Below are 225,567 nucleotides of genomic sequence, written 5' to 3' on the forward strand. Positions count from 1 at the left end.
GTTCAACGTGCTCGGCCTGTCGGCCACCCTCGGTGTGCTGGTGCTGGTCTTCCAGGAGGGGTGGCTGGCACCGGTCCTCGGCTTCACCCCGTCACCGCTCAACATCTGCATGCTGGTGCTGATGGTCACCATCATCCTCGGACTGTCGATGGACTACGAGCTGTTCGTGGTGAGCCGCATCAAGGAGGCCCACGACCAGGGCGCCGACCACCACTCGGCGGTGATCACCGGAATGTCCCGCACCGGCCGGCTCGTCTCCACCGCCGCGGCACTGATCGCGGTCAGTCTCTTCGCGTTCGCCCTCAGCGGAGTGAGCTTCGTCCAGATGTTCGGCATCGGAGCAGGACTGGCCGTCCTGCTGGACGCCACCCTCATCCGCGGCGTCCTGATGCCGGTCGGCATGCGGCTGCTCGGACGCCACGCGTGGTGGGCTCCCGCACCGATGCGTCACCTGCACCGACGCGTGGGCCTCCGCGAAACACCGGACACGTCCACCCGTGTGGCTCCCACACGTCACCCTCTACCTGAAGCCGCCCGGTAGTGCGCGCACACTCCAACACCGCTGGTGGGTCAACCGGGATCTCATGCGCCTGGGACACTGGACCCTCAACCACCCGCTAGACCAGGAGTGCACAGTGCAGCAGGGAACCGTCCGCTGGTACGACCTCGAGCGCGGCTTCGGCTTCCTCGCCCCCGATGACGGCGGCCCCGACATCTTCGTGCACGTCTCGCAGGTGCAGGGCGAGGGTGCGGCACGGGCGCTGCGCGAGGGCCAGACCGTGGAGTTCGAGACCGGTGAGGGACCTCGCGGTCCGCAGGCGCTGCACGTCGCCGTCACCGGGGACGCCTCGCCCGACGCGACCCTGGGCGTGCTCGCCACCGTCTCCTGGTACGAGCCGGCCAAGGGCTACGGGTTCGCCGCGCCGGACGGCGGGGGCGCGGAGGTGTTCGTGCACTCCTCCGCCATTGTCACCGGGGGCGTCCTCGCGGCCGGGCAGCGGGTGGCCTTCGTCGTCACGGCGGGGGAGAAGGGTCCGCAGGCCCAGCACGTGGTGCCGCTGAGCTTCGACGCCGGCGTCCACCGCGCCCCTCTGGTCGCCCCCGGCGACGGCGCCGACGGCTCCGTGCTGTGGTTCGACGAGGAGAAGTCGTTCGGCTTCGTGGCCGCCGACGACGGGGCGGGCGACGTCTTCCTGCACGAGCGCGCCTTGGTCGACGACCGGTACCTGCCGGTGGAGGGCGACCGGGTCTCGTTCACCACGGTCACCGTGGACCAGGGTCGTCAGGCGCGCGAGGTGCGGTTCGTGGCCGCAGGCGAGCCGGTGGACACCGCCGCGACCCCCAGCCAGGCCCGTCCGGCCGCCCGGCCCGCAGCCCGCGCCGGCGACGGCACGGTGGCCCGCTACGACGGCGACCGCGGCTTCGGCTTCATCACCCCCGACGCGGGCGGCCCCGACCTGTTCGTGCACGTCTCGGTGGTCTCCGGCGAGCCCCTGGTGGCCGGCGAGCGGGTGCGCTTCCGCATCCGGCAGAGCGACCGGGGCCCGCAGGCGGACGCCGTCGAACGCGCCTGACCGCCCGAATCGACACCGCACGCGGCACGCGCCTATACGCGTTGGCGTTCCTTGAACACGGCACCAGACGCCTGCACATCACCGGCATCACCACCCATCCGATACTCAACTGGAGCGTGCACCAAGCCGGAACCTCGCCATCGACATCGGAAAGCGCAGGGACTCACTGCGCTTCCTGCTGCGCGGCCGCGACAGCAAGCGGATTGTTCCGGCCAAGCGTGAGGACAGGGGTCCATTGGGAGTCGGTTCTGCCTCGCCGCTGAACCTGTCCAGTGACGCGCCAGGTCGTTCTGCCGCGCCCACCTTGATTGATGAAATCCTTGACGCCCCTGGATCGCTACGGTTTCGGCTGGTCTCTGGGATGCTCCGCATGAACTCACTACCGAAGATTTCGGGAAGACACTTTGCGCTGAACTGTTGGATCGCACGCTGATGTGAATCGGACCACCTACGACACGTGCTTTAGGCAGGCGCCACTACATCGAGCACCGAATATACCGCTCACCCGTCGCCCGAGTACTTTTGCGAGCTCGCCCTTTCGGCAGGCACAAACTCGCAGACACTTTGCTGTCGATGGTGATCGCGTTCGGCGTCACTGTCGACACGGTGCTCAGCCGGGCCCCAGGGCCAACGACGACGGCGGGCCCGTACGGCTGCTCCTCCGGCGGCGACCGCGGATGCGCCTCCGCAGACCCACGCTGCGTTGGGCGCGTGGGTCGCGAGCACCACGAAGCCCGCCGCCACGACAATGGCCATCAGCATGGCTCCGCCCAGCGCCCAGCGCAGTAATACCACGGCGTTGCGGGTGCGCCCGTCGTCGGAGACGACGTAGCCGATCAGGCCGTGCGGTGAGGTGTCCCTGGACGCCGCCATCAGCTGATCTCCACTACGTAGTACTCCCATGCCCGATCCGGCTCCAGCAGTTCGCGCCATGACACGACGTCGGGCCTGCGGCGCAGCAGTGCGCGGCGTTCTCGCTCGGTCATGCCACCCCAGACGCCGGACTCGATGCGGTTGTCCAGCGCCTCGACTAGGCAGTCCGTCCGCGCTGGACACGTCAGGCAGAGCAGCTTCGCCTTGCGTTGCTCCGCGCCGTGGGCGTTGTGGACGTTGCGGAGGTACGGCTGCTTCGGCAGCTCGTCACGGCAGGCGGCCTGCTCACGCCAGTCACCGCCCGACGTGTCCACCGGTCCGAAAACCGACGGCTGGACCGCTTCTCGCAGGACACCGTCCTCCAGCCGCGCGCGCGCCGCGCCCAGGTCGTAGTCGGCGTACCGCGCGTCCAGGCCGGCCGCGACACGTCGGGTCATGTCGTCGAAGTTCATCGCACCCCACCCTCTTCGAATCGTCGCCGAGCGTCGGAGATGTGTGAACGGACCGTCGACGCGTTGATCCCCAGGTATCGCCCGATCTCTGCGGCGTCCTGGTCGAGCAAGACATACAGCGCCAGGCATTCGGCTTGCCTGGGCGGCAGGCAGGCCAGGAACCGTTCAAGGTCCAGCCATGTCTCCAACTCGGCCACTTCGTCCGGCGCGTGCTCCTCGTCGACGAGGACAGAGGCGTGCTCGCGGCGTCGACCTTGACGCCGCCAGAAGTCGACGAGCGCGTCGCGCAACATCTTGAACGCGAATGCTTCCGGCGACTCGGCGCGTCGCAACGCCTCCCGGCGCCGGTACAACGCCATGAAGGTGTCACTGGTGATGTCCTCGGCGTCGTGCGGCGGGACGCCACGCAGCTCCAGGTACTTCAGGAAGTTCACCCGGTGCCGGTCGTGGAACAGCACGAAGTCGCCGTCCAGCACGCCGGGGGCGAGACACTCCCGAACGTCCCGGGGGCACGCGCACATCGTGCGCGGACACGTGCTCGCACTGGTCACAACCACCTCGCTCGACCCAGTTCACCTCGACACCAGGTATGCCGTACGGGACCGGTTGAACGTCCACCCGTAGCCCGGACATCACCCGATCGGACGAACTGGCGTCTCGGCTAGCTGAGCATCACCAGGCCGGAGCCGACCAGCGACCTCATCGACTCGTGCACAGGGTCTTCGACACGCGTAGCAACTCGGCGATGTCCATCTCCACCAGCCGCTGCCCTGGACGCAGTCTGCCGCTGAGGATCGCGCTTGATGGCTGCCAGCGTCCGGTCGGTCCGGTTTGCCAGCGGGGCCACGTCCGCGCCGGCGAGTCACAGCCGGCACACCCTTGTCAGGGTCGAGTGGGTGCGGTCCACTTCGCGAACTCCTTGGCGTAAGTTGACTTAATGACGCGCCGCGATGCCCGTGCAAGCCTGAACCAGGCGCCCAGATGTCCGTGCGCTGTCGCTTCAATTCGCCGTCTCGTTCTGTTTCTGGAAACCGACAATCCATCGTGGAGTATCGAGGCCTTCGCGGCGAACCAGCGTTTCCGGATACTTCGATCGCTGTCTCTACTTTGTGGAAAATCCTCAAGGTGCCGACATTGATCCGTCCCCAGCGTCAGATACCCGTTACCTGGGCAGACTCTTGCATTCGCGGTTGAAGTAATCCTGGTAGAAGACGATGGTTGGGGCGCCGTCACAAGAGGGAAAATAACCTATTCTTGCTTTCGGTTAATAGAAGGGGGTGTCATCGGTTCAAGTCGTCGAGCAGCAGTGTCAAGACTGCCTCTTCGTGCACCGCGACGCCGTGCACGCGCATCGCCTCGGCCAGCCCGTGGCTCCACGGTGAGTCCGGTACCGCGCCACCGAGCGGAAGCCAGGCCGAAGCAACTGCCTTGAGGTAGTCGTCGGCTGAGTAGCGCCAGGGCCGCACACCCCGGTCGAACAGGCGCTTGGCCATGCGGACACCTGCGACATCGAAATCGCCGTGGTACCTCACGATGACACCATCGGCGATGAGCCGGTCGAGGGCGTGCAGTGCCACGGTGGCGGGGTTCCCCGAGGTGCACAACAACGGCGTCGACGTGCCCGCCCGTGCTGCCGCTTGGAGGACCTGGGGGTTCTCGCAGACGAACACCTCCTGCCCGGCGACCGCCCACGGGCGGTCTGCGGTGGTACGCCACTCCTGCGCCGTCACGTGGGTGACCAGGCCGAGGTCCGCGCGGGTGCGCATCATGGCCGACCACGAGTCGTCGCCCGGTGGCCGCACCGCCCACGTCAACAGGGTGCCCGACACCGCGTCGGGACTTACTCCCACCGCACTCCACAGCTCCCGGCGAGCGGCGGCGGTCTTGGGGGAGGGCGTGCCGATCGCGGCGGCGAGTGCGCGCAGGACCACGGCGGCGGTGACCTGCCCGGCGTCCAGTGCGTGGGCGTCCCCGCACGCGGCGCCGGCCAGTTCGGCGAGTTCGAAGGCCGATTCGACGGGAACCGCGTCCGCTACGGCGCCCGGCGTGCGGTCCGCCAGCGGCACGCTCCTGGCCAGCGTCTGCAACACCGCCATCGCGTGCCGGATCACCGTCTCGGCTTCGTCGCCCACCCTGATGAGCAGTCCGGTGCGTCGCAGTCCGTCCCGCCACGTGGGTACCCACGGCGCGGCGTCCAGGCCAGATTCGGCCACGGCGCGTTCCCAGAACGCCCACAGGTCGACCTTCGACACCTCACGCGCCCTGCTCGCTGCTTTCCGGTCCACGAGCGGGCCGCCGGTCAGTTCCGCGACCACGGTGATCAGTCCGTGGCCGATCACCGAAGACCTGAGCACAGCATCCAACTCGGCCAACCGGATCCTGCTCCGCCCTTGCGACACGGTGCGGCCGAGCAGCCCGGACAGGGTTTCGGCCGCCTGGTAGTCCAGGTCCACGACGATGACGCCGGTCGGCGAGAGTCCGTTGCCCTCCAGGCGTTTGCGCACCGAACTCCACAACGGCCCCAGACCGGCCAGGTAGTCGCGGGCCTGCGCGGGTACACGGTCGGCCACGGCTCAGCCCGTCGATCGCAGGTAGTGCCGGTTGTGGCCGTCCCAGTGCACGTGGGTGGCGGCTGCCGCGGTTCCCTCGGCCCGGCGGATCTCGTAGACGTCGACGCTGGGCACCTGCGGGTAGGCGCCCCACAGCGCGTGGCCGGTCATGCAGAAGTCGACATCCATGCGCACCAGCAGGCCCATCAACTCGGCGATGGTCCGGTCGTCGACCTTGGCGAACGCGTCGTCGAGCAGGATCAGGCGCAACGCGCTACCGGTGTCGGGCAGGCCGGACAGGTATGCGTCCGCGGCGGCGAAGAGCGCGACGTAGGAGACGAAGCGGGTCTCGCCCTGGGAGAGCTTCGCCCGTCGGCTGATCTTGCGGACCTGCCGGGGCTCCGGGCCGGTGATCGACACCTCCACACGGTGCCACTGCCGGTAGTCCAGCGCCGCGCGCAGGTGCTCCCCGTACCCCGCGTTGGCATCGGCCTCGAACCGCTCGTCAACGCGGTCCTTGAGGAGTCGGATGAGCTCGTCCGTGTGCTCGGACGGACGCACGGCCACGCTGGCAGCGACGAGCTCGCGGATGCGGCCGATGGGACTGTCCTCGGGCTCGACCAGCTCCCACCGCAGCCGCACGCCGATCCCATGGCTCGTCCGGATGTTCGTGAGGCTGGTGTTCATCGCGCGCACCAGGTCTTCTGCCTGGATCAGCCTGCGCCGGAGTTCCTCACCCACCCCACCGATGACGAAGTCGGTGAACACGCGGTGCTCGCGGTCGGTCAGCGCCGCTGCGGCGCCAGCGGCTTGCTCGCGCAGCCGCGCCGCTGCGACGGCCACTGGCTGTCGCCCCACCGCGTCGGTGAGGTCCACCAACCACATGCCTTCGTCGGCGGTCGGGGTGAGGTCGAACGTGTTGGCGAGATTGCCGCCGACCGCCCGCAGCGACCGCATCAGGCCGTTCTCGTCGACCGCCGGTCCCTTGCGGTCCAGCACCTGCTGCACAGCGGTGACGAGCCGCTCCACACCCGTGCCATCCGGCGCACCTGATGACGTGCACAGCGCGAGCAGATCCGCAGCCGCGGTCCCCGCAGCGGCATCCGCGATGCCAGGGAGGGCCACCTGAACCGTGAGCCGTTGCAGCGCTTCACGGGTGCGCACGACGGCTTCGTCGGCTCGGGCTTTCGTGGCCGTCACGAGTTCCTTCGCCTTGTCGGCCTCCTTGTCCAAGCGGCGTTCCTCACTGGACAGAGTGCCGACCGACGCACGTACCCGCTTGTGCTCGGCTTCGGCGGCCTCCAACTGTGCGGTCACCTTGTCGGCTTCGGCCCCCAACGAGTCGCGGAGGGCGACGAACTTCTCGTGTTCGCCGTGCCACTCCGACCACGATTCCTGGCCGGCTGACTCGGCCTCCCGACGTAGCGCCGAGGCGTTGCCGACGGCTCCCACCGCACCCTGGTGCTCATGGCGGCGTCGCCGGACCGAGTCGAGCCGATCGGCGAGACGGTCGCACGTGTGCCTGGCGCGGCTCGCGCCCACCTTGACCTCGTCGAGCTGCGCCCGGTCGGCCGGGAGCCCCAATCGGGCGCAGCTCTCCTCGTGACCACGGCGATCAGCCGCCCATTGCTCTTGCTTGAGTCGGGCGGTCTGGTGCGCCGTAGCTGCCGCGACCTGCGACCTGCCGGCCTCCGCCGCCGCGGAACGCGCGATGCTCCGAGCCCGCAGCAGGTCGTTCGTTCGTGGCGCGGTGCGCACGTGCCGGTCCAGGTCCTGGGTGACCTGGCTCAACCGCTTCCGCTCGTCGTCGCGTCCGCCCGCTCGACGGGACAGTTCCTCGAGGTCCGCGGCGATCGCTTCGAGTCGCTCGTCCCGGGCCCGTGCCCGTGCGACGGCGCCGATGAAGCGCGGGTGGTCGACCCGGTGCTTGCCGCGCAGCGGGCCTGCGGCCCAACTCCCGTCCACGTCGACCCACACGTGGTGCCCAGGCCCCAACCCGATCCTGGAAAGGACCGACTTGACGGTCCGCTCGGGCAGCAGCCCGGCCGGGTCGGGCCGGAGCACGCCCTCGAGGGAACGGGCAGCGACTGCGGCTTCAGAGGTCAGCAGGACTTGACCGTTGTCGGCTCGCACCGAACTGTCACCGCCGACCGAGGCGGACAACATCCCCGCTGACATCAGCGCGGCCTCGACACCGGCTCGGTCGTGGTCTGCCAGCTCGGCGGAGAACTCGACCAGCCGCCACAGGGGCACCCCGCCGACGGGCGTGCCGCGCACCCATGGTGCGACGGGCGGTTCCGGGTCACGCTGCGCGCGCAGCTCCGACTGCTCCAACCGCAGCTCGCGAGCAACGTTGTCGTCAGCTCGTTGCTCCTGCTTCAGCTCGGCGAGCCGGTCGGCTACAGCGGCACGTGCGGGCACGGCGGCGTCGGTCGCAACGTGGTCCAGGGGAGCGAGATCGTCGTCCGAGCGCTCGCCCACCAGCGCGTCGGCGTCGATCAGGAGCGGCCCCACCGCGGTCTCCCGCCAGGAAACGTCACCGAGGAGCTTCCGGCTCTGCTCGCCTGAGGTCCACGTCCTCCACTCGCTGGCCAACGTCCTCGCGGTTCCGTCGCGGTCGTCCGCCGCGTCCTGAGCACGCTCGGCGTCATCGGTCGCGCGGCTGTCGAGTTCCTCCGCGTGCTGCACCGCCTGTGTGACTTCGCGCCCGCGGGCGTCGAGGGCGGTGGCGTCTTGTTCGCGCCGGGCAGCCTCACCGGCCCGCCGGTCCGCGGATCGGCCGGTTTCGCGAACCACCAGCACGACCTCGTCCAGTTCATCCGGAGTGACCACGAGCCGGCAGGGCGTCGGCCGTTCGACCTCGGTCACCGCGCCGTCCAGCGAGACCCGGACCGCCTCGCTGCCACCCGATGAAGGTTCGACGGACGCCTGGACTGCTACCGGTAGTGCCGTGGTCGGCAGCCGTGCCGTGGCCAGTGCTGCGCGGACTCGGGACAGCTCCGCGTCGGCCAGTTCGACCTCAGCGTGAACGCCTTCGGCCGCTGTGTCCGCCGAGCGCACCGCCCCCGCTTCGTCCTCGCGGCGATCGTGTGCCGCCTTCAAGGCCGTGGTGGCGGCACTGGCCAGAGCCGCGACGCTCCTGCCGAGAATCCGGATGTCGAGACCGGCTCGGTACGCGGGCAGTTCCTTGATGCCTTCGATGACGGATTGCAGCGTCTCCTCGCGCTCACTGGCGGTGGCGAGTTCGCCGCACGTGGTCGTGTGTCGGGCGACGAGTTCGGCGTGCCTGTGGACGGTGGTGTCGTGTTCCTTCGCGAGTCGAGTCGCTTCGGACGCTGCCTCGCGTGTTTTCTCCGCCGTGGCGAACAACGCGCCCGACGTGTATCTCCGGTAGATGTCGAGGAAGGCGTCGATCTGCTCGACCGCCGACAGCAATCGTCGTTGCTCCTCCCTGGAGTCGGCCAGGGCGTCCAGGCGTTCACCCGCTTCGCGCAACGTCACCTCCGACAGCGGGGGCAGGGCGTCGGACAGGATCTTGGGCAGGTTGCCCTCGTCGATGCGGTTGCCCATGTCCGGGGCGCGCAAGGTGTGCAGCAACTGGAGGAGACCCGCGTACCGCTCCTTGCCACTCGTTCCCGTCAGGCTGAAGACCTGGGACGCGATCCGCTCGCGATGGGTGTCGGGCTTGTCGGTGATCCGGTCCGCGCCGATGCCCTGTATCAGGTGCTCGCGGGACAACGGCTGGCGCCGCTCGTCCATCAGGTGCAGGTCGACGCCGACCCGCAGCGGCGTGGTGAAGTACCACGCCTTGGCCTCGCTGGTGCTGGTGGAGAAGCGCACGAGCGCTCCGACGGTCAGGTGCTCCTCCGCTCCGTCGATGTCGCGGCACAGTTCCAGCCAGAGGTAGCCGAGGCGGTTGGTCTGCCCTTGCGCGCCGTGGCGCATCAGGTCCTCCAGACGGACCTTGCCCGATCCCGTGGCGTCCATCTTGCGTCGATCGGCGTCCAGCAGGAACGGCAGCAGCATCTCCAGTGCGCGGCTCTTCCCCGAACCGTTCGTCCCGCGCAGGATCATGCGTCCGCCGGTGAACCGGAAGACCGTGTCGTAGTAGTGCCAGACGTTGACGATGCCCGCTCGGGCCAGCCGCCAGCGATTCGGGTGGTGCTTGGGCTGCGCGGGGGCCAAGGTCTCCGCGTCGGGCGACTCCGTCACGTGATCTCCATCGATTCGGGCGGCTCAACCGAACAACGTCGGCTGGTCGCCGATCCTGCGCATCGCGCGCGTACGCGCCGGGGCGCGGTGGGGCTCCGGTCGGTATCGAGCGGAGGCGGGGTGCAGGACCAGCCCGTCCTCGTCGCCGACCACGATGCTCACCGATTCCAGCAGCTGCACCACTTCCTGCATAAGCGATGACGGTTTCTCAACGTAGCCCTTCGCGAAGGCGCTGCCGTACTGCTCGATGATGAGGTCGATGTTCGCTTCGACAGCACTCCACGGGACGCGGACACCAGGCACAGCTCGACCCGCGACGGTCGCCGTGTCTCCCGCCGCCGGTCTGAGCTCGTCGTTGAGGGCGTTCACCAGGAGGAGTGCCGCATGCGCGACGGTCCCGGAGCCCGGGAACGCGACGTCGCTGACCACCTCGTCGGGGTCGTGGACGAGGAGGCCCTCAGATCGCGCTTCGAGGACGAGGCCGAACGACTCGTCGAGCACGCGGGCCACCTCCCGCCGCTCGCGGGACAGCACGTCCCGCTCGGCTTCGGTGAGGTCCTCGCGGCGTACCAGCGGGTTCTCCACCAGCTTGCGTCGGAGGCTGCGCCGCGGCTGTTCCGGCTCCAGCGGGTCAAACTGCGCGCCGCCGAGCAGAGCGACCGGTGAGTCGAACCCGGACAGCGCCCTGGACAGGAGATGGGGGAGCAGGGGGCGGTGGACGTCGAGCAGAGCTTCTTCTTGTCGAGCATCCCACCTCGCCACGGAGCCGTCGGTCTCCGTGAGCACGCCCCAGTCGACCAGCAAGTCCACCGCCCGAACTAGATCACGCGACGCACCGAAGTCGTCGTCCAGCGCTATCCCTGCCGTCACCGCGTCCGCGCGGACCTGCTCGACCAACGCGCTCATGAGCACTTGGTCGCTGGTGTGCGGCGCCAGCACGCTCGCACACACCAGCGCGAGGTAGGAGTACGTGCGGGCGGTGAACCGCTTGTCGTTGCGCGTGAGTGCGGGCCGGGGAACGGTGTCGACGCTCAGCGGTGCCTTGAGCAGCCGTGCGAAGGTCGATTCGACCACGAGTTGGTATCCGAGCACCGTGCTGAACATGCGCTTGAGCTGCGGTGAGTGCTTGCGCACGAGAGCCAGCTGCTCGGGGTGGCGCGCGGCGGTGAGCACCGGCTGCATCAACAGCGCCCTCGCGGCGAGCCTGCGTTCGTGCGCCGTGTGCTCCTCGGTGCCGGTTGTTCCCGTGCTCACGCAGTTCTCCCGGCTCGACCTGTGCCGCCAGTGGCGTACCTCCGCGCGACCAAGCGGAGCTCGTGCACCACCAGATCTCCGTCCTCGGAGCGGACCAGGGTCCGGGCGCCCGGTGCGGGTTCGGCGACGACCTCCAGGTCCAGGTCGGTGTCGGCCTCGAAGGCGACATCGGTGTGGTCCTGGTTCTTGGCGAGCAGCGCTCCCAGCAACGCGAGCAGCAGTTCCCTGGCTGCAGGGCTGATCCTGGTGCCGTCCAGCGCACCAGCGGCGACCAGTTCGTCGGCGGCGACCCGCCGAGTCCTCGCCTCGACCTCCGCCTCGCGCAGGAGCTGCTCCTGGTCCAGTCCGGGATCCGGCACGGACGAGGTCCGTCCGCGCGCCGCGCGGTCGCCACGATCACGCAGACTGATCGGCACGTCGATGGGCGTGGAGTCCCACCACGAGGTGTTCACCCCGTCCCGGATGCCCTGCTCTTCAGGCCCGAAGAACAGGTGTCGGGCTGGGTAGGAACCGAACGTCGCCGCGTAGAGCCAATGAGCGGTGTCGTCATCTGCCTCGGCGAACCAGGACGCCAACGTGAGCAGGTCCGCTCGCCTGCTGACGCCCGTGCCCGCCGCCGCGAGCATCCGCCTGGCGTTGGTCAGCAGCTGGCGCAGCGCCTGGTCCGCCGCCGCGCGCAGCGTCTCCGGCCCCGATCGCCCGTCCGTCTCGTGGTACCAGGCGTGCAGGCGTTCCCAGTCCTCGTGGTGTCGACCGGGCAACCGGTCGGCCGGCGTGCCGTCGGGCGTGATCAGCGTCGGCAGGCTGTCCAGCACCTGCACGACCCGGCCGAACAGCGGGCGGAGCCGGTCGCAGCGCGTGGCGATGACCGGGGCGTGGCGCGACACGTCGGCCGTGATCAGGTCGACGTAGTCGAGCAGCAGCTCCTTGAAGTGCCGGTACTCCTCACCGGCCAGGTCGTAGCGGGAGAGCACCGCGTTGAGGTAGGCGTAGAAGTCGCGAACGCTTTCGTTGAACAACCGCTGGTTGTTGAATACGGTGGTCACGTCGCCGGCCAGTGCCTCGGCATCCGGTTCAGGCTCGCTGATGCGCGCGATGATGCGGTCGAGGACGAGGACGGTGGCGCCGAGCAGTTCGCGTGCCACCTCCTGCGCACCGTCGCCGGCGGCGAGGACCGCCTCGGCGTCCCGGTGCACTCTGCCGCCCAGTTTTGAGGCCTGGAAGCGGCTGCGCGACCTGAGGAAGTCCCGGACCGTGGGCACGCGGGCATCGCGCACGCCGCGAACGAGGTTGCCCCAACCTTCGAGCTTCTCGCAACGGTCGGTCACCTCATCCACGGACAGCACCACGCCGCGCTCGGCAAGCTGCTGTGCCACCTCCGCCGCAGACAGATCGGCCAGCAGGGGACCGGTGAAGATGTTCATGATCGATCGGTACTCGAAAGCCAAAGAGGTGGTCAGGTAGACGAACAACTTCTCCCGACCTGCGGGTTCTTCTGCACCTTCATCGTCAACTCGCAGCACGCGCGCCCTCCTCGAAAAGAACATCGCTTCGCGCGCAGGTCTCGTAACACAACCCTGTGGCGGATCCGCTCGTTCGGAGAACGCAAACTTTTCACCCGTTAGTGAACTGATGCCACGTGTCGCCGGTGACATCCGCTGAGCTCGACCCATTCATCTGCTGCCGCTGCTGCCGTCAGCAGCAGAGCCTCGCACGAGTCAGGTTTTTCATCCGTCGTGATAGCAAGTACCCCGCACTGATCAACGACATCCTGCAGCGGTGCCGAGATCGCGACGAACTTGACCGGCGTTCGGGTGTGCCGCATGAACGCGGTCATGGAACGCTGGGTCAAGACACTGCGCGGCGAACTCCTCGACCGCACACTGATCCGGACGAGGGCCCACCCCCGGCACGCGCTGCAAGCGTACGAGCAGCACTGCACGCACCGGTCCCTCGCCGCCGCAGCACCCTTGCGAGCCCGACTTCAACCCTTGGAGCTGATCGGATCGAACACTTCGCGGTATGGCGACGAGACCGCCTCGGTGGAGTCATCCACAAGTATCGCCATACGGCTTGACCTGAATGGACGTAGTTTCGGCACGCGCAGGGTTCGAGCGGTGACGAGAGAGCGGCGTGCGAACTGCTCGGTGCCCGCGATGCTTGAAGGCGGCGTCCCGGCACGGTTTCTCGTCACGCGAGGTTGACGTACTTGTGCGCCAGCTCGGCGCCCTCCTGGCTGAGGAGGCTGCTGCGCGCGCCGGACAGCATCGTGCTCACCGGGATCGTCTCGTCGTGCGGCCTGACGGTCTGCGAGGTGTGCGCGAACCACAGCCGGCCCGGCTCGCTGAGCTGCTCCGCGCCGAGGATGTGCGCCGACTGGTAACACGCCGCGCCCAGCACCCCGAGGATCGTCGAGACGTTGGCGGACAGCTGCAGGCACCGGCGCGCGGCGTTGAGGCCCATGCTGACCACGTCCTGGTTCTGGCCGTTCGACGGGATGGTCTTCACCGACGACGGGGCCGCGAGGTCGAGGTTCTCCGAGGCGACGCTGGTGGCGAGGAACTGGGCGCCCATCAGGCCGAACGACAGTCCGCTGTCGGTCAGTGCGAGGAAGTCCGGCAGCGTGCCACTGGTCGCCGGGTCGACGAGGCGGTTGATCTGGCGCTCGGCCAGCACGCCGATCTCCGTCAGCGCGATGGCGAGGTAGTCACACGCCATCGCCACGTACTGGCCGTGGAAGTTGCCGCCGTGGAACGAGGTGTCCGCGCTCGCGAACACGAGCGGGTTGTCGTTGCACGAGTTGAGCTCGCGTTCGACGATGCCGCGGCAGAACGCGATGGTCTCCACGACCGGGCCGAGGATCTGCGGCACGCAGCGCAGCGAGTAGGCGTTCTGGATGTAGATCCCGGTGTCGGTGACCGCGTCGTTGTCACCGGTCTGCTGCTCGATGGCCGTCATCAGCTCCGCGTGCCTGTGGGTGAGCCTGCTGCCGGCCAGCAGCGACCGCAGCCGCTCGGCGACCTGGATCTGACCGGGATGGCCTTTCAGCTCGTGCCCGAGCGCGTCGTAGGCCGCCGCGGAGCCGCGCAGGCACTGGATCACGACGCTGGCGAGGAGCACGGCGCTCTCCAGCAGCTCCTGGGCTTCCAGGAGCGCGATCGACGCGACCCCGGTCATGGCCGAGGTCCCGTTGTTGAGCGCGAGACCTTCTTTGTATCCCAGCACCACGGGCTTGAGACCCTTGGCCTGCAACGCGTCCATGCTGGGCACGCGTTCTCCGCCGAAGAAGACCTCTCCCTCGCCGATCAGCGGGAGTCCCATGTGGCTCAAGGGGGAGAGGTCGCCACTGGCGCCGAGGGAGCCCTGTTTGGGGATCACCGGGGTGATGCCGTGGTTGAGCAGATCCGCCATCAGCGACAGGGTTTCCGTCGAAACGCCCGAATAGCCCCGTGCGAGGCAGTTGAGCCGGGCGAGCAGGATCGCGCGGGCCTCGGGCTCGTCGAACACCTCGCTGCCGCCGGCAGCGCACCCGCGGAGCAGGTTGACCTGCAGCTCACTCATGTAGCGGGCGGGCACCGTCACGTGCGCCATCTCGCCGAAACCGGTGTTCACGCCGTACATCGGGCGCTGGTCCATGCCCCACTCGGTGATTCGCTCGTGCGCCTCACGTGCCCTCTGAAGTGCCTGCTCGTCGAGTTCGACCGTCTCCCGGTTGATCGCCACCCGTGCCACGTCGTGGATGGTGAGACTGTGCCCGGTGATGGTAATCATTGTCAGCCTTTCGTGCATGCCACGCCGAATTGGGGTACTACGACGAAACGGTTGTGCGGGCTTCGCGGTCGAGAGCCGCGGGGTGGTGGACACCGGCGCCGATCCGCGAGGCCTCGGCTCGGATGAACCCGCCCCACCGCGGCCACAGCCGCGACAGGCGGGACGTGATCACGACCCGGTCGAAGCTGTTGGCGGGCCGGGCACGCTCGCACCGCTGCCGAAGACCGCCACGCGTGCCCCGGCCGGAAGGTCCGCGGTGCCGCGCCCGTGTTCCGCGCCTTGGCCGGCCGGTACCCCTGGTCCTCCTGGTAGCAGTAGCGGATCGCCAGGCGGTCGTGGGGATCACCACGGACAGCTGTGGGCGGTTGGGCATGCGGCCACGTTGTCGGACGTCGCTCTCACGCCACTACTGGCGCGGTCTCCGCGTACTGACCCGGGAGGGGCCCGGCAGGAGCGCCGTGAGAGCGGAGCAGGACCGGCGCCTTCCATGGTCGGACGTGTGAGTCGGATGTCCGCGAGGGCCGGCTCTCGACTTGTGGTCACGAGGAGGGTCGAGTCTTGTCATGAGCGTCTCTGTCCGGGTCATCGACGGCATCTACGGAAGGCCGGCCGCCGGACTCGCGGTCAGCCTCAGCCGACAGTCCGATGGTGGGTCAGTGCGGCGGTGGACTGGTCGAGCGGACGAAAGCGGGCAGGTCCTGAGCTTGCGGGAGCTTTCACTGCCGCGGGGAGCGTATCGGCTGGAATTCGACCTCGGCGAATACTTCAACACGCTCGGGTACGCGCCCCGCAACTCGGCGATCGGGGTGAGCTTCACGACCAACCGTGACCGTGTTCACCGGATCACGCTGCTGGTGACTCCCGCTAACTGCTTCATATTCAGCGAGGATGGGCAATGAAAGTCAAGTCAGGAGTGCCATCGCAGTTCCCGCCCCTGCCCGCGGACACCACCACGGCCGGCGCCGCCACGCTGCCTTCGCCGGGACTGCGCCTCGAAAGCGGAATGCCCTTCGACAACTGGCTGGGGATCGGCCAGAGGCTGGCCGAGGTCGCGAGCAACTCGGCGTGGTGCCTGGGTGACTGGCTGATCTACGGCGAAACCCGCTTCACCGGGCGTTACCGCAGTGCCGTCGAGCAGACCGCGCTCGACTACAAGACGTTGCGCAACTACGCGTGGGTCGCCAGGAAGTTCGCGCACACGAGGCGGAGGGCCGGGTTGAGCTTCGAGCACCACGCCGCGGTCGCCGGTCTCCCCGGGCCGGAGCAGGACTACTGGCTTCGGAAGGCGGAGTTGTTCGGCTGGTCGAGGAACGACCTGCGGCGCGAGGTGCGCGCCAGCCTCTCCACGCGCGGCGAGGACCTCGCTGACCGAGGTGTCGCGGCCGGGGTGACCACGGACGCCGGGCGTGAAGACGTCGGCGTGGCACCGAAACTGCAGCTGGATGTCACCGACGATCAGCTTGCCATGATCACGGAGGCGGCCAGCAGGTCCCAGCTGTCCGTTGGCACGTGGGCACAACAGATGCTTGAGCAGGCAGCTCGCGCGACCTTGGCGTTCGCTTCGCGAGAACCGGCTCCGGCGACGCGAGCCGCCGGAGCCGGCTGACTCACTCCTCGATCCGGGCGAACCGCGCAATGGCGTCGCGGTACGCCGCTGTCGCGTCGGCGCGCGTATGTGAAGAGGCTTCGGAGTAGAGCAGAACGCGGATGTGCTCACCCACCTCTTCGCTCCGGTTGAAGCTGGCCTCGAACGGGAAGTCCGTGTGGGACCAGTCGTCGAACGCCTCCAGCGTGTCCAGGTCGAGCCGTTGCGCGACACCGGCGATGCTGTGGAAGCTGTTGAAACCGAACAAGGAATCGGGAACCACCGCCCGGCCGATGGTGCGGGCCAGCTGGGCCAGCGGAGTCCGGCCGCGCATGGTGACCTGCATCAGCTGCCGGTGCGCCAGGGCGACGGCCTCCCTGCCCGGTGCCGGGACGTCGACTCGCAGCGGGGCGACGTTGAGGAACATCCCCCGCGCGTCCACGCCGTTCGGTACCGCGAGCCGGGTGTTGACGGGGACGCCGGTGAGAATCCTCCGCTCGCCGGCCAGTCGTGCCAGCGCCTCCAGGTGGATGGCGAGGAGCACGGCCTTCACCCCGGAAGAGCTCGCCGCGAGCCGGCTCAGCATCCGGTTCTCCCTGCCCACGATCTCCACCGAGTCCTGCCACGTGTGGCGGTCGCGAGTGGACTCGGCACTCGGCCGTGGTTCCAGTCCGCAGAGGTACTGGCTCCACCACTGCGAGTCGGCGACCGTGAGTGACTGGAAGAGCTGCTGCGCGCTGTGCTCGCGGAGTCTGAAGCGGGGCGAGTCGTTCGCGCCGGACGACGCCGGCCGCTCGGGTGGCCGCCCGGTGAGCTCCGCGACGTAGCGGTCCAGGAACTCCACCAGGTTCAGGTGGGTGCTCCACCCGTCGGCGATCGCGTGCGGCTCGGTCAGGGTCAGGGTGATCGCCGTATCGCTCAGGAGGTGGACCGTGATCGTGACGAGGGGCGGATCCGTCAGGTCGATGGTCCGCGCGTTCTCGGCATCGGCGAACTCGGCCAACCGGTGTTGCTGCTCACCGTGGGGGAGCCCGCGAAGGTCGTGCACCGTCACCAGTGGCCGGTCGACGTGGTCCAGCACGACCTGCATCGGGCGTGAGTAGCGGTCCAGGTCCAGCAGCGACCGGAACATCTCGTGCTCCCGCACCAGGCCGCGCCCGGCCTCCTCGAAGGCCGCGGGGTCCACGCGAGGCACGGTCAGATGTGAGGTCGCGACGTTGTGGTAGGCCGGGACACCGACTGCGCCGCGGTCTCGGAGTGCTGCGGCCATGAGCATCCGGGTGGCCATCGCGGCCTGTTGTTCGCTCATCGGGAAGGCGTCCTCAGCGCCGGCCGGCAGCCGTCGGCGATCCGCCGGAGAGACCAGGCCCAGCGCGGGTATCCGCGCCCATCGGTGGTCCGGAACCTCGAACGCCTCGCTGGCCTCGGCTGCCGCGCAGAGCGTCGCGCGGACGGACTCGGAGATGGTGTCGCGGCCCCGGCTGTTCACGATCGCTCCTTCGCCGGACGTGCTCGTGCCGCGAGGGACTCGAGTTCGTCGTCCTCCAGCACGTCGCGGATGGTGAGTTCGACACCCCGGGTGCACGCGATGGCCACGAAGCGCACGCACAGGATCGAGTCGCCGCCGATGGTGAAGAAGTGCGCCGAGCGGTCAGGCGGCGCGTCAAGGCCGAGGAGCTCGACCCAGATGCTCGAGATCAGCTCCTGGGTTTCATCGATGGTTCGCACGGGTGCCTCCTGAGGTCCGAGATGTGCCTTGGCCACGGGGATCCACGGATCCGCCCGCCCTCCTACCGCGACACCAGGAGGTCGCCCATGACCATCGCGTCGATGTCGATCCGGGAGAACGTCGCGACCGCGTCCTCGGGTGAGCAGACGATCGGCTCCCCCCGCGAGTTGAACGACGTGTTGAGCAGGACCGGGATACCGGTGACCGCACGGAAGGCGTCGATCAACCGCCAGTAGAGCTCGTTGTCCTCGTGTCGCACCACCTGGACCCGGGCGGTGCCGTCGACGTGCGTCACCGCCCCGAGGCTTGAACGCCACTCCTCACGGACATCGACGGTCTCGATCATCCACAGGTACTCCTCGGGATCGTCGATCTCGAAGCACTGCTTCGCGTACTCGACCAGGACCGCCGGGGCGAGCGGCCGGAACTCCTCCCGTTGCTTGACCATCGAGTTGATCCGGTCCCTCATCTCGACGGTTCGCGGATCGGCGAGGATGCTGCGGTTGCCCAGCGCGCGCGGGCCGTACTCCATCCGGCCCTGGAAGAGCGCGACGACCTTTCCGTCGTTCAGGAGCGCGGCGGCCTCACCGACGAGGTCGTCGACTTCGAGCCGTCGCCAGCGCAGGCCGGCGCGTTCCACCGCGGTCTGGATGCGCTCCGAGGTGAAAGCCGGACCGAGGTAGGGCAGCCCGATGCGCGGGCGAACTCGTCTACGGGGCGCCTCGGTGCCCTCCTCGACCACCGCCAGCGCCGCACCCAGCGCCGTTCCGTCGTCGCCGGCCGCCGGTTGGACGAACTGCCGCCGGTACCTCCCGCTCTTGCGAATGGCCTGGTTGACGACGCAGTTCAGGGCCACGCCGCCGGCCAGGCACAGGTTCTCGCTCGACTGCTCGTCCTGGTGCGCCGCGAGGAAACCGACGACGGTCTCCTCCGTCACGGCCTGCAGCGCGGCGGCGATGTCGAGGTGGTGCTGATCGAGGCTCGCTCCCGGTTCCCGTGGCGGGCCGAGGACCGAGGCGAGGTGGTCCCGTGACTTCTGGTAGGTGAAGCGCTCCTGCGGTGTTTCGTTCAGGTATGTCAGTGGCGTGCTGTAGCGGCCGTCGTCGTGGCGGAGCACGAGGGTGTCGAACGCCGAACGGAGTCGCCGCCGGTCCCCGTAGGGCGCCAGTCCCATGACCTTGTACTCGTCGAAGTTCATCCAGAAGCCCAGGTGCATGGTGACCAGCCCGTAGACGAGTCCGATGGAGTGCAGCCCGCCCACCTGGCCGCGCAGCCGCAGTCCCCGCGGTCCGCCGGTGTACAGCGAGGTGCTCTCGAACTCGCCCACCCCGTCGGCGACGAGGACATCGGCGGAGTCGAAGCCGGAACAGTGCAACGCGCTGGCGGCGTGGGCCTGGTGGTGCAAGACGGGGATGACCTTCAGGTCGTCGCTCCAGAGGTCCCTGGGAAATGCCGCGAACAGGTCGCGCTGGATGACCTCCGGCGCGTACACGTTCTGGTATTCCTCGATCGCGCCTTCGGATTCGAAGTACGTCTGGTACCGGCCGAAGTCGAAGTTGTGCGCGACCGCGCTCACGTCACGCGGAGAGATGCCCGCCGCGTCGAGCACGTACTCGATCGCGGCCCGTGGGAACTCCCCGGTTCCCTTGCGCCGCACGAAACGCTCCTCGGCCGCGGCGGCCACGATGCCGTCCTCGGTGACGAGAGCCGCTGCCGAGTCCGCCCCCTGGGCGAGCCGGTACACGCGCTCGCCCAGCCCCGGAAACGACTGCCGCATGTACGGCTGGCTCTGGCCCAGCCCACTGACTCCCAGGACATATGGCACGATTGCAGCTCCTCTTCGTCGACATCGCGGGTTGACATCGGTTTCTTCGCTCTCGATGAGCCTTGAGCAGAGGTTTCGCCGGCGTCAGGTCATCGCCACCGCGATCTGTCGTTGCCCCTCGTACGGTTCGCGTCCGTGAGCCGTCAGCATGTTGTCGATCATCAGCAGGTCGCCTTGCCGGTAGTCGAACCGCGTCGCCGCCTCGCGGTACTTCTCGCGGACGTGCGCGCACACCTCCGCGGGGATCTCCTCCCCGTCGCCGTAGACGGTGTTGTTGGGGAGGCCGTCCCTGCCGAAGAGCTGTTCGAGGACTCCGACGACCCGCTCGGGAAGGGTCGTCCAGTGGAAGAAGGCTATGTGGTTGAACCACAGTTCGTCGCCGCTTGCCGGATGGCGGTGAAGGGCCACCCGATCGGCGACGGTGCGGAGGGTCCCGTCGTTGTTCCAGTGCGTCCGGATGCCGTTCTCTCCGCAGTAGCGATCCACGGCTTCGCGGCTCGTGGTGCCGAACACCTCGCTCCACGGCAGGCCGATCTGCGGATGGTAGTTGCGGATGTGCCGCCAGCCACGCCGGCGGAACTCCTCGACGACGCCCGCGTCGAGCGAGGCGGTGACCTGGCGGACGTCGGCCAGCGGCGTCGCCCCGCCCGAGGCGGGAGGCTGCTGACAGAAGAAGAAGAGCCTGCTCGGCCAGGTCGCCTGGTAGGAGTTCTCGTTGTGGAAGAAGATCTCCTCCTCACGGGTGTACTCGGTCGACGTGTAGATCCCGGACTCGAGCTGCTTCCGCGGTGTGGAGCGTTCCGTGTAGGGCAGCGGTTCGCCGCCGAGCGCCTGAACCGCCTTCGCGAAGTCGGCCGTGGTATTGAGGGGAAATCCTCGGAACAGGACACGGCCGGCTGACCTCAGCCGCTCGTCGACGTACCGGGACTGCTCCTCGCTCAGCCCGGTGGTCAGGTCGCTGTCCAGATCGGACGGTGTGATCGGGGTGGCCGGCATCTTTCCCGTTATTCCCATGACACGCTCGACTTCCCACGTTCTGTGGTGTTGACCTGGGTGCTGATCCGGATGGAGCTCGGCAGTGCGTAGGACGGGAACGTCTCGCGCAGGTGTGCGAGGAGGTCTTCCTGGGTCGTCCCGCCGTCCCGGGTCACCACGGCCGAGCGGAGGCCGTGCACCTCGTCCGCCTGGACGGCGGCGCTCACCACCCCCGGGAAGGCGTTGAGGCGCGACTCGAGAGCGGCCAGGTTGATCCGGAAGCCCGCGACCTTCGCCTCCCGTCCGAGCCTGCCGAGGTAGGTGTAGGTCCCGTCGTGGTCGCGCCGCACGCGATCTCCGCTGCGGTAGCTGCGCTTGCCGGGCGGACCGGGGAACGGTCGCAACCGCCCGCGAGCCGTGACGTCGCCCGCTTCCGCTTCCGAGGCGGTGAGGTAACCCGTCGCGACCTGCACCCCGGTGATCACCAGCTCGCCCTCCTCGAACCCGTCCCCGGTCGGGGAAGGCGGTCCCTCGATGCTCAGCTCGACGCCAGGGGGAGCGGTCCCGATGGGAATCTCGTGACTGGTGCAGTCGGCGGGCACGGTGTAGCGGCAGCAGCCCACGGTCGCCTCGGAAGGGCCGTACTCGTTGACCACCAGCGTGTCGGGGAGGCTCTCGCGCCAGCGGGCGACACCGGGCCCGTACAGGGCCTCACCTCCGACCACCAGGACCGGTATCGAGCACCGGGCCCCACGCGCCTCCAGCAGCTCGCACAGCACGGTGACCTGGCTCGGCGTCATCTTCACGAAACTGGCGCCCTGCAGGATGCCGGGGTCGTTGGCGACGTGCAGCGGCCAGCGCAACGGATCGAGGACCTCCACCCGTCTGCCGTTCAGCAGCGGTCCGAGGAGGCTGGTGATCGTCAGGTCGAAGCCCAGCGAGGTGAACAGCGGCGCCCCCCACCCTCGGGTGCAGTCGTACTCGCGCATCGACCAGCCCAGGTAGGCCGTCACGGCGGACTCGGGTACGACGACTCCCTTCGGCTCGCCGCTGGTGCCCGAGGTGAAGATCATGTACGAGGTGTCCCTCGGGACCGTGGGGATGAGGCGGTGCGGGCCTGGGTCGCCGGCCAGGTCCCGCGGGCTGAGCCGGACGACGCCGTCGGTCGTCCCGCCGGCGGCCCCGAGGATGAAGTCGGCACCGCACAGACGGGCGATCCTGGCGGCGGTGCGGGGCGGCATGCGGAGATCGATCGGAGCGAAGGCGGCTCCGGTCATCAGGATCGCCACGACCTGGACGAGAGCGGTCGTGCTCGGCGCCGCCTGGATGGGCACGACGGCCCCCGGCTCGGCCCCGCGCCGGCGCAGGTGGATGGCGACCTCGCGTGCCTGCGACAGCAGTTGTGCGTGGGTGGTGACCACGCCCTGTTCCACGACCGCGGCGGCGGTGGAACCGGCCAGGCCTCCGACGAGGTTGTGCGCGAACGTGGTCATGGCCGCGCCAGTTCCATGCAGTCGACGGGATCGCCGGCGGCGACCAGCAGGCGACGCACACCCGAGTAGGGGTTGCGCGCGTGGCTGCGGCGCAGGTTGTCGACGACGATCGTGCGGTCCGGTTGCCAGGGCACGACTTCCTCCAGGTCGGAGCAGATTCCCATGACCTCGTCGACGACGGCGTCGGGAATCGGCCCGCCGTCCCCACGCCGGCACCCCTTGGGGAACTCGTGAGGCTCGTACAGCAGGCGGAGCGAATCGTAGAGGTCCTCGTCCAGCGCGCGAGGATGCCAATGCAGGAGCTGTGCTGTCAGCGAGGGCCGGCCGGTGGCCGGGTCGAGGATGACAGCCGGTCGCCGCTGCTCGGTGGTGAGGACGCCGCCGCGCTCGTCCCACCTCCAGGTGGTGTCCTCCCGTTCGCAGGCGCGCTCGACGGCGGCGGGGTCAGTGGTGCGGTAGACCTGACGCCAGTCGAGCCCGAGGTCCATGCCCAGCCTGCGGACGTAGGTGACCCCGGTGGCGAGCACGTTCCTGGTCGCGCGGCTGAGTCGCGTGTAGACGGCTGTCATGTCCGCGGTCGGTGTCTGTCCACCGTCCCCGATCTCCTGGCATCCGAAGACGATCCGCCGGGGCCACCGGCGTGCGAACGTGTTCTCGTTGTGCCACAGCAGCTTTCTGGTCCGGGAGAACGGGGTCGGACTGTTGACCGTGCCCGTGGGGTCGTCATCGACGCCGGTGTGCTCCGGGTTGTCCCTGGTGAGCGGTCCGCACGCCGCGGCGGCGAGTCGCTGGAAGGTCGCCACGTCCTGGCACAGCCCGTCGCCGTCGATGACGACAGCGCCGTCACGGCGGAGGTGCTCCGTGAGCGCCGCGGAGTTGTCGTGCCACCACACTTCCGGTGGACCGTCGAGCCTGAGGTGCCGCATCGTCGGCCATCCTTTCGCCGTGTGCCGCCGCCGAGATGAGGTGCTGACGTGCCAGCCGCGCCAACCGCTCGACATCGGTGCTGTCGGCGGTGCCGCGTCGTGCGGTGACCGTCAGGTCGAGGCCGGTGTCGGTGACGGTCACGCCCACCGACAGCTGGTTGCGTGCCACCGGCAGGCGGATGGCGACGGGCCGCAGGTTGTGCAGGCGGTTCTGGTACCGGATGTGGCGGAAGTAGAACTTGACGGGGTGACCGTCGTGGCCGGTGGTCTCGCTGTCCGGACGGATTCCCCGCCGCGCGGCGGCGTCCAGCCGGTGCAGCACGGCCGTGTGGACGGTGGCGGCCGCGGCCGCACCGGACGTACCGCGGTCGACGGTGGCGATGTCCAGTTGGGACAGGTGGAATCCCATCGTGTCGGGGGACGTGCCGGCCAGCGGGCGGAGGTCCACGTCGATGTACGCCCTGATCGTCGCCGGCTCCGACCACACCGCCGCCGCGGCCGCCAGGTGCCCGACCGTCCAGGCGAACGGGGTGACCCCGGCTCGCCGCGCCGCGGCCGCGAGCCGCTCCCACACGCGGTCCTCGTTCGGGATGGTCAGGTGCAGTTGTGGGTCGGTCACGAGCGGGGCGTGGTCCTGCGTGGCGACGTGGTGCACCGAGGGGCTGACGCCGCCTTCCCCCGGCCCGGTGAGCCTGCGGTCGACCTCGGTCCAGAAGACCTCCTCCGAACGCGTGTCCCACACGATGTGGTGAGCCAGCACGAACAGCCGCGCGGCGTTTCCCCTGTCATCGGCCTGCGCGGCCAGGTGGACCAGCGGCCCGGTTGCGAGGGGGGTCGGCAGCCCGGTCAAGTGGGCGATGACGTCCGTGCGCGACCATTCCGCCGGGAACGTGAGGAACTCCGCGGGTGGCGTTGCCGCGGGCGACTCGAGCACCTTGTGCAGCAGACCGTGCTCGTCGACCGCGAACCGTGCCAGTGCCTCGGGGTGACCGGCCAGGACGGCGGTCATGGCGTCCGCCGCGTGGCGAAGGCCCACCCGCGTCCCCGTGCGCGGCTCCGCGGCTGCGAGGCACAGGTAGCGCCCCGGCAGTGCCGCCGCCTGTTCCTGGTACCACAGGCCGAACTCGGCTGCGGTGGCGGGCAGAACCGTTGCCATCTCAGCGTCTCCTCGCTTCGATGACGCAGCGCGTGATGGTGGCCAGCCGCGGTTCCTCGAAGACCTCGAGCAGCGGCAGCGTGACCTCGCACGTGGCTTCGACTGATCGCACCAGCCGGATGAAGGTGAACGAGTCGGCACCGCTTTCGAAGAGGTTGTCGTGTGGTGCCAGCGTCTTCGCGGAGGCCGGCGCGACGTCGCGCCAGCAGGCCTCGACCTCTTCCAGCACCTTCGGGTAGTCGATCGCCCTCATCGATCCGCCTCGTCCCGAGCACCGGCGGCGGGGGAGAGGAAGAGCCCGGCTTTCAGGTGCTCGATCTCCCGGCGTTCACCGGGCCGAATCACGACGTCGGCCATCGCCGAGCCTCCTCGTTGAGAACTGCTGTGGTCATGGCGGTGAGAGCGGCGTCGGCCTCGGCACGCACAGCACGTGCCAGCCCACCGTCGGAGCGGCCCGTGATGACGCAGGTGATGTCCTCGGCCAGAGCGCCGGTCCGGAAGTAGCACGCGAGGGCGTGGCGCGGGGGCGAGCCGACGGGCGGCGTGGCCGAGCTCGTCACGCCGTCGATCTCGACGGCCGGCGCGGGTACCTGGTCCTCCAGAACGACGACGACGTCGCCGACGGGTGCCCACGCCTGTCCCGGCCGTACGCTGCCGAACCCCGGCACCAGCGCCGCGAAGTCAACGGCTGCCAGCAGGTCGCGGTTGACCGCGTCGACGACGCGGGTGACGCCCTGGCAGGAGGCGTCGACCAGCAGGGGCACGTCGACCGCGTAGTTGCCGATCGAGCGCACCTGGTCCGGCGTCCGCGTCGAGACCGGCGTCTCGACGACGACCTGGTCCCGGTCCAGCACCCGGCCGACCGCGGTGGCGATCACCGTGATGAGAACGGCCGCCCGGCTCACCGACAGCTCGTCCGCGAGTTCCCTGACCGGCTGCGTCGGCAGTCGCCACTGGACGCTCGACGTTCCCGCGGCGGCATCGTTCGGGCGAAGCCGCTCGTCGTACGGCTGCGCCGCCACCTCACGCCTGACGGTGGACCAGTGCCCAGCCGCGGCCTGGAGGAGACGGGCATCCGGTCTCGCGGGGGGCAGCACGCACTGCGAGGACAGCGATGTCCGGTGTTCCGGTGTGCCGAGGCGGTGCTGCAACTCCGCCACCAGCAGACCCATGCTCACTCCGTCGCACACCAGGTGGTGGGCGACCAGGTGGACGCCCACCGGTGCGGGCTCCGTGCGCGAGCGGACCAGCACGGCCCTGACCAGCTGATCCGCCCCGACGTCGAACGGCTGGTAGACGATGCCGTCCACCTCCGGCTGGGGAAAGGTGTCAGCGGATGCGGAGATCTGGAGCACGTCGACCCGCGCGACGCCTGCCGCGCGCACGACCCGTCGTGGGCGGTCGCGGCCGGGGACGTACTGGACCCTCAGCTGGGCCACGTCCTCCAGCAAGGCCGACAGCGCGTGCCGGAGGCGCTGCTCGGTGACGGCCGCACGTGTGGTGAACCCCCCGACGACGTTCAGCGCACCGTCGCCGGGAAAGAGCTGACTCCACACCCAGATCGGCCGTTCAGTGGAGGTCAGCTCGTCATCGGGGGCCAGGAGGGGAGCGGTCAGCGCGGAGCGCGGAGCCTGACGACGGGTGCGGTCCACCACACCGGCGATCCCGGCGACCGTGGGGTGGGCCAGGTAGTCGCGGATCGTCAGCCTGACTCCCAGCTCGCGCTCCAGGTGGGCGCTCAGCTCGAGTGCCAGGAGGGAGTGCCCGCCGCTGGCGAAGAAGTCGGTCGAGGGTGTCGCGGGCACGCGGGGCAGTACCCGCTCGAACGCCTCGGCGACCGCCTTCACCGTCGTCTCGTCCGCCGTCACCTCCACCTGTCCGTCGCCGGGGCCGGTCACCTCCAGAGACCGGTAGTCGACCTTCCCCGAGTGCAGGCGCGGCAGCTGCGGGCAGATCATCACCCGGTCGGGAACGAGGCGGACCTCCATCGTCTCGGCGATCTGCGTCAGGACCGCGTCACGGTCGAGGCTGCCGTCGGAGGGCACGACCCAGACGTGGATCAGCACCTGGCCGTCCGCCTCGTCGGCTCGAGCGGCCGCCTGCCCCACGGCGGGGAGCGCGTGGAGCACCGCCTCCACCTGGTCGAGGTTGATCCGCACACCGCGTCGTTTCACGGTCCGGTCACGCCGTCCCGACAACCGCAGACGACCGCGGTCGTCCAGATGGCCGAGATCCCCCGTCCGGAAGAGCGGGACGCCGCGAGGTGCCGGAAAGGCGACGAGCGAGCCGGCCTCCTCCGACCCGTATCCGCGACACAGGTACGGAGACTCCACCACGATCTCGCCGGGGTGTCGGGCCGAGGAGCCGGTGTGGTCGTCCAACGGCTCGATGGACAGCGTCCGTCCCGCGATCGCGGCACCGACCGGGATGTCGCCCGAGTCGGCGTCCTCCGCCGTGACCTGGTGCCAGGTCAGCAGAATGCACTCCGAAGGGCCGTACTCGTTGTGCAGCCTGACCGTGGTCCCGCTGAGCTCCGCGGCGTCGAAGACCTGCCGTGCCACTCGCGGGTCGAACCGCTCGCCGGCGCACATCACCTCCGTCAGGGACGGCGGCCACGACGCCTCGGGCCGCACCGCGGCGGACGCCACCCGCCTCAGGATCGACGGCGTGGTCTCGAAGTGGGTGATGCGTTCCTCGCTCAGCCACCGCAGCACCGCGTCCCCGTCACCGCGGATGGACATCGGCGCGACAACGCCCACCGCACCACTGGCCAGGGCCGGGATCAGCTCGCAGTAGTGGGCGTCATAGGTGGGGGCCGCCCACACCGCCAGGCGGTGGCCGGGCGCGAGGCCGTACCTGGCGATGAACTCCACGCAGTACTGCTCGATCGCCGCCCGGCTCATCTCGATCAGCTTCGGTTCCGCCGTCGTGCCGGAAGTCCGGACGCAGTACGCGGCCGCCCGAGGTGTCCGCATCGCCATGCGGTCGCTGTGTTCGAGCACGGCGTGGTCGTCCCATTGCCGGGCGAGCTCACTCAGGTCCCGCCCGGTGACGGTGACCGGTTCGTTCGTCGGGTTCGCGGGTGTGGTGCGGGCGGATGAGCCGGTCAGGAGGACCACGTCGGCGCCGAACTGGTCGATGAGCTGCCGCCGCACGGCGTCGCTTTCCTGGTCATCGACGACCATGAAGGTCCGCCCCGTCCAGAAGCACGCCGCGATCAACGCGCTGACCTCGATCGACGCCGCGCCGACGATGACGACCCGTTCCGCGTGCCGTTGACCGAAGAACTCATCGCACGTGCAGGCGAGGGCACCGAGATCGGCGTAGGACAGGACGGTTCCGGTGCTGTCCACCAAAGCCGTCTCGGCCGCTCCACGACGGACGCGGTCTGCCAAGACCGTCGCCAGGGCTGCCCGTCCGTCCGCACCAGAGGTGATCATGATCGCTTCTCCCCGGTCACGCGGCGGCGTCCGTCATCGTCAGCACGAACTCGTTCATGCTGGCCGCGGACAGGAGGTCGTCCAGGGAAACGTCGTATCCGGCCTCCCGCAGTCCTCCCAGCAAGGAAAGAATCCCCAGCGAGTCGAGACCGAGACCGAACACGTCCACGGCCATGTCCGTCAGCTCGCGACCAGTCACCACGCGGAACTCCTGTTCAAGAACTTTGCGTGCCTGCATCGTCAGCCTCCTTTGTCGCATGCCCGGGGTCAGCGTGCTCTGCGGTCCAGTGCGTCCGTCACCGTGCTGATCTGTCGCTCGATGATTTCGGGATAGTCGGCCATCAGCCGTCTTAGTGCCGAATGGTCTTTCTTGTGCTTCGCGCCGAACATCGCCACGGGCAGAGCGGAATAGAAACGGAGGACCGTGCTGTACCGCTCGGCGACGTGGCGTTGCCACAAGTCATCGCCGAGCAACGCGCGCAACCGCTCGGACATCAGTCTGCTGTGCTCGAACAGCGCCCGCGGGGCGTGCAGGTCGAGCCCCGGGTCATCGGGCGGCGTGCCCAGGAGCTCGTCCCGGTACGCCTCCAACGCCGCCACGCCGTACAGGCGGTCGTCCGGCATGATCAGCCCCTGTGCGGCCCGGCCAGGGTTCCCGGAAGCGAGGAAGAGCTCGAGTTCGGCGACCACGAACTGCGGATCGAACCGGTAGGACGCCAGCGGGTCGAACTTGAAGAGGATGAACGCTCGCGACCACGGGTGGTCCGCGTTCGCACAGGACTCGTAGGCGGCGTCGAGCTCTGTCCAGGAAATCTGGGTCGTGTCGAACCGAATCGCCTCGTCATAACCCAGTAGGTGCGCGATCTCCGCGTCACTGTCTGATCCGTGGACGAGAACGTCATGATGACGAGCACTTCGCCCATGCGCCGGTCGCCGCGGAACGAAGAACTCGTCGACGAACGCGTACACGTACCAACCGTCGAGGAGCTGTGCGTGCACGAACTGCGCGAAGCTGCGGCCGATCCACCGCTGCATCCACTCACGGTCGGCTCTGATCGTGCGCAGGTGCGGATTGGCTGCGAAATCGCAGGAGTAGAAGCACAGCGATGGGGACTCCATCGGGTGTTCGTCATAGGCCAGGTGTATGAAGTTCGAGAGAACCCAGTCGCGGTTCTCGGGGACATGCGCCTCGACGATGGAGACCGGGTACGCATACGGCTGGTACGCCCGGATGCTGGGGTTCGTCGTCACCGGCAAAATCGCGCGTTGACGCCGCACACCCTCGACGTGGTCGGCCGCTGCGCCGCTCACCGGTATTGCCCAACCGCCCACGCGCGCTCGGCCGGTCCCTCGACTCGGCTGACGGCGACCGAGTCGGACATGTACTCGAGCGGGGTGACGACGTCGTCGCGGACCGCCTCGTCCCACGCGGTCGTCGGGCCGATTCCCCACTTGAACCAAGGGGTCAGGTCGTCGACCACGATCGTGGCGCCCGGTTTGGCCAGCCGGCGGGCGTTCGCGATGTCCGCCTTCGCGCACGGGTAGTCGTGGCCCCCGTCGATGAAGACGAGGTCGAAACCATCCGAGGACGGGGGCATCTGGAAGGCCGGGACCGTCTGCGTGGAATCGCCGTAGACGAGCTGGTGGCGATCCGGGTAACGGGAGTCGATGAACTCCTTCGCCGACTTGACGGTGGCCTCGGTGTTGATTTCGAAGGAGGTGACCTTCGCCTGGGGGGAGCTTTCGAGGAAGGCGATGCTCGAATAGCCGATGTTGAAACCCACCTCGGCTATGGAGGTGGCCTTCCGGGCTCTCGCCAGGTACATGAGGTACAGGACCTGGGCCAAGCAGCTGATTCCGTCGTCCAGTGCGTTTCCCGGCCCCTGTGCGCACTGGAAGACTTCCTCCATGAGCGCGTTGATGCGTGCTCGGTCGCTGGCTCCCGAATCGGGAAAAAGGGCGGACTTGAGTCCTGCTGAAGGCATCGACATGTCCATGTGGCAATGTTGTCTTTCTCGATCTTTTGCTGTCAACACTTCGGCTTCGACGTGCCGGGCGTGCGCTTACCGGAATTGTCCGACTGCCCACGCACGTGCGATCGGCCCGCGAATCCGGCTGACGGCGACCGCGTTGGACACGTGCTCGAGCGGGGTGACGACGTCGTCTTGGACCGCCTCGTCCCACGCGGTCGTCGGGCCGATTCCCCACTTGAACCAGGGGGTCATGCTGTTGACCACGATCGTGGCGCCCGGCTTGGCCAGCCGGCGGGCGTTCGCGATGTCCGCCTTCACCGACGGGTACTCGTGGGCGCCGTCGATGAAGACGAGGTCGAAACCATCTGATGTCGGGGGAGCTTGGAAGGCCGGTACCGTCTGCGTGGAGTCTCCGTAGACCAGCTGGTGGCGACCTGGGTAACGGGAGTCGATGAACTCCTTCGCCGACTTGGCCGGTGTCTCGTCGTGAATTTCGAAGGACGTGACCTGTGCGGCGGGTGAGCTCTCCAGGAAGGCGATGCTCGAAAAGCCGATGCTGAAACCTATCTCGGCTATGCGGGTGGCCTTCCGGGCTCTCGCCAGGTACATCAGGTACAGGACCTGGGACAGGTTGCTGACCCGGTCGTCCAAGGTGTTCGGGGGGTCTTCTGCGCGTCGGAATACGTCTTCCATGAGCGACCGGATGCGGGATTGATCGCTGACTCCGGAATCGGAGAACAAGGCGGACTTGAGTCCTGCCGCAGGAATCGACATATCCATGGCGCAATGCTGTCCGCCGAAATCCGCCACTGTCAACGCCGTGGTGCGAGGTGCGGAACGTCGCGGTGAGTGTGTTGTCCTGCTGGCAGGACCACGAACCGCGGTACCCGGGTGAAGGGTTGCCGATCGAGCCCGCGGCCGCCTGCCGGCACGTGCGCCGGCAGGCAGAGGCCGGGAGTCGTGGTCACATCACGGAGGTGGCCTGTGCCGACTGGTCGGTGCCGGTCGGCTGCCGGCGTTCGGCGAGCAGTGCCGCGATGGCGATCAGGCCTATCAGCGCGATGGAGGCCCCCACGCCGATGACCCACCGCGGGCCGAACCACTCCGCCAGCACGCCGCTCGCGAGCATGGCGACGAGCGACACCCCGGCGTAGATGGCCCCGGTCGTGCCCACGATCCGGCCGCGCAGCGAGAGCGGCGTGCTGAGCAGCAGCCAGGTCTGCCCGCCCACCCACGAGATGGTGAAGGGAAGGCCGGAGACGACGAAGACGATCAACGCCAGCGGGAGCGACGGCCAGATCATCAGCACCACGATCGCGGCGTTGGAGACGGCGGCGCCGAGCAGGACGGGAAGGCGGTACCCCAGCCGGCGGACCACCGTGCCGATCATCGGGCCCGCGATCAGGGCCGAGACCGCGAACAAGCTGTTGACCAGGCCCATCTGCCCGGAGGTGGCACCGATCACGCCCAGCATGAGCACCGGGAACAGGGAGGACAGCGGCGCCTCCCTGATCGCGTCGAGGACTTGCAGGAGCACCAGGCCCCGGACGCGACGGCTGCGCCGGACGATCGCCAGGTACCCGTCGCCGTCGCCTTCCGTGCTTCCCGTGCCTTCCTCCGGCGCGTCGCCGGCGGTCGGCGTCTTCCGCCCTGATCCCCGCAGGAGCAGGCTGAGCAGTGTGGACAGCAGCATCAGCGCCGTCACCCCGATGACCGTCCAGCGGAAGCCGGCCCATCCCATCGTGAACCCGCCGAGCGCGGGCCCCACCAGCCTGGTGGCGTTGGAGGCGAACGAGTTCAGGCCGTTGGCCTCGACCAGGTCCTCGGCGGTGACGTAGTCGGCGATGAGGACCTGCTCGGCCGGGATGTAGAGCTGCTGGATGGCAGCCTGGGCGAACACCGCGCAGAGGAGGCCGATCGGCGAGTCGGCGACCGCGAAGACGGTCAGCAGTACCAGCACCCGCAGGAAGAGTGCGATCCGCATGATCCGCAGGGGTGTGCCCCAGCGATCTGTGACCGTCCCGGCCAGGTGCCCGAAGGCCACCCCGGCCACGGTCGGGGTGGCCGCGAGCAAGGCCGTCCAGATCGGCGAGCCGGTGAGTTGGTAGAGGTGGACGCTCAAGGCGATGCCCACGCCCGCTCCCACCAACGACGAGACCAGGTTGACGACCAGCAACATCCCGAACTGGGGATTCCTCATCAGGAACCCGAGCGGTTCGGCCCCCTTGTTGACGGGCACTGGGCCGCTCCTCTCGGAAGGGTGGCCACATCAGCCATACGCGAAGACGTAATCGTGCCCCGGGCATGACGTCAAGGTATGTCTCTCCTTTGTTGACCACGGCAGACGCCTGCGCTAGAACTGGTTGAACCAGATGGCAAAATCATCAATTCTTGCACTTCGTGAACGCGCCTGGGAAGTGATATGTCAGCCGTCAAACTCACCCTGCGATCGTCGGTGCCCGTGCATTTCTCCGCCGAGACCACCCGGCAGGGGCCGCTGACCACAGGCCAGATCAACATTCTGAAGTGGATCAAAGATTTCGAGTCGCGAGAGGGCCAGCCGTACCCTGTCGTGACGTGTGCGGTCAGCTTGAGTGAGACGGCGAGCGTGGAAGACGTCACCGACGGTCTTGCGCTCCTGATCGCCCGCCATGAGGTGCTGCGGACGTCCTTCGTCACCGGACCGCCGCCATGTCAGCGCGTCTCCTCCGCCGGCACGGTGATGGTCGACATCTGTTCGCTGGACGACGACCGAGCCGACCAGTCTGACGTCGAGGCCGAGCTCGCCGAGCACTTGGCGAGCACAACTCCGCACCGGCCCGCGGGGGAGCGGCTGGCCGGCCACCAGCTGCGAGTCGCCCTGGCCACCAGCGCTGACGTGGTGCGGGCGGTCCTCGTCGAGTTCTCGCACATGGCGGTGGACAGGGCCGGCGCGCAGATCCTCCAGCGTGAGCTGGCTGAACTCATCAGCGATCCCGCGGCCCGGGTCGTGGGACCGCCTCGCCATCATCCGCTGGACCAGGCGGAACTCGAACGCTCCGAGCGTGAACGCGCGAAACGTCGCAGAACGCTGGAGTACTGGAGCGGCAAGCTCGCCGTGATGCCCTCACCTCTCTACCTGACGCCTTCCGCGCGGCCCGAACTCGCGCAGGCGAACGCTGACGACACGGTGGGCGTCTCCATGTCGTCACCGGCCGCCGCACTGGCCGCGCGGAGCGTGAGCGCACGCACGCGAACCAGCCGGTCCAGTGTCGTGCTTGCCGCGGTGTGCGCCGTGCTTTCCGTGCGCACCGGCTATCGCGAGATAGTGTTCCCGGTGATGCCCTCGAACCGTTTTGAGCGCCACCTCTACGACTACGTCGGCACGCTCGCCCAAACAGGAATCGCCGCCATCGACGTCGGCTTCGCGAGCTTCGACCAAGTGGTGAGAAACGCGTGGGGTGGCATGCTGAAGGGGTGCATGCACGGCGTTTACGATGCCTATGAGCTCGCAGAGATCGGCGACGGGATAGCGCACGAACGCGGTGTTTTCTTCTGCTTCGACGCCATCTACAACTGCAGTGTCGTCGAAAGCGGTGTGGCTGTGGAGGAACGTCCACCGTCACCGGAGCACCTGACCGCCTTGCTGAGCCGGACCCGGCTGCGTCACCACCCCATGCCATTCCGCCTGGCGACACCCGTCCGGTTCGACGTCTCCAAGTTGGACGACGAGGTGGAGCTGTGTGGCTGGAGTTCCGACCTCGGCCGGGTGCCGGTGGAACACCTGACGTCGTTGCTGCAGGCCGTCGAGCGTCTCCTGGTGGCGGCATCCGGTGGCGACCTCGATCACGAGGGCATCGTCGACGCCCTTCGGCTGGAGCCGGTCCGCCGGGACTCGACCTGGGTCAAGACCGATGTCCAGTGGGTCGACCTGGCTGAGGTCCAGCGACTCCTCGATGACGCGTTCGCACCGGCCGGGGCGCGTATTTTCGCGCAGGTGGCCGATGAACCGCTGGTGGCGTACGTCGAGGCCGCTGACTCCGTCCGGACGCCGGAGCAAGCTCACGCGCGGTGCATGGCCGTGCTACCGGCACACCCGTCAGCGACGACGCCGCGCCGTTACGTCGTCTGCGCGGCGGTTCCGGCCGGCGTCGACAACCCCATCGGCTGGCCGGCGATCAGCGCGGGGTCCGGGAGGAGCGGGCTGCCGGACGCTCAAAGCCAGTCCCACGAGGCGCCGCTGCGCAGTCGATAGCCGCCCTGAAGGTCCGGCGCGATGCCGGAGCCGTACCGCCGGGTGATGTCAAAGGCCTCGCCACGGGCTGCCTCCGCGGCCCGTGGATGTCCCAGACCCGTCTCCACGTGGGCCTTGAACTCGAGGAACCTGGCACGGAGCACCGGAGCCGGACCGGTCTCACCGAAGGTCGTCAGCGCCTCGCCGATCAGGGAGGCGGCGCGGTCCCAGTCGCCGACGACAACGCAGAACTCGACGAATGACAGCAGCACCCGTGCACTGTCGAGACCGCCGGCCGTGCCACGCGACAGCGTGAGCGCGGCAGACAGGGCGGCCTGCGCGGACTCGTGGTGCCCACGGCGAGTCATGAGTGAGCCGAGAGCGGCCGACGCGTGCGCCTCGCCCACCGTGTCACCGCATTCCCGCGCCCGTGCCAGCACCCTGACGAACGACTCCTCGGCGTCCCGCCAGTTCCCCGTGCGGAGGTGGAAGGTGCCGAGCCGGTGCTCGACCCGTGCGGCTGTGCGCGGCGCCTGCGTGGCGCTCTTGGCAACCGCCTGGTCGAGGAGCAGCCTGGCGTCGTCCCAGAGTCCCCTGTCCATGTGGATCTGCGCCATGTCGCCCAGCACGTCGACCTCGCCCACCTGGTCACCGGCAGACCGGTGGTCGGCCAGAGCCCGCCGGTAGCCCAGCAGTGCCCGGTCGAACCGACCGGCCATTCGGTCAGCGAACGCGAGCGCACCGAGAGCCCGTGCTCGGCCGGGCACATCGCCGAGTCCCTCGTAGAGGCGGAGGGAGGACTCCAAAGTGGACGTCGCGTCTTTCACGCCGCCGTTGAGGGTCATCATCCCCAGCGAGTACAGCAACGCGGCCTCACCGCGCTCGTTGCCCGTCCGTCTGACGGCGTCGAGCGCTGTCTCGTGCGTGTACAGCCAGTCCTCGACCCGGTGATCGGACTCGAACAGCGCGACCAGGGCGACAGCCAGCCCCCAGCACACCTCGTCCAGCCCGAGATGAGCTGCTTGCGACACGGCGAGAACCAGTGCCGCGCTCTCCAGCCGGAGCCAGCCGAGCGGGTCCACCAGGAGTTGATCGCGCACACCGGCCGGCAGCGTCCACGACCGCGCGGCACAGCGTGGCCCGTCACTGCCGTGGACGCGGCGGTGAGCGTCGACGGCCAGAGAGAGCCAGCAGTGCGACAGCCGGGACAGCGCGGCACGGCGCTCGCTCGGCACCTCGTCCACGGCCAGCCGCTCCAGGGAGAAGATGCGCACCAGGGCGTGCAGCCGGAACCGGTATCGGCCCGTGTCGTCCGCCTTCACCTCGACGAGGCGAGCCGCGGCGAGCTCGTCGAGGAGGTCGGCCGCGGAATCACCGTCGGCATCGAGCAACGGAGCGCACACCCAGGACGCGAAGTCCACCGGGCCGAGGAGCCCGAGCCTGGTGAACAGCTGCCGCGCACCCCGGCTGAGGCCGCTGCAGGAGGAAGCGATCGTCGCCCGGACGCTCATGTCGCCGAGGGTCAGCTCGTCAAGTCGCCGGGTTTCGTCCTTCAGGCGGGAGACCATCTGCCTGATGCTCCAGTGCGGCCACTTCACGAGCTTGGCGGCCACGATCCGGACGGCAAGTGGCAGGCACTCGCACAGCCTGACCAGTTCGAGTGCCATGTCGGACTCGGCGGCCACGCGCTCGGGGCGGACCATCTTGCCGAGCAGTTCGACGCAGGCCGCCTCATCCAGGTTCTCGACGTGAACGTGCACGGCGCCGGGCAGGCTGGTGAGGGGGTAGCGACTCGTGACGATCACACAGCAGTTGGCGTTTCCCGGCATCAGCGTCGTGACGATGGCCGCGCTGTCGGCGTCGTCGAGCAGGAGCAGGACCTTGCGGTCGCCGAGCCAACTGCGGTAGACGGCCTTCCGGTGTTCGAGGTCCTCAGGAAGTGCCGCGGGGTGGAAGCCGAGTGAGCCGAGCAGCTTGGCCAGCACGTCCAGCGGGTCGCTGCGATGGCCGTCGCCGCCGGGGAGCTGAACGAAGATCGCGCCTTCGTCGTACAGGTGGTGGACGGCGTGCGCCACGTGAAGGGCCAGGGTCGTCTTGCCGACGCCTCCGTTGCCGTTGAGGCACACGACAGGCATGTATCGCCTGCCTTCCGCGGAACCCGATCCGGAAAGCCTCGCGACGATGGCGTCGACCACTTCCTCCCGGCCGGTGAAGTCGGCGACAGTCGGCGGGAGCTGCCGGGGGACGATGGCGGGAAAGTTGCCGGTGGTTCTCGGTCCAGAAGCAGTCCGGGGTGTGACCGACAGCGGATCGACCCGTCTCAGGAAGGACTTGTGCAGCCTGTGCAGCCGGTCGGATGGCTCCAGTCCGAGTTCTTCCCTGAGGGTGTCCCTGATTTCTTGGAACGACTCAAGGGCGTCCGCTTGCCGGTCAGACCGGTGCAGGGCGACCATGTGGAGCGCTCTCAGTGACTCGCGCAGCGGGTGAGCCCGGACGAGCTCACTCAACTCGGCCACGAGCTCGTGATGCCTGTCGAGTTCGAACTCCAGCTCGATGCACTCCTCGGTGGTCCTGATCTGTTCTTCTTCAAGCCGGATCGCCATTGTTCTGACCACCGCGCTCTCGACGTCCGCGGCCACCGCCGGGCCGCGCCAGAGCGCGAGCGCGGCACGCAGCTCAGCTGCCGCGTCCCTGATCTTCCCGGCGGCAGCCAGCTCTCGGCCGGAACTGACCATCCGGCGGAACGCGGTGGAGTCGAGCGAACCGGCGGGAAGATGGATCGTGTAGCCCATCAGGCTGGTGGCGATCGCATGGTCGTCACCGAATTTTCGCAGCTCACGCCGCAAAGCGGAGATGCAGGTGTGGATCTGTCCCTTGGCGGTGACGGGTGGATCCTCTCCCCATATCCCCTCGGTGATCCGGTCGAGCGATACGAGGTTTCCTTCCTGCATGAGGAGCATCGCCAACACGGTTCGCTGGCGGCCGTTCGGAAACTGCAAAGAAATTTGGCCGAGGGAGACGTCGAGCGAACCGAGGATCCTGAAATGCATGACACGAAGCCATTTCGACGTGATGGACGCGAGGTGGAGGGTCCGCGTCGTGGCGGACGATCCCGTGGTCGCTCGACAGGCGCGAGGCCCCGTTGGTCGTGGTCCGTCAGCGGGCGGTGGAGCACGGGGACCATCGCCGACGCGGTACCCAGACGGCGTCCACCGGACGTTCGACGGACACCACGCGGTCGGGTTCGAGTGACGACCCGGAGAGGATCATCCTCTGTCGAGGCGCGAACGACGGTCGGTCGACCGCGCTGATGACCTCCGGTGGGCCAGGAATGCGGAACCGCATAGGCTGCTCCTTCTCACCGCAAATTCCGGCCAACACCCGGGTTACGCCGTTCGGCGTGCCGCGTTCACTCTGAATGGTTCACGGGATACCCGGACGCGGTTCGCAGGCCGAACGAAAACGGGAGTGGCCGATAGCGATGCAGTAGGTCGGCGGCATGATCGCGTTCCTCTCATCGGCGCAACATCAGTGAATTATCATCATCCGTCGGTACGCTCACTTTCGTGAATGTCGGACAGCTACGGGCACTCGAACAGTGCGGCGCAGGTGAATGCGCGCTGTCCGCGGGAAAGGGCGGACGGCGGCGGACACACCGGAGGCCCCGAGTTGGCCACTGACTTCGCCCCGCAGCTCCTGCGGCGATTGTGTGATGATCTTCGGCGTCTGCGGACGCAGGCAGGCGGACCGAGTCTGCGGGTCCTGGAGGTGCAGCTCGGCCGGGGCAGGAGCCAGCTCGCGACGGTGCTGAACGGCCAGGTTCGGCGACTTCCAGACTGGGAACTGGTCAAGGGCTTGGTCACCAACTGCCACCGGTACGCCGACGAGAACGGCCGACTGGACCGGCTGTCGGTGGCAACCGGCATCGAAGAGCACTGGCGCCCCCGGTACACCCTGCTGGAGTACGCCTTCGGCGAGAAGTCCGCCGCACCAGTGAATCCCCACGGCGGCGGTGCCGACCACCCTGGCGGGATGCCGGTTCCCCGACAGCTTCCGTTGGCGGTGCGCCACTTCACGGGTCGCGCCCGCGAGCTGACGACGCTGGACGCCCTGGCCGAGACGACTGCCCGCGCGGGCACGGTGGTGATCGTCGCCATCAGTGGCACGGCGGGGGTCGGCAAGACCACGTTGGCCGTGTGCTGGGCGCACCGGGTGGCCGGCCGGTTCCGTGACGGGCAGTTGTACGTGGACCTGCGTGGCTTCGACCCCGGCGGCCGGGCGGTGGACCCGGCCGAGGCGGTCCGCCGTTTCCTCGACGCCCTGGAGGTGCCGCCGAGCCGCATTCCCGCCGATCTGGACGCCCAGACAGCGCTGTACCGCAGTCTGCTCGCCGACAAGCGCATGTTGATCGTGCTGGACAACGCCCGCGACGCCGTCCAGGTACGTCCGCTGCTGCCGGCCGCCCCCGGCTGTCTGGTCCTGATCACCAGTCGCAACCGGCTCTCCAGCCTGGTTGCCGCCGAGGGAGCGCACCCGCTCACGCTCGACCTGTTCACCACCTCGGAGGCCCAGGACGCGCTGACTGATCGGCTCGGCCTCGACCGGGTCACCGCCGAGCCCGCAGCGGTCGACGAGATCGTCGGCCGCTGCGCGCGGCTACCACTGGCACTGGCCGTGGTCGCCGCCCGCGCGGCGATGGACCCGGAGCTGCCGCTGGCGGCCGTGGTCTGGGAACTGGCCGGCGCACCGGGCCGGTCGGACGTCTTCGAGGACGGCGACCCACAGGCCGACGTCCGGGCAGCGTTCTCCTGGTCCTACCAGGCACTGACCCCACCGGCGGCCCGGCTGTTCCGGCTCCTCAGCCTCCACCCCGGCCCGGACGTCACCGTCGCGGCCGCAGCCAGCCTCGCCGCCGTCTCCCTCCCGGAAGCGCGGGCGTCGCTGCTCGAACTGACCTCGGCGAGCCTCATCGCCAAGCGTCATCCCGATCGGCACACCTGGCACGACCTGATGCGTGACTACGCCGCACACCTGGCCCGGTCCACCGAACCCGAACCGGACCGCCGGGCCGCCGTCGGCCGGATCTTCGACCACTACCTGCACACGGCGTGCAACGCCAACCAGGTGCTGGACCCCGCCACGGACCACACCGAACCGGCCCCACCGGCCGGGGGAACCGTGCCGGAGCAGTTCACCGACTACCAGCGCGCACTCGACTGGTTCACCAGCGAACGCGCCGTCCTGCTCAACATCATCGAACACGCCACCACCGGCCGGGAGGCACAGGTCGGACAACTCGCCCAGGCGATCGCGGTCTTCCTGGACCGCCGGGGGCACTGGCACGACGGGTTGGTGATCTGGCGGACCGCGATCGCGGCCGCGGCTCGATTGGCCGATCGGGTCATGGAGGCGCGCGCCCACTGCCAGCTCGGCCGCGCGTACACGCGGTTGTACCGGTTCGACGACGCCGACAACCAGCTCCACCGTGGCCTGGACCTCGCCGTCCAAGCCGGTGACCGCACCGAACAGGCGCACATCCACAACACCTTGTCCATCATGTGGGAGCGGTGGGGCGACCCGAAGCAGGCTCTCCGACACGACCACCAAGCCCTTGACCTGTACCGCGAAACCGGCCACCGGCTCGGACAGGCCAGGTGCTACAACGCGATCGGCTGGCACCTCACGCTGCTCCGCGACCACGACCTGGCCCTGGCCTACTGCGAAAGAGCCCTCGTCCTCCTGCGAGAGCACAACGACCGGGCCGGTCAGGGCCTGGCACTGGACAGCCTCGGCCACATCCACCACCACCTCGGCCAGCACGCCCCGGCCGTCGTCTGCTACGAGCAGGCGCTGGAGGTGCACCGGGAGCTGGGCGACCAGTTCGGCGAAGCGGAAGCACTCGAGCACCTCGGCGACGTCCAGCACTACATGGGCGACAGCACCAAGGCCTTCCGGTCGTGGCACAAGGCCCTCGAACTGCTCACCGGCCTCGATCACCCCAGCGCCGACAACGTCAGGACCAAAGTCGCCGCCCATGGCGTCGGATCCACGTCGCGACATTCGACGGCGTGCCCTCCGGCCGCATCCGGTGAGGGGTGAGGCGTGGTCACGTACGCCCGCGGCGACTGACGCACTCACGGGTGTCGGCGTGCGGTAGTCGGACCCACGGCGGTGCGAAGGCGCGGGAAGGCCGTTGTGCAGACGGCCTTCCCGCCCGGTCTCCTGTCTGATCCGGGGACGTCCAGTCCCGCGAGGGTGAGATCAGAGGCCGCCGGTGTCCTCGTCGGACGTCCGGCCGGTCGTCGGGGGGTCGAACCGCAGTTCACCGTCGATGAGGTCGAAGAGCTCCTCGTCGGTGGCGACGTCGAGTTCGAGGCCGGGCGACGTGGCCTCCCGCCCGCCGAGACGGACGAGCAGTTCCTGCAGGTGCTTGATGACGTCCGGCACGAGGTCTGGATCAGCGGTCATCGCCGGCTCGAGCCGGTCCAGCACCGCCAGGACGTCCTCGTCCTCGTCGCGCAGCTCGTCGTGCAGGTGGCGGGCGAGCGCCTCGGCGTCCGGATGTTCGAACACGAGCGTCCTGGACAGGGTCAGGCCGGTCGCGGTCGCGAGCCTGGTGCGCAGCTCGACGGACATGAGGGAGTCGAAACCGAGGTCCCGCAACGCCTGGTCGGACGGGATCGACTCCGGGTCGCTCTGGCCCCGGACGGCCGCGGCCTCGCTCTTCACCAGGTCCAGCAGGCGACTGCGGCGCTTGTCCGCGGGCAGGGCCGCCAACTCGTCGCGCAAGGTCACGTCACCCGAGCCGTCCACTTCGGACACGACCACGAACTCGTCGAAGAGGTGGCGCTCGCGGGCCGAGGAGAACAGCGACGCGAACTTGTCGCGGTCGAGGTCCGCCACGGTGAGCGCCGACTCACCGGCGGAGAGGGCCTCGTGCAGGGCCCGCAGAGCCAGTTCCGGTGCCAGCGCGCGCATTCCGGAACGGCTGAGCTTGGTCGCGAGCGTGTCGTCCGCGCCCATGCCGTCGCCGGCCCACATGCCCCACGCGACGGACGTCACGCGGTGGCCGTCGGCGCGCAGGCGATCCGCCAGCGCGTCGAGGCAGGCGTTGGCCGCGGCGTACGCACCCTGGCCGTTGCCGCCCCACACTCCGGCTGCGGAGGAGAACAAGACCGCTTCCTCGACCTGACCGGTGACGAGCAGGTCCTCCACCACCTGGGCGCCGGTGACCTTGGCCGCGAGCACAGTGGTGAGGTCCTGGCCGGACGTCTCGGTCAACGGCCGGGTCACGTTGACCCCGGCCGCGTGCACCACGGTGTGCACCGGCTGGCCCTGAGCCGCGAGTGAGGAGACCAGCTCCCCGACGGCGGTGCTGTCCGTGACGTCGCACGCCGCGGACGTCAGGCGGACGCCCTGCGCGGCGAGGTCCGCGTGCAGTTCTTCCTGCGCCGCACCTCGCCTGCTGGCCAGCACGACGTGCTCGGCACCTTCGGCCGCCAGCCAGCGGGTCAGGTGCGCACCCAGCGCGCCGGTGCCGCCGGTGATGAGGACGGTGCCCTCGGGGCGCCAGCGGCGGGCGGGGTTCCGGCGTGCCGCAGGCGCGGGAACGACCCGTCGCACCAGCACGTCCTCGTCGCGCACCGCGAACTGGTCCTCGCCGGCCGGATCGGCCAGCACGCCGAGCAGGCGGTCGACCGCACGGGCACCGGGGGTGGAGGGCAGGTCGACGAGACCGCCCCACGACCCGGGTTGTTCCAGTGCCGCCACCTGGCCGAGGCCCCACACCTGCGCCTGCACGGGGTTGCGCACCGGGTCGCCGGCGGAGGTGCCCACCGCCTGCTCGGTGAGCAGCCAGACGGGAATGCCCAGGTCGCCGGTCGCGGTGAGGAGCGCCAGCGTCGAGCTGAGCCCGGTGGAGACGCCCGACTCCTGGTGTTCGGCCAGGCCGAGCAGGGAGACGATCCCGTTGACGCGACCGACCGCGGACAGTCGTGCGGCGAGGTCGTGGTGGTCGTCGGCCAGCAGTTGGTGCACCCGCGCGCCGGAGTCGATCAGACCGGAGGTCAGTGCGCGCACCCAGGCCTGGCCGTGCTCGGGGTGGGCCACGACCAGCCAGGTGCCGGCGGGCCGGGCGGCGGAGACGGCCGGGACGGGGTTCCAGGCCACCCGGTAGCGCCAGTCGTTCGTTGCGGGTGCGGCGGCGTTCTGCCGCACCGCCTCCGCCCAGTAGCGCTCGCGCTGGAACGGATACGTCGGCAGGTCGATCATCGGTGTCCGCGCGACGCCACCCACGCGTGCCCAGTCCACCGCGAGGCCGCGGACGTGAGCGGAGGCGACCGCCGTGACGGCGGTGAGGGCTTCCGGGCGGTCGCGGCGCAGCAACGGCGCGAACAGGCAGTCGTCCGCCGAAGCCAGACCCGCGGAACCGAGCGCGGTGAGCACCGCGTCAGGACCCAGTTCCAGGAACGTGCGAACGCCTTCGGCGGCGAGGGTCGTGACGGCGTCGTGGAAGCGCACCGCGTTCGCGGCGTGCCGCACCCAGTACTCCGCCGAGCGCAGGTCGTCTCCGGTGATCAGCTGACCGGTCACCGTCGACACCACCGCGACGCGTGCGGGGGAGTAGGTCAGCTCCTCCGCCACGCGCCGGAACTCGTCGAGCATCGGCTGCATCAGCGGGGAGTGGAACGCGTGGCTCACGGCCAGGCGCTTGGGCGAACCGAAGTGCCGCGCCACGGCCAGAACCGCGTCCTCGGCGCCGGACAGCACCAGCGACTCAGGGCCGTTGATCGCCGCGATCGCCACGTCGCCGTCGAGCAGTGGAGCGACGTCGGCCTCCGCGGCACGGACCGCGACCATGACGCCACCGGCGGGCAGTGCCTGCATGAGGCGGCCGCGTGCGGTCACCAGCCGGCAGGCGTCCGGCAGGGACAGCACTCCGGCGACGTGCGCCGCGGCGATCTCGCCGATCGAGTGGCCGGCGAGGAAGTCGGGGGTCACTCCCCAGTCGGCCAGCAGGCGGTGCAACGCCACCTCGACGGCGAACAGCGCGGGCTGCGCGAACTCCGTGTGGCTCAGCCGGTCCGGGTCCTCCGCGATGATCCGCGGCAGCTCCGGGTCGAGGTGGGAGAAGCACTCCGTCAGGGCCTCGGCGAACACCGGGTACGCCTGCGCCAGCGCGACCCCCATGCCGATCCGCTGGCTTCCCTGCCCGGAGAACAGGAACGCGGTGCCGCCGGTCGTCGTGTGACCGCGCACGACGCCTTCCGCCGACCGGCCGGCGCCGAGTGCCGAGAGGGCCGACAGCACCTCGGTGCGGTCCTCGCCCAGAACGACGGCGCGTTCCCGCAGCGCCGTCCTGCTGTGGTCCAGTGCCGCGCCGATGAGTGCGGGGGAGACGTCGGCACGACTGCTCGCGAACTCGTGCAGCTGCGTCGCCTGGGCCCGCAGGGCGGCGGCGGTCGCGCCGGACAACGGCCAGGCGGTCACCGCCGGGACGTCCACTTCGGACAACGCGGGTGTGGCGCCTGCTTCCTCGATGATGACGTGGGCATTGGTGCCGCTGATGCCGAACGCCGAGACAGCCGCACGACGCGGTGATCCACCGGCGGGCCATGCCGTCGTCTCGCCGAGGAGCCGCAGCGACCCGGCCGACCAGTCGACGTGCGTGGTCGGTTCGGCTGCGTGCAGCGTGCGCGGGAGCGTCTCGTTGCGCAGGGCCAGCACCATCTTGATCATGCCGGCGACGCCGGCCGCCGCCTGGGCGTGGCCGATGTTGGACTTCAACGAGCCCAGCCACACCGGGTTCTCGGAGGACCGGGCGCTGCCGTAGGTCTCCAGCAGCGCCTGCGCCTCGATGGGATCACCCAGCACCGTGCCGGTGCCGTGGGCCTCGACAACGTCGACGTCGTGGGCGGTGAGCCCGGCGGAGAACAACGCCTCCTGCACGACCTCGACCTGCGCGCGGCCGTTGGGCGCGGTGAGTCCGTTGCTGGCGCCGTCGGAGTTGATGGCGCTGCCACGCAGCACCGCGAGCACCGGGTGCCCGTTGCGCCGGGCGTCGGACAGCCGCTCCAGCAGCACCAGGCCGGCGCCCTCACCCCAGGCGGTGCCGTCGGCGTTCGCGGAGAAGGGCTTGCAGCGGCCGTCCGGCGCGAGCCCGCCCTGCTTCTCGAACTCCACGAACATGCCGGGGGTGGCCATGACCGTCGCGCCACCGGCGAGGGCGAGCGTGCACTCGCCTGCCTGGATCGACCGCGCGGCCGTGTGCACCGCCACCAGCGACGAGGAGCACGCGGTGTCCAGCGTGATGGCGGGCCCGCGCAGCCCGAACGCGTAGGAGATGCGGCCAGAGGCCACGCTCGCGGCCCCGCCCGTCAGCAGGTGACCGGCGAGTTCCTCAGACGGCGCGTGCATGCGGGGCCCGTAGTCCTGCGCCATCATTCCGGCGAAGACACCGGTCCGGCTGCCGCGCAACGACGACGCGTCGAGGCCCGCGCGTTCGAAGACCTCCCAGGCCAGTTCCAGCAGCAGGCGCTGCTGGGGGTCCATCGCGGCCGCTTCACGCGGTGAGATGCCGAACAGGTCGGCGTCGAAGTCGCCGGCGCCGTGCAGGAAGCCGCCGCGTGCGGTGGCGATCCGCACCGGGTGGTCCAGGTCCCAGCCGCGGTTGCCGGGGAGCTCGCTCGTCAGGTCGGCTCCCTCGACGAGCAGCTGCCACAGCTGTTCCGGGGAGTCGGCGCCAGGCAGCCTGCACGCCATCGCGACGATCGCGATCGGGTCGTCGTCCTGGGCGTTGCCGGCGTCGGGAGCCGTGATGGCGGCGGGAGCGGTGTCACCGCCGAGCCGGACGCGCAGCGCCTCGGCCAGCCGGGACGGGCTGGGGTGGTCGTAGACCGCCCCGGAGGGCAGCTTCGCGCCGGTGGCGTCGTTGAGCCGGCCGCGCAGCTCGACGGCCATGCGCGAGTCCAGACCCATCCCCTTGAAGGTGAGGTCCGGGTCGACGGCGGCGGCGTCGGCGTGTCCGAGCACGATCGCGGTGTGCGCCAGGACGAGCCGGAGCAGTTGCCGCCCGTTCGCCGAGGGCGTCTGCGCAACGCTCTCCTCCTGCTCGACGACGACCGCCGCGGGAACTGCCGGTGCCGGACGGGCACCGGTGGCCGGAAGCCAGAACGGCCGCCGCTGGAACGGGTACGTGGGCAGCCGCAGTCGCGCGCAGGTCCTGGGGGAGAGGGCCTGGTGCCAGTCGACGGCGACTCCGCTGGTGTGCAACGAAGCCGCGGAGCTCAGCACGCGCGCCCAGTCACCGTCGTCGCGCCGCAGGGTCTCGACGACGACCGGGTCGGCGCCGGCCGCTTCGGCGGTTTCCGCGACCGCGCCGGTGAGGACCGGGTGCGGGCTGATCTCCACGAAGACGGAGTGACCTCCGTCGAGCAGGGTCGCGACGGTGGGGGCCAGGAGAACGGCCTGACGCAGGTTGTCGTACCAGTAGCCGGGGTCGAGCGGCCGCGAGACCGGTTCGCCGGTGACGGTGGAGTAGAACGCGATGTCCGGTTCCCTGGCGGTGATGTCGCCCAGGTCGGTCAGCAGTTGCTCGCGCACGGCTTCGACGGCGGCGCAGTGGGAGGCGTAGTCGACGGCGATGCGACGCGCCCGGCCACCCTCGTTCTGGCACAGGGCCACGAACGACTCGACGTCCTCGATGGGGCCGCACACGACGGTGGAGGTCGGGCTGTTGATCGCGGCGACCTCGAGCCGTTCCGTCAGCCGGGAGCGGACCTCCGCCTCGGACAGCGCCACCACGGCCATCGTGCCGGTACCGGCGAGCACCTGGAGGGCGCGGGACCGCAGGGCCACGACCTTGGCCGCGTCCTCGAGGGTGAGCGCACCCGCCACGCAGGCAGCCGCGATCTCACCCTGGGAGTGGCCGACGACCGCGTCGGGACGCACGCCGAGGGACTGCCACAGGGCGGCCAGCGACACCATGACCGCGAAGAGAGCGGGCTGGACCACGTCGACGCGGTCGAGCCCTTCACCGTCCTTCAGCACGTCGTGCAGCGACCAGTCGGTGAAGGGGGCCAGCGCCCGCGCGCACTCGTCGATCCGGTCGCGGAAGACGGGGGAGGACTCCAGGAGCGCGGCCGCCATGCCGATCCACTGAGAGCCCTGGCCGGGGAAGACGAAGACGGTCTTGCCGGGTGTGCGGGCCTGGCCCTGGACGGTGCGCCCGTCGGGCAGTCCGTCCGCGACCGCGTGCAGCGACCGCAGCAGGTCCTCGCGGGTGGCGGCGACCGTGACGGCGCGGTGCCGGAAGGGCGTCCGGGTGGTGACGGTCGCGTGGGCGAGGTCGGCGAGGTCGACGTCCGGCGCGGCGTCGAGGTGGGCGGCGAGCTGGGCGGCCTGGGCGTGCAGAGCCTGCTCGGTGCGGCCCGACAGCAGAACCGGCACGGCGCCGACCTGCTCGGCGGCGGGCTGCTCGGCGCTGACCGGCACGGCGCTGACCTGCTCGGCGCTGACCTGCTCGGCGGAGGGCTGCGGCGAAACGGCCGCAGGCGCTGAGGCGAGCACGACGTGGCAGTTCGTCCCGCCCATGCCGAACGAGCTGACGCCGGCCAGGCGGGTGTCGCTCTCCGGCCAGGGTTCGGTGGAGGTGACCACCCGCAGGCCCAGTTCGGTGAGCGGGATGTCCGGGTTGGGCCGGTCGTGGTTCAGGCTGCGCGGGATCACGCCGTGTTCCACGCTCAGGGCGGTCTTGATGAGACCGAGGATCCCGCCGGCGCCTTCGAGGTGACCGATGTTGGTCTTGACCGAACCGACGGGCAGGGGCTCGGCTCCCGCGCGGACCGCGCCCAGCGCCGCCGCCTCCAGCGGGTCACCGACCGGAGTGCCGGAACCGTGCAGCTCGACGTACTGGAGGTCGCCGGGCGCCACGCCGGCGTCGGCGCAGGCGGCTCGCACGACCTCGGCTTGAGCCTCGGCACTCGGCACGGTGAGGCCGTCGGTGGACCCGTCGTTGTTGACCGCGCCACCCAGGAGCACGCAGTGCACCGGGTCGCCGTCCGCGAGCGCACGCTCCAGCGGCTTGAGCACGACCACCCCGGCACCCTCCCCGCGGACGAAGCCGTTGGCCCGCTCGTCGAAGGTGAAGCACCGGCCGTCGTCGGACAGCCCGCCGAAGCGCGACGCGGTGACGGCACCGGCGCGCAGCAGGTTCAGGTTCACACCGGCGACGATCGCCAGCTCGGACTCGCCGGAGCGCACGCTGGTCGCGGCCAGGTGCGTCGCGACCAGGGAGGACGACTGGGCGGTGTCGACGGTCATGCTCGGACCGCGCAGGCCCAGGGCGTAGGAGACGCGGTTGGCGATGACGGCCCGCTGGGTCCCGGTCATGGTGGTGCCGGAGATGGTGTCCTCGTCCGCGTGGCTCAGGATCGCGTAGTCGTCGCGCAGCGCGCCGACGAACACACCGACGTTCCTGCCGCTCAGCGTCGCGGGCACGATGCCCGCGTCCTCCAGCGCCGTCCAGGACAGTTCGAGGACGAGGCGCTGCTGGGGGTCCATCGCGGCGGCCTCGCGCGGAGAGATCCCGAAGAACTCGGCGTCGAAACCCGCGACGTCGTCCACGAAACCGCCGAACCGCGCGTCCTGCGGTGCGGTCGTGGCGTCCCAGCGGTCGGACGGCACGGCGGAGATGGCGCTCTCACCGGAATGGAGCAGTCGCCAGAAATCCTGGAGATCACGAGCGCCGGGTGCTCGGCACGCCATTCCCACAACGGCGATGGCGTCGCGCGGGTGGAGCTGACCGGCGTTCATCAATTGACCCCCGTGGATCGATCGGCAGCGGTGTGAATCGATGAAAGACCACCGCGGGCCGCCAATGCGAATGACTGTTCCGGTTTTCGGAACTCCTCGTCGACGGGTCGCTGAGCAGGGATTCCACTGTGTCGGGCGTCTCATCGCGGGCGTACCGGAAAACGGAACGCGCCCTCGGGTGGAGTCCGCTCGGCCTCTAACTTCGGTGAGGCACACCCTGCAGTCGCTGCGAAACGCGCCGCCGCTCGAGTCGAGTGAACGCGCCCCGGCTCGCAGATTCGCAGTGACGTCGGGACCGCGGACCTCGTCCTCTCGGACCCGTTCGGGTTTCACGAAGCGCAGTTCGAGCAGAAGAAGGGTGATATCCGATTACCGACGAGAACAAGCTCCGCGACTACCTCAAGCGGGCGACCACGAACCTCCAGCAGGCGCGCGAGCAGCTCAAGGCCGCCGAGAACCGCAACCACGAGCCGATCGCGATCATCGGCATGGCCTGCCGCTACCCCGGTGACGTCACCACGCCGGAGGCGTTGTGGGAGCTCGTGCGCGAGGGCCGTGACGCGATCAGCGAGTTCCCCGCCGACCGCGGGTGGGACGTCGGCTACGACCCCGACGGCGAGACGCCCGGCACGACCAGCACCCGCCGCGGCGGCTTCCTGGCCGACGCGGCCGGCTTCGACGCCGACTTCTTCGGCATCAGCCCCCGCGAGGCCCTCGGGATGGACCCCCAGCAGAGGCTGCTGGTCGAGGTCGCCTGGGAGGCGCTCGAACGCGCGGGGCTCGTCCCCCAGAAGCTGCGGGGCAGCGAGACCGGTGTGTTCGTGGGCGCGGTCCACAACGACTACGAGTCCCTGCTCCGCGGTGTGCAGGAGACCGAGGGGTACCTGCTCACCGGCAACGCCGGCAGTGTCGCGTCCGGTCGCATCTCCTACACGCTCGGCCTGCGCGGCCCGGCCATGACCATCGACACCGCCTGCTCCTCGTCCCTCGTCGCCATCCACGAGGCCACGAACTCCCTGCGCTCGGGTGAGTGCGGACTCGCGCTGGCGGGCGGTGCCACGGTGATCTCCACGCCGGGCACCTTCGTCGAGTTCAGCAGGCAGCGCGGCCTCGCCGCCGACGGCCGCTGCAAGTCCTTCGCCGCGGGGGCCGATGGCACCGGGTGGAGCGAGGGCGCCGGCGTCGTCGTGCTGGAACGGCTCAGCGACGCCATCGCCAACGGCCACTTCGTGCACGCGGTCATCCGCGGTTCCGCGATCAACTCCGACGGCGCCAGCAACGGTCTCACCGCGCCCAGCGGTCCCGCCCAGGAGGCGGTCATCCGCCAAGCGTGCGCGAACGCCAGGCTGACCACGGCGGACGTGGACGTCGTGGAGGCGCACGGCACCGGCACGACGCTCGGTGACCCCATCGAGGCACGCGCACTGGCGGCCACCTACGGCAAGCGCCGCGAGCAGCCGTTGTGGCTGGGTTCGCTCAAGTCCAACATCGGCCACTCCCAGGCAGCCGCGGGCGTCGGTGGTGTCATCAAGATGGTGCAGGCGCTGCGCAACAGCGAGCTTCCCCGCACGCTGCACGTCGACCGGCCGACGCCGGACGTCGACTGGTCCGGGATGTCGCTGCTCACCGGCAACGTGGCGTGGCCGAAGCTCGAACGGCCGCGTCGTGCCGCTGTCTCGTCGTTCGGCATCAGCGGCACCAACGCCCACCTGATCCTCGAAGAGGCACCCGAGCAGACCCGGCCCACCGCGGAGACGACGCTTCCCGCCGTGCCGTTCGTCCTGTCGGCCAAGACCGACGACGCAGCGCAGGCGCAGGCCGACCAGCTCCGCGCGTTCCTGACCGGCCATCCTGAAGCCGGGCTCGCCGACGTCGCCGCCGCGCTGGCCACCACGCGCACGCACTTCGCCCGCCGAGCCGGCTTCGCGGCCGCCACCGCGGAGGAGGCCGTGGACAACCTGACCCGCCTCGTGCCGTCCGGCCGTGACGGGAAACTGGCGTTCCTGTTCTCCGGACAAGGTTCCCAGCGCCTGGGCATGGGCGCCGGCCTCTACGACACCTTCCCCGTCTTCGCCAAGGCGCTCGACGAGGTCTGCGCGCTGCTCGACGTCGACGTCAAGGCCGTGATGTTCGGCGACGACGCTGACCTGCTGAACCAGACGGGCTTCACCCAGCCCGCGCTGTTCGCGTTCGAGACGGCTCTGCACCGGCTGTTCGAGGACCTCGGCGTGGTCCCCGACCACGTCATGGGCCACTCGATCGGCGAGATCACGGCCGCCCACGTGTCGGGCGTGCTGTCGCTGACCGACGCCTGCAGGCTCGTCTCCGCTCGTGCGCGGCTCATGCAGTCCCTGCCCGCCGGCGGTGCGATGCTCGCCGTGCAGGCCGCCGAGGACGAGATCGACCTGACGGATCTGGAGGACCAGGTCTCGATCGCCGCGGTCAACGGTGAGCGCGCGATCGTGCTCGCCGGCGCCGAGGACGCGGTCGCTCGCCTGGAGGAGAGGTACCGCGCCGACGGCCGCCGGACGACCCGGTTGAAGGTCAGCCACGCCTTCCACTCGCCGCTGATGGACCCCGTGCTCGACGAGTTCGCGGACGCCGTGCGCACCATCGAGCACTCCGCTCCGGTCATTCCGTTCGTCTCCAACGTCACCGGCCGTCCCGTCACCGCCGAAGAACTGGCGGACCCGCGCTACTGGGTCCGGCACGCCCGCGGTGCCGTGCGGTTCGACGACGGTGTTCGCTGGCTCGCCGCCAACGGCGTCACCACCTTCGTGGAGGTCGGGCCGACCGCGGTGCTGATGCCGCTCGCCGCCCGAGCCACGGGTGGCACGGTCATCGCCACCGGCATGCGGGCGCGCACCGAGGACGTCGGCGTGATCGAGGCGCTGGCCCGGGTCCACGGGCACGGGCACGACGTGGCCTGGGACCGGTTCTTCCCGGCGCGTTCGACCGTGCCGCAGGGCTTGCCGGTCTACCCCTTCCGGCACCAGCGCTTCTGGCCTGCCGCGCAGGCGCCCCTCGGTGCCGCCGCCACCTTCGGTCAGGACGCGTCCGACCACCCGCTGGTGCGCAGCATCGTCGAGCTGCCGGACGGCACGACCGTGTTCACCGGTGTGCTGGCCGTCGACATCCCCAGCTGGCTGCCGGACCACTGCGTGCACGGCAAGCCGATCCTGCCCGGCACCACGTTCGTCGACATGACCCTGTGGGCCGGCCGTCAGCTCGGCTGCAACCGCATCGACGAGATCAACCACCACGTGTTCGTCTCGGGCGAGCCGGGCCGCGTCCGCCAGCTGCGATTGGTGGTCGAGGCCGCCGACGAGGCCGGTCTGCGCGCCTTCACCGTGCACTCCCGGTTCACCGATGAGGCGCACGGCGAGTGGATCCACCACGCCACCGGCGCGCTCGCGGCCGACGCCGCGACCCCGAGGCCGTTCGAGGTCCAGTGGCCGCCGGCTGACGCCGAGGTCATCCCGATCGAGGGTTTCTACGAGCGGCTCGCCGACGCCGGACTCGGCTACGGGCCCTACTTCACCGGCATCCGGGCCGGCTGGCAGGGCGACGGCGTCCGGTACGCCGAGGTCTCCCTGCACGAAGGCGCGGACCTGAGCACCTACGGGATCCACCCGGCGTTGCTCGACGCCACGCTGCAGCTCGCCGCCGTCGGCTCGGAGCCCGGCAGCGAGTACCAGGTGCGCGTGCCCTTCGCCTGGTCGGGCGTCACGCTGCACACCACCGGGGTCGACTCGGTGCGCGTGCGACTGACCCAGCAAGGCATCGACACCATGGCCATCGACATCACCGATCCGAACGGCACCCCGGTCGCGACGGTCGACTCGATCACCCTGCGCCCGGTGTCGTCCGAGCAACTGCGGGCGTCCACCTCCACCCGAGGCGGCCTGCTGCACCGGCTCGACTGGCAGCCCGTGACGACGGGCACCGCGGGCGACGTCCCGCCGGTGGTGCGGATCAGCACAACGGGCACCGACCCGGTGGCTGAGACGCACGACGTCCTGCACCGCGCGCTGCGCACCGTGCAGGACACCGACGGCCCGATCGTGCTGCACACGACCGACGCCGTCTTCACCGGGCAGGTGGACGTCGCCGCGGCTTCGGTGTGGGGCCTGGTCAGGTCCGCCCAGTCGGAGCACCCCGGCCGCTTCGTGCTGGTCGACGGTGCCGACGACGAGGCGTTCCGGCAGGTGCTTCCCGCCGCGGTCGCCACCGGCGAGCCGCAGCTGGCCGTGCGCGGCGGACGCGTCCACGTGCCCCGGCTGGCGAACGCCCAGACCGGCACCGGCAGGACCGTCCTCGATCCCGAGGGCACCGTCCTCATCACCGGCGGCTCCGGCGGTCTCGGACGTCTGCTGGCCCGCCACCTGGTGGTGCGGCACGACGCCAGGCACCTCCTCCTGCTCAGCAGGCGCGGTGAGGCCGCGGACGGTGCGGCCGAGCTGAAAGCCCAGCTGGCCGAGCTCGGTGCCACCGCGACCTTCGCGGCCTGTGACGCCGCCGACCGGGACGCGCTGGCCGCGGTACTGGCCGCGATCCCGGCGGAGCACCCGCTCACCGCGGTCGTGCACGCGGCGGGCGTCGTCGACGACGGCGTCCTCAGCGACCTGACGCCCGAGCGCGTCGACGCCGTGCTGCGTCCCAAGGTCGACGCGGCCTGGTACCTGCACGAGCTCACCCAGGATCTCGGTCTCCGTTCGTTCGTGCTGTTCTCCTCGGCATCCGGCCTGCTCGGCCTGCCGGGACAGGCGGCCTACGCGGCGGCGAACACGTTCCTCGACGCACTGGCCGACCTGCGGCACGGTGCGGGGCTGCCCGCGACGTCGCTGGCCTGGGGCCCGTGGGCCGGAACCGAGCAGGACGGTGGCATGGCGGCCCGGCTGAGCGACGTCGACCGGAAGCGGCTCCTGCGCCTCGGCGTCGTGCCGATCAGCGGTGAGGAGGGCCTGGGCCTGTTCGACGACGCCGTCGCCTCGGACGCCGCGGTCCTGGTGCCGGCCCGGTTCTCGGTGCCGCAGGACGGCTCGGCGGCCCCGGTGCTGCGCGGCTTCGTCCGCACCAAGCCCTCGAAGGCGGCCAAGCCGGTGACGGCCGACCGCACTGACCTGGCAGCGACTCTGGCCTCGGCACCGGCCGAGGACCGCGTCGACATCGTCCTGGCGGTGGTCCGCGAGCACGTCGGCGCGGTGCTCGGCCACACGACGCCGAGCTCGGTCGAACCGCACCGGGGCTTCATGGAGATCGGGTTCGACTCGCTCACCGCGCTGGAACTGCGCAACCGCCTCAACTCGGCGACGAAGCTCAAGCTGCCGGCCACGGCCCTGTTCGACCACTCGTCCCCGAAGGCGCTGGCCGAGCACCTGGTCGGCACGCTCTGCGCCGACCTCGACGAGCCGGTGGCGGAAGGGGGCGGCGCAGCCCGTTCCTTGGCCGCCGAGATCGAGTCGTCCAGCGACGACGAACTGCTGGCATTCCTCGACCGCGAGTTCGGAGTCTCCTGATGAGCAACGACGACAAGCTGCGGTCCGCGGTCAAGAAGCTGGCCGTCGACCTGTTCGAGACCAGGGAGGAGCTCCGTGCGGTGAAGAACCGCGCGGAGGAGCCGATCGCCATCGTGGGCATGGCGTGTCGTTACCCCGGCGGTGTGCGGTCGCCGGAGGACCTCTGGCAGGCCCTCGTGGACGAGCGCGACGCCACGAGCGAGTTCCCCGAGGACCGCGGCTGGGACCTGGAGGCGCTCTACGACCCGGACCCCTCGAAGTCCGGTCACAGCTACACGCGACGCGGTGGTTTCCTCGACGACGTCGCCGGCTTCGACGCCCCGTTCTTCGGCATCGCGCCGAAGGAGGCCCTGGCGATGGACCCCCAGCAGCGGCTGCTGCTGGAAACCTCGTGGGAGGCCCTGGAGAACGGCGGTCTGGACCCGCGGGCGCTGCGCGGCAGCGAGGTCGGCGTCTTCGTCGGCGAGATGTACCACGACTACGGTCCGCCGTCGCACCTCGCGCCCCCGGCCGTCGAGGGGCAGCTCACCATCGGGATCGCGGGCAGCGTCGCCTCCGGGCGCATCTCCTACCTGCTCGGCCTCGAGGGCCCGACGTTCACCGTCGACACCGCGTGCTCGTCCTCACTGGTGACGCTGCACCTGGCGTCCCGGGCGCTGCGGTCGGGCGAGTGCTTCATGGCATTGGCCGGCGGCGTCACCGTGATGGCGACTCCGGGGTCGTTCACCGAGTTCAGCCGTCAGCGCGCGTTGTCGCCGGACGGCCGCTGCAAGCCGTTCTCGGCCGACGCCGACGGTGTGGCCTGGGGCGAAGGCGCGGGCATGCTCCTGCTCGAACGCCTCTCGGACGCGCGGGCCAACGGGCACCCGGTGCTCGCCGTGGTCCGCGGCTCCGCGATGAACTCCGACGGCGCGAGCAGCGGACTGACCGCACCGAGCGGCCCCGCCCAGCAGCGGGTCATCCGGTCCGCCCTGGCCTCCGCCGGGCTGACCAGCGACCAGATCGACGCGGTGGAGGCGCACGGCACCGGCACGCCGCTGGGTGACCCCATCGAGGTCCAGGCGCTCGACGCGGTCTACGGGTCCGGCCGGGACCGGCCCCTGTGGCTCGGCTCGCTGAAGTCCAACCTCGGCCACACCCAGGCCGCCGCAGGTGTCGCCGGTGTGATCAAGACCGTGCAGGCCATGCGCCACGGCATGTTGCCGCGCACCCTGCACATCAGCAAGCCCACCCCCTTGATCGATTGGGCCACGAGCCCGGTGCAGTTGGTGACCGAGGCGACTCCGTGGCCGCGGGGCGAAGAGCCCCGCCGCGCCGGTGTGTCCGCGTTCGCCATCAGCGGCGCCAACGCGCACGTGGTGCTGGAGGAGGCACCGGCCGCGGACGCACCGCCGCCGGTCGAGCGCGTCTCGACGCCGTGGATCCTGTCCGCGGAAACCGCTCAGGCACTGCGACTTCAGGCCGCACGCCTGCGCGAACACCTCCTGAGCCACCCCGACCTCCATCCGGGCGACGTGGCTGTGTCGCTCACGAGGCGAACGCGGTTCAAGCACCGTGCGCTCGTACGGGGAGGGCACCTCGCCGGCCTCGCCGCCGTCGCCGCGGGGGAGGAGACGGCCGGCGTCCTGACCGGCGTCGCCGGATCCACTCCGCTGCAGTTCGTCTTCTCCGGCGTCGTGCCCTCCGCGATCGGACACGACCTCTTCGACGCGCATCCGGTGTTCGCGGACGTTTTCGACGAGACGTGCCAGACCTTGGGCCGACCGCGGGACGTTGTCCTGCGGGAGAACGGACTCGTCGCGCTGTTCGCGTTGCAGGTGGCGCAGTTCCGGCTGGTGCGGTCGTGGGGTGTGAAACCGGACCTGCTGCACGGTGATGGCGTCGGTGAGGTCGTCGCCGCCCACCTGGCGGGTCTGCTCTCACTGCCGGAAGCCGCGCGGCACGCCGTCGCCCTGAACAAGGGTGAGACCGTCTCGTACCGACGTCCTCGGTTCCCGCTGGCGCGCGATGTCACGAGCGGTGCGGGGTGGAGGTCCACCACCGAAGACCTGGCCGTCACGCGACTGGAGATCGGAGCGGCCTGCTCGAACCGCGAAGAGCTGCTCTCGGCTCTGGGCGTGCTCGCCGTCACGGGCACCGAGGTCGACCTGGCGGCCGCGTTCGCCGGTTCGGGGACCGCGGTTCCGCTGCCCACCTACGCCTTCGAGCGTCGTCGCTACTGGATCGACAGCACCGCGGCCACCAACGCCGCGCCGCCGCAGGCTTCCGTCGTCGAGCTGGCGACCGGTGGCAGCGTGCACACCAGCCAGCTGTCGCCCGGTCACCAGGGCTGGCTCGCCGACCACCGGGTGGGTGACGACGTCGTCGTTCCCGGCACCGCGTTGCTGGACATGGTCCTGCGGACGGGGGCCGAGCGGATCGACGAGATCGTCTTCACCGCTCCCGTGGCCGCACCGGCCGAGGTGCAGCTGCAGCTGTCCACAGTGGACGAGAATGGCGACGGCACCGTCGTGGTGTCCGCGCGGGCTTCCGAGAAGGCGCCGTGGACCGAGCACGCCCGCGCCAGGGTGACGGCACCGGCGGAAGCTCCCGCCGCGCTCACCGAATGGCCGCCGGCCGACGCACAGCCGGTCGAGATCGCGGGGCTGCACGACCGGCTGGCCGATCGCGGCCTGACGTACGGTCCTGCCTTCCGCGGCCTCGAAGCGTTGTGGCGCAGGAACGACGAGCTGTTCCTGGACGTGCGCCTGCCCGTCGCGGCGGGGGAGCACGTGCTGCACCCGGCACTGCTCGACGCGGCGTTGCACCCGCTCGCTGCCGGCTACCTGCTGGCGGACACCACGGGCACGCGGTTGCCCTTCGCGTGGAGGGGTGCGCAGGTGCACACGCCCGGCGCCACCGCGCTGCGCGTGCGCATGACGGCGACCGGTGCCGACGGGGTGTCGATCTCCGCTTGGGACACCAGGGGTGTTCCCGTCTTCACCGCCGACGAACTGGTCGCGCGACCGGTCACCCTCGCGGTGAGCGACGTGCTGCACCAGGTCCAGTGGGTGCCGGCCACGCCGGTTGAGGCGGGCTCGTTCGTGAAGCTGGACGACATCGTGCCGGCCGCGGTGGAAGGCGCCGCCCTGCCGGAGCGAGTGCGTTCGGCACTGGAAGAGGTCACCGCCTTCACCCGGCGCCGGCTCGCCGAGCAGAACGACGTGCTGGTGCTGGTCAGCGGTGAGGTCGAGAGCGACCCGGTGCGCAGCGCCGTCTGGGGCCTGCTGCGGTCCGTGCAGACCGAGCACCCCGGCCGGATCCAGCTGGTCGACACCGACGGTGACGTCGTGCTCGCCGACGACCGCCAGGTCCTGGTTCGCAACGGCAAGCCGTACGTCCCGCGGCTCCGCAAGGCGACGGCCAGTCCGGTGCCGGCCTGGCGGGGCGGCACCCTGCTGGTCACCGGCGCCGGTGGCGTCGTCGGTTCGGCACTGGCCCGGCACGCCGCCGTCGCCCACGGGATCGACCGGTTCGTCCTGGTCAGCCGTCGCGGTGCGGAATCGCCCGAAATGCAGGCGATCGCGGCGGAACTGCGCGACCTCGGCGCCTCCGTGGTCGTGGAGGCCTGCGACGCGGGCGATCACGACCAGGTCGCGACACTGATCAAGGGCATCCCTGATCTGCGCGGTGTCGTGCACGCGGCCGGAACCACGTCCGACGCGGTCTTCGAACGCCTCACCAGCGGGGACTTCGACCGCGTGCTGGCCTCGAAGGTCGACGCGGTGTCGGCCCTCGACGAACTGACCCGTGAGCTCGACCTCGACTGGTTCGTCGTCTGCTCGTCCGCGGCAGGCTGGTGGGGCACCGCCGGGCAGGCGAACTACGCCGCGGCCAACGCGTCCGTGGACGCCATCGTGCGCCGCAGGCGCGCGACCGGTCTCGCGGGGATCTCCCTCGCGTGGGGGCTGTGGGCGGAACAGGGCGCGCTCGGTGCTCACCTCGACGACGTGGACCTGCGACGTCTCGCCCGCAGCGGTGTGCTGCCGCTGTCGACCGAGGACGCGCTGTCGGCCTTCGACAACGCGCTGGGGTCCGCTGAGGCCGTGCTCCTGCCGGTGCGGCTGGCGCCCGCTGCCGGGCCCGTCCCGGCCCGTGGCCGCGTCATCACGAACGAGCCCAGGCTGAGCGGTCTCGGACACAGCGACCTCGTCGCCGCGATCACGGACATGGTCGCCGAGGCTCTCGGTCACCGCGTCGAGGACGTGTCACCGGACGCCGCGCTGCTCCAGATGGGTCTGAGCTCGCTCACCGCACTGGAACTGCGCAACGCGCTGGAACGGGCCTCCGGCACCTCGATCCCGCTGACGACGCTCTTCGAGCACCCCACGCCGCAGAGCCTGGCCAAGTACCTGCGCACCCGGTTCGAGGCGGCTTCGGCCGGTTCCACCTCCACGCCGGCTCCGGCGTCGATGACGGGCACCACCGTCCTGCTGACCGGTGCGACCGGTGGCCTGGGTCGGTTGTTCGCCGAGTCGATGGCGTCCGCCGGTGCGAACCTGGTGCTGACCGGCCGGGACGGTGCGGCACTGGCCGAAGTGGCGGAATCCGCGCGCTCCCTCGGTGCCGAGGTCGTCTTCGACACCGCGGACATCATGGACGAAGCCGGTGTGGCCGGCGTCGTCAAGCAGGCCGTCGACACCTTCGGTTCGGTGGACGTGCTGGTCAACAACGCGGGCATCGCCGGCCCGATCGGACCCCTGTGGGAGACCGACGAGGACGAATGGTGGCGGGGCATGGAGGTCAACCTCCGCGGCACGCTGAAGGTCTGCCGTGCCGTGCTGCCCGGCATGGTCGAACGGGGTTCAGGCCGCATCGTGAACATCGTCAGCTCCGCGGGCAGGCACCGCTGGCCGAGCGCTTCGTCCTACTCGGTGTCGAAGGCCGCCATGATCAAGGTGGCGGACAACCTGGCCCCTGAGCTGCTCGGCACCGGCGTGTCGGTGTTCAGCTACCACCCGGGCCTGGTCGACCTGGGCATCACGAAGCAGGCCCTGGACCTCGAACCCACCGGTGACAAGTGGGGCGACCGGATGCAGGAGTGGCTGAGCGAGCAGCGCGAGCAGGGGCGGTTCGCCGCACCGGAGCGTGCCGCGGAAGTGCTGATGGAGCTGGCGTCCGGAAAGGCGGACCCGCTGTCGGGCCGCTACCTGACGCCCGAGGACGACGTCGAGTCGATGCTGGAGCGCATGGCTTGACGTGCGCCGCTCAGCTCACCTGCCGGCCGTTGGCCGTGCTGGTGGGCCGGGCGGTGGCCAACACGGCCGCCATGGTGGCGACCCTGCGCAGCGCGATGGCGGTGCGCGGCACGTCCAGCCGTTCAGGACTGGCGACGCTGATCGCGAGGAACGGCAGCTCACCGCCGATGCGCACCGGTATCGCCACGGTGCAACCGCCGCGTCCGGCGTCCTCGGTCACGACCGCCATGTCGCGCGTGCGCACGGTGCGCAGGTCGAGCATCAGCTGTTCCGGCCTGACACCGGCCGCGGCGGCGACCTCGTCGACGCGCTCGCGGAGATCCGGCCTGAACGCCAGCAGGGCGCGTCCGGTGGCGGTGTTCGCGGCTTGGCGCAGCGACGGCTGGCGTTGCACGTACCCGGCCAGTTCGTGGCGGTAGAGCAGTTCGACGTAGCGGACCTGCGTGCCGTTGAGGACGTCCAGGGCGACCATGCCGCGAGTGCGGTTCTGCAGGTCGACCAGGAGCGGGTTGAAGATCCGGCGCAGTCGTTCGGCCTTGGCCCGGTCGCTGTGCCGGGTCATGTCGTGGAGGTGGTCGCCGAGCACGAAACCACCCTCGGAAGGAGCCACGAGGTTGAGGTCGGTCAGCACGCCGAGCACGCGGTGGACCGACGACTTGGGCCGGCCACACCGCCTGGCCAGGTCGGAGAGCGACATCGCGCCCTCGGCTCCAGCCAACTCCTCGATCAACGCGAGCGCCTTGCGCAGAGGACCACCCGGCGCGTTGCGGGCTTCTGAAAGCGACTCCACCGGCACGACTCCTGGGGATGTGGCTGGATCGAGCGGGATCAGTTGGCCTGCTTCAGGTCGTCCAGCACAGCCGCGCTCGGTCGGGCGCAGCGCAGCAGGTCCGAACGCATGGCGCGAACGGCGTACTTGAGGAGGGCGGTGGTGAAGTCGACGTTGATCGTTTCCGCCGGACCCCAGACGCTGATCGCCATGCGGGGCAGGTGGTCTCCGGCCACGAGGGAGGCGGCGACACCGATCACCCCGCTGTACAACTCGCCGTTCGCCACCACGACGGCGTCCGGGTCGCGGGACCGCAGGGCACGGCCGATCGCGGTGCAGTGCGCGGGAAGCATCGTGGGCACTCGTTGCACGAGGCACAGGTGCCGCAGGTCGTACTGCACGTCGACCTGGCGGACGTGCGATCCCGCCAAGATCCCGGTGCTGACGACACCGCCCGTCCTCTCCCGCAGGTCGATGATGTGCGGTGCCAGCGTGGACTTCAGCACCCGATCGACCCGCGCCCGCGCGCTGTCGTCGATCAGGTCGAACAGACAGTCACCGATCTCGTACCCGCTCGACGTGCGCCGGACGAGGCTCGAACCCGTGAGGGCGTCCATCATCCGGTGCAGGGAGGACTTCGGCAGGCCGGACGCGCGCGCCAGTTCTGCGAGTGTCATCGCTCCCGAAGAGGACAACAGCTCGACGAGCTCGAAGGCCTTCTTGACCGGGCGGCCTCGCACGGCCTCCTCGCTGGACAAAGACGTGTCCTCCTGCGGCAAGTGGCTTGTCGGCGCACGGAGCGCCGCTGGCAAAGCCCACTGTCAATCAGGACGAAGTGCCGGGTACTGCGGAGAACCGCAGTACCCGGCGCGACCGGGCGAAGTCACATCCGCAGCACGAAGCCTCCGCGCGCGGACGACAGCTGGGTTCGGCGGCGCACCCGAGCTTGCGGCAGGTGGAACTTGTTCGTGCGCCGGGAAACTTTGAGCTCGTGCGCCATCTCGTGGTTCGAACGCCCTTCGAGCACCTAGATTCGCCGCGCGGTACTCGGGCGGTATCGGGAGCGCGTTGGGTGCCGAGCCGGGCGGCGTCACCTCCACCGGCTCAGCCCGTGGGAAGCTCCGGCGTGAGGCAGGGACTGCGGAGTCCCGCAAAGCCGGAAATGATCGCGGTGAGAACTTGGCTCAACCCTGCCGGTGACCTTGCTCTCACTGTGCGACGGGGGTGCGCGAACGAGTGAACCTGGCGGTACGACTGCGATGTGGATGAAGGATCGGCTGCAAGGGTGGTAGGCCGACGAGGACTTCCTCGGCTGGTTCCCGCATGACGGGCGCCCTGGTCTGTCCGATCGGGCATCAGCGGGCAGCCGGAGATAGCCCTTTCCGGCGGGCTTGAAGACGCCGTGCAGAACAGGTGCTCAAGCGGACTTGAGCACCTGGCACGTAGGTGTAGCAGATTTGCGACATTTTGGTGTCCGAGGGGGACTTGAGTTCCCATCGGAATGTGCCGGAGTCAGTAGGGCCAGCCGGGAACGTTCAAGCTAATGCTGTACAGGCCGAAGTTTCCGGTGTTGCCGCCGGTGGACGCGGTACCCGACGTGATGTAGAGGGTTTTCCGGTCGGGGCCGCCGAAGGCGACGTTGGTCGCGTTGCGGCCGGCGGAGATCGTGCCGAGGAGCTTGCCGGCCGGGGAGTAGACGTAGACCTTCCCGCTGCCGTAGGTGGCCTGGTACAGGTTTCCCGCGCAGTCGACGGTGCCGCCGTCGGTGCCGTCGAGCGAGGCGAAATCGCTGCGCTGCCCGGTGCTCCCGTCCGCGTTGACGGGGTAGCGGTAGATCTTGCCCGTCGCGTTGCCGCCGACGTAGAGGGTCTTGCCGTCAGGGGAGAGCTCGATGCCGTTCGGCTGGCGGATCGTGTCGTCGATCAGGGTGACGACACCGTTGGTGACGCGGAAGACGCCGGTCCTGCCCGACATCTGGTCCGGGCGGTTCGCGCGCTGGAAGTTCGGGTCGGTGAAGTAGGCCGTTCCGTTCGCGGCCACGGTGACATCGTTGGGAGAGTTGAACAGTCGTCCCTGGTAGGTCGCCGCGATCGTCGTCCGCCGCCCGGTGGCCAGGTCGTACGAGGACAGGCTGCGCTGGTCGTGGGTCGCCGCGAGGACGGACGTGCCGTCACGGCTGATCGCCAGACCGTTGCTGCCCGCGTTCTTGACGAAAGTGGTGAACGTGCCCGTCGAGGGGGTGTACCGCAGGATGTCCGAAGGCTGGACGTTCTGCGGGCCGGTGCCGTCGTACATGTTGGACAGCAACAGGGTTTGCGTCGCCGCGTCCCAGGTCGGGCCCTCCAGGAAGTTGAACCCGTCCTTGATCTTGGTCGCGGTCAGGTTCGGTGAGGGCAGCGGAGTGCCGAACGGCCCATCGGGGCACGGTCCTTCGGGTGCCGCGACCGAGGTGCCGGTGACGCTCGCGGAGACCATGCCCAGGATGATCGTGGCCACCGCGATCTTTCGCTGCCGTGCTCGGATGTTCATGCCGGTGACATCCTCGCTTCCGCTTGGAGGACTGTGCCTTGAACTGTGAAGGATGATTTCGGTGTGGTCAAGACGCGACGAAAAGGTTTCTTCCGGCTAAGAGGTGGATCGTCGGAGTGTTTGGGATCGCTAAAGTTCGAGTGACTTTTTAGCTTGTGGGGTGGCTGCGCGCGGGCGCCATCAGGTCCTCGCTTCACGTGCGCTGCGGTTCGACACTCGAATCGAGTGGTGGTTCGACGAATTCGACGAGCGGGGCCATGTGAGAAAGCGATGGACGTGGGGGACGTGTCGAGTGCGAATTGTTCGTGCTCCCGAGAAAGACGCTCGTGCAGGTCAGTAAGCGTTGGTGGGCAGCGGTCGTCATCGGGCTTCTGCGCATGTCCTTCTCGGGAGAAGGATGTCGCGAGGGATACCGTCACCCCCACCGGCACGGCGCGCCGTTCAGGACGAAGGACGCCGGCCGGTCGTTCGCACCGCTCCAGTCCGCCAGGAAGCCGAACGAGCGGGACTCGCCGGGCGGGATCGCCGAGTTCCACGGCGCACCGTGCACCGTCACCACTGCACCGTCCTGGGTGAACGAACCGTTCCAGAGCTGGGTCACACGCTGGCCGTTGGCGTACGACCAGGCGAGGGTCCACGAGTCGAGCGGTGCGGTGGCGGAGTTGGTGACCCGCACCGAGCCGAGGAATCCGCCCTGCCACTGCGCCGTTGTCTCGTAGGTGATTTCGCAGGTGGCAGTGGGGAGAACGGTCCCGATCCGGCTGGGATCGGCCACGGCCCAGAAGGCGTCCTTGGCTCGCAGTCGGGTGTCGAACAGCAGCGGGTGGTCCTTGCGGGTCACCGGGAACGTGTCGAGCCACGTGCTGTCGTCGGCCAGGCCCCAGAACGTCACCGAGCTGATCGCGTGCGCGTACCTGGTGAACACAGCGAACAGGTCGCGGTAGCGCTGTGCCTGTGCCAGCAAGGAAGCGGCGGGCGGGCTCGGGTACGACTGGTTGCTGTCGGTGTAGATCGAGACGTCCATCTCGGTGATCTGCTGGTCCACGCCCAGGGGCAGGAACTTGGTGATCATCGCTTCCGTCTCGGCGGCCGAGGGCCAGTCGACGTTGACGTGCATCTGGTGTCCGACAGAGTCGACGGGAACGCCTTCCGCGCGCAGCTGGGACACGAGGTCGTACAACCGGTCCCGTTTCGCGGGCACATTGGTGTTGTAGTCGTTGATGACCAGCTTGGCGTTCGGTGCGACCTCGTGCGCCACGCGGAACGCCGTGCGGATGTAGTCCAGTCCCGCGATCTCGAACCACTTGTTGCGGCGCAGGCCGTCCGGTTGCGCCTCGTCGACGACCTCGTTCACCACGTCCCACGCCGTGATGTCGTCGCGGTACCGGCCCACCACGGCGCGGATGTGCGTCTCGATGCGGTGCAGCAGCAGCGCTTTGTTCTCCGCGGTGGGTGTCATCTCGGCGCCGGAGGAGTCCTTGAAGACCCAGTCAGGAGTCTGCTGGTGCCAGACGAGGGTGTGACCGCGGATCGCCTTCCCCCGCGCCTTGGCCCAGTCGACGAGCGTGTCCGCGTCCGTGAACCGGAACGCGCCCTCGGCGGGTTCGGTCGCGTCCCACTTCAGCTGGCTGCCCGGCGTGATCGAGCTGAAGTGCCGGTCGAGCAGCCTGCCGTGCTCCCCGTACAGCAGGGCGGGCTCGGCGGCAACCCCGAAGTGCCGGAACGGCACCACGTCCCGCAACGCGGGGATGTCGGTCTGGATCGGGGGAAGCGGTGTGTACGACAGGACGAAGTCGTCGAGGTGGAACGACGCCGCAGGACTGGAGCTCTCCACGTAGGTGGTGAGGAAGTCGGCATCGGACGCCAGCGTGTAGCCACCGGTGAGGTTGACCCAGCCGTCGGCGGTGACGAGCGTGTCGCCGACGACCCCTTCGTAGGACGTGACGCCGTCAGCATGGCGTTCGACGGACATCCGAAGCCGCGCGGGCTCCTCACCGCCCGCGAGCCGCACCCACACCGACAGGCTGTACCGCACGCCCTTCTCGACGTCGTCGAGCAGGGCGAGTACTGGCCCTTCCCAGGATTGAGTCCGGCCCGAGACGAGGAGGCTCCGGGCACCTCCGTGTGCGACGGCCGAGCTCACCGCGGTGGTCTCTCCCCCGCGCGAGGTCCAGCCCTGCGATGTGTCGTCCTCGAACGTGCTGGACACCACCGTCACCGGCGTGTCGGCGGCGAGCGCGGCGGGACCGTGCGTCAGCAGCCCTGCCACGATCGAGGTGACCAGCAGACCGGCCAGAACTCTCCTCATCGAGAATCCTCCAGGTTCTGGGAGCGCTCCCAGAACCATAAGGCGACCTGCTCCTGGCACCCAGGCACCATTCGGCCCAAACGCGGCACTCCGCTGCCAGAGGGTCAGCGCGCGTCCAGCTCGCTCGCGAACACCCGCGGGTCAACAACCGGAGGAGGTCATCGCGGAGTCAGTGGACTCCCGCCACACCGTCGGTCCGTCGACGCGCCGGCGCTGGAGCCGAGCAGCACCAGGCACTTCTCTCTCAGCAGCCCGGCCTGCGTCTGCACGCCGGTCAGCCTGACCCTGGTGGCCTTGATCGCGGTCAGAGGTAGTCCCAGCAGGGAGATCCGGACATCTTCGCCGCGCGGGAGACCCGATCTCCGCAGCTGTGCCGCCCATAAGGTCATCGCCTCTCTGAGGCGCGAGGTTGTACCGACTGCGAGCATGCATGGGTGATTGGTTCGCTGTTGTACCAGGCGTTGTGCAAATTGCTTTCTGTTCCGGCTGTGTTAGTTCGCAGTAAAGCGACCAAGGGCGCGGAGCTTCTTGTTCTGTGGCACGAGAAACGTTGTGCTTCGTCGGCAGTTGGCCCGACCGGTTCATTACGAGCTCGCGGACCGTTTCTGGTTAGCCACGCTGATGAGATTGATACGTCGCTCCAGCTGGCAGGAGGTCTTCCCGGTTACCCCTAACACGCGAGACCATCTGCGTCAGGCGCTACGTGAGTACGAGCGGCACTACAACGAGCACCGAACCCACCGATCACTTGCCGCCGTAGCGCCCTTGCGAGCGCGGTCGCAGGCTCTTGAACCCGACCAGATCGGACGCCCTGCGGGGTACTTCAACGGGACTGTCTCGGCGGAGCCTCCGCGTGTATCGGCATGCCGCTTGACCTGCGCAAACATAGTTTCGGCACGCGCAGGGCCGCGGCGAGAGCCGAACTCGACGGCTTGCCCGCACCGAACCTGGCGACTGCCGCAGAGCTACAGGCCGCGGTGGACTCCCTCGCAAAGGTGACCGTGATCATCAACGAAGGGCAGCCGGAGAAGCTGGCGAGACTCTACGAGGAACTTGGGAGCGGGCTGAGGTACGACAAAGCAAAAGAGGCCGTCTATGCGACGACCTCTTCGCGTGTGCTTAGCGTACGTGTCCGAGGGGGACTTGAGTCCCCGCAAGTAGCGAGCTTGCGCAATTCGTGTGTTCATACGCTATTGGATAGCTCGAATTTGGTATAGAGGGCCAGTCGGCACTGATCAATCTTTCGTCGCTGAGTCGTATCGACTTGGAGCAAGAACTTCGCGGCGACCTGTTGCACCACGCGCTGGTGTGGAATCAGGCCCATATGCGGCAGGCGCTGCGTGAGTACGACCGCCACCGCAACGAGCACCGCACCCACCGATCGCTGGTGCGGCATCTTTGCGGGTCCGGCCTCAGCCTGTCAAAGCCAATCAGATCGAACGCTTCACCGTAGACGGACATGATCTTGGCTGAGTCTTCTTCCAAGTATCGTCATGTCTTGACCTGCATGGACGTAGTTTTCGGCACGCACAGCCGGTGGCGCGGGTGTGCGCGCTGACGTACTTCTGCATGGTCACCGACGTCCACCCCACTCCAGCCGGGCACGAGGCCATCGCCGAGATCGTCCTGGCCGCCGCGAGCTACTGTTTCGGCTGGTTCGCCGCGTACTCCGCTCGGTTCCACAGCGCGAAGTAGAGGACGTCGGTCCACCAGCTGAGGCCGATCGGGTTCTCGGTCCTGTCGTCACGCGTGTTGTCGAAGTCGTCGGTCAGCACGAGCCCGTGGAACGCGTCCAGCGGCGGCGCCGACCGCTCGGCCGCCGCTGCGGCGAGCACGGCCCCGGCCGCCGCCGCGTCGTCGGGCAGCGCGTCGATGGCCGCGCCCGCCGCCCGGCACAGGTCGAGGTGGCCCTCGATGAGCGCCCGCAGCTCGTCCTCGCCGCTCTCGATCATGGTGTCGAGCTCGATGGTCTCGAGCAGGACGTACCGGTCGCGGTGCGCGTCGAGGAACCGCTCCGCCTCGGCGAGCCCGGCGTGCAGGCCTTCGGCGTCGCTCACGGCGCGCACGGCGGCGGCGAACTTCGTCAGCCGCGCGAACCCGGCGTCGAACTCACCGCTGATCGCGTACAGCGTGGTCCTGCTCTCCGGGGGCTCGCCGTCGAACCCGTCGGCGATCAGGGACGCGCACAGCCGGGGATCGCCGGACAGGAGCACCAGGAATGAGAACGGGATGGCGTAGGGCCATTCCGACAACCCGGAGACCGTCTCCGGCCGATCCTCATAGGACTCCGGCCGGTTGCTGGTGCTGTACAGGTACGAACGGTTCGCCATGACCGGATCCTATGACGGGCCTGCGGCGGGGCTAGGCCTGGCCGAGGCAGATGGTCCGTTTCGGTTGCGGGTAGACGCGGGCGTTCTCCGCTTCCCCCGCCCCGCAGGAGTTGGCCCTTGAGACTGATGAGGCCGCGTATTCAACTGTCGCGAGTTCTCAGCGGTTGTCGCGGTGAGTGATCGCCGGGTGCTCCGTCCGGTCGTGAGTGTTCAAACAGGACTCAACCGCTTACGTGATCCGTTCGAAGATGGCGGCCATGCCCTGGCTACCACCGATGCACATGGTCTCGAGGCCGTAGCGTGTCTGGCGGCGGTGCAGTTCGCGCGCGAGGGTGCCGAGCATGCGTACGCCGGTGGCGCCGACCGGGTGGTCCGCTTCCGCAAGGCCAGTCCGGACCGCGTGATCCGGCCGCGTAATCCGGCGCACCCGAACATCGTGGAGATCGAGGACTTCACGGCTGCTCAGCTCCTGCGGAAATCAAAGGGCAGCCTGCGGATCGCGCGGAAGGCAGAGCGGTCCGAACGGGCGGTGAAGCACCGCTATCTGTTTCGCGGCCGGATTCGGTGTGACATCTGCGGGCGGAAGATGGAGCGCAGCCCACGTAAGAAAGCCATGTACTACCGGTGCCCGGCACGCACCCTCGCTCCGAGATCTCCGGTGCTCGCGTCGCATCCCGGAGCGGTCTATTTGCGGGAGGACCTTCTTCAGGACGCCATCAACGGCTGGCTCGGGCACCTGTTCGACCGGAAGAACCGGGACCGGACCGTCGCCGCGTTGATGGACTCACAAGAACCGGTGATCGAGGTCAGTCGCGATGCCGCGAAGAGGAGGCTCGCTGACGCGGAAGCCAAGCTGACGAGGTTCCAGAACGCCATCATGGCCGGCGTCGATCCAGCTGCGTTGGTCGAGGCGATCAACGACGCGCAGGCGAGAGGCTGGCGGCACGGGCTGCCTTGGACAACGTCCCGGCACCGGTGGAGCGGGACGTCGCCGAGATCTATGCGGCGATCGACTCGATCGGAGACGTCAGCGCGGCGCTGAGGGGCCACGCCCCGACGAGGCTGGAGGAGCTGTACGAGGCGATAGACCTGCAGGTCCGTTACAAGCAAAACCCCCACGAAGCTGATGTCTCCATCAACCCCGTGGGGGTGAATAGTGCTGGTGTCCGAGGACGATCTTGCTCGCTAACTACACGTCTCATCTAGGCTGCCGTGCCGCAGCCAGGAGTCCTAGCCGTCCGGTGAGGCGGTCGCTAGGGACGGGCCGTAGGGACGGCCAGACCGATCTCTACCTGCACGTATAGCTTAAAGTCTCGGGTGGGACGGGACGGCCTTACCCGTCCCACCTGGGCTTTAGATGTCGACATCGGCCTCACCGGATGTCGAACCTGGATGGGACGGGAGGCTCACCGGGCATCGAAGAGATCACAGAGAACCCGTGCTACGCGAGATGGCGGAGTACTACAACCATGTTGACAATTTCCCCGTTCCGCGGGCGCTACGGCACCATGAAAGCGCGACTACGTGATCGTTAAGATTGGGTCAGCGAACGGCGAAAAAGATCACCGCTGCGGGCCAGCAGCGCTTTTCAGTGACATGCCTTTAAGCAACTTATGAAGCGAGTCCTTTGCTTGGAAGGTAGATGTCTGCAGGCCTCATCAACTTGTAGTACTCAATGGGGTTGACGTGAATTCGCTCCAGTTGGCCGCTGGCGCGCCGAATCCAGTGAGCTCCCTGAAAGTCTGTGAAGGCGATTTCCATCCCTGGTCTTAGTTGCATTCCGCCGGTAACCAAATCAATCGGGACATGCCACTCGCCGTCTGGTAGTAGGCTGAGCTCCCTCCGGTGAGTGTGGAAGAAATGCTCAGGCAGCTCTTCGCCCTTATTCCAGGCAGCGCCCTGCACCGCAACCGAGGTAACAATAACCGAATGAACAGGCTGGCCAGATCTGTTGACTAGGTTTGCCCCGTGCTCACCAGGCCATGTCGAGATCAACACGGCCTGCGCGCGTTCCTCTAGCCGCTGCCGATATAGCGACTCTTCGCGCATGTAACCTACTTGCTCACTCATGGATTCGAGTTGTTTCGCGAAAGCCTGCTGCTGTTGGTCGATTTGATCGCGCAGCAGGTCAATCTGGGTCTTGAGTGCGCCTTCTTGCACCTTGAAGTTCTTCACCTGCCTTCGCCAAGCTAGCCATGCGATAGTTGCAGCTATCGTGGCGGCGAAGAATGCAAGGTATGTCGGAACATCACCTGCCTCGATGGGACTGAAAGTCACCCAGTTTGCCTTGGTTTCAGATATTGAAGAATGTGCAATCAATGAGGCATCTCCTGCGGCCAGTGCCTGCGGGTCGACATCAAACCTTACTTAGAGGACACTCGAAGGTGAGGTTTGGCTTGTCAGTCGATTCTGTCAACAGCTTCTTCTACATCACGATCTCTGGATGATGGCCTGAAATTTGTCACCTCTACCTCGACTCCCTCCCAATCTCGTACGAGATACACCTCGTATCCGCCTTCTGATCGCTCTACGGTCTCAGACATGTGGTGGATTGCGAATCCTCGATGAGGCCGTGCATGTAAGGTCGCGTTCCTCCAGTCTCGTCCAACCTTTCGCCGCTTGAGTAATCCCTGGGTGTCTCGATGCCATTCTCGACCTTGGCTATCTACGAAAGTTGTCTGAACTAATGCGTCATTCGGCAGAGCTGTTACGTCGCATCCGTCTACCCCAAAAAGTCGCGCATAACGGGCAGAACTTGCTGGAATAATATCAACGTGAGCGGCGAATCTCTTTTGGCGTGCAGGAACGTAGACAGAACTGACTACCGAATAGTAAGGATGAGCCGATGTGTTGGCCACCTTGATTACAAACTGAAAATCCAGAACCGAATTGCGTTGATCTTCGTCGCCTGTCTGATCTAGTCTGTATGTGGAGACCTTGCAACGCACGATATGCGCAGAGGCGTGTAAACCTGCCGCATCTCGCCGCGATTGGTCTTCACGATTCTTTTTTAACGCTGTGGCGGCGACAATTGCTCCGGCGCTTCCGGCTAGAGCGGAAACGCTGCTGGCGATTGCGGGAAGATGCGTTACGAAGTTCACGGTGGAATTGTAGTGGAAGCTCTAGTAAGGATAGAAGCATGTACACCGATGGTGTCAGCGGGTGCCACGCACGCCTGTGCCAGGTCCTTAAGTCCTGTTGAGGCAACCGACGGGAGCAGCCTCGCCGACACTCCCTACTAGATGCGCACGATAGTGGTATGCGGATCTGGCTCGCGTAAGGGCCGTTTGGAGTGCTACTACACATGAACCGCCATCCCTGACGTCCCTCCACAAGGGGTCACGAGAGTCGCTAGTATCCGCGCTCCGGCGCCGGCGGAGGCCGACTGGGGACACGAGAGGACATGTCAACATGGGACAGCTGGGTGGACGTCTTGATGCCGTGACAACGATACGGATCGTTGGTGTGCTGTGACTGCGTCTGCGTGGGCGACCATTGCGGCTTTCACTGCCGCCGCGTTCTCCGTCATAAATGCGGTCATTACGGCACGTGCCAACAGAGATATTCAGCGAACGCAATGGCGGCGTACGGTTGAGCTCGAAGCCGTAGCTGAAATGTTGAAGAACATCGATCCTTTTCTTGATCAATGTTCTCGGCTCGCCCATATTGCGGACGAGGGGACGAAAACCGCGACTAGTGATCAAACCAGCCGGGGCATGGATCAGATATACGCGACACTCATTGATATCAAGAGCGAACTTGAACGTCGCATGTCTGAGATTGAACTTATTGCTAGCGATGGCGTCGTTCAAGCAGCACAACATCTTATGAATAGTTTTGAAGGTATTCAGCACCACGTGCGGCCAGCTGGGCCATATGAAAATAAGACAGACAACTATCACAATGAGCGTAAAACTGTTCTTGCCGCGCGGCAGCTACTCGTTGATGTCATAAGGATTGAGTTGGGGGCTGATCGTAAGGGAGAACGAAGGCTCAAGCGGTCTTTTGTGAAGATTGTCGAGTTCGGGAACAAGTGCATCTATCGGATCAGACATTCACGCCGGCATCATCGTCCATAACGGGTTGAGAGAACGACCCACGACAATTGCGAGTTGGTAACGATCTTGCAGATCTCAGTAACGTTGGCATGGTTTGGCGGGACACACGAAGTAGCACTGGGCAGCATCACTTGCTAGATAATGTGAGGCCAATTCGATGACAGAGCGACCGCCAAATCCGGACTGCAACCTGCTCTGGGCGCGGTCTGGGCTCGTCTGTGCTTATCCTGACTGTGATCAAAAATTGGTCGTATGGGACAAGTACAAATGGGTGACTATTGGGGAAATTGCTCACATTTATGGTAGTGCGGGCGCGCCCGGTTCGGCTCGTCATGATCCGAGTCTTCCCGCAGAATACACCGATTCATATAAGAACTGTCTAATCCTGTGCAGGCGTCATCATAGGATGATTGATGATGCATGGAAAAATTATCCACCTAGTCTTCTCTTTAAGTGGAAGGAGAAGCACGAGAGCAGATACCTGGGATTTTCGGCAGCCGTCGATCTGTCTGTCTCATACTCTCACCTTCCACCTAGGGCACATCGGTACGTCAGCCGCGCGGATGTGCAACAAGAAATATTGCAGCGTCTTCAGGATAGATCGAAGGTTGTGATATCTGGAGTGTCGGGCTGCGGGAAGACCCAGGAGGCGCTGTCATTCTTTCAAGATTCGATGACGTATACCTTCCGATGGTGGATTAGGGCGCATGATGAGGTCACGACGCTTACCGATTTGGCGGCAATTGGAGCTTACGTTGGTCTCGCTCAAGACGATGGCGAAACGATCGAGGGGTACGTGCGCCGAGTTCTCATTCGCCTGGAAGGAGTGTCCGGTTGGCTGATCGTTTTCGATAATGCGCCGGATTCAGTGACGGAAAAGTTCTCTCCTGCTTCTGGTGGCCACCTAGTTTTTACTACTCAAGCTGCTGATTGGTCGTCGACTAAGGTCCTTCTTCGACTTCCAAAACTGACAATAGAGCAAGCGGCGGAGATTCTATCTAATGTGCAAGAAGGCATGCCGACTAACATTGTCGGGGAGATTTATGATGCAACATTGGGTCATCCGTTAGCTATAGATCAAGCTGCAAGCTATATCGCTCGCACTGGTATGCCTGTCGATAAGTATGTGTCATTGTTGCGATCGAGAAGGTCGGAGCTGCTCGAACGGAACTCATCTGGCGTCGATTCGTTCAGCTCTCTGCTGCGAGCCACCACGGCAAGGCTTGATAGCCGCGCTTTCAACCTGCTGAAGACGTTGGCCTTTGTCTCGTCGACTCCGATCCCATTGATCTCGCCGCCCGATGACGCGCCATTCAAATCATATGTGCCGTTTGATGCCCTCGCTATCGAGGACTGCATCGCCTCATTGCGTTCTTTCTCGCTGCTTGAGCGCGATGGGGATTTCGTTTCAGTGCATGAACTTGTTCAGGATGTCGTTCGCTCATCGCTTGAAGGGGACGACCGTGCTCAGAGTCTGATGTCTGCGACCTTGCTACTGACAGAACAGCTTCCAGAGCGAACGACAGATGTGGCTGAGTGGCAGCTAGTTGAGCTTCTTATTCCTCACTGCGTAATGGTCGCAAAGCACCTGTCGAATGAAAAAGGGTTCCATCCCGCAGGCGCTGCTCATTTCTACATCAAGATGGCGCCCTATTTGTCCCAAAAGGGACAGCGCGTTGAGGCGGAAGCAATGTTGAGGAGCGCCCTCAGCTCGCTTGTAGGCTATAGCGATACTGCAGCTGAATCAGCTAGGGCCAGCGTTATGCATAACTTGGCGCGCGCTATTTCGAATCTCGATGGAGGAGACGAAGCTGCTTCTCTGTATGAGGGGAGCTTGGCAATAAAGCTAAAGGTGTTTGGCCCCAATCACATCATGACCGCCATTGGATATGGCGGTCTAGGATCATTGCGGGAACTGCAAAGGAGGTATGGAGAAGCTGAGGAACTGTATGAAAAATCGAGGGTAATTTACGAAAGGGAGGGCGATCACCGCCGACTTATTGAATCGATCGCTGACCTATCTCGCGTTCGATATAAGGCAGGAGATCTCTCCAGTGCGTTGGCGTTTGCTGAGGGTGCTGTTAGTAAGGCCACTGGTGATCGAGACTGGAATGAGGCAGTTGAGGCCTATTTGATACTCGCGACGATACACCGAAATTCCGGGAATCCGGTTCAGGCTGCAAAGGTTCTACGCGTTGGGCAGAAAATCGGTCAGGAGAGTGAGCTTGTATCCCCAAACCTTGCACGAACGTTATTTATGCGTGGAGAGGTCTTGGCGGATCTTGGTGTGACTGATACTGCGGCAGCGCTCCTAAGCGAGGGTCTAGACATGATGGAGCGACTTGTGTCCGAACCGACAGCTGAGCTTGCTGCCTGGAAGATTAACTATGGCTTGTTCCTTCTTGGTGAGGGCACGCCGGTTGTTGTAGTGCGGGATCTTTTTGCGGAGGCGAGAGAACATGCGTCTGACATATCAGTGAAGGAGGTTCAGCTTGAGAAGTCCGCGAGGGAGTTGCAGGCGTACTGTGAAGCTTTGATGGGAAACGAGAAGGAATCTTTCAGGCTGTTGGACGACGGTGACCCAACTCCTGCTCACGAGCGCTTCCTTACTCAATTTGGTTTCGATTTTCGACGTGAAGGAAATCGGTTGATTATGTTTCGACGTGTTCGTCCGCCGGCGTAGTATGCGGATGTACGCTGCTATATCGGTTCTATCGAGCGGAGGTCGTCAGCTATTTTCGGTGTCTCAGTGAAACGATGTTATTTTTGCTGACCTCCGCTTATCTCGCTAGAGGTTCGTCACCGCCTCGACGATGAGCTCCAGGGATTGGTCCTCGTTAAGCGCCGTTCCTCGCAAGGCAGAGTACCGTTCAGCTAGTTGCTGAATCTTGGATTCAGTCTCCACGTACTCGGAGTGCAGAAAACTTTCCGTGTACACCACGTCATTATGTTGGCGGTGTGGAAACGTCAGCCAGGTGAAAGGGCAGCCCGTTGCGGCATAGGCTTCAGTTGAATATGGCAGTACGCGAATGCTCATCTTTGGCAGTTGGCTCAACTCTATGAGATGAAGTAGTTGCGCCTTCAGTACGCGCCTGCCGCCCACTAGCTGCCACAGCACGGCTTCTGAAAACACTGCCTCGACCGCAAGCGGATCGTCACCGCTTGAGCGGGTTACCCATGTCTCTCTGACATGTGAGAGCTGCATGGCTCTATCCGGGCCATCCCATCGTGTCGCTGCTGCGGTGTATTCGGCGAGTTGCAAAATGGTCGGCACGCTGTCCATAGCGAACGTTCGCAGCCGTGTTGCATCACCAATCAAGTGCGGAAAATCCTCAGCTGGATTAAAGATGGCTGCTTGCGACTGCCGGGACGCTCTCAGGTGTGCGGCGTGCTGAGCCTGCGACACCACGAACTGCCACTGAGGCGTCGGCACCCTGTACACGTAGCCCAGCGCCATGATGTCGATGGCCGCGGATGGCTGTATCGCGTTTTCCATCATGGATAGTTTGGCGCTGCTGAAACCAACGAGCTTGCCCGCTTCGAAGAGACTGAGATTGCGGTCGTCTCGCCACCTGACTAGCTTGCGGCCTACAGCGCGTTCGAGAGCAGTAGCTCGGAAGTCCCTAGGCATGAGGAGATCGACGCCTCACGATCACTCTGCTCGCTTTCGTCTCGATAGTGCAGCGCTTGTCGCTTACGGCGGGGGAAAGGGTTCATCCTCGTCTTCGCGGGTCACGTCCTCGGCTCCGTCGGACTCCTGGAGGCGCACGCATCGGCGGGAGATCCACTTCAGCGACTGCTCCTCGTCGAGGCTGATCTCGTCGAGTGTCTGAAGGACCGCCTTGTACCCCTCGACCGCGTGTTCCTCTTCGACGAAGAGGCTGGAGTTCTCGGTGGTGATCCAGATCAGAGGCTGGTACTTCGAGAACGTGAGCTGTGTAAACGGTCCAGCCATGCCGGCATGCGCACCGGCCGCCGCTGGCACGATCAAAATTCTGATCTTCCTCCAGGCCGCCATGCGCAAGAGGTGCTGTAGCTGGGCGATGTGCCCTTCGCGCCCACCGACCTGGAGTTCAAAGGCGAATTCGTGGACGTAGAACGTGCAATCGAGATCGTTGCGCAGCAGCTCCTGCATGTCGTGCATCGCGCGCAGCCGCTCGTCCAGTTCGGTCGCCGGCACGGTGGCTGACGCGGCCAGCACTCCACGCGCGTAGTCGGCTGTCCGGAGGAGGTCCGGGATCGCATGAGGATGCCAGCTGACGAGGGTCTTCGCCGCGGCAAGGTTGATGAGGGCTGTGTGTGGTCGGACGGGCGCGTACTTGCCGTGTGCCTGCCACCAGCCGTGCAACTCGGTAGCAGGGAAGAGGCTGAGCAGGTCCTCGCGCTCGGGCTCGGAGACGCGGCAGATGCCGAGCACCACCGCGAGCTCCAAGGTGGTAATCCCTCCCTTGCCGTTCAGCACGTTCGAGACCTTGGCCTCATCCCAGCCCAGCAGGTCGGCGAGCTGTCGGGAGGTCATGCCCGCTTGCGCGATGGCCGCGCGCAACCTCTCGCCGAACTCGCGTCCGCGCGCGGTGGAGTACCTCTTGGGCATATCCCGATTCCTTGCTCTGCTGTGAAGGACTGATGAGAAGCTCGCTGGCTACGTGGTCTCCGGCCGGCGGGGCTGTTCGTGCTCGCCTTGGTTGGTGGGCGCCTTATCCAGTGACTTCTCGCTGAGCTGGTTGTCTCGTCGCAGTGACAGCAACTGGGAGCGCTGTTCGTTGGTAAGCGACAACCACGCCTCGCCATACGCCTCTGCTGGGAGGTCGCTCATCCGCTAACCCCGTCTAATGGCGGTGTCTCAGGTATCGGTGGCGCGCGGCTGCTCGCCGCCACCAGTCGAGGTGATCGCCGATGACCCACATCCACGTCACCCCTGCCACAAGCCCGAGCGCGACAGTGAGCGCGGTCATGGCGGCTCCCTTCTCAGCGGCACGTGCTTGCGGGGTCCGGTGACGTGTTTGAGGCGGACGCGGAGTCCTCACGTCACCGGACGGTCTGACGTCTGCGGAGCAGGCGTGTCAGACTGAAATCAAGATTTCATCAGCGCTCGATCAGCGGTACGGCCTGTGGGTGACCTCGGACGACCTGCTGCGACCTGGGGAGCTAGGAGGAGTGATGCGGGCGTTTCGCACGGTGCTTGAACAGCGCATATGGGAGCGTCGGCTGACGCTGGAGGAGTTTGTCCAGGAAGCCGAGCTGTACGCGCGCGAGCATCGGGAGCCCGGCACGCTCGGACTCCGGCACCTCCAGAGGCTGGTCGCTGGTCGTCGGTCCGCTGACGAGTCTCTTGGTCGAGTGAAGGCGAGTACCGCCCGGTTGCTGGAGAGCATGCTCGGCACGCCGGTCGAGGAGCTGCTGTCTCCGCCGACGGAGCGCAGTCCTGCAGGACGTGTGATTGATGTGCCGGTTCGCCCTGGCCTGATGGGTGCGTTCGAGTGGCTGGATGATGCGGCCGGTTGGGCTGAGGGTTCGGCCGCGGCGAAGGTGGGTGCCGGGCTGAAGCTCGCCGACATCGGAGTGCTCCAAGACCAGCGTGCGCGGCGGAGCCGGATCGGCCGGCGACAGGTCGCGGACGCGGTGAGGCGGTACTACCGAACCGGCGACACATTCGGCGTCCGCGGTCCTGCCCTGGATGTTCGAACCAGCGTGTTCACGCGGCCGGAATGGAGTGACCTTGGGCTACTGCTCGACGCGGATAACGAGCGGCTGGTCTTGGCGCAGAGAACTGAAGCGGCCCGTGTGTTGGACGAAGGTGGCGCGGAGGCTGCTGTTCAGCGGCTCGTGACGTCTGCGGCTCTTGGTGTGCGGTTCGCGAACCTGCCGCTGTACCGGTTGGCGCGGATCGACGTCAGTGCACGGGGTATCGGCGGGACGGTGGACGTGGGGAGCTTTGTCGAGTACGCGCTGACGATGGACCTGCTCGAAGCGGAGCTGACGGATTCGGTGACGAGTGGCTCCAGCGCAGTGAATCCGTTGCGGGATAAGTACTTGCCGAACATGCATACCGTGCTCGACGTCGCCGGACGAGTCTGTGCCGGTGGAGTTCTGACGCTTGTGGCAATTGCACGGCCAGCGGACCCATTCCGCGGTGCCGCGGACTACGCCTTGATCGTGCAGACACGGTCGGACCAGGTGGTGAACGCCGCTAGGAAGCTGGCGGTCATCCCGAAAGGCTTCCACCAGCCGCTCACCGATCCTCGCGCTGATGTGCGGATCGGTGCCACGCTCCGGCGAGAGCTGGAGGAGGAGCTGTTCGGGCGCAGCGACGTGGACGCGACCAGAGGTGTCACGCGTGCGGTATCGCCGATGCATCCGGGTCGCTGGTCAGTGCCGATGCGTTGGCTGGAGGACGAGCCGGAGCGGCTGCGTATGGAGTGCACCGGGTTCGGTCTGAACCTCGTGAGCGGCAACTACGAGTTCGCGACGCTCGTGGTGATCGAAGACGAGGAGTTTTGGCCGCGGTTCGGCGGGCAGCTTGAGGCGAACTGGGAGACATCCGGGCTGACGTTGTACTCAAGCCTGGACAGCGAACTCATCACGGACCTGATCCAGCAGGAGGCTTGGAGCAACGAGGGGTTGTTCGCGTTGCTCCAAGGGCTCCGGCGGTTGCGCGAGATCGGCGGCTCTCGGGTGAGCCTGCCGAACTTCGAGCTGTCAGGTCTGTGACGGCCAGCGGACGGTCATAACGACGGAGTCCGCGAGTGCTTCCCACGAGTGGTCGACGCCTGGACCCCACATGATGTAGTCACCCTGGCGACTCATGGTCTTGCTGCCATCGGTGGTGTCCACGCGGAAGTTGCCCTCTACCAACAGAACCAGCGTCGTGCGCTGGTCGTCTGCAGTCCACTCCGGACGCTTGTCACCGGCGGGGTGGACCCCCCACTTCACTTCAACGTCCTTCTGGGAGCGGACGCCGATCGATGGGTCGATGAAGTGTCCGACTAGCCAGCCGCGGGTCTCCGTCGTGTCGTCCGCGGCGTTTCCGGCTTGCCAGTTGACGGTCACCTGATCTCCCATTCGATCTCTGGCAGGTCTACGCGGTTGCCGCCGATCTCGCGGAGGCGGCGTAGACCCTGCAGAAGGGCGAACAGCCCTTCGTTGCTCCAAGCTACATCGTTCACGAGCTCGTCCAGCAGCTCCCTGTCGTGGCTGGAGTACTGGCGCAGACGGGAGGCTTCCCAGTTCGCTTGGACGTCGCCGCCGAAGCGGTTCCAGAACTCCTCGTCCTCGATCACGATCAGGCTCGCGAACTCGAAGTTGCCGCTCACGAGGTTGAGACCGAAGCCAGTGCACTCCATGCGGAGACGACCGGGTTCGGCCAAGAGCCAGCGCATCGGCTCGGACAGCCGGCTCGGGTGCATCGGGTCTGCGTGGCGCTGTTCGCTGAGCGTGTTGTCGAGGTCTTCGCGGCCGAACAGCTCTTCTTCCATCTCTCGGCGGAGGGTTGCGCCTACCTGTGTGTCGGCGCGGAAGTCGGTGAGCGGCTGGTGGAAGCCCTTCGGGATCACGGCCAGGCGGCGGGCGGCGTTGATGACGTGGCCTGAGCGTTCCTGGATCAGCAGCAGGTAGTCGGGCTCGCTGCGGAACGCGTCTGCTGGGCGCGCGATGGCGGTGAGGGCGAGGACTCCGCCTGCGCAGAGCCGGTCTCCGACGTTCAGCACTGCGGAGAGGTTTGGCAGGTAGGCGTTGCGCATGGGGAGTGAGCTGGCGTCGATCGGCTTGTCGGTGGTGAGCGCGTCGATCAGCTCGCCTTCGAGCAAGTCCATCGTCACCACGTAGCCAACGAAGTCGCTCACGCCCACGGTGCCCGCGAGCCGGTGCTTCCGCATGTCCACGTCGAGCAGGCGGAACAGCGGCATGTTCACCATGCGATTGCCGAGAGCCAGAGCTTCGGCAAGCCGTTGTGCGGCGCGGTCTGCGCTCGCCTCGTCAATGGTGATGTTGTCGGCCGGGGTCACGCCGGCGAGCTTCAGTTTGTCGTGCTTGGGGAACAGCGGGCAGTCGAGATCAAGCCAGTCCGGGTGAGTCAACACCGTGGTCGAGGCGGTCGTGGTCGCGCCGAACGCCGCGGTGTAGCGGCCGTGGCCGGTGGTTGTGGTGCCGTAGTAGTCCGCGAGTGCGCGCACGGTGTCGCGCTGGTTCACGCTGCTGCGCCGGACACCACGGTCGTGCAGGTCACGGATGTCTAGAGCCACGAGACGCGCGGCTACCTCGCGGCGAGCCGTGCCGGGATCCCAGCCGGTGTGGGCGTCGAGCCAGTTCAGGGCCGCGACGATCGTGGGGTCCGCGGTGAGCCGTCGTTCGGCGTCTTCAGCCGCGCCTCTGGGGAGGTCGAGCGGACCGCCGCTGATCAACCTGGCGAAACGGGCTTTGACGTCGTCGGGAGCCTGCTCCAGCGCGGTGTCGAGGATGCCCTTCATGTCCCCACGGGGCTTCGTGTCCGGCTTCTGGTGCCAGGAGGCGACAGTGCGAACGCCGATGCCCAGGCGCTCGGCGAACGCTTCGTGAGTCAGTCGCATTGCGCTCTGCAGGGCGCTCGCCGTTTCGCCGGTCCAGTCAACGCTCATGGTTGCGCTACCCCCGAAGCGCAGAAGTTGCATTGAACATGCATCGCTCATGCATGGGTTTGCACGGCGTTGCGCGCTGGAATTGATACATGGAAATCAAAGCGCTCAACCAGCAGAAACGCACCGCGCTACCGGTTCTCGCGGACTTGCTTCGCTACCGACGCGATGTCCGACTTCAGGTCGTCGAGGCGCTCGGTGATGTCGATCAGGCGCTGCTCGACACTGTCCAAACGCGACCACAGCGAGTCGCCGGGGTCGGTGATCGGCTCGTCCCGCTCTGGCGGGCGACGGCCGTGCAGCACCGCGTCGAGGTGCTGCGGATGCCAACCCATCGCGGTGGACAAGGACTCCAGCGTCCGCGGTCCCCGCCGGCGCTCCACCGTGTGGTGCTGGATCTCGCGGACGATCGCCTGTGAGACGTTCGAACGCTCCGCGAGCTCGCGCTGACGCCAACCCAGCTCGTTCACGCGCTGATTGATGGCTTTGGCGACTGCCGCCCAATCCTCCGACACGTATTCCTCCGCGCTCCGCCTCAGCGCTGAGATTAGCCGCTTTTCGTTCTTCGGTGACGTGACACGGCGCATTCCGCGCTGCGTGCGATCAATCGCGCCTTCAGGTGCGCTGAAATCAACCATTTAGAGCTGAAATCGTCAGTTCGTTCTTTGAAAGGCCTATTCCTATGCGTACTTCTGTGTCTTCTGCTCACACCATCCGCGAGACCGCTTGGGTGCTCGGCGTCAGCCAGTCCGTCGTCTTCCGGGCGATCCGGCTCGGGCTCTTGAGCGCGGAGCGTCAGTACGGACGGCTCGTCGTCTCCAACAGCTCGCTGCGGCGACTGCTCTCGGAGCCGGAGGTGCCTCGTGGCTGATCTGCGGCTGGTCGGCATCGCCTGGTCGCTGGACCACCTGCGATGGGTGCCGACCGATGAGTTGACTGACGTCGTGCAGAGCGACGGGCTGTGCATGTGGGCGTTCACGGGCGAACCGCCATGGGCGGACGAGAAGCTGACCGATCGCGAGCTGGCCGAGCGGCAGTGCTCGGGGTGTCCCGTGCGGGACGAGTGCTTGGAGTTGGAGTTGCGCGCGGCCGGCGCTGAGACGGTCGGAGTGTGGGGAGCGCTGCCGGAGGACGAGCGGCGCGAGGTACATCGGCACTGGCTCCAGCGCGGTGAACGGGCGGAGAGGGGGGCGCGTTCATGAACGCCATCAGCGTGACGCCCACTCAAGTGCTGGCTGCGGTCGGTGTCCTCTTGGTTCTGGTGTTGGTCTGGCGGGCTGGCTCTCGTCGGGCGAAGGCTGCGGCGAACGCGGCGCGGACGAGCGTTCGGCTGATGTCGCTCGGTGGGCGCGTGGTCGTGAACGCCGTGCTCATCGTGATCGTTCAGTGGGTGGTCGTGACGCACGGCGGGAACGGCTGGCTGTTGTTCGCGGTGCTCGGAGTGCCAGCGTTGCTCGCGTCCCACACGTTGACGAAGGCGCTGACGGTGACCACCTACGAGCCTCGTGGCCGTGGTGGTGATCGAAAGTGAGCGAGCCGATCAAGCGGGTTGCCGTGCAGGTGGACCGGTTGTGCTGGACCGGGATTCTGCTCGGGCTCGCGTTCACCATGACCAACGTTCAGCAGTTCGCGGCGGCTGGTGCGGCCGTGTGGTCGCTGGCCTGGTTCGCGGCGTGGCTATTGGACCCGATGGTGTCGCTGGTGCTGCTGGCGATTCTCCGTGCCGAGCAGGTGACTGCTCGGCACGGGGTGCGGCTCGGTGGATGGGTGCGGGCGGCCAAGTGGTTCACGCTCGGGGCCACGTACGTCATGAACACCTGGAGTGCGTTCGTGGCCGGGTCTGCGGCGCTCGTGGTGTTGCACTCGGTGCCGCCGCTCGTCGTGTTCGTCGCCGCGGAGGCCGTGACGGAGCTGCGGGACAAGCTCGGGACCGCTGCGGGCGCCACGGTGGAGGCCGTGGCACCCGCTCCGCGGACGTCATTCGCGGAGTACCTGGCAGTGGCCCGCAAGGCTCGGAAGTCGAGCGCCAAGGTCTCGCCGGCCTGGGTCCGAGAAGTCACGGGATGCTCGCGCGGGCTGTCCTCGAAGCTGGCCGCGGAGCTGAACGGGGACCAGCCATGAATGGCGAGCTGGTGCCTGCCGAGCAGGTGCTCGAAGGGGAGCTGGTTGACGAGCGTGCGGCGCTCGTTCGGCGGATCGAGGCGAGCTGGCGCTACTCGCGGGTGGTGCCTCCGGCGCTGAAGTCTCGGGAGACGTTGAAGTTCGCCGCGAAGGATGCGCTCGCGTGGGTGCTTCGTGCTCCGCTCCGGTGTGCGAGTGCCGTTGGGCGTGGCCTCGTCGTTGCCGCGCGCGGCTGGCGGAACTGGGTTCGGGTGCGGGACTACCGCGACGCTGCCGAGCAGTCGGAGAAGCTGGCGGACAAGTTCGTTGAGATCCGCGCGCTGACGCTATTCCGGTGGAAGGTCACCGGCGCGGTGCTGCTCGTCGGCAGCGCGGTGATCACGGTGGCATGGGCGCTCTACGGCGACCTCGTGTTGTGGAGCGTCGGAGGTGTCGGCGCGGCCGTGCTGGCCATCGTCGGGCGGGCGAAGGACGGCTCACCTGGGCGGAAGGCCGTGCTCGCCGGACCGCGCACGCTGACGTGGACGATGGACTCTCAGGTGCTGGTCGACGCCTTCCGAGACGCCAAGCTCATCGGGAAGGACGAATCGCTGCGGCTCGTCGAGCGAGCATCTCGGCAGGGCGCTGGTTGGGCGATCACCGTGGACCTTCCCGCAACGCGCAAGGCCGCCGACGTCGTGAAGCATCGGGAGGACCTGGCTTCGGCGCTCGCGGTGGACGAGATCCAACTCAGCGTCGAGCGCGTGCGCGGCAACGGAGGTCACGCCGGACGTGTGGCGATGTGGGTGGCCGACGAGGACCCATACGCCTCACCGCCGATCCGCACTCCGTTGCTCACGGTCGAACGATGGGACGCGTGGCGACCGGTGCCCTTCGGCACCGACGCTCGCGGACGGAGGATCGATCTGCCGCTGGTGTGGACGTCGGTGCTCATCGGTGCGATTCCCCGGCAGGGGAAGACGATGGCGGAACGGCTGGCTGCGGCTGGGCTCATCCTCGATCCGCACGCGCGGCTGTATGTCGCCGACTTCAAGAACGGGAAGGACTGGCAGGCCGCGGAGCAGGTCGCACACCGGTTCATGGCCGGTGACGACAGCGAGCATGTGTTGGCGTTCTTGGACTGGCTCGTCGAGCTGGTTGCGGACGTTCAACGACGCTATCGGCGGATGCAGGACCTGGACGACGTCACGTGTCCCGAGTCGAAGGTGACTCCGGCGATGTCCCGTGATCCTTCGCTGGACATGCCAATCACGGCGCTGATCGTCGACGAGGTCCACATTGCACTGGAAGATCGCACTCCTGTTGTGGTGCGAGGGAAAAAGCTCACCGCAGGGGAGCAGATCGGCGAGCTACTGACGTGGCTCGCGAAGAAGGCGCCTGCGGCCGGCCTGGTGCTGGTGCTCGCTACGCAGCGGCCGGACAGCAACACGATCCCGTCCAAGCTGCGGGCGGTGCTCGGATCGCGGTTCGCGCTGCGGGTCATGGATTGGCGGGACAGCAACATCGTGCTCGGGGAACAGATGAACACCCGCGGCTACGACAGCAGCCGGTTGCTCCCGTCGCACAAGGGCGTCGGGATTCTGCGACCGGACGGCGAGACGCAGGCCGGAGCTGACGTGCTGGCGCTGACCGTGCGGACGTTCTACATGCCCAACGAGGACTGGCGGGCGATCTGCGAACGCGGCCGCGCGCTTCGGGAGACCGAAGGGACGTTGACTGGGCAGGCCGCTGGTCAGGACACGCCTCTGCGCCACCACGCGGAGGTCGTGCAGGAGACCGACGCGCCGAACCGGGACGAGATCGAGTTGCCGGAGCCGTTGGCGTCGGTAGTGGACTACCTCGGTGACGGGCTGGACGAGCGAGAGTTCGTGCCCACGGCTGAACTGGTGGAGGCGCTGAACGTCGAGCCGACGACGTTCGGCAAGGACATGGGCGATCTCGGGTGCCGGCCGACGCGGCACTACGTGCAGGAGGACGAAGGCACGCGACGGGTCCGGGGCTACCTGACTGCAGACTTGCGGGCGGCAATTGATGAAATCAGCTCACCAGGACGGCTGATGCTATGACCAGCGGCAACGTCGAACAGGCACGAGTCGTGGTGCACGTGCCGACCGAGCCACCTGTCCTTACCAGGTCAGCAGGTCGCATACTGCTGGAGTTGCTTCGTGACGCAACTGAAGTTGAGGCTCTTGAGGAGCTTCGGGAGAGGGGGTCGAGTGACTACTGAAATCAGCCCGAACCCGTGGGCGAGATTGGATGAGCTGCTCGGCGTTGAGGTCGTTGACGCCAGCCATGACGGCATCGGACCAGTGGCGTTCTACGGTCGCTGTTCCACCGAGGACAACCAGGACCCGGAGACGTCACACGCCTGGCAGTTCGGCAACGCGCGGAAGTTCGTCGAGCCGTTGGGTGGCGTGCTCGTCGAGGAGTACTTCGACATCGGACAGTCCCGTTCTGTGCCGTGGGAGCGGCGCCCACGGGCAGCACATCTGCTGGAGGCGCTCAAGGACCCGCATCGCCCCTGGAACGCCCTGGTGGTGGGAGAGGGGACAAGGTGCTGGTTCGGTAACCAGTTCTCGCTGATTGCTCCGCGGTTCGAGGCGTACGGCGTCGAACTCTGGGTGCCGGAACTGGGCGGCAAATACGACCCGCGCAACCCATCGCACAAGATGCTGATGAGCGTGCTCGGTGGCATGAGCGAGTCCGAGCGCCAGCACGTCCAGGCTCGGGTCCGCGCGGCGATGGACGCCCAGGTCGTGAACGAGGGACGTCACCAGGGCGGTCGGGCACCGTACGGGTACAGGGTGGTCGACGGTGGTCCGCACCCGAACCCGCGAAAGGCGGCTGAGGGCTATCGACTGCGCGTTCTTGCCATCGATGAGGCGACGGCCCCGGTGGTGCGGCGGATCTTCGCTGACTACCTGACCGGCGAGTTCGGAGATCGAGCGGTCGCGGCTCGGCTCAACCGGGACGGTGTGCCGTGTCCGTCAGCGCATCGGCCCGACCAGAATCGTCACCGGCCAGGCGACGGCTGGCAGGGCAGCACCGTGCGCGCGATTCTGGAGAACCCTCGCTATACCGGTTACGCGGTATTCGGCCGTTGGCGGAAGTTCGAGACGTTGCTGGACTTCGACGATGTCGCGGCTGGCCACGTCGTGAAGTTCCGGCGGTCTACGCCCGATCGAGTTGTCAGGTCGAGGCTGCCCGCTCATCCCGAACTGGTCTCGGTCGGGGACTTCACCCAAGCGCAATTGCTGCGCCGGTCACGGGCAGCGGGAGGAATGAGGAGGCGAGCGGAACTGGAACGCACTCGCGTGAGGGGCACGCGGCCGTACATCCTCCGCGGGCTCGTGAGGTGCGGAATCTGTTCCCGGAAGATGCAAGCAGCGACGATCCGGAAACACCACACCTACTACCGGTGCCACGCTCGCACGTTGGCACCTGGATCTCAGGTGCTGGCTGAGCATCCGCGCACGGTGAACCTCGCCGAGGACATCCTTCTCGAACCGCTCAACAAGTGGCTGTGTCAGATCTTTGACCGGAAGACCATTGACCGGACGATCGCGACGATGGTCGCGTCGCAGGACGATTCCAGAGCGAAGTCGAGCAGGGAGGTCGTGAAGAAACGGCTCACCGACGCGGAGGCGAAGCTCCGGCGTTTCCAAGCGGCGATCGCCGCCGGTGTCGATCCGGCCGCACTGGTGGACGCGATTAACGAGACCGAGGAACAACGGGCCGCGGCCAGAGCCGAACTCGACGGTCTGCCCGCGCCGAACCTGGCGTCTGCCGCAGAGCTACAGGCCGCGGTGGACTCCCTCGCAGATGTGACCGTGATCATCAACGAAGGGCAGCCGGAGAAGCTGGCGAGACTCTACGAGGAACTCGGGATCGAGCTGAGGTACGACAAAGCAAAAGAGGCCGTCTATGCGACGACCTCTCCGCGTGTGCTTAGCGTACGTGTCCGAGGGGGGACTTGAACCCCCACCCCCTTTCGGGGACTAGCACCTCAAGCTAGCGCGTCTGCCATTCCGCCACCCGGACCTGTTCAGTTGTCACCGCAGCTCGCGCCGTGGTGCGTGCATAGATTACATGATCGTCGGCAACGACCAAAATCGAGCGCCCCGAGCAAGGTTTCCGCTGGTAGGAGCATGGTTGGGTGCACAGAGCCGGCGGAAGCCAGGCAGATCAAACTCAAGCGGGGCTAGGGTCACCGGGTGCTGACGACGGCGTTGGTGGAGTGGTTGCTGAAGGACGCGGACCCGGCCCTGCGTTGGCAGGTCGAACGAGACCTCCTGCACGCGCCCGAAGAGGTGTGGAAGGCGACGAGAGCACGAGTTGCCACGGAAGGCTTCGGGAAGCGGTTGCTGGAGCTCCAAGGTGAGGACGGGCAGTGGGCGGGTGGGGCCTTCTTCCCGCCTGACTACGACATGCGCGGCGACGAGCCGCAGCCGTGGACCGCGACCACCTGGACGTTGGTCACGTTGCGCGAGTGGGGGCTCGACCCCGAAGCGCTGCACGGCACTGCGGAGTTGTTGGCCGCCAACAGCCGGTGGGAGTACGACGGGTTGCCGTACTGGGGTGGCGAGGTCGACTGCTGCATCAACGCGATGACGGTGTCGAACGGGCTGTGGCTCGGGGTGGACGTCCACCACAACGTCGCGTGGTTCGTGGAGCACCAGCTTGAGGACGGCGGGTGGAACTGCGAGTGGGTTGAGGGGGCGAAGAGGTCGTCGTTCCACTCCACGCTCAACTCGCTCAAGGGGTTGCTGGACTACGAGGTGGCCACGGGGGGCACCGACGAGTCGAGGAGTGCGCGCAGGAGAGGGGAGGAGTACCTGCTCGAAAGGCACCTGTTCCGGCGGTTGTCGACGGGGGAGCCGGTGGCGGAGTGGGTGGACACGTTCCGGTACCCGTTGCGGTGGCAGTACAGCGTGCTCAACGCGGCCGACTACTTCCGGCGTGCAGCGCGGCCTGATGAGCGCATGGCGCAGGCCGTCGAGCGCATCAGGGAGCAGAGGCGGCCCGACGGGACGTGGGTGCAGGCTGGGCGGCATCCCGGGCGGATGTGGTTCGAGGTCGACGTCGAACGAGGGCAGCCGTCGAAGTGGCTGACGCTGTACGGGGCCAGGGTGCTGGAGTGGTGGGGCTAGATCCAGCCGCGGGCGCGGGCCATGCGGGCGGCCTCGTGGCGGTTCGAGGCGGCGGTTTTGCCGACTGCTGAGGACAGGTAGTTGCGGACGGTGCCGGGGGAGAGGGAGGCGCGGCGGGCGATTTCGTCGATCGGGGCGCCTTCCAGGGCCAGTTCGAGGACGTCGGCCTCGCGTGGGGTCAGGGGGCTGTCGCCGGCGCTGATGGCTTCTGCGGCCAAGGCCGGGTCGACGTAGCGGCCGCCGGAGTGGACGGTGCGGACGACGGTGGCCAGGACGTCGGCGGAGACGGTTTTCGGGAGGAAGCCGCGGACGCCGGCGGCCAGGGCGCGTTTCAGGTGGCCGGGGCGGCCGTGGGAGGTGACGATCATCGTGGAGCACGTGGGGAGCTCGGTGGCCAGGGTTTGGGCCACGGTGACGCCGTCGAGGTCGGGCATCTGCAGGTCGATCACGGCCACGTCGGGGCGGACTGCTCGGGCGGTGGCCACGGCTTCGGCGCCGGTGGCGGCTTGGGCGACCACCTCGAGGTCGTCCTCCAGGGCCAGGAGGGCGGCGAGGGCGCCGCGGATCAGGTGTTCGTCGTCGGCCAGGAGGATGCGGATCACGGGAGCTCCACGGTCAGCACGAAGCGGTTGGGGGGCTCCGGGGTGGCGGTCACCGAGCCGCCGAGGGTGGCCACGCGCTCGCGCAGGCCGGTGAGGCCGCTGCCGAAGCGGATGGTGGTGGCGGTGGCGCCGTCGTTGGACATGGTGAGGGTGGTGCCGCGCAACGCGATGGTGCACGTGCGGGCTTCGCTGTGGCGCAGGACGTTGGTCACGCCCTCGCGGACGGCCCAGCCCAGGGCTCCCGCGGCCTCGTCGGGGAGGGAGGGCTCGCCGATGACGCGGCAGTCGATGCCCGCGGAGGTGAGCAGGGAGCGGGCGCCGGCGAGCTCCACCGTGAGGTCCGCTGTGCGGTAGCCGGAGACGACGGCGCGGAGCTCGTCGAGGGACTCCTGGGCGATGCGGCGGACCTCCAGCATCTCGGCGACGGCCTCGTCACGGCCGCGTTGGGCGAGTTTCGCGGCCAGTTCGGCTTTCAGGGCGACGACGGAGAGGTTGCGGCCGACCACGTCGTGCAGGTCGCGGGCGAAGCGCAGGCGTTCCTCGGCCACGGCGAGGCTGGCGCGGACCTCACGGGAGCGGTCCAGCTCCCACATCGTGCCGATCATCCACACCGAGGTGCGGTAGACGGCGGTGAAGAAGACCAAGGCGATCGTCATCGGGACCGCGGCGCCCAGCGGCACGGTCAGCACCAGGAACACGCCGGTCGCGGCCACCACGGCCGCCGTCACGCGGGGGCGCAGGGTGCACGACACCGCGGTCACGAACAGCACCGGCACGAACAGCGTCACGGCGTCGACCGGGCCGTCGCGCCCGCCGGGTGGTGCGCCGGGCAGGACGGCCATGCCGCCTGCCACCACCACGGCGGTCACGACGGCGGCGACGGTCAGGGCAAGGCGCGGGAACGGCGCCTTGCCCAGGTAGTGCTCGATGCCCTGGTGGACGAGCCACGTGCAGCACGCGGCGTGCACGACGATCGCGACGATGGTGGCGACGGCGGCGGTGCGGCTCACGGAGTCGTCGTTCGCGAGGCTCGTCATCGGCAGGATCGGCAGCGCGACGAGGGTCAGGTAGAACGACGAGCGGGTGAAGTAGTCGAACCGCGACGCGCTGCTGCGCGAGCGCCACCAGGACAGCAAGGTCACCTCCGCGGCTCCCAGCGGAACCATCGCCGGACAGCGTAGACACCGGCCGCGACCCACGCCGCCAGCACGACCACCGGCTGCAGCACCGGGCCGTCGTGCCAGCCGGCCCGCAGCAGGTCCAGGACCGGGGTGAGCGGCAGGAACCGCAGCACCGTCTGGACCTCGTCGGGGAACACCGACAGCGGGACCATCAGGCCGCTGCCGATGATGCACGCCATCAGAACCGGCAACGACGTCACCTGCGCCATCTCGACGGTGCGGGTGAACGCCGCGGACGCCGCCGCCAGCAACGCGAACAGCAGCGTCCCGCCGACGACGCCCAGCAGCGGGAACCACGGCTTCGTCGGCACCGCCACGCCGGTGATCACGCCGATGATCACCGCGAACAGCACCATCTGCCCGATGGCGACCACCATCGACGGCAGCGCGGCACCGAACAGCACCTCGGGGTCGGTCAGCTCGCCGACGCGCAGGCGCTTGAGCACGAGCTCCTCGCGGCGCGCGACGAACACGGTGACGAGGTTGTAGTAGACCGCCATGAGCAGCACGAACCCGGTCAGGCCGACGACCAGCGGCACGCCGTCGGCGTCGATCGACAGCAGCAGCGGCACGACCAGCAGCGGCACGATGAGCGAGTTGAACAGGGCGGTGCGGTTGCGCCAGAACAGCTTCAGCTCCGCCTGCCCGATGGCCACGGCCCTCATGCCGCCTCCTCCGCGATCGCCAGGAACGCCTCTTCGAGGGACGCCGAGCGGGCGTCCAGACCGGACAGCACGACGTCCTGCGCGTGTGCCCACGTCAGCAGTTCGTGCAACGTCTCCTGCAGGGTGTTGGTGCGCACGGTCGCGCGGCCGGACTCGTCGAGGTCGGCCACGACGGGCAGCGCGATGCCGGCGGGCGGCGTGAACGTGATGCGCGCCGGGTGGGCGTCGACGACCTCGGACACCGTGCCGCGCGCGACGATGCGGCCGCGGTGCATGATGGCCAGCCGATCGGCCAGTTCCTGCGCTTCTTCCAGGTAGTGCGTCGTCAGCAGCACGGTGGTGCCCTCGTGCAGGAGGGTGCGGATCAGCTGCCACGTGTTGCGCCGGCTCTCCGGGTCGAGGCCGGTGGTCGGCTCGTCGAGGAACAGCACCTCTGGCTGGCCGAGCAACGCGAGCGCCAGGTCCAGGCGCCGCCGTTCACCGCCGGAGAGCTGCTTCACCCGCACCGCCGAGCGGTGGCCCAGGTCGACGAGGTCGAGCGCCTCGGCGACCGGGCGGGGCCGGGTCAGCGTGCCCGCCCACATCGTGGTCGCCTCGGACACGGTCAGGTCGGGCGGGAAGCCGCCCTCCTGCAACATCACGCCCACCCGCGGGCGCACGGCCTTGCGCTCCAGGAACGGGTCGTGGCCCAGGACCCGGACGGTCCCCTCCGCCGGCCGGGTCAGGCCCTCCACCACCTCGACGGTCGAGGTCTTGCCCGCGCCGTTCGTGCCGAGCAACGCGAACATCTCGCCGCGCTCCACCTCGAACGAGACGCCGCGCACGGCCTCGAATCCCCCTGAGTAGCGCCGGGTCAGGTCTTTCACCTCGATCGCTGTCATGTGTTCAACGATCGCGTGAAATTCCTGGTCCCGGCAGTGTCAGGACGCATCGGAACGTGATGACAGATGTCATGTCCCCGGCAGGCCCGCGCACGCTTTAATGTCACACTTGTGCTAAAAAGATCCGGCACGGGCACTGTGCGAAGTGGGGCGAGGGGGACGCGGTGGGTACGGGGTTGTTGCTCGCGTTGGCGGGGCTGGCGTTGCTGGACTCGACGAGCATCGGGACGTTGTTCGTCCCGATCTGGTTGATGCTCGCGCCGGGGCGGTTGCGGGTCGGGCGGTTCGCCGTCTACCTGGGCACGATCACGGTGTTCTACTTCGTGGTCGGCATCGGGCTGGTGCTGGGGGCGGCGCAGGTGCTGGAGCACCTCGACGGGCGGGTCGCGCTGTGGGTCCAGCTCGTGATCGGCGTCGGGTTGTTCGTCGTGAGCTTCCGCTTCGACAGCAAGAAGAAGACCGACACGACGAAGTGGACGAGGCGGGTCGGCGGGTCCACGGCCGCGCTCGTCGGGGTCGCGCTGCTGGCCGGGGTGGTGGAGCTCGCGACGATGCTGCCCTACCTCGGCGCGATCGGGATGATGAGCGCCGCGGACATCACGCCGGCGCAGACCGGGTTGCTGCTCGCCGGGTACTGCGTGGTCATGGTCGTGCCCGCGCTGGTGCTGCTGGCCGCGCGGATCGCGTTGCGGGAACGGGTCGAGCCGGTGCTGCAGCGGATCAGCAGGTGGTTCGCGGAGAAGGGCGCCGGCGCCACCGGGTGGATCCTCGGGATCGCCGGGTTCCTGGTGGCGCGGGACGCGGTCGCGCGGCTGTTCTTCCTGTAAACGCGTTGACGGGGCCGGGAGACTGCGGTCGTGGTTTCGGTGTTGTGGATCTGCGGACCTCCCGGTGTCGGCAAGACCGTGGTCGGGTGGGAGGTGCACCGCCGCAACGGCGGGGCGTACGTCGACGTCGACCAGCTCGGCATCTGCTACCCGGATCCGGACGACGACCCCGGCCGGTACCGCATGAAGGCCCGCAACCTGGCCGCGGTGGTGGCCGGCGCGCGGGCGAGCGGGGTGCGCAGCCTCGTCGTGTCCGGTGTGGCCGATCCGAACGGCGCCGCGCCGATTCCCGGCGCGACGCTGACGGTGTGCCGGCTGCGGGCCGACCGCGAGGTGCTGCGGGAGCGGTACCTCGGGCGCGGGATGCGGCCGGAGCAGCTCGACCACGTGCTGCGCGAGGCCGACGAGCTCGACGCCCGCGCGATCGGCGACGTGTGCGTGGACACGACCGGGCTGTCGGTCGCCGAGGTGGCGGACCGGGTCGAGCGGGCGGCTGGCGACTGGGCCGGGCCGGAGCGGGTCCTGTGGTTCTGCGGCACGACCGGTGTCGGCAAGTCGGTCGTCGGCTTCGCGGTGTACCTGCGGCTGCTGGGCACGGGGGTGCGCGCCGGGTTCGTCGACGCGGGCCAGCTCGGGTTCGGGATGGAGCAGGCCCGCGCGGACAACCTCGCGGCGGTGTGGCGGACCTACCGGGAGGCCGGGGCACGGGTGCTGGTCGTGGTCGGCCCGTACGCCGACGTGTTCCCCGGCGCCACGGTGTACCGGCTGGAGGCCTCGCGCGCGGACCTCGTGGAGCGGATCCGGCGGCGGGGCAGGGGAGAGGGCTGGCCGGAGCCGGGTGACCCGCTGGCGGGGCGGTCGGAGGAGGAGCTCGACCGGGTGGTCGAGGAGGCCGTGGCGCAGGCCGGGCGGCTGCGGGGGATCGGCACGGCGGTCGACACGTCCGGGCGCACGGCCGAGGAGGTGGCCGCGTCGCTCGTGCCCTGAAGTGGTGGGATGGCCGCTATGGAGCTCCAGCAGCTGGTGGACCGCATCGCGGGCGAGGTCATGCCCGGCGGTGCGGCCGCGGACTACATCCCGGCGCTCGCACGGGTCGACGCGCGGCGGTTCGGCATGGCGGTCGCCACGCTCGACGGCGAGGTGTGCGGGGCGGGGGAGTACCGGGCGCCGTTCTCGATCCAGAGCATCTCGAAGGCGTTCACGCTGGCGCTCGCCGTGGGCGACGAGCTGTGGGAGCGGGTGGGGCGGGAGCCGTCGGGGTCGCCGTTCAACTCGCTGGTGCAGCTGGAGACCGAGAACGGCATCCCGCGCAACCCGTTCATCAACGCCGGGGCGCTCGTGGTCACCGACCACCTCGGGCCGGGCGCGTCGGACCGGCTGCTCGACTTCCTGCGCGCGGAGAGCGGCAACCACGCGATCGACGTGGACGAGGAGGTCGCCAGGTCCGAACTGGACCACGGCGACCGCAACCGGGCGCTGGCGCACTTCATGGCCTCCTACGGCAACATGCGCAACCCGGTCGACGTCGTGTTGCACGAGTACGTGCGGCAGTGTTCGATCGCGATGAGCTGCGCGGACCTGGCCAGGAGCGCGCTGTTCCTGGCACGGCACGGGGTGCGCAACGACGGCGAGCGGCTGCTCGGGGTCAGCGGCGCGAAGCGGGTCAACGCGGTGATGCTGACGTGCGGCACCTACGACGCGGCCGGGCAGTTCGCCTACCGGGTCGGGTTGCCGGGCAAGAGCGGCGTCGGCGGCGGCATCGTGGCCGTGGTGCCGGGCAGGTGCGCGATCTGCGTGTGGGGTCCCGGGCTGGACGCCCGCGGCAACTCGGTGGCCGGGGTCGACGCGCTCGACAGGTTCACCACTCTCACAGGGTGGTCCGTGTTCTGACGGGTGGTAGGAAGACGGGGTGAGCACATTGGGCAACGCGCTGGCACGGGCCGAGGACGAGGCCGTCACGCTCGTCAGCGAGCTGATCAGGATCGACACCACCAACACCGGTGACCCCGCGACGGTGGTGGGGGAGCGCAAGGCCGCGGAGTGGGTGGCCGAGAAGCTCGGGGAGGTCGGCTACGAGACGACCTACGTCGAGTCGGGTGCGAAGGGGCGCGGCAACGTGGTCGCGCGGCTGGCGGGCGCCGACCCGAACCGGGGCGCGCTGCTCGTGCACGGGCACCTCGACGTCGTGCCCGCCGACGCGTCGGAGTGGTCGGTGCACCCGTTCTCCGGTGCGGTGCAGGACGGGTACGTGTGGGGCCGCGGCGCCGTCGACATGAAGGACATGGTCGGCATGACGCTCGCGCTGGCCAGGCACTTCAAGCGGGAGAACGTGGTGCCGCCACGCGACATCGTGTTCGCGTTCCTCGCCGACGAGGAGGCCGGCGGCCTCTACGGGGCGAAGTGGCTGGTCGACAACCGGCCGGAGCTGTTCGAGGGCGTCACCGAGGCGGTCAGCGAGGTCGGTGGGTTCTCGATCACGCTCAAGGACGACGTCCGCGCCTACCTCGTGGAGACCGCCGAGAAGGGCATCCGCTGGCTGAAGCTGCGGGTCAAGGGCACCGCCGGGCACGGCAGCATGATCCACCGCGACAACGCCGTGGCCAAGCTCGCCGCCGCCGTCACCAAGCTCGACCAGCACCAGTGGCCGCTGATCATCCGGCCGTCGGTGCGCGAGTTCCTCGACGGCGTCACCGAGATCACCGGCCTGGACTTCCCCGAGGACGACGTCGAGGGCTCGATCGGCAAGCTCGGCGCGCTGTCGCGGATGATCGGCGCGACGCTGCGCGACACCGCGAACCCGACGATGCTCACGGCCGGCTACAAGGCCAACGTCATCCCGTCCACCGCCGAGGCGACCGTCGACTGCCGCATCCTGCCCGGTCGCGAGGAGGCGTTCGACCGCGAGCTGGCCGAGCTGCTCGGTCCGGACGTGGAACGCGAGTGGATCGGCCTGCCGCCGGTGGAGACGACGTTCGACGGCGCGCTCGTGGACGCCATGACCGCCTCGATCACCGCCGAGGACCCCGGTGCGCGCGTGCTGCCGTACATGCTCTCCGGCGGCACCGACGCGAAGTCGTTCCAGCAGCTGGGGATCCGCAACTTCGGCTTCGCACCGTTGAAGCTGCCGGCCGACCTGGACTTCTCCGGGCTGTTCCACGGCGTGGACGAGCGCGTGCCGGTGGAGGCGCTGAAGTTCGGTGTGCGGGTGCTGGACCGGTTCCTGCGCAACAGCTGACGGGACCGTCCGGCGGCTCAAGCAGTCGTCTCCCGCGTCGCATCCCTGTCGCTCCCTCTCGTCCCGGGCCGTTGTGCGGCGGCCGGGTCGTCGAGGGCGCGCAGGGCGTTGTACGAGTCCTGCACGAGCGTGGCTCGCACGGTCGGGCCCGTGTTGGCGAGGACCACGAGCGCAGTGCGGCGCTGCGGGCTGAACCCGGCGAACGCGGTGCAGCCGCGCGTGCCCCCGGAGTGGAACAGCAGGTCGTGGTCGGGGAGGCGGCGCAGGTTCCACACCAGGCACAGGTGGTCGGTGGCGGAGACGGCGACGCGGGGCGCGACGACGTCGGCGAGCGCGGGCGCGAGGGAGGCCGGTCGGCCGTCGAGGAGGGCGGTCAGCAGGACGAGCAGGTCGCGGGCGGAGGACCGGAGCGCGCCGGCGGCGGGCATCCCGGGCATCTCCCACGGCGGGCGCGGCCGGCCGCGCAGGTGACCGGTGGCCTGCGGCGCGGTGTCGAAACCGGTGTCGGTCAGGCCGAGGGGACGCAGGACGCGGTCGGCGAGCAGGTCCTCGAACGGCCGGCCGGTCGCGCGGGCCAGTGCCAGGCCGAGCACGGCGACGCCGAAGTTCGAGTACCGCGCTCGGTCGTCGGGGCGGACGCGGGTGCGGCGCAGCGCCGCCGTCAGACGCTCGGGCCCGAACGCCCGGTAGGGGTTGGTGCGCCAGGCGGGCAGGGCCGCGCGCAGCAGGCCCGGTGGCAGCCGGGGCAGGCCGGAGGTGTGCGTGGCCAGGCGCTCCAGCGTGACACCGGAGCCCAGGCCGGTGTCCAGGAAGCGGTCCACCGGGTCGTCGTGCCGCACCTCGCCGCGCGCCACCAGCTCGGCCAGCAGCAGCGCGGTGAACGTCTTGGTCAGCGAGCCGATCTCGAACCGGGTGGCGGCGGTGACCGGGTGCGGGTCGTCCAGCGCGGTGACGCCCGCGACCAGCACGGTCTCCTCGTCGCCCACCCGAGCGGCGACGGCGACACCGGGCGCGGCGGACAGCAGTGCGGTGATCCGGTCCTCGTTCACCCTGCGAGCAGCCGGGACAGCGCGAGCGTGCCCGCCGCGGTCGCGACCACGGCGGTGTGCTGGTGGTCGAGGAACCGGGTGCGCGGGTCGTCGGACACGGGTTCTCCGTCACGGGGCACCAGGCCGTCCTCGTGCTGGGCGGCGGCGAACGGCGCCCACTCGGCGGCCTCGATGCGCGGCTCCGGCAGGCACGCGCCCACGAGGAGCAGTTCGCCCACCAGGTCCCACTGCCGCGCCTCGGTCCACACGTCGATCCACACCGGCAGCCACGCGTCGAGGTAGCGGGCCGTGCCGGCCGGCAGACCCTCCGGACGCGCGCCCCAGTCGGTGAGGTGGAAGACGGTGTGCGTGGCGCAGTACCCGGTGTACCAGTCGATCACCCACGGCTCGGGCTCGCGGCCGAGCCAGGTCGCGGCCGTGAGGGCGTCCCAGTCGTCGTCGCGCGGGATGCCCACGACGCGGTGCGCGTTGGCCACGGCGAGCCGCCGGTTGGGCACCACCTCGTTCACCGCGTCGGCGGCCGAGCTGTGCGCGGCGACCCGTTCGAGGGCGGCGTGCCGGTACCCGGAGCGGGCGAACGACGCGTAGGTCTCCACCGGGTCGGTGAGCAGGGCGTGCCGGAGCTGGCGCTCGTAGAGCAGGTCGCCGCGGCGCATCTGCTCCCAGGAGAAGTCGAGCAGCTCTCGCGCGTGCCGCAGCTGCGCGGCACCGGCAACGCCCTCGCGCAGCACGAACGCGGACGCCAGGGCCACCTCGCACAGGGGCTTGTAGACGCTGTTGGGGTCGTCGAGGTCGGCGGTCGCCGTGTCGGTGAAGGCACCCAGCTCGTGGTGCGCGTGCAGCCAGGCCATCGCCCGGCTCGCCACGTCGTGCACCACCGCGGTCGGTGCCGAGGGCACCGGAGGCGTCGGGGCCGGGAGCGCCGGTCGCGAGGACACCGGCTCGGCGGCGAGGACGCGTTCAGCGATGGCCAGGTCCAGCAGCAGCCGGGCGTCGGCGCCCGCGTGCAGCCTCAGGTGCTCCACCAGCAGGGCCGCGTCCAGCGGGACCCGGTCGGCGAGCAGGGCCACCCAGCGAACCAGGCGTGCTGCGGTGGCGTAGTCCCGGCGCAGCACGGCCCGGGTGGTACCCCTGGCCAGTGCGAGCGGCGCACCCGCCACCGCCTCGAACACCGGGCCGTCCAAGCCCGGCAGGGCCAGCGGCGAGAGCTGGGCGACGGCCACCGACCAGCGCGCCCACTGCTCGGCCGGGCCGAGCAGGGCGTCGACCGGTGACATGCCGAGGTGGGCCGAGGTCTCCCGGTTCCCCCACACCTCGACGGTCCCGGGCGGCGCGCACCGCCCGTCGGTGAGCCGCACCAGCAGCTCGGCGGTGGCCTGGTCCCGGTGGGCCAGCACGCACTGCTGGTGCGTCACCGGCTGCTGGACGGGCGGGAACGCCTCGAAAGCGTCGGACACGACAGCGGCGTCCCGGCCCTCCAGGGGGCGGCCCGCCAGCAGGTGCGGCGCGAAGGCGTCGGCGCCCACCAGGCGGACCGCCCACAGGCCGGCCACGCCGTCGGCGCAGGAGTCGAGGAAGTCGGCGAGCCTCGTCGGCACACCTTCCCCGAGTGCGCCGACGAGGTGTCCGGCCAGTGCGGCGACCGCGTCCGCACGAGACGTGCGGTCGATCGCGCCACCTGTGGTCACCGCTTCTCCGGCTCCGTCGGGTTGCCGGGGGAGACGATCAGCAGCAGACCGGCCAGGAGCGCGCCGCCGGCGGTGGGCACGTGCAGCGGCGGGTCGGCCACCGCGGCCTCGGGCTCCGCCACCGCCGTCATCAGTTCGGCCATGTCCTCCGGCGCAACAACCGGACGGGCCAGTGTTCGCATCATCACAACCTCCTCCTTCGCTTCGTTCTTCCGGAGTACCACCTCGAACGCGGGGACACGCGCTGTATCACCCGTTCCAGTGAAGGAATCCACAACGGACAGGTGGTGCTGTGTCGCAGATGGACCGTGTCTTTTCGGTGTGTCGTGTCGTTGGGCATGCAGACGGCACGGCGAAAGGAACGGCATGGTGCGGCTGGAGGACGGGACCGAGCTCAACGTGCTGCGGGCGGGCGATCCCGACGCGCGGACCACGATCGTGCTGGCGCACGGGTACGCGCTCGACCACCGCAGCTGGCACAAGGTCGTCGACCGGCTCAGCGGCGACTTCCAGGTGATCGCCTACGACCACCGCGGCCACGGCGAGTCCTCGAAGGCCGACAAGGAGACCGCGACGATCGAGCAGCTCGGCGACGACCTGGGTGAGCTGATCGAACGCGCGGTGCCCAGCGGTGACGTGGTGATCGCCGGGCACTCGATGGGCGGCATGGCGGCGCTGGCGATGGCCGAACGCAGGCCGCGGCTGTTCCGGCAGCGGGTGCTGGGCATCGTGTTCGTGTCGACGGCGGCGAGCGGGCTGTCGGAGACCTCGCTCGCGTGGCCCAAGTCGCTCGGCAAGCTGGTGCGGGAGCTGGAACGCGCGTTCGGGCCGATCGTGCGGGCGGTCAGGGAGAAGATCGAGCCCACCAAGACCGCGGGCCTGCGGTGGTGGCTCTTCGGTGACGAGCCGTCCGACGACGACGTCGAGCTGACCGCGGACATGGTGTGGGGGGAGTGGCCGGAGACGGTGGCGTTGTTCCGCCCGGCCGTGGACCGCTACGACCGCGAGGCGGGACTGACCGTGGCGCAGGAGAAGGCCGTCGTCGCGGTGGTGGGCGACGAGGACCGGCTGGTGTCCGAGTCGGACGTGGCCAGGTTCGGCGGCACGTCGGTGGTGCTGCCCGACGCGGGGCACATGCTCCCGTTGGAACGTCCCGCAGAGATCGCGAACCTGATCCGCGAGGTGGCCAAGGCCTGATGGTCGGTGGGGGGCGCGGTGATGTGCCCCCCACCGACCATCTCGCGGCCGCAACCGGTCGTGGAGCAGGTGAGGAACGCGCGGCCTGCCAGGTGGCGCGTTCTCGACACGCTTTCCGAGATCGTCTACGACGCGGGGGTGCGGCGCCGTCCCGGTGGCCGGCCGAAGAGCCGCACGTGCTCGCCGACGAGCCATTCCTTGAGCGGTGCCCACTCGGGGTGGTGGTTCAGCACCAGCAGGCGGTGCATCCACCAGTTCGGGTCGTCGGCGCGGGGGAACGCGGCCAGCCACGCCGCTCTGTCCTGCGCGGACAGTCCCCACAGGTGTGCCAGCTGGCCCTGGGCGTCGGTGTCGAGCTGGGCGGTGACCTGGCCGTTCTCGGTGTGCCACTCGGCTCTCAGCTCGCGCAGGACGGCGAGAGCGCTCTCATCGTTCTCCGGGGCCGTGACGACCACGGTGTGCAGGCCCTGGGCCGCGGCTTCGGCGAGCAGGGCACGGGTGGACGGTTCGTCGTGCGGCAGTGCGCTGTGCGCGACCCCGACTTGTTGCGGCACGAGCTCCATGACCCAGAATCTGATCACATATTCTACGACTCCGGTCAATTTTATTGCTTCAGTGTTGACTGAAATGAACCGTCACGCGGTGCTCAGCTTCAACAAACGGACAGGGGATCTCAAACGCCGGGACGTGGGCACCTCAGCGTTGTGGGCCGCAGGCGGAGGGGGCGTTTGAGCGGCACTTCGTGTCGTGTGACGCGTTACGTGATGAGTCCGGGCAGGTCGCCCGGGACGCGCTTGCGGCGCAGCCACACCTTGCGGGAGCCGTCGCCGTAGAGCAGCGTGCGGGACAGCTCCCAGCCCGCGAACTCGGCGTGGATGGCCAGCTGCGTGGTCGCGGTGCGGCGGGAGATGCCGGGCGGCAGGCGCAGCGGCCGGTATTCCCAGTCCCCGTCGATCACCCCTTCGGTCATGGCGAGATCACCTGTATCCCTCCGTTGTCGCCGGACGTGACGGTGACGCGTCCGGTCTCCTGGTCGACGCTGACCGTGTTGGGTTGGCGCACGGTGGCGAAGCGGTGCTTCTCGGACGGCTCGCCGGCGGCGACGTCCAGGCCGACGACCTCGTTGCGGTCGGTGAGCGTGATCCACGCGATGTCGCGCTTGGCGTCGTAGGCGATGCCGTAGGGGGTGCCGGGCACGGGGTAGCGCTGGCGCATGATCAGCGGGTCGATCGAGAACGCGATGAACTCGCCGCCGCGGGTGTCGACGACGAGCAGGCGGCCGAAGCGGTCGGGGACGGCGTTGGTGGCACCGTCGCCGGCGCGCAGGCCAGGGCCGCGGGTAGGGGAGCCCTTGTCGTCGGTGGTCATCTCGAAGACGGCGCTGCGGAGCCGGTCGAGCTCGACCTTGCGGCCGTTGACCTCGAACTTCAGGGTGGTGTCGCCCTCGGTGAACGAGCCGCCGGGCGTGATGTCGCCGGGCAGGGCGGTGTTCTGGGCGGGGGAGAGGGCCGGTTTGGCGACCTCGAGCGTCTCGGCGACCTGCAGCGGGTCCTGCGACTTCTCGCTCTGTCCGCACGCCGTCAGCGTCGCGGTGGCCAAGATCAGAGCTGCGAGCCGGTGCAAGGTCGTTCCTCCGTGGATCTGCGTGGTCTTCCAGCATGCCCGCAGTGCTCGCGAAGGTCACGCGAGGGGTGGGGTGAATCTCGTTCAGGGCCTTCTGGTCTGTTATCTCAATAACTTCAGTGTTGACTAAATTTAACACCTTCACGACAGCAACTACCAGCAGAAACTCACGAACGCAGAACAGCCAGGGACTCAGGGCATCGGGCGCTCGGGGTAGGCGAGCTCGATGGCGCTGACGTCGTCGAGTGCGGCGCGGATCGCGGGCGGAAGGGTGAGCTGTTCGACGTCGAGGGACGCGAGGAGCTGGTTGGTGTCGCGGGCGCCGACGACGGGGGCGACGACGCCGGGCCGGTCGCGGACCCAGGCCAGTGCGACGCACAGGGCGGAGGTGCCGAGTCCTTCGGCGGCGGTGCTGACGGCCTGGACGATGCGGGCGGCGCGGTCGGTGCGGTGTTGTTCGACGTAGCCGGCGAAGTGGGCGGAGGCGCCGCGGGAGTCGGGTGGGGTGCCGTTGCGGTACTTGCCGGTGAGGACGCCGCGGCCGAGTGGTGCCCAGGGCAGGAGGCCGAGGCCGTGGTGGGCGGCGGCGGGGGCGACTTCGCGTTCGATGCCGCGTTCGAGCAGGGAGTATTCGTGCTGGGTGGAGATGAGGGGGAAGGTGGTGGGGGTGGTGGCTGCGGTGGCGAGTTGCCAGCCGCTGTAGTTGGAGGTGCCGGCGTAGCGGACTTTTCCTGCGGTGATGGCGGTGTCGAGTGCGGAGAGTGTTTCTTCGACGGGGACGGTGGGGTCCCAGGCGTGGAGTTGCCAGAGGTCGACGTGGTCGACGCCGATGCGGCGCAGGGAGCCGTCGAGTGCGGTGAGGAGGGCGCCGCGGCTGGCGCCGCCGCCGAAGGGGCCGTCGGTGCGGCGTGCGACGGCTTTGGTGGCGATGACGAGGTGGTCGCGGGGGACGACTTCGTCGATGAGGGTGCCGAGGATGCGTTCGGATTCGCCTTCGGTGTAGACGTCGGCGGTGTCGATGAGGGTGCCGCCGGCGTCGGCGAAGGCCATGAGCTGGGTGGCGGCCTCGTCTGCGTCGGTGTCGCGGCCCCACGTCATCGTGCCCAGTGCGAGGCGGGAGACGCGGAGGCCGCTGCGGCCGAGGTGTCGCTGTTCCACGTGCGGGATGCTAAGGGGTGATGATCGTGTCAGCCTGGCAATCGGTGTTACTGACCGGTAGGGTCTCGCTGCGTGAAGCTGGGACTGAACCTCGGGTACTGGGGCGCCGGTAATGACGCGGCGAACCTCGAGCTGGCGAAAGAGGCCGACCGGCTCGGTTTTTCGGTGGTGTGGGCGGCGGAGGCGTATGGCTCCGATGCGCCGACGGTGCTGGCGTGGGTGGCGGCGCAGACGGACCGCATCGACGTGGGCAGTGCGATCTTCCAGATTCCGGCGCGGACGCCTGCGATGGCGGCGATGACGGCGGCGACGCTGGACACGTTGTCGGGTGGCCGGTTCCGGATGGGGCTGGGGGTGTCGGGTCCGCAGGTGTCGGAGGGGTGGCACGGTGTGCGGTTCGACAAGCCGTTGGCGCGGACGCGTGAGTACGTGGAGATCGTGAAGCGTGCGTTGTCGCGGGAGAAGCTGCGGTTCGAGGGTGAGCATTACACGTTGCCGTTGCCGGATGGTCCTGGCAAGGCGTTGCAGTTGACGGTGCACCCGGTTCGGGAGCAGATCCCGGTGTACCTGGCGGCGGTGGGTCCGAAGAACCTGGAGTTGACGGGGGAGATCGCGGACGGGTGGTTGGCGATCTTCTTCTCGCCGGAGTTCTCTGCGGAGTCGCTGGCGTCGGTGCGGGCGGGCCGGGAGAGGGCCGGCAGGTCGATGGAGGGGTTCGACGTCGTTCCGACGGTGCCGTTGGTGGTGGGTGAGGACTGGAAGGCGTGTGCGGATCCGGTGCGGGCGTACACGGCGTTGTACGTGGGCGGCATGGGGTCGCGGAAGCAGAACTTCTACAACAACCTGATGGTGCGGATGGGTTTTCCGGCTGAGGCGGAGGAGATCCAGGAGAGGTACCTGTCGCGGGACTACGCGGGTGCGATGGGGGCGATCCCGTTGGAGTTCTTGGACGCGACGGCGTTGCTGGGGTCGAGGGAGCGCATAGCGGAGAAGATGCAGGCGCTTGCTGCCGCGGGGGTCACCACGCTGTCCGTTTCGCCGATGCTGCAAGATCTGGAGCAGGGGATCGCGGGTCTTCGGACCGCGGCCGAGGCTTTGGATCTGGCAGGAGTGGGTAGTTGAGCTGGTTGCAGGCTCTGGTCCTCGGACTGGTCCAAGGACTGACGGAATTCCTGCCGATTTCCAGCAGTGCGCACCTGCGCATCACGTCGACGTTGTTCTTCGGCAACGATGCGGGTGCGTCGTTCACCGCGGTGATCCAGTTGGGTACCGAGGTGGCGGTGCTGATCTACTTCGCGAAGGACATCGGGCGCTTCATCAGCGCCTGGTTCCGCGGTTTGGTCAACGCGGAGGCGCGCAAGGAGCGGGATTACCGGCTTGCTTGGTACGTGATCATCGGTTCGGTGCCGATCTCGGTGCTCGGGTACCTGTTGAAGGACGAGATCCGGACGTCGGCGCGGAACCTGTGGATCACGGCGACGATGCTGGTGGTGTTCGGTCTGCTGCTGGGTTTGGCTGATCATCTGGCGAAGCAGCAGCGGGATGAGCTGCGGATGAAGGACGCGATCGGGATGGGGTTGGCGCAGGCGCTGGCGTTGATCCCGGGGGTGTCGCGGTCGGGTGGGACGTTGACGGCGGGGTTGTTCCTGGGGCTGACGCGGGAGGCGGCGGCGCGGTACTCGTTCCTGCTGGCGATTCCGGCGGTGTTCGGTGCGGGGTTGTTCTCGATCCCGGACGTGCTGGAGCGCAGTGGTGAGGGTGTGCAGGCGTCGATCCCGCAGATGGTCGTCGCGACCGTCATCTCGTTCGTGGTCGGGTACGCGACGATCGCGTGGTTGTTGAAGTACGTGTCGAAGCATTCGTACTCGGCTTTTGTGTGGTACCGGTTGATGCTGGGCCTGGTGCTGATGGGGCTGCTGTCGATGGGGTTGATCCAGCCGATCTAAGGTGGGTGCCGTGGCCACGGTGATCCTGCTTCGACATGCTCGTTCGACCGCCAACGGTTCCGGTGTGCTCGCCGGGCGGATGTTGGGTGTGGGTTTGGACGAGCGGGGGCAGGCGCAGGCCGCGGCTCTCGTCGCCCGGTTGAGGGACATCCCGGTGGCTGCGGTGGTGTCGTCGCCGTTGCAGCGGTGTGAGGAGACGTTGGCGCCGTTGCTGGCGGACCGGGAGCTGGAGGCGGTCGCGGAGCCGGACGTGTCCGAGGTGGATTACGGGGCGTGGACCGGCAAGGCGCTCAAGGACCTGTTGAGCGAGCCGTTGTGGACGGTGGTGCAGCAGCACCCGTCGGCGGCGGTGTTCCCGGAGGGTGAGGGGTTGGCGCACGTGCAGGCGCGTGCGGTGGCCGCGGTGCGGGCGCATGATGCGCGGATCGCCGAGGAGCACGGTCCGGGTGCGGTGTGGGTGTTGTGCTCGCACGGTGATGTGATCAAGTCGGTGTTGGCGGATGCGCTGGGTGTGCACTTGGACGGGTTCCAGCGGATTGTGGTGGATCCGTGTTCGGTGTCGGTGGTGCAGTACACGCAGACGCGGCCGTTCGTGTTGCGGGTGAACGACAACGGTGGGGATCTGGCGGGTGTGGTGCCGAAGGCGCCGCCGCAGGAGGAGCCGTCGTCGGACGCTACCGTGGGTGGCGCGACCGGAGCTTGAGGTAGCGCTGTTCCTGGGCGTTCAGCGTGAGTGTGGCGGCTTTGTCGTACTCTTCGCGGGCGTGGTGGTGGTCTCCGCGCAGGTCGAGCAGGTGTGCTTTGACGGCGTGGACGCGGTGGTGGTCGAGGTCCAGTGTGGACAGCTCGGCGAGGGCCCGGTCGGGTCCGTGGACCATGGCGAGGGCGACGATGCGGTTGAGGGCGACCATGGGGCCGGGTGCCAGTGCGGTGAGCAGGTCGTAGAGGCCGAGGATCTCGGGCCAGTCGGTGTCGTCGGCGGTGTTCGCGTCGGCGTGGACGGCGGCGATGGCGGCTTGCAGCTGGTAGGGGCCGATCTGGGTGGTGCGCAGGGCGTGCTGGATGAGCCGGGTGCCTTCGTCGATGGCGTCGGTGTCCCACAGGCCGCGGTTCTGTTCGGCCAGCGGGACCAGGTCGCCGTGTTCGGTGGTGCGGGCGGGTCTGCGGGCGTCGGTGAGCAGCATCAGCGCGAGCAGTCCGGTGAGTTCGCCGTCGTCGGGGCGGGTGTGGTGCAGCCGGCGGGTGAGGCGGAGGGCTTCGGCGGTGAGGTCGACGCGGACGAGGGTGTCGCCGGAGCTGGCGGTGGAGCCTTCGGTGAAGATCAGGTAGAGCACGTGCAGGACGGCGGTGAGGTCGGTGGGCGGCCGGAACGTGGCCCCGGCCTGTTTGATCTTCTGCTTGGCCCGGCTGATGCGCTGTGCCACGGTGGCTTCGGGTACGAGGAACGCCCTGGCGATCTCCGCTGTCGTGAGGCCGCCCACCGCGCGCAGTGTCAGGGCGATCTGCGAGGCCGTGGTGAGGCTTTCGTGGCAGCACATCGCGAGGATCGTGAGCGTGTCGTCGCGGGCTGGCGCCGGGTCCGCGGGCGGTGGGGTCAGGGCGGCGACCTTGTCCTCCCGTGCCCGGCGGGCGAGGTCTGCCCGGTACTGCTCGATCCACCGGCGGCTCGCCGCGGTGATGAGCCAGCCCTTGGGGTTGTCCGGCAGCCCGTCGGCCGGCCATTGCTGTGCGGCTTGCAGCAGGGCTTCCTGCACGGCGTCCTCGCACACGTCGAACTGGCCGTGGCGGCGTACGAGCACGCCGAGGACCTGCGGCGCGAGCTCACGCAGCAGGTCCTCGACCGGGGGTGTGGTCACAGGTCGTCCAGCGTGGACCTGTCCCACACCGGGCGGACCTCGATGCCGTCGTTGTGGGCGTCGGGCAACGTGGCGGCGTGGGCGATGACCTGGTCGATCGTGTCGGCTTCGACCAGGTAGAACCCGGCGAGGTACTCCTTGGCCTCGGCGAAGGGCCCGTCGGTGACGACGACCTCGCCGCCGCGGATGCTGACGCCCTTGCCGGTCTCGGGTCCGGGCAGGCCTTCGCTGACGACCAGCTCACCGGAGGCGCGCAGCGTGTCGGTGAGGTCGTAGTGGGCCTGGCCGAACTGCCTCTGCTGCTCGTCGGTCAGCTTCTCCCAGGCCGCCCGCGACTTCGGGTTGCTGTAGATCAGGATCAGGTACTTCACTTCCGGCCTCCGCTCGGCTGGCTGGCGAGAGATCTTCTCACCGCCATGTCGAATCCGCGGGGCGTGTCTCGACACCGGTGTGTCAGTCGAGAGGGAGGTGTGGGAGATGACCACGACGTCGGTGCGGGAGGAGACCGCGGTTCGCGCGGTGTTCACCGAGCACGAGCAGGGCATGAGGTTGCGGTCCCCGGAACGGATCGTCGCCCGGTACGCGCGGGACGCGGTGACGTGCACGCTGGCGCCGCCGTTGCGCAACACGGGTCTGGACGCGCGTGACCCGGAGGCGCTGGCGGGGTGGATGGCCGGGTTCAGCGGGCCGATCACGCTGGAGCACCGGGATCTGCGGGTCGCGGTGTCGGGTGATGTGGCGTTCGCGCACGGTCTGGCGCGGCTGGCGGCGGTCCCGGTCGGCTACCCGGAGGGGTTCTCGATGTGGATGCGCGTCACCGTGGGCCTGCGCCGGCGGGAGGGGCGGTGGCTGGTGGTCCACGAGCACCAGTCGGTGCCGTTCCACATGGACGGGTCGTTCCTCGCGGCGACCGATCTGGAGCCGCGGGAGACGCCCTAGTGGATGTCGGCCGGGGCCCGGACCGTGCAGGGGGAAGCGGTCCGGGCCCCGGCCTTCTTTCCGGCGGGTCTCTACTTGACGTTCACCGCGGCCCAGGCCCGGTTGACCGCCGCGTACTCCGGCGACGAGGCGCCGTACAAGTCGGCCGCGGCGGCGAGGGTGCCGGTGCGGGCGGCGGCGTACTTGGTGCTGGAGGTGAACTTGGTGGTCAGCGCCCGGTACCAGATCTTCTCGGCCTTGGCGCGGCTGATGCCGGTGACGGGCTGGTTGTCGACGGTGGGGGAGTCGTAGGCGACACCGTTGATCGTCTTCGCGCCGCTGCCCTCGGACAGCAGGTAGAAGAAGTGGTTGGCGATGCCCGAGGAGTAGTGCACGTCGACGCTGCCCGCCGAGGACGACCAGTAGTCCAGGCTCCTGCCGTCCTTGGAGGGCTTGTCCATGTAGCGCAACGGCTTGCCGTCACCGCGGATGTTGATCTTCTCGCCGATCAGGTAGTCACCGGCGTCGGCGGCGTTGGCCGCGTGGAACTCCGTGGTGGACCCGAAGATGTCGCTGGTGGCCTCGTTGAGGCCGCCGGACTCACCGGAGTACACCAGGCCCGCGGTGGCCGAGGTGACGCCGTGCGACATCTCGTGCGCGGCCACGTCGATCGAGGTCAGCGGGTTGCGGTTCTGGGCGCCGTCGCCGTAGGTCATGCAGAAGCACGAGTCCGTCCAGAACGCGTTGCTGTAGTTGTTGCCGTAGTGGACCTTGCTCAGCGCGCCCACACCGTTGTTCTTGATGCCGCTGCGGCCGTGGACGTTCTTGTAGTAGTCCCACGTCTGCGCGGCGCCGTAGGCGGCGTCGACACCGGCGGTGGCCTTGTCGGTGTAGGTGCCGTTGCCCCACTTGTTGTCGGCGTCGGTGAACAGCGTGCCGGTGCCGGAGGTGTTGTTGAGGTTGTTCACGGACTGGTTGCCGCGCGCCGGGTCCTTGAGCTGGAACGTCGTCCCCGACTGGGTGGTGTTGAGCGCGACGGTGCCGCTGAAGGTCGACTGGCCGGTGCCCTCGACGTCGTGCACGCCGTCGTAGCTGAGCAGCGTCTGCCCGGTGCGGGCGTCGGTGAAGGTGTGCAGCTCACTCGGGGTCTGGTCGTCCTTGACCGAGTGGGTGACCTGCTCCCACGCCAGCACGGGGGCGTGGTCGAGGGCGAACACCACCAGCGTGGCGTCGGAACGTGCGGTGGTGACGGCGGTGGTGTCGAGGCCGGCGAGGGAGGCCTGCGACGCCTTGGTCACCCCGGTGACCTGTCCGGCTTTCTGGGCGACGACCAGGTCGCCGCCGATGACCTTCAGGCCGCCCAGGGTGCGGTCGTAGCGGATGTGGGCGGTGCCGTCGGCGTCGCGCACGACATCGCGGGGCACGAGCCGTTCACCGCCGGACAGGCCGAGGGCGGAGGAGATCGTCCCCGCCTGCTCGGCTGCCGCGTGCAGTGCTTCGGACTTGGCGAGCAACGGGTTGACCGGCTGTGGTGCCGCGCCGGCTCCCGCGGTGCCGGCGGCGGCGAACGCCACCGCTGATATGAGGGCGGTGGTGATGCCCAGGCTGATGCGCTTCATGGGACTCCTGTTCACACGCAGGGGGAGCCCGTTCCGGCGTTACAGGGGTGCCGGACCGGGCACCGTGGAACAGCCCGACCTTCGTCTCGATGACCGGGCGTGGCGATCGTATTGCGCAGAGTGCAGGGAACCATCCACTCCCAGAATCCGAGATTGCTTCATGAATTGACCTGCGGTGCTGGTCACGAGATCGGGATTTGTCCGAATGCTGGACCAAAACCACAGCTCAACCAATGTGGAAACGCGACGGAAACACCCGGCGGCACTCCTGCCGACGGCGCAGCGCGCTGCGCCGGCCGGTGCAGCCCTACCGGCGGGGATCTTGTTTACAGTTAACGCGATTCACTGAGACCTGGGTCACGAATTCACAGGCCCAGACGGGTGACCGCGTTGTCCTCCAACGGGTTCGCCGTGCGGATGTAGCGGTGCACCGTGCGCGGGTTCGTCCACCGGCCCTGCCGCATGATCTCCCGGTCGCTCGCCCCGCCCAGCGCCGCCTGCGTCGCGAACCCCGCCCGCAGCGAATGCCCCCCGAACAGCTCCGGGTCCAGCCCCGCCCGCACCGCGTACCGCTTCACCAGCTCCGCCACCGCACGCCCCGACATCGCCTTCTCCCCGATGCCGCCGTGCCGGTTGACCACCGGGAACACCGGCCCCGTGCGCGTGGTGCCCCGGTAGCCGTGACAGCGGTGCAGCCCCGAGTCCCGCGGCTCGCGGCCCTCCAGCACATCGGCCCAGTCCGCGAACGCGCACACCGGGCACGTCGGCCGCCTGCTGCCACGCGGCAGCACCACCGTCTGCTGGTGCTTGCCGGTCTGGTCGGTCTTCGTCGTCCCCAGCGCGATCAGCAGCAACGGCTCGTGCGTGCGCGGATCCACGTCCACCGCCACGTCCTCGAACTCGATCGCCGCCAGCTCACTGCGCCGCAATGCCCCCGCGAACCCCACCAGCAGCAGCACCGCGTCCCGCGCCCGCGCCGGACCCTGCGCCGGCCGCTCGGCCAGCAACGCCTCCAGCGTGTCCAGCAGCACCGGCCGCTTGCGCCGCGGCTGCGCCTTGCGCGAGCGGCGGATACCGCGCAACGTCAACCGCACCACGTCACTGCGCGTCGGACTGGGCAACCCGTTCGCCGCGTGCACCGCCGAGATCGCCGCAGACTTGCGCTCCAGCGTCGAGGCCCCGAACGCCGGCGACCCGTCCTCGCGCACCGCGTCCGCCGCCGCCGCCAGGTACACCGCCACGTCCAGCGGATCCGCGGGCAACGCCTGCCGGCCCTCCGCCGCACACCACCCCGCCCACCCCACCCAGTCCGACCGGTACGCGCGCACCGTGTTCGGCGACTGGGCGTTGCGCAGATAGCTCGCCAGCGACGCCGCCTGCTCGTCGTCGAACCGCGCCCGCACCGCCGCCAGCGCCTCACCGTCCACCAGCACCGAGTGCGACACCCGCACCAGCGCGCTCTTCACCGGCTCCGGCAGGCTCACACCCGCGATGGTAGCCCTCTGATCAACTCCGCGACCTCCCGCGGCGACAGCTCCAGCGCCCCGATCCCCACCCCGACCTCGAAGCTGCACCGCCCCGGATCCGGGTTCGGCCGCGTGTACAGCAACAGCTTCACCCCCGTCTCCTCCGCCAGGGCCTGCGCTGCGCGTTCGGCGTCGGCCGGGGACATCGGCAGGTGGACGTGGAACATCGGCGTCTGCGGCACCACCGGGTGGGTGCGGGCGAACCCGTCGTCGTTGATCGCCTTCGCCAGCGCCCGCGCGTGGTCGCGGAACTCCGCCATCCGCGGCAGCACCTCATCCAGCCCCAGCAACCCCAGCACCGCCAACGGCCACGCGTCCGCGATCGCCCCGCCCAGCCGCCGCCGCCACACCGCCGCGTGCGCGATCGTCGCCTCGTCCCCGGCCAGCACCGCGCCCCGCGCACCCTCCAGACCCTTGTAGAGCGACACGTACACCGTGTCGAACAGGTCCGCGACCTGCGCCAGCGACGCCTCGTAACCGGTCTGCGCCTCCCACAACCGCGCCCCGTCGCAGTGCGCCGCCGCCCCCTGCTCCCGCACCCACCGCGTCTGCTCCCGCAGGTCCTCCCACGCGGGCAGCACACCACCCAGGTCCCGCTGCGGCAGCTCGAACACCACCGCCGCCAACGGCTCACCCACCGCCCGCAGGTGCGGCAACCCCATCAGCGCGTTGCGGTCACCGACCGGGTGGAACCGCAACCCGTGCACCGCGCTGTACCCCTGGTTCTCCCACACCTGCAGATGCGTCTGCGGATGCCCCGCGAACGCACGCCGGCCACTGGTCTCCGCGTGCACCCGCAACGCCGTCTGCTGCGCCATCGTCCCCGACGGGAAGAACAACGCCTTCGGCTTGCCCAGCAACCCCGCCACACGCTCCTCCAGCCGCGCGACCGGCTCCTCCGGTGTGGTGTCCGGGGCGATCAGGCCGCTTTCGGACAGCCGCCGCAACACCTCGAACGGCGAACGGCGCGGACTGGCGTGCATCGACAACGACCGGCGGATCTCCACCACCCGAGCCTAGGTCTCGCCAGTGGCCTGCAACAGCGCCCGCACGGCGGTGGTACGGCTGCGGAACGCGGCGCCCGGAAACGGCAGGTACTCGGAAGCAGGACGCACTCGAGAGCGGCAAGCGCACCGCGACGGCGGTCGGGGGATGGCGACGGACAAGGGGCGCGCCGCCGGACAGGCACACGGGACGGTCAGGCACACGGCGACGGCCGCGTGTGCGGCGAGCGCCGAGTGTCCGGTGAACGCCAGGTGACCGGCCACGGTCGGGTGCCTGGAGGTTCCGGGCACCCGAAGCAGCCACGCGGTCGAGCGCCCGGCGGTCAGGCGGCCGGGCACACCCAGGTGGGGGTCAGGCGCGGCCGGCCAGCGCCGAGAACCGCTCGTCCAGCTCCGCCTCGTCCGCCACGAACCACAGCTGCCGGCCCTGGTTGGACTCGAAGACGAAGTCCCGCAACGCCGTGCTCTGCGCCACGTACCCGCTGATGTCCCCGACGACCGCCACCCCGAACCCGTACTGCTGGAACTTCTGCACCACCGCGCCCGCCACCCGTGTGCGCAACCGGAAGAAGTCCTCCGGCAGGCGCGCCACCGGCAGCGCGATCCACGCCACGTCCTGGCCCCACAACGTGCCGATCAGGTCCACAGCGGACTGCTCGTCACCGATCAGCGGGCCGTCCGGCGAGCACATCAGGACCGTCGCGCCGTGGCGCGTCCCCACAACATCCGACATGCGCAGCAAAGTAGCGGCCGCCCGCGGCCGCCGTCGCGCGCATTTCGCCCGCGGAGGTGAGCTGCGGAAATGGGCAGGCGCCGCACCGGTGCGGCTCTCTAGGGTCACGGCCATGCGTGATCTTGCGACGTTGCCCAAGGCCCACCTGCACGTGCACCTGGAAAGCACCGTCCGCCCCGGCACGCTCGCCGAGCTCGCCGACCGGCACGGGGTGCGGGTGCCCGCCCACACCGGGGTCTTCGACGGGTTCGGGCCGTTCGCCGCGCACAACGGCGCGGTACGGGACTGCCTGCGGGAGCCCGGCGACTTCCACCGGATCGCCTACGAGTTCTGCGCCGAGGAAGCAGCGCAGGGGACCCGCTACGCCGAGGTCACGTTCACCGCGGCAGGCCACGGGGAACGACTCGGTGATCCGGACATGCCGCTCGAGGCGGTGATCGCCGGGCTCGCCGCAGGACAGACCGCCCACGGCATCGAATGCCGTGTGATCGTGGACCACCCGAGAAGGCGGTCGGTACAGCGCTTCGAGGACTCGCTGCGGCTCGCGCGCAGGCACCCGCAGGTCGTCGCGATCGGGGTCGCCGGGGCCGAAGACCACCCGCTCACCCCGTTCACCCCCGTGTTCCGCGCCGCGCGGGAGGCCGGGATCGGGCTCGTGCACCACGCCGGGGAGACGTGCGGAGCACCGAGTGTCGCCGACGCGGTCACCGCCGGGCTGGCCGACCGGATCGGTCACGGCATCCGCGCACTCGACGACCCCGGGGTCGTCTCACTGCTGCGCGACCGCGCCGTCCCGCTCGAAGTGTGTCCCTCGTCCAACGTCGCGCTGGGACTGGTCGACTCGCTCTCCTCTCATCCGCTGCCACACCTGCTCGACGCCGGGCTGACCGTCACGCTCAACACCGACATCCCCGCCTCGACCGGCACCACCCTGACCGAGGAGTACTCACGGGTGCGCGCCGCCTTCGGCTTCACCGACACCCGCATGGCCTCCTTCGCCCTCACCGCCGTCGACGCCTCCTTCGCGCCGCCGCGGGTGAAAGCGCGGCTGCGTCACGACATCGCCGCCTGGCGCGACGGCTCGTAGCACACCAGGCCGTGCTTGGCCGCCAGCAACCCCACCAGCTCCACCACCCGGCGCCACTGCGGCCACACCACGTGCACGATCACCGCGTCCGTGCCCACCGTCAGCGCCTCGTCCCACCGGGCCGGCACCGCCGGGTCCGGTGCGGTCTGGCGCAGCTCCCGCACGAACGCCGCCACCGCCGGGTCGAACGCCCCCAGCAGCGAGGACCGCAGCTCCGCGTACCGGGCCGCCGCCTCCGCGAACGACGCCGGACCCGGCGCCCGCCACACCACCACGTCGAACGGGACGTCCATCACGCCACCTTCCCGAACACCACACCCGACAGCGCACCCAGCGCAGTCCCTCGCGAGATCCTCCGCGGACCGGGTGAGAACCACCGACCGCCGGCGCGTCCCGGCCCCCGCCGGCCGTCCGGCGACGGCCGTGAGCAGCCCGAACCCAGGCCCGGGAGCAGTGCCTGCCGCGCAGCACCCGGCCCGGCCGCGACCGGTTGCCCGTGCGATAACCGCCCCGAACCGGGCACCACCGACAACGCCACGATCGGGTCCGCTCCCGGCTCCGCGGCCCGCGCACCACCGAACGGCACCGGCCGCGGGCTCAGCGCGGGAGCCGACGGCGGGCGGGCGGCCTGGCCGGCGGCCAGGGCCCCGAACGGGTTCAGGTCCATGCCGAGCACGCTAGCGAGGGGGTCTGACAATTTTGCGTCACCGCAGGTCAGAAGCCCCGCAAAGCACCCGAAGCGGTGAGGGGGCGGTGCCGGTGAGCCAGCCCACCGGTTATTGACGCGAGGGATTCGCACCCTCCTGACTATCCTTGAGCCCAAATGGACACCCCGCTCGCTGAACTGCACAAACGCCTGCCCGAGCTCATGCCGCGTGATCAACGCCGGCTCGCCAGGCGCCTCGACGGCGCACGCAAGGTCACAGACCCCCTGGCGCGCCGCAAGATCACCGAGGAGATCGCCGGCCTGATCGACGAGGCCGCCGTCAAGGTCGCGCTGCGCAGGGAGTCCGTCCCCCCGATCAGCTACCCCGACGAGCTGCCGGTCAGCCGGCACAAGGACGAGATCAAGGACCTCATCGCGGCCCACCAGGTCGTGATCGTCGCCGGTGAGACCGGGTCCGGCAAGACCACCCAGCTGCCCAAGATCTGCCTGGAGCTCGGCCGGGGCATCACCGGCCAGATCGGCCACACCCAGCCCCGCCGCATCGCCGCCCGCACCGTCGCCGAACGCGTCGCCGAGGAGCTGGGCACCACGCTCGGCGACACCATCGGCTACAAGGTCCGCTTCACCGACCAGTCCGGCGACGACACGCTGGTCAAGCTCATGACCGACGGCATCCTGCTCGCCGAGATCCAGACCGACCGGACGCTGAGCCGCTACGACACGATCATCATCGACGAGGCCCACGAACGCAGCCTCAACGTCGACTTCCTGCTCGGCTACCTCAAGCAGCTGCTGCCGCGCCGCCCCGACCTCAAGGTCGTCATCACCTCCGCCACCATCGACCCGCAGCGCTTCAGCGCCCACTTCGGCGACGCGCCGATCATCGAGGTCTCCGGCCGCACCTATCCCGTCGAGACCCGCTACCGGCCGCTGGAGGAGGACGACGACCAGACCCAGGGCATCATCAACGCCGTCCACGAGCTGCAGGCGGAAGGCCCCGGCGATGTCCTGGTGTTCCTGTCCGGTGAACGGGAGATCCGCGACACCGCCGACGCCCTCAAAGCAGAGGACCTGCGCAACACCGAGATCTTGCCGCTCTACGCGAGGCTGTCCGTCGGCGAGCAGCACCGGGTGTTCCAGCGCCACACCGGCCGCCGCGTCGTGCTCGCCACCAACGTCGCCGAGACCAGCCTCACCGTGCCGGGCATCAAGTACGTCATCGACCCCGGCACCGCCCGCATCTCCCGCTACAGCCACCGCCTCAAGGTCCAGCGCCTGCCCATCGAACCCATCAGCCAGGCGTCGGCCAACCAGCGCAAGGGCCGCTGCGGCCGCGTCAGCGAGGGCATCTGCATCCGCCTGTACTCCGAGGAGGACTTCGAGGCCCGCCCCGAGTTCACCGACGCGGAGATCCTGCGCACCAACCTCGCCAGCGTCATCCTGCAGATGACCAACATCGGCCTGGGTGACGTCGCGAAGTTCCCCTTCATCGACCCGCCTGACAGCCGCAACATCAACGACGGCATCGGCCTGCTGCAGGAGCTCGGCGCCATCAGCACCGGGCAGAAGGGGGCGGGGGAGCAGAAGCTCACCCCCACCGGCCGCAAGCTCGCCGCCCTGCCCGTCGACCCCCGCCTGGGCCGCATGGTCCTGGAGGCCGACACCACCGGCTGCCTCAAAGAAGTCATGATCATCGCCGCCGCGCTGTCCATCCAGGACCCCCGCGAACGGCCCGCCGACGCCCAGGAAGCCGCCACCCAGCAGCACGCCCGGTTCGTCGACGCCGACTCCGACTTCGTCAGCTTCCTCAACCTGTGGCGCTACCTCAAGGAGCAGCAGAAGGAACTGTCGGGCAACCAGTTCCGCAAGCGCTGCAAGGCCGAGTTCCTCAACTACCTGCGCGTGCGCGAATGGCAGGACATCTACCTGCAGCTGCGCCAGGTCGCCAAGCAGATCGGCATGACCCTCAACGACCAGCCCGGCGACCCGCGCAACATCCACATCGCGCTGCTGTCCGGGCTGCTCAGCCACATCGGCGTCAAGGACGTCCTCAAGAAGCAGGCACCCGGTGAGAAACGCCGTCCCCTGACCGAGTTCCTCGGCGCCCGCAACGCCAAGTTCGCGATCTTCCCCGGCAGCGCCCTCGCGAAGAAACCACCCCAGTGGGTGATGGCCGCCGAGCTCGTCGAGACCAGCCGGCTGTGGGGCCGCATCGTCGCCAAGATCGAACCCGAGTGGGCCGAACGCCTCGGCGAGCACGTCGTCAAACGCACCTACTCCGAACCGCACTGGGAAGCCAAACGCGGCTCCGTCGTCGCGTTGGAGAAGGTCACCCTCTACGGGGTGCCGATCGTCGCCGGCCGCAAGGTCAACTACGGGCGCATCGACCCCGGGCTGTCGCGGGAGCTGTTCATCCGCCACGCCCTCGTGCAGGGCGAGTGGACCACCCACCACCGGTTCTTCCACACCAACCGCGCCCTGCTGGAGGAGGTCGGGGAGCTGGAGAACCGGGCCCGGCGCCGCGACATCGTCGTGGACGAGGAAACCCTCTACGAGTTCTACGAACACCGCGTCGGCGCCGACGTCGTCTCCGCACGGCACTTCGACACCTGGTGGAAGAAGCAGAAGGACAAGAACCTCCTCACCTTCACCAAGGACATGCTGGTCAACGACCGCGCCGACGTCCGCCCCGACGCCTACCCCGACCAGTGGCGCCAAGGCGAGCTCACCCTGCCGCTGAGCTACCACTTCGAACCCGGCGCCAAGAAGGACGGCGTCACCGTCCAGCTGCCGCTGCCGGCGCTCACGACGCTGGACGACGACGCGTTCTCCTGGCAGATCCCCGGCCTGCGCCACGACCTCGTCGTCGCCCTCATCCGGTCGCTGCCCAAGCAGATCCGCCGCAACTTCGTGCCCGTCCCCGACGTCGCCACCGCCGTGCTCGCCCGCATCGGCCCCGCCGACACCAGCCTGCTGGCCGGGGTCGAACGCGAGCTCAAAGCCCTCACCGGTGTCACCGTGCACCGCGAGGACTGGCAACTCGACGCCGTCCCCGACCACCTCAAGCTCACCTTCCAGGTCGTCGACGAGCACAACCGCACCCTCGCCGAGGGCAAGGACATCGCCGCGCTGAAAACTCAGCTGCGCGCCGAGGTCCGCGAGTCGCTGTCGCAGGCCGCCGGGCACCTCGAACGCACCGGGCTCACGACCTGGGACTTCGACGCCCTGCCCCGCACCATCGAGCAACGCCAGTCCGGCATCACCGTCACCGCCTACCCGGCGCTGGTCGACCGCGGTGACAGCGTCGCCGTCAAGGTCCTCGACACCCCCGGCCGCCAGGCCCACGCCCACCGCCGCGGAGTGCGCAGGCTGTTGCTGCTGGGCGTCAACTCACCGGTCAAGCACCTGCAGCGCCACCTCGACAACGCCTCCAAGCTCGCGTTGACCCGCAACCCCCACGGCGGCGTCGCGAACCTGCTGTCGGACTGCATCACCGCCGCCGTCGACCGGCTCATGGGCGAGCCCGCCTGGGACGCCAAGGCCTACGCCGCACAGCTGAAGAAGGTCCAGGCCGCGCTCACCGACACCACCTGGGTCACCGTGCAGGAGGTCCGCAAGGTCCTCGAAGCCGCCCACGAGGCCGAGCTCAAGCTCTCCGGCCTCAAGGGCGCCCCTGACTCGGTCAACGACATCCGCGGGCAGCTCAACTCACTGGTGTACAAGGGTTTCGTGACCGACACCGGCTACGACCGGCTCCCGGACCTCGTGCGTTACCTCAAGGGCATCAGCCGGCGCGTCGAGAAGCTGCCCGAGAACCCGCGCCGTGACCTCGAATGGACCGAGAAGGTTCACCAGGTCCACGCCGAGTACCGGGAGCTGCGCGCCCAGAGCCCCGCCGACGAGCCCGCACCCGAGCTCGACGAGATCCGCTGGATGATCGAGGAACTGCGGCTGTCGTACTTCGCGCAGACCATCGGCACCCGCTACACCGTCAGCGACAAGCGCATCTACAAGGCACTCGACGCCGTACCGCTGTGAGACCTTCGCGGAAGCCGGGGAAGCTCGCGGCTGAACTGCGGGTTCCGGGTCAGCCGCGACCGGACCGGTGTCGAAGCGTTGCCGGTGGACGCGGTAGGCCGTGTCACATCCGCACGCAGTCGGTCCCCCAGTGTTTCGCGTCGGGGCCCCACAGTTCTCCGCAGGTCCACGACCCCGCCGGCGCCTTCCAGGCGCCGGTGAGCTCGAACCAGCCGCCCGGTTTGAGGTTGGCGCGGTATCCGCTGCGCTTGTCGATCCCGGCGGGGCCGTTGTACACGTGGGCGTCGACGTTGTAGAGCGTGTAGTTGCAGGCGTTGATCACGTGGACCCAGTACACGGTGCCGGAGTTGGGATGGGGGTCAGTGCGAACGCACCCGTCGACCGCCGCCGCGGTGTTCGTGAGGGTCGCGCTCAACGCTGCGGCCATGAGCACAGCCGTTCCGAAGATGGCTTTGACGGATCTCATCTCGACACCCCCGTGTCACCTTCACGCATCCATGGCTGTGGTGCGTTCACCCGCTCCTGCAACTGACCAATGTGCCAGCCTTGACGCAGCCGGGGTGCGATTTCGAGCCTTCGACCACCCGAAAGAGGTGCTCGGTCGACCGGCGGCGAGCACCGCCGCGAGCACTTGGCCTGCCATCGGGGGTCCGCCCCGGCGATCAGCCCGGACCCCGCCGCAGCGGCAGCCGACCAGGCGATCTCACCGGTCGGCGACGCCCAGCAGTCGTTCACCGGTGCGGTAGAGCTCCAGCAGCAACGGCCGCAGCGCCACACCGGCGCCGGTCAGCGCGTACTCGGTCCGGGCGGGGAAACCGGGGGAGCGGTCGCGGCGCACCAGCCCCCGCGCCACCAGACCGTCCAGCCGCTCGGTCAGCACCTTCGCGCTGAGCTGCGGCAACCCCGCGCGCAACCCGCTGAACGACCGCGGCCCGCCCATCAGGTCGCGCAGCACCAGCGTCGCCCACCGGCCGCTGACCGCCGCCAGCGCCACCTCCACCGGGCACGCCGCCGACGGCGCCACCGTCCGGCCCCGCTCGGTCGGCACCAGCTCCTCGTCCCAGGTCACCGTTTGGTGACCCATGCCGGCGTTCGCCACGCTGAGCCCATGAGCATCCACCCCGTCAGTGTCGCCCACGCGTTCGCCGCCGCGTTCAACTCCCGCGACGCCGGCGCCGTCGACGCGGTCTACGAACCCGGCGCCCTGTTCGTGCCCCGGCCCGGCTACACCGTCACCGGCAGCGACCGGCGTGCCGCCAACCAGGAGTTCCTCGACACCGGCCTGCCGATCACCGTCACACCGCGCCACGTCTACGCCCACGACGGAATCGCGCTGCTCGTCGTGGACTGGGCCATCGGTGACGTCACCGGCACCGCCACCGACGTCGCCCGCCTCGGTGCCGACGGGCGGTGGCGGTACGTGATCGACAACCCGTTCGGCACCAGGGCCTAGCCGCGTGGCGTGACCGACACGACCGCGTCCACCACCTCGCGGCCCGAGAGCAGCACCTCGTCGTTGTGGTCCGCGCCCGCCACCTCGACCAGCCGTGCCCGTGCCGCCGCGGCCACCGCCCGGCTCTGCGCCGGCGGCACCACCGAGTCCGCCGTCCCCAGCAGCACCACCGCCGGCACGTCCAGCCCGGCCACCCGCTCGGCCACCGGGTACTTGTCCTGCAACAACATCTTCACCGGCAGGAACGGGTAGTGGTGCGAGCCCACCTCGGCCAGCGACGTGAACGGTGAGCGCAGCACCAGCCCTGCCGGTGCCCGCCAGGTCGCGAGCTCCACCGCCACCGCCGCCCCCAGCGACTCGCCGAAGTAGACGACCGGCCCGTCGACCAGGTCCAAGGCGGCGCGGGCGTCCATCGCCAGGCCCTCCTCCGAGGGCGTGCCCGGGTTGCCGCCGTAGCCGCGGTAGTCGAACAGCAGCACCGACACCCCCGCGTCGACCAGTGCCCGCGCCAGCGGCACCCGGCCCAGCCGGTTGCCGCCGTTGCCCGGGAACACCACCACCGTCGCCGGGGCGTCACGGGTCTCGAAGTGCCAGCCGTCGAGCAGCAGGCTGTCCGCCGTCACCAGCCGCACGTCCCGCCCACCGGGCAGGACCTCCTCGGCGGACGGCAGCGGACCGGGGGACGGGAAGTAGACCAGCTTGCGCTGGAACGCGAAGACCACGGCGACGATGGTGACAACCACCGCCGCCGAGATCAACACCGCCCCGCGCACCCGCTCATCTCAGCAGCACAGGTCGGTGTTCGCGACCTGCGCGAACACCGGGGTGACGAACCCGCGCCACGACGATCACCCCGGTCAGTCGCCGGGCACGAACGGCACCAGCACCACGGTGATGTTGTCGTGCCCGCCCGCGTCCAGCGCCACCTTCACGAAGTCCTCCGGCCCGCACGGCAGCAGCGGCTGCAGGTCCTCCGGCAGCGGCCGGTAGTTGTGCAGGCCGTCCGAGCACAGCAGGAACGTCCCCGGCGTGCTCGGCCGCAACGTCACCACCTGCGGCACCACCGGGCCCGCGTCCGCGCCGATCCACCGCGACAGCACGTGCGCGCGCCGGTCGGTGCGGGCCTGCTCCTCGGTCAGCACCCCCTCGGCCACCAGCTGCGCCGCCCACGTGTCGTCCGCGGTCAGCTGCCGGGAGCCCTCCTGCGCAAGCCAGTAGGCCCGCGAGTCGCCCACCCAGCCGATCGTCACCGCCGAGGGCGTCACCACCGCCGAGACGAACGTGCACGAGGGCGCCACACCGCGGCCACCGGCCTCGACCGGGTCGGTCTCCACCAGCTGCTCCACCGCCAGGCACGCCGCCGCCACCGCGTCCACCATCGCCTGCTCGGCGTCCGCGGCCTCGATCAACGCGTTGAGCAGCACGTCGACCGCCGCGTCGGCCGCGGCCTGCGAGGCCTGCTCCGCGCGTTCGGACGACGCCACCCCGTCGCACACCACCGCGGCCACACCGGCGCCCGCGACCTGGCCGAACGCCATCGAGTCCTCGTTGCGGGCCCGCCGCTTGCCCCGGTCGCTCACCCCCGACACCGCGCCCAGCGCGTACTCCACCCGGTCCCGCGCCGACGGCTGGTGCCGGCCGCACTGGGTGCAGTAGTCCTCGTCGTCGATGTCGGGTGATCCGCACAGGATGCACGAGGCCTGCGCGGGACCGGTCGGTCCGCCGATCGGCGTGCGCCGCACCAGCAGGTTGCGCCCGCACGCCTCGCAGAACCGGTCCTCCGCGGCGATCGGTGCGAAGCAGTCCGGGCACTTCAGGGTGTCCATCAAACCAACGTCCTAGGCCTTACCGCGTTCGCGCGGTCCACCAATGCGATCCGTTCCTCCGGCGTGGCCGCGAACCGGGCCAGCGTGCGGTAGCGCCGCTCGAGACCCAGCCGAAGCTCGTGTTCGGAGAGTGCACAGTCCAGCACCCTGCCCTCGGCGGCGTGATTGCGGGTCACGTAGTCGAACGCCGCCTCCAGCAGCTCGGCCGCGAGCTGCGTGTGCGAGTGGCGGTCGATGTCCAAGGCCCGCAACCGTTCCCCGGCCGCGACGAGGTCTTCCGCGGCGCAGTCGCCGAGCTGCGCGCGCACCGCGAGGATCTGGGCGGCCAGGTGCTGGGAGGAGGTGTCGGGCACCGACAGCAGCACCTGCACCGCTCGCGCGCGGTCACCGCACGCGAGCAGCACCCGCGCCAGTCCGAACGCCGCCGACACGTGTGCGTGGTCGGTGCGCCACACCAGCTCGTACCAGCACGTCGCCGACTCCAGGTCTCCGGTCGCCTCCGCGCACACCCCCAGCGCCAGCTTCGGTGCCGCCTCACCCGGCAGTGCGGAGCACACGGCGTCGAAGAACCCCAGCGCCTCGTCGGCGCGGCCGTCGCGCAAGGCCGCCAGGCCCCGGTACCAGTCCGGCCGCCAGTCCTCGGGGTCCACGTCCGGTTCGTCGAACAGCGGCGGCACCGTCAGCGACTCCAGCTCCCGCAGCGCCGCCGCGGTGTCACCGGACTCGATCAGCACCCGCACGATCCGCAGCCGCACCTCGACGGTGTACTCCGGTGCCTTGCGCAGCCCCGCCGGGTCCGACGTCGCCGCCGTGGCCAGCCACGAGGCCGCCGCGTCCGAGGTGCTCACGCTCGGTGCCGGCAACGCCAGCGCCGCCTCGACCAGGTCCAGGCCGCCCTCCACGCCGAAGCGGCGGCGTTCGGGGGTGAACTGCTTGGACATGCCCGGCCGCGGCACGCCGTCCTCGATCGCCAGCACCTCGCGCAGCACACCGGTCAGCTGCTCGGCCATGTCCTCGGCACTGGCGAAGCGCAGCTCCGGGTTCGGGTGCGTCGCGCGCAGCAGCAGCCGGTGGAACGACGAGAACCGCGCCAGCAGCGGCTGCTCCTGCGGGGTGGGCAGCCGGTCCTTGCACGTGCCGCGGAAGTCGAACGGGAAGCACATCACCGCCAGCGCCCGCCCGACCGTGTAGATGTCGGAGAACACCGACGGGCCGATCGTGCCGATCTCCGGTGCCTGGTAGCCGATCGTGCCGTAGATGGGGGAGTGGTGGTCGTCGATGCGCCGCACCGCGCCCAGGTCGATCAGCTTGAGCTGCTCCTCGGTGTGGATCATGTTGTCCGGTTTGAAGTCGCAGTACAGCAGTCCCACCCCGTGCAGGTAGCCCAGTGCGGGCAGGATCTCCAGCACGTAGGCGATCGCCTGCGCCAGCGGCAGTGCCTCGTCCCCGCGGCCCTCCCGCCGCCGGCTGGTGATCATCTCCTTGATCGACTCGCCGCCGACGTACTCCATCACGATGTAGTCGACCAAACCGCCGGTCTCCCGGTCGGCGTGCCGGATGAAGTTGTGGATCTTCACGATGTTGGGGTGCTCGACCTCGGCGAGGAACCGCCGCTCCGCCAGCGCCGCCGCCATCGCGTCGGCGTCGCCGGAGTCCAGCAGGCCCTTGAGCACCACCCACCGGTCGCTCACCGCGTGGTCCAGCGCCAGGTACAACCAGCCCAGGCCGCCGTGCGCCAGGCACCCCAGCACCTCGTACTGGTCGTGCAGCACCTCACCGGGTGCGAGCTTGGGCGTGAACGAGTAGCGGTGCCCGCACTGCGGGCAGAACCCCTGCACCCGGCCGGGGCTGCCCTCCCGCGTCCGCCCGACCTTCTTGCCGCAGCGGGAGCAGAACCGCTTCGCCTCCGGCACCTCCGGGGCAGCCAGCACCGCGGTCGTCGGGTCCCGGTAGGGCACCCGCGGCACCTCCACCAGCCCCGCGCCCAGCCGGCCCCGGCTCATCGAGCGCACCGAGGTGCGCCGCGCCCGCCCCGACCCCGTCGCCGCCGGCTGCGACACCGACCACGGCGCCGTCCCCGGTGAGGTGGCGGGGGAGGTCGCGGGTCCCGTGCCGCGCTCCGCGGGTGCCGTCGCCGGTCCGGTGACGGGCAGGTCCAGGTCCTCGCTCATCACGGCCCTCCTCAGTCCCGATACCGCGCGACCGGCGGCTGCGGGGCCGGGCCCAGCGTGCCCAGCCACCGCCGGTAGGTCTGCGCCCACGTGCCGTCGGAACGCATCCGCTCCAGCACGCCGTTGACGAACCGCACCAGGTCCTCCTGCCCCTTGGGCACCCCCACCCCGTACGGCTCCTCGGTGAACCGCGCCCCCACCACCTCGGTGTAGGGGTCCTGCGCGGCCAGGCCGGCCAGGATCGTGTCGTCGGTGGAGATCGCCTCCACCTGCCCCTGCTGCAGCATCACCAGGCAGTCCGTCCAGTTCGGCACCGACACCAGCGTGCGCGCCCTGCCCGCGACGTTGCCCAGCGAGGTCGAGCCCGTGGCCACGCACACCCGCTTGTCGCTCAGGGCGCCGACACCGGAGATGCCCGAGTTGCGCCGCACCAGCACCCGCTGGCCCGCCTGGTAGTACACGGCCGAGAAGTCCACGTCGCGCAGCCGCTCGCAGGTGATCGTCATCGTCCTGGCCACGACGTCGACCTCGCCGCGTTGCAGCACCCCGATCCGTTCCGCTGCCGTGACCACCTTGAACTGGACCTTCGCCGGGTCGCCGAAGATCGCCCGCGCGATCTGGCGCGCCACGTCGACGTCGAAGCCCTCGATCTCGCCGGTGAAGGAGTTGCGGAACCCCATCAGGTACGAGTTCTGGTCCACCCCGGCGATCAACCGGCCGCGCTGGAGGATGCGGTCCATCGCCGAGCCCTGCGGCATCTGCCCCGCGGGCGGCAGCGGTCCCGGGCGCAGGCTCGCCGTCGCGTCGCACTGCGGCGCCGGACCGGGGGAGGACGTCGGGGCGCCCGTCACCGTGCTCGCCCCCGCCGGCAGCGGTGCCGGCACCTCCTCGGGCACCACCTCGCTGGGGACGGGGCCGCCCGTGCAGGCCCCCGCCAGCAGCACCGCCGCGAGCACGAGCCGCCTCATCGGTACTCCTTGAGCCGCTGCCACAGTCCCGTCGTCGACCCGGCCGCGCTGATCAGCGACAGCACCAGCACCCCCACCACCGTGCCCGCCAGCGTCGAGCGCGCCACCGCGACCTCGTCGCTGAAGTCCTGCCGCGCCTGACCGATCGCCTGCACCAGGGCGAGGTCCAGCGAGTCGAAGTAGGGCAGGCTGATCTGCTTGACCGCCTCGGTGTACTGCCCGGCGTCGTCGGCCTCCCGGATCCGCTGGTGCACCTGCTGCCACTGCTCGAACGCCCGCCCGGCCTGCTGCACCGGCTCACCGCCACCGGGGCGTGCCTGCTCCAGCAGCCCCTTGAGGCGCGCGGAGGTGTCCACGAAGCTCTTCTCGTAGGTCTGCCCGGCGCCGCGCGCCACCAGCGTGAGCGTCTCGTCGCCGCGGGCGGTCAGCGTCGCGATCCGCGCCTGGGCGAGCACGTCGGCCTGCTGCGAGGCCGTGCGGCTGTCGCTGACGTCGCGCATGACCAGCAACGACACCGTCGTCACCCACAGCAGTGACACCACCGCCGCGCCGGTCGCGACGAGCAGCCCGATGTTGAGCACGCGGTTGGTCTTGCGGGTCAGGTACCGCTGGGTGAGCAGCAGCCCCACCACGAACAGCACCGCGACCCCCACCTCCGCCACCGGGAACCGCGCCTCGTCCTGCGCCCGCGTCACCCGCCCGGTCTCGGCGGCGTAGAGCTGCTGCGCCGCGGGCAGCAGCTGGGTGCGCATCAGGTTCGACGCCTGCCGCAGGTAGGCCGCGCCCACCGGGTAGCCCTGCCGGTTGTTGCTGCGCGCGGTCTCGATCAGCCCGGTGTAGACCGGCAGCTGTGCCGACAGCGTCGCCGTCAGCTCGGGGGAGGAGGCCGTCGCCACCGACAGCGCCGCCTGCGCCTGCGCGATGTCCTTCTCGTAGCGCTCCCGCAGCCGCACCGGCTCGAGCCCGCCCGACAGGAACGCGCTCGCCGCCGTCGCGTCCGCGTCCTGCAGCGACCGGTACACCTCCTGCGCGGCGTGCGCGAGCGGCTCCGACCGCGCCGACAGGTCGTCGAGGGCCTGCGACTGCCGGACTACGCCGTAGGTGGTCAGGGTGCCGCTGGCCAGGCTCGCCAGCGCCAGCACCAGGATGATCAGGCTCAACCGCCCCGGCGTCGACCGCGCCAGACCGGTGATCCGGCGCACGAGCGCCTGCCGGGGGTGCGCGTCGATCACCACGATCTGCCCTCCCTGCAGCGGTGCCTGCCCGGTGCGCGGTCGCTGATCCGGTGATCGTCACCACGCCGCGTGGCGTAACTGTAGGCATCCGGGCACCACCGCGTGCGAATTCGCGACCGGACGTGCGAGGTGTCACCAGGCCGTAACCGCGCAAATCAGCTCCGCCACCCGTACGGCGGTTGCGTCAGCGGCCACCGGTGTCTGCCTGGCGGGTGGTGACCAGCCGCTCCACGCCGTCGAGGATCATCTCCAGGCCGAAGTCGAACGAGTGCTCCGGGCTGAACGCGCTGTGGTGCTGCTCGCCCACCGCGCCGCCCACCCGTGCCGCCACCGGGTAGCGGGCCGGGTCGAACACCGTCATCAGCACCGGTGCCGCCGCGTCCCACCACTGCTGGTCGGTCAGACCGGTCTCCTTCTCCGTCAGCGCCGCCGCCGTCAGCCCGCGCGCCGAGTTGTGCACGTGACCCAGCACCAGGTTCAGCACCGAGTCCATCTCCACGTCCGACAGGCCGATGCCCTCCAGGCCGCGCAGCTCGAAGTCGTACTTGGCCGCCACCTGCGGGCCCAGCACCGTCCGCGACGGCGCCACCTGCAGCAGCCACGGGTGCCGCCGGTGCAGGGCGAGGTTCTCCCGCGCCACGGATGCCAGGTGCGCGCGCCAGCCCGCGGCCGGGATGCGGCCGGTCTCCTGCTGCACGGTGTCGACCATGACGTCGATGAGCTCGCCCTTGCCGGGCACGTAGGTGTAGAGCGACATCGTGCCCACGCCCAGCGCCTCGGCGACCCGCCGCATCGACAGCGCCCGCAGGCCCTCGGTGTCGGCGAGGTCGATGCCGGCCCGCACGATCCGGTCCACGCTCAGGTCCGGTTTGCCCTTGCGGCTGGTCCGCTCCTGGGTGCGCCACAGCAACGCCAGCGTCCGTGCCGGGTCACCGCTGCCCGTGTGTTCGATCACGACGACGACACTACCGTACCGTATGCTGTACGGTACAGAGTATGTTCGCCCCTGCCGATCCGCCCCGCCTCGGTCAGCTCGACGGAAAACCCCTGCTCGACGCCCTGCCCGCGGCGCTGGCCGGTGAGGACTACTGGGCCGTGGCCGCCGCCACCGCGCTGCACCTCGTCGCCCGCGGCCGCATCGTGCCCGGGGTGACCGCCTCCGGGCACGACACGTGGCGGATCGGGCCGCTCGACCACGCCGACGAGCTGCACCTGCGCGCGCTGGCCGCGCACGGGTCCTATGACCAGCTGCGCGCGTTCATGGACGCGGTCGCCGACACCCTGCCGCGCGGGGGCGACGGGCCGTTCGCGGCGGCCGAGCCGTGCGCGGTGCCCGAGCTCAAGGCCTGGGCCGACGAGCAGATCACCCTGTCGCTGCGGCTGGACCTGGACTTCCGGGCGACGCTGCAGGTCCGCGCCGTCACCGACGCCCACCCCCGTGACGTCGCCGGCTCCGGGCGCGAGCTCGACGCCATCAAGGCGATCCGGCGGTCGAGCTGGACACCGCTGCACCGGCTGCTCGACCAGGCTTCCCCGCACCACCTCGACCTCACCGACGACGAGGTCGGCTCGCTGCTGGGCAGCGACATCGAGGTCCACTGGCCCAGAGAGCTCAACACCACCCTGGCCGCGAGGGCGGTCATCGGCCAGGCGAGCGGGCAGTTCACGGCCGGGGAGCTGCTCACGTTCGACTGGCAGCTCGCCCTGGGCGGCGACCCGCTCACCGCCGCCGAGATGGACCTCATCGCCGAGGCCAGCCGCCCCGTCGTGCGGCTGCGCGACCAGTGGGTGCTGCTCGACCCCGCACTCGCGAAGAAGGCCCGCGCACGGCTCGCGCCGATCCCCGCGGTCCAGGCCGTCACCGCCGCCCTCACCGGGGTCGCGGTCATCGACGGCGAACACGTCGAGGTCGCCCCGCACGACCTGGCCCGCACCGTCACGCAGATCCCCGAGATCGCCCAGCCCGCGGCATTGCGCGCCACCCTGCGCGACTACCAGCTGCACGGCCTGCGGTGGCTGGCGCACCTGACCTCCCTCGGCCTGGGTGCCTGCCTGGCCGACGACATGGGCCTGGGCAAGACCATCACGCTCATCGCCCTGCACCTGCACAAAGACCTCGACGCACCGACGCTCGTCGTCTGCCCCGCCTCACTGCTGGGCAACTGGGAACGCGAGCTGCACCGCTTCGCACCCGGCGTGCCGGTCACCCGCTACCACGGTCCACACCGGACGCTGCCCGGCCGCGGCGTCGTCCTCACCACCTACGGCACCATGCGCCTGGACGCCGAGGTCCTGCGCGAGCACACGTGGGGCATGGTCGTGGCCGACGAGGCCCAGCACGTCAAGAACCCGCACTCCGGCACCGCCACGGCGTTGCGCGCCATCCCGTCGGCGGCGCGGGTCGCGCTGTCGGGCACACCGGTGGAGAACTCGCTGTCGGAGCTGTGGTCCATCCTGGACTGGACGACACCGGGCCTGCTCGGCACGCACCGCGCGTTCCGCGCCCGCTGGCCGGAGCCCGACGACACGCTCGCCCGCGTCGTGCGGCCGTTCCTGCTGCGCCGCCGCAAGTCCGACCCCGGCGTCGCACCCGAGCTGCCCGCCAAGACCGAGACCGACCTGCCCGTCTCGCTCACCACCGAGCAGGCCGCCCTCTACGAGGCGCTGACCCGCGAGACCCTCGACCGGATCGCCACCGCCGACGGCATGGCCCGCCGCGGCCTGGTGCTCACACTGCTCACCGGCCTCAAGCAGATCTGCAACCACCCCTCGCAGTACCTGGGCCACGACACGCTGCGGGGCAGCTCCGGCAAGCTGGAGCTGCTCGACGAGCTGCTCGCCACGATCCTCGCCGAGGACGGCTCCGTGCTGGTCTTCACCCAGTACACCGCCATGGCCCGCCTGCTCGAACAGCACATCACCGCCCCCACCCTGTTCCTGCACGGCGGCACGCCCGTCGCCCGGCGCGAGCAGATGGTCGAGGACTTCCAGGCCGGTCGCGCCCCGGTGTTCCTGCTGTCGCTCAAAGCCGCCGGCACCGGGCTCAACCTCACCCGCGCCGACCACGTGATCCACTTCGACCGCTGGTGGAACCCCGCCGTCGAGGACCAGGCCACCGACCGCGCCCACCGCATCGGCCAGACCCGGCCCGTGCAGGTCCACAAGCTCGTCACCGAGGGCACCGTCGAGGAACGCATCGCCGCACTGCTGGCGCGGAAGCGCTCCCTGGCCGACGCCGTGCTCACCGCGGGGGAGTCCGCCTTCACCGAACTGACCGACGCCGAACTCGCCGAGCTCGTCGAACTGAGGAGCACCCGATGACCGCCCGCGGGTTCGCCGCGTTCCCGAAGACCAAGCGCCGCGTCGCCACCACCTGGTGGGGAAAGACGTGGGTGAAGGCACTGGAGGACACCGCTCTCGACACCGCCGTGATCCGCATGGGCCGCCGCTACGCCCACGCCGGCGTCGTCGGCCCCATCACCGTCAGCCCCGGCCGCCTGCACGCCCAGGTCCACGACGACGACACCGTCTACAGCACCACCGTGCACGTCCCGGAGCTCACCGAGCTCCACTGGGGACGGTTCCTCGACCGCGTCGCCGAGCAGTCCGGTCACATCGCCGCCCTGCTCGACAACGACATGCCCCGCACCCTGGTCGCCTCCGCCGCCGACGTCGGCGTGGACCTGCTGCCCGGCATCGGCGACCTCGACCCCGACTGCGACTGCCCCGGCTGGGAGTTGCCCTGCCGCCACGCCGCCGCACTGGCCTTCCAGGTCGGCTGGCTGCTCGACGCCGACCCGTTCGTCCTGCTGCTGCTCAAGGGCAAACCCGAACAGGAACTGCTCGACGCACTGCGTTCCCGCATCGCCGGACCCGTCGGCACCAGAACACCTGTGGTGGTTTCCGACGTCGCCGCAGGTCAGCTGCCCGCACGACCGGGCGTCCCGGCCACCACACCTGTGGTGCTCGCGGTCGAGGCGCCACCGGGCTTCGCCGCCGAGGATCTCGTGGCACTGATGGAGATCGCCGCCGCCCGCGCCCGCGCACTGCTGCGGTCGGGCACCCTCGAAGGGTGATCACCGAGAAGCAGAAGATGATGACCGGCCGGCTGTACCGCGACTCCGACCCCGAACTGGTCGCAGCCGGCACCGACAACTTCCGCGGCCTCACCGGGCCGCCGGTGCCGCGCGACCTGCGCATCACGCTCAACTTCCACCCCGGCCACGGGGTGCTGGCCGCCCTCGCCCGCGACGGCGTCTACCGGTCCCAGTTCGAGACCGGCACCGGCAACGGCGGCCTCACCGCCCACCCCGGCGGAGCCCGCTGGCAGTGGGAGAGCCGCCTGTTCGGCGGCGCCTACGACCACGCCCCACCCGCCGCGCGCCCCAAGTACGGGGCGCTCAACCACCGCCGCAGCGAGTTCGGCGGCGCACCGCGGTTCGGCTCGGCGCACCTGCGGCTCACCGAGAACACCCTCGACCGCAGCACGTTCTGCTACCCCGACAGCGTCTTCGAACCCGTCGACTTCGGCACCGCGCGGCACATGCCGCTGATCGCCCTCACCGGCCACCGCGACCTGCTCGACGACTACGTCGAGGCCCACGTCCACGGCCCGGTCACCCTCGCCGACGTCGAGGCGGTCGTGCTCGACCCGTCCTTCCGCGGCACCGAGGTAGAGGACGCCGCGCACGCCTTGGACACCCGCGTCGAGTGGCACAGCGGGTTCCGGATGTCCACAACGGACCTCGACCCCGGCTTCCGCACGCCCGAGTCGGTGGAGCTGGGACTGCGCATCGCCGTCGACGGCGTCATCGACCCGTGGGTCCTCGCGCAGGCCGACGCCGACCCGCAGGTCAGGAAACACCTGTGGCACCACCTGGCGCATACAGCGCTGCGAGGTCCCGCACCACCGCCGTGACCCGCTCGCGCAGCTCCGCCGGCTCCAGCACCTCCACCTCCGCGCCCAGCCGCAGCAGCATCCCCGTCGCGTGCGAGACCGACTCGATCGGGATCGTCACCCGCGTCCACCCGCCGTCGGGCACCGCCGAGTCCTCCGCCGCCCGCGCCACCACCGGCAGCACGTGCACGGCGAACGACTCCCAGCCGCGCGGCGACAACCGCAGCACCGCCGACCCCGTGTGCTGGCGTGCCTGGAAGTCCTCCAGCGACGCCGCCCAGTGCGCCGCCAGGTCGAAACCCGCCGGGCGTTCGAACGTCCCCTCCAGCGCCCGCACGGCCTGGATCTGCGCCACCCGGTAGGTCGAGATGCGCGAGGACCCCAGCGCCACCAGGTACCAGCGGCCCGCCTTCAGCACCAGGCCGAGCGGGCGCAGCACCCGCGTCACCTCCTCCGGAGCCTGCCAGCGCCGGTAGGAGACCTCCAGCAGCCGCGCGTGCCACACCGCGTCGGCGACCAGCTCCAGGAACGGCGACCGCTCCGGGTCGTAGTACCAGGCAGGGGCGTCGAGGTGGAACCGCGTGGCCATCCGTGCCGCCCGGTCGCGCATCGGCGAGGGCAACGCCGCCATCAGCTTCAGCTGCGCCGCCGACACCGCCGCCCCCAGACCCAGCTCCGCCGCCGGACCCGGCAACCCGGCCAGGAACAGCGACTCCGCCTCCTGCTCGGTCAGGCCCGTCAACCGGGTGCGGTAACCCTCCAGCAGTTGGTAGCCGCCCGCCGGGCCCGCGTCGCCGTAGAGCGGCACCCCGGCGGCGTGCAGCGACTCCACGTCGCGGTAGATCGTGCGGACCGACACCTCCAGCTCGTCGGCCAGCGCCTGCGCGGTCATCCGCCCCTTCGCCTGCAACAACAGCAGCAACGACACCAACCGGCTCGCACGCACAGAAATACACTGCCACAAGGTGTCAGCAGTGGGCTCATACGTTCGACGCATGGCGTTCTACGAGAAGAACCTGACGGTGCGCGAACCCCTGGTGGTCGCGGGCAGACACGTGAAGCGGTACGAGGTGGTCACCCCCGGACTGGAGATCACCGACGACGTCCGCGCCGCCGCGTACGACTTCCTGCCGACGATCTACCCGGACTTCGCCGACCCCACCCCGCCCGCCACGGTCACCGTGCTGCACCGCAGCGCCGCGGGCATGTACCTCAACGCCTACAACTGGGTCTGGGACAACGTCCTGCACTGCCGCACCGCCGTCTCCGGCGACCAGCCGTTCCTCGGCTCCACCGACCCCGACCTCACCCGCTTCAGCGTCATCCCCAAGGACCTCATCGGCTGCGTCTGGGAGCTGCCGCCGCTCGAACACGAACGCAGGGCCTGGGTGCGGCACGTGCTCGACACCGACGAGCCGGACCTCACCGCCTACCTCGCCGACAGCCTGGCGCGGGGACCGGTCGGCCGATGAGCGACTGGACGGGGGCGCCGTCCCGGTAAACGGCTGGACGGGGTGGTTAGGTTCGCAGACATGACCACCCCCGAGAACGTCGTGCGCGCACTGGCCGAACCGTCGAGGCTGCGGGCGTTCGCCGCCGTCGTCCTCGGCGCGGGAACGCTGGCCGACGTCGCCGCCGCGTCCGGGCTCAAGGTCAAGGACGCGGGCGTCGCACTGCTCAAGCTGCGCGAGGCCGGGCTGGTCGAGGGAGAACCGGCCCGCCCGGCCGACCTCAAGCCGCTCGCCGCCACGCTCACCCAGGCGATGCCCGCCGACGGGCTCGCGCCGTTCGTGCGCGGCGACAAGCTGATCTCGCTCCCGGTGGCGGCCGAACGCCGCCGCAAGATCCTCGAACACGTCGCCGCACGCGCCTTCACCGCCCGCGAGTACTACGACGAGAAGCAGGTCAACGAACGGCTGCGGGCGTGGTGCGACGGGGGAGAGGTCGACCACGTCACCCTCCGCCGCTACCTCGTCGACCACGGCCTGCTCGAACGCGGCGGCGGCATGTACCAGGCCCAGCCCCTGCCGATCTGATGCCGCGGTCTAACCCCGGCCGATGTAGGGCATGGCCGTGGCCATCACGGTCATGAACTGCACGTTGGCCTCCAGCGGCAACCGCGCCTGGTAGAGCACCGCGTCGGCCACGTGCCGCACGTCGAACGTCGGCTCCGGCCGCGTCTCGAGGCCGGCCTGCAGCACGCCCCGGCCCATCCGCTCGGTCATCGGGGTGGCCGCGTTGCCGATGTCGATCTGCCCGCAGGCGATGTTGTGCGCGCGGCCCTCCAGCGACAACGACTTGGTCAGCCCGGTCATCGCGTGCTTGGTCGCGTTGTAGGCCACCGCGTGCGGGCGCGGCACCGACGCCGAGATCGAGCCGTTGTTGATGATCCGCCCGCCGCCGTGGGTCTTCATCACCCGGAACGCCTCCCGTGCGCACAGGAACGCGCCCGTCAGGTTCACCCCGACGACCTCCTCCCACGCGCTGAGGCCGAAGTCCTCGACCGGTGTGGCCGGCACGGTGGTGCCGGCGTTGTTGAACAGCACGTCCACCCGGCCCCAGGAGTCCACCACCGCCTGGAAGAGAGCGCTCACCGAGTCCTCACGCGACACGTCGGCCGGTACCACAAGCGCGGTGTCCGGGAAGCCCTCGGCGGTCTCGCGCAACGCGTCCGCGCGCCGACCGGCCAGCGCCACCCGGAACCCCGCGGCCAGCAGGGTGCGCGCCGCCGCACGCCCCACACCCGAACCCGCTCCCGTCACGACCGCTACCGCCATGCCCGCTTCTCCCCTCGATCCAGCGATTGCCCGCGGTGTCGAGTGTGGAGTAATCACCACTGGTGGAACATGAAGAGGACACCTGCCTGCTGTGCGCGGGGTCGGGGACCATGTCGTGGCAACAGCCGGTGTTCGGTGACGAAGGCCTTGTCGTGCAGGAGATGTCACACCCGTGCCCGCGCGGCTGCTCGGGCTGGTGGCGGGTCCCGGCGGCCGAGCGCAGCGGCATCGTCGCAGGGAACGTCGCACGTGCCAACGAGATCCCGGCGGGACCGTCCACCCCGGCCTGATCACCGGGTCGTCACCGAGCGTGAACGATGGGGTTCACCCATTATTGCCAAGGGGTCCCTTTTTCGGCGGCTGCGGCCACTCGGAGTAGAAGCGGACACTGTCGTCCTGTGAAGGAGTGCAGCCGTTGCCATGGATCTGGGCTCAACGAGGACCGGACCGCCTGCCGCGCGTGCGGCGGGCTCGGCCAGGTCCCCGACCGGTAGTGAGCTCAGTCCTTCCTGGTCATCAGAGTAGGGCCGAGGATGCGGCGGGCGAGCCGCCGCGACAGCGACCTGCGTCGGCGCACGGGCGCCGGCGCGGGTGCCGCCTTCGGTTCCTCTGACGTGATCTTCGCGAACACCTCGGTCGCCGGCTCTGCACTGCCGGACTGTTGATCGATCGGCACGCGAGGATCTTGCCATCGCGCCCTCCTGCGCCCCGCACGAGGGCAGGCCTGCCGTGACCCCGGTCACGGCCACCACATCGGACGCCGGGGGCACCGGAGACGGTCAGGCCGAAGTCCCGGGCACACCGGTCAGACCGGTGCTGCCGCGCGGGCTGCGCCGGCCGGTGAGGTACTGCTCCAGCGCCTGCCGGCGGGCGCGGATGCGCCGCTCCTGGTCCAGCAGGTCGTCGCGGACCTGCTGGACCATGGTGAGCAGGTCGGAGCACGCGGTGCTCTCGTGGCCGCCGCCCACGCAGGGCACGACGTCGCGCAGCACCCTGGAGGACAGCCCGGCGGCGAGCAGGTCCTGGACGAACTCCACCACGCCGACCGCCTCGGGCCCGTAGTCGCGGTACCCGTTGGGCAGGCGCTCGCTGCGGATGAGTCCCTGCTCCTCGTAGTAGCGCAGAGCCCGCGTGCTCGCGCCGGTCGCCCGGCTGAGCTCTCCGATGCGCATCACGTCCCGCCTTCCCGGCCGTCGGCTTGACCTTCACGTTGACGTCAATGTTTAGGTTAGCCGCCATGACAACGGCATCCGAGATGAAGGGCCGCCACGCCCTGGTCACCGGCGGGTCGAGCGGCATCGGCGAGGCCATCGCGGACGCGCTCGCGGGCCACGGGGCGAACCTGGTGTTGGTGGCCCGCGATCCCGACCGGCTGGAGAAGACCGCCGCCGGACTGCGCGAGCGGCACGGTGTCGTCGTGCGGTGCGTGCCGCTCGACCTCGACGAGCCCGGCGCTCCCCACCGCCTGCTGGAGGTCGTGCGGGAGGCGGGTGTCGAGGTGGAGATGCTGGTCAACAACGCCGGCACCAGCTCACGTGCGCCGGTGGCCGACAGCGACCCCGCCGCCCTGCGCCGGCTGGTGGACCTCAACGCCGGTGCCCTGACCGAGCTGACCGCGCTCGTGGTCGCCGGGATGGTCCGGCGGGGCCGCGGATCGGTCGTCAACATCGCGAGCACCGGGGCCTACACCCCGGCGCCCGTGCTCGCCGCCTACGCGGCGTCGAAGGCCTACGTCCTGTCCTTCACGCAGGCGTTGTGGGCCGAGACGCGCTCCAGCGGCGTCCGCGTGGTCGCGGTGAGCCCGGGACCGACGCGGACGGCGATGAACGCCCGGCCCGGCCGCGGGAAGCGCGATCCCGCCCAGGTCGCCCGCACCGCGCTGGCCGCACTGGAGCGCCGCGGGCCGGCCGTGGTCGACGGGCACCTCAACAAGCTCACCGCCTTCCTGCTCCGCAGGACACCTCTGCGCCTGGTCGCCGCACTCGCCCTGCGCGCGACCCAGCCGTAATCCGGTGGACAGGCCGGACAGGATGCCGGTGTGGAACGCCTGCGGACCGAACGGCTGACGCTGCGCCCGCTCACCGAGTCCGACGTGGACGACCTGCGGCGGCTGCACGCCGACCCCGAGGTGATGCGGTTCCTCGACCCCGCGCCCGTCGAGCACTACCTGGCCGGCGGTTTCCACGCGGCGGTGGAGCGGCGCACCGGGCGGTGGCTGGGCTGGTTCGAGCTCGGGGACACCGGTGCCGGTGTGTTCGAGCTGGGCTACCGGCTGCGCCGCGACTGCTGGGGCCGCGGGTACGCCACCGAGGGGGCCGGGGCGCTGGTCGAGCACGCGTTCCGCGCACGCGGGGCGCAGCGGGTCGTCGCGACCACGATGGCGGTCAACGCCGGGTCGCGGCGGGTCATGCGGAAATGCGGGCTGCGGTACGTGCGCACGGTGTTCCCGCAGTGGGACGAGCCGCTGCCCGGCGCCGAGCACGGTGACGTCGAGTACGAGCTGACCCGCCAGGAATGGGAGTCGGCGTGATCGAGTTGGGGTGGGCGAGGGGTTCACAGCCGAAGGGGGTCACGCATGTGGGAGACGGACGTCGTCGACGTGGACGCGTACTTGGAGCGCACGGGAGCGTCCGCGTCGAGCTCGCTCGCGGAGCTGCATGAGGCGCACGTGCGCGCCATTCCGTTCGAGAACATCGACGTGATGCTGGGTCTCGTGCCGTCGCTGGACATGGCCGACATCCAGGACAAGCTCGTCCACCGCCGCCGCGGCGGGTACTGCTTCGAGCACCAGCTGCTGTTCACGGCGGTGCTGGAACGCCTCGGGCACACGGTGCAGCGGCGGATGAGCCGGGTGAGGACCGGCCCGCGCACGCACATGATGTCCATCGTGGACGGTCAGCTCGCCGACGTCGGGTTCGGCGCGGGGATGCTGCACCCGATGCCGTTGCGCGACGGCGCGGTCGTGGACCAGGCGGGGTGGCCGCACCGGCTGCGGCGCGCGCAACGCCGCTGGGTGCTGGAGAAGCAGACCGCGGACGGCTGGGAGCTGCAGCACGCGTTCGAGGACGACGTCGAGCAGCTGCCGGTCGACTACCTGGCGGCCAACTACTACGTGGCCACGCACCCGAGGTCGCCGTTCAGCGGTCAGCTCGTCGTGATGCGCCTGGAACCCGGTCTGAGCCGGCGGCTGGTCGGCCGCACGCTCACCGTCGACCGCGCGGGCGCCGAACCGGAGCGGGTCGAGGTCGAGGACCTTGGTGCGGCACTGGAGTCGCTGGACATCGCGCTCACCGAGAGGGAGCTGAGTCACATCGGCTCAACTTCAGGAACACCCGTGCCCGCACATTCGTACTAATAGATGTAGGGGATCGCACATCGGAGGTGTTGCACATGACCACCGCGACTCCGTTCACCGCTGGAGCCACGACCGGCGTCAACGCACTGCCCACCCCGCCCAGCGGCTGGCCGATCGGGTCCTACGCCACCTACGAAGAGGCGCAGCGAGCCGTCGACCACCTGGCGGACAACGACTTCCCGGTCGCCGACGTCACCATCGTCGGTGTCGAGCCGATGATCGTCGAACGCGTCACCGCGCGCCTGACCTGGGGCCGCGTGCTCGGCGCCGGCGCCGCGTCCGGTGCCTGGTTCGGTCTGTTCGTCGGTCTGCTGCTCGGGTTGTTCTCGACCGGCGGCGCCATCGCCCCGATCGTCACGGGTCTGCTCGTCGGTACGGCTTTCGGTCTGGCCTCGTCGGCCATGCGCTACGCGGCCACACGCGGCAAGCGCGACTTCGCCTCGACCACGCAGCTGGTCGCGGGCCGCTACGACGTGCTGAGCCACCCGCGCAGCGCCGAACGCGGCAAGGACATGCTGACGAAGCTGGCGTGGCGCGGATGAGCGCCCCGCTGACCGCCGGGGAACTGCGCGCGGCGGTGGAAGAGATCAGCCTCAGGAGCGCCGAGCTGAGCTCGGCAGCGGCCCAGCTGGCCGCACGCGCCGACCGCGACCTCGGCCGCGACGTCGCCGAGGTCGTGAAGGACCTGCGCGCCGCGGCCCGCCAGCTCGGCGTGGCGCAGCTCCTGCTCGAACCGGCGGGCGCCGACCTCGCCGCCTAGAAGACCAGCTCCCACCACGCGGAAGGGGCGGCAGACCTCCGGGTCTGCCGCCCCTTCCCCTGTGTCCGGGCTCCTTCCCGCGTCGGCTGGACGAGAACGCGACTGCCTCGTCCGGCCGGGGGAGATCGCTGCCGCGACCTCGCGGACCCGGTGCGCCACACCCCTCGCAGTGCCGCGGGCTCCGCGAACCCGACGGCGGCCGCGGGGCGGTGGTGACGCGGTCTCGGTGTCGTACCGAAGTTGGCGTCGATGATCGCCTCGAACTCGGCGCTCACCCACGCCGGGTCGGCGTACACCAGGTCCGCGAACGCCCTCTCACCGGTCGTCAGCACTTTGTACCACTCCTCGATGAAGAGCTAGCAGGTACATATTTTTTGTAGCGCGCACTGTAGGTTTAGTCAACCACTCGATAGAGGAGTCCGGCGTGCCGCTCAGCGACCTCGACGACGAGGACTACCCGGCCTACAGCATGGGCAGGGCGGCCGAGCTGCTCGGCGTGCAGCAGGCGTTCCTGCGCAGCCTCGACGCGGCCGACGTCCTCGTGCCGCAGCGCTCCGACGGCGGTCACCGCCGCTACTCCCGCCGTCAGCTCGGCCTCGCCCAGCGCTTCCGGGCCCTGTTCGACGACGGTCACCCGCTGGCCTCCGCGATCGTGATCGTCCGGCTGCAGGACGACCTGACCGCCGCGAAAGCCCAGGTGACGGACCTCCGGGCGCGGCTCGGCACGAACTGACCCCAGTTTCCGTATGACGTACGGTATTGTTTCCGTATGGCCTACGGAAATGAGGGGGACGCATGGCCGTCGAACGCAGCGGCGCAGGAGACGCCGCCAAGACCATCGCACTGCTCTGGCGCCGGCCGCCGGAGCCCAAACCGGTCGGCAGGAAGCCCAAGGTGAGCGTCGACCAGGTCGTCGCGGCCGCCATCGCCGTGGCCGACCGCGAAGGACTCGCGGCGATGTCGATGGCGCGCGTCGCACAGGAGCTCACCGTCGGCACGATGTCGCTCTACGGGCACGTGCCCGGCAAGGCCGAGCTCATCGACCTGATGGCCGACACGGTGCTGCAGGAACGCGACCTGAGCGCCGAGGGCACGTGGCGGGAACGCATCCGGCACTACGCCGACCGCACCCGCGCCGTCTACCAGGCGCACCCGTGGATGCGGGACGTGTCGATGGTGCGGCCACCGCTCGGACCGGGCCTGATGGACGGGCAGGAGTTCGTGCTGGCCGCGCTGGCCGACTCCGGGCTCGAACCGCGGCAGGTCATCGTCGCGCACACCGCCGTCGAGGGGTTCGTGCACGGCGCCGCGGCCGCCGAGGTCGACGACCAGCAGCTCGAACAGGTCACCGGCGAGTCCGGCGACTCCTGGTGGCACGCGCGGCAGCTGTTCTGGGACGACTACTTCGACGTGGAGCGCTACCCGACGATGACGACCCTGTGGAACGCCGGCGCCTACGACACCGGCGGCACGCTCGCCGAGCAGGTGCGCGGCTCGTTCGACTACGGCCTGACCAAGCTGCTCGACGGCATCGAGGGAGGCCTGCGATGACGGTCCTGGTGACCGGAGCGACCGGCAACGTCGGCCGGCTGGTGGTGCGGGGACTCGCGGACCGCACCGCCGTGCGGGCGATGACCCGCGACCCCGCGAAGGCGAGCTTCCCGGACGGCGTCGAGGTGGTGCGCGGCGACCTCGACGACCCCGGCGGCATCCCGTTCGACGGCGTCGACAAGCTCTACCTGTTCGCGCACCCGCCCACCGCGCAGCGCGTCGTCGACCTGGCCGTGCGCGCCGGTGTGCACAGGATCGTCACGTTGTCCTCGGGCGCGGTGACCCACGGCTACGACCGGACCCACCACCTGCCGGTCGAGCAGGCGGTCGAGGCCTCCGGGGTGGCGTGGACGCACGTGCGGCCCGGCGAGTTCGCGGTCAACAAGGTCGACCTGTGGGCGCCGTCGATCCGCGCCGACGGCACGATCGTGCACCCGAACCCCGACGAGCTCGGCCAGCCGATCCACGAGGCCGACGTCGCCGACGTGGCGGTCGCCGCGCTGCTGGAGGACGGCCACGACGGCAAGGCCTACACGCTCAGCGGCCCCGCGCCGCTCACGCAACGCGAGATGGCGCGGGCGATCGGCGAGGTGCTCGGGCGGGAGCTGCGCTTCGCCGACGTCACGGTCGAGCAGGCACTGGCCTACTACGTGAGCGTGGGCTGGCCGGAGGAGATCGCCCGCTACGTCCTGGGCCTCGGCGGCTACGAGGGCGGCGACGCGGACGACTTCTCCGACTACGAGTTCGCGGTGGAGCCGGACTTCGAGACCGTCACCGGCAGGCCCTACCGCACGTTCGCGGCATGGGCGCGCGACCACGCCGTCGATTTCGGCGGCTCCTCGATCGACGTTCCCGCGGGGGACGCGCGACGAGGAGGACCCGGTGCGGTTTCTGGTGATCGTCAGGACGGCGGCTGAGCTGCCGTTCGCCACGAGGTACTGCGACGCGCTGGCGCGGGCGGGGGTGCTGCTCGACGCGGCCGACCTGCGCGCCGGCGCCGTCGACGGGAACGGCCGTGCCACGGCGGGTGCGCCGGTGCGCGGGTACTGGCTGATCGACGTGCGCGACCACGCCGAAGCGGTCGAACGCGTGCGGCGCCTGCCAGTGGCCGGGTGCATCGTGGAAATCCGGCAGGTGGCTGTGGTCTGATGCCCCCATGGGGGCTACGACCTCGGTGCACCGGACGATCGACGCGGTCTGGCGGATGGAGTCGGCGAAGGTCATCGCCGTGCTCGCCAGGTACGTGCGCGACGTCGGCCTGGCCGAAGAGATGGCACAGGACGCGCTGGTCGCGGCATTGGAGCAGTGGCCGGTCGAGGGAGTGCCGAACAACCCCGGCGCGTGGCTGACGACCACGGCCAAGCGCCGGGCCGTCGACCAGATCCGCCGCCGCGAGAACTTCAACCGCAAGGTCGAGGAGATCGGCCGCGACGTCCGGGAGTCCACACCGGACGCCGCCGAAGGTGTCGAGGACGAGATCGGCGACGACCTGCTCAGCCTCATGTTCACCGCCTGCCACCCCGTGCTGGGCACCGAGGCGCGGGTCGCGCTGACGCTCAAGATGCTCGGCGGCCTCAAGACCGAGGAGATCGCGCGGGCGTTCCTGGTCAGCGACACCGCGGTGGCGCAGCGGATCGTGCGCGCGAAGAAGGCGCTGGCCGAGGCCGGGGTGCCGTTCGAGGTGCCGGAGGGACCGGAGCTCGCCGCCCGCCTGGCCAGCGTCCTCGAGGTCATCTACCTGATCTTCAACGAGGGCTACTCCGCCACGCGGGGCGACCACTGGATGCGGCCGGAGCTGTGCGCGGAGGCGCTGCGGCTGGGCCGGGTGCTCGCCGAGCTCGCGCCGAAGGAGGCCGAGGTCCACGGGCTGGTGGCACTGATGGAGATCCAGGCCTCCCGTTCCCAGGCCCGCACCGCCCCCGACGGCACGCCGATCCTGCTGCTGGAGCAGGACCGCGCCCGGTGGGACTGGCTGCTCGTCGGCCGCGGCCTCGCGGCGCTGGAACGGGCGGAGGCGCTCAACCAGCCGCCCGGCCCCTACTACGTGCAGGCGGCGCTCGCGGCCTGCCACGCCCGCGCCCGCAGGCCCGAGGACACCGACTGGCGGCGCATCGCCGCGCTCTACGAGGTGCTCGCACGGCTCTCGCCCTCGCCGGTGGTCGAGCTCAACCGGGCGGTGGCGCTGTCCATGGCCTACGGACCGGCCGCCGGTCTCGCGCTCGTCGACGAGATCGCGGGCGCGAAGGCGTTGCAGGGCTACCACCTGCTGCCCAGCGTGCGCGGCGACTTCCTGCTCAAGCTCGGCCGCACCGACGAGGCACGAGCGGAGTTCGAGAAGGCGGCGGGCCTGACCCGCAACGAACGCGAGCGCACCCTGCTGCTCGACCGCGCCGCCGCCTGCCTCACGTGAGCGCGAGCGTCACCCCCAGCGCGGCGAACGACACCGCGAAGAACCGGGCGCGGGTGCTCGCCGGCGGGGTGAAGGTGCAGCCGCTGTCGTGGCACTGCCAGACCGAGCACGCGCCGGGGCTGGTGCTGGGGTACGCGGCGACGACACCGGGCGACATCACGACGGCGGTGGCCGCGATCGGACGCGCACTGGCGAGGTGAGCCGTGGTGTGGCCGATCAGGCGCTGTCCGCCCGCTTGATCAGCGGCAGGTCGCGCGACAGCAGCCGGAACCCGACGCCGTAGTACAGCTCCCGTGCCGACGGGTGCTCGTCCGCGCCCAGGCACGCGACCGTCACGTGCACCGCCCCTGCCGCCCGCGCGAGCCGCATGCCGTGCAGCAACACCGCGCTGGCCAGGCCGCGCCTGCGGTGCTCCGGGTGGGTGCCGACCGGTTCGAACTCGGCGGTCCGGTTGACCTCGTCGAGCCACATGATCGCCGAGCACGCCATCGTCCCGTCCGGCGCCTCGACCAGGACGTGCAGGTCACCGCGGTAAGCGGCCGTCTGCCGGACACCCTCGTAGGACCGCGGCGAGTACGTCGAGCCGGCCCAGGCGTCGACGTGCGCCCGCACCACCGCCTCCGGTCCGGCCTCGTCGGCGGTGCGGAACCGGAAACCGGCCGGCAGCACGGGTTGCGCGATGTCGGTGAGGTCGCGTTCGTTGAGCTGGGTCCAGCCGCCGAGCGAGTCCCGGTCGACCTCGTAGCCGTGCGCCGTCCACCGCGCGAGGGCGGCCTCGTCGTCGGCGTTGGGCAGCACCGTGCGGTCGACACCCGGTGCGACGCCGTCGAACCAGTCGACCACCTCGTCCAGCAGCGCCGGGTGGCCGGGGTGCACCTGGTGGGCGAGGTAGGCGCCGGTGACGTCCCTGACCGAACCGTCACGGCGGACCACCCGGCGCGGCAGCTGCGCCCACCCCCAGGCCACCAGGTCGTCGCCCGCGAACCAGAGCCGGCGCACCCAGGCGTGGCCCTCGGTGGCGTGGTCCTTGCCCCAGTTCCACGCGAGCTCACCGTAGGAGGCGTCGCTGTTGACCAGCTCCGGGCGGACCGCGGTGACCCGCTGAGCCAGGCCCTGCATCAGGCGCACGTCCTCGGCGGTGAGGAGTTCGGTCGTCACAGCGGGCACTGTGGCAGGGGCCGGCGGCGGCGTCGAACCGTTTTCAGGTCAGCGCCCTGGCGTAGGCGGTGGGGGAGACGCCGACGGTCTGCGTGAAGTCGCGGACCAGGTGCGCCTGGTCGCTGTAGCCGAGGTCGGCGGCGAGCCCGGCCCACTCGACGTCGGTCTCCGCCCGTTCCAGCGCCTCGTGGATGCGGTAGCGCAGGATCACCCACTTCGGGCTGACCCCCACGTAGTCGGCGAACAGCCGCTGCAACGTCCGCACCGCCACGCCCTCGGCACGGGCGAAGTCAGCGACCCGGCGGATCTCCCGGTCCTCGCGGATGCGCTGCACCAGCTCCACCGCGAGCGCCGCCTGCGGGTCGGCGACCGGTCCGAGGCCCAGCAGGAACGCGTCCAGCGCCGCCACCCGATCATCCTCGCCCTCCACGGCCAGCACGAGCGCCGCGGGCACGTCGGTCAGCCGCACGTGCCGCCCGGTCCACCGCGACACCGGCTCCGCGCGGAACGGCCGGAACCCGCCCGGCCGGAACTGGACCCCGGCGACCCGCACCCGCCCGCGCAGCTCCCGGCTGAACAACCCCAGCCCGACCCCAGCGATCTCCGGGTGCTCGTGGCCGTGCTCGAACACGACGTTCACCGACGGGTGCGGCACGACGTGCGAGGTGTAGGGCGTGTCCAGCTCGCCGTCGATGAGCCAGTAGTGCTCCAGGTACGGCCGCAGCTCGGGCGCGGGCAGGCGGCGGCGGAACCGGACACGGGCGAAAAGCTCCCGTGCGTCGACGATCCCCCGTGTGTCCCGGCGCGGCCCCTGCACGCCGGGAATCCTATGTGGCGCGTTTCTTCAAGAACGTCCCCACGCCGCGTCCTACCGTCCTCACCATGAAGCTCAGCGTTCTGCTCGACCGGGCCCGCGACCACGCGTTGCCCGTCATCGCGACCATCAGCGACGACGACCTGACCAAGCCGACCCCGTGCGCTGACTACGACGTGCGCGCGTTGCTCGACCACCTGCTGCACGTCGTCGTCGAGTTCCAGAAGCTCGCCGTCAAGCAGGACGCCGACTTCGGCACCACACCGCACTACCCGGACTGGCGCGCGCAGTACCCGGCCGAGACCGCCCGGCTCGTCGAGGCCTGGGGACAGCCCGGCGCGGACGAGGGCATCGCCGGCACCATGAACCTGCCCGCCTCCGTGGTCGGCGGGCTCGCGCTGCTCGACCTCACCATCCACGCCTCCGACCTCGCACAGGCCACCGGTCAGCGGTTCGAACCCGACCCCGAGGTGCTCACCGCCGTCGAGGGCCTCGTCGAGCAGATGGGCCCCACCGCCCTGGAGTGGAACGTCTTCCAGGCCCCCACCGAACCACCCGTCGACGCCACCGCGTTCGAACGGCTGCTGGCCAAGACCGGACGCGACGCGCGCTGGAGTGCTTGACTGACGGCATGTTGACCATCGGGATGCTCGGCGGCATGAGCTGGGAGAGCAGCGCGGAGTACTACCGGCTCGCCAACACCGTCGTGCGCGAACGGCTGGGCGGCCTGCACTCGGCCAAGGTCGTGCTGCACTCCGTCGACTTCGCCGAGATCGAACGCATGCAGGTCGAGGCCAGGTGGGACGACGCGGCGAAGGCACTGGCCGACGCCGCGCGGCTCGTGCAGGCCGGCGGCGCGGACTTCCTGCTCATCTGCACCAACACCATGCACAAGGTGTTCGACGAGGTCCAGGCCGCCGTCGACATCCCGGTGGTCCACCTCGGCGACACCACCGCCACCGCCATCACGCAGGCCGGGCTCACCACCGTCGGGCTGCTCGGCACCGGGTTCACCATGGACCAGCCGTTCTACCGCGAACGCCTGGAGCAGCACGGCCTCACGGTGCTGCTGCCCAGCCCGCAGGACCGCGCGACCGTGCACCGGATCATCTACGACGAGCTGTGCCTGGGTGTGGTGAAGGACGAGTCGCGGCGCGCCTACCAGGACGTGATCGGCCGGTTCGAGGGCGCGCAGGGCGTGATCCTCGGCTGCACCGAGATCGAGCTGCTGATCAGCCAGCACGATGTGCCGCTGCCGGTGTTCCCCACGACCCGGCTGCACGTCGAAGCCGCCGTCGCACGCGCGCTGGCCTGAGCCGTTGCTCATCTGGTGAAGCCGCACCGTTCGCGAAACCCGGTTGCGGACGGGACCGGCCTCGCGCAGGTTGACCACATGCAGTCACGTGTCGCGCTGGTCACCGGCGCTGGATCGGGAATCGGCGCCGGTATCGCGCAGGAGCTGGCCGAGCTGGGTCACCGGGTCGCCGTGGTGGACCGCGACGTCGAGGGCGCCCGCACGGTCGCCGGCCGGATCGCCGAGGCGGGTGGGCAGGCGGTCGCGGTGGAGTGCGACGTCAGCGACCCGGCCTCGGTGGACGCGGCGGTGGCCGAGGTCGTCGCGGCGTTCGGGCCGGTGGAGATCCTGGTCAACAACGCCGGGTTCGCGCGGGACAACCACCCGCTGGACATGCCCCTGGAGGACTGGGACGCGGTGCAGGGCACGGTCCTGCGCGGCGCGTTCCTGATGCTCAAGGCCACCGCGCCGGCGATGCGGGACGCCGGGTGGGGGCGGATCGTCACCATCTCCAGCATCTCCGCGATCGTGCAGGGCGAACGGATCAACTACGTCGCCGCGAAGGCCGGTGTCGAGGGGCTCACCCGCGGTGCCGCGCTCGACCTCGCACCGCACGGCATCACCGTCAACGCCGTCGGTCCCGGCACCGTGCGGACCGGCATGACGGAGGTCAGCGCCGCGCGGGCCGGGCGCACCGTGGACGAACACCTCGAAGTGGTGCGCAGGTCGATCCCGGTCGGGCGGATCGGCACACCGCACGACATCGCGCGTGCGGTGCTGTTCTTCGCCGCCGAGGACGCCGACTTCGTGACCGGCCAGGTCCTCTACGTCAGCGGCTACCCGCACGGCTGATCCCGGTGGGGTCGGGCCTGAGCGGTCCGACCCCGTCCCGGTCACTGCTTGTACGGCGCCAGGGTGTCCTGGTCGACGTCGGGGGCGCCCATGATCGGGTGCACCTCGATCGGCTGGTTCAGGACCTTCCCGCCGGGGCCGGGGCACGCCGAGGCCTTCTGGCAGATCTCCAGCAGCCGCTCGCGGCTGTCCACGTCGACCACCCAGTAGCCGGCGATGACCTCCTTGGACTCGGCGAACGGCCCGTCGACCACGTTCGGCACGCCGTCCTCGCCGCCGCGCACCACGAACGCCCGCGCGGGCCCGCTGAGCCCCTCGGACTGCAGCAGCTCACCGGTGGCGCGCAGCTCGGCGTCCAGGTCGCGCATGTACCCGATCATCCGGTGCATGTCCTCGTCGGTCCACGCGGCGAGCCCCTCCCAGTCCTCCTGGGCGCCGCCGTAGCTGACCAGCATGTACTTCACTTCCACTCCCCACCGGTCGCGCGGGCCCTGATCTCCTGCACGGCCCAGCTGTTGCCGTCCGGGTCGTCGAAGAACACGAACGACCCGCCGTCCTTCTCGTTCATCCGCACGATCTCGCTGACCTCGACCCCGCGCTCGACGAGCTGCGCGCGAGCCTTCTCCAGGTCGGAGACCACGAGCTGGACGCCCTTGAGCGTGCCGGGCTCGCCCTTCACGATCCCCTTGCCGATCACCACCGAGCAGCCGGAGCCGGGTGGCGTGAGCTGCATGATGCGCGTGTTCTCGTCGAACGTCGTGTCGTGGTCGACGACGAACCCGAGCTGTTCTGCGTAGAAGTGCTTCGCCCGGTCCAGGTCCGACACCGGTACGACGACGACCTCGAGGGTCCAGTCCATCTCTGCGCTTCCTCTCCGCGGCTGGCGTTGTCACCGGTCCGTCGAAGGGCTCAGGACCTTTTCGACACGGGGTCGCGACCCGCATACCGGAGCTGCGCGATCGCGGTCCTCACTCCTCGACTGCGCCGCCGATCTCGCGCAGGTGCTCGCGGAACGTGAGCCCGCTCGCGAGGTACTCGTCGAACCGCAGCTGGCTGCGCAGGGACTCACCCTGCCGCACGCGCTGCGCCTGCGCCCGTTCGACGTCGCGGATGCCCCGCGCTTTGGCGATCACGGTCTCGACCTGGTCGGCGGGCACGAACAGCACGCCGTCGTCGTCGCCGAACACGACATCGCCGCTGGTGACGGTCCACTGGTCGACCTGGGCGGTCGACAGCGCCTCCGGTGCCCGGTCGCGCAGGCTCAGCGGCCCCGTCGGGTTTGCGCCGAGGCTGAACACCGGCAGCCCGATCGCGCGGATGTCCGAGGTGTCGCGGTGCAGGCCCCAGACCACCAGGCCGCGCAGCTGCGCGGCCTGGGCCTCCAGCACGACCATGTCGCCGATGCACGCCTCGTCGGTGCGGCCGTCGTTGTCGACGACGAGCACGTCACCGGGTGCGCTGCGCTCGACGGCTTCGAGGAAGACGTCCACGCTGCCGGCGTGGCGGGCGGGCAGGACGCGGCCGGCGACCCTGCTGCCGGGGACGACCGGGGCGAGGGTGGCGGTGCGGACCGGGACGCCGGTGCGGATGCAGGCGTCGGCCAGGTGCGCGGTGGTCAGGTCCAGCGCGGCGAGGTCCAGTTCGGGGAGATCCATGCGGGACAGTGAATCACCTGCGAGCGCTGCGGCACGCCGGAAAGATCGAGGCCTTTCCGGCGTGCCGCGCCCGTTCCGTCAGTGCACGGGGTCGGCGGTGCGTTCGACCTCGGTGGCCGCGGGCCTGAGCACACCGGCCGCGAACGCCGTGACCACGCAGAACAGCACCGGCAGCACGAACGCGACGTTGAGCGGCATCAGGTGCGTGAGCCAGCCGATCACCGCGGGCCCGGCGAGCACGCCGATGTAGCCCAGGCCCGCCACCCGCGACATGTTCACCGCCGCGGAGCTCGGGTCGCTGTGCCCGGCCGCGCTGAACAGCTGCGGCACCGTGCCGGACAACCCGGCGCCGGCCACCGCCCAGCCCGCGATCGCCAGGCCGGTCCACGGTGCGAACGCCGCCAGCAGCAACCCGGCCGCCGCGATCACCGCACCCCAGCGCAGCACCGCCATCGGCCCGATCTTCGCGGTGACCCGGTCCGCCAGCAGCCGCCCGACGGTCATGGTGGTCGCGAAGGCGCCGTAGGCGAGCGCGGCGATCTGCGGTTCGGCGCCCAGGACGTCCTGCAGGTGCAGCACGCTCCAGTCGTTGGCGACGCCCTCGCTGAGCATCACCATGAACGCGAGCCCCGCCATGACCCAGATCCGCAGCGGCACCTTCTTCTTCGTCCTGGGCTGGTCCTCGTCGCCTTCGTGCGGGATGGTCGTCGCGCCGTGCGACAACGCCGGTGCCGTGACGAGGCTGACCACCACGCCGACGACGGCGACCACCGCGAGCGTCGTGGCCGGCGAGAGCTCCCAGCTCAGCGTGCGCGCGCCGACCAGGGAGGCGGCGACACCGCCCAGCGACCAGGTCGCGTGGAAGGCCGACATCACCGGGCGCGCGTACTCGCGTTCGACGACGACCGCGTGCCCGTTCATCGCCATGTCCAGCACGCCGTTGCCGAACCCGAACGCCAGCAACGCCGCGGCGAGCGCCAGCTCACCGGTGGAGAGTCCCGGCAGCACGACGGCCGCGCTGCACAGCACGCCCGCGAGCGGGGTGACGGTGCGCGCGCCGAACCGGTCGGTCAGCCAGCCGCCGGCCCGCATGCCGATGAACGCGCCGAGCCCGAGGACCAGCAGCAACCGGCCGAGCTCCGCGTGGTCGATGCCGACCCGGCGCTCGACCGTGGGGATGTGCACGATCCACATGCCGAGCAGGAAGCCGTTGAGGGCGAAGTACGTGAAGGTGGCCACCCGCGCGGCCCTGAGAGCGTTCACATGCTTCACGCTAACGAACAATCCGCGTGTTTGAAAGTTTGAACTTCGAACACAGCTGGTGTTCAATCGCGAGTGTGTCCCGACTGAGGCAGATCACCGAGGCCGTGCGCGACGCCGGCTCCCTCGGTGTGGCGGAGCTCGCGTCGCTGACCGGCGCGTCCGAGATGACGATCCGCCGCGACCTGGAGGTGCTCGCCGCGCAAGGCGTGCTGGAGCGCTACCGCGGTGGTGCGCGCAGCCTGCTGCTGCGCGGGTCTGAACCACCGTACGCACTGCGTTCGGAGGAGGCGCTGGACGCCAAGCGCCGCATCGCCGGGGTCGTCGCGGGCCTGCTCTCCGACGGCGAGTCGGTCGTGCTCGACAGCGGCACCACGTGCGTGGAGGTCGCCCACGTGCTGCATGCGCGCCGTCTGACCGTGATGCCGCTGTCGCTGCACGCGGTGAACGCGCTGGTGGGCGGCCCGTCGCTGACGTTGCTGATCCCCGGCGGCACACCGCGCGCGGGGGAGCTGGCGCTGACCGGACCGCTGACCCTGCAGTCGCTGCAGTCGCTGCGCTTCGACACGGCGGTCATCGGCTGCTGCGGCCTCTCCGCCGAGCAGGGCCTGACCGCGTTCGACCTGGACGACGCCGCGGTCAAGCGCGCGGCGATCTCGTCGGCCCGGCGCGTGATCGCCGCAGCCGACGCCTCGAAGCTGACGCGCACCGCGCTGGCGTTCGTGGCACCGGTGTCCGCCCTGGACGCCGTGGTGACCGATGCGGACGGCGACGACGGGTTGACGGCAGCGGGCGTGGCGGTGGTGACGGCGTGATCGTGCTGTTCGACATGTTCGGGGTGATCGCCCGCGACCAGTCCCGGGCGGTGATGGACACCATGAGCACCGACCCGGCGTTCTGGCAGGCCTACTGGGCGCACCGCCCCGCCTACGACCGCGGCGACGTGACCGCCGCCGAGTACTGGCGGCGCGTCGGGTACCCGCCGATGGTCGAGCAGGACGTGGCGAGCTGGACCGAGGTCGACGACGAGATGGTCGCCCTGCTCGGCGCACTGCACGCCGCGGGCCGGCGCATCGCGTTGCTGTCGAACATCCCCGAGGACCACGCCCGCGACTTCGAGCGCCGCTACCCGTGGCTCGACCTGTTCGAGCTGCGGGCGTTCTCCTGCCGCATCGGACACGCGAAACCGTCGATCGAGGCGTTCGAGTGGTGCCGGGAACGCCTCGGCGACGACGAGATCCTGTTCGTGGACGACCGGCTGGAGAACGTCGAGGCGGCGCGGCGGGCCGGGATGCGCGGGCACCACTTCACGGGCATCGACGGGCTGCGGGCGGTTCTCCACGCGTGATCGCACGGGGACCTGAGCGCACCGCACCCGTCGGACCGTTTTGTCAGGGCAGAGACGCGCCGTAGCACTGGAACACCGCCTCGGTCCAGGTGCGCTGCGCCTTCGCCAACGCCTCCGCCGGGGCACGGCCGGCCGCCAGCTCCCGGTGGTAGCGCAGCATCAGCGCCTTGCTGGTGTCGTCGGGCACCGACACCGCCGAGGCGATGAGGGTCCTGGTGCCCAGCGCCAGCAGTGCCGCGGCGAGGCCGAGCAGCTCGTCACCCGGACGAATGCCCGAGTTGCCCGCCTCGCACGCGGACAGGATCACCTGCCGCGGCGGCCGGTGCAGTCCTTCGAGGTCGTAGACGGTGAGCGGACCGTCGGCGAGGGTGAGCGTCGAGAACAGCGGGTTGTCCGCGCGGAACCGGCCGTGCGCGGCGATGTGCGCGAGCTCGGCGCCGTCGAGGGCGTGCAGCAGGTTCGCCGTGGTCGCCCTCCTGCCGGTGAACCGCTCGGCGTGCGGGTAGCGGCGCTTCAGGGCTTCGACCTCGGCCACGGCGTGGCGCAGGCCCGGTCCGGCGGCCAGCACCGCGCGCCCGGTGACGTGGTCGGACTCCGCGGCCCTGAGCCACAGCGCCGCGGACGGCGCGACGGTCACCGCCCGGCCCCGGCAGCTGGGCAGCGCGGGCCACGGAAGTGCGTGCAACGCACCGGTCGGCACGATGACCAGCGGTTTCCTCGTCGCGGGCAGGAGCCGGTCGAGGCGGTCGGCGGCCTGGCCGAGGCGTTCCTCGATGGCCTTGCGGGTGCGGTCGGAGCCGATGCGGTGCGCGAGGTGGTTGATGCCGAACCGCAGCGCCTGCACCTCCCGTGCGGCGGCCTCGGCCGGGCCCGCGTCGAGCAACCGGACCCTGCCGCGGTCGAGGACGACCGCGTGCAGCCGCCCGTCGGACTCGACGTACTCGACCAGCACGTGATCGCCCAGCGCCGTGCTGAGCCGGGTGCGCGACGGCGGTGGGTCGGCGGCACGGATGCCGGTCGCGTGCCGGGCCCGTGCCCTGATCGCCTGCTCCAGCTCGGCCTGTCGGCGCAGGTCTCCGGCGGCCATGACCTGCCGCAGCTCCGCGAGGTCGTCGGCCAGCCGGTCGTCGTCGGGCGGCCGCACCGGGCGCACGCGCAACGCCCCCGCCCGCCACCGCTCCGCCCACCCGAACACCGCGGCGGGACGGCCGCCGGCCAGGGCCAGCCGCGTGCCGGTGGCGACCAGCTCGCCCGCCAGCCCGGACGCGTGCGCCCGCAGCTCCGTCGCGCCCAGACCGTTGCGGAACGCCGCCAGCACGTCGACCCCGGACCGCAGCGCCGCCTCGGCACCCTTCACGTCACCGTCGGCGAGTCGCAGCAGGGCCGTCGCGTGCCAGGCCCGTGCGCGCAGCTCCGCCGGACCGGTGCGGGCGGCCGCGGCGACGGCGGTCAGCTCCGCGCGCGCCACCGCCCGGTGCCGCGGTGGCTGCAGGGCCAGCCGCGCCACGATCAGCCGCGCGTCGAGCGCCGCGACCACCCAGCCCTCACCGGCCAGCGCCTCGACGACCCGGCGCGCGGACCGCAGCGACGCCGACCCCCGCTCCCACCGCGCCCGCAACGCCAGGTACCCGGCGAACGCCGCCCACGCGGGCCGCCCCTGCCGCCGCGCCGACCGCCCCGCCGACACCGCCGAGGCCAGTGCCGCAACCGGGTCCCCCGCCACCAGCTCCACCCGCGCCAGCACCAGCCGTGCCTGCACCACGTCCACGAAGTTGCGCTGCCGGGTGAACGCCGCCACCGCCGCCGCGGCCGCCGACCGGGCCTCCGCGACCAGCCGCACCGACAGCAACGCCTCGGCCCGCTCGATCGGCAGCAGCCCGGGGTCCCGCCCGGCCGCCGCGTACCGGGCCGCCGCCTCGTCGAACGCGGCCAGCGCCGCCGGCACGTCGCCGCGCGCCTCGAACGCCACCCCGCGGTTGTGGAACACCATCGCGGTCCGCCCGGTGTGACCGGCGGCGACGTACAGCGACTCGGCGAGGTCGAGGTCCTCCGCCGCACCCCGCCAGTCCCGCCGGTGCGCGCGCAGCAGGCCCCGGTTGTTGCGGATCGTCGCCTCCAGCAGCGGGTCACCGGGGTTGGCGGCCAGCGCCGCGGCGAACCCGTCGGCGGCCTCGGCGAACCGGCCGATCTCGGTGAGCACCAGCGCCCGCTGCATCAGCAGCCGCGCCGCGGTCACCCCGTCCACCTGCTCGGGCACGTCGGCCAGCGCCCGCAACGCCTCCGCCGTGCGCCCGGTCAGCGTCAGCACGTACCCCAGCGACCCCCGCGCCTGCGCGGCCCGCACCACCAGCCCCGCCACCGACGCGACCGACACGGCCGCGCGCAGGTGCCGTTCGGCCTCGTCGAGCCGCCCCACCGCCGAGGCCGCCATGCCCAGGGCGTGCAGCGCCACCGACTCGGTCTCCGCGTCCGTCCTGCCGCGTACGGACTCGGCCAGGCGGCGGGCACGCGCCGGTGAGGTGTAGGCGAGGTCCTTCGCCTGCTCCGCACGGACGAGCGTCATAGGCGGTGTGTATCAGCTATCCGTTGCCGCGGCATCAAGCTTCGGACATGCTCATCCGGACGCAGGAGGGGAGTGGACACCATGGGCGGCAGAGACCCGCACGCCTACGGCCTCGCCCAGGCGGTCAGCACCATCACCAGGGTGCCGCTGCCGGCGGCGGACGCCGCACTGAAGATCGGCGTGGTCGACACCGGCTACGCACCGCACCCGTGGCTCGACGGTCACGTCGAGGTCGACGACGACCACGTCGAGGCGGCGGGCTCCGGGCACGGCACGTTCGTCGCCGGGGTGGTCCTCGACCACGCGAAGACCGCCACGGTCGTCCTGCGCCGCGCCCTGGTCGAGGGACCCGACGACGACACCCAGGTCGTGGCCGCGCTGGAGAACCTGAACCGGCCCGACATCAAGCTGATCAACCTGTCGTTCGGCGGCAGCCTCTCCGAACAGGGCACCCCCGAGGGTCTGCGGGCCGCGCTCGACGCGCTGGCCGGTGACGTCGTGGTCGTCGCAGCGGTGCCCAACAACGCCTCACCGCTGCGCAACTACCCGGCCGCCGACGCGGGCGTCCTCTCGGTCGGCGCGACCACGGCGAGCGGGGAGATCGCCGAGTTCAGCGCCTGCGGCCGGTGGATCACGGTCTTCACCCGCGGTGAGGACGTGCACGGCCCGTTCGAGAAGGGGTTCGCGACGTGGTCGGGCACCTCGTTCGCGGCCGCCGCGGTGACCGGGCGGATCGGTGCGCTGATGGAGAGCGGCCTGACCGCCACGGCCGCGCGGGACGTGCTGCTCGGCCAGTGCGAGACCCGGCACGCGTGGGGCGTCAACGGCCCGTTCGACGTGCGGGTCCTGCTCTAGAAGCGCGCCCACTGGGTCACCACGACGGTGCCGTCCGTGGCGGTCACCCGCACCCTGACCAGCCCGGACGGCACGTCCGTGACCGTGAACCAGCCGTCGACGACCGGGGTGGAACGCCGTGACCGCGGTGTCTCCACCACCACCTCGCCCACCGCGCCGGTGACGAGCCCGCGCACGGTGTCGCCGCTGATCTCCAGGTTCAGCGTCACCCGCTCGGACTCGAACGCCAGCAGCAACGGCCCGTCATCACCGCGCACCAGCGCCGCCTCGTTCTCCACGAGCACCGCCAGCTCCTCGTCGAGCGCCCGCAGCGCCAGTGCCGCGCTCGCGTCGCGCAGCACCCCGGCCGGCACCGGGTCGAACCGGTCCGCCGCCGCCCGCAGCTCGGCCAGGAAGTCGTCGTCCTCGCTCATGACCGCTCCTCCAGCACCGGCTCGCCGCTGACGAGCGCCCTGAGCCGGTTGAGGCACCGCTGCCGGATCGGCCCGATGCTGCCCACCGGCATGTCCAACGCGGCCGCGACCTCGGCGTACGCGGGCGGCGGTGACGCCATGAGCACGCGCAACAGCCGCCGGCACCGGTCCGGCAGCCCCTCGAACACCCGCCACAGCGCCGCGTCCCGTTCACCGACGAGCAGCGCGTGGTCCACCGGCGGCGCGGGGTCGGCGGAGTCGTCGATCTCGGCCGGCTCCGGCAACCGCCCCGACCGCCGGATCAGCTGCAGGCACTCGTGCCGCGCCGTGGTGGCGAGCCACCCGGCCAGCCGCTCGGGCTCTGCGATGCGGTCGAGGTGCTCCACCAGCTTGATCCAGGTGCACTGCACGGCGTCGGCGGCGTCGGCGTCGCTGAGCCGGTGGGCGCGGGCGACCGACCACAGCAGCCCGCTGAACTGCCTGACCAGGGCGTCCCACGCCGTCTGGTCACCACGCGCGGCCGCGGCCAGCGCCGCTGGTACGTCCATGCCCACATGATGCCGCCCGCACCCGCCCAGATTCGCCTTCCGCGCACCGGGTTCGCCGTGCGGGCGGTGCGGGTCGCCCGGTCGGTGGAACGTTTTCCCGTTGATTAGCCGCCGATGCCCGAACGTGAGAAATCCCGGACCGATACAACGGTGGTGCCGGCGTTCGTCGGGGGCGCCGGCAGCCATCGACCGGGGGGCCGGTGGTGCGGGCTGGGGGCGGGCGGGGCGTGGCTGGAGGTCACGTCCCGCCCGGCCCGCCGCGCGAACGTGCCGTGCGCTTTCCTGCCGGAACGGGACCTGTTCGCCCGTTGCGCACCCACAACCGCTCGCGCGGGTGCATCCTGTGTCCTACAGCACAACCCTGAGGACTGATGACGATGACGAGTGCGACCGCGTCCTCCCGCCACGGCTGGGAGTCGGACCTGGAGCGCTACCGCGACCGGGCGGTCAGCGTGCTCGAGGCGCACCTGCCCGCGACCTCCGGCTGCACCGAGTGCGGCGACCCGTGGCCGTGCGCCCGCGCGTGCACCGCCGAGCTCGTGCTGGAGCTGTAGACGGCGGTCCCTAGGAGCTGACGCGCGCGAAGAACGCCGCCACGTTCCCCAGCAGCCGGTCGACCTTGTCCTCCCTCGCCAGTGACTCGTGGATCCGCCCGCCGAACCCGGCGTCCTTGCGTCCCCGCAGGTACAGCGAGCAGTCCAGGTCCGCACACAGGTAGACGCCGACCGAGTTGCCCAGCTGTCCCGCCTTGCCGGCCTTGCGCGCGGTCATCAGCGACACGCCGTCACCGGAGTGCGTGGTCAGGCACCACGAGCACATCGACTTGCGCGGCAGCCCGGACTGGGCGGCCCGCCGCAGCGCCACGCCCGCGAACCGGTCGCCGAGCTCGGTGACGACGTAGGAGCGGTCGGGTGCCGCCGGGTCGCGCCAGCCGAGGAAGTCCAGGTCGGCCCACGGGCGGTCGGCGAGATCGCGGGGCACGTGCATGCGCTTGGCCTCGCCCTTGGTGGAATTGACGAAGGACGCGCGGATGTCGTGTTCGGTCAGCGGCTTCATGACCTCGACGGTAGGTTTACCTAGAGGTACTAGGCAAATGATTAAGAGCCCTAGGAAGGGTGGTGCATGGCACGCGCGGGGATCACCGCCGACCGCCTCACGCAGGCGGCGGCGGAGCTGGCCGACCAGGTCGGCTTCGACAACGTGACGGTGTCCGCGCTCGCCCGCCACTTCGGCGTGAAGGACGCCTCGCTGTACTCGCACATCCGCAACGCCCACGACCTGCGCACCCGCGTCGCCGTCCAGTCGCTGGCCGAACTCGCCGACCGCGTCGCCGCCGAACTGGCCGGCCGCTCCGGCAAGCAGGCGCTGCGCGCGTTCGCCGACGCCTACCGCGGCTACGCCAAACAGCACCCCGGCCGGTACGCGGCCACGCGGATCGCACTGGACCCGGACACGGCGGCCACCGGCGCGGCCGAGCGGCACACCGAGCTGACACGGGCGTTGCTGCGCGGCTACGACCTGTGGGAACCCGACCAGACCGACGCCGTGCGGCTGCTGCACAGCACGTTGCACGGGTACGTGTCGCTGGAGCAGGCGGGCGCCTTCCACAGCCACCCGCGCGGGGTCGAGGCGTCGTGGACCCGCGCCGTGGACGCGCTCGACTCGCTGCTGCGCGCCTGGCCCGCCTGAACCCGGCCGGCACCGGCGGGTAGAACGAAGGTCATGACCACTGGGCAGGCCTTCCCGCTGCACCCGACCCCGATCCACGTGCCCGACGAGGTCCTCGACGACCTGCGCGCCCGCCTCGCGCGGACCCGCGCGCCGCTGGACGAGGGCAACGACGACTGGTCCTACGGCGTACCGGCCGGCTACCTCGGCGAGCTGGTCGCGTACTGGCGCGACGGCTACGACTGGCGCACGGCCGAAGCCGCCATCAACGCCCACGAACACTACGAGGTGACCGTCGCCGATGTCCCGGTGCACTTCCTGCGCGCACCCGGACGCGGCCCGGCGCCGATCCCGCTGATCCTCACCCACGGCTGGCCGTGGACGTTCTGGCACTGGTCGAAGGTCATCGGCCCGCTCGCCGACCCGGCCGCGCACGGCGGTGACCCGGCCGACGCGTTCGAGGTCATCGTGCCCTCGCTGCCCGGTTTCGGGTTCCCCGGTCCGCTCACCGGGTTCCCGGACGTCAACTTCTGGAAGGTCGCCGACCTGTGGCACGCGCTGATGACCGACGTCCTCGGACATGACCGGTACGCCGCCGGCGGGTGCGACATCGGCGGGATCGTCTCCAGCCAGCTCGGCCACAAGTACGCCGGCTCGCTGCACGGCATCCACATCGGCTCCGGCCTGCCGCTCGACTTCTTCACCGGCCCGCGCGCCTGGGACTTCGCCCGCAACCGCCCGCTGACCGACGACCAGCCCGCCGACGTCCGCGACCGCATCATCGAGATGGACCGCCGCTGGGCGACGCACCTGGCCGTGCACATGCTCGACGGCGCGACGCTGGCGCACGGGCTGAGCGACTCGCCGGCCGGGCTGCTCGCGTGGCTGCTGCAGCGGTGGACCGCGTGGAGCGACAACGGCGGCGATGTCGAGTCCGTGTTCACCAGGGACGACCTGCTGACGCACGCGACGATCTACTGGGCCACGAACTCCATCGCCACCTCGATGCGCTACTACGCCAACGCCAACCGGTACCCGTGGCAGCCCTCGCACTCCCGCACCCCGGTCGTGGAGGCCCCGGTCGGGCTCACGTTCGTCACCTACGAGAACCCGCCGGGCATCCACACCGCCGAGGAGCGGGTCGCGGCGTTCCTCGGCGGTCCGCAGGCGGCGTGGTTCAACCACGTGAACGTCAACGCCCACGAGCGTGGCGGGCACTTCATCCCGTGGGAGAACCCGCAGGCGTGGGTGAGCGATCTGCGGGCCACGTTCCGGGATCGCCGCCCTTAGGGAAGTTTGTAGGCGGTTCACAGTTTTCGCAGGGCGTTCGAGGCTGCCGGGGGACCGGTTTCGTTGGCAGCCTCCCCGGATGCTGACCGCCGATAATGTTCACTTATCGGCGGTCAGGTTCTAGACGCTTATTTGGCTTTCATTGCGTCGCATAACGTAACTACACACGTAATTCTGCTACGATATTGCCCGTGGAGACGAGCTGTAACTTCCCAGGCTGCGAACGCCCCGTTTTCCGAGGTAGCGGCCCCGGTAGGCCCTCGGAGTACTGCGACCTGCCCGAGCACACGCGCTGGCGGGCATGGCGGGAACGGCAACGGCTCCAAGAGGCGGCCGAGAAAGGGGCGGAGCAAAACCTGGAGGTCGTCACCGTGACGAATCTGCCTAGGGTCTCCGGTACCGCCAAGATCAGGGCTGAAGAGCTTCTCGACCGCTTCCGGGTGCTGTCCGAGCAGATGACGCAGACGCTGGGGCGGGCGGTCGGTGAGCTCAACGCGATGGCGGACCCGAGCGTCGCCGAGAGCCAGATCCAGGCGGCGGAGGCCGAGGCGGCTCGCCGGGTCGCGGAGGCGCAGGCCGACCTCGCGGCCGCGGAACGGCGCCGGCACGACGCTGAGCAGGCACGCAAGGCGGCCGAGGTGGTCACCGAGCAGGCGGTGCGGTCCGCGGAGGAAGCCGACGAGGCCGCGGACCGGGCGTTCACCGAGCGGGACGAGGCGCGTGAGCAGGCGCAGGCCGCGAAGGAGCGGGCCGAGGCGGAGGTCGCCGAGGTCAGGGTGCAGGCGGCGGCCGTGGTCGAGGAGATCAGGGCCGAGGCCGAGGAGAAGGTGAGGCTCGCGGGTGAGGCCGTGGAGCAGGCGAGGGCAGACGCGGTGAAGCACGCCGAGCAGGCACGGCGGCAGGCGGCGAAGGAGATCGAACAAGCCCGCGCCGAAGCCCAGGCCCGGGTGGAGCAGGCTCAGGCGGCGGCCGAGCAGGCGCAGGCAGCCGCTGACCAGGCCCGGTCGGAGGCCGCGGCGCAGGTCGAGCAGATCCGGTCGGAAGCTGTGGCGCAGGTCGAGCAGGCACGCCAGGCCGCCGCGGACACCGTGAGCAAGGCGGCGATGGCACGCGATCAGGCCGTGGTGCGCGCGGAACGTGCCGAGCAGACGGCGGCCGACGCGCGCGCCGAGGTGCAACGGATGCGGGACGAGGTCGACGAACGGCTCGCGCAGGTCCGGCGGGAGAGCGGCGAGCAGGTGGCGGCGGTGCGGCAGGCGTTGGCGGCGGTGGAGGACGCGCGGGCGCAAACGCTGGCGCGTGCGGAACGAGCCGAGCGCCAGCTGGACGAGGTGATGGCCGAACTGCGAAGCCTGCGCGCGCCGAGCTGAGAACGGAGTACTCGTCGCCCAGCTCGGCGCCGTGCCGGAACCACTCGTGGGCGCCCGGCAGGTCACTGCGCTGCCGCAGCACCGCGCCCATCCCGCCCCACACGGGCACCGGTGCCGGCGGCCTCGCGGTGGTGCGCCTCGGTGTGCACGGTCCCCTCGCGTCCCAGTGTTCTGGCCGCATGGTGACCGTCGCGAGTGATGGCATTGATCTGGCCCGTATCCTGACCGCGATGGACGAGCTCAAGGCGGACTGCGCCGCCTGTTTCGGGTTGTGCTGCGTGGCGCTGCCGTTCGCGAGGTCGGCGGACTTCGCGGCCACCAAGGACGCGGGCACGCCGTGCCGCAACCTGCTGGCCGATCACCGTTGCGGAATCCACGCGAAGCTGCGCACGTCCGGCTACGCCGGCTGCACCGTGTACGACTGCTTCGGTGCGGGTCAGCGGGTGTCGCAGACGGTGTTCGGAGGTGTCGACTGGCGCACCGCCGAGCGGCAGAAGATGTTCGACGTCTTCCCCGTCGTGCGGCAGCTGCACGAACTGCTCTGGTACCTCGCCGAAGCCCAGCGGCGCGACCCGCACGACGACCTCACCGCGGCGTACGCGGAGGTCGAGGGCTGCGCCTCGGCTGATCCGGACACCGTTCTCGCGCTGGACGTCGCCGAGATCCGCGCGAAGGTCGACGTCCTGCTGCTGCGCACGAGCGAACGGCTGCGGTCGAGTGCGAAGTCCTACCGCGGCGCGGACCTGATCGGGGCCCGGCTGCGCAACAAGAAGCTGGTCGACGCGGACCTGCGTGGCGCCTACCTGATCGGCGCGGACCTCACGGGTGCCGACCTGCGCGGTGCCGACCTGATCGGGGCGGACCTGCGGGGCGCGGACGTGTCGGGTGCGGACCTGAGCACGAGCCTGTTCCTGACGCAGATGCAGGTCAACGCCGCGCGCGGCAACGCCGGGACGAAGCTTCCCGCGGTGCTCACCCGGCCTGCTCACTGGGCGGAGCCGCGGAGACGGCGGTAGTCGCCACCGCACGACGCAACAGGAACCGAGGTGAGCGTGTCGCAGCGCAGGGCCCAGCTGCTCGACGCGGCGGTCAGGGTGATCGCGCAGGACGGGGTGCGCGGGCTGCGGGTGGACAAGCTCGCCGCCGAGGCCGGGGTGTCGACGGCGTTGATCTACTACCACTTCAAGGACCGGGCCGGCATCCTGCGCGCGGCGCTGGAGCACGTGAACCACCGCGCCGCCGAGTACACCGGCACGACCGCGCGGGACCCGCGTGAGGCGTTGCGGGAGCTGCTGCTGGCCGAGCTGCAGGACGTCGATGAGGTGCGGGAGAACAGCGTCGCGTGGGGTGAGCTGCGGGCCAGCGCGGTGTTCTGCGAGGAGCTGCGCGAGCCGCTGGAGCGCACGACCGGCGCGTGGAACGCCGACGTGGCCGAGCTGGTCCGCGCGGCCGGTGGCGAGGACGCGGATGCGGCGGCGGAGCGGCTCACCGCGCTGGTGGAGGGGCTCTGTGAACGGTGGCACAGCGGCTCGGTCAGCGTGGCGCGGGCGCGGGAGCTGGTGTCGGGGGCGATCGACCGGGAGCTCGGGGTGGAATAACACGAACGCGACGACAGGCGCAGGGGTGGTGCGCGACCATCACGGGCGTGACCCTCCGCCACGCCTGGGTGTTGCCGGTGCTGCCCACCGCCGTCGTCGTCGCGCTCGCGGTGGTGCTCGTGCCCGTCGCACGGTCCGCTCCGGCCGGTGACGTGTGGCTGCTGGGGGTGCTGATCGCCGCCGTCGTGCTGGCGGCGGTCGTGGCGGTGGGTGCGGGGCGGTTGTCCGGAGAGCCGGTGGACCGGCCGTGGCCGCTGGCCCTGGGCACGGGTGCGGTCACCGTCCTGACGCCGTTCGCGGTGACCGGTGTGCTCGGCGAACCGGCGCCGGCGCTCCTGGTCCTGCCGTGGTTGGTGTTCGGTCTGGGCGCCGGGTACTGGCAGCTGTCGCTGTGCGAGGGAGCGCGTTCACGGTGGCTGCACGCGGGCATCGCCTTCGGCTACACGCTGGTGTTCACGGCGGTGTCGCTGGTGCTCGCGGTGCTGTCGGCGGGCCTGGTCGACTAGCACGGGGGTGCTGTCGAAAGCGGTCTGAGACCGCTGTGCGGCAGGGTAATGTCCAGCCATGCGCGCCGTTGAGATCAGACCTGGGGTCAACATCCGGTGGGTCGAGGTTCCCGGCGCCTCACCCGCTCGCGTCTACCTGCACGGTCTCGGCGCGTCCTCCGTGCCCTACTACGCGGAGGCCGTCGCGCACCCGCTGCTGGCCGGCCGCCGCAGCTTGATGCTGGACCTGCTGGGTTTCGGCATCAGCGACCGCCCCACCGGGTTCGCCTACTCGCTGGAGGGCCACGCCGACGCGCTCGCCGTGGCGCTGGCGAAGATCGGCCTGCGGCGCAGTGAGATCGTCGGGCACAGCATGGGTGGCGCGGTGGCGGTCGTGCTGGCCGCGCGGCACCCGGAGATGGTGCGTTCCCTCGTGCTCGTCGACCCCAACCTCGACCCGCTCGAGCCGTACCTCGGCGCGCTGGGCAGCCGCGGCATCGCCGCCTACGACGAGGCCGAGTTCCTCTCGCACGGCTACGAGCAGGTGCTCGCCGACGCCGGTCCCGAGTGGGCGGCGACGATGCGGCTGGCCGGGCGCGAGGCGCTGTACCGCAGCGCGGCCGGACTGGTGCGCGGCACGCACCCGACGATGCGCAGGCTGTTGCTGGAGCTGGAGATCCCCTGCGTCCTGCTGCACCCGGCCGACAGCTCACCGGCCGGTGCGCGGGAGCTGACGCAGGCCGGGGTGCAGCTGGTCGCGGTGCCCGGCACCGGGCACAACATCATGATCGACAACGTGGACGGCTTCGCGCGCGCCGTGGCGCAGCAGCGGCTGCTCGTCTGAGCAGGTTGCCAGCTGCTGGTAGTCAGCGGCGATTTGATCATGTGTTGGTGGTACTTGCAGACGCCTGGGCAGCAACGGCCGGGTGCTCAGTCGGGCAGGCCCAGCGCGTCCCACGCGGCGGCGACCGTGGCGGCGCGCAGCTCGTCCACCGGGGCGTCGGGGAACTGCATGGTGCAGTCCTGCATGCCGCCGAACGCGAGCACGGCGCGGGCCTCCTGTTCCAGCGTCGGGTGGTCGCCGAAGATCAGCCTGCTCAGGCGGGCGCGCCACGACAGCACGACGTCGATGAGGCCGAGCTCGGCGAGCGTGGTCATCTCGGTGAGCAGGAACAGCATGTCGGCGCGGTAGCGGTGGTGGAAGTCGAAGAACCCTTCCAGCAGCTCGCGCGGTGCGACGTCGGCGCGGCGTTCCATCTGTTCCAGGAAGCTCTGGCCGTCGTTGAGCAGCGGTTCGACGATGCTGCGGATCAGCTCCTCGCGTGAGGAGAAGTGGTAGTACAGCGCCGGTTTGGTGATGCCGAGGCGGTCGGCGATCTCCTGCAGGCTGGTCTGCTGCACGCCCTTGGCCGCGAAGAGCTCGCGGGCGGTCGTGAGGATGCGCTGCTTGGTGTCGGACGGTCGGGCCACGGGCGCAGCATAACTTGCTTAACGGTAGGTAAGCGGCGGTGCTAGCCTCACACCAGGTCACTTACCGACCGTTAAGTAAGGGGGTGTGACGTGCGGGTTCTGGTTTCGGGGGCGAGCATCGCGGGTCCGGTGCTGGCGTACTGGCTCACGCGGTACGGGCACGAGGTGACGGTGGTGGAACGGTCACCGGTGCTGCGCAAGACCGGCGGGCACGCGGTCGACCTGTTCGCCCCGGCGATGGAGATCTCCGAGCGCATGGGCGTGCTGGAGCGCATCGAGTCGATGAAGACCGGCACCGAGCGGCTGACGTTCCTGCGCGAGGGCACGCGCCGGCCGATCAGCGGGGACGCGACGAAGCTGTTCGCGGCGGCGTCGGACCGGCACGTCGAGGTCATGCGCGATGACCTCAGCGAGGTCTACTACGACGCCACGCGCGCCGACGTCGAGTACGTCTTCGGCGACTCGATCGCCTCCATCACCGAGGGGGACGTGACGTTCGAGGCCGGTGCGCCGCGGCGGTTCGACCTGGTGATCGGCGCGGACGGGCTGCACTCGAACGTGCGGCGGCTGGTGTTCGGCGAGGTGGCGAAGCGGTTCACCGGCGCGTACCTGGCGGTGTTGTCGGTGCCGTGGGAGCTGGGCGTGCCGGGGGCGATGACCGGGCACATCGGGCCGGGGCGCAGTGCGGCGCTGTACGGGGCGCGGCACCTGGGCGACGCGCGGGCGGTGTTCCTGTTCCGCCGCGAGCGCGAGCTCGACTACCACCACCGCGACGTGGCGCGGCAGAAGCAGCTGCTGCGGGAGGCGTTCACGGGCCTGCACCCGGAGGTCGACTCGTGGCTGGGGCACCTGGACGGCGAAGGGGCGTTCTACTTCGACTCGATCACCCAGCTGCGCGAGGACACGTGGTCGCGCGGGCGGGTGGGGCTGGTCGGCGACGCCGCACACTGCCCCGGGCCCGCGGTCGGCGGGAGCACGAGCCTGGCGGTGCTGGGCGCGTACGTGCTGGCCGGGGAGCTCGCCGGCGGCGACCACGTGGCGGGGTTCGCCCGCTACGAGCGGGAGATGCGCGGCGTGGTGCACGCGAGCCGGGAGTTCGCGCTCGGCATGGCCAGGACGCTGATCCCGCGGTCGCGGCTGGGGGTCACGGGGCTGGTGCGCGGCATGCAGGTGGCGACGTCGCTGCCGGTGTGGCTGGTGCGGCCGCTGGCCAAGCTCAACTCGAAGGGCGTGCGGCTGCACGACTCGATGGTCGTGCGCGACTACGGCCCTCAGGGCGCCGGTGTGCTGCCGGCGCCCTGAGGGACCGCTTCGGTCAGCCGGTCAGAACTGCAGGCTCCACTTGTCGAGGAACCCGGTGTCCTGGGCGGCGTTGTCGTTCACCCGCAGCTGCCAGGTGCCGTTGGCGACCTCGCTGGAGGCGTTGACGGTGTAGGTGGTGTTGATGTTGTCCGTGCCGCCGCCGGAGCGGTTGTGCAGCACGTAGGCGGTGCCGTCCGGTGCGACCAGCTCGACGCGCAGGTCGCCCTGGTAGGTGTGCTTGATGTCGACGGCGACCTTGAGGGTCGACGGGGCGTTGCCCGCCACCTCCGACACCGCGATCGGGGAGTTGACCGTGGCGTTGTCCTTGATCTGGAAGTCCGTGGCGTTCTCGAAGTACTTGCCGGTCGGCGGGGGCGTGGTACCGCAGTACTGCGCCTCCTTGCCGATCGCCTCGTACGGGCAGTCCGCGCGTTCGAGCAGCTGCAGCACGGCCTCCTTGTTGCGGGAGGTCTGGGCCGGGATGACCTCGTCGGGCGGGTAGAAACCGCCGCCGCCGGCGCTGCCGGGGTACATCTCGAAGGTGTAGGCGAAGATGCCCTGCGTGCCCCACAGCCAGTCCGGGATGGACCCGTCGGTGATGTAGAGGTCGCTGGACTGCTCGGGCGTGTAGCCGTTGCTCTGCGCCATCGACTGGCCGATGGTGGCGAAGGTGTCGCGCTGGTCCTGGGTCAGGCCCGGTGCGATGTCGTCGTAGGTCCAGCCCCACGGCCACAGGATGAGCTCGCTGTAGGTGTGGAAGTCGATGGACGCGGTGATCTGCTGCTTGCCGCCGACGTTGCGGCCGCGCACGAAGTCGGCCACGACCTTGACCTCGGGCGCGGACTCCGCGCTCGGCCCGCGGTAGGTCTCACTGCCGGTGCTGCCCGACGACCCGCCGCAGCAGCCCCACTTGTAGGCCCAGTTGCGGTTGAGGTCGGTGCCGACGTTGCTGGAGCCGGCGTTGGGCTGGCGGTTCTTGCGCCACGACCGGTAGGTGCCGGTCGCGATGTCGTACTCGCCGCCGTCGGGGTTGACGTCCGGGATGATCCAGATCTCGCGGCTGTCGACGAGACCCTTGATCCGCGCGTCGGTGGCGTACTGGGTGGTGAACTGGGTGACCAGGTACAGCGCCATCTCGACGGTGAGGTGCTCACGGGCGTGCTGGTGGTGGGTGAACAGCACCTCCGGCTCGTTCTCGTCGGTGGTGACGTTGTCGCTGATCTTGAGAGCGACGATGTCGCGGTTCTCGTAGGACTTGCCGATGACCTGCTTGCTGATCAGGTTCGGGTAGGCGGCGACGGCGTTGTTGATCGCCGTCGTCATCTCGGCGTAGTTGTGGTAGTTCGAGTCCGCCGCGGGGAAGTCGAACGGCCCGATGGCGGAGCTCGCCTCCAGCCGCTTGGGCAGCTCGGTGACCTCGAACCCCTGCGCGCGCAGGTTCCTGACCTCACGACCGGTCGCGGTGACCACGACGATGCCGTGTTCCTCGACCGAGTCGATCGCCGCACCGGACTTGGCGACCTTGGTGCGCTGCTCAGCGGTGCGCACCCCGCTGACCTGGTAGTTCGTCGTCGTTTCGGCCTGGTCGGGGGCCGCGCCGGTGGGCACGCCGCCCATCGCGAAGCACACCGAGGCGGCGACGGTGACCCCGATCAGGGGTCTGAGATGGCTTTTTCGCATGCAGGGCAACCCTTTCGAACCACGGCAGGGACATGGCTCCGCAATGTGTAGTGCGTGTGAAGCCCCGCTGTCATCCCGCCATCCGTATGGCGCCACCTGGTGGAACGGGGCTGACCGTCAACCGAGGTGCTCGCCGCGACGGGGTGCGCCGCCCGCCGCGGGCAGCGCACCCCGTCCGAGGTCAGGCGGTGCGCGCGGCGGCCTCCCTGGCGGCCTGCTCGACGCGGGCGACGTGCGCGGGCCAGTCCTGGCCGTCGGGCAGGTTCGACACGGCCGCGCGCAGGCCGGCGGTGCCGTCGAGGGTCTCGCGGACGATGTCGGCGTGGCCGCAGTGCCGGTTGGTCTCGGCGATCACGTGCACGAGCAGCAGGTGCAGGGTGACGTGCCTGCGGTCCTGCGGCCACCACGGCACGACACCGGGTGCGTCCAGGGGCAGCTCCTCGATGGAGCTGTCGGCGAACGCGGTGGCGCGGGCGTGCAGGGACAGGACGAACTCGCGGGACTCCTCGGCGGTGGCGAACGAACATGTCCGCGTTCGGGTCGCCGTTGTCGATCCAGGGCAGGGTCTCGCCGAAGGGGCGGCCCATGCAGGCGCCGAAGTACTCCTGCTCCACGCCGGCGAGGTGCTTGACCAGGCCGAGCAGGTTGGTGCCGGTGGGGGTGAGCGGGCGGCGCACGTCGTACTCGGACAGGCCGTCGAGCTTCCACAGCAGGGCCTCGCGGGCTGCTTTGAGGTAGTGGTGCAGGTCTGCCTTGGGGTCACGGGACATGGGCGTCACCCTGCCATGATCGACAGGCGGTCCCCCGCGGGTCCGCCTGATGCGTGGTGAGGCGTTGCCGCAGGTCGCCGGGCTCGCTCCGGGGAACCTCCACGCGGACTGTGTTCACGGCTGACACACTGGGAACAATTGCGGAAAGTTTCATTCCGCGTTCGCGGGGAGGGGTGGAACTCGTGCTGGAGACGTCGGCCCGGCTGCTGAAGCTGCTGTCACTGCTGCAGTCCCCGCGCGACTGGACGGGTCCGGAGCTGGCACGGCGGTTGCAGGTGACGACCAGGACGGTGCGCAACGACGTGGACCGGCTGCGCACCCTGGGCTACCCGGTGCACGCGACACCCGGGGTGACCGGCGGGTACCGGCTGGGCGCGGGAGCGAGCCTGCCGCCGTTGCTGCTCGACGACGACGAGGCGGTGGCGGTCGCGCTGAGCCTGAGCACGCAGGACTCCGAGACCGCGGACCGGGCGCTCAAGAAGCTGGAGCAGGTCCTGCCCTCCCGGTTGCGCCACCGGGTCTCGGCGGTGCGGGAGCACAGCACCGGCACGAGCGCGGAGCCGGACCCGGACGCGATGGTGACGATCGTCGACGCCTGCCGGGCACGGGAGCGGTTGCGGTTCGACTACGTGGCGTTCGACGGCACCGAGGACCGCCACGAGGTCGAGCCGCACCGGCTGGTGCACGCGCGGGGCCGCTGGTACCTGGTGGCCTGGGACGTGGCGCGGCAGGACTGGCGCACGTTCCGCGCCGACCGGGTGCGGCCGCGGGTGCCGGCCGGGCCGCGGTTCACGCCGCGGGAGCTGCCGGACCTGGAGACCCACCTGGCCCAGGGCCTGGCCACGGCGGCGTGGCGGTGGCGCACGACGGTGCTGGTGCACGCGCCGGCGGCGGAGATCGCGGCGAGGGTGCCGGCGGCGCTGGTGGAGGCGGTGGACGAGCGCACGTGCCGGGTGACGGCCGGGTCGGACACCCCGCAGGTGCTGGCGGTGCACCTGGGAATGCTGGACGCGGAGTTCGAGGTGGACGGTCCGCCGGAGCTGGTTCAGCACCTGGGAAAGACGGCTGACAGGTTCCGCAACGCCGTCGATACTGCCGGGCATGGGTAAGAGCTACGAGCGCATCGAGCCGCGACTGCGGGAGTTCATCGAGGACCAGAAGGTGTTCTTCGTGGCGACGGCGCCGCTGGCCGGGGACGGTCACGTGAACCTCTCGCCCAAGGGCCGCGCGGGCACGCTGCGCGTCCTCGACGACCGGACGGTGGCGTACCTGGACTTCGGCGGCAGCCACGCCGAGACGATCGCGCACGTGCGGGAGAACGGCCGGATCACGCTGATGTGGTGCGCGTTCGACGGGCCGCCCAATATCGTGCGCGTGCACGGCCGCGGCGAGGTCGTCTTCCGCGACGACGCGCGTTTCACCGAGCTGGTCACCGGCTTCGGCGACGCGGACGGGCCGGGGCTGCGGGCGGTCGTCGTGGTGCACGCGGAGCTGGTCAGCGACACCTGCGGGTTCGCCGTGCCGTTCATGGACTACCGCTGCGAGCGCACGCTGCACGCGGACTACTTCGGCCGCAAGTCCGACGAGGAGTTCCGCGAGTACACCGGGAAGAAGCCGACGAACGTCGCGAGCATCGACGGCCTGCCCGCGGTGCCGCTGCCCCTGCCGCCGCGTTAGGACATCAGGAACCGGTCGAGCACGCGGGCACCGAACTCCAGGCCCTCGACGGGGACGCGTTCGTCGACACCGTGCGCCATGGCGCGGTAGTCGTACCCCCGCGCGGGCAGCAGCAGCGGCGCGAAGCCGTAGCAGTGGATGCCCAGCTTGCTGAACGCCTTGGCGTCGGTGCCGCCGCCCAGGCAGTACGGGACGACGACGGCGGAGGGGTCCTCGTCGCGCAGCGCCTCGGCCATGGCGGTGAACCAGGGTGTGTCGACCGGCGCCTCGACCGGTGCCTGGCTGTTGATCAGCTCCCTGGTCACGCCGGGGGCGAGCAGGGAGTCGATGGTGGCGAGGACCTCCTCGACGGTGCCGGGCAGGGTGCGCACGTCGAGCTCGGCGGTGGCGGTGCCGGGGATGACGTTGACCTTGTAGCCGGCGTCGAGCACGGTCGGGGTGGTCGAGCAGCGCACGGTGTTCTCGACGAGCTTGGCGGCCGGGCCCAGGCGGGCGACGGTGGCGTCGACGTCGTCGAGGTCGACCTCGACCCCCAGTGCCTTGCCCGCGCCGACCAGGAACGCTTCCGCGGTCGGGGTGAGCACGACGGGGTGGCGGTGGGCGGCGATGCGGGCGAGGGTGGTGACCAGGGCGGTGACGGCGTTGTCGGGGTTGCGCCGCGACCCGTGCCCGGCGCGGCCGGTGGCGGTGAGCCGCATGTGGGAGGTGCCGCGCTCGGCGGTGCCGACCGGGTACAGCCGCACACCGTCGACGTCGTAGGAGAACGCCCCGGACTCGCTGATCGCGGCCTGCACCCCGGAGAAGTGGCCGGCGTGGTGCTCGACGAGCCAGTGCGCACCATAGGCGCCCAGGTCCTCCTCGTCGGCGACGAACGCGAGCACGACGTCGCGGCGGGGGCGGCGGCCCTCGGTGTGCCAGCGGTGCACCACGGCCAGCGTCATGGCGACCATGTCCTTCATGTCGACCGCGCCGCGGCCGTGGACGAACCCGTCGCGGATCTCGCCGCTGAACGGGTCGAAGCTCCACTCGGCGGGGTCGGCGGGCACCACGTCGAGGTGGGCCTGCACCAGGACGGCGGGCAGGCCGGGGTCGGTGCCGGGGATGCGGGCGAGCACGTTGGTGCGCCGCGGCGCGGGTTCGAGCAGCGTCGGCACCACGCCGCTGTCGTGCAGCACGGCCGCGACGTGCTCGGCGGCCTCGCGTTCGCCCCGGGACTCACCGCCGCCGCGGTTGGTGGTGTCGAAGCGGATGAGCTGCGCACACAGCTGTGCCACGTCCAACGTCATGGGGCCACCGTAACCACAGGTGCCTCGTGAGAAGGTCACGGCACCCACGATCCGGGACGATCGCACGCACCGGGTGTGCGGCGGGGGTTCAGCCGTAGATGCCCTCGATCGCCCCGGCGGCCACGTGCGTGACGACCTTGAACGCCTTCATCGCCTCGGTCATCGACACCGCGTCGAACCCGACCCGCCGCACCCCGACGAGCTCGACGGTCGGCACGACCGCGGCGGCGTCGGCCAGGTGGGTGGCGTCGAACTCCACCTCGACGCGATGCGCCGCCACGGCACCGTCGGCACGCCCGGCGCGTGCCATCGACAGCGTCGCCGCCTCGGTGATGCGGGAGTGGGCCACCGCGGGCGGCAGGCACACCGCGGCGTAGCGCGACACGCACTCCTTCACGGCCACGAGCTGCGCGCCGGGCGCGTAGGCGCGGGCGTCGGCGCAGGTGCGGTCGTCGCCGGTGACCATGAGCACCGGCACCCCGTGCTCGGCGGCCAGTGCGGCGTTGAGCAGGCCCTCGGAGGCCAGGACGCCGTCGAGCCACACACCGGTGACGGAGTTCTCCAGGTAGGTGTGGGCCAGCACCCCGGTGTCGCCCGCGGCGGCGTGGTAGCCCAGGAACACCACCCCGTCCACGCCCGAGTCGACGCCCTGCATCATCGACAGCGGCTTGTGGCGGCCGGTGAGCAGCCGCGCGGCCGGGTGCAGCTCCTCCAGCAGCAGGTTGCGCTGCGAGGAGTGGGCCTCGTTGACGAGCACGTCGGTCGCGCCGCCGGCGACAAGGCCCTCGACGCAGGCGTTGACGTCGCCGGTGAACAGCCGCCGGAACCGCTGCCACGGCTCGGTGCCGGGAACGACGTCACCGGTCCAGGTGACGCCGGTGGCGCCTTCCATGTCTGCCGAGATCATGATCCGCACATCTGGGTAACGTAGCGGCGGGCGGCTGGGGAGAGGGGTATTTCGTGCGGGTGAAGTTGTGCGCGTTGGTCGCTGCCGCGACCGTCCTGGGGGCCACGACACCGGCGGCGGTGGCGCAGCAGCCGACGATCCTGAAGGTCGCGATCGTGCAGCAGATCGACTCGCTGAACCCGTTCCTGGCGGTGTTCCAGTCGAGCACCGAGGTCAACCGGCTGATGTACGACTACCTCACCGCCTACGCCGCCGAGGACCAGCGCGTGACCGAGGGGATCGCCAGCCGGTGGGAGACCTCGGCGGACAAGCTCACCTGGACCTTCACGGTGCCCGAGGGCAAGAGGTGGAGCGACGGGCAGCCGATCACCGCCCACGACGTCGCGTTCACCTACACCCTGATGCTGACCGACGAGGCCGCGCGCACCGCCAACGGCAGCTTCGTCGCGAACTTCGAGTCCGTCACCGCCACCGACGACCGCACCGTGGTCATCAGGACCAAGGCACCGCAGGTGACGATGCTGGCGCTGGACATCCCGATCGTGCCCCGGCACGTGTGGGAGGAGGTGACCGGCGTCAAGGACTACGCCAACGACCGGATGCCCGTCGTCGGGTCGGGGCCGTTCGTGCTGACCGAGCACGTGGCCGGGCAGTTCATCAAGCTCAAGGCCAACAAGGACCACTGGCGGGGCGCACCGAAGTACGACGAGCTGCACTTCGTGTACTTCCAGAACTCCGACGCCGCGGTGCAGGCACTGGGCAAGGGCGAGGTCGACCTGGTCAACCGGATGGCACCGGCCCAGTTCGACTCGCTGGCCGGCCGGCAGGGCGTGACGCGCAACAAGGCGCAGGGCCGCCGGTTCACCGAGCTGCTGATCAACCCCGGCGCCGCCACCCGCTCGGGTGAACCGATCGGCGACGGCAACCCGGCGCTGCGCGACGTGCGGGTGCGGCGGGCCATCGCGCAGGCCGTCGACATGGACGCGCTGGTCTCCCGGGTGAACCTCGGCTACGCCGAGCGCGGTGCGGGCCTGGTGCCACCGGTGTTCGCCAAGTGGCACTGGCAACCGAGCGAGCAGGAACGCCGCAGGTACGACCCGGCCGCGGCCAACGCCGCCCTCGACGCCGCCGGTGTCGCGCGCAAAGCCGACGGGACCCGGTTGGCGCTGCGGCTGATGGGCCGGGCCGGACGCGCCTATGACGAACAGGCCTCGGAGTACCTGAAGCGGTCGCTGGGCGAGGTCGGGATCGCACTGGACGTGCGGCTGGTGTCGGACAACCAGCTCAACGAGGCCACCACGGCCGGCACCTACGACCTGGCGTTCTCCGGCTGGGCCACCAACGTCGACCCCGACTTCGTGCTGAGCCTGCACACCTGCGGGCAGCGTCCCGGCGCGGACGGCAAGGGCGGCACCACCGACGCCTACTTCTGCGACGAGACCTACGACCGGCTCTACGCCCGCCAGCTCTCGGAGTTCGACGAGTCCAAGCGGATCGAGCTGGTCAAGCAGATGCAGGCCCGCTTCTACGACCAGGTGCCCGCGGTCGTGCTCGCCTACGACAACGCCCTGGAGGCCTACCGGTCCGACCACGTCGCCCGCTTCACCACGCAACCGGCGCAGGGCGGCGTGATCATGGCGCAGAACGGCGTGTGGGGCTACTACGGCGCCGAACCCGCCGACCGGGCGGCGACGACGGCGACGGTGAGCCGCACGGCACTGGTCATCGGCGGCGTGGTGCTGCTGGGGCTGGTCGTGGTGGTGGTCGCCGTGGTGGCGCGGCGGCGGGCGACGGTGGGGGAGCGCGAATAGCGTGCGGCTGCTCGGTCGGCTCGGCGGTGCTGCGCTGAGCCTGGTGATGGTGGCGGTGCTGGGGTTCTTCCTGTTCCGCGTGGTGCCCGGCGACCCGGTGGTGTCGATGACGCGCGGACGGCCGACGACCGCGGCGATGCAGGCCGAGCTGCGCGCGCAGTTCGGCCTGGACCGGCCGCTGCTGGAACAGTTCTGGACCTACTTCACCGGGTTGCTGCGCGGTGAGCTGGGCACGTCGTTCACGTTCCGCCGGCCGGTGGCCGATGTGATCGCCGAACGCCTGGGCCCGACGCTGCTGCTGGTCGGCACCGGCACGCTCATCGCGGTGCTGCTGGGCCTGTGGCTGGGCATCCGGGCGGCGTGGAAGCGCGACACGGCGTTCGACCGGGTGACGACCGGGGTGTCGCTGACGCTGTGGGCCGTGCCGACGTTCTGGCTCGGCATGCTGCTCATGATGGCCACCGGCGACCTGTTCCCCTCCCGCGGCATGCGCGACACCGACACCGCACCCGACTTCCTGTCCCAGGCACTGGACGTCGGGCACCACCTGGTGCTGCCGTCGCTCACGCTGGTCGCGGTCGTGGCGGCGGAGTACATGCTGGTGATGCGCTCGTCGCTGCTGGAGGAGATGCACGCGCCCTACCTGACCACGGCACGGGCCAAGGGGCTGCGCGACGACCTGGTGCGCCGCCGCCACGCGGTGCCCAACGCGGTGCTGCCGGCGATCACGCTGGTGTTCCTGCGGTTCGGACTGGTGGTCGGCGGGGCGATCACGACGGAGACGGTGTTCTCCTGGCCGGGGCTGGGGCTGTTGTTCTACGACGCGCTGACCGGGCCGGACTACTTCCTGCTGCAGGGGCTGCTGGTGGTGACGGCGGGCGGGGTCGTGGTGATGAACCTGCTGGCCGACCTGCTGCACGGCGTGCTGGACCCACGGGTGAAGGTCGTATGAGGGTGATGCTGTCCCACCGCTCGGGTGTCGCGGGCGCGGTGGTGCTGCTGGTCGCGGCGGTGGTGGCGGTGCTCGCGCCGTGGCTGGTGCCGGCGGAGGCGCTGGACGTGACGCGGGTCAGCGCACGGGCCTGGCAGCCACCGGACGCGGCCGCGTGGCTGGGCACCGACCACACCGGCCGCAGCGTGGCCGCCCTGGTCGTCTCCGGTGCGGGCACGTCGTTGTTCGTCGGGCTGACCGCGGCGGTGCTGTCGGTGGGCATCGGCACGCTGGTGGGCATCACCAGCGGGCACTTCGGCGGGCTGGTGTCGGGGGCGTTGCTGCGGGTCACGGACTTCTTCCTGGTGCTGCCGGCACTGGTGCTCGCGATCGCGCTGTCCACGGTGCTGCCGCGCGGGCTGGGCACGATCGTGCTGGCCATCGGGCTGACGAGCTGGCCGTCGACGGCGCGGATGGTGCGGGCGCAGACGCTGACGATCGAGGCGCGGCCGTTCGTGGAACGCGCCCGCGCCCTGGGCGGCGGGCACCTGCACGTGATCGGCCGGCACGTGCTGCCCTCGGTGGTGCCGCTGGTGCTGGTGAACACGACGCTGGCGGTGGCGTCCTCGATCGTGGCGGAGTCGACGCTGGCGTTCCTCGGGCTGGGCGACCCGACCCGGATCTCGTGGGGCGCGATGCTGCACCAGGCGCAGCTGCACGGCGCGGTGCCGCAGCGGGCGTGGTGGTTCCTGTTGCCGCCGGGAGTGGCGATCGTCGTGGTGGTGCTGGCGTTCACGCTGGTCGGCCGCGCCCTGGAAGCCGTTGTGACACCGAAGAGGTGACCTGGTGCTGGAGCTGAAGAACCTCACCGTCCACTACGGACCCAAGCGGGTCGTCGACGACGTGAGCCTCACCCTGGCCGCCGGGCGGACGCTGGGCCTGGCGGGGGAGTCGGGGTCGGGCAAGTCGACGCTGGCGATGTCGGTGCTGCGGCTGCTGCCCAAGACCGCGCGGGTCGAGGGCGAGGTGCTGCTCGACGGCGAGGACGTCGCGGCGATGTCGTGGGGCCGGCTGCGAGCGGTGCGGTGGGCATCGGCGTCGGTGGTGTTCCAGGGGGCGATGCACTCGCTGAACCCGGTGCGCCGCGTCGGCGAGCAGATCGCCGAACCGATGCGCCTGCACCACACGCCCGGCAACGTCCGGGAGCTGCTGGAACAGGTCGAGCTGCCGGCCGGCAAAGCCCGCGCCTACCCGCACGAGCTCTCCGGCGGGCAGAAGCAGCGGGTGATGATCGCGATGGCGCTGGCGTGCTCACCGCGGCTGGTGATCGCCGACGAACCGACCACCGCACTCGACGTCGTGGTGCAGGCCCAGGTGCTGGCACTGGTCACACGGCTGGTCACCGAGCAGGACCTGAGCCTGCTGATGATCAGCCACGACCTGTCGGTGCTCGCGCAGACCTGCGAGGACCTGGCGGTCATGCACCGCGGCGCGCTCGTGGAACGCGGCGGCACCCGCACGGTGATCGCGAACCCGCGCCACCCGCACACCGCGGCGCTCGCGGCGGCGTTCCCGGTCATCGGCGACCCCGCCCACCGCTGGACCGAGCCCGCGGAAGACCCCCCGCGGCCACTGCTGCAGGTGCGCGACCTGCGCGTGGACTACGGCCGGACCCGCGCGGTCGACGGCGTCGACCTGGAGGTCGGCCACGGGGAGATCGTGGCGCTGGTGGGGCAGTCCGGCTCCGGCAAGACGACTCTGGCCCGCGCCATCATGGGCCTGCGGGCACCGTCCTGCGGCACGGTGGTCTTCGACGGCGCCGAGGTGCCCCGCTCGGGCCGGGCGCTCAAGGCGTTCCGCCGCCAGGTGCAGCTCGTGCTCCAAGACCCCGCCAGCGCCCTGAACCCCCGCCACACCGTCTACGCCGCCGTCGCGGAGGGACTGCGCGTGCACGGCCTGGCCGACGACGAACACGCACAGGTCACAACCGCCGTCGAACGAGCCGAGCTGCGGCCCGCGACGGTGTACCTCGACGCCGTGCCGCACGAGCTGTCCGGCGGCCAGCAGCAACGGGTGGTGATCGCCGGCGCCCTGGTGCTGCAACCCCGCCTGCTGGTGGCCGACGAACCGGTCGCCTCCCTGGACGCCTCGGTGCGCGGCGAGATCGTGGCGCTGTTGCTGCGGCTGCGCCGCGAGCTGGGCCTCGCTTCCCTGATCATCACCCACGACCTCGGGCTGGCGTGGCAGATCGCCGACCGGGTCGCGGTGATGCACCAGGGCAAGATCGTCGAACAGGGCCCGGTCGAGCAGGTGCTGCTCAACCCCGAACACGACTACACCCGCACCCTGGTCCGCGCGGTACCGCGCATCTGAGGCGCTGCACCGCCCCCGCCGAGATCGGCAGGGGCGGCGTGGACCGCTGCGACCGCACCCACCGGCGGCCGCGGGTACAAGCCGCCGATCAGCTGTTCGTGCCCCACGATCCGCCCAACCTCCAGCGCGAGCAGCGCCCACTGCCGCATCGCGGCGGCCTCCCGCCCACCGACCTGCCCGGACCCGGCACCCCCACCACCACGACCGGTGCTCCTTCCCGGCACCGCACACCCACCGGGCCGGAACCGGCATTGGTCCGAACAGGCCGACTACCGGTGCAAAGCGGTGATGGTGTGTATCCGAACGCCCGCGTGCGATCTCCTTCCGATCGGTCGGGGAACAGAACCCAACGAGCGGAGACCACGCGCATGAGACCCACCCTCACGGTCGGCACCGCACTGGTGACCACCGTGGCCTTGGCCCTGCCCGCGCACGCGGCCACCGGCAACCTGCCCGGCGGCACCAGCATCGGCGTCACCATCACCAGCCCCGCACCCGGCACCCTGGTCGTACCGGGCCCCGTCACCGTCACCGGCAAGGCCACCATCGGCACCGGCGTCGCGATCGTCGACACCGCGCTGACCTACGTCCTGGACGTGTCCGGCTCCACCGCCTCACCCGTGGCCGCCGGCTGCGGCGGAGACCACAACGGCGACGGCCAGCCCAACACCGTCCTGGACTGCGAGGTCGCCGCAGCCAAGGCCCTGCACGCCAAGGCCGCCGTCCCCAACACCGTCGTGGGCAGCGTCGGCGCCGCCGTGTTCGGCACCGACGGCACGCCGGTCGACGTCAGCCCCGCCGCCGGCGAGCAGAAGACCGCCGCCCCCGCCGCCGACACCAACGGCAACGGCACCCCCGACGTCATCGAGGCGGTGACCACCGCCCGCTACGGCGGCGTCGGCCTGTTCACCGACCACAGCTTCCCCAGCGGCACCAACTACACCGCCGCGCTGACCGCCGGACTCGCCTCCGCCACCGCCGCACCGCAGCAGCGCAAGCTCATGGTGTTCCTGTCCGACGGCGCCGGTGCCGGCTCCGTCGACGCCCAGCTGCAGCAAGCCGTCGCCGCCGGCATCACGATCTACACCTTCGCCGTGTCCAACGGCGTCGCCTGCGACCTCGCCGGCTCGCAGAGCTCGTTGCGCAAGATCGCCGAGACCACCGGCGGCACCTGCACCGAGGTCCCCGACGTCTCCCAGCTGCCCGACCTCGTCCCCGGCGTGATCGCCTCCAAGCTCACCCAGCTCACGCTCACCGTCGACGGCGGCGCCGACCTGCCCGTCACCGCCATCACCCCGGCCCTGCCCCAGGACGGCCCCGCCACCGTCGACTACACCGTCGACACCCCGGCGCTGACCGCGGGCACCCACCAGCTGTGCGTCACCGCCCGCGGCACCGACGGCGGGGGACCGGGCAGCGTCACCGAATGCACCACCGTGCGCGTCAACGCCCCACCCGTCGTGCTGCCCGGCGGCCCCTACGCCGGCCAGGAAGGCACCGACGTCACCCTCGCCGGCACCGTCACCGACCCCGACGGCCCCTCGCTGACCACCTCCTGGACCGCCACCCCGCAGTCCGGTGTCGACGCGGGCGCCACCTGCACCTTCGCCGACCCCACCGCCCAGACCACCACGGTCAGGTGCACCGATGACGGCGTGTGGACCCTGCGGCTGACCGCCGACGACGGCCTCAACCCGGCCGTCTCCACGACCACGACGCTCACCCTGACCAACGTCGCCCCGAACACCACCCTCACCGCCGACAAGACCCTCGCCACCCGCGGCACCACCGTGAACTTCACCGCACCGTTCACCGACGTCGCCGCCAACGACACCCACACCTGCACCTTCGACTACGTCGACGGCGGCGCGCCGGAGAACGGCACCGTCAACCACAGCGCCAAGACCTGCACCGGCTCACACGCCTTCACCACCCTGGGCGTGCACAACGTCCTGGTGACCGTCACCGACGACGACGGCGGCTCCGCCACCGCGGTGCTCACCGTCGTCATCTACCTGCGCGGCGAAGCATGGGCCCTCTCGGCCAGCGGCCTGATCACCGTCGCCAAGACCCCGCACGCCACGTGCCCGCCCAACGAGGACAAGACCATCGCAACGGTCAACGTCCTGGGCCTGGCGTCGGTCAACGCCCTGCACGCCGACTGCACCCTCGACCCCACCACCGGCCGCACCCGGGCCAACGCACGCGTCGAGGGCGCCACGCTGCTCGGCGGCGCCATCCAGCTCAACGCCGTCGAAGCCTCCTGCACCAGCGACTCGAGCGGCATCACCGGCACCTCCAAGGTCGGCAGCCTCAACGGCCAGCCGATCGGCTCCGCACCCGCCACCATCGGCATCCCCGGCGTCGCCACCGTCCACCTCAACGAAACGACCACCGGCCCCGGCGGTCAGCTGACCCAGACCGCCGTGCGCGTGCAGACGCTGCTCGGCCAGCAGATCGTCATCAGCGCGTGCCGCCTGGGCTGATCAGGCCAGCGCCCGCAGGATGATCCGCTCCACCACGCGCGTCTTGGCGTCGGCGTAGTCCTGGACCCGGTCCCAGGTCCGCCCCGCCAAGACGCGCTTGGTCCGCTCGTACTCCTCCCGGTCCGCCGGGTGGGAACGCAGCCGGTCGCGGAACACCAGCATCCGGTCGACCTCCTCACAGGCAGGGGAGAACACGTGCAGGTTCACGTCCGGCCCGTGGTCGCGCAACAACCGGTGCTCGTACCAGCCGTGCTCCCGCAACCGCAGGTAATAGCCCGCCGCCACCAACGCCGGCACATAGGCGTCCTCGTCGTTCGAGTCCGCCACCACCAGCAGAACATCGATCAACGGCTTGGCCGCCAACCCCGGCACCGACGTCGACCCCACGTGCTCCAGCCGCAGCACCGCCGCCCCCAGCGCACCCCGGATCCGCCGCGCCTCCCGCTCGTACCAGCCCGGCCAGTCCGGGTTGTAGTCCTCCAGCACGACCTGCCCCGACCCCACCGGCGACTCCGTCACGAACTCCACGTCGTCCGACGGCAACCGCCACGCCACGTACGCGCGTTCCAGGATCTCCAGCACGACCTCGTTCTTCGCCGCCGCGTAGTCGCGCACCCGCTCCCACTGCCGCCCGGCGAGCTCCCGCTTCACCCGCGCGTACAGCGCACGGTCCTCGTCGTTCACGCGCAACCAGTCGCGGAACACCCGATGCCGCCGCACCTGCGCACACCCCCGCGCGAACACGTGCAAGTTCACGTTCGTGTCCGGCCCCTTGAGGATGCGGTGGTGGTGCCAGTCGTCCTCCCGCACCACCACCCGATACCCCACGGCCTCCAACGCCGGCACGTACGACGCCTCATCCGCCGCGTCCGCCACCACCAGCATCAGGTCGACCACCGGCTTCGCGCACAACCCCGGCACCGACGTCGACCCCACGTGCTCCAGCTCCGCACCCGGCACCGCCCCCAGCACCCGCGCACGCTCCCGCTCGAACAACCCCGGCCACGCGCAGTCGTACTCCACGAGCTCGACGTCCACGACACACCCCCTCGTAGGCAGTCGGCCAGAATATCAACCCCCGAACAGGTCACCCACCGCATCAACCCGCGCCAGCACCTCATCCGCCGTGAACACCAGGTCCTCCACCACCCGGCACTCCTCGACCTCGTCCCACGTCACCGGCGCCGACACCGTCGGCCGCTCCCGCGCCCGCAACGAGTACGGCGCCACCGTCGTCTTCGCCGGGTTGTTCTGCGACCAGTCGATCAGCACCTTCCCGGTGCGCTGCGCCTTCGCCATCGTCGACACGACCAGCTCCGGGAACTCCCTCGCCAACCGCCGCGCCACCCCCTTCGCGTACTCCGACGTGTCCTTCGCCGGCGCGTACGCGTACACCTGCATCCCCTTGTTGCCCGACGTCTTCGCCCACGAGTCCACACCGTCGTCGTCCAGCACCGTCCGCACCAGCTCCGCCACCCGGCAGCACTCCACCACCGTCGCCGGCGCCCCCGGATCGAGGTCGAACACCAGCAGGTCCGGATCCCGCTTCCCACCCCGCGGACCCACCGTCCACTGCGGCACGTGCAACTCCAACGCCGCCAGGTTCGCCAGCCACACCACCGTCGCCAACTCGTCGACCAGCACGTAGTTGACCGTCTCGTTGCCCTTCGTGCTGCCCGGCGACTCCAACCGCACCGTCCGCACCCACTCAGGACGGTGCTGCGGCGCGTTCTTCTCGAAGAACCACTTCCCGTCCACCCCGTTCGGGAACCGCTTCAACGTCACCGGCCGGTCCTTCAGGTGGGGGAGCAGCACCGGCGCGACCCGCGTGTAGTAGTCGATCACCTCACCCTTGGCGAACCCGAACCCCGGGTACAACACCTTGTCCAGGTTCGTCAGCTTCAGCACCCGGCCCTCGACCCGCACCGACACCTCACCGCTCACCCCGCGTCACCTCCCCGGGCGTCTTGTCCGGCCGCAACCCCCGCCACGCCGGGAACCGCATCCGCCCGTCCGGTGTCCACTGCCGGAACACCACCTCCGCCACCAGCTCCGGCTCCACCCACTTCGCGCCCCTGGACCTCTCCCTCGGCATCTCCGTCACGAACGGAGACGACCTGCGCGCCAACGCCTTCAACCGCGGCGTCAGCACCGCCAGCTCCGCGTCGCTGAACCCCGTGCCCACCGACCCCGCGAACGCCAGCCCGCCGTCCTGCGGAATACCCAGCAACAACGCACCGATCACCCCCGCACGCTTGCCCTCACCCATCCGCCAGCCCCCGATCACCACCTCCTGCGCCATCAGATCGGTGATCTTGCGCCACACCGGCGACCGCAACCCCGGCTGGTACACCGAGTCCAGCCGCTTCGCCACCACACCCTCCAGACCCTGCTCCCGGCTCGCCGCCAGCACCGCCGCCCCATCGGCGTCGTACGACGGGGGAGTGAGCCAGTTGGGCCCCCTCAGCTCCAGCTCCCGCAGCAACTCACGGCGCTGCCGAAAAGGCAACGACACCAACGACCGGCCATCCAGGTGCAACAGGTCGAACACCAACAACGTCACCGGGTACTGCCGCGCCGCCCGCCGCGCCGCATCCGACTTGCTCACGTGCATCCGGTTCTGCAACGCGCTGAAACTCGGCCGCCCGTCCCGCAACGCCACGATCTCCCCGTCCAGCAACGCCTCCGTCGACCCCAGCTGCGCACCCACCGCCTGCAGCTCCGGATACGCCACCGTGATGTCGTTGCCCAACCGCGACCACGCCTGCACCCGGCCACCCTCGACCCGCAGGATCGCCCGGACACCGTCCCACTTGAACTCGTATGCCCACTCGTCGTCATCATCAGCAGGCAGCGGACCCGGAACCGCCAGCATCGGCTTCACCTGCTCGGGCAACACCTGCCAGTCCGGCCGCGCATTCGCGTACCGCCGCTTCACCATCCAGTTCTTCCCGTCCCCACCCGACCGGAAGAACACGAACTGACCCTCGACCCGACCCCCGCGCAGGACCACGTCCACCTCGCGGTCCGACCACTTCACCGTCTCGTACCGGCCCCGGTCCCAGATGACCATCGACCCGCCGCCGTACTCACCCCTCGGGATCTCACCCGAGAACTCCGCGTACTCCAGCGGGTGGTCCTCCGTGCGCACCGCCAGCCGCACCACATCCGTCGTCGGCGGCAACCCCTTCGGCACCGCCCACGACACCAGCACCCCACCCCGCTCCAACCGCACATCCCAATGCAGGCTCGACGCGTGGTGCTCCTGAACCACAAACGTGTCATCGTCACCACGGGGGAGAACCGCAGCACCCGGCACGGGCTCCGGCGTCCTGGCCGGATCCCGCTTGCGCCGGTACTCGTCGAGCCCGGCCATCTACGCCGACGAAGCCTTCTTCTTCGGAGCGGCCTTCTTCGCCGACGCACCCTTGCGCCCGGCCTTCGCCTTCTCCACACTCCGCTCCAAAGCCGTCATCAGGTCGATCACATCGCCCTTGTCCTCCGACTCCGGCTGCTCGGGCAACTCCGCACCCTCCGCCTTCGCCGCGATGACCTTCTCCAGAGCATCCCGGTAGTCATCGGTGAACGAGCCCGGATCGAAGTCACCCGCCATCGACTCCACCAACGACGTCGCCATCCTCAACTCCTGCGGACGCACCTCCACGTCCTGCTCCAAGAAGTCGAACTCCGCCCTGCGGATCTCATCCGGCCACAACATCGTGTGCAACACCAGCACGTCATCACGCGCCCGGATCGTCGCCAGCGTCTCCTTCTGCCGGATCGTGATCTTCACGACCGCCAGCTGACCCGTCTTCACCAACGCATCCCGCAACAACACGTACGGCCGCGCCGCCGCCTTGTCCGGCTCCAGGTAGTACGTCTTCTGGAAGTAGATCGGATCGATCTCCTCCGCCGGCACGAACTCCAGCACCTCGATCGACTTGTCGGTCCTCACCGGCAACTTCTCGAAGTCCTCGTTCTCCATGACCACCATCCGGCCGTCGTCCAGCTCATAGCCCTTGGTGATCTCGCCGTACTCCACCTCGTTGCCGCACACCGAACACACACGCTTGTACTTGATGCGCCCGCCGTCCTCACGGTGCACCTGGTTGAAACGGAAGTCGTGCTCCTCGACAGCCGTGTAGAGGCGCACGGCGATCGTCACCAACCCGAAGGAGATGGCCCCACGCCACACGGATCTCATTCCCACTGAGTACCCCTGAAATGCGGTTTTCGCACCACCACGTCACCCACACGGCCCACCCCACCGGCACCAGGGCAACCCCGACCCACCGAGGCTCCCGCACACCGGTCGAACCCCACTACATGTCCCGCAACGCCCGATACGTCCTATTGCTCGCCACCGCCGCACGCCGCTCCCGCGCCGTCGCCTCGATGTAGTTCTGACTCGTCGCCAAACTCGCATGCCCCAGCAACGCCATGATCTCGCTCGCCGACGCCCCGTCCTCCGCCAACCGCGTCGCGAACGTGTGCCGCAACGCGTGCAGGTTCGCCCCCGTCGGCACCCGGTCGTGCAACCCCGCCCACCGGAAACACGACTTCACCAGGTACTCCAACCCACCCCGCCCGATCGGCTCACCATGCCGATCCCGCAACAACGCACTGTCCCGGTCGAACCGCCCCTGCGGAAACCGCCGCCGGCAACTCGCCAGGTACGCCTCCACGATCCGCTCCATCGGCGGCTCGATCGGCACCGACCGGTCCCGGTTCCCCTTGCCCTTCACGTGCAACCGCCGATCACCCTCCCGCCCCACGACGCTCGCCAGCGTCAACGTCCGCATCTCCGCACTGCGCAACCCCGCCACCAACCCCAGCGCGATCACCAGCACGTCCCGCTCCGGCCACGGGTCACGCCCCTTGCGCGCCCCCTCCGCGGCCGCCGTCAGCAACTGCTCGGGCGTGTCCTCACCCCGCAACGGCTTGGGCACCAGGGGAGGGGTCTTCGGCCGCGCCACCGCACCCATCGGGTTGCCCGCGATCAGGTCCTCGGCCACGCAGAACGTGAGGAACTGGTTCCACGTCGACCAGGCCCGCAGCACGGAGCTCTTGGCGTGCGTGTCCGCGAACAACCCGAAAGCGTGACGCAGGTTGGCGCCCGTGAGGTCCTGCACGACGAGGTCCTCGACGGGGGAGGAGAGGGTCTCGGCCAGGAGTGCGGTCACGCCGGCGAGATCCCGCTGGTAGGCCGCGGTGGTGTGCGGCGAGTCCTTGCGGGTCCGGCGGGCGAGGAAGAAGGCGTCCTGCGCGGCGAGCACGTGCATATGGATCTTGTACCGCACAGCACCGACAATTCCGCGTTCTGTGCTGGATAATGGCGATTATGCATCAAATGTCCGTTTCGCCGGACTCCGGCGGCGGGCGGTGGCACGGTCGGTGGCGCCGGAGTTCCTCGGGGAGCCCGCGTCACGATTCACCGGTTCGCGCGTCTCTTCCACAACCAGTCGATGCCGACCGCGCTCCGGCATCGCCGAGGTTCGAGGTTCAGGCGTCTGCAGGGGTGTCCGCCGACCTGCCCGTGGGCGACACCCGCAGACGCACCTGAGGACGGTCCGGCGCGACGGCCTGGGATTCGGGTCCTTCTGGACGATCTCCGCAGGTCGCCGTTTCGCCGATAATCTACATTATGTCAAGTAATGCGGATCCGGCGCAGCTGGAGTCCTCCTCTGGGGTTGGCGCGCCCGCCTTGCGCCGCGTTGCGCGTTCGCCGGGCGCCGACGCTCGGTTCGCGTGTCGGTTCGCCGTTCTGCGTCGGGACGCGCGTCGCTGTTGCCGCTTGGTGAAGGTGGCGCTTCGGTGACCGCGCTGCGGCCGCTCGCCGACGCTCGCCTGCTTTCGTCACCGTGGCGTTAGCTCCCCTGGTCAGATGATCTTGTCAGGGGTGCTTGCCACACTCGGTGCATGCGATTCGCGATGTACGTGCCGTGTTTCGGTCCGGAGCTGGGTGACCCGGCTGAGCTCGTGTCGCTGGCGGTGGCCGCCGAGGAGGCGGGGTGGGACGGGTTCTTCCTGTGGGACCACGTGGTGGTGCCGGACGAGCCGGTGGTGGCGGACGTGTGGGTGGTGCTGGGTGCGGTGGCGGCGCGGACGTCGTCGATCCGGTTGGGGCCGGTGGTGACGTCGTTGGGGCGGCGGCGGCCGTGGAAGGTGGCGCTGGAGGCGTCGACGGTGCAGCGGTTGTCGGGTGGGCGGTTGGTGCTGGGGGTGGGTGCGGGGACGCCGCAGGACTTCTCCCCCTTCGGTGAGGTGGTGTCGCGGGCGGAGGCGATGTCGGAGGGCGTGGGGTTGGTGCGGGCGTTGTTGTCGGGTGAGGTGGTGGATCACCGGGGTGCGTTGTTCCGTGCGGAGGGTGTGCGGTTCGCGCCGGTGGAGGTGCCGATCTGGGTGGGTGGGGTGTGGCCTCGGGAGGTGCCGTTCCGTGCGGCGGCGTTGGCGGACGGGGTGGTGCCGGCGGTGTTCGGTGGGTCGGGGTTGGCGGTGGTCTCCCCCGCTGATGCGGCGCGGATCAAGGCGGAGTTCGTGGCGTCGGGTGGGCCGGTCGGGGGTGATCTGGTGATCTGGGGTCCGGGGTTGTCGGATGTGGGTGCGTATGAGGAGGCGGGGGTGACGTGGGTGCTGACTGATGGTGGTGCGCGGGATGTGGCGGGGTTGCGGGAGTTCGTGGTGGCCGGTCCCCCGCGGTAGGTGTGCGGGTCAGGAGGCGTGGAGGCCTTCGAGGAGGGTGTCGAGGTAGCGGTGGGCTGTGGTGACGCGGTCGTGGGTGGGGTGGCCGTGGAGGTGGACGGCGTAGGCGATGCCGCACATGAGGGGGACGATGTCGCCGTCGTGGACGGTGGTGCGGACGTGGCCGGCGTCGCGGGCGCGGGCGAAGAGGGCTTTGCCGAGTGCTTGGAGTTGGTGTTTGAGCTCGGTGGTGTGCGGGAGGGCGTCGGTGGTGGAGGCGACGACTTTGACCGTGGCGGGGTCGGTGACCTGGGCTTCGACGGTGCGTTCGAGGAAGGTGCGCAGGGCGTGCCAGGGGTTGTCGGCGGTGAGGGCGTGGTGGCCGTGTGCGGTGAGGGTTTCGAGGCAGGGGGTGGCGATGGTTTCGAGGAGGGCTTCGGTGGTGGCGAAGTGGCGGTAGACGGTGCCGACGCCGAGGCCTGCGCGGCGGGCGACGTCGTTGAGCTGCAGTGGGGTGCCTTGGTCGACGAGTTCGCGTGCGACGGCCACGATGCGGTCGAAGTTGCGGGCGGCGTCCTTGCGCAGCGGCGTCATGTGTCCAGGGTAATTGGATAGCCCATCCGTATTGGGTCAGCTGGGCTCGAGTGGCGCGTGCTGTTCACTGAGGCGGCGGATGGCGGCGATCACGTGGGGTTGCAGTGCGGTGCGGTGGGGGGTGGTGGGTGTCCCGTTCGGCCCAATGAGGAGTTGTGTTCGGCCGGTGAGTGCGGGGTCGGTGGCGGCGGTGATGGAGGGTTGTGCGGCGTGGGTGGCGGGTCGGGCGGTGGAGCGGGCGAAGGTGCGTTTGACCAGTGGCCAGAGCAGGCGCAGTGGCGGGGAGACGATGTTCGGGTCGTTCATGGTGCCGTTGGTCATGTCGGTGGCTGCTCCGCCGGGGTCGGCGGCGATCACGGTGATGCCGTTGGTGCGGGTGCTGAGGTCGAGGGTGTAGGCGAGGTTGGCGAGTTTGGCGCGGCCGTACCAGTGGAAGGCGTAGTAGCCGCCGGGTGGTTCGGTGTGGTCGAAGTTCTTCTTGGCGGCGATGACGGCTGCTGAGGTGACGTTGACGATGCGGCCGGTGATGACGGGCAGGAGCAGTTCGGTGAGCAGGTAGGGCGAGAGGTGGTTGACGAGGAAGGTGGCTTCGAGGCCGTCGATGTGCTGGTGTCGGGGGAACATGGCGCCGACGTTGTTGATGAGGACGTCGAGTGGTCCTTCGTCGGTGAGTTTGCGGGCGAGTGCGCGTACTTGGTGCAGTGAGGCGAGGTCGGTGCGGAGGAATCGGGCTTCTCCCCCGATCTGTGCGGTTGCTTGGTGTCCTCGTTGTGGGTCGCGTCCGATGACGGTGACGGCGAATCCGCGTCGTGCGAGTTCTTTTGCGGTTTCGAGTCCGATGCCGGCGGTTGCGGCGGTGATGACTGCTTTGGGTGGCATGGCGTCTCCTGTGTGGATAGATGATCCGTTTCGGGACGCTAGCACATCCGGATGAGCTATCCGTTTGTCGCGTGCGCGAGAATCCCCGCTCGTGGACCTCGCTGTGATCGCCCAGGCCGCGGGCATGTTCGCCGTCACCAACGTCGACGACCTGGTGCTCCTGGCCCTGTTCTTCGCCCGCGCCCGCTCCGCCTGGCAGATCGTGGCCGGTCAGTACCTGGGTTTCGCGGGCATCCTCGTGGTGGCCGTGCTGGGTGCGCTCGGCGCTTCCCTGCTGCCCGAGCAGTTCCGCCCCTGGCTCGGCCTGATACCCCTGGCGCTGGGCTTGAAGGCGGCCTGGTCGCTGTGGCGCGGGGACGACGACGGCGATCCCGGCGCGGCTCCGGGCGTCCTGGCCGTCGCGGGTGTGACGCTGGCCAACGGTGGCGACAACATCGGCGTCTACGTCCCGGTCTTCACGGTGACCGACGCGCTGTGGCTCTACGTCGTGGTGTTCCTGGCGCTCGTGGGCGTGTGGTGCCTGGCGGGCTGGTTCCTGGCCTCCCGGCAGGTGGTCGCCCGCGCGCTGGCCAGGTGGGGTCACATCGCGTTGCCGGTGGTGCTGGTCGGGATCGGTCTGCTGGTGTTGTTCTCCGGCTGAGTCACCGGAACAGGGTGTCGAGCACGTGGCCGAGGATCGCGGCGGGGTCGACGGCCGGGGCGACGGTCTGGCGCAGGGCGAGGCCGATGCCCAGTGCGCCGAGCAGGACGACGGCCTGCTCCAGGGGCAGGGCGGGGTGCAGGCCGAGGCGGCGGGAGTGTTCGCGCAGCAGTGCGGTGACGGCGTCGTCGTGGCGTTGCTGGACGGCGGCGACCTGGGCCGCGGTGCCGGGGTTCTGGGCGGTCGCGGCGAGCACCTCCGCGGCGGCCGCGCTCCACCGCGCGGCCTGGTCGCCGGTCGTGGTGGCGGGTGTGAGTGCGGCGATCAGCTCGTCGCGGGTGGTGGCCGCGCTCAGGGCGGTGCGCAGGGTCTGCAGGTGGGCGTCGGCGTCGGTGTCGACGAGGGCGAGCCAGAGGCCTTCCTTGCCGCCGAAGTGCTTGTAGACGGCGCCGCGGGTGTAGCCGGCGTCGGCGGCGATCTCCTCGACGGTGGCGGCGAGGAAACCGCGGCGCAGGAAGACCTGGCGGCCGGCGGTGAGCAGGTGGTCGTGGGTGAGCCGCTGCTGCTCGGCTCGGGTGAGGCGGGTCATCGCCGTCCATTCGGTAACACGGTGTTTCTGGATACGCGACGTTACTGTACCGTCGGGTGAGTGGAGCTCCTGGCGTCCGTGGCCGCGTTGCTGAGCCTGCCCCTCTTCCTGGCGGGTTTCGCCTGGTACGCCCATCGGGCCCGGCGCAGCGGCAGCGGGCATTCGCTCATGGCGCCGTTCGAGGAGATCTGGGACCCGGTTGCACACCGGACGAACGTCGAGGTCCAGGCCGAGGCCCAGCGGCAGGACGAGGCGCCCGCGCCCGGTGACCCGGTCAGGTTGCGCCGCAGGCGGTAGGCCGGGTGCTCACAGGGGCCACAGCGGCCGTGCGCGGGTGGGGTCCGCGACCGCGTCGGACAGGGCGGCGGCCAGTCCCGCCAGGTCCTGTTCGCTGAGGTCCCTCTCCCCCACCCGGCGCAGCACCTCGGCGCGCGAGCACACCACCACCGCTCCCGGGCAGGCGCCGAGCTCGGCCGCGGCGACGATCTCGGTGGCCCCGTCGTGCAGGACCAGGACCGGGTCGGGGGTGTCGGTGTAGAGCAGGTGCTCGATGTCCCTACCCGTGATGGCCATGGTCAGTCTTGTACGGCGCGGGCGTAGCGGGCCGCAAGGGTGCGAACGTGTGCAACCAGGTCGGGCGGTGAGGTGACCTCGAAGTCGAAGCCGAGCATGCTGATCCAGACGGCGAGGGTCTCGACGGAGTCCGAGCCGGTCACCAGGACGCAGGTGTGCTCGTCGACGGCCTCGACGCTGCCGATGGCGGGGCTGATCCGGGTGAGGACCTCGGTCGCGGGGGCGTGGACGAGGACGCGGGCCTCGTAGCGCCAGGCCGCGGAGGTCACCCGGGAGGCGACGTAGGTGGTGGCGTCGAGCTCGCGCGGGGTGAAGCGGGGCCCGTGCGGTGGTACGGGGCGGCTGATGCGGTCGACGCGGAAGCTGCGCCAGTCCTGCTTGTCGGCGTCCCAGGCGACGAGGTACCAGCGGCGGCCCCAGTTGACGAGGCGGTGGGGTTCGGCGCGGCGGCGGGTGGGGGTGCCGTCGTGGGAGGTGTAGTCGAAGCGGAGGGTGTCGCTGTCGCGGCAGGCGGCGGCGAGGGTGGTGAGCAGCTCGGGGTCCAGCGCCGGTGCGGGGCTGTCGCGGGGGACGGACTCGACGCCTTCGAGCGCGGAGACGCGGTGGCGCAGCCGGGAGGGCAGGACCTGTTCGAGCTTGAGCAGGGCGCGCAGCGACACCTCCTCCAGGCCCGTGACCGGCGTGGTGCGCAGGGCCACGGCGACGGCGACGGCCTCGTTGTCGTCGAGCAGCAGCGGGGGCAGCTCGGCGCCGGCGCCGAGGCGGTAGCCGCCGAAGCTACCGGTGGTGGCGTTGACCGGGTAGCCGAGCTCGCGCAGCCGGTCGACGTCGCGGCGGACGGTGCGGGGGCTGATCCGCAGCTCGTCGGCGAGCTCCGAGCCCTGCCAGTCGCGGCGGGACTGCAGCAGGGCGAGCAGGCGCAGCAAGCGTGCGGAGGTTTCCAACATGACCCGGAACTTTAGGACAGGAGCTGGCCACAATGCCGCGGAGGATGGGTGACACGACGGAGATCAGGGAGTTCCGGGTCGCGGTCGGCGCGGCAGAGCTCGACGAGCTGGCGCTGCGCCTGGCGCGCACGCGGTGGACCGACCAGGTGCCCGGTGCGGGGGCGCGCTACGGCGACGAGGTCGAGACCGTGCGGGAGCTGGCGCGGTACTGGGCCGAGGAGTTCGACTGGCGGGCGGTCGAGGCGCGGCTCAACTCCTTCCCGCAGTTCGTCACCGAGATCGACGGCACCGGTGTGCACTTCCTGCACGTGCGCAGCACGAATCCGGACGCGCTGCCGCTGCTGATGATCCACGGCTGGCCGGGCACGGTCCTGGAGTTCGTGGACGTCATCGAGCACCTGCGCGACGACTTCCACCTGGTGATCCCCTCGACGCCCGGTGTCGGGTTCTCCGGTCCCACGACCGCGACCGGCTGGCACTCCGGGCGGGTCGCACGGGCCTACGCGGAGCTGATGAGCCGGCTGGGCCACACCCGCTACGGGGTGCACGGCAACGACGCCGGGGCGATCATCGGGCCGGAGCTGGGCCGGGTGGACGGCGAGCACGTGGCCGGGGTGCACGTCACGCAGGTCTTCTCGTTCCCCTCGGGCGACCCGGCCGAGGTGGAGGGGCTGACGCAGGACGAGCACCGGCGCCTGGGGGTGCTGCAGAACTTCTACGACACCATGTCGGGGTACGCGAAGCTGCAGCAGTCGCGGCCGCAGAACGTGGCGTTCGCCCTGGCCGACTCCCCCGCCGGTCAGCTCGCCTGGATCCTGCAGCTGATGGGTGAGCCGGCGGTGAGCAGGGACTTCCTGCTGGCGAACGTGTCGATCCACTGGTTCACCCGCACCGCCGGGTCCTCGGCGCGGCTGTACTACGAGGACGCCCACCGCGAGGACACCCCGGGCGAGCCGACGACGTTCCCGCTGGGCGTGGCGGTCTTCCCCGACGACTTCCAGTCGATCCGCCGCTTCGCCGAACGCGACCACCACAACCTGGTGCACTGGTCGGAGTTCGGCCGCGGCGGGCACTGCTCCGGGCACGAGGCACCCGATCTGCTGGCCGAGGACCTGAAGGTGTTCTTCGCGAAGTTGCAGGGCACCCCGCCTCGGTGACGCAGTGGATCGAAGCGGGACTGTGGGGTCTGGCAGGTGGCGGCGCGCTCGTCGCGGGCGCGGTCGTCGCCTGGTTCGTGCGCGTGCCGCGCGACGTGGTCGCGGTGGTGATGGCCTTCGGCGCGGGCGTGCTCATCGCGGCGGCGTCGTTCGAGCTGGTGGACGAGGCCGAGCAGACCGGTGGCCTGCTGGCCACCTCGGCCGGGTTCGCCGGGGGCGCGCTGGCCTACGTGCTGGCGAACGTGGTGCTGGCCCGCCACGGGGCACGGCACCGCAAACGGGCCGCGAACCAGCCCTCGGAGTCCGACCAGGCCGGCAGCGGCACGGCGATCGCGGTCGGCGCCCTGCTCGACGGGGTGCCGGAGTCGGTGGTGCTCGGTGTGTCGCTGCTCGACGGCGGGGGCATCGGGGTCGCGATGCTGGTGGCCGTGGTGATCTCCAACGTCCCGGAGGGCCTGTCCAGCGTCGCGGGCATGAAGCAGGCGGGGCGCGGAGCGGGCTACGTCTTCGGCGTGTGGGGTGTGATCGCCGTGGCCAGCGGCATCTCGGCGGCGCTGGGCAACGTGCTGCTCGACGGCGCCTCCCCGCAGGTGATCGCCGTCATCACCGCCACGGCCGCCGGTGCGATCCTGGCGATGATCGCCGACACCATGATCCCCGAGGCCTTCGAACGGGCCCGCCTCTACACCGGGCTGTGCACCACGGCGGGGTTCCTCACGGCGTTCGTGGTGGAACGTTTGGGCTGACGCGGGGTGCCCGGCGGGTGGGCGTTAAGGTCGCTCGCGCCGCCAGCAGGTGGCGCGAGGTGCGGCTGACGAGGAGAGTCGTGGCGATCGGTGAGCTCTACGACGTGGTGCTGGACTGCCCCGAACCGGACGAGCTCGCGGAGTTCTACCGCGAGCTGATCGGCGGGAAGGTCACCGACTCCGACGGGTGGTGGACCACCCTGGAGGCTCCCAGTGGGATGCGGGTGTCGTTCCAGCGCGTCGACGACTACGAGCCGCCGCAGTGGCCCGGCCAGGAGCACCCGCAACAGGTGCACCTCGACGTCATGGTGAGCAACCTCAACGAGTCCGAACCGCTCGTGCTCGAACTCGGGGCGACCAAGCTCAAGGGCTCGCGGTCCAAGACGGGGTTCCGCGTCTACGCCGACCCCGCCGGTCACCCCTTCTGCCTGGTGACCAACTAGGCGGTCCACACGGTCGCGCTGCGGGTCTCGGTGCTCTCCAGCGTCAACGGCACCGGCACCTCGTAGCGCGCCCGCTGCGTGAACCGCTCGCGCGGCAGGTGCGCCCGGTCCGGGTCGCCCAGCAGCACCACCGCGCCCCGTGCCGCCGCCCGGTGCAGGAACGGCAGCACCAGCGCGGTGATCCGCGCGTCGTAGAACACGTCCCCGGCGAGCACCACGCCGGCGCCCGCGGCGTCCCCGGCGAGCTGGTCGGCGGCCAGGGTCGTGATGCGCACCCCGTTGGCCTCGGCGTTGAGCCGCACCGCCGCCAGCGACAACGGGTCGATGTCGTTCGCGACGACCTCCCGCGCTCCCGCCAGCGCGGCGGCGATCGCCACCAGCCCCGAACCGGACGCGAGGTCGAACACCGTGCGGCCCGCGACCAGCTCGGGGTGGTCGAGCACGTGCCGGGCCAACGCCTGCCCACCGGCCCACGGGAACGCCCAGAACGGCGGCTGGTCGTGGTGCGTGCGCTCCCACAGCTCCATGGCCTCGCACGCGCTGTGCAGCACGATCTCGGGCACGAGCGGCACCGGCGTCGGAGTCGTGTTCGCGAGCACGAACTCCGCCAGGGTCGGAGCGGGCATGACCCAGCAGTCTAGGTGCGCCCGCCCGTCACATCCCGCCGGTCACCCGCAGAACCGCCCCGGTGGTGTAGGAGGCTTCCGCCGACAGCAGCCAGGCGATGGCGTTCGCGATCTCCTCGGCTTCCCCCGCGCGTCCCAGCGGCACCCGCGGCGCCACCCGGTCGGCCCGGTCCGGCACACCGGAGAGCCGGTGGATGTCGGTGCGGACGGTGCCCGGCTGCACGCAGTTCACCCTGATCCCGCGCGGCGCCAGCTCCGTGGCCAGGCCGACGGTCAGCGCGTCGACCGCGGCCTTCGTGGCGGCGTAGTGCACGTACTCGCCGGGGCTGCCCAGCGTCGCGGCACCGGAGGACACGTTCACGATCGCGCCCGCGCTCATCCGCCGGGCCGCCTCGCGGGCCACGAAGAACGCGCCGACGACGTTGACGTCCACGACGCGGCGCAGGTCCTCGGTGCGCAGCTCGGCCAGCGTCCCCACCGGGGAGGTGATGCCCGCGTTGTTCACCACGCCCGTGACCTCGCCGGCGGCGTCGAACAGCCGCGCCACGTCGTGCTCGTCCGCGGTGTCGGCCCGCACGGCCACCACACCCAGCTCCTGCTCCAGGGCACGGGCCTCGTCGGCGGCCTGCCGGTAGCTGATCACGACCCGGTGCCCGTCGCGCACCAGCCTGCGCGCGGTCGCGGCACCGATCCCCCGGCTTCCCCCGGTGATCACCGTTGTCATGCCGGTCACCCTAGGACCCGCACGCCCGCGGTCAGAGCTGCCCGGCGCGGGTCACCACGACGAACGCGACGTTGACCGGGGCGGTCGTGGTCTCGTGGCGGCCGTGCACGCAGGCGGCGCCGTCGCACAACCCAGTGGTGTGTTCACCCGGTCGATGCCGGGTACCCGCCGACGATGAAGGTAAGGGTGTCCTTAGCCATCACCCGATCGGCCGTATAGAGTGCGCAGATGAGGTGCTCCGTACTCGCCGACCTCGCGGGTGAGCCGCTGGCCGGCACGGCCGCGACCGCCACCGCGTGGCTGTGCCTGGAGCAGCCCGGCCCGTGGGGCCGCGACGCGCTGCTCGACAGCCACCTCGACCGCGAGCTGGGTGCCGAGCTGCACCGCCGTGCGAGCGGCACGGGGGTGCGCATCCTGCTGATCCGCCGTCCCGGCCGCCACGCCGACACCGGTGTGCCCGCCCGCCGCCGCGTCTACCTCGCCGCCACCACCCCCGGTGCGTCGTGGCTGGAACAGGCCGACGTCGGCGCGCCCGAGGAGCTGCTGGAGCTGGACTTCGCCGCGCTGGGCGCTGGGCGTTCCACGGCGTTCGGCACACCGGTGCACGACCCGTTGTTGCTGGTGTGCACCAACAGCAAACGCGACGTGTGCTGCGCGCTGTACGGGCGGCCGATCGCCACCGCCCTGAACCTGTGGGAGTGCACCCACACCGGCGGCCACCGCTTCGCCCCCACCGGTGTGCTGCTGCCCACCGGCCACCTCTACGGCCGCCTGGACCACGACCTGGCCGAACGGCTCACCACCAAGGGCGTCTCCGCCGAACGCTGCCGGGGCCGGTCCTGCTTCACCCCGCGCGGGCAGGTCGCCGAGGTCGCCGTGCGCGAGCGGATCGGCGAGACGGGCGACGTGCTCACCGTCGTGGCCGAGAACGCCGGCTCCGCGACCGTGCGCCACGCCGATGGCCGAGAATGGCGGGTGAGCGTGACCGAGCGGCCGGTGCCCCCGCGCCCGTCGAGCTGCGGCCGCTCACCCGACACCGCGACCGCACTGGTCGCGACCGCCGTCGACGAACTGGTGAGCGCGTGCCGCCCAGGCTGATCCACCTCAACGGTCCCACCGGCGTGGGCAAGTCCACCCTCGCCGCCCGCTACGCCGCCGACCACCCGCTCACGCTCAACCTCGACGCCGACCGGATCGTGGGCCTGGTCGGCGGCTGGCAGGACGACTTCTTCGCCACCGTCGACCTGGTCCGCCCGCTCGCGCTCACCATGGCCGCCCACCACCTGCGCACCGGGCACGACGTCGTGATGCCGCAGCTGATCACCCGCCGCGACCAGCGCGACGTCCTCGCCGACGCGGTGAGCTCCGCCGGCGCGCGGTACGTGGAGGTGGTGCTGCTCGCCCCGCGGGCCACGGCGATCACCCGGTTCGAGCAGCGCGACGACCCCATCGACGCCGTGGTGAGGGCACTGGGCGGGCAGGCGCTGATCCACCGGGTGTTCGACGACCTGCGGCGGTACCTGACACCGGGGACGACGGTCATCGACAACGGCGGGCTGGACGTGGAACAGACCTACGCCGCGCTGCTCGCGGCCCTGGGCTAGCTGCCCGCTTCGCGGTGCTGCGCCGGGGGCGCGACCGGGTCGGGCACGGTCGCGGAGAACACGCCGATGCCCAGCGCGTACGGGTCGTCCAGGCCCACGGTCTCCAGCGTGTCCACCGGCAACGCCAGCAACGAGATCGCCACCCCCAGGAAGTACGCGTCGAGCAGGCCCGTGTCGCGCACCGTCGAGGGCAGCCCCGCGGCCTGCTGCAGAGCGGCGGCGGCCTCGGCGTTGGCCAGCACCATGCCCGACAACGCCGCACGCACCCCCGGCCGGCGCACCGCCTCCAGGTACAGCTCCACCATCGCGAGCATCTGCGTCGGGTCCTCGGCGACCGCGCGCCGCAGCAGCGCCGGGTAGAGCTCGGCGACGTCGGCGGGGCTGATGTCGGCCGGGGTGGTCTCGCGCAGGCGGTCCACGGCGGCGCGGTGCAGTGCGGTCATGCGCGCGGCGGAGGCCTCGAGGATGGCCTCGCGGGTCGGGAAGTAGTTCTTGGTGGTGCCGATGGGGACGCCGGCCTCGCGGTCGATCGCGCGGTGGGTCAGTCCCCGGCCGCCCTCCACCGCGAGGATCTGGATCGCGGTGTCGCACAGGAGATCACGACGGCTCACGCCCCGAGGGTACTTGGTCACCGCTGGTCCGCGGCACCGGGCGGAACGCGCTGGTCCCGGCGGTCGCGGTGAGCACCCCGCGGTCGATCACCAGGAACAGGCCGCACACGCACCGCACGTAGGCGACCGGGCCGTGGCGGGACAGGGCGGAGTCGCAGGGCCAGTGGCACGCGGGGCAGGTGGCGATCATGCCCCCAACTCTGGTGTCATGGTCTAGTGCATTTCAACCCTTACGGCGGGGCGGCCGCTGAGCTCGCCGCGACCCTGGTCAACGCCGACCCCGCCACACCCCTGCTCGACGTGCTGAAAGCCTCGGACTACAGGCCGCTGGGCTCGCTGGACGCACGCCAGGAACGTGACGTGCGGAACTGGGTCGAGCGGCTGCGGCAGGTCTTCCGCGAACCGGGCGTCGACCTGCTCAACGACCTGCTCGCCCAGTCCTCGACCACGCACTACATCTCCACCCACGACGGCCGCGCGCCGCACCTGCACTACGCACGCGAGGACGCGCCGACCGACGTGCGGCTCAAGGCCTACACCGCGGCGGGGATGGCGGCGCTGTTCTGCGAGGACGCCGGGCGCATCGGCTGGTGCGACCGCGACGGCTGCGACACCGTCTACGTCGACACCAGCCGCAACGGCCGCCGCCGGTTCTGCTCCACCAGGTGCGCCAACCGCGTCAACGTCGCCAACCACCGCAGCCGCCAGCCCGCCTGACTCCCCCGGCCGGCTCAGCCGGTGACGAGGACCGCGGACTCTCATACCGGTACTGCGGTCCGGGTGATCACGTTAGGGTCGGGCCATGACCGAGGAGCTGGTGTTCGCCGGTGTCGCCGGGCAGGCCGCGGCGATCAGAGCGGGCGAGGTGACCTCGCGTGAGCTGGTGCGGCGGCACCTGGAGCGCATCGAACGGCTCGACCCGGTGCTGCGGGCGTTCCGGGTCGTGTTCGCCGAGCAGGCGCTGGCCGAAGCCGACGCCGCCGACCGCTGCGATGCCGACCTGCCGCTGCGCGGTGTGCCGATCGCGGTCAAGGAGGACCTCGCGGTCGCCGGTCTGCCCACCACCGGGGGCACCAACGCCGCACGCACCCCGCAGCCGGCCGACTCCGCGGTCGTGGCCCGGCTGCGCGCCGCCGGCGCGGTGGTCATCGGCCGCACCCGGATGCCGGAGCTGGGGCTGTGGCCCCACACCGAGAGCGGCTGGGCCGGGCCCACGCGCAACCCGTGGTCGCTGACGCACTCCCCCGGCGGGTCCAGCGGCGGATCGGCGGCCGCGGTCGCGGCGGGACTGGCCGCGGCGGCGATCGGCACCGACGGCGCCGGGTCCATCCGCATCCCGGCGGCGGTGACCGGACTGTTCGGGCTCAAGCCCCAGCGCGGCCGCGTCTCCCTCGCCCCGCAGCCCCAGGCGTGGGGCGGGCTCGTGGTGGCCGGGCCGATCACCCGCACGGTCGAGGACTGGGCACTGGTCGCCGATCAGATCCACGGCCCCGTGCCCGGTGACGCGCACGTCGCCCACCCGCCGCGCACCACGTTCACCGACGCCGCCCGCACCGACCCCGGCCGGTTGCGCATCGGGGTGTCGCTGCGGCCGTGGGGACCGGGCATCGGCATCGACGACGAGGTCCGCGACGCCGTGCAGGACACCGCCGCCCTGCTGACCGACCTGGGCCACGACGTCGTGCGGCTCGACCCGCCGATGAAGGACCTGTCGGCCTCCACCCGCTTCGCGCTGCGCTACCTGCACAACGCCCACCTCGCCCGCACCGAGGTGGAGCTGCCGGACCTGCTCGAACCGCGCACCCGCGCCGCCGCCGACCTCGGCCGGCGCCTGCCGCGGACGCTCGTGCGCTGGTCACGCAGCCAGGACGCGGCGCTCACGGCGCACGCGAACCGCGTCTTCGGCCGGGTCGACGTGCTGCTGACCCCGGCGCTGACCCGGCCGCCGATCCGCGTGGGCGAGTGGAACCGCACCACTGTCGTCGCGGCTCTGCTGGCCGCCGCCCGCTACACGACGTTCCTGCCGTTGTGGAACATCGTGGGCAACCCGGCCGCGTGCGTCCCCGCTGGCCGCAGCGCCGCGGGACTGCCGCTCGCGGTGCAGCTCGTGGGCCGCCAGCACGACGAGTGCACCCTGCTCTCGCTCTCCGCCCAGCTCGAACGCGTCCGGCCGTGGGCGGACCGGACCCCTTCCGGCCTCGACCACGCAGCACGAGTGCGGACTGTCCGGAGGTGAACTGGTCAGAGGCCGCGGCGCGACAGCTCGTCGAGCAGCTCCCGGTCGGCGACGTGCCGTGACTTGATGTGCTCCAGGTAGTCGGCGAACGCGTCCGGCTGCAGACCGCGCAGCTGCCGCAACCACCCCACGACCACCTCCTGCTCCTGCACCCCGCGCCGCGCCAGCTCGACCTCGACGATGCGCCGGTACACCTCGATCGCCAACCGGCCACCGTCACGCACCAGGTGCTCCACCAGCTCCGCGCGCAACGGCGCCCACTCGTCGGTGTGCACCACCAGCGCACGGGCCTTGAGGTAGATCTCCAGGTTGGGCCGCACCAGGAACGCCTCCCGGCACACCGCAACCGCCCGGTGCGGTGCCGCCCGGCGCAGGTGCTCCTCCACCGCCAGGTCGATCAACCGCAACGCCGCACCCCGCCCACCGGTCGCGCGCAACCCCCGGTCGATCCACTCCAGCGCTTCATCGGCGCGGCCCGCGTCGCGCAGCACCGTGGCGACCTGCAGGTAGTGCCACCCCGAGGACAGGTCCTTGGACAGCACCAGCAGCTGCAGGTCCACGTCGTCGGTGTACTCGGCCAGCTCCTCCATCACCCGCAGCAACGCCCACCGGGCCCGGTCGTAGCGGCCGGTCTCCCCGAACCCCACCACCGGCAACGGCTCGAACAACGCGACCGCCCGCTCGCGGTAGTGCGCCAGCCCCTCGTCGTCCAGCGCCCCCGCGTACGGCGCCAGCGCGACCTCGGGCGCCTCCGGGTGCTCCAGCTGCAGGTCCAGCAGCCAGTCGGCGAGCCGCACCGGGTCAGGCGTGCTCACCGCGCACGCGCGGGCGTGGATGTCGAGCACCCGGTGGGTCAGCTCCGCCAGCTCCACCCGGTGTCTTCGGCTGCCCGCGACCCCGTCGGCGAGCTGCGTGACGATCTGCTCGACCAGCGCCACCAGCTCCGGCCCGGGATCGGTGAGCAGCAAGGACTGCAGCTCCACCGACACGGCGGTGAGCTCCTGCCAGCGCGCCGGCCAGTCGGCGTCGTTCTCACCACCGGCCTCGGCGAGCGCGGAAGCCACGGCGGCGGGCAACGAGTTCATCACAACATCAAACACTCGTCACTCGACCGAGTGCTACCGATGTCGCCCTAACGGAACCCTGCTGTTCACCGCTCGTGGTCGCCCGCCTACAGCTCGGCGAGCTTGCGGGTCAGCACCGCCCGCTCACGCTCGTTGCCGCACAGGACCAACGCGCGCTCAAGCTCGGCCCGGGCCTCGTCCACCCGCCCCAACCGCCGCAGCAGCTCCCCCCGCACCCCCGGCAGCTGGTGGGAGTCGCGAAACGCCTCCGACCCGGCCAGCGCGTCCACGATCGGCAGCGCCGCCTCCGGCCCCCGTGCCATCGACACCGCCACCGCGCGGTTGAGGTCCACCACCGGTGAGGGCGCGAGCCGGCCCAGCGCCTCGTACAGGACGACGATGCGGTTCCAGTCGGTCTGCTCGACCGAGGGCGCCAGGGCGTGGCACTCGGCGATGGCGGCCTGCAGCCCGTAGTAGCCGTAGCCGCGGCCCGCGTCGGCGGCCTTCGCCAGGGCGGCGCGGCCGCGGGTGATGGCCGAGCGGTCCCAGCGGCGGCGGTCCTGGTCCTCCAGCAGCACCGTCTCCCCGTCGGGGCCGCGGCGGGCCGGGAAGCGGGCGGCCGTGAGCTCCAGCAACGCCAGCAGGCTGTGCACCTCGGGTTCCCCCGGCATCAGCCGCGCCAGGATGCGGGCCATGCGCTGCGCCTCACCGGCCAGGTCCAGGCGCATCACCTCGTCACCGGAGCTGGCCGACGAACCCTCGGTGAAGATCAGGTAGATCACGCTGAGCACCTGCGCGAGGCGCTTCGGGCGCTCGGCGGCGGGCGGCACCTCGAACGGCACGTTCGCCGCGCCCAGCGTCTTCTTCGCCCGCGTGATGCGCGCCTGCACCGTCGCGGTCGGCACCAGGAACGCCCGCGCGATCTCGTCGCTGCTCAGACCGCCGATCACGCGCAACGTCATCGCGACGGCGGCCTCCCGCGACAGCACCGGGTGGCACGAGGTGAACACCAGCGCCAAGGTGTCGTCGTCGATCTGGTCGGGGTCCCACAGCACGTCGCCGGGGGCCGGGGCGGGTTCGGTGGCACCGGTCAGCGCGCCGCCCTCGGGCAGGTGGTGGGCGAGGGCGGCGTACTTCTCGTCACGGGTGCTGCGCCGGCGGAACGCGTCGATCGCCCGGCGCCGCCCGACGGTGAGCAACCACCCCGCCGGGTTGGCCGGCACGCCCTCGCGCGGCCACGTCACCAGCGCCTCGGCCAGCGCCTCCTGCGCGAGGTCCTCGGCCAGGGCGAAGTCACCGGTGTAGCGGGTGAGCGCACCGACGATCCGTGCGGAGTCGATGCGCCACACCGCGGCGACGGCCTTGCGGCCGGTGGGGTCGCTCATGGCGCCCAAAATAGATCAGGCGGCTGCGCTCAGAGCTGGCCGGTGGACTCGCGCCAGGCCCGCTCCTTCTTGATCCACTCGTTGTCCTGGGGGAACTCGTGGATCTCGGACACGCGGCGGATCTCGGTCTTGAACCCGGCGGCGGTCATCGGGGTGCGCTTGGCCCACTCGACGGCCTCCTCGATGGAGTCCACCCGGATCAGGTAGAAGCCGTTGAACAGCTCCTTGGTCTCCCCGTAGGGGCCGTCGGTGACCACCGGCGGCTCGGAGGAGAAGTCGACGACCACACCCTCCTCGGCGGGTGCGAGGCCCTCGGCGGCGATCAGCACACCGGCCTCGATGAGCTCCTCGTTGAAGCGGCCGACGGTCTCGATCATCTGGTCGAAGTCGATCTCGCCCAGGTTGCTCCACGCCTCGTCGGACTCGACGCGCCAGATGAGCATGAACTTCATGACGATCTCCCCAGGGGGTTCGGGTGGGTCCGGTGTGGACCCTTTCACGCCCAGGTCGAACGGGCCGGTACCAGGATCGACACCCGGCGCGCAGATTTTCCAAGTTTTCTTGTTTCCGCAGCTCACGACGGCGAACGGCCCGCCCCCGGTGGCAGGGGCGGGCCGTTCGTGGTTGTCCTGCCTGGTGCTCAGGCCTGCTCGTCGGGCTGGTGCAGGGAACGCGGCTGCTCGGCCTCCAGCTCCGGGAACGCCGCCGCGCCGCCCACGGACCGCGGCGGTGCGCTCAGCGGACTGGGCACCTCCTTGCGGGCCACCGCCTCCGCGGCGGCGACGGCCTCGGCGACCTTCGGGTCGGGCTTGGTGTCGAACCAGTCGGCGACCGACGGGTCGTCCTGCTCCGGCTTCGGCCGCTCACCGGTGTCGGCGGGCGGCTCGTAGCGGAACACACCGTCCTCACCGGGTGCGCCGAGCATGCGGGCGAACCCCTCGAGGGCCTTGCCGTAGTCCGACGGGATCATCCACACCTTGTTCGCGTCGCCCTGCGCCATCTGCGGCAACGTCTGCAGGTACTGGTAGGCCAGCACCTCCGGGGTGGGGCGGCCGTCCTTGATGGCGGCGAAGACCTTCTCGATCGCCTTCGCCTGGCCCTGCGCCTGCAGGTAGCGGGCGGCGCGTTCACCCTGCGCGCGCAGGATCGCGGACTGCCGCTCGGCCTCCGCGGTGAGGATCGCGGCCTGCTTGGCGCCCTCGGCGGCGAGGATCTGCGACTGCTTCTGGCCCTCGGCGGTCTTGATGGACGACTCGCGCTGGCCTTCGGCGTTGAGGATCATGGCGCGCTTCTCGCGGTCGGCGCGCATCTGCTTCTCCATCGAGTCCTGGATCGACGGCGGCGGGTCGATGGACTTGAGCTCCACCCGCGCCACCCGCAGGCCCCAGCGGCCGGTGGCCTCGTCGAGCACCCCGCGCAGCTGACCGTTGATGTGGTCGCGGGAGGTCAGCGTCTCCTCCAGGCTCATGCCACCGACGAGGTTGCGCAGCGTCGTGATCGTGAGCTGCTCGACACCGACGATGTAGTTGGAGATCTCGTAGACGGCGCTGCGCGGCTCGGTGACCTGGAAGTACACGACCGTGTCGATCGACACGGTCAGGTTGTCCTGGGTGATCACCGGCTGCGGCGGGAACGACACGACCTGCTCGCGCAGGTCGATGCGGGCCCGCACCTTGTCGATGAACGGCACGATGATGTTCAGGCCGGGCGCGGCGGTGTTGCGGTAGCGGCCCAGACGTTCGATGACGGCGGCCTGCGCCTGCGGGATGACCAGCACCGATTTCACGGCGACGATCAACACGAACAGGGCGATGACGGCCGCGACCACGCCGGTGATCGGGTCCAACTCGGTTCACATCCTTCTGGGCTCCGACGGCCGGTCGCGCGATCGCAGCGCGGCGGTCAGACCGCGGCGATCACCACGGCCGTCGCTCCCGAGATCTCGACTACGGTGACGGCCTCGCCTGCCGCGATCACGGACCCGTCGAGGGTGCGCGCGCTCCAGGTGTCGCCGCCGATCTTGACCTGCCCGCCGTGCTCGTCCACCTCGGACACCGCGACGGCCTTGCTGCCCAGCAGCGCCTCGTGGTGCATCCTCACGCTGGAACCCAGCTGCAGCCGCCTCTTGAGCAGCGGCCGGGCACCGGCGATCAGACCCACCGAGGACGCGGCGAAGACGAGGACGCTCACCAGGTCACCAGCACCCAGCGCGGTCACCCCCGCCGCGGCCAGCGCGGCGGCGCCGAGCATCACCAGCACGAAGTCACCGGAGAGAACCTCGGCGACGACGAGCAGGATCCCGACGATCAGCCAGATCAGCGCGGCCATGCGCCCATACATACACCACGGGCCGCCCGACCGGCTGAACTTCAGCGCGCTGCACCCCCGACCGTGACAAAACCGATCATCCTGCGGCGTCGACACCGGCGGCCGCCGTTCGCATCAGGGGTGACGGTGGTTCCGGCGGGAAGACGAGGTGCACGGCGACGGGGTCGATCTCGGTCACGATGTTCACGACGCTCGACGGTGTGGTCCAGGGCTCGGGCAGGCCCGAGGGCCGGCGCCGCTGACCCGGTTCGCACTCACCGGCAGCACCACCCACCGGCACGGGTGTGCTCGTCGCCCGCTACAGGCGGGTCAGTCCCGGGGAACGGTGACGAAGTCGATGAGCCGCTCCACGGCGCCGAGCAGGTCGGACTCGACGTCGCGGTAGCTGCTGACCGCGCCGAGCACCCGCTGCCAGCCCTCCCAGGTCTCACCCCACCCCAGCTGCGCGCACACCCCTTCCTTCCACGGGATGTGCCTGGGCACCACCGGCCACGCCTCGATCTTCACGGCGGCGGGTTTCACGGCCTGCCAGATGTCGACGTAGGGGTGGCCGGTGACCAGCACGTTGTCGTCGCGGACCTGATCGACGATGCGCTGCTCCTTCGACCCGGCGACGAGGTGGTCCACCAGCACGCCCAGGCGGCGGTGCGCCGCGGTGCCGAACTCGGCGATGCGGGCGGGCAGGTCGTCGACGCCGTCGAGGGGTTCCACGACGATGCCCTCGACGCGCAGGTCGTGGCCCCAGACGCGTTCGACGAGCTCGGCGTCGTGCTTGCCCTCGACCCAGATGCGGCTGGCCTTGGCCGTCCGCGCCCGCAGCCCCTCGACCTTCACCGAACCGGAGGCGCTGATGCGCGCCTTCTGCGGCGCGGCGGCGGGCCGCACGAGCGTGACGGGCTGTCCGTCGACGAGGAACCCGGCGGGCGTGAGCGGGAACAGCCGGTGGCGGCCGTGGCGGTCCTCCAGCACGACGTTGCCGTGCTCGAACTTCACGACCGCGCCGCAGAAGCCGCTGGCGGGGTCCTCGACGACGAGGCCGGGTTCGGCCGCGACCTCGCGGACCTTCTTGCGCTTCGGGGTGGACAGGACATCGCGGCCGTAGTCGTGAGAACGCACCCGCAGACCCTAGCCGTAGAACGGTTTGAAGGCGGTGAGCCACTCGTGCACGCGGTCGAGGTCCACGTCGGCGCCGTGCAGGTCGTACCCGCCGTGCACGAAGTCCAGCCAGTCCACCGCCGGGTCACCCACGCACGCCCGTGGGTCGATCGCCACCGGCCCGCGCGCGCTCTGCAGGACGTTGCCGGGGTGCATGTCGCCGTGCAGCAGCACCACCGGGGTGTTGTCGGTGGCGAGCCGGCGGGCCTTGGCGTGCTCGGTGGCGTAGTAGGTGCCGGTGCGGCGCGGCAGCAACGTCTCGAACAGGAAGTCCACGCGGGCGCGCAGCGGCGGGAACCCCTTCGGGTCGGCCTGGTGCAGCACCGGCACCACACGCGCCGGGTCGGTGGCCTCGGTGCCGGGGTGCAGCAGCTCCAGCAGCAGGGCGCCGCGGGCGAGGTCGGTGTCGAGCAGGTCCACCGCCGCGGGTGTGTCGGCCCACGCGGTGAGCGCCTTGGCCTCGTGGGCGGCGATGTCGTGCTCGGGGGTCAGCTTGAGCACCGCGTTCGTGCACCGGAACGTGACACCGGTGCCGCCGGGCATCGACTCGACGACGGTGAGGCCCCAGCGGGCGGAGAGGGTGGCGACCAGGTCGGGCAGGGCGTCGAGCCAGGTGGTGACGGAGTCTCCGAAACGGCGGACCAGGCGGGCTCTGGCGGGGTCGTCGATCACCCGCTTCACGCTAGCGACTCGGGCCAGGACGCCGGGTCTGTTTCGCCCCGGAGGCCGGATTCACCCCGGTTTCCGGTCGTTTTCCGGTCGCTACCGGGGGCAGATCGGTGCGGGGAGGTGAGGTTGTGCGGGTCAGTAGGTGACGGTGATCGTGCGGTTCGGGCCGTCCACCCGCACCCGGCCGCCGACCGGAACCACCAGCTGCGGGTCGGTGTGGCCGAGGTCGACGTCGAACACGATCGGCGTGCCCGGCGCGTACCGCGCGAACGCCCGCAGCACGGCCTCGCGCTGGTCTGCGGTGTAAGCGGCCCGGTCGGTGCCGGGCTTGGTGAACGACCAGGCGCGGGCGCGGCCGACGAGGACGGCGGCGAACCGGGCCAGCAGGCCGCGTTCGCCCATCGCGCGCAGCACGTAGAACACCTCGGTGGCGGGCGGCATCTCCTCGGAGGTCTCGAAGAACAGGACCTTGCCCTCGTAGTGCTCGGGCGGCTTGATCTCGCGGTCGGCCATCAGCAGCCACGACAGGACCTCCAGGCAGCCACCCCACGCCTGGCCCTCCACGACGCGGTCGCCGTGGTGCCACCGCCAGCCGGCAGCGGGCCGCAGCTCGGGTTCGGCGTCGAACGTGGCGGGATCGTCCCAGGGTTTGTTCACGTCGCCGTAGGCGGTGGACTGCGGCAGTGCGTACTCGCCGGTGGTGAACAGGGCGGCGTGCAGCGAGTCACGGGTGGCCGGGTGCAGGGCACCGGGACGGCCGAGCTCGGTCATGACGGTGGCGCCGTGGTAGCCGACGATGCCGCGGTTGGCGAGCCAGACCAGCAGGTTCGTGTTGTCGCTGAACCCGACGAACGGCTTGGGGTTGGCGGTGACCAGCTCGACGTCCAGGTGCGGCAGGACTTCGATCTGGCTGTCGCCGCCGATGCTCGCGATCACGGCCTTGACGTCCGGGTCGGCGAACGCGGCGTGCAGGTCCGCGGCGCGCTCACGCGGACTCGCGCCCGTCTTGCGGGTGGCCGGGTACTCCACGGGTTCCAGGCCCAGCTCGCGCAACCGCCGCAGGCCGAGCTCGTAGGGCAGCGGGAACAGTCCGGGCAGGCCCGCGGAGGGGGAGACGACCGCGACGCGGTCACCGGGCACGGGCTTGGGCGGGGTGATCACAACCCCGGACGCTAACCGTGCGTCAGAACGCGGGCCACGGAATTGCCGGCCAGTCGCCCGACGGTTCGGGGAACACGCCGTCGGCGAGCAGCTTGTCGGTGCGTTCGGAGACCGCGCGGACCTCGGCGCGGGTGAGGTGGTCGTGCAGCTGTTCGCCCAGGTCGCCCTCGAGCGCGGACCTGAGGCGGCGCATGGCCTCCAGCACCGGCTCGGGCAGCGGTTCGCGGGCCCAGCCCCACAGCACGGTGCGCAGCTTGGGTTCGACGTGCAGGCAGATGCCGTGGTCGACGCCGAACACCCCGCCGTCCACGGCGTGCAGGACGTGGCCACCCTTGCGGTCGGCGTTGTTCACCACGACGTCGAACGCGGACATCAGCTGGACGCGGGGGTGGTCGGCGTGCACGAGCACGGCCGGGTCGCCGAAGCGGTCGTGGGCGTGGAAGACGGGGATCCAGCCCGGTTTCACGTCGTCGACGCCGACGATGTCGACGAGCTCGTCCTCCTCGCGGGTGTCCACCCACAGCTGCACCATGCCCGAGCCGAACGGGCCGGGACGCAGCACCGTGGGCGGCACCACGCCGACACCGGAGGCCGCCGAGATCAGGTAGGTGGCGACCTCGCGGCCGGCGAGGGTGCCGTCGGGGAAGTCCCACAGCGGCCGTTCGCCGCGCACCGGCTTGTACACGCACTGCGCGTCGAGCCCGTTGTGGGAGATCTTGCAGAACAGCGTCGCGTTGGAGGCGTCGACGAGCCTGCCCTCGACCTCGATGCGGCCGTGAGTCAGCAACTCGATGGCCGCGGCGGTGTCCACGTCAGTCTTCCTCGGTGCGGCGGTAGCCGTTCTGGCGCGGGCAGATGTGGCCGTCGGGGTCGAGCGGTTCGGCGCACAGCGGGCAGGGTTTGCGGCCGGCGTTGACGACGCGGTCGGCGCGGGCGGCGAAGGCGCGGGCAGCACCGGGTGAGAGGAACACCCGCACGGCGTCGGGGCCCTCCTCGGTGTCGTCGAGCACCACCGCCTCGTCGACCTCCTCCTCGGAGATCGCGAGCAGTTCGATCACGACGGCCTTGGACTCGGCGTCCCAGCCCAGTCCCATGGTGCCGACGCGGAACTCCTCCTCGACGGGCACGTCGAGGGGTTCGGTGTCGACGTCGTCGGGTGGCGCGTCGTCGGGCACCTCGGTGCCGAAGCGGCGATGCACCTCCTCCAGGAGCGAGCCGATGCGTTCGGCGAGGACCTGGACCTGCTGCTTCTCCAGCGCGACGCTGATCAACCTGCTCTGCTCGGAGGCCTGCAGGTAGAAGATGCGGTCGCCGGGCTGCCCGACGGTTCCTGCGATGAACCGGTCGGGTGCGCGGAATACGTGAATGACGCGAGCCATGGCACCTACGACCCTAGGCCACGCGGAGATCGTCGGCAGGTCCTCCCCCACCAAACACTCCGCGTATAGGGTCGGGTTGTGGTGAAGATCGCTTCGTACGGGACGTGGACCTCGCCGATCAGCGCCGGCGACACCTCCAAGCCGGGTGGTGGGTTCCAGTGGGCCGACCTGCACGGTGAGCAGGTGTGGTGGGCCGAGAGCAGGCCGGCCGAGGGTGGCCGGGTCGCTCTGGTGCGCGACGGGGTGGAGGTGCTGCCCGCGCCGTGGAACGCCCGCAACCGGGTGCACGAGTACGGCGGGCGGCCGTTCGTGGTGCTCGCCGAGGACCGGGTGGCGTTCACGCACTGGGCCGACCAGCGCGTCTACGTGTTCAACCCGGACACCCCGCAGGTGCCGCCGGTGCCGTTGACGCCGGAACCGGAGCGCCACCACGGGCTGCGCTACGCCGACCTGTCCGCGGGACCGGACGGCGAGGTGTGGTGCGTGCGCGAGTCGATCACCGGGGACGCGCGCACCGACGTGCGCCGCGACCTGGTGGCGATCACACCGTCGGGTGAGGTGCGGGTGCTGGGGTCGTCGCACCACTTCATGACCGGCCCGAAGATCAGCCCCGACGGCACGAAGTTCGCGTGGATCGGCTGGGACCACCCGCAGATGCCGTGGGACGGCTCCGAGCTGTGCGTGGCCGACATCGGCGAACCCGGTCACCGGGTGCTCACCGGGTCGACGACCGAGGCGGTGTGCCAGTTCGAGTGGGAGGGCGACTCGCTGCTGGCGCTGACCGACCCGCACGGCTGGTGGAACCTGTTCCGCGTCGGGCTGGACGGCTCGCGCACGAACCTGGCCGAGTGCGCGGAGGAGCTGGGCGGCCCGATGTGGCGGCTGGGCAACCGCTGGTTCGCCACCCTGGCGCCGGGCCGCTACCTGGTGGTGCGCTCGGGTCACCTGGCGGTGCTCGACGAGCGCAGCGGCACGGTCACCGACGTGGAGACCGACCTGCCGATGTGGGCGGCGGACCTGTCGGTGCGCGACGGCGTGGTGATCGACGGGGCGGCCGGGCCGACCTCGGAGTTCAACGTCGTGCGGCTGGACCTGTCCAACGGCGAGCTGACCTACCTGACCGGCGGTGAGGAACCGGCGCAGGCCGCGTACCTGCCGGTGCCGGTGGAGCGGGTGTTCGGGGAGGTCCCCGCCTACGTCTACCCGCCGACCAACCCCGACTTCGCCGCTCCCGAGGGTGAGCTGCCGCCGTACGTGGTGCACGTGCACGGCGGGCCGACCGGGCGGGCGCTGCCCAAGCTCGACTCCGACATCGCCTACCTCACCAGCCGCGGCATCGGCGTGGTGGCGGTGAACTACGGCGGCTCGACCGGCTACGGCCGGGCGTTCCGGGAACGGCTGCGCGAGCAGTGGGGTGTCGTGGACGTGCAGGACTGCGCGTTCGTGGCCCAGGAGCTGGCGAAGGAGGGCACGGCGGACCCGCAGCGGCTGGCCATCCGCGGTGGCTCGGCCGGTGGCTGGACCTCGGCGGCGTCGCTGACCTCCACCGACGTCTACCGGTGCGGCATGGTGGCGTTCCCGATCCTCGACCTGGCGGGCTGGACCTCGGAGGGCGGGGAGACCCACGACTTCGAGTCCCGCTACGTCGAGGGCCTGGTGGGCACGCTGCCCGAGGCCGCTGACCGCTACCGGGACCGGTCGCCGTCGAACAAGGCGCGGTCGGTGTCCGGTCCGGTGCTGCTGCTGCAGGGCCTGGAGGACGAGATCTGCCCGCCCGAGCAGGCCGACCGGTTCGCCGCGGACCTGGACGGGTCGGGCATCCCGCACGCCTACCTCACCTTCGAGGGCGAGCAGCACGGGTTCCGCAAGGCCGAGAACATCAAGGCCGCCCTGGAGGCGGAGCTGTCGTTCTACGGGCAGGTGTTCGGGTTCACGCCGCCGGGTGTGCCGGTGCTGGACCTGCGTTCGTGACCCTGCGCGCGGTGCGCTCGTGAGCGTTCTGAAGCGCGGGGACCGGGTCGCGCTGGTGTCACCGGCCGGCCCGGCTCTCGCGCCGCTGGTCGCCGCGGGTGTGGCGGTGCTGCGGTCGTGGGGGCTGACGGTCACCACACCTGTGGTGGACGCGTGGTCGTTGCCGTACCTGGCCGGTTCCGACGCCGACCGGGCGGCGGAGTTCGTGGACGCGTGGTGCTCGGACGTGGCGGCGGTGTTCTGCGTGCGCGGCGGGTACGGGTGCCTGCGGATGACGGACCTGGTGCCGTGGCGGTCACTGCCGCCGCGGGTGTTCGTGGGCTCCTCGGACGTGACGGTGCTGCACGCCGAGCTCAACGCGGCCGGGCAGCCGACGGTGTTCGGGCCGATGCCGGGCACGCGGGACTTCGTCGAGGACCCGGTGGCGCAGGAGCGGCTGCGGCGGTTCCTGTTCGAGGGCGTGTCGTCGTGGACCGCGGGAACGCCCGTGGTGCCCGGTACCGCCCGCGGGGTGCTGGTGGGCGGGAACGCGGCGCTGCTGGCGGCGTCGGTGGGCGGGCCGCGGTGGTCGGTGCCCGAGCCGGGGGCCATCGCGTTGCTGGAGGACGTCGGTGAGGAGCCCTACCGGCTGGACCGGATCCTGACGCAGCTGCTGCGGGCCGGGTGGTTCGAGCCGGTGTCGGGGATCGTGCTGGGGTCGTGGACCGGGTGCGGTGACCCGTCGGCGGTGCTGCTGGACCGGCTCGTGCCGCTGGGGGTGCCGGTGCTGGGCGACTTCGGGTTCGGGCACTGCGCCGGGCAGTGGACGTTGCCTCTGGGCGTGGCGGCGGAACTCGACGCCGCCGCCACAACACTCCGCCTTCTCTGACCCCCGTCTGTTCAGGACACGCGGGGACCTTTCGTTCCCCTGGAGGGTACGAAAGGTCCCCGCGTGCCCTCGGATGTGGCGGGTGGGGCTCGTGTGGGTGATCAGAGGGCGGTGCGGCGCTGCTGGGCGTCGAGGCGCAGCCGGTCGGTCTGCCGGCCGATGGCGCTGATCTGGTCGGCGAGGCCGGGGTGGCCGTCGCGCAGGCCGGGACCGGCCTGGGTCAGCGGTTCGAGGAGCTGGGCGGCGTCGGTGTGGCCGAGGGCGTCCTGCACGCCCGCGTCGTGCGGGCCGACCTGGGCGGCGAGCACCCGCAGGACGGCGGCGTTCTCGCGGGCCCAGGCGGTGACGGCCTTGTCACCGGCGCGGCGGTCGCGTTCGGCCTGCACGCGCTCGTCGCCGGTGCCGGTGTCATCGGTGCGGCGCACGCGCAGGTAGCGGCGTTCGGCGGCCTGACGGCTGGCGACACCGAGTGCGGGGGCGAGGTCGGCCCAGCTGGTGCCCAGGGAGCGGGCGGCCTCGATGAGCTGCGGCTCGTAGTCGGAGAGCTCGTCGCGCAGCCGGCGCAGCAGCATCAGGGCTGACAGGACCTCGGTGGCGCTGCCCGGCCGGGCAGCGGTCGCGCGGACCGTCTCGTAGTCACTCGGCATGTCGTCCTCCTGATGACATCGGTGGCTTGTCATCGTCTCGACGACATGCTACAACAGTGGTGCAGCGCATTGACAGTCCACGAGGTGACAGGAGGTGTCAGATGTTGATGCGCACTGACCCGTTCCGCGAGCTCGACCGGCTGACGCAGCAGGTGTTCGGCGGACAGGGCACGTGGTCGCGGCCCTCGGCCATGCCGATGGACGCCTACCGCGACGGTGACCGGTTCGTCGTGTGCTTCGACCTGCCGGGTGTCTCGCCGGACGCGATCGAGCTCGACGTCGAGCGCAACGTGCTGACGGTCAAGGCCGAGCGCAGGCCGGTCGGCAAGGACGTCGAGATGCAGGTCTCGGAGCGGCCGCTGGGCGTGTTCTCGCGGCAGCTGTTCCTGGGCGACACGCTCGACACCGACCACATCGACGCGGGCTACGAGGCGGGTGTGCTGACGCTGCGGATCCCGATCGCCGAGCGCGCCAAGCCCCGCAAGATCGCGATCACCTCGGGTGACGAGTCCCCGAAGCAGATCGACGCGTGACCGTTCCCAGCGCGTGACGACTCACCGCGCGTGATGATTCACACGGCGGGCGGCGGCCGACCGGGTGATCCCGGGTAGGCTTCCGCCCGCCATGAGACCCCAGCCCCAATGGGCGGCATTGGACGTCTACGCGTCCAACACCGACCTCTACGCGGATCCCCGACTGGTGGAACGGGTGGACTACCGGCGCCGTTTCAAGCGGCACCGTCCCCGCACGCAGTCGGTCGTCCTCGCCCCGCACGGCGGCGGCATCGAGGTCGGCACGTCCGAGCTGTGCCTCGCGATCGCCGGCTACCACCCCTCGACGCGGGTGCCCATCGGGCAGACCCACGACTACTGGATGTTCGAGGGCCTGCGCTCGGTCGCCAACGACGAGCTGCACGTGACCTCGTCGCACTGCGACGACCGGGTGGCGCGCACGCTGGTGTCGGGTGCGGCGCACGCACTGGGCCTGCACGGGTGCACCGCGGCGGCGGCGGGCCTGGAGGACCACGACCGGGCGGTGCTGGTCGGCGGCCGCGACGCCCTGCTGCGCGCGGAGCTGCTGACCCGGTTGCGCCGCGCCGGGTTCCACACGGTCGACGCCGCCGACCACCCGATCCTCGGTGGCGGCGACCGGGCGAACATCGCCAACCGCACCCGGTCGCGCCGGGGCGGGCAGCTGGAGCTCACCACTCCCCTGCGCGGCGCCATGTTCGCCGAGAACTCCCGCTCCGACCGCCGGCACACCACGACCGAGGTGTTCTGGGACTTCGTGCACGCCTGCCGCGCGGCTCTCGCGGCCCGCGAGGCCTTGAACAACTGACCGGTGTCGGTGCCGGCCGCGGTGGGTACCGCCTGCCGGCGGAGGCGACACCGGAGGTTCACGGCATGCGGCTCACCTCGGTCACGGTCGGCTGTGCGCGGCCGCGGGAGCTGGCGGAGTTCTACGCGCGGCTGCTGGGCGCGGACGTGGCGGAGGCGGAACCGCGGTGGGCGCTGGTGCGCACGCCGGACGGCCTGGCGGTGAACTTCGAGCTGGAGCGCGAGTTCACGCCGCCGGTGTGGCCGAGCACGCGCTCGGGGCAGAACGCGACGCAGCACCTCGACATCGAGGTGGAGGACCTGGAGGCGGCCACCGGGCACGCGCCGGCGTGCGGGGCGGTGCTGGCCCCGGTGCAGCCGCAGCCCGGCGTGCGGGTGCTGTTCGACCCGGACGGCACCCGTTCTGCCTGTTCACCTGAGCATCACGGGGCCGGGTCGCCACGGCGGTGGCGACCCGGCCCGGTGGTCGTGTCCTAGAGGTACTTCTTGAGCTCCCGCTTGGCCAGCGACATGCGGTGGACCTCGTCGGGGCCGTCGGCCAGGCGCAGCGTGCGGGTGGCCGCCCACAGCTCCGCGAGCGGGAAGTCCTGGCTGACACCACCGCCACCGTGGGCCTGGATGGCCTTGTCGATGACCCACTCGGCCATGGCAGGGACGCCGATCTTGATCGACTGGATCTCGGTGTGGGCGCCCTTGTTGCCCACGGTGTCCATGAGCCACGCGGTCTTGAGCACGAGCAGGCGGGCCTGTTCGATGCGGACGCGGGACTCGGCGATCCACTCCTGCAGCACGCCCTGGGTGGCGATGGGACGGCCGAACGCGACGCGGGACACGGCGCGGCGGCACATCAGCTCCAGGGCGCGTTCGGCCATGCCGATCAGGCGCATGCAGTGGTGGATGCGGCCGGGGCCCAGGCGGGCCTGCGCGATGGCGAAGCCCTCGCCCTCCCCCGCGATCAGGTTCGCCGCCGGCACGCGGACGTCGGTGAACTCGATCTCGGCGTGGCCGCCGTGGGCGTGGTCGCCGTAGCCGAAGACGTGCAGGGCGCGCTTGACGGTGACGCCGGGGGCATCGCGCGGGACGAGGATCATGGCCTGCTGGCGGTGGCGTTCGGCGTCGGGGTCGGTCTTGCCCATGACGATGAAGATCGCGCAGTTGGGGTTCATCGCCCCCGACGACCACCACTTGGTGCCGTTGATGACGTAGTCGTCGCCGTCGCGTTCGATGCGGGTGGCGATGTTGGTGGCGTCGGAGGAGGCCACGTCGGGTTCGGTCATGCAGAACGCGGAGCGGATCTCGCCGTCGAGCAGCGGCTGCAGCCACTGCTTCTTCTGCTCGTCGGTGCCGAACATGGCGAGGACTTCCATGTTGCCGGTGTCCGGGGCGGCGCAGTTGAGGGCCTCGGGGGCGAGGTGGGGGCTGCGGCCGGTGATCTCGGCGAGCGGCGCGTACTGCAGGTTCGTCAGGCCGCCGCCGTGCTCGGGGTCGGGCAGGAAGAGGTTCCACAGGCCCTGGCGGCGGGCCTCGGCCTTGAGCTCCTCCAGGACCGGCTGGCGCTGCCACGGGTCCTCGGCGTCGTGCAGCTGCTGCTCCAGCACGGCCTCGGCGGGGTAGACGTGGGAGTCCATGAACGCGAGGAGCCGGGTGCGCAGTTCCTCGGTCTTGGCGTCGTAGGCGAAGTCCATGTCAGAGCTCCTTGTGGGCGGCGGCGAGTCCTTGGCGGACGAGGGGGACGGTGAAGGCGCCGAGCTTGTCGAAGCCCGCGCCGACGGTCTTGCCGCTGGCGAAGCGGAAGTGGATGCCCTCGACGATGACGGCGAGCTTGAAGTAGCCGAAGGCGATGTACCAGCCCAGGCCGGAGGTGTCGGTGCCGGTGCGGGCGGTGTAGCGGGCGACGAGCTCGTCGGCGGTGAGGAAACCCGGCAGGGACGTGACGCCGCCGGTGATGGGGTCGGCGCCCTTGCCGGGGTCCGCGCCCAGGCCCGCCCAGTAGACGTAGAGCAGGCCGAGGTCGGCCAGCGGGTCGCCGAGGGTGGCCATCTCCCAGTCCAGGACGGCGCTGATGGCGAGCGGGTCGCGGGTGACCAGCGCGTTGTCGAGGCGGTAGTCGCCGTGGATGATCGTCGCGCGCCCGGAGGCGGGGACGGTGGCGGCGAGCTTGTCGCGCAGCTCGTCGATGCCGGGCAGGTCGCGGCTGCGGGAGGCGTCGAGCTGCTTGCCCCAGCGGATGACCTGGCGGGTGAGGAACCCGTCGGGGCGGCCGAAGTCGGCCAGGCCCACCGAGGCGGGGTCGACCGCGTGCAGGTCGGCGAGCACGTCGACGAGGCGCTGCGACAACGCGCGGGCGTCCTCGGGGGTCAGCCACGGGCACTGGGAGCGTTCGCGCAGGGCGGCACCGGGCATCTCGTCCATCAGGTAGAAGGGCGCGCCGATGACCGACGGGTCCTCCACGAGCCGGTGGGTGCCGGGCACGGGCACCGCGGTGCCGGCCAGGGCGGAGATGACGCGGAACTCGCGGGCCATGTCGTGGGCGGTGGCCAGCACGTGACCCAGCGGTGGGCGGCGCAGGACCCAGGTGCGGGTGCCGTCGCCGACGCGGTAGGTGAGGTTGGAACGGCCGCCGCGGAACAGCTCGCCGGTGAGCGGGCCCGTGCCCAGGTGGGTGGCCAGGGCACGCAGGTCGAGGCCGGGCAGCTCCGAGCCGGGCTGGTCCGGGGCAGGGCGGTCGGTCACGGGTTCACTCACAGGGTCACTCCGAGGGTGGCGAGGTGGGCGCGGGTGGCATCGGCGGTGGTGTGGCGGAAGGCGTGCATGCCGATCGCCTGGGCGGCCTCGACGTTGACGGGCGCGTCGTCGAAGAACACGGCACGCCCGGCGGGCACGCCGATCTGCTCCAGGGTGTGGTGGTAGATGCGCCGGTCGGGTTTGCGCAGGCCGACGCGGCCGCTGATGACGACGGTCTCGAACAGCTCGACGAGCAGGTCTGCGGGGTAGCCCTCGCCCCAGCTGTTGGACAGCAGCGCGGTGTGCAGGCCGGCGGCGCGGGCCTTGCGGACCAGCTCGACCATCGCCGGGTCGGGGGTGGCGCCGCCGAACATGCGCCGCAGCAGCCCCTTGCCGGGGATCGGGTCACCGCCGGTGGTGATGAGCTCGGCGGCCAGCAGCCGTTCGAACTCCGCCACGGTCAGCTCGCCGGTCTCCAGCAGGTGCACCGGGTTGCCGGGACGGGCCTCCCGGCCCAGCCAGTCGCGCATGATGCGGCCGTAGACGTCGCGGTCCACGGCCTCGGCGTGCATCCACTGACCGACGAACTCGGGTACGGAGACGGTCATGACCCCGCCCCAGTCGAAGACCAGCGCGTCGACCGACGGGCTGTCGGGAAGTGTCGTGTCACCCACGGACCGGAGGGTACCGACCGGTCGGTATGTCGGCAACCGGGCGATCGCCTTCGGATGGCGGGGACGGCGACCTCCGGCGGTATCGGCCCCGTGGCGGCCTCGCTACGTTCGGTGGCGGACTGAGGGGGTTCCATGAGACGCAAGCCGATGAGGTCCGTGCTGACCGCGACGCTGACCGCGGTGCTCGCCACGGCGGTGGTGACGGCCCCAGCGGCCGCCGGGAACGGGGCCGGGGACGGCCGGGTGGTGCGCACCGACAAGGGCCTGGTGGCCGGGACGGTGGCCGAGGGGTACCGGACGTTCGGCGCCATCCCGTTCGCGGCGCCGCCGGTGGGCGCGAACCGGTGGCGCGACCCGCAGCCGGCCGCGGCGTGGCGCGGGGTGCGGGACGCGACGGTGCCGAGCCCGAAGTGCGCGCAGCTGCCGCAGCTGGGCCAGCCGGGCTCGCAGACCGAGGACTGCCTGTACCTCAACGTCACCGCACCCACCGGCCCGGCACGGCCGCGACCGGTGATGGTGTGGGTTCACGGCGGCGGGTTCACCGCGGGGGCGGCGTCGGACTACGACGCGCGCCGGCTCGCGACCCGCACCGGCGCGGTCGTGGTGACGGTGAACTACCGGCTCGGGGTGTTCGGGTTCTTCGGGCTGCCCGGCCTCGCCGGGTCGGGTGCGTTCGGGCTGGCCGACCAGCAGGCGGCGCTGCGGTGGGTGCAGCGCAACGCGCGGGCCTTCGGCGGCGACGCGGGCAACGTGACGGTGTTCGGCGAGTCCGCCGGTGGGTTGAGCGTGTGCGCGCTGCTGGCATCGCCGCGGGCGGCGGGGTTGTTCGACAAGGCGATCATCCAGTCCGGTCCGTGCGGGCTGACGACACCGGGCGGGCAGCCGGGGGTGTTCTCGACGCTGTGGCGCGAGCGGGCGGCGGTCGAGCAGACCGGCGCGCAGGCCGCCGCGGGGCTGGGGTGCGCGGACGTGGCGTGCCTGCGGGCGTTGCCGGTGACCGCGCTGCTCGGGGTGCACACCGCGTTCGGCACCCCCGCGCACGGCACGGCGGTGCTGCCGGTCGACCCGGTGGTGGCGCAGCGCACGGGCCGGATGCACCACGTGCCCACCCTGGTGGGCTCCACGCACGACGAGGCGACGCTGTTCGCGGCGTTGCTCTTCCCGCAGCCCATCCCGACCGCGGCCTACCGGCAGGCGCTGGCCGGGCTGTACGCGGCCGAGGACGTGGACCGGGTGCTGGCCCGCTACCCCGGCGACGGCAACGGCGACGTGCGCGACGAGCTGGCCCGGCTGATGACCGACCAGTCGTGGGCGTGCACGGTGGCCGACGCGCGCCGGGAGCTGGGCCGCCACCAGCGGGTGTCGGGCTACGAGTTCGCGGACGCGGGCGTGCCGCTGCTGTTCCCGGACCTGCCGCCGTTCCCCGGTGGGTACAGGGCCTACCACGCCTCCGAGCTGCTGATGCTGTTCGACTTCCCCGGCGTGGTGCTCACCCCGGCCCAACGCGCGGTGTCGGACTACATGATCACGGCGTGGGGCCGGTTCGCCCGCACCGGCGACCCCGGCTGGCGGGCCGCGGTGCAGTCGCTGGCTCCGGGTGCCATCGGCCCCACCGACTTCGCCCGCGACCACCGGTGCGGGTTCTGGGCCCAGCTCTGAGACCGGGAACGGGCGCGGCCCGCCCCGGCCCTGCTGGTGACGCTGCGTCACCGGAAGGGCCAGGGTGGCCGTGGGCGTGCAATTTGCATGTGCCTGCCGCGGGGGTCGTCGCGTTCGGCGGCGCGGTGACGGCAGGTGGGGCAACCCGGACAGCGGATTTCGCCGGTGATCACCCGGCACGCGGCCGGGTCGGCCATCCTGTAGCCCATGCCCGGCTACCGCGATCTTGCCCGTGACGGTGAGTTCCGCGCCCTCTTCGCCGCGCACGTGGTGTCGGTGGCCGGGGACCAGTTCGCGCGGGTCGCGCTGGCGGTGCACGTCTACGACCGCACGGCGAGCGCGGGGCTGACGGCGCTGACCTACGCGTTGACGTTCCTGCCCGACCTGGTGGGCGGGCCGCTGCTGTCCGGGCTGGCCGACCGGTTCGCGCGCCGGGACGTGATGGTGGCCGCCGACCTGGTGCGGGCGGTGCTGCTGCTGGTCATGGCCGTACCGGGGCTGCCGCTGTGGGTGCTGGCGGCCGTGCTGGTGCTGGTGCAGCTCGCCGGGGCCCCGCACGGTGCGGCGCGGGCGGCGCTGCTGCCGCACGTGCTGCCCGACGAGCGCTACCCGCTGGGGATGGCGGCGCTGAGCACCGTCACCCAGGCCGCGCAGGTGCTGGGGTTCGTCGCCGGCGGCGCGCTGGTGGCGTGGTGGGGGCCCGGTCCGGTGCTGGTGGCCGACTCGGTGACCTTCGCCGTCTCCGCCCTGCTGGTCAGCGCCCACGTGCTGCGCCGCGCGGTCCCGGAGCACCCGCACGTGCGGGCCTGGTCCTCGGACCTGCTGGGCGGCGCACGGCTGGTCTGGCGGGCCCGCCGGCTGCGGGCCCTGGTCGCACTGGCCTGCGTGTCCGGGTTCTACATCGTCGCCGAGGCACTGGCCGCTCCCTACGCGGCACAGCTGGGAGCGGGCGCGTCGGCGGTGGGGCTGATCCTCGCCGCGCACGCCGCCGGTGCCGTCGCCGGCATGGCCGTGGTCGCGCGCATCCCGCACCACCGGCAGCTCGCCGCCATGCCGTGGCTGGCGGTCGCCTCCTGCGCGGTGCTGCTGCCCGTGCTGCTGCGACCGGGACTGGGCTGGTCATTGGCGCTGATCGCACTGTCCGGGGTCGCGAGCGCCTACCAGCTGCTCGCGAACACCACGTTCGTGCGCGAGGTGCCCGACGCCGCCCGCGGGCAGGCCTTCGGGCTCGCCGTCACCGCACTGCGGGTGTCGCAGGGCGTCGGGGTCGGCCTGGCCGGGCTGCTGGCCGAACGGTGGGCGGCGCACCAGGTCATCGCCGCCGCGGGCCTCGCGGGCGTGCTCGCGGCGTGCGCGGCGGGCTGGTCGTGGCGGCAGGCGGTGGCGGCGCCTGCCCGCGGCACGCTGTGAACGAGAGAGCGGGGTGCCGGCCGTCCACACCGGCCGGCGCACCCCTCTCCCACTGCGTCCCAGGTGGTCAGACGGTCCAGTCGGTGGACGCGAAGGTCCAGTCGGTCGAGGCGAACGTCCAGTCCGTCGACGTGAACGTCCAGTCGGTGGAGGACCGGAAGGTCCAGTCCGTCGACGCGGCGAAGGTCCAGTCGGTGGACAGCGCGGTGTTCATCATGATGACCGTCTCCTTGTGGGAATGCGGGAGTTGCAAGGGGTGAATGGTGCGCGAGAACGCGAGGACTACTCAGGGTGAGGTCCCCCACATGGAGCCACGACTTGGCGTGACCCGGTGGCTACAGTGGTTGGTTCCTGATGGTTTTCGGTGGGGGTGGCAGCGTGCCTTGGCTCGACCCGCGCCGGTGGAAGCTATGGTCTCTTCCTCCTGTCGTGCTGACCTACGTCGTGACGATCGCCGTGACGGCGGCACTCGTCACGCTCGCAACCGCACGGCTTACCCCTGTCGAGGCGCGCTCGTGGACGTGGTTCGCGGCACTCGCCGTCGCCGCCCTGGTCCACCTGGAAGCGGCACGCGGCATCGAACGCATCCGCGAGATCTCCGTGGAGGGTGCCCCGCACGCGCAGATGCAGTCGGTGTGGCAGTTCGCGGGCGTGCTCGTACTCCCGATGCCACTGGTCGTCCTGCTGGTCGTGACCATCTACCTGCACGCGTGGCTGCGGGTCTACAAACGCCGGGCGGTCCTGTACCGGAAGCTGTTCTCCGCCGCCACTGTCATACTTGGATGTGCCGCAGCGCAATGGGTGCTGCACATGTTCTCGGCGTCAGCTCCGTCTGATCTGGACGGTCCACGTGGGCTGATCGCCCTCGCGGTGGCCGGGTTCCTCTACTGGTTCGTCAACTACGCCCTGGTCGTGGGCGCCATCATCATGACCAACCCGGCCAACCCGGTGAAGACCGCGCTCGGCCACGCCTCCGACGTCCTCATCGTCACCGCCTCCGTCGGCCTCGGCTCCGGCGTCGCCATCATCGCCACCGCACGGCCGTGGCTCACGCCGATCCTGCTGCTCACCGTCCTGGCCCTGCACATGGGCCTGCTGCTGCCGCAGTTCCGCGTCGCCGCCCGCACCGACTCCAAGACCGGCCTGGTCGACGCCACCTTCTGGCACGACGTCGCCGAACGCGAGCTCGCCCGCGCCCGCCGCCTGACCTCCACCGTCGGCGTCCTCATCCTCGACATCGACCACTTCAAGGTCATCAACGACACCTACGGCCACCTCGCGGGCGACCGGGTCCTGCGCGCCATCGCCGACTCCGTCCGCCACGCCGTGCGCTCCTACGACCTCGTCGGCCGCTTCGGCGGCGAGGAGTTCGCCGTCCTGCTGCCCGGCGTCGGCACCGACGAGGTCCGCGCCACCGCCGAACGCATCCGCTTCGACATCGCCCGCCTCGAGGTCCCCGCCGTCGACCGCAGCGGCGAACCCCGCGTCATCACCGGCCTGACCGCCTCCGTGGGCGCGGCGGTGTTCCCCGACACCGCGACCGAGCTCAGCCCACTGCTGCTCGCCGCCGACGAAGCGCTCTACCGGGCCAAGAACTCCGGCCGCGACCGCGTGGCCACCGCACCCGCGTTCTGACCGGCCCCCAGGCGAACCCTCACGCCTCCAAGAACGCCGCGATCCGCGCCGACACCTCGCCCGGCTCCTCCACCCACGGGTAGTGCCCCACACCCTCGTGCACGGTCAGCACCGCGTCCGGGAACAGCTCCGCCAGCTCCCGGCACCGCCGCACCGGCGAGATCGGGTCCTCACCGCACGCGTACACCAGCACCGGGTGGTCGAACTCCACCAACGCCCGCCGCAGCACCCCCGGCACGAACGCGCCCTCGGCGTTGTAGCCCAGCGCCACCGGGTACTTCCACTGCCCCAGCTCCGCGGCCGCGTGCGCCCGCGCCCGCTCGTCCCACCGCGCGTACAGCAACGGGGACGCCGCCACCCGGTTCTCCACCGAGTCGTCACCGGCCGCGCTGCGCTCCAGCGCCTCCTGCGCCGCCGCGAACCACGGCTGATCGGCGCGAGCGGCGAGGAAGGTGTCCCAGTCGCTCTGCTCCGGCGACAGCCCCACCGACCGCAACGCCGGCGTGAGCAGCACCAACCGGCCCACCCGGTCCGGGAAGTCCGCCGCGTACCCCATGGCGATCCCCGCACCCGCCGAGTGCCCCAGCACGTCGACCCGCTCCAGCCCCAGGTGCCTGCGCAGCACCTCCACGTCCCGCACCAGCACGTCCCGCCGGTAGGTGAACGCCTCCACCGGCTCGTCGGACTCACCGGTACCCCGGTTGTCCAGCACCACCAGCCTGCGGTGCCGGTCCAGCCCGCCCAGCGTCTCCAGGTACTCCGACGCCCTGCCGGGACCACCCGCCAGCACCAGCAGGGGAGCACCCTCCCCCACCTCCCGGTAGGCGAGCCGAGTACCGTCGAACGAGGTGAACCGTGCCATGCTGCACATCATGCCGAAGATCGCCACGACCGACCTCGTCGACCGGCCGCAGCTGCTCGAGTTCCTCCGCCCGCGCCACCACGGCGTCCTCATCACCCACCGCTCCAGCACCGGCGGCGTGCAGGTCTCCCCCGTCTCCTGCGGCGTCGACACCAGCGGCCGCATCGTCATCGCGACCTACCCGCAACGCGCCAAGGTCCGCAACGCCCGCCGCAACCCCGCCGTCACCCTCTGCGTGCTCTCCGACGACTGGGACGGCCCCTACGTCCAGGTCGACGGCACCGCCGAGGTCCTCGACCTGCCGCACGCCCTCGACGACTTCGTCGAGCACTACCGCTGCATCGCGGGCGAACACCCCGACTGGGACGAGTACCGCGCCGCCATGCTCCGCCAGGGCAAGGCCCTCCTCCGCATCACCATCGACACCTGGGGCCCCATCGCCACCGGCGGCTTCCCACCCGAGCTCGACGCCTGAGCACCGCGCGGACCGGGCTCAGACCGCCCAGGCACCGCCCCAGCCGCGGGGCCGCTCCAGCACCGCACACGCACCACCGTGCGGCCCCGAGATCGACGCGACCAGTCCGGTCGGCACGGTCGTCGGCCCCAGCAGCACCCGACCGTCCAACTCGGACACCCGCGCACACGCGTCCTCCACGCTGTCCACGGCGAAGTACGTCATCCACCCCGGCGCCCGCCCCGTCCGCAACCGGCCCGCCACCGCACGCCGATCACCCTGCCGCGCCGCCAGGAACACCGCGAAGTCCTCCGACCTCGCCTCCACGTCCCACCCCAGCGCCCCGGCCCAGAACGCGTCGTCGGGCCGCTCCACCATCAGCTCCACCCAGCAGGGCTCCCCCGCACGCGGCGCCGGCGCCCACGGACCGTGCAACACCCGGCCCACGTCCACACAGGACCCGTCCCCCAGCTCCCGCGCCCCGTCGTCACCGAACACCACGCGCCAGCCCGACTCCCCCACCGCCACCCGCGCAGCCAACCGGTCACCGACCCAGCCCGAGAACGAACCACCCGGCTCCGCGATCACCGTCCACCCCAGCACACCGGCGAAGAAGTCCACCGACACCTCGGGCTCGGCAACACCCAACTCAAGACGACGCAGACCACAAGACGACACGGGCATCCCATCAAGGCGGTGATCAGGAGCGCGCACCATCCTCTGCGCCGACCACCCGAGACGACAATGCACCATTCGGCGGCATGCGCTCCGCGTTCACCACCTCACGCAACGGCACCGGCCGGCCCAGGTGGAAACCCTGCCCCACCCGCACCCCCAACCGCCGCAACGCCTCCACCTGAGAAGGCCGCTCCACCCACTCCGCCACCGCCGACAACCCCAGCCCGTTCGCGATCTGCACGATCCCCGACACCAGCACCGCGTCCGCGTCGTTCGTCTCGATCCCCTTCACGAACTCACCGTCGATCTTGATCCCCGTGATCGGCAGGTGCTTCAGGTGCACGAACGACCCGAAACCGGAACCGAAGTCGTCCAGCGTGATCCGGCACCCGAACTGCCGCAGCCGCGTCGCCAGCGACACCGCCGCGTCCAGGTTCGTCACCGCCGCCGTCTCCGTGATCTCCAACCCCAACCGGCCCGGCGCCACCCCCGCACGCCCCAACCGGTCCAGCACGAACCCCGCGAAGTCCGGGTCCTCCAACGTCCGCCCCGACACGTTCACGTTGAACCGCAACGACGAGCTCGGCTCCGCCACCAGCGCGTCGATCGCCGTCGACAACACCCACCGGTCGACCTCCAGGATCAGGTTCGACCGCTCCGCCACCGGCAGGAAGTCCGCGGGCCCCAGGTACGGCTCCTGACCGTCCTCCAACCGCAGCAACAGCTCGTGCCCCAGCGTCTTGCCCGACTGCAGCTCCACCATCGGCATCCCGTACAACGCCAGACCCTCACCCGCGAGCGCCTGCCGCAACCGGTCCAGCACCGACACCCGCTTCACCGTGTCCGCGTAGTGGTTCGGCTCGTACACCGTCACCCGGTCCCGGCCCGCCGCCTTCGACGCGTACAACGCCAGGTCCGCGTTCGCCAGCACCAGCTCCCACGAGTCACCCGGCCCGTACTCCGCCAGCCCCGTGCTCACCGTGATCCGCGCCGGCGTCCCGATCCCCGCCAGCGGAAAACCCGCCACCGCGTCGCGCAACCCGTCCGCCACCGCACCCGCGTCCCGCGCAGAGGACCCCGGCAGCACCACCGCGAACTCGTCACCACCCAGCCGCGCGATCAACTGCTCACCCAGCCGCGACTGCAGCGCCGACGCCAGCATCCGCATCACCCGGTCACCCACCGCGTGCCCGCGCAGGTCGTTGACGTCCTTGAAGTTGTCCAGGTCCAGCACCAGCAACGCACCGGACCCGTTGTTCGCCAGCTCCTTCTCCAACGCCCGCGTCAGCGCACGCCGGTTCGGCAACCCCGTCAACGGGTCCTGCTCGGCCATCCGCACCAGCTCGTCGTGCACCCGGCTCGACTGCGTCACGTCGTGCGCCGTCCCCAACGCCCGCAACGGCGCCCCGGTCTCGTCGACCACGACCTCACCGAAGCACTCGAACACCCGCTCCGCACCGTCCGGGCGCAACATCCGGTGCGTGTAGGTGAACACCGACCCCGTCTTGAGCGCCGTGTCCAGCTTCTCCTCGATCATCGGCAGGTCGTCGGGGTGCACCAGCTGCGCGTACATCTCGAAGTCGAACGCCGTGCCCGGCGCGAACCCGAACATCTCCAGCAACGTGTCCGACCACGTCACCCGGTCCTCCGAGATCGACCACTCCCACGTGCCCATCCGGCCCAGCGCCTGCGCCCGCCGCAGCGCGTCCGCCTCCTGCGTCACCGTCAGCTCCCGGTCACGCCACGTCGACACGTCCACGACCTCGTACATCAGGTCGTCACCCAAACGGCTGCACCGCACCTCGAGCCACCGCGGCCCCGGCGCCAGCACCTCCCGCGCGGGCGACGGCCCCTCCGGCACCCCCGGCAGCAACGCGGGCAACGACCGCCCGTACGCCTGCTCGACCGGCACACCCAGCACAGCGCCCAGCGCGCGGTTGCACCACAACAGGCTGCCGCGCGCATCCGTCACGGCATAGCCGACATCCGCCCGGTCGAGCACCGTGCGGCAATAGGAGGTCACGCGCGTCATGATCGTCCGATCACCGGACGTAAGCAACCCGCTACGCCGGTTGGTTCGCTGGAGTGCGAACGGCTAACGCAGCCGCTCCAACCCCTTCGCCGACTCCACCAACTCCGCCGCCAACTTGCGCAGCTCCTCGTTCTCCGCACCGTCCTGCGCCGCCGTCACCACGTCCTCCGCGGCACACCGCAGCTGGAACAGCCGGTCCTGCAAGTCTGCCAACTCCGCCGTGCTGAGCACCACGGCGTCCTCGGGGAGCCCGCCGCGCTGCAACGCCGCTCGCCGCTCGTACGCCCGCTGGCGACACGGCTGAGCACAGTACCTGCGCGGCCGGCCGATCCGCCCACTCCCCGGCAACCGCCGCCCGCACCACGCGCAGTGCCTGGGCTCATCCGCCTCCATGGAGCGCTCCATGGCGCGCGACGGTAGCGGGTGAGCTGGGGTGGGCGTAAGCGACGCGCCACAAACCCCGACGTTCGTAGGGAACCGGACAGCACCGGTCGCGCGATTGGTCCCATTCCGCCACGGATCTGCTCGGCTTCTTCCCGGTTGTTTGTGGTCCTGGGGTTGGTTGGGAGCGTGACCACCTTGGAGTGTTAACTTTGGTCTGCACTGAAACCATAGAATTGAACAAGAAAGTGGTGCGCCACCCAACCGCCACCTCACGGCCGGCTTCGCCAGGCACACTCGCACCCGTGACCCACCCCTACCTCGCCGGCCCGCACCCGCGGGCCTTCGCCCACCGCGGCTGGCACCTCGACGACCTCACCGGCATGGAGAACTCGCTGAGCTCGTTCCGCCGCGCCGCCCGGGAGGGCTACCGCTACGTCGAGACCGACGTGCACGCCACCAGCGACGGCGAGGTCGTCGTCCACCACGACCACACCCTCGACCGCACCACCGACGGCGAAGGCGTGGTCTCCGCACTCCCCTGGGCCCGGGTCCGCGACGCCCGCGTCGGCGGCCGCGAACCCATCGCCCGCCTCGCCGACGTCCTGGAGGAACTGCCCGAGACGTTCTTCAACATCGACGTCAAGGCCGACAACGCCGTCGAACCCGTCGTCACGCTGCTGCGCAGGACCGGGGCGCTGCACCGGGTCTGCCTCGCGAGCTTCTCCGACCACCGCCTCGCCCGCCTGCGCCGCCTCGGCGGAGCGGGCCTGCTCACCTCCATGGGCCCCCGCTCCGCCGGCGCGCTGTGGGCAGCACGCCGCGTCCCGTTCGCCGGGCTCGCCGTCCGCGGCCAGGTCGCCCAGGTCCCCCGCAGCCAGGGCCGCCTCACCGTCGTCGACCGCCGCTTCGTCGCCGCAGCCCACAAAAGGGCCCTCGAGGTGCACGTGTGGACGATCGACGACGAGGCCGACATGCGCGCCCTGCTCGACCTCGGAGTCGACGGCCTGGTGACCGACCGGCCCGACGTCCTGCGCGACGTCCTGCGCTCACGTGGCGACTGGTAACAGGTTGGACAGTCACCGGATCGGGTGAGTCGGCGGACAAGTACAGTCCGCCGACATGAAGGTCAAGGGCGACGACCCCACTGACGCCACCACCGCCGGCCGCCGCAAGGAACAGCGCGGCTGGGTCTGGTACGACGTGGCGAACTCCGTGTTCCCCACGTCCGTGATCACCGTCTTCCTCTCGCTGTACCTCACCAGCATCGCCGAGAACGCCGCCAAGGCCGACAGCGCGCTCAACGGCGCCACCCCGTGCGCCGGCGACAACGCCTTCGACCGCTGCGACGTCACGCTGCTCGGGCTGCAGTTCCCCGCCGGGTCCCTGTGGGGCTACCTGCTCTCCGTCGCCACGGTGGTCCAGGTCCTCGTCCTGCCGGTCATGGGCGCCATCGCCGACCGCACCCAGAACAAGAAGAAGATGCTCGGCGCCTTCGCCTTCACCGGCTCGGCCGCCACCATCGCCCTCGCCACCGTCGAGGGCACCAACTGGAAGCTCGGCGTCCTCCTCTTCGTCATCGCCAACATCTGCTACGGCTCCAGCGTCGTCGTCTACTACGCGTTCCTGCCCGAGATCGCCACCCCCGACGAACGCGACGCCGTCTCCAGCCGCGGCTGGGCCTTCGGCTACCTCGGCGGCGGCGTGGCGCTCGCGGTCCAGCTGGGCATCACGCTCTCGGCCGACTCGCTGGGCATCAGCTCCGGTGACGCCGCGCGCATCGCGTTCGTCATCTCCGGCATCTGGTGGGCCGCGTTCACGATCATCCCGCTGCGCGCCCTCACCGAGCACCAGAACCCGCACGGCCGCGAACACGGCACCTCGGTCATCTCCGCCGGCTTCAAGGAGCTCGGCACGACCCTGCGCCAGGCCAAGGCCTTCCCGCTCACCCTCGCGTTCCTGGGCACCTACCTGATCTACACCGACGGCATCGCCACCGTCGCGAACGTCTCCGCGCAGTACGGCAGCGTCGAGCTCAAGTTCGAGCAGCAGACGCTGATCACCGTGATCCTGATCGTCCAGTTCGTCGCCTTCCTCGGCGGCGTGCTGCACGGCTTCGTCGCCAAGCGCGTCGGCGCGAAGAAGACGATCCTCGGCTCGTTGCTCGTGTGGATCGTCGTCATCACCGCGGCGTTCTTCGTGCAGGCCGGTGACGAGATGCAGTTCTACCTCGTCGCCGCCGGCATCGGCATCGTCCTGGGCGGCACGAACGCGTTGTCGCGCAGCCTGTTCAGCCAGATGGTCCCGCCAGGACGCGAGGCGCAGTACTTCTCGCTCTACGAGGTCGGCGAGCGCTCCACCAGCTGGCTCGGCCCGCTGGTGTTCGCGGGCGTCGGCCAGGCCACCGGCAGCCTGCGGCCCGCGATCCTCGCGCTGATCATCTTCTTCGTCGCCGGCTTCGTCCTGCTTATCTTCGTGCCGGTCCGCAGGGCCATCAAGGCCGTCGGCAACCCCGAACCCACCCTCGTCTGACCCGCTCAGGGGCGCTGACCGCGGTCAGCGCCCCTTCCCCGTCACGACAACGCCACCCGCGCCCGCCGCACCGGCGCGACCACGCTCCCCACCAACGGCACGGCCAGCGCGCACACCACCCAGGTCACCTCGCCGGCCAGCAGCACCGCGACCGGCACCAGCAGCAACGCCGCGAAGACCGACAGCGCCCTCCCCAGCACCACATCCCCGCGCACGTAGGCGACCACGCGCACCGCGACCGCCAGCAGCGCCACGACCACCAGCCCGACTCCCGGCGCGAGTCCGGCACCCAGCCCCAGCACCAGCGCTCCCCCACCCCACCACGCCGGCCTGCGCGCGGGCGGCGTCGGTGCCTCCCGGTGGAAACCCAGGCACAGGCACGCGAACAGCACCAGCGACGGCACCTGGAACGCCAGCGAGAACAGCACCGGCCCCGGTTCCGACAGCGCCACCACGACCGGCACCACCGCAAGCGCGGCCACCGCCTTCGCCACCGTGCGCCTGCCCGCCAGCAGCGCCGCGAACGCCACGACCGGCGCGAGCTCGAACCACCGCACGGGCGCGGCCGGCGGCACCCACGGTGAACCGCCGCGGGTCAGCACCAGGTGCAGGGCGGCGGCACCGGCGTAGAACACGCCCAGCAGCAGTCCCAGCACCCCCAGGGCGCGCACGACCTCACCGCGCCACCGCGCCCGGTCCGGCACGTGCACCAGCGCCGCGCCGGCGGCCAGGTGGGTGCGCACCCCCAGGCCCAGCGTCGCCCACGTCTCCCCCCAGCCCGGCCAGCTGTGCTCCAGGTCCAGCTCGTCGGTCCGCTCGGCGAGGAAGATGCTGACCATCTCCTCCTCGCGGTCACGCCGGTACCAGCCCGGCAGGACCTTCAGCAGCCGCCGGTAGCGGCGCTCCAGGTTGCTCATGCCTCGATCCCCCTCCCCCGCAGCACCGCCGCCGCCGCGCGCACGTTCGCGCTGAGCCTGGCGACCTCCGCCTGCAACGCCCGCACCCCCGAGTCGGTGAGCCGGTAGTAGCGCCGCAGGCGGCCCTGGTGAACCTCCTCGCGGTCGCGCTCGGCCAGGCCGTCGGCCACCAACCGGTCCAGCACCCCGTACAGCGTGCCGACGCGCAGCACGGTCCGGCCCTGCGACAGCTGCTCCACCGCCTGCACGATCGCGTACCCGTGCAGCGGCTCCTCGGCCAGTACGGTGAGCACCAGGAACGCCTGCTCGGACATGATCCGACCACTCATATCCCTGAATATATCGCGACGCGAGCTATATCGGGAAGCCGGACATCGGTGAAGCATCTCTTTTAGTCAACACTGAAGCCATGGAGACTCTGAAAACAATTGTTCCGATCTCATGGCGCAGCGAACCGACCTGGTACCGGCGGTGGAGGTGTATTCAAACGTGATGTTTCGGCCCCCGGCGCACCGGCTATCTCCAGCCCACCGGGGCCGGCGAGCACAACAGGAGGAGCACGATGGACAACGACACAGCGCGGGGACGCCGCGGTGCCGGTCGGCGTTGATCAGCCGATTCCTGTTGATCACCGGCCAGGCACTAGGGTGACCCGCCGTGGACGCCCTACCCGATCCGACAGACGCCCTGTCCGCCGTGCCCGTAGCGGGTTCGCGGCGGACCACCCCGGTGGTGGGGCACCTGAAGTTCTTCTTCGGCCCGATGGACTGCGGCAAGTCCACGCTCGCCCTGCAGATCGACCACAACAACTCGCGGCAGGGCCGGCGCGGCCTGCTGCTGGTGCGGCACGACCGGTCGGGGCGTCCGCAGATCTCCAGCCGCATCGGCATCACCAGGGAGGCCGCGGAGATCCGCGACGACGATCTCCGCCGGCTGGTGCGCGCCGAGTGGGCGCAGGGCCGCCGGGTGGACTACCTGATCGTGGACGAGGCGCAGTTCCTCACCCCCGTCCAGGTGGAGCAGCTGGCCGAGCTCGCGGACGACGTCCAGGTCGACGTCTACTGCTTCGGGCTCGCCACCGACTTCCGCGGGGAGATGTTCCCGGGCTCGCAGCGGCTGTTCGAGCTCGCGGACGAGCTGAAGGCGATCCAGGTCGAGGTCCTGTGCTGGTGCGGGGTGCCGGGACGGTTCAACGCGCGGGTGCGGGCCGGACGGGTGATCCGGGCCGGGGACACGGTTCTGGTGGCCGACACGGTGCCGGACACGGAACAGCACCGATCGGGTACGGACAGCAACTGTGTAACCGATACCACGGAAACTACTGTCCGCTACCAGGTCCTCTGTCGGCGTCACTTCCGGCTAGGTGATCTGGGTCCTGACGTCGCA

207 protein-coding genes, 1 tRNA gene and 4 pseudogenes (2 of these 212 cut by a window edge) are annotated in these 225,567 nt (G+C 70.3%); 93 read left to right on the forward strand and 119 right to left on the reverse strand.

The features are described from left to right. The 3 genes and pseudogenes from ACZ7CD_RS07985 to ACZ7CD_RS07995 all read left to right on the forward strand — a co-directional run. Positions 1 to 541, forward strand: partial view of an MMPL family transporter gene (locus ACZ7CD_RS07985; RefSeq protein WP_470378587.1) — the final stretch only. 1,682 nt of this gene lie to the left of the window's left edge; 541 of the gene's 2,223 nt are visible here — the last part of the coding sequence; its start codon lies beyond the left edge, outside the window; its stop codon occupies positions 539 to 541. 94 nt (positions 542 to 635) lie between these two features. Continuing rightward, positions 636 to 839: pseudogene (locus ACZ7CD_RS07990) on the forward strand (cold-shock protein); the annotation flags it as partial. Positions 840 to 869: 30 nt separating this feature from the next. Next, positions 870 to 1,574, forward strand: coding sequence for a cold shock domain-containing protein (locus ACZ7CD_RS07995; protein ID WP_458434401.1), 705 nt, complete (start codon positions 870 to 872; stop codon positions 1,572 to 1,574). Positions 1,575 to 2,075: 501 nt separating this feature from the next. On the opposite strand, the gene ACZ7CD_RS08000 is transcribed toward ACZ7CD_RS07995, so the two are convergent. From ACZ7CD_RS08000 to ACZ7CD_RS08035, 8 genes are all read right to left on the reverse strand, one after another. Next, positions 2,076 to 2,447 (reverse strand): hypothetical protein, encoded by a 372-nt coding sequence (locus ACZ7CD_RS08000; RefSeq protein ID WP_470378588.1) that lies wholly within the window; start codon positions 2,445 to 2,447, stop codon positions 2,076 to 2,078. Beyond that, positions 2,447 to 2,761 (reverse strand): WhiB family transcriptional regulator, encoded by a 315-nt coding sequence (locus ACZ7CD_RS08005; RefSeq protein ID WP_470378724.1) that lies wholly within the window; start codon positions 2,759 to 2,761, stop codon positions 2,447 to 2,449. The genes ACZ7CD_RS08000 and ACZ7CD_RS08005 overlap by 1 nt, the downstream gene beginning before the upstream one ends. Positions 2,762 to 2,895: 134 nt before the next feature. Continuing rightward, positions 2,896 to 3,375, reverse strand: a complete 480-nt coding sequence (locus ACZ7CD_RS08010) for an RNA polymerase sigma factor (RefSeq protein WP_470378589.1) — start codon at positions 3,373 to 3,375, stop codon at positions 2,896 to 2,898. Between the two features lie 804 nt (positions 3,376 to 4,179). Then, entirely contained in the window at positions 4,180 to 5,469 is a 1,290-nt protein-coding gene (locus tag ACZ7CD_RS08015) for a TIGR02679 family protein (RefSeq protein ID WP_470378590.1), read from the reverse strand. Between the two features lie 3 nt (positions 5,470 to 5,472). Then, on the reverse strand, positions 5,473 to 9,660 hold the full coding sequence (locus ACZ7CD_RS08020) for a TIGR02680 family protein (RefSeq protein WP_470378591.1): 4,188 nt from the start codon (positions 9,658 to 9,660) through the stop codon (positions 5,473 to 5,475). A 24-nt stretch (positions 9,661 to 9,684) separates the two neighbouring features. Then, on the reverse strand, positions 9,685 to 10,914 hold the full coding sequence (locus ACZ7CD_RS08025; RefSeq protein WP_470378592.1) for a TIGR02678 family protein: 1,230 nt from the start codon (positions 10,912 to 10,914) through the stop codon (positions 9,685 to 9,687). Further along, positions 10,911 to 12,587 carry a DUF2397 domain-containing protein gene (locus ACZ7CD_RS08030; protein ID WP_470378593.1) on the reverse strand — a complete coding sequence of 559 codons (1,677 nt, stop codon included), beginning with the start codon at positions 12,585 to 12,587 and terminating at the stop codon, positions 10,911 to 10,913. Before ACZ7CD_RS08030 ends, ACZ7CD_RS08025 begins: the two co-directional genes overlap by 4 nt. A 517-nt stretch (positions 12,588 to 13,104) precedes the next feature. Beyond that, positions 13,105 to 14,703 (reverse strand): HAL/PAL/TAL family ammonia-lyase, encoded by a 1,599-nt coding sequence (locus ACZ7CD_RS08035; protein WP_470378594.1) that lies wholly within the window; start codon positions 14,701 to 14,703, stop codon positions 13,105 to 13,107. 545 nt (positions 14,704 to 15,248) lie between these two features. On the opposite strand from ACZ7CD_RS08035, the gene ACZ7CD_RS08040 reads away from it, so the two are divergent. Together ACZ7CD_RS08040 and ACZ7CD_RS08045 are read left to right on the forward strand one after the other, a co-directional pair. Then, positions 15,249 to 15,584, forward strand: a complete 336-nt coding sequence (locus tag ACZ7CD_RS08040) for a hydroxyisourate hydrolase (protein WP_360383546.1) — start codon at positions 15,249 to 15,251, stop codon at positions 15,582 to 15,584. Between the two features lie 14 nt (positions 15,585 to 15,598). Next, on the forward strand, positions 15,599 to 16,291 hold the full coding sequence (locus tag ACZ7CD_RS08045; RefSeq protein WP_470378595.1) for an LmbU family transcriptional regulator: 693 nt from the start codon (positions 15,599 to 15,601) through the stop codon (positions 16,289 to 16,291). A 1-nt stretch (position 16,292) separates the two neighbouring features. Here the strand turns inward: ACZ7CD_RS08045 and ACZ7CD_RS08050 are convergent, their stop codons facing one another. From ACZ7CD_RS08050 to ACZ7CD_RS08115, 14 genes are all read right to left on the reverse strand, one after another. Further along, complete coding sequence (locus ACZ7CD_RS08050; RefSeq protein ID WP_470378596.1) at positions 16,293 to 17,759, reverse strand: condensation domain-containing protein; 1,467 nt, start codon at positions 17,757 to 17,759, stop codon at positions 16,293 to 16,295. Continuing rightward, positions 17,756 to 17,998 (reverse strand): phosphopantetheine-binding protein, encoded by a 243-nt coding sequence (locus tag ACZ7CD_RS08055; RefSeq protein ID WP_360383537.1) that lies wholly within the window; start codon positions 17,996 to 17,998, stop codon positions 17,756 to 17,758. Before ACZ7CD_RS08055 ends, ACZ7CD_RS08050 begins: the two co-directional genes overlap by 4 nt. 62 nt (positions 17,999 to 18,060) lie before the next feature. Beyond that, the gene (locus ACZ7CD_RS08060) at positions 18,061 to 19,824 is read right to left on the reverse strand and encodes a carbamoyltransferase family protein (protein WP_458432338.1); all 1,764 of its coding nucleotides are present in this window, start codon (positions 19,822 to 19,824) and stop codon (positions 18,061 to 18,063) included. Positions 19,825 to 19,908: 84 nt separating this feature from the next. After that, positions 19,909 to 20,820, reverse strand: coding sequence for a TauD/TfdA family dioxygenase (locus ACZ7CD_RS08065; protein WP_360383531.1), 912 nt, complete (start codon positions 20,818 to 20,820; stop codon positions 19,909 to 19,911). Between the two features lie 8 nt (positions 20,821 to 20,828). Continuing rightward, on the reverse strand, positions 20,829 to 22,292 hold the full coding sequence (locus ACZ7CD_RS08070) for an AMP-binding protein (protein WP_470378597.1): 1,464 nt from the start codon (positions 22,290 to 22,292) through the stop codon (positions 20,829 to 20,831). Next, positions 22,289 to 23,218: a TauD/TfdA family dioxygenase gene (locus ACZ7CD_RS08075; RefSeq protein ID WP_458432336.1), complete on the reverse strand. Its 930-nt coding sequence runs from the start codon at positions 23,216 to 23,218 to the stop codon at positions 22,289 to 22,291. The genes ACZ7CD_RS08070 and ACZ7CD_RS08075 overlap by 4 nt, the downstream gene beginning before the upstream one ends. Then, positions 23,136 to 24,374, reverse strand: a complete 1,239-nt coding sequence (locus ACZ7CD_RS08080; protein WP_470378598.1) for a hypothetical protein — start codon at positions 24,372 to 24,374, stop codon at positions 23,136 to 23,138. Before ACZ7CD_RS08080 ends, ACZ7CD_RS08075 begins: the two co-directional genes overlap by 83 nt. A 1-nt stretch (position 24,375) precedes the next feature. Beyond that, positions 24,376 to 24,627, reverse strand: a complete 252-nt coding sequence (locus tag ACZ7CD_RS08085) for an acyl carrier protein (protein WP_360383519.1) — start codon at positions 24,625 to 24,627, stop codon at positions 24,376 to 24,378. 88 nt (positions 24,628 to 24,715) lie between these two features. After that, positions 24,716 to 27,814, reverse strand: a complete 3,099-nt coding sequence (locus ACZ7CD_RS08090; RefSeq protein WP_470378599.1) for an AMP-binding protein — start codon at positions 27,812 to 27,814, stop codon at positions 24,716 to 24,718. Positions 27,815 to 27,830: 16 nt separating this feature from the next. Next, complete coding sequence (locus ACZ7CD_RS08095; protein WP_360383513.1) at positions 27,831 to 28,052, reverse strand: phosphopantetheine-binding protein; 222 nt, start codon at positions 28,050 to 28,052, stop codon at positions 27,831 to 27,833. A gap of 29 nt (positions 28,053 to 28,081) precedes the next feature. Then, positions 28,082 to 29,125 (reverse strand): hypothetical protein, encoded by a 1,044-nt coding sequence (locus ACZ7CD_RS08100; protein ID WP_470378600.1) that lies wholly within the window; start codon positions 29,123 to 29,125, stop codon positions 28,082 to 28,084. Further along, on the reverse strand, positions 29,122 to 29,811 hold the full coding sequence (locus ACZ7CD_RS08105; protein WP_470369198.1) for an O-methyltransferase: 690 nt from the start codon (positions 29,809 to 29,811) through the stop codon (positions 29,122 to 29,124). The genes ACZ7CD_RS08100 and ACZ7CD_RS08105 overlap by 4 nt, the downstream gene beginning before the upstream one ends. A 66-nt stretch (positions 29,812 to 29,877) precedes the next feature. Continuing rightward, positions 29,878 to 30,567, reverse strand: a complete 690-nt coding sequence (locus tag ACZ7CD_RS08110) for an O-methyltransferase (RefSeq protein WP_470378601.1) — start codon at positions 30,565 to 30,567, stop codon at positions 29,878 to 29,880. Between the two features lie 184 nt (positions 30,568 to 30,751). Further along, complete coding sequence (locus tag ACZ7CD_RS08115; protein ID WP_470373984.1) at positions 30,752 to 32,026, reverse strand: MFS transporter; 1,275 nt, start codon at positions 32,024 to 32,026, stop codon at positions 30,752 to 30,754. A gap of 183 nt (positions 32,027 to 32,209) precedes the next feature. Between ACZ7CD_RS08115 and ACZ7CD_RS08120 the strand changes: the two genes are divergently transcribed. Next, entirely contained in the window at positions 32,210 to 34,021 is a 1,812-nt protein-coding gene (locus tag ACZ7CD_RS08120) for a condensation domain-containing protein (protein WP_470378602.1), read from the forward strand. Here the strand turns inward: ACZ7CD_RS08120 and ACZ7CD_RS08125 are convergent. Continuing rightward, the gene (locus tag ACZ7CD_RS08125) at positions 33,982 to 37,050 is read right to left on the reverse strand and encodes an AfsR/SARP family transcriptional regulator (RefSeq protein WP_470378603.1); all 3,069 of its coding nucleotides are present in this window, start codon (positions 37,048 to 37,050) and stop codon (positions 33,982 to 33,984) included. The two genes, ACZ7CD_RS08120 and ACZ7CD_RS08125, sit on opposite strands and share 40 nt — an antisense overlap. A gap of 718 nt (positions 37,051 to 37,768) precedes the next feature. Here ACZ7CD_RS08125 and ACZ7CD_RS08130 point away from each other — a divergent pair. Next, positions 37,769 to 40,099 carry an ATP-binding protein gene (locus tag ACZ7CD_RS08130; protein ID WP_470378604.1) on the forward strand — a complete coding sequence of 777 codons (2,331 nt, stop codon included), beginning with the start codon at positions 37,769 to 37,771 and terminating at the stop codon, positions 40,097 to 40,099. Positions 40,100 to 40,261: 162 nt separating this feature from the next. Here ACZ7CD_RS08130 and ACZ7CD_RS08135 read toward each other — a convergent pair whose 3' ends face one another. After that, on the reverse strand, positions 40,262 to 47,812 hold the full coding sequence (locus ACZ7CD_RS08135; protein ID WP_470378605.1) for a type I polyketide synthase: 7,551 nt from the start codon (positions 47,810 to 47,812) through the stop codon (positions 40,262 to 40,264). A gap of 377 nt (positions 47,813 to 48,189) precedes the next feature. Between ACZ7CD_RS08135 and ACZ7CD_RS08140 the strand changes: the two are divergent. Together ACZ7CD_RS08140 and ACZ7CD_RS08145 are read left to right on the forward strand one after the other, a co-directional pair. Further along, positions 48,190 to 53,331, forward strand: a pseudogene (locus ACZ7CD_RS08140) (SDR family NAD(P)-dependent oxidoreductase); the annotation flags it as partial. Then, entirely contained in the window at positions 53,331 to 58,568 is a 5,238-nt protein-coding gene (locus tag ACZ7CD_RS08145) for an SDR family NAD(P)-dependent oxidoreductase (RefSeq protein ID WP_470378606.1), read from the forward strand. The pseudogene ACZ7CD_RS08140 and the gene ACZ7CD_RS08145, both read left to right, overlap by 1 nt. Before the next feature lie 10 nt (positions 58,569 to 58,578). Here ACZ7CD_RS08145 and ACZ7CD_RS08150 read toward each other — a convergent pair whose 3' ends face one another. The 6 genes and pseudogenes from ACZ7CD_RS08150 to ACZ7CD_RS08175 all read right to left on the reverse strand — a co-directional run. Further along, positions 58,579 to 59,358, reverse strand: coding sequence for an IclR family transcriptional regulator (locus tag ACZ7CD_RS08150; RefSeq protein ID WP_470378607.1), 780 nt, complete (start codon positions 59,356 to 59,358; stop codon positions 58,579 to 58,581). Between the two features lie 38 nt (positions 59,359 to 59,396). Next, positions 59,397 to 60,095: a helix-turn-helix domain-containing protein gene (locus ACZ7CD_RS08155; RefSeq protein WP_360383480.1), complete on the reverse strand. Its 699-nt coding sequence runs from the start codon at positions 60,093 to 60,095 to the stop codon at positions 59,397 to 59,399. 754 nt (positions 60,096 to 60,849) lie between these two features. Further along, a complete protein-coding gene (locus ACZ7CD_RS08160) occupies positions 60,850 to 61,866 on the reverse strand; it encodes an SMP-30/gluconolactonase/LRE family protein (RefSeq protein WP_470378608.1) in 1,017 nt (338 codons plus the stop codon). Between the two features lie 415 nt (positions 61,867 to 62,281). Beyond that, positions 62,282 to 64,174 (reverse strand): endo-1,4-beta-xylanase, encoded by a 1,893-nt coding sequence (locus tag ACZ7CD_RS08165; protein ID WP_470378609.1) that lies wholly within the window; start codon positions 64,172 to 64,174, stop codon positions 62,282 to 62,284. A gap of 1,640 nt (positions 64,175 to 65,814) precedes the next feature. Beyond that, a complete protein-coding gene (locus ACZ7CD_RS08170) occupies positions 65,815 to 66,504 on the reverse strand; it encodes a DUF7822 domain-containing protein (protein ID WP_360383472.1) in 690 nt (229 codons plus the stop codon). A 229-nt stretch (positions 66,505 to 66,733) separates the two neighbouring features. Then, positions 66,734 to 66,874: pseudogene (locus tag ACZ7CD_RS08175) on the reverse strand (acetyl-CoA C-acyltransferase); the annotation flags it as partial. A 216-nt stretch (positions 66,875 to 67,090) separates the two neighbouring features. Between ACZ7CD_RS08175 and ACZ7CD_RS08180 the strand changes: the two are divergent. Beyond that, positions 67,091 to 67,546, forward strand: a complete 456-nt coding sequence (locus tag ACZ7CD_RS08180) for a hypothetical protein (protein ID WP_470378725.1) — start codon at positions 67,091 to 67,093, stop codon at positions 67,544 to 67,546. A gap of 569 nt (positions 67,547 to 68,115) precedes the next feature. On the opposite strand, the gene ACZ7CD_RS08185 is transcribed toward ACZ7CD_RS08180, so the two are convergent. Both ACZ7CD_RS08185 and ACZ7CD_RS08190 read right to left on the reverse strand, forming a co-directional pair. Next, on the reverse strand, positions 68,116 to 68,679 hold the full coding sequence (locus ACZ7CD_RS08185; protein WP_470378610.1) for a hypothetical protein: 564 nt from the start codon (positions 68,677 to 68,679) through the stop codon (positions 68,116 to 68,118). A 224-nt stretch (positions 68,680 to 68,903) separates the two neighbouring features. Then, complete coding sequence (locus ACZ7CD_RS08190; protein ID WP_470378611.1) at positions 68,904 to 69,605, reverse strand: hypothetical protein; 702 nt, start codon at positions 69,603 to 69,605, stop codon at positions 68,904 to 68,906. Positions 69,606 to 69,974: 369 nt separating this feature from the next. Here ACZ7CD_RS08190 and ACZ7CD_RS08195 point away from each other — a divergent pair, with 369 nt between their 5' ends. Together ACZ7CD_RS08195 and ACZ7CD_RS08200 are read left to right on the forward strand one after the other, a co-directional pair. Beyond that, a complete protein-coding gene (locus ACZ7CD_RS08195; RefSeq protein WP_470378612.1) occupies positions 69,975 to 70,583 on the forward strand; it encodes a hypothetical protein in 609 nt (202 codons plus the stop codon). A gap of 385 nt (positions 70,584 to 70,968) precedes the next feature. Next, the gene (locus ACZ7CD_RS08200; RefSeq protein WP_470378613.1) at positions 70,969 to 73,245 is read left to right on the forward strand and encodes a tetratricopeptide repeat protein; all 2,277 of its coding nucleotides are present in this window, start codon (positions 70,969 to 70,971) and stop codon (positions 73,243 to 73,245) included. A 105-nt stretch (positions 73,246 to 73,350) separates the two neighbouring features. Here the strand turns inward: ACZ7CD_RS08200 and ACZ7CD_RS08205 are convergent, their stop codons facing one another. Together ACZ7CD_RS08205 and ACZ7CD_RS08210 are read right to left on the reverse strand one after the other, a co-directional pair. Continuing rightward, entirely contained in the window at positions 73,351 to 74,058 is a 708-nt protein-coding gene (locus ACZ7CD_RS08205; RefSeq protein ID WP_470378614.1) for a DUF5753 domain-containing protein, read from the reverse strand. 198 nt (positions 74,059 to 74,256) lie between these two features. After that, positions 74,257 to 75,156 carry a helix-turn-helix domain-containing protein gene (locus ACZ7CD_RS08210; RefSeq protein WP_470378615.1) on the reverse strand — a complete coding sequence of 300 codons (900 nt, stop codon included), beginning with the start codon at positions 75,154 to 75,156 and terminating at the stop codon, positions 74,257 to 74,259. 521 nt (positions 75,157 to 75,677) lie between these two features. Here ACZ7CD_RS08210 and ACZ7CD_RS08215 point away from each other — a divergent pair. Next, on the forward strand, positions 75,678 to 77,273 hold the full coding sequence (locus tag ACZ7CD_RS08215; protein ID WP_470378616.1) for a transcriptional regulator: 1,596 nt from the start codon (positions 75,678 to 75,680) through the stop codon (positions 77,271 to 77,273). On the opposite strand, the gene ACZ7CD_RS08220 is transcribed toward ACZ7CD_RS08215, so the two are convergent. From ACZ7CD_RS08220 to ACZ7CD_RS08230, 3 genes are all read right to left on the reverse strand, one after another. Next, complete coding sequence (locus tag ACZ7CD_RS08220; protein WP_470378617.1) at positions 77,262 to 77,612, reverse strand: signal peptidase I; 351 nt, start codon at positions 77,610 to 77,612, stop codon at positions 77,262 to 77,264. The two genes, ACZ7CD_RS08215 and ACZ7CD_RS08220, sit on opposite strands and share 12 nt — an antisense overlap. Next, positions 77,609 to 79,174 (reverse strand): helix-turn-helix domain-containing protein, encoded by a 1,566-nt coding sequence (locus ACZ7CD_RS08225; RefSeq protein ID WP_470378618.1) that lies wholly within the window; start codon positions 79,172 to 79,174, stop codon positions 77,609 to 77,611. Before ACZ7CD_RS08225 ends, ACZ7CD_RS08220 begins: the two co-directional genes overlap by 4 nt. A 128-nt stretch (positions 79,175 to 79,302) precedes the next feature. Next, entirely contained in the window at positions 79,303 to 79,686 is a 384-nt protein-coding gene (locus tag ACZ7CD_RS08230; protein WP_470378726.1) for an XRE family transcriptional regulator, read from the reverse strand. Between the two features lie 179 nt (positions 79,687 to 79,865). On the opposite strand from ACZ7CD_RS08230, the gene ACZ7CD_RS08235 reads away from it, so the two are divergent. The 6 genes from ACZ7CD_RS08235 to ACZ7CD_RS08260 all read left to right on the forward strand — a co-directional run bounded on the left by ACZ7CD_RS08235 (position 79,866) and on the right by ACZ7CD_RS08260 (position 85,269). After that, positions 79,866 to 80,042 (forward strand): helix-turn-helix domain-containing protein, encoded by a 177-nt coding sequence (locus tag ACZ7CD_RS08235; protein ID WP_470378619.1) that lies wholly within the window; start codon positions 79,866 to 79,868, stop codon positions 80,040 to 80,042. Then, positions 80,035 to 80,373: a WhiB family transcriptional regulator gene (locus ACZ7CD_RS08240; RefSeq protein ID WP_470378620.1), complete on the forward strand. Its 339-nt coding sequence runs from the start codon at positions 80,035 to 80,037 to the stop codon at positions 80,371 to 80,373. Before ACZ7CD_RS08235 ends, ACZ7CD_RS08240 begins: the two co-directional genes overlap by 8 nt. Further along, positions 80,370 to 80,702 carry a hypothetical protein gene (locus ACZ7CD_RS08245; RefSeq protein WP_470378621.1) on the forward strand — a complete coding sequence of 111 codons (333 nt, stop codon included), beginning with the start codon at positions 80,370 to 80,372 and terminating at the stop codon, positions 80,700 to 80,702. Before ACZ7CD_RS08240 ends, ACZ7CD_RS08245 begins: the two co-directional genes overlap by 4 nt. Beyond that, positions 80,699 to 81,292, forward strand: coding sequence for a hypothetical protein (locus tag ACZ7CD_RS08250; protein ID WP_470378622.1), 594 nt, complete (start codon positions 80,699 to 80,701; stop codon positions 81,290 to 81,292). Before ACZ7CD_RS08245 ends, ACZ7CD_RS08250 begins: the two co-directional genes overlap by 4 nt. After that, positions 81,289 to 83,358, forward strand: a complete 2,070-nt coding sequence (locus tag ACZ7CD_RS08255) for an FtsK/SpoIIIE domain-containing protein (protein WP_470378623.1) — start codon at positions 81,289 to 81,291, stop codon at positions 83,356 to 83,358. The genes ACZ7CD_RS08250 and ACZ7CD_RS08255 overlap by 4 nt, the downstream gene beginning before the upstream one ends. A gap of 150 nt (positions 83,359 to 83,508) precedes the next feature. After that, entirely contained in the window at positions 83,509 to 85,269 is a 1,761-nt protein-coding gene (locus ACZ7CD_RS08260) for a recombinase family protein (protein ID WP_470378624.1), read from the forward strand. On the opposite strand, the gene ACZ7CD_RS08265 is transcribed toward ACZ7CD_RS08260, so the two are convergent. Continuing rightward, positions 85,251 to 85,333, reverse strand: a tRNA-Leu gene (locus ACZ7CD_RS08265). The genes ACZ7CD_RS08260 and ACZ7CD_RS08265 overlap by 19 nt on opposite strands. A 173-nt stretch (positions 85,334 to 85,506) precedes the next feature. Between ACZ7CD_RS08265 and ACZ7CD_RS08270 the strand changes: the two genes are divergently transcribed. After that, a complete protein-coding gene (locus ACZ7CD_RS08270) occupies positions 85,507 to 86,442 on the forward strand; it encodes a squalene cyclase (protein WP_470378625.1) in 936 nt (311 codons plus the stop codon). On the opposite strand, the gene ACZ7CD_RS08275 is transcribed toward ACZ7CD_RS08270, so the two are convergent. Genes ACZ7CD_RS08275 through ACZ7CD_RS08290 form a run of 4 tightly spaced genes read right to left on the reverse strand, consistent with a single transcriptional unit; the run spans position 86,439 to position 89,771 of the window. Beyond that, a complete protein-coding gene (locus tag ACZ7CD_RS08275) occupies positions 86,439 to 87,044 on the reverse strand; it encodes a response regulator transcription factor (RefSeq protein WP_360394781.1) in 606 nt (201 codons plus the stop codon). The genes ACZ7CD_RS08270 and ACZ7CD_RS08275 overlap by 4 nt on opposite strands. Next, entirely contained in the window at positions 87,041 to 88,210 is a 1,170-nt protein-coding gene (locus ACZ7CD_RS08280) for a sensor histidine kinase (RefSeq protein ID WP_470373973.1), read from the reverse strand. The genes ACZ7CD_RS08275 and ACZ7CD_RS08280 overlap by 4 nt, the downstream gene beginning before the upstream one ends. Then, positions 88,183 to 88,890, reverse strand: a complete 708-nt coding sequence (locus ACZ7CD_RS08285; RefSeq protein ID WP_360394776.1) for an ABC transporter permease — start codon at positions 88,888 to 88,890, stop codon at positions 88,183 to 88,185. The genes ACZ7CD_RS08280 and ACZ7CD_RS08285 overlap by 28 nt, the downstream gene beginning before the upstream one ends. Beyond that, the gene (locus tag ACZ7CD_RS08290; protein ID WP_470373972.1) at positions 88,887 to 89,771 is read right to left on the reverse strand and encodes an ABC transporter ATP-binding protein; all 885 of its coding nucleotides are present in this window, start codon (positions 89,769 to 89,771) and stop codon (positions 88,887 to 88,889) included. The genes ACZ7CD_RS08285 and ACZ7CD_RS08290 overlap by 4 nt, the downstream gene beginning before the upstream one ends. Positions 89,772 to 89,935: 164 nt before the next feature. On the opposite strand from ACZ7CD_RS08290, the gene ACZ7CD_RS08295 reads away from it, so the two are divergent. Genes ACZ7CD_RS08295 through ACZ7CD_RS08310 form a run of 4 tightly spaced genes read left to right on the forward strand, consistent with a single transcriptional unit; the run spans position 89,936 to position 93,833 of the window. Next, the gene (locus ACZ7CD_RS08295) at positions 89,936 to 90,598 is read left to right on the forward strand and encodes a GAP family protein (protein ID WP_470373971.1); all 663 of its coding nucleotides are present in this window, start codon (positions 89,936 to 89,938) and stop codon (positions 90,596 to 90,598) included. A 30-nt stretch (positions 90,599 to 90,628) separates the two neighbouring features. After that, positions 90,629 to 91,585, forward strand: coding sequence for an AAA family ATPase (locus ACZ7CD_RS08300; protein ID WP_470373970.1), 957 nt, complete (start codon positions 90,629 to 90,631; stop codon positions 91,583 to 91,585). An 18-nt stretch (positions 91,586 to 91,603) separates the two neighbouring features. Further along, the gene (locus tag ACZ7CD_RS08305) at positions 91,604 to 92,488 is read left to right on the forward strand and encodes a glutaminase (RefSeq protein ID WP_360394866.1); all 885 of its coding nucleotides are present in this window, start codon (positions 91,604 to 91,606) and stop codon (positions 92,486 to 92,488) included. Positions 92,489 to 92,516: 28 nt separating this feature from the next. Beyond that, a complete protein-coding gene (locus tag ACZ7CD_RS08310) occupies positions 92,517 to 93,833 on the forward strand; it encodes a M20/M25/M40 family metallo-hydrolase (protein WP_360394863.1) in 1,317 nt (438 codons plus the stop codon). A 17-nt stretch (positions 93,834 to 93,850) separates the two neighbouring features. Here ACZ7CD_RS08310 and ACZ7CD_RS08315 read toward each other — a convergent pair whose 3' ends face one another. Genes ACZ7CD_RS08315 through ACZ7CD_RS08325 form a run of 3 tightly spaced genes read right to left on the reverse strand, consistent with a single transcriptional unit; the run spans position 93,851 to position 96,755 of the window. Continuing rightward, the gene (locus ACZ7CD_RS08315; RefSeq protein ID WP_470378626.1) at positions 93,851 to 94,882 is read right to left on the reverse strand and encodes a serine hydrolase domain-containing protein; all 1,032 of its coding nucleotides are present in this window, start codon (positions 94,880 to 94,882) and stop codon (positions 93,851 to 93,853) included. Continuing rightward, a complete protein-coding gene (locus ACZ7CD_RS08320) occupies positions 94,879 to 96,570 on the reverse strand; it encodes a DUF6895 family protein (protein ID WP_470378627.1) in 1,692 nt (563 codons plus the stop codon). The genes ACZ7CD_RS08315 and ACZ7CD_RS08320 overlap by 4 nt, the downstream gene beginning before the upstream one ends. After that, the gene (locus ACZ7CD_RS08325) at positions 96,567 to 96,755 is read right to left on the reverse strand and encodes a hypothetical protein (protein ID WP_360394762.1); all 189 of its coding nucleotides are present in this window, start codon (positions 96,753 to 96,755) and stop codon (positions 96,567 to 96,569) included. The genes ACZ7CD_RS08320 and ACZ7CD_RS08325 overlap by 4 nt, the downstream gene beginning before the upstream one ends. A 181-nt stretch (positions 96,756 to 96,936) precedes the next feature. Between ACZ7CD_RS08325 and ACZ7CD_RS08330 the strand changes: the two genes are divergently transcribed. Continuing rightward, on the forward strand, positions 96,937 to 97,767 hold the full coding sequence (locus ACZ7CD_RS08330) for an alpha/beta fold hydrolase (RefSeq protein WP_360394760.1): 831 nt from the start codon (positions 96,937 to 96,939) through the stop codon (positions 97,765 to 97,767). A gap of 125 nt (positions 97,768 to 97,892) precedes the next feature. Here ACZ7CD_RS08330 and ACZ7CD_RS08335 read toward each other — a convergent pair whose 3' ends face one another. The 4 genes from ACZ7CD_RS08335 to ACZ7CD_RS08350 all read right to left on the reverse strand — a co-directional run bounded on the left by ACZ7CD_RS08335 (position 97,893) and on the right by ACZ7CD_RS08350 (position 100,548). Further along, the gene (locus ACZ7CD_RS08335) at positions 97,893 to 98,330 is read right to left on the reverse strand and encodes a hypothetical protein (RefSeq protein ID WP_470378628.1); all 438 of its coding nucleotides are present in this window, start codon (positions 98,328 to 98,330) and stop codon (positions 97,893 to 97,895) included. 194 nt (positions 98,331 to 98,524) lie between these two features. Then, a complete protein-coding gene (locus ACZ7CD_RS08340; protein ID WP_360394754.1) occupies positions 98,525 to 98,737 on the reverse strand; it encodes a DUF5703 family protein in 213 nt (70 codons plus the stop codon). Next, positions 98,734 to 99,390 (reverse strand): YncE family protein, encoded by a 657-nt coding sequence (locus ACZ7CD_RS08345; RefSeq protein WP_360394752.1) that lies wholly within the window; start codon positions 99,388 to 99,390, stop codon positions 98,734 to 98,736. Before ACZ7CD_RS08345 ends, ACZ7CD_RS08340 begins: the two co-directional genes overlap by 4 nt. 192 nt (positions 99,391 to 99,582) lie before the next feature. Next, a complete protein-coding gene (locus tag ACZ7CD_RS08350) occupies positions 99,583 to 100,548 on the reverse strand; it encodes an aldo/keto reductase (RefSeq protein ID WP_360394749.1) in 966 nt (321 codons plus the stop codon). A 72-nt stretch (positions 100,549 to 100,620) separates the two neighbouring features. Between ACZ7CD_RS08350 and ACZ7CD_RS08355 the strand changes: the two genes are divergently transcribed. The 3 genes from ACZ7CD_RS08355 to ACZ7CD_RS08365 are packed head-to-tail and all read left to right on the forward strand — an operon-like array spanning position 100,621 to position 103,197. Continuing rightward, positions 100,621 to 101,670, forward strand: coding sequence for an LLM class F420-dependent oxidoreductase (locus ACZ7CD_RS08355; protein WP_470369220.1), 1,050 nt, complete (start codon positions 100,621 to 100,623; stop codon positions 101,668 to 101,670). Further along, the gene (locus tag ACZ7CD_RS08360; protein WP_360394744.1) at positions 101,667 to 102,494 is read left to right on the forward strand and encodes an undecaprenyl-diphosphate phosphatase; all 828 of its coding nucleotides are present in this window, start codon (positions 101,667 to 101,669) and stop codon (positions 102,492 to 102,494) included. The genes ACZ7CD_RS08355 and ACZ7CD_RS08360 overlap by 4 nt, the downstream gene beginning before the upstream one ends. Positions 102,495 to 102,504: 10 nt before the next feature. Then, the gene (locus ACZ7CD_RS08365) at positions 102,505 to 103,197 is read left to right on the forward strand and encodes a histidine phosphatase family protein (RefSeq protein ID WP_458432311.1); all 693 of its coding nucleotides are present in this window, start codon (positions 102,505 to 102,507) and stop codon (positions 103,195 to 103,197) included. Here ACZ7CD_RS08365 and ACZ7CD_RS08370 read toward each other — a convergent pair. Both ACZ7CD_RS08370 and ACZ7CD_RS08375 read right to left on the reverse strand, forming a co-directional pair. Beyond that, positions 103,169 to 104,350 carry an RNA polymerase sigma factor gene (locus ACZ7CD_RS08370; protein WP_470378629.1) on the reverse strand — a complete coding sequence of 394 codons (1,182 nt, stop codon included), beginning with the start codon at positions 104,348 to 104,350 and terminating at the stop codon, positions 103,169 to 103,171. The genes ACZ7CD_RS08365 and ACZ7CD_RS08370 overlap by 29 nt on opposite strands. Next, a complete protein-coding gene (locus ACZ7CD_RS08375) occupies positions 104,347 to 104,721 on the reverse strand; it encodes a YciI family protein (protein WP_360394736.1) in 375 nt (124 codons plus the stop codon). The genes ACZ7CD_RS08370 and ACZ7CD_RS08375 overlap by 4 nt, the downstream gene beginning before the upstream one ends. 106 nt (positions 104,722 to 104,827) lie before the next feature. Here ACZ7CD_RS08375 and ACZ7CD_RS08380 point away from each other — a divergent pair, with 106 nt between their 5' ends. Then, entirely contained in the window at positions 104,828 to 105,289 is a 462-nt protein-coding gene (locus ACZ7CD_RS08380; RefSeq protein ID WP_360394733.1) for a YybH family protein, read from the forward strand. A 71-nt stretch (positions 105,290 to 105,360) separates the two neighbouring features. Here ACZ7CD_RS08380 and ACZ7CD_RS08385 read toward each other — a convergent pair whose 3' ends face one another. The 4 genes from ACZ7CD_RS08385 to ACZ7CD_RS08400 all read right to left on the reverse strand — a co-directional run bounded on the left by ACZ7CD_RS08385 (position 105,361) and on the right by ACZ7CD_RS08400 (position 110,150). Further along, positions 105,361 to 106,887 (reverse strand): M4 family metallopeptidase, encoded by a 1,527-nt coding sequence (locus ACZ7CD_RS08385; protein WP_470378630.1) that lies wholly within the window; start codon positions 106,885 to 106,887, stop codon positions 105,361 to 105,363. Positions 106,888 to 107,252: 365 nt separating this feature from the next. Then, positions 107,253 to 108,371, reverse strand: coding sequence for a site-specific integrase (locus ACZ7CD_RS08390; RefSeq protein ID WP_470369225.1), 1,119 nt, complete (start codon positions 108,369 to 108,371; stop codon positions 107,253 to 107,255). After that, the gene (locus tag ACZ7CD_RS08395) at positions 108,368 to 109,420 is read right to left on the reverse strand and encodes a threonine aldolase family protein (RefSeq protein WP_470378631.1); all 1,053 of its coding nucleotides are present in this window, start codon (positions 109,418 to 109,420) and stop codon (positions 108,368 to 108,370) included. The genes ACZ7CD_RS08390 and ACZ7CD_RS08395 overlap by 4 nt, the downstream gene beginning before the upstream one ends. Before the next feature lie 349 nt (positions 109,421 to 109,769). After that, entirely contained in the window at positions 109,770 to 110,150 is a 381-nt protein-coding gene (locus ACZ7CD_RS08400) for a DUF4180 domain-containing protein (RefSeq protein WP_360394724.1), read from the reverse strand. A 112-nt stretch (positions 110,151 to 110,262) separates the two neighbouring features. On the opposite strand from ACZ7CD_RS08400, the gene add reads away from it, so the two are divergent. Next, positions 110,263 to 111,237: an adenosine deaminase gene (gene add / locus ACZ7CD_RS08405; RefSeq protein ID WP_360394721.1), complete on the forward strand. Its 975-nt coding sequence runs from the start codon at positions 110,263 to 110,265 to the stop codon at positions 111,235 to 111,237. On the opposite strand, the gene ACZ7CD_RS08410 is transcribed toward add, so the two are convergent. Both ACZ7CD_RS08410 and ACZ7CD_RS08415 read right to left on the reverse strand, forming a co-directional pair. Continuing rightward, positions 111,204 to 111,530, reverse strand: coding sequence for a hypothetical protein (locus ACZ7CD_RS08410; RefSeq protein WP_360394718.1), 327 nt, complete (start codon positions 111,528 to 111,530; stop codon positions 111,204 to 111,206). The two genes, add and ACZ7CD_RS08410, sit on opposite strands and share 34 nt — an antisense overlap. Continuing rightward, the gene (locus ACZ7CD_RS08415) at positions 111,530 to 111,904 is read right to left on the reverse strand and encodes a hypothetical protein (RefSeq protein ID WP_470378632.1); all 375 of its coding nucleotides are present in this window, start codon (positions 111,902 to 111,904) and stop codon (positions 111,530 to 111,532) included. The genes ACZ7CD_RS08410 and ACZ7CD_RS08415 overlap by 1 nt, the downstream gene beginning before the upstream one ends. 156 nt (positions 111,905 to 112,060) lie before the next feature. On the opposite strand from ACZ7CD_RS08415, the gene hrpA reads away from it, so the two are divergent. Then, a complete protein-coding gene (gene hrpA, locus ACZ7CD_RS08420; RefSeq protein WP_470378633.1) occupies positions 112,061 to 115,942 on the forward strand; it encodes an ATP-dependent RNA helicase HrpA in 3,882 nt (1,293 codons plus the stop codon). Between the two features lie 103 nt (positions 115,943 to 116,045). Here the strand turns inward: hrpA and ACZ7CD_RS08425 are convergent, their stop codons facing one another. Together ACZ7CD_RS08425 and ACZ7CD_RS08430 are read right to left on the reverse strand one after the other, a co-directional pair. Then, positions 116,046 to 116,408: a hypothetical protein gene (locus ACZ7CD_RS08425; RefSeq protein ID WP_360394711.1), complete on the reverse strand. Its 363-nt coding sequence runs from the start codon at positions 116,406 to 116,408 to the stop codon at positions 116,046 to 116,048. A gap of 237 nt (positions 116,409 to 116,645) precedes the next feature. Further along, on the reverse strand, positions 116,646 to 117,026 hold the full coding sequence (locus tag ACZ7CD_RS08430; protein ID WP_470378634.1) for a winged helix-turn-helix transcriptional regulator: 381 nt from the start codon (positions 117,024 to 117,026) through the stop codon (positions 116,646 to 116,648). Between the two features lie 24 nt (positions 117,027 to 117,050). On the opposite strand from ACZ7CD_RS08430, the gene ACZ7CD_RS08435 reads away from it, so the two are divergent. Then, positions 117,051 to 117,395 carry a YybH family protein gene (locus ACZ7CD_RS08435; protein ID WP_470378635.1) on the forward strand — a complete coding sequence of 115 codons (345 nt, stop codon included), beginning with the start codon at positions 117,051 to 117,053 and terminating at the stop codon, positions 117,393 to 117,395. On the opposite strand, the gene ACZ7CD_RS08440 is transcribed toward ACZ7CD_RS08435, so the two are convergent. The 6 genes from ACZ7CD_RS08440 to ACZ7CD_RS08465 form a co-directional block, all read right to left on the reverse strand. Further along, positions 117,392 to 118,168: an alpha/beta hydrolase gene (locus ACZ7CD_RS08440; protein WP_470378636.1), complete on the reverse strand. Its 777-nt coding sequence runs from the start codon at positions 118,166 to 118,168 to the stop codon at positions 117,392 to 117,394. The two genes, ACZ7CD_RS08435 and ACZ7CD_RS08440, sit on opposite strands and share 4 nt — an antisense overlap. An 84-nt stretch (positions 118,169 to 118,252) precedes the next feature. Further along, entirely contained in the window at positions 118,253 to 119,221 is a 969-nt protein-coding gene (locus ACZ7CD_RS08445) for a PP2C family protein-serine/threonine phosphatase (RefSeq protein WP_360394701.1), read from the reverse strand. Then, the gene (locus tag ACZ7CD_RS08450; RefSeq protein ID WP_470369234.1) at positions 119,221 to 121,392 is read right to left on the reverse strand and encodes a serine/threonine-protein kinase; all 2,172 of its coding nucleotides are present in this window, start codon (positions 121,390 to 121,392) and stop codon (positions 119,221 to 119,223) included. Before ACZ7CD_RS08450 ends, ACZ7CD_RS08445 begins: the two co-directional genes overlap by 1 nt. A gap of 11 nt (positions 121,393 to 121,403) precedes the next feature. Beyond that, a complete protein-coding gene (locus tag ACZ7CD_RS08455; protein WP_470369235.1) occupies positions 121,404 to 122,360 on the reverse strand; it encodes a glutamate ABC transporter substrate-binding protein in 957 nt (318 codons plus the stop codon). Further along, positions 122,357 to 123,595, reverse strand: coding sequence for a hypothetical protein (locus ACZ7CD_RS08460; protein WP_470378637.1), 1,239 nt, complete (start codon positions 123,593 to 123,595; stop codon positions 122,357 to 122,359). The genes ACZ7CD_RS08455 and ACZ7CD_RS08460 overlap by 4 nt, the downstream gene beginning before the upstream one ends. Positions 123,596 to 123,779: 184 nt before the next feature. Beyond that, positions 123,780 to 124,550, reverse strand: coding sequence for a TetR/AcrR family transcriptional regulator (locus ACZ7CD_RS08465; RefSeq protein WP_470378638.1), 771 nt, complete (start codon positions 124,548 to 124,550; stop codon positions 123,780 to 123,782). A gap of 41 nt (positions 124,551 to 124,591) precedes the next feature. Here ACZ7CD_RS08465 and ACZ7CD_RS08470 point away from each other — a divergent pair, with 41 nt between their 5' ends. From ACZ7CD_RS08470 to ACZ7CD_RS08480, 3 genes are read left to right on the forward strand one after another with little or no spacing between them, the layout of a single operon-like run. Beyond that, a complete protein-coding gene (locus tag ACZ7CD_RS08470; RefSeq protein ID WP_470378639.1) occupies positions 124,592 to 126,916 on the forward strand; it encodes a DEAD/DEAH box helicase in 2,325 nt (774 codons plus the stop codon). Next, positions 126,913 to 127,671, forward strand: coding sequence for an SWIM zinc finger family protein (locus ACZ7CD_RS08475; protein WP_470378640.1), 759 nt, complete (start codon positions 126,913 to 126,915; stop codon positions 127,669 to 127,671). Before ACZ7CD_RS08470 ends, ACZ7CD_RS08475 begins: the two co-directional genes overlap by 4 nt. Next, positions 127,668 to 128,513 carry a DUF3626 domain-containing protein gene (locus tag ACZ7CD_RS08480; RefSeq protein WP_458432293.1) on the forward strand — a complete coding sequence of 282 codons (846 nt, stop codon included), beginning with the start codon at positions 127,668 to 127,670 and terminating at the stop codon, positions 128,511 to 128,513. The genes ACZ7CD_RS08475 and ACZ7CD_RS08480 overlap by 4 nt, the downstream gene beginning before the upstream one ends. Here ACZ7CD_RS08480 and ACZ7CD_RS08485 read toward each other — a convergent pair. Then, a complete protein-coding gene (locus ACZ7CD_RS08485; protein ID WP_470378641.1) occupies positions 128,449 to 129,438 on the reverse strand; it encodes a helix-turn-helix transcriptional regulator in 990 nt (329 codons plus the stop codon). The two genes, ACZ7CD_RS08480 and ACZ7CD_RS08485, sit on opposite strands and share 65 nt — an antisense overlap. 49 nt (positions 129,439 to 129,487) lie before the next feature. On the opposite strand from ACZ7CD_RS08485, the gene ACZ7CD_RS08490 reads away from it, so the two are divergent. Both ACZ7CD_RS08490 and ACZ7CD_RS08495 read left to right on the forward strand, forming a co-directional pair. Beyond that, entirely contained in the window at positions 129,488 to 129,964 is a 477-nt protein-coding gene (locus ACZ7CD_RS08490; protein ID WP_458432292.1) for a hypothetical protein, read from the forward strand. Positions 129,965 to 130,024: 60 nt separating this feature from the next. After that, the gene (locus ACZ7CD_RS08495) at positions 130,025 to 130,528 is read left to right on the forward strand and encodes a DUF2087 domain-containing protein (RefSeq protein WP_470378642.1); all 504 of its coding nucleotides are present in this window, start codon (positions 130,025 to 130,027) and stop codon (positions 130,526 to 130,528) included. A 9-nt stretch (positions 130,529 to 130,537) separates the two neighbouring features. Here the strand turns inward: ACZ7CD_RS08495 and ACZ7CD_RS08500 are convergent, their stop codons facing one another. After that, positions 130,538 to 131,269 (reverse strand): SDR family oxidoreductase, encoded by a 732-nt coding sequence (locus ACZ7CD_RS08500; RefSeq protein WP_470378643.1) that lies wholly within the window; start codon positions 131,267 to 131,269, stop codon positions 130,538 to 130,540. Between the two features lie 62 nt (positions 131,270 to 131,331). On the opposite strand from ACZ7CD_RS08500, the gene ACZ7CD_RS08505 reads away from it, so the two are divergent. After that, positions 131,332 to 131,559 carry a hypothetical protein gene (locus ACZ7CD_RS08505; RefSeq protein WP_360394667.1) on the forward strand — a complete coding sequence of 76 codons (228 nt, stop codon included), beginning with the start codon at positions 131,332 to 131,334 and terminating at the stop codon, positions 131,557 to 131,559. Between the two features lie 209 nt (positions 131,560 to 131,768). On the opposite strand, the gene ACZ7CD_RS08510 is transcribed toward ACZ7CD_RS08505, so the two are convergent. Next, a complete protein-coding gene (locus tag ACZ7CD_RS08510; protein ID WP_360394664.1) occupies positions 131,769 to 131,945 on the reverse strand; it encodes a hypothetical protein in 177 nt (58 codons plus the stop codon). Positions 131,946 to 132,048: 103 nt separating this feature from the next. Next, positions 132,049 to 132,441, reverse strand: coding sequence for a MerR family transcriptional regulator (locus tag ACZ7CD_RS08515; RefSeq protein ID WP_470378727.1), 393 nt, complete (start codon positions 132,439 to 132,441; stop codon positions 132,049 to 132,051). 65 nt (positions 132,442 to 132,506) lie between these two features. Here ACZ7CD_RS08515 and ACZ7CD_RS08520 point away from each other — a divergent pair, with 65 nt between their 5' ends. From ACZ7CD_RS08520 to ACZ7CD_RS08570, 11 genes are all read left to right on the forward strand, one after another. After that, positions 132,507 to 133,277, forward strand: coding sequence for an SDR family NAD(P)-dependent oxidoreductase (locus ACZ7CD_RS08520; protein ID WP_470378644.1), 771 nt, complete (start codon positions 132,507 to 132,509; stop codon positions 133,275 to 133,277). Between the two features lie 30 nt (positions 133,278 to 133,307). Next, positions 133,308 to 133,799 (forward strand): GNAT family N-acetyltransferase, encoded by a 492-nt coding sequence (locus ACZ7CD_RS08525; protein ID WP_458432289.1) that lies wholly within the window; start codon positions 133,308 to 133,310, stop codon positions 133,797 to 133,799. A gap of 45 nt (positions 133,800 to 133,844) precedes the next feature. Next, positions 133,845 to 134,624 (forward strand): arylamine N-acetyltransferase family protein, encoded by a 780-nt coding sequence (locus ACZ7CD_RS08530; protein ID WP_458432288.1) that lies wholly within the window; start codon positions 133,845 to 133,847, stop codon positions 134,622 to 134,624. A 35-nt stretch (positions 134,625 to 134,659) separates the two neighbouring features. Further along, positions 134,660 to 135,166, forward strand: coding sequence for a YflT domain-containing protein (locus ACZ7CD_RS08535; protein ID WP_360394652.1), 507 nt, complete (start codon positions 134,660 to 134,662; stop codon positions 135,164 to 135,166). Further along, the gene (locus ACZ7CD_RS08540) at positions 135,163 to 135,384 is read left to right on the forward strand and encodes a hypothetical protein (RefSeq protein WP_360394649.1); all 222 of its coding nucleotides are present in this window, start codon (positions 135,163 to 135,165) and stop codon (positions 135,382 to 135,384) included. Before ACZ7CD_RS08535 ends, ACZ7CD_RS08540 begins: the two co-directional genes overlap by 4 nt. A gap of 424 nt (positions 135,385 to 135,808) precedes the next feature. Then, the gene (locus ACZ7CD_RS08545; protein WP_470373951.1) at positions 135,809 to 136,117 is read left to right on the forward strand and encodes a MerR family transcriptional regulator; all 309 of its coding nucleotides are present in this window, start codon (positions 135,809 to 135,811) and stop codon (positions 136,115 to 136,117) included. 62 nt (positions 136,118 to 136,179) lie between these two features. Continuing rightward, complete coding sequence (locus ACZ7CD_RS08550) at positions 136,180 to 136,935, forward strand: TetR/AcrR family transcriptional regulator (protein ID WP_470369240.1); 756 nt, start codon at positions 136,180 to 136,182, stop codon at positions 136,933 to 136,935. Beyond that, on the forward strand, positions 136,932 to 137,852 hold the full coding sequence (locus ACZ7CD_RS08555; RefSeq protein ID WP_470378645.1) for an NAD(P)H-binding protein: 921 nt from the start codon (positions 136,932 to 136,934) through the stop codon (positions 137,850 to 137,852). Before ACZ7CD_RS08550 ends, ACZ7CD_RS08555 begins: the two co-directional genes overlap by 4 nt. Beyond that, positions 137,818 to 138,084 (forward strand): YciI family protein, encoded by a 267-nt coding sequence (locus ACZ7CD_RS08560; RefSeq protein WP_458432283.1) that lies wholly within the window; start codon positions 137,818 to 137,820, stop codon positions 138,082 to 138,084. Before ACZ7CD_RS08555 ends, ACZ7CD_RS08560 begins: the two co-directional genes overlap by 35 nt. A gap of 7 nt (positions 138,085 to 138,091) precedes the next feature. Then, positions 138,092 to 139,345 carry an RNA polymerase sigma factor gene (locus ACZ7CD_RS08565; RefSeq protein ID WP_470378646.1) on the forward strand — a complete coding sequence of 418 codons (1,254 nt, stop codon included), beginning with the start codon at positions 138,092 to 138,094 and terminating at the stop codon, positions 139,343 to 139,345. Beyond that, a complete protein-coding gene (locus ACZ7CD_RS08570; RefSeq protein ID WP_470373946.1) occupies positions 139,342 to 139,545 on the forward strand; it encodes a hypothetical protein in 204 nt (67 codons plus the stop codon). The genes ACZ7CD_RS08565 and ACZ7CD_RS08570 overlap by 4 nt, the downstream gene beginning before the upstream one ends. Before the next feature lie 16 nt (positions 139,546 to 139,561). On the opposite strand, the gene ACZ7CD_RS08575 is transcribed toward ACZ7CD_RS08570, so the two are convergent. Together ACZ7CD_RS08575 and ACZ7CD_RS08580 are read right to left on the reverse strand one after the other, a co-directional pair. Then, positions 139,562 to 140,503 carry a GNAT family N-acetyltransferase gene (locus ACZ7CD_RS08575; protein WP_470378647.1) on the reverse strand — a complete coding sequence of 314 codons (942 nt, stop codon included), beginning with the start codon at positions 140,501 to 140,503 and terminating at the stop codon, positions 139,562 to 139,564. 43 nt (positions 140,504 to 140,546) lie between these two features. Continuing rightward, the gene (locus tag ACZ7CD_RS08580) at positions 140,547 to 141,320 is read right to left on the reverse strand and encodes a helix-turn-helix domain-containing protein (protein ID WP_360394625.1); all 774 of its coding nucleotides are present in this window, start codon (positions 141,318 to 141,320) and stop codon (positions 140,547 to 140,549) included. A 65-nt stretch (positions 141,321 to 141,385) separates the two neighbouring features. On the opposite strand from ACZ7CD_RS08580, the gene ACZ7CD_RS08585 reads away from it, so the two are divergent. The 3 genes from ACZ7CD_RS08585 to ACZ7CD_RS08595 all read left to right on the forward strand — a co-directional run bounded on the left by ACZ7CD_RS08585 (position 141,386) and on the right by ACZ7CD_RS08595 (position 143,463). Beyond that, positions 141,386 to 141,940, forward strand: a complete 555-nt coding sequence (locus tag ACZ7CD_RS08585; protein ID WP_470378648.1) for a TIGR03086 family metal-binding protein — start codon at positions 141,386 to 141,388, stop codon at positions 141,938 to 141,940. Between the two features lie 8 nt (positions 141,941 to 141,948). Continuing rightward, positions 141,949 to 142,632 (forward strand): aspartate/glutamate racemase family protein, encoded by a 684-nt coding sequence (locus tag ACZ7CD_RS08590; protein WP_360394619.1) that lies wholly within the window; start codon positions 141,949 to 141,951, stop codon positions 142,630 to 142,632. Between the two features lie 78 nt (positions 142,633 to 142,710). Beyond that, complete coding sequence (locus ACZ7CD_RS08595) at positions 142,711 to 143,463, forward strand: SDR family NAD(P)-dependent oxidoreductase (protein WP_470378649.1); 753 nt, start codon at positions 142,711 to 142,713, stop codon at positions 143,461 to 143,463. Between the two features lie 41 nt (positions 143,464 to 143,504). On the opposite strand, the gene ACZ7CD_RS08600 is transcribed toward ACZ7CD_RS08595, so the two are convergent. The 4 genes from ACZ7CD_RS08600 to ACZ7CD_RS08615 form a co-directional block, all read right to left on the reverse strand. Then, a complete protein-coding gene (locus tag ACZ7CD_RS08600; RefSeq protein ID WP_360394859.1) occupies positions 143,505 to 143,918 on the reverse strand; it encodes a YciI family protein in 414 nt (137 codons plus the stop codon). Positions 143,919 to 143,923: 5 nt separating this feature from the next. Continuing rightward, positions 143,924 to 144,322: a VOC family protein gene (locus ACZ7CD_RS08605; RefSeq protein ID WP_360394613.1), complete on the reverse strand. Its 399-nt coding sequence runs from the start codon at positions 144,320 to 144,322 to the stop codon at positions 143,924 to 143,926. A gap of 109 nt (positions 144,323 to 144,431) precedes the next feature. After that, a complete protein-coding gene (locus ACZ7CD_RS08610; RefSeq protein ID WP_360394610.1) occupies positions 144,432 to 145,118 on the reverse strand; it encodes an RraA family protein in 687 nt (228 codons plus the stop codon). A gap of 78 nt (positions 145,119 to 145,196) precedes the next feature. Next, positions 145,197 to 146,381, reverse strand: coding sequence for an MFS transporter (locus ACZ7CD_RS08615; protein WP_360394607.1), 1,185 nt, complete (start codon positions 146,379 to 146,381; stop codon positions 145,197 to 145,199). Between the two features lie 74 nt (positions 146,382 to 146,455). Between ACZ7CD_RS08615 and ACZ7CD_RS08620 the strand changes: the two genes are divergently transcribed. Both ACZ7CD_RS08620 and ACZ7CD_RS08625 read left to right on the forward strand, forming a co-directional pair. After that, complete coding sequence (locus ACZ7CD_RS08620) at positions 146,456 to 147,193, forward strand: DeoR/GlpR family DNA-binding transcription regulator (RefSeq protein WP_458432276.1); 738 nt, start codon at positions 146,456 to 146,458, stop codon at positions 147,191 to 147,193. After that, positions 147,190 to 147,726, forward strand: coding sequence for an HAD family hydrolase (locus ACZ7CD_RS08625; RefSeq protein ID WP_458432275.1), 537 nt, complete (start codon positions 147,190 to 147,192; stop codon positions 147,724 to 147,726). The genes ACZ7CD_RS08620 and ACZ7CD_RS08625 overlap by 4 nt, the downstream gene beginning before the upstream one ends. A 43-nt stretch (positions 147,727 to 147,769) precedes the next feature. Here ACZ7CD_RS08625 and ACZ7CD_RS08630 read toward each other — a convergent pair whose 3' ends face one another. Further along, complete coding sequence (locus ACZ7CD_RS08630; RefSeq protein WP_470378650.1) at positions 147,770 to 150,289, reverse strand: CHAT domain-containing protein; 2,520 nt, start codon at positions 150,287 to 150,289, stop codon at positions 147,770 to 147,772. Positions 150,290 to 150,370: 81 nt separating this feature from the next. Here ACZ7CD_RS08630 and ACZ7CD_RS08635 point away from each other — a divergent pair, with 81 nt between their 5' ends. Next, positions 150,371 to 151,144, forward strand: coding sequence for a S8 family peptidase (locus tag ACZ7CD_RS08635; RefSeq protein WP_470378651.1), 774 nt, complete (start codon positions 150,371 to 150,373; stop codon positions 151,142 to 151,144). Here ACZ7CD_RS08635 and ACZ7CD_RS08640 read toward each other — a convergent pair. Both ACZ7CD_RS08640 and ACZ7CD_RS08645 read right to left on the reverse strand, forming a co-directional pair. Beyond that, on the reverse strand, positions 151,141 to 151,557 hold the full coding sequence (locus tag ACZ7CD_RS08640; RefSeq protein WP_360394592.1) for a hypothetical protein: 417 nt from the start codon (positions 151,555 to 151,557) through the stop codon (positions 151,141 to 151,143). The genes ACZ7CD_RS08635 and ACZ7CD_RS08640 overlap by 4 nt on opposite strands. Continuing rightward, entirely contained in the window at positions 151,554 to 152,105 is a 552-nt protein-coding gene (locus tag ACZ7CD_RS08645; protein WP_470369249.1) for an RNA polymerase sigma factor, read from the reverse strand. The genes ACZ7CD_RS08640 and ACZ7CD_RS08645 overlap by 4 nt, the downstream gene beginning before the upstream one ends. A gap of 371 nt (positions 152,106 to 152,476) precedes the next feature. Here ACZ7CD_RS08645 and ACZ7CD_RS08650 point away from each other — a divergent pair, with 371 nt between their 5' ends. Next, the gene (locus ACZ7CD_RS08650) at positions 152,477 to 152,659 is read left to right on the forward strand and encodes a hypothetical protein (RefSeq protein WP_360394586.1); all 183 of its coding nucleotides are present in this window, start codon (positions 152,477 to 152,479) and stop codon (positions 152,657 to 152,659) included. Positions 152,660 to 152,669: 10 nt separating this feature from the next. On the opposite strand, the gene ACZ7CD_RS08655 is transcribed toward ACZ7CD_RS08650, so the two are convergent. Further along, on the reverse strand, positions 152,670 to 153,161 hold the full coding sequence (locus ACZ7CD_RS08655; protein ID WP_470378652.1) for an FBP domain-containing protein: 492 nt from the start codon (positions 153,159 to 153,161) through the stop codon (positions 152,670 to 152,672). A gap of 66 nt (positions 153,162 to 153,227) precedes the next feature. Here ACZ7CD_RS08655 and ACZ7CD_RS08660 point away from each other — a divergent pair, with 66 nt between their 5' ends. From ACZ7CD_RS08660 to ACZ7CD_RS08690, 7 genes are all read left to right on the forward strand, one after another. Next, a complete protein-coding gene (locus ACZ7CD_RS08660) occupies positions 153,228 to 153,794 on the forward strand; it encodes a TetR/AcrR family transcriptional regulator (RefSeq protein ID WP_360394580.1) in 567 nt (188 codons plus the stop codon). A gap of 33 nt (positions 153,795 to 153,827) precedes the next feature. After that, on the forward strand, positions 153,828 to 155,063 hold the full coding sequence (locus tag ACZ7CD_RS08665; RefSeq protein WP_470378653.1) for an epoxide hydrolase family protein: 1,236 nt from the start codon (positions 153,828 to 153,830) through the stop codon (positions 155,061 to 155,063). A gap of 371 nt (positions 155,064 to 155,434) precedes the next feature. Continuing rightward, positions 155,435 to 156,433, forward strand: a complete 999-nt coding sequence (locus tag ACZ7CD_RS08670; RefSeq protein WP_470378654.1) for a hypothetical protein — start codon at positions 155,435 to 155,437, stop codon at positions 156,431 to 156,433. A 230-nt stretch (positions 156,434 to 156,663) separates the two neighbouring features. Beyond that, on the forward strand, positions 156,664 to 157,449 hold the full coding sequence (locus tag ACZ7CD_RS08675) for a pentapeptide repeat-containing protein (protein WP_360394571.1): 786 nt from the start codon (positions 156,664 to 156,666) through the stop codon (positions 157,447 to 157,449). 30 nt (positions 157,450 to 157,479) lie between these two features. Further along, positions 157,480 to 158,031 (forward strand): TetR/AcrR family transcriptional regulator, encoded by a 552-nt coding sequence (locus ACZ7CD_RS08680; RefSeq protein WP_360394568.1) that lies wholly within the window; start codon positions 157,480 to 157,482, stop codon positions 158,029 to 158,031. 47 nt (positions 158,032 to 158,078) lie between these two features. Continuing rightward, positions 158,079 to 158,537 (forward strand): hypothetical protein, encoded by a 459-nt coding sequence (locus ACZ7CD_RS08685; RefSeq protein ID WP_360394565.1) that lies wholly within the window; start codon positions 158,079 to 158,081, stop codon positions 158,535 to 158,537. A 58-nt stretch (positions 158,538 to 158,595) separates the two neighbouring features. Further along, complete coding sequence (locus ACZ7CD_RS08690) at positions 158,596 to 159,360, forward strand: alpha/beta fold hydrolase (protein WP_470378655.1); 765 nt, start codon at positions 158,596 to 158,598, stop codon at positions 159,358 to 159,360. A gap of 86 nt (positions 159,361 to 159,446) precedes the next feature. Here the strand turns inward: ACZ7CD_RS08690 and ACZ7CD_RS08695 are convergent, their stop codons facing one another. After that, positions 159,447 to 159,986, reverse strand: a complete 540-nt coding sequence (locus ACZ7CD_RS08695) for a TetR/AcrR family transcriptional regulator (RefSeq protein WP_360394559.1) — start codon at positions 159,984 to 159,986, stop codon at positions 159,447 to 159,449. Between the two features lie 90 nt (positions 159,987 to 160,076). On the opposite strand from ACZ7CD_RS08695, the gene ACZ7CD_RS08700 reads away from it, so the two are divergent. Further along, positions 160,077 to 161,288, forward strand: a complete 1,212-nt coding sequence (locus tag ACZ7CD_RS08700) for an FAD-dependent monooxygenase (protein WP_470378656.1) — start codon at positions 160,077 to 160,079, stop codon at positions 161,286 to 161,288. Positions 161,289 to 161,309: 21 nt separating this feature from the next. Here ACZ7CD_RS08700 and ACZ7CD_RS08705 read toward each other — a convergent pair whose 3' ends face one another. Together ACZ7CD_RS08705 and ACZ7CD_RS08710 are read right to left on the reverse strand one after the other, a co-directional pair. Continuing rightward, on the reverse strand, positions 161,310 to 162,968 hold the full coding sequence (locus ACZ7CD_RS08705) for a M14 family metallopeptidase (RefSeq protein WP_470378657.1): 1,659 nt from the start codon (positions 162,966 to 162,968) through the stop codon (positions 161,310 to 161,312). A gap of 181 nt (positions 162,969 to 163,149) precedes the next feature. Next, a pseudogene (locus ACZ7CD_RS08710) lies at positions 163,150 to 163,738 on the reverse strand (DinB family protein). 182 nt (positions 163,739 to 163,920) lie between these two features. Between ACZ7CD_RS08710 and ACZ7CD_RS08715 the strand changes: the two are divergent. Then, positions 163,921 to 164,847: a helix-turn-helix transcriptional regulator gene (locus tag ACZ7CD_RS08715; protein WP_360394856.1), complete on the forward strand. Its 927-nt coding sequence runs from the start codon at positions 163,921 to 163,923 to the stop codon at positions 164,845 to 164,847. Beyond that, a complete protein-coding gene (locus ACZ7CD_RS08720) occupies positions 164,840 to 165,415 on the forward strand; it encodes a pyridoxamine 5'-phosphate oxidase family protein (protein WP_360394549.1) in 576 nt (191 codons plus the stop codon). The genes ACZ7CD_RS08715 and ACZ7CD_RS08720 overlap by 8 nt, the downstream gene beginning before the upstream one ends. On the opposite strand, the gene ACZ7CD_RS08725 is transcribed toward ACZ7CD_RS08720, so the two are convergent. Next, positions 165,412 to 166,701: a M20/M25/M40 family metallo-hydrolase gene (locus tag ACZ7CD_RS08725; protein WP_470378658.1), complete on the reverse strand. Its 1,290-nt coding sequence runs from the start codon at positions 166,699 to 166,701 to the stop codon at positions 165,412 to 165,414. The genes ACZ7CD_RS08720 and ACZ7CD_RS08725 overlap by 4 nt on opposite strands. A gap of 88 nt (positions 166,702 to 166,789) precedes the next feature. Next, complete coding sequence (locus ACZ7CD_RS08730; RefSeq protein WP_470369261.1) at positions 166,790 to 167,617, reverse strand: M55 family metallopeptidase; 828 nt, start codon at positions 167,615 to 167,617, stop codon at positions 166,790 to 166,792. A 44-nt stretch (positions 167,618 to 167,661) separates the two neighbouring features. Here ACZ7CD_RS08730 and ACZ7CD_RS08735 point away from each other — a divergent pair, with 44 nt between their 5' ends. The 5 genes from ACZ7CD_RS08735 to ACZ7CD_RS08755 all read left to right on the forward strand — a co-directional run bounded on the left by ACZ7CD_RS08735 (position 167,662) and on the right by ACZ7CD_RS08755 (position 175,209). Further along, positions 167,662 to 169,419 (forward strand): ABC transporter substrate-binding protein, encoded by a 1,758-nt coding sequence (locus ACZ7CD_RS08735; protein WP_360394540.1) that lies wholly within the window; start codon positions 167,662 to 167,664, stop codon positions 169,417 to 169,419. A 1-nt stretch (position 169,420) separates the two neighbouring features. Next, the gene (locus ACZ7CD_RS08740) at positions 169,421 to 170,371 is read left to right on the forward strand and encodes an ABC transporter permease (RefSeq protein WP_360394538.1); all 951 of its coding nucleotides are present in this window, start codon (positions 169,421 to 169,423) and stop codon (positions 170,369 to 170,371) included. Next, positions 170,368 to 171,192 (forward strand): ABC transporter permease, encoded by an 825-nt coding sequence (locus ACZ7CD_RS08745; RefSeq protein ID WP_360394535.1) that lies wholly within the window; start codon positions 170,368 to 170,370, stop codon positions 171,190 to 171,192. The genes ACZ7CD_RS08740 and ACZ7CD_RS08745 overlap by 4 nt, the downstream gene beginning before the upstream one ends. A gap of 4 nt (positions 171,193 to 171,196) precedes the next feature. After that, positions 171,197 to 172,723: an ABC transporter ATP-binding protein gene (gene nikE, locus ACZ7CD_RS08750; RefSeq protein ID WP_360394532.1), complete on the forward strand. Its 1,527-nt coding sequence runs from the start codon at positions 171,197 to 171,199 to the stop codon at positions 172,721 to 172,723. A 368-nt stretch (positions 172,724 to 173,091) separates the two neighbouring features. After that, complete coding sequence (locus ACZ7CD_RS08755) at positions 173,092 to 175,209, forward strand: choice-of-anchor P family protein (protein ID WP_470378659.1); 2,118 nt, start codon at positions 173,092 to 173,094, stop codon at positions 175,207 to 175,209. On the opposite strand, the gene ACZ7CD_RS08760 is transcribed toward ACZ7CD_RS08755, so the two are convergent. The 5 genes from ACZ7CD_RS08760 to ACZ7CD_RS08780 all read right to left on the reverse strand — a co-directional run bounded on the left by ACZ7CD_RS08760 (position 175,210) and on the right by ACZ7CD_RS08780 (position 180,509). Further along, the gene (locus tag ACZ7CD_RS08760) at positions 175,210 to 176,247 is read right to left on the reverse strand and encodes a GrpB family protein (RefSeq protein WP_458432253.1); all 1,038 of its coding nucleotides are present in this window, start codon (positions 176,245 to 176,247) and stop codon (positions 175,210 to 175,212) included. 33 nt (positions 176,248 to 176,280) lie between these two features. Continuing rightward, complete coding sequence (gene ligD / locus ACZ7CD_RS08765; RefSeq protein WP_360394522.1) at positions 176,281 to 177,153, reverse strand: non-homologous end-joining DNA ligase; 873 nt, start codon at positions 177,151 to 177,153, stop codon at positions 176,281 to 176,283. After that, positions 177,143 to 178,585, reverse strand: coding sequence for a non-homologous end-joining DNA ligase (ligD, locus tag ACZ7CD_RS08770; protein WP_470378660.1), 1,443 nt, complete (start codon positions 178,583 to 178,585; stop codon positions 177,143 to 177,145). The genes ligD (ACZ7CD_RS08765) and ligD (ACZ7CD_RS08770) overlap by 11 nt, the downstream gene beginning before the upstream one ends. Further along, the gene (gene ku, locus ACZ7CD_RS08775) at positions 178,586 to 179,413 is read right to left on the reverse strand and encodes a non-homologous end joining protein Ku (RefSeq protein ID WP_360394517.1); all 828 of its coding nucleotides are present in this window, start codon (positions 179,411 to 179,413) and stop codon (positions 178,586 to 178,588) included. Between the two features lie 118 nt (positions 179,414 to 179,531). Continuing rightward, complete coding sequence (locus ACZ7CD_RS08780; protein WP_360394514.1) at positions 179,532 to 180,509, reverse strand: tyrosine-type recombinase/integrase; 978 nt, start codon at positions 180,507 to 180,509, stop codon at positions 179,532 to 179,534. 619 nt (positions 180,510 to 181,128) lie between these two features. On the opposite strand from ACZ7CD_RS08780, the gene ACZ7CD_RS08785 reads away from it, so the two are divergent. Next, entirely contained in the window at positions 181,129 to 181,911 is a 783-nt protein-coding gene (locus tag ACZ7CD_RS08785; protein WP_360394512.1) for an LLM class flavin-dependent oxidoreductase, read from the forward strand. A gap of 9 nt (positions 181,912 to 181,920) precedes the next feature. Here the strand turns inward: ACZ7CD_RS08785 and ACZ7CD_RS08790 are convergent, their stop codons facing one another. Then, positions 181,921 to 182,484, reverse strand: coding sequence for a TetR/AcrR family transcriptional regulator (locus ACZ7CD_RS08790; protein WP_470369268.1), 564 nt, complete (start codon positions 182,482 to 182,484; stop codon positions 181,921 to 181,923). Between the two features lie 36 nt (positions 182,485 to 182,520). Further along, a complete protein-coding gene (locus ACZ7CD_RS08795; protein WP_470369269.1) occupies positions 182,521 to 183,363 on the reverse strand; it encodes an SDR family NAD(P)-dependent oxidoreductase in 843 nt (280 codons plus the stop codon). Between the two features lie 91 nt (positions 183,364 to 183,454). Here ACZ7CD_RS08795 and ACZ7CD_RS08800 point away from each other — a divergent pair, with 91 nt between their 5' ends. Continuing rightward, entirely contained in the window at positions 183,455 to 184,003 is a 549-nt protein-coding gene (locus tag ACZ7CD_RS08800) for a cadmium resistance transporter (protein WP_458432248.1), read from the forward strand. 1 nt (position 184,004) lies between these two features. On the opposite strand, the gene ACZ7CD_RS08805 is transcribed toward ACZ7CD_RS08800, so the two are convergent. After that, positions 184,005 to 184,592, reverse strand: a complete 588-nt coding sequence (locus tag ACZ7CD_RS08805; protein WP_470378661.1) for a TetR/AcrR family transcriptional regulator — start codon at positions 184,590 to 184,592, stop codon at positions 184,005 to 184,007. 60 nt (positions 184,593 to 184,652) lie between these two features. On the opposite strand from ACZ7CD_RS08805, the gene ACZ7CD_RS08810 reads away from it, so the two are divergent. After that, a complete protein-coding gene (locus ACZ7CD_RS08810) occupies positions 184,653 to 184,889 on the forward strand; it encodes a hypothetical protein (protein ID WP_360394499.1) in 237 nt (78 codons plus the stop codon). 9 nt (positions 184,890 to 184,898) lie between these two features. On the opposite strand, the gene ACZ7CD_RS08815 is transcribed toward ACZ7CD_RS08810, so the two are convergent. Together ACZ7CD_RS08815 and ACZ7CD_RS08820 are read right to left on the reverse strand one after the other, a co-directional pair. Next, the gene (locus tag ACZ7CD_RS08815) at positions 184,899 to 185,165 is read right to left on the reverse strand and encodes a hypothetical protein (RefSeq protein WP_360394496.1); all 267 of its coding nucleotides are present in this window, start codon (positions 185,163 to 185,165) and stop codon (positions 184,899 to 184,901) included. A 2-nt stretch (positions 185,166 to 185,167) separates the two neighbouring features. After that, positions 185,168 to 186,112 (reverse strand): helix-turn-helix transcriptional regulator, encoded by a 945-nt coding sequence (locus ACZ7CD_RS08820; RefSeq protein WP_360394493.1) that lies wholly within the window; start codon positions 186,110 to 186,112, stop codon positions 185,168 to 185,170. 44 nt (positions 186,113 to 186,156) lie between these two features. On the opposite strand from ACZ7CD_RS08820, the gene ACZ7CD_RS08825 reads away from it, so the two are divergent. The 3 genes from ACZ7CD_RS08825 to ACZ7CD_RS08835 all read left to right on the forward strand — a co-directional run bounded on the left by ACZ7CD_RS08825 (position 186,157) and on the right by ACZ7CD_RS08835 (position 188,458). Further along, on the forward strand, positions 186,157 to 187,269 hold the full coding sequence (locus ACZ7CD_RS08825) for an epoxide hydrolase family protein (protein WP_470378662.1): 1,113 nt from the start codon (positions 186,157 to 186,159) through the stop codon (positions 187,267 to 187,269). Continuing rightward, entirely contained in the window at positions 187,266 to 188,015 is a 750-nt protein-coding gene (locus ACZ7CD_RS08830) for a ZIP family metal transporter (protein WP_458432244.1), read from the forward strand. Before ACZ7CD_RS08825 ends, ACZ7CD_RS08830 begins: the two co-directional genes overlap by 4 nt. 80 nt (positions 188,016 to 188,095) lie before the next feature. Beyond that, complete coding sequence (locus ACZ7CD_RS08835) at positions 188,096 to 188,458, forward strand: VOC family protein (protein ID WP_360394854.1); 363 nt, start codon at positions 188,096 to 188,098, stop codon at positions 188,456 to 188,458. Here ACZ7CD_RS08835 and ACZ7CD_RS08840 read toward each other — a convergent pair. Both ACZ7CD_RS08840 and ACZ7CD_RS08845 read right to left on the reverse strand, forming a co-directional pair. Then, complete coding sequence (locus ACZ7CD_RS08840) at positions 188,455 to 189,084, reverse strand: class I SAM-dependent methyltransferase (protein ID WP_470378663.1); 630 nt, start codon at positions 189,082 to 189,084, stop codon at positions 188,455 to 188,457. The genes ACZ7CD_RS08835 and ACZ7CD_RS08840 overlap by 4 nt on opposite strands. 28 nt (positions 189,085 to 189,112) lie before the next feature. Continuing rightward, positions 189,113 to 189,808, reverse strand: a complete 696-nt coding sequence (locus ACZ7CD_RS08845; protein WP_470378664.1) for an SDR family NAD(P)-dependent oxidoreductase — start codon at positions 189,806 to 189,808, stop codon at positions 189,113 to 189,115. A gap of 228 nt (positions 189,809 to 190,036) precedes the next feature. Between ACZ7CD_RS08845 and ACZ7CD_RS08850 the strand changes: the two genes are divergently transcribed. Beyond that, positions 190,037 to 190,906, forward strand: a complete 870-nt coding sequence (locus ACZ7CD_RS08850) for a sucrase ferredoxin (RefSeq protein ID WP_470378665.1) — start codon at positions 190,037 to 190,039, stop codon at positions 190,904 to 190,906. Beyond that, positions 190,891 to 191,412 (forward strand): AAA family ATPase, encoded by a 522-nt coding sequence (locus tag ACZ7CD_RS08855; protein ID WP_470378666.1) that lies wholly within the window; start codon positions 190,891 to 190,893, stop codon positions 191,410 to 191,412. The genes ACZ7CD_RS08850 and ACZ7CD_RS08855 overlap by 16 nt, the downstream gene beginning before the upstream one ends. Here the strand turns inward: ACZ7CD_RS08855 and ACZ7CD_RS08860 are convergent. Together ACZ7CD_RS08860 and ACZ7CD_RS08865 are read right to left on the reverse strand one after the other, a co-directional pair. Then, positions 191,409 to 192,023: a TetR/AcrR family transcriptional regulator gene (locus tag ACZ7CD_RS08860; protein ID WP_470373916.1), complete on the reverse strand. Its 615-nt coding sequence runs from the start codon at positions 192,021 to 192,023 to the stop codon at positions 191,409 to 191,411. The two genes, ACZ7CD_RS08855 and ACZ7CD_RS08860, sit on opposite strands and share 4 nt — an antisense overlap. Further along, entirely contained in the window at positions 192,010 to 192,213 is a 204-nt protein-coding gene (locus ACZ7CD_RS08865) for a hypothetical protein (RefSeq protein ID WP_360394470.1), read from the reverse strand. Before ACZ7CD_RS08865 ends, ACZ7CD_RS08860 begins: the two co-directional genes overlap by 14 nt. 26 nt (positions 192,214 to 192,239) lie before the next feature. On the opposite strand from ACZ7CD_RS08865, the gene ACZ7CD_RS08870 reads away from it, so the two are divergent. Then, positions 192,240 to 192,740: a CGNR zinc finger domain-containing protein gene (locus ACZ7CD_RS08870; RefSeq protein WP_470378667.1), complete on the forward strand. Its 501-nt coding sequence runs from the start codon at positions 192,240 to 192,242 to the stop codon at positions 192,738 to 192,740. An 85-nt stretch (positions 192,741 to 192,825) separates the two neighbouring features. Beyond that, positions 192,826 to 194,259 carry an amidase gene (locus tag ACZ7CD_RS08875; RefSeq protein WP_470378668.1) on the forward strand — a complete coding sequence of 478 codons (1,434 nt, stop codon included), beginning with the start codon at positions 192,826 to 192,828 and terminating at the stop codon, positions 194,257 to 194,259. Between the two features lie 5 nt (positions 194,260 to 194,264). On the opposite strand, the gene ACZ7CD_RS08880 is transcribed toward ACZ7CD_RS08875, so the two are convergent. The 10 genes from ACZ7CD_RS08880 to ACZ7CD_RS08925 all read right to left on the reverse strand — a co-directional run bounded on the left by ACZ7CD_RS08880 (position 194,265) and on the right by ACZ7CD_RS08925 (position 203,400). Then, entirely contained in the window at positions 194,265 to 195,344 is a 1,080-nt protein-coding gene (locus ACZ7CD_RS08880) for a hypothetical protein (RefSeq protein WP_470378669.1), read from the reverse strand. An 86-nt stretch (positions 195,345 to 195,430) separates the two neighbouring features. Further along, positions 195,431 to 196,708, reverse strand: coding sequence for an RNA polymerase sigma factor (locus ACZ7CD_RS08885; RefSeq protein ID WP_470378670.1), 1,278 nt, complete (start codon positions 196,706 to 196,708; stop codon positions 195,431 to 195,433). A 29-nt stretch (positions 196,709 to 196,737) separates the two neighbouring features. Further along, positions 196,738 to 197,160 carry a YciI family protein gene (locus ACZ7CD_RS08890; RefSeq protein WP_360394457.1) on the reverse strand — a complete coding sequence of 141 codons (423 nt, stop codon included), beginning with the start codon at positions 197,158 to 197,160 and terminating at the stop codon, positions 196,738 to 196,740. 188 nt (positions 197,161 to 197,348) lie between these two features. Further along, positions 197,349 to 198,545 (reverse strand): SPFH domain-containing protein, encoded by a 1,197-nt coding sequence (locus ACZ7CD_RS08895; protein ID WP_458434399.1) that lies wholly within the window; start codon positions 198,543 to 198,545, stop codon positions 197,349 to 197,351. A gap of 65 nt (positions 198,546 to 198,610) precedes the next feature. Next, complete coding sequence (locus tag ACZ7CD_RS08900) at positions 198,611 to 199,036, reverse strand: NfeD family protein (protein ID WP_360394452.1); 426 nt, start codon at positions 199,034 to 199,036, stop codon at positions 198,611 to 198,613. A gap of 309 nt (positions 199,037 to 199,345) precedes the next feature. Then, the gene (locus ACZ7CD_RS08905) at positions 199,346 to 200,152 is read right to left on the reverse strand and encodes a DUF3097 domain-containing protein (RefSeq protein WP_470378671.1); all 807 of its coding nucleotides are present in this window, start codon (positions 200,150 to 200,152) and stop codon (positions 199,346 to 199,348) included. 9 nt (positions 200,153 to 200,161) lie between these two features. Continuing rightward, positions 200,162 to 200,863, reverse strand: coding sequence for an aminoglycoside phosphotransferase family protein (locus ACZ7CD_RS08910; RefSeq protein WP_470378672.1), 702 nt, complete (start codon positions 200,861 to 200,863; stop codon positions 200,162 to 200,164). A gap of 132 nt (positions 200,864 to 200,995) precedes the next feature. Continuing rightward, positions 200,996 to 202,021, reverse strand: a complete 1,026-nt coding sequence (locus tag ACZ7CD_RS08915) for a S66 family peptidase (protein ID WP_470378673.1) — start codon at positions 202,019 to 202,021, stop codon at positions 200,996 to 200,998. 22 nt (positions 202,022 to 202,043) lie between these two features. Next, the gene (locus ACZ7CD_RS08920; protein WP_360394443.1) at positions 202,044 to 202,832 is read right to left on the reverse strand and encodes an SCO1664 family protein; all 789 of its coding nucleotides are present in this window, start codon (positions 202,830 to 202,832) and stop codon (positions 202,044 to 202,046) included. A gap of 1 nt (position 202,833) precedes the next feature. Next, positions 202,834 to 203,400, reverse strand: a complete 567-nt coding sequence (locus ACZ7CD_RS08925; protein WP_360394440.1) for a DUF3090 domain-containing protein — start codon at positions 203,398 to 203,400, stop codon at positions 202,834 to 202,836. Between the two features lie 78 nt (positions 203,401 to 203,478). On the opposite strand from ACZ7CD_RS08925, the gene ACZ7CD_RS08930 reads away from it, so the two are divergent. Continuing rightward, positions 203,479 to 205,371 (forward strand): prolyl oligopeptidase family serine peptidase, encoded by a 1,893-nt coding sequence (locus tag ACZ7CD_RS08930; protein WP_470378674.1) that lies wholly within the window; start codon positions 203,479 to 203,481, stop codon positions 205,369 to 205,371. A 19-nt stretch (positions 205,372 to 205,390) separates the two neighbouring features. After that, positions 205,391 to 206,239, forward strand: coding sequence for a S66 peptidase family protein (locus tag ACZ7CD_RS08935; RefSeq protein ID WP_470373910.1), 849 nt, complete (start codon positions 205,391 to 205,393; stop codon positions 206,237 to 206,239). A gap of 101 nt (positions 206,240 to 206,340) precedes the next feature. Here ACZ7CD_RS08935 and ACZ7CD_RS08940 read toward each other — a convergent pair whose 3' ends face one another. After that, complete coding sequence (locus tag ACZ7CD_RS08940; protein WP_470369289.1) at positions 206,341 to 206,886, reverse strand: HSP18 transcriptional regulator; 546 nt, start codon at positions 206,884 to 206,886, stop codon at positions 206,341 to 206,343. Positions 206,887 to 206,987: 101 nt separating this feature from the next. Here ACZ7CD_RS08940 and ACZ7CD_RS08945 point away from each other — a divergent pair, with 101 nt between their 5' ends. The 3 genes from ACZ7CD_RS08945 (at position 206,988) to ACZ7CD_RS08955 (ending at position 208,700) form a co-directional block, all read left to right on the forward strand. Further along, on the forward strand, positions 206,988 to 207,419 hold the full coding sequence (locus tag ACZ7CD_RS08945) for an Hsp20/alpha crystallin family protein (protein WP_360396717.1): 432 nt from the start codon (positions 206,988 to 206,990) through the stop codon (positions 207,417 to 207,419). Between the two features lie 91 nt (positions 207,420 to 207,510). Then, positions 207,511 to 208,224 (forward strand): poly-gamma-glutamate hydrolase family protein, encoded by a 714-nt coding sequence (locus ACZ7CD_RS08950; protein ID WP_360396716.1) that lies wholly within the window; start codon positions 207,511 to 207,513, stop codon positions 208,222 to 208,224. Between the two features lie 65 nt (positions 208,225 to 208,289). Beyond that, positions 208,290 to 208,700: a VOC family protein gene (locus ACZ7CD_RS08955; RefSeq protein WP_470373909.1), complete on the forward strand. Its 411-nt coding sequence runs from the start codon at positions 208,290 to 208,292 to the stop codon at positions 208,698 to 208,700. Here ACZ7CD_RS08955 and ACZ7CD_RS08960 read toward each other — a convergent pair. From ACZ7CD_RS08960 to ACZ7CD_RS08970, 3 genes are read right to left on the reverse strand one after another with little or no spacing between them, the layout of a single operon-like run. Further along, positions 208,697 to 209,908: an acyl-CoA dehydrogenase family protein gene (locus ACZ7CD_RS08960; RefSeq protein WP_470378675.1), complete on the reverse strand. Its 1,212-nt coding sequence runs from the start codon at positions 209,906 to 209,908 to the stop codon at positions 208,697 to 208,699. The two genes, ACZ7CD_RS08955 and ACZ7CD_RS08960, sit on opposite strands and share 4 nt — an antisense overlap. Position 209,909: 1 nt before the next feature. Beyond that, a complete protein-coding gene (locus ACZ7CD_RS08965) occupies positions 209,910 to 210,968 on the reverse strand; it encodes a phosphotransferase family protein (RefSeq protein WP_470378676.1) in 1,059 nt (352 codons plus the stop codon). After that, positions 210,965 to 211,621: an HAD family hydrolase gene (locus ACZ7CD_RS08970; protein WP_360396710.1), complete on the reverse strand. Its 657-nt coding sequence runs from the start codon at positions 211,619 to 211,621 to the stop codon at positions 210,965 to 210,967. The genes ACZ7CD_RS08965 and ACZ7CD_RS08970 overlap by 4 nt, the downstream gene beginning before the upstream one ends. Before the next feature lie 132 nt (positions 211,622 to 211,753). Between ACZ7CD_RS08970 and ACZ7CD_RS08975 the strand changes: the two genes are divergently transcribed. Then, positions 211,754 to 213,280 carry a carboxylesterase/lipase family protein gene (locus ACZ7CD_RS08975; RefSeq protein WP_470378677.1) on the forward strand — a complete coding sequence of 509 codons (1,527 nt, stop codon included), beginning with the start codon at positions 211,754 to 211,756 and terminating at the stop codon, positions 213,278 to 213,280. Positions 213,281 to 213,487: 207 nt separating this feature from the next. Then, positions 213,488 to 214,690, forward strand: coding sequence for an MFS transporter (locus tag ACZ7CD_RS08980; RefSeq protein WP_470378678.1), 1,203 nt, complete (start codon positions 213,488 to 213,490; stop codon positions 214,688 to 214,690). Between the two features lie 67 nt (positions 214,691 to 214,757). On the opposite strand, the gene ACZ7CD_RS08985 is transcribed toward ACZ7CD_RS08980, so the two are convergent. Further along, positions 214,758 to 214,943: a hypothetical protein gene (locus tag ACZ7CD_RS08985; protein ID WP_360396704.1), complete on the reverse strand. Its 186-nt coding sequence runs from the start codon at positions 214,941 to 214,943 to the stop codon at positions 214,758 to 214,760. A 176-nt stretch (positions 214,944 to 215,119) separates the two neighbouring features. Here ACZ7CD_RS08985 and ACZ7CD_RS08990 point away from each other — a divergent pair, with 176 nt between their 5' ends. Further along, positions 215,120 to 216,325, forward strand: a complete 1,206-nt coding sequence (locus ACZ7CD_RS08990) for a GGDEF domain-containing protein (protein ID WP_470378679.1) — start codon at positions 215,120 to 215,122, stop codon at positions 216,323 to 216,325. A gap of 19 nt (positions 216,326 to 216,344) precedes the next feature. Here ACZ7CD_RS08990 and ACZ7CD_RS08995 read toward each other — a convergent pair whose 3' ends face one another. Beyond that, on the reverse strand, positions 216,345 to 217,187 hold the full coding sequence (locus ACZ7CD_RS08995; RefSeq protein WP_470378680.1) for an alpha/beta fold hydrolase: 843 nt from the start codon (positions 217,185 to 217,187) through the stop codon (positions 216,345 to 216,347). Between the two features lie 10 nt (positions 217,188 to 217,197). Here ACZ7CD_RS08995 and ACZ7CD_RS09000 point away from each other — a divergent pair, with 10 nt between their 5' ends. Continuing rightward, positions 217,198 to 217,662: a PPOX class F420-dependent oxidoreductase gene (locus ACZ7CD_RS09000; protein ID WP_470378728.1), complete on the forward strand. Its 465-nt coding sequence runs from the start codon at positions 217,198 to 217,200 to the stop codon at positions 217,660 to 217,662. Between the two features lie 18 nt (positions 217,663 to 217,680). Here ACZ7CD_RS09000 and ACZ7CD_RS09005 read toward each other — a convergent pair whose 3' ends face one another. The 3 genes from ACZ7CD_RS09005 to ACZ7CD_RS09015 form a co-directional block, all read right to left on the reverse strand. After that, entirely contained in the window at positions 217,681 to 218,289 is a 609-nt protein-coding gene (locus ACZ7CD_RS09005; protein WP_360396698.1) for a VOC family protein, read from the reverse strand. Between the two features lie 52 nt (positions 218,290 to 218,341). Next, a complete protein-coding gene (locus tag ACZ7CD_RS09010; protein ID WP_360396696.1) occupies positions 218,342 to 220,342 on the reverse strand; it encodes a putative bifunctional diguanylate cyclase/phosphodiesterase in 2,001 nt (666 codons plus the stop codon). A gap of 72 nt (positions 220,343 to 220,414) precedes the next feature. After that, positions 220,415 to 220,756 (reverse strand): hypothetical protein, encoded by a 342-nt coding sequence (locus ACZ7CD_RS09015; protein WP_030475304.1) that lies wholly within the window; start codon positions 220,754 to 220,756, stop codon positions 220,415 to 220,417. A gap of 281 nt (positions 220,757 to 221,037) precedes the next feature. On the opposite strand from ACZ7CD_RS09015, the gene ACZ7CD_RS09020 reads away from it, so the two are divergent. Both ACZ7CD_RS09020 and ACZ7CD_RS09025 read left to right on the forward strand, forming a co-directional pair. After that, a complete protein-coding gene (locus ACZ7CD_RS09020; RefSeq protein ID WP_470369295.1) occupies positions 221,038 to 221,799 on the forward strand; it encodes a glycerophosphodiester phosphodiesterase in 762 nt (253 codons plus the stop codon). Between the two features lie 55 nt (positions 221,800 to 221,854). Then, positions 221,855 to 223,264: an MFS transporter gene (locus ACZ7CD_RS09025; RefSeq protein WP_470373904.1), complete on the forward strand. Its 1,410-nt coding sequence runs from the start codon at positions 221,855 to 221,857 to the stop codon at positions 223,262 to 223,264. 41 nt (positions 223,265 to 223,305) lie between these two features. Here the strand turns inward: ACZ7CD_RS09025 and ACZ7CD_RS09030 are convergent, their stop codons facing one another. Together ACZ7CD_RS09030 and ACZ7CD_RS09035 are read right to left on the reverse strand one after the other, a co-directional pair. Next, positions 223,306 to 224,181, reverse strand: coding sequence for a hypothetical protein (locus ACZ7CD_RS09030; RefSeq protein ID WP_470373903.1), 876 nt, complete (start codon positions 224,179 to 224,181; stop codon positions 223,306 to 223,308). Beyond that, a complete protein-coding gene (locus ACZ7CD_RS09035; RefSeq protein ID WP_470378681.1) occupies positions 224,178 to 224,510 on the reverse strand; it encodes a PadR family transcriptional regulator in 333 nt (110 codons plus the stop codon). Before ACZ7CD_RS09035 ends, ACZ7CD_RS09030 begins: the two co-directional genes overlap by 4 nt. A 367-nt stretch (positions 224,511 to 224,877) precedes the next feature. On the opposite strand from ACZ7CD_RS09035, the gene ACZ7CD_RS09040 reads away from it, so the two are divergent. Then, a protein-coding gene (locus ACZ7CD_RS09040; protein ID WP_360396686.1) for a thymidine kinase crosses the window boundary here: on the forward strand, positions 224,878 to 225,567 show its 5' portion. Its footprint extends 27 nt past the window's final position; 690 of the gene's 717 nt are visible here — the first part of the coding sequence; its start codon is at positions 224,878 to 224,880; its stop codon lies beyond the right edge, outside the window.

The organism is Lentzea sp. NPDC036949 (assembly GCF_055608075.1).

Excerpts from the sequence above, each read along its gene's own strand:
- ACZ7CD_RS08850 (WP_470378665.1), top strand. The coding sequence starts at position 190,037 with ATGAGGTGCTCCGTACTCGCCGACCTCGCGGGTGAGCCGCTGGCCGGC.
- ACZ7CD_RS08995 (WP_470378680.1), bottom strand. The coding sequence starts at position 217,187 with ATGGCACGGTTCACCTCGTTCGACGGTACTCGGCTCGCCTACCGGGAG.
- ACZ7CD_RS08840 (WP_470378663.1), bottom strand. The coding sequence starts at position 189,084 with ATGCCCGCTCCGACCCTGGCGGAGTTCGTGCTCGCGAACACGACTCCG.
- ACZ7CD_RS08550 (WP_470369240.1), top strand. The coding sequence starts at position 136,180 with ATGGCCGTCGAACGCAGCGGCGCAGGAGACGCCGCCAAGACCATCGCA.
- ACZ7CD_RS08335 (WP_470378628.1), bottom strand. The coding sequence starts at position 98,330 with ATGGAGCTCGTGCCGCAACAAGTCGGGGTCGCGCACAGCGCACTGCCG.
- ACZ7CD_RS09015 (WP_030475304.1), bottom strand. The coding sequence starts at position 220,756 with ATGGAGCGCTCCATGGAGGCGGATGAGCCCAGGCACTGCGCGTGGTGC.
- ACZ7CD_RS08095 (WP_360383513.1), bottom strand. The coding sequence starts at position 28,052 with ATGCAGGCACGCAAAGTTCTTGAACAGGAGTTCCGCGTGGTGACTGGT.
- ACZ7CD_RS08290 (WP_470373972.1), bottom strand. The coding sequence starts at position 89,771 with ATGACAGCGATCGAGGTGAAAGACCTGACCCGGCGCTACTCAGGGGGA.
- ACZ7CD_RS08285 (WP_360394776.1), bottom strand. The coding sequence starts at position 88,890 with ATGAGGGCCGTGGCCATCGGGCAGGCGGAGCTGAAGCTGTTCTGGCGC.
- ACZ7CD_RS08090 (WP_470378599.1), bottom strand. The coding sequence starts at position 27,814 with ATGATCACCTCTGGTGCGGACGGACGGGCAGCCCTGGCGACGGTCTTG.
- ACZ7CD_RS08435 (WP_470378635.1), top strand. The coding sequence starts at position 117,051 with ATGAGCATCCACCCCGTCAGTGTCGCCCACGCGTTCGCCGCCGCGTTC.
- ACZ7CD_RS08425 (WP_360394711.1), bottom strand. The coding sequence starts at position 116,408 with ATGAGATCCGTCAAAGCCATCTTCGGAACGGCTGTGCTCATGGCCGCA.
- ACZ7CD_RS08325 (WP_360394762.1), bottom strand. The coding sequence starts at position 96,755 with ATGATGCGAACACTGGCCCGTCCGGTTGTTGCGCCGGAGGACATGGCC.
- ACZ7CD_RS08340 (WP_360394754.1), bottom strand. The coding sequence starts at position 98,737 with ATGACCGAAGGGGTGATCGACGGGGACTGGGAATACCGGCCGCTGCGC.
- ACZ7CD_RS08225 (WP_470378618.1), bottom strand. The coding sequence starts at position 79,174 with ATGAGCGTTGACTGGACCGGCGAAACGGCGAGCGCCCTGCAGAGCGCA.
- hrpA (WP_470378633.1), top strand. The coding sequence starts at position 112,061 with ATGGACACCCCGCTCGCTGAACTGCACAAACGCCTGCCCGAGCTCATG.
- ACZ7CD_RS09000 (WP_470378728.1), top strand. The coding sequence starts at position 217,198 with ATGCCGAAGATCGCCACGACCGACCTCGTCGACCGGCCGCAGCTGCTC.
- ACZ7CD_RS08745 (WP_360394535.1), top strand. The coding sequence starts at position 170,368 with ATGAGGGTGATGCTGTCCCACCGCTCGGGTGTCGCGGGCGCGGTGGTG.
- ACZ7CD_RS09030 (WP_470373903.1), bottom strand. The coding sequence starts at position 224,181 with ATGAGCAACCTGGAGCGCCGCTACCGGCGGCTGCTGAAGGTCCTGCCG.
- ACZ7CD_RS08075 (WP_458432336.1), bottom strand. The coding sequence starts at position 23,218 with ATGCGGCACCTCAGGCTCGACGGTCCACCGGAAGTGTGGTGGCACGAC.
- ACZ7CD_RS08585 (WP_470378648.1), top strand. The coding sequence starts at position 141,386 with ATGAAGCTCAGCGTTCTGCTCGACCGGGCCCGCGACCACGCGTTGCCC.
- ACZ7CD_RS08955 (WP_470373909.1), top strand. The coding sequence starts at position 208,290 with ATGCGGCTCACCTCGGTCACGGTCGGCTGTGCGCGGCCGCGGGAGCTG.
- ACZ7CD_RS08890 (WP_360394457.1), bottom strand. The coding sequence starts at position 197,160 with ATGAAGTTCATGCTCATCTGGCGCGTCGAGTCCGACGAGGCGTGGAGC.
- ACZ7CD_RS08495 (WP_470378642.1), top strand. The coding sequence starts at position 130,025 with ATGACCACCCCCGAGAACGTCGTGCGCGCACTGGCCGAACCGTCGAGG.
- ACZ7CD_RS08080 (WP_470378598.1), bottom strand. The coding sequence starts at position 24,374 with ATGGCAACGGTTCTGCCCGCCACCGCAGCCGAGTTCGGCCTGTGGTAC.
- ACZ7CD_RS08605 (WP_360394613.1), bottom strand. The coding sequence starts at position 144,322 with ATGGACTGGACCCTCGAGGTCGTCGTCGTACCGGTGTCGGACCTGGAC.
- ACZ7CD_RS08000 (WP_470378588.1), bottom strand. The coding sequence starts at position 2,447 with ATGGCGGCGTCCAGGGACACCTCACCGCACGGCCTGATCGGCTACGTC.
- add (WP_360394721.1), top strand. The coding sequence starts at position 110,263 with ATGCGTGATCTTGCGACGTTGCCCAAGGCCCACCTGCACGTGCACCTG.
- ACZ7CD_RS08815 (WP_360394496.1), bottom strand. The coding sequence starts at position 185,165 with ATGGCCATCACGGGTAGGGACATCGAGCACCTGCTCTACACCGACACC.
- ACZ7CD_RS08180 (WP_470378725.1), top strand. The coding sequence starts at position 67,091 with ATGGAGCGCAGCCCACGTAAGAAAGCCATGTACTACCGGTGCCCGGCA.
- ACZ7CD_RS08940 (WP_470369289.1), bottom strand. The coding sequence starts at position 206,886 with ATGCCGAGTGACTACGAGACGGTCCGCGCGACCGCTGCCCGGCCGGGC.
- ACZ7CD_RS08280 (WP_470373973.1), bottom strand. The coding sequence starts at position 88,210 with ATGGTTCCGCTGGGAGCCGCGGAGGTGACCTTGCTGTCCTGGTGGCGC.
- ACZ7CD_RS08135 (WP_470378605.1), bottom strand. The coding sequence starts at position 47,812 with ATGAACGCCGGTCAGCTCCACCCGCGCGACGCCATCGCCGTTGTGGGA.
- ACZ7CD_RS08805 (WP_470378661.1), bottom strand. The coding sequence starts at position 184,592 with ATGACCCGCCTCACCCGAGCCGAGCAGCAGCGGCTCACCCACGACCAC.
- ACZ7CD_RS08515 (WP_470378727.1), bottom strand. The coding sequence starts at position 132,441 with ATGCGCATCGGAGAGCTCAGCCGGGCGACCGGCGCGAGCACGCGGGCT.
- ACZ7CD_RS08555 (WP_470378645.1), top strand. The coding sequence starts at position 136,932 with ATGACGGTCCTGGTGACCGGAGCGACCGGCAACGTCGGCCGGCTGGTG.
- ACZ7CD_RS08210 (WP_470378615.1), bottom strand. The coding sequence starts at position 75,156 with ATGCCCAAGAGGTACTCCACCGCGCGCGGACGCGAGTTCGGCGAGAGG.
- ACZ7CD_RS08665 (WP_470378653.1), top strand. The coding sequence starts at position 153,828 with ATGACCACTGGGCAGGCCTTCCCGCTGCACCCGACCCCGATCCACGTG.
- ACZ7CD_RS08925 (WP_360394440.1), bottom strand. The coding sequence starts at position 203,400 with ATGGCTCGCGTCATTCACGTATTCCGCGCACCCGACCGGTTCATCGCA.
- ACZ7CD_RS08635 (WP_470378651.1), top strand. The coding sequence starts at position 150,371 with ATGGGCGGCAGAGACCCGCACGCCTACGGCCTCGCCCAGGCGGTCAGC.
- ACZ7CD_RS08160 (WP_470378608.1), bottom strand. The coding sequence starts at position 61,866 with ATGAACATCCGAGCACGGCAGCGAAAGATCGCGGTGGCCACGATCATC.
- ACZ7CD_RS08450 (WP_470369234.1), bottom strand. The coding sequence starts at position 121,392 with ATGAGCGAGGACCTGGACCTGCCCGTCACCGGACCGGCGACGGCACCC.
- ACZ7CD_RS08845 (WP_470378664.1), bottom strand. The coding sequence starts at position 189,808 with ATGACAACGGTGATCACCGGGGGAAGCCGGGGGATCGGTGCCGCGACC.
- ACZ7CD_RS08630 (WP_470378650.1), bottom strand. The coding sequence starts at position 150,289 with ATGACGCTCGTCCGTGCGGAGCAGGCGAAGGACCTCGCCTACACCTCA.
- ACZ7CD_RS08430 (WP_470378634.1), bottom strand. The coding sequence starts at position 117,026 with ATGGGTCACCAAACGGTGACCTGGGACGAGGAGCTGGTGCCGACCGAG.
- ACZ7CD_RS08205 (WP_470378614.1), bottom strand. The coding sequence starts at position 74,058 with ATGGAAAACGCGATACAGCCATCCGCGGCCATCGACATCATGGCGCTG.
- ACZ7CD_RS08165 (WP_470378609.1), bottom strand. The coding sequence starts at position 64,174 with ATGAGGAGAGTTCTGGCCGGTCTGCTGGTCACCTCGATCGTGGCAGGG.
- ACZ7CD_RS08565 (WP_470378646.1), top strand. The coding sequence starts at position 138,092 with ATGGGGGCTACGACCTCGGTGCACCGGACGATCGACGCGGTCTGGCGG.
- ACZ7CD_RS08755 (WP_470378659.1), top strand. The coding sequence starts at position 173,092 with ATGAGACCCACCCTCACGGTCGGCACCGCACTGGTGACCACCGTGGCC.
- ACZ7CD_RS08540 (WP_360394649.1), top strand. The coding sequence starts at position 135,163 with ATGAGCGCCCCGCTGACCGCCGGGGAACTGCGCGCGGCGGTGGAAGAG.
- ligD (WP_470378660.1), bottom strand. The coding sequence starts at position 178,585 with ATGGCCGGGCTCGACGAGTACCGGCGCAAGCGGGATCCGGCCAGGACG.
- ACZ7CD_RS08885 (WP_470378670.1), bottom strand. The coding sequence starts at position 196,708 with ATGAGCGACCCCACCGGCCGCAAGGCCGTCGCCGCGGTGTGGCGCATC.
- ACZ7CD_RS08410 (WP_360394718.1), bottom strand. The coding sequence starts at position 111,530 with ATGGACGTCCCGTTCGACGTGGTGGTGTGGCGGGCGCCGGGTCCGGCG.
- ACZ7CD_RS08590 (WP_360394619.1), top strand. The coding sequence starts at position 141,949 with ATGTTGACCATCGGGATGCTCGGCGGCATGAGCTGGGAGAGCAGCGCG.
- ACZ7CD_RS08595 (WP_470378649.1), top strand. The coding sequence starts at position 142,711 with ATGCAGTCACGTGTCGCGCTGGTCACCGGCGCTGGATCGGGAATCGGC.
- ACZ7CD_RS08705 (WP_470378657.1), bottom strand. The coding sequence starts at position 162,968 with ATGCGAAAAAGCCATCTCAGACCCCTGATCGGGGTCACCGTCGCCGCC.
- ACZ7CD_RS08455 (WP_470369235.1), bottom strand. The coding sequence starts at position 122,360 with ATGAGGCGGCTCGTGCTCGCGGCGGTGCTGCTGGCGGGGGCCTGCACG.
- ACZ7CD_RS08690 (WP_470378655.1), top strand. The coding sequence starts at position 158,596 with ATGCGCGCCGTTGAGATCAGACCTGGGGTCAACATCCGGTGGGTCGAG.
- ACZ7CD_RS08640 (WP_360394592.1), bottom strand. The coding sequence starts at position 151,557 with ATGAGCGAGGACGACGACTTCCTGGCCGAGCTGCGGGCGGCGGCGGAC.
- ACZ7CD_RS08650 (WP_360394586.1), top strand. The coding sequence starts at position 152,477 with ATGACGATGACGAGTGCGACCGCGTCCTCCCGCCACGGCTGGGAGTCG.
- ACZ7CD_RS08065 (WP_360383531.1), bottom strand. The coding sequence starts at position 20,820 with ATGCCGGCCACCCCGATCACACCGTCCGATCTGGACAGCGACCTGACC.
- ACZ7CD_RS08030 (WP_470378593.1), bottom strand. The coding sequence starts at position 12,587 with ATGGGTCGAGCTCAGCGGATGTCACCGGCGACACGTGGCATCAGTTCA.
- ACZ7CD_RS08380 (WP_360394733.1), top strand. The coding sequence starts at position 104,828 with ATGACCACGACGTCGGTGCGGGAGGAGACCGCGGTTCGCGCGGTGTTC.
- ACZ7CD_RS08825 (WP_470378662.1), top strand. The coding sequence starts at position 186,157 with ATGGGTGACACGACGGAGATCAGGGAGTTCCGGGTCGCGGTCGGCGCG.
- ACZ7CD_RS09035 (WP_470378681.1), bottom strand. The coding sequence starts at position 224,510 with ATGAGTGGTCGGATCATGTCCGAGCAGGCGTTCCTGGTGCTCACCGTA.
- ACZ7CD_RS08655 (WP_470378652.1), bottom strand. The coding sequence starts at position 153,161 with ATGAAGCCGCTGACCGAACACGACATCCGCGCGTCCTTCGTCAATTCC.
- ACZ7CD_RS08675 (WP_360394571.1), top strand. The coding sequence starts at position 156,664 with ATGGACGAGCTCAAGGCGGACTGCGCCGCCTGTTTCGGGTTGTGCTGC.
- ACZ7CD_RS08610 (WP_360394610.1), bottom strand. The coding sequence starts at position 145,118 with ATGGATCTCCCCGAACTGGACCTCGCCGCGCTGGACCTGACCACCGCG.
- ACZ7CD_RS08960 (WP_470378675.1), bottom strand. The coding sequence starts at position 209,908 with ATGGACTTCGCCTACGACGCCAAGACCGAGGAACTGCGCACCCGGCTC.
- ACZ7CD_RS08120 (WP_470378602.1), top strand. The coding sequence starts at position 32,210 with ATGTCAGCCGTCAAACTCACCCTGCGATCGTCGGTGCCCGTGCATTTC.
- ACZ7CD_RS08785 (WP_360394512.1), top strand. The coding sequence starts at position 181,129 with ATGCGATTCGCGATGTACGTGCCGTGTTTCGGTCCGGAGCTGGGTGAC.
- ACZ7CD_RS08145 (WP_470378606.1), top strand. The coding sequence starts at position 53,331 with ATGAGCAACGACGACAAGCTGCGGTCCGCGGTCAAGAAGCTGGCCGTC.
- ACZ7CD_RS09025 (WP_470373904.1), top strand. The coding sequence starts at position 221,855 with ATGAAGGTCAAGGGCGACGACCCCACTGACGCCACCACCGCCGGCCGC.
- ACZ7CD_RS08330 (WP_360394760.1), top strand. The coding sequence starts at position 96,937 with ATGGTGCGGCTGGAGGACGGGACCGAGCTCAACGTGCTGCGGGCGGGC.
- ACZ7CD_RS08660 (WP_360394580.1), top strand. The coding sequence starts at position 153,228 with ATGGCACGCGCGGGGATCACCGCCGACCGCCTCACGCAGGCGGCGGCG.
- ku (WP_360394517.1), bottom strand. The coding sequence starts at position 179,413 with ATGAGATCCGTGTGGCGTGGGGCCATCTCCTTCGGGTTGGTGACGATC.
- ACZ7CD_RS08305 (WP_360394866.1), top strand. The coding sequence starts at position 91,604 with ATGGAGCTCCAGCAGCTGGTGGACCGCATCGCGGGCGAGGTCATGCCC.
- ACZ7CD_RS08105 (WP_470369198.1), bottom strand. The coding sequence starts at position 29,811 with ATGGACATGTCGATGCCTTCAGCAGGACTCAAGTCCGCCCTTTTTCCC.
- ACZ7CD_RS08795 (WP_470369269.1), bottom strand. The coding sequence starts at position 183,363 with ATGCCACCCAAAGCAGTCATCACCGCCGCAACCGCCGGCATCGGACTC.
- ACZ7CD_RS08520 (WP_470378644.1), top strand. The coding sequence starts at position 132,507 with ATGACAACGGCATCCGAGATGAAGGGCCGCCACGCCCTGGTCACCGGC.
- ACZ7CD_RS08245 (WP_470378621.1), top strand. The coding sequence starts at position 80,370 with ATGAACGCCATCAGCGTGACGCCCACTCAAGTGCTGGCTGCGGTCGGT.
- ACZ7CD_RS08170 (WP_360383472.1), bottom strand. The coding sequence starts at position 66,504 with ATGGCGAACCGTTCGTACCTGTACAGCACCAGCAACCGGCCGGAGTCC.
- ACZ7CD_RS08875 (WP_470378668.1), top strand. The coding sequence starts at position 192,826 with ATGACCGAGGAGCTGGTGTTCGCCGGTGTCGCCGGGCAGGCCGCGGCG.
- ACZ7CD_RS08035 (WP_470378594.1), bottom strand. The coding sequence starts at position 14,703 with ATGCACGAAAGGCTGACAATGATTACCATCACCGGGCACAGTCTCACC.
- ACZ7CD_RS08500 (WP_470378643.1), bottom strand. The coding sequence starts at position 131,269 with ATGGCGGTAGCGGTCGTGACGGGAGCGGGTTCGGGTGTGGGGCGTGCG.
- ACZ7CD_RS08530 (WP_458432288.1), top strand. The coding sequence starts at position 133,845 with ATGTGGGAGACGGACGTCGTCGACGTGGACGCGTACTTGGAGCGCACG.
- ACZ7CD_RS08255 (WP_470378623.1), top strand. The coding sequence starts at position 81,289 with ATGAATGGCGAGCTGGTGCCTGCCGAGCAGGTGCTCGAAGGGGAGCTG.
- ACZ7CD_RS08125 (WP_470378603.1), bottom strand. The coding sequence starts at position 37,050 with ATGCATTTCAGGATCCTCGGTTCGCTCGACGTCTCCCTCGGCCAAATT.
- ACZ7CD_RS08865 (WP_360394470.1), bottom strand. The coding sequence starts at position 192,213 with ATGATCGCCACCTGCCCCGCGTGCCACTGGCCCTGCGACTCCGCCCTG.
- ACZ7CD_RS08535 (WP_360394652.1), top strand. The coding sequence starts at position 134,660 with ATGACCACCGCGACTCCGTTCACCGCTGGAGCCACGACCGGCGTCAAC.
- ACZ7CD_RS08385 (WP_470378630.1), bottom strand. The coding sequence starts at position 106,887 with ATGAAGCGCATCAGCCTGGGCATCACCACCGCCCTCATATCAGCGGTG.
- ACZ7CD_RS08645 (WP_470369249.1), bottom strand. The coding sequence starts at position 152,105 with ATGGACGTACCAGCGGCGCTGGCCGCGGCCGCGCGTGGTGACCAGACG.
- ACZ7CD_RS08475 (WP_470378640.1), top strand. The coding sequence starts at position 126,913 with ATGACCGCCCGCGGGTTCGCCGCGTTCCCGAAGACCAAGCGCCGCGTC.
- ACZ7CD_RS08490 (WP_458432292.1), top strand. The coding sequence starts at position 129,488 with ATGGCGTTCTACGAGAAGAACCTGACGGTGCGCGAACCCCTGGTGGTC.
- ACZ7CD_RS08600 (WP_360394859.1), bottom strand. The coding sequence starts at position 143,918 with ATGCTGGTCAGCTACGGCGGCGCCCAGGAGGACTGGGAGGGGCTCGCC.
- ACZ7CD_RS08900 (WP_360394452.1), bottom strand. The coding sequence starts at position 199,036 with ATGGCCGCGCTGATCTGGCTGATCGTCGGGATCCTGCTCGTCGTCGCC.
- ACZ7CD_RS08720 (WP_360394549.1), top strand. The coding sequence starts at position 164,840 with ATGGGTAAGAGCTACGAGCGCATCGAGCCGCGACTGCGGGAGTTCATC.
- ACZ7CD_RS08470 (WP_470378639.1), top strand. The coding sequence starts at position 124,592 with ATGTTCGCCCCTGCCGATCCGCCCCGCCTCGGTCAGCTCGACGGAAAA.
- ACZ7CD_RS08070 (WP_470378597.1), bottom strand. The coding sequence starts at position 22,292 with ATGACCACGTTCGCGCACAACCTCGTCGGAGGCCTGGCCGGTTCCACC.
- ACZ7CD_RS08975 (WP_470378677.1), top strand. The coding sequence starts at position 211,754 with ATGAGACGCAAGCCGATGAGGTCCGTGCTGACCGCGACGCTGACCGCG.
- ACZ7CD_RS08725 (WP_470378658.1), bottom strand. The coding sequence starts at position 166,701 with ATGACGTTGGACGTGGCACAGCTGTGTGCGCAGCTCATCCGCTTCGAC.
- ACZ7CD_RS08980 (WP_470378678.1), top strand. The coding sequence starts at position 213,488 with ATGCCCGGCTACCGCGATCTTGCCCGTGACGGTGAGTTCCGCGCCCTC.
- ACZ7CD_RS08110 (WP_470378601.1), bottom strand. The coding sequence starts at position 30,567 with ATGGATATGTCGATTCCTGCGGCAGGACTCAAGTCCGCCTTGTTCTCC.
- ACZ7CD_RS08950 (WP_360396716.1), top strand. The coding sequence starts at position 207,511 with ATGAGACCCCAGCCCCAATGGGCGGCATTGGACGTCTACGCGTCCAAC.
- ACZ7CD_RS08790 (WP_470369268.1), bottom strand. The coding sequence starts at position 182,484 with ATGACGCCGCTGCGCAAGGACGCCGCCCGCAACTTCGACCGCATCGTG.
- ACZ7CD_RS08820 (WP_360394493.1), bottom strand. The coding sequence starts at position 186,112 with ATGTTGGAAACCTCCGCACGCTTGCTGCGCCTGCTCGCCCTGCTGCAG.
- ACZ7CD_RS08415 (WP_470378632.1), bottom strand. The coding sequence starts at position 111,904 with ATGGACCTGAACCCGTTCGGGGCCCTGGCCGCCGGCCAGGCCGCCCGC.
- ACZ7CD_RS08945 (WP_360396717.1), top strand. The coding sequence starts at position 206,988 with ATGTTGATGCGCACTGACCCGTTCCGCGAGCTCGACCGGCTGACGCAG.
- ACZ7CD_RS08200 (WP_470378613.1), top strand. The coding sequence starts at position 70,969 with ATGATTGATGATGCATGGAAAAATTATCCACCTAGTCTTCTCTTTAAG.
- ACZ7CD_RS08445 (WP_360394701.1), bottom strand. The coding sequence starts at position 119,221 with ATGGACACCCTGAAGTGCCCGGACTGCTTCGCACCGATCGCCGCGGAG.
- ACZ7CD_RS08880 (WP_470378669.1), bottom strand. The coding sequence starts at position 195,344 with ATGAACTCGTTGCCCGCCGCCGTGGCTTCCGCGCTCGCCGAGGCCGGT.
- ACZ7CD_RS08085 (WP_360383519.1), bottom strand. The coding sequence starts at position 24,627 with ATGAGGGCGATCGACTACCCGAAGGTGCTGGAAGAGGTCGAGGCCTGC.
- ACZ7CD_RS08040 (WP_360383546.1), top strand. The coding sequence starts at position 15,249 with ATGAGCGTCTCTGTCCGGGTCATCGACGGCATCTACGGAAGGCCGGCC.
- ACZ7CD_RS08400 (WP_360394724.1), bottom strand. The coding sequence starts at position 110,150 with ATGTCGGATGTTGTGGGGACGCGCCACGGCGCGACGGTCCTGATGTGC.